Origin of the sequence: Enterobacter sp. BNK-29, assembly GCF_048684785.1 — a bacterium.
Taxonomy (GTDB): domain Bacteria; phylum Pseudomonadota; class Gammaproteobacteria; order Enterobacterales; family Enterobacteriaceae; genus Enterobacter; species Enterobacter cloacae_M.
The window spans coordinates 400,889-631,574 of sequence record NZ_JBLQTU010000001.1; the positions used below are offsets into that span (position 1 = coordinate 400,889).

Consider the following 230,686-nt stretch of genomic DNA (forward strand, 5'->3'; position numbering starts at 1 on the left):
AATGTCGCCCGCCTGATCCGGCGTATCCGTGGAAATGAAAAACCCGGCGCGGGAGACGTATATCACGCGCACTTCCGTTTGTGCTCTCGACGACGCCAGCCTGAGCAGATACCCCACTTCGAGCGTGGCAGAAATCTCGTGGCTGAGGCGTTCAGCGTCACGATTCAGAAACGTGGTTTTCTCGACAAATGCATCCGAGACACCGTTAATGGGAAGGGTGCGTTTTTTATCAACGGCAAGCTGCCAGGTAGGTAGCATGCGGACAGTATCGAAGCGTGATACCGCGTTCTGGAGTACATCAAATGCCAGCGGCGTCTGGATTGCATCGCGCATGCCCTGACGAAACAGCAGCATCCTGTCCACGCTGTTCTGCAGCTGCCTGTCCAGCGAACTGGCCACCGTATCCAGATGGTTACGCTGGCTGGAGATGTACGCTTCTTCCAGTACCACCACCTCGCGCCAGGTCAGTAGAGTCGAAAATACCAGAACAACCAGAAAACAGAGATTAACAATCAACCCCGGATTGCTACGCTTATGCAGCCATTTCAAAAAGGATTCTCTTACAACAAAGGTATCGCGCTGCACACACACTCCCTGATCGCTGCCTTACACCCGGTACTGGAGATAAAAACGCCCGGCAAAGCCGGGCGTTATGTGATTAAGCCTTGTCCCGCTGGTGCTGCCCGTCCCCCGGCTGAAGCTCATCTTCACGAAATGCTTCCCGCTTGATGCCATAGCCATCGTGCCACCGACATTCCACCATACCGCTGGAATACCCGGTCACAATCATACGTGGGCCGCCCTTCTTAGGCTTAACTTCATCACTGACCAAAAAGACCATACCTGCCTCCTGTATCAGGGTGAAACTGTTTCAATTTAGACGAGGAATGGTCTTTTTGCATCCCACAACGGGTAACAATTAGTGCGACGTGCCGCGTATTTTTTCAACCAGCTTCACTGCCGCAACCACGATAGCGCCAATGATAAAGCCCAGCACCAGATTCAGCAGCGTGGGCAGAATTGCCGCGACAACGGCCCCGTGCGCTGAGGAAAAATGTTCGATAGCATGGTGCAGCGGTGCGATACCGTGAACCACGATCCCGCCGCCCACGAGGAACATCGCCAGCGTGCCTACCACCGATAAACTCTTCATCAGCCACGGGGCCAGCACCAGCAGGCTTTTGCCGATGCCTCTTGCCACCGCGCTCGATTTCTCTTCCAGCCAGTAGCCGATATCATCCAGCTTGACGATCAGTCCCACCAGGCCGTAGACGCCGACGGTGACCAGAATGGCGATGCCGGAGAGGATCAGAACCTGATTCAGGAGCGGCGCGTCAGACACGATGCCCAGCGTAATGGCGACAATCTCTGCGGAGAGGATAAAGTCGGTCCGAATAGCGCCTTTGACCTTATCGCGCTCGAAGGTTTTCGGATCCTGAGCGGCCAGCGCTTCAAGACGCTGCTGGCGTATCTCCGGCGTATCGCTCTGCTTGCGTGCGCTAAAGGAGTGCAGGACCTTCTCTACGCCCTCGAAGCAGAGAAACGCCCCGCCAATCATCAGCAGCGGCGTGATGGCCCAGGGAATAAACGCGCTGATCAGCAGCGCCAGCGGCACCAGAATCACCTTATTCAGGAAGGAGCCTTTTGCCACGCCCCACACCACCGGCAGTTCACGGTTAGCTCTTACCCCACTCACCTGTTGGGCGTTAAGCGATAAATCATCTCCCAGCACGCCTGCGGTTTTTTTCGCCGCCAGTTTCCCCATCACTGAAATGTCATCCAGTAAGGTCGCAATATCATCCAGCAATGTTAATAAGCTACTTCCTGCCAAAATCTTAATCCTTCATTTTTTGGTAATTAGGTGAATAGTATGGAGCAAAAGCGCAAACCCGGAAACACCCACCTCACGTCAACAAAAAATTCACATCAGCTACACAATTAAAGGGCTCGCCAGCACGATAGTTTTCGCGTTTACTATCAGCGACCTTTTTATTTCGTCGTGAGGGATTATGCGTTTCCGGCAATTGCTACCGCTCATTGGGGCACTCTTTTCGCTGTACATCATCTGGGGCTCAACCTACTTTGTCATTCGCATCGGCGTGGAAAGCTGGCCGCCACTGATGATGGCGGGCATCCGCTTTCTCTCGGCTGGCGTGCTGCTGCTGGCCTTCCTGCTGCTGCGCGGACATAAGCTTCCCCCGCTGCGCCCGATGATGAATGCCGCCCTGATCGGCCTGCTGCTGCTGGCGGTGGGAAATGGGTTTGTAACGATTGCCGAGCACCAGAACGTACCGTCCGGGATCGCCGCCGTGGTCGTTGCCACCGTACCTCTGTTTACCCTCTGCTTTAGCCGCCTTTTCGGTATCCGCACCCGCAAGCTTGAATGGCTGGGGATTGGTATTGGCCTTGCCGGCATCATTCTGCTGAACAGCGGCGGTAACCTGAGCGGGAATCCGTGGGGCGCAATCATCATCCTGATTGGCTCGATGAGCTGGGCGTTTGGTTCCGTCTACGGTTCGCGTATCGAACTGCCGACCGGCATGATGGCGGGCGCGATTGAGATGCTCGCCGCCGGGATTGTACTGCTGCTCGCCTCTACGCTGACGGGAGAAAAGCTGATGACCCTGCCGCCGCCGTCGGGCTTTCTGGCGGTAGGCTACCTGGCGCTGTTTGGTTCCATCATCGCCATTAACGCCTATATGTTCCTGATCCGCAACGTCTCCCCGGCTGTCGCGACCAGCTATGCCTACGTCAACCCGGTCGTGGCCGTGCTGCTCGGAACGGGATTGGGGGGAGAAACGCTCTCACCTGTGGAATGGATTGCTTTAGGGATCATCGTGTTTGCCGTCGTGCTGGTCACCCTGGGCAAATATTTACTGCCTGCAAAACCAGTGGTCACGCCTTGCGAGGTGGAGAAACCTTAAGCAGGTGAATTCCCTGCGTGTCGATCTGCGCGGTCTGGCCGCCGCCGCAGATCCACTCTTCCAGCCGTTCGGTCAGATCGGCATCGTTCAGTTTTAATCTGCCCCTCAGCGCGCACTCCCAGACGATCAGCACCCGCCAGCCCTGCGCAATCAGCGCGCTGAGATCCCGCCTGTCGCGCTCAACGTTCTTGCCAATTTTATCCAGCCAGAAATCGGTGCGCGTCGCGGGGACTTTGAACAGGTAGCAATCGTGGTGATGCCAGAAACAGCCGTGGGTAAAGATGATGCACTGCCAGGCGTCGATGACGAAATCGGGACGACCCGCAAGCGCGGGATCCTGCACGCGAAAATCAAACCCCGCCTGCGTCAGCAGACCGGCCAGGCGCTTTTCGATAGCGGTGTCACGCGTGCCGATGGCACGCATATTTTTGCTGCGCGTGGCCTTATCGTGCACATCCGTCATTGACGGCCTCACCCTGACGGAGTGCCACCGCCTGTCTGATGCGCGAGGCCAGCAGTTTTGCCACGGCCGCGAACGCGGGAACCACCACCGAATTACCAAACTGGCGGTACGCCTGGGTATCTGAAACCGGAATGCGGAAGCGGTAGCCCTGCGGGGTCTCAAATCCCATCAACCGGGCGCATTCCCGCGGCGTTAAGCGTCGCGGACGGTGACGCTGGTTGTGCGGATCGTCGAAATCTTTTTCACCCAGCGCCTTGTCCCAGCCTCTGTCGATCAGGATCTCTGCCCCATCCTTATAGTAACGAGCGGACAACGTGCGGGTCACGCTGCGCGGATCGTTGGGGTTTACCATTCCAAAACCGAAGCCGTTGCCCTTCGCCTGATGTTTCTTGGCATAGCGGTAGAGGTATTTCCACAGCACCGGGGTAAGAATAAATTTCGCGTCAACGACAGGTTCCAGCAGGTCGGCAACGGTAGGACGACGCTCGGGATACAAAGACGGGATATCACGAAGGGTGAAATCCCCCTTGAGATTGAGGTCGCGGCGGAAACCCACCAGCACGATACGTTCGCGATGCTGGGGCAGAAAATGTTTCCCATCAATGATTTTGGGATCGTCCGCGCCCATGTCCTGCGAATCGGCCACGTCATAACCCAGCTCATCCAGGGTCTGCATGATAATGCGGAAGGTTTTTCCGCCGTCGTGGCTCTTTAGATTTTTGACGTTTTCCAGCACAAAGATGGCCGGGCGGCAGGCATCGATGATGCGCGCCACATCAAAAAACAGCGTTCCCTGGGTATCGCAGGCAAAACCGTGGGCGCGTCCGAGGGCATTCTTTTTGGAGACACCGGCCAGCGAGAAGGGCTGACACGGGAAGCCGGCCAGCAGCACGTCATGCGCCGGGATCGTCTGGCGAATGTGCTCGGCGGCCTGTTCATCGCTCACGCCGCTTTTATGGCTCAGGGTCACATCGCGGATATCCGCGTTGAAATGGTGCTCGTGCGGATCGCAGTACCAGTTGGCCTTGTAGGTCCGGACGGCATGCTTATTCCACTCGCTGGTAAACACGCACTGTCCGCCGATAGCTTCAAAACCGTGTCGGATACCGCCGATACCGGCAAACAGATCGATAAAGCGGAAGGCATAGTTCGGATGCGCGGCAGGAGGACGCGGAAGCAGGTTTTGCAGATAACGAAACTCGCCTTCACTCAGGCGACGCCCTGCGCGTTCGCTGGTCAGCAGACGCTTAAGGATCGCCGGGCTCCAGTGGCTTTCGCCGTGCGCCACCAGCATATTGGCCAGCGTTTTAGCATCATAGATATCCAACAGCTGGTGCAGCAACGCCTGCACCGTTGCCGTTGATTTCTCAGCCTGCTCGGGCGCGGGCTCTGTCACTGATAGATTTTCCTGCATTCTTTTAACCGGAGAGTAAAGACTGGGAACAGATTACCACAGTTCAGTTGCGCAAACTGCGACGGAAGCGGCTCAACACCTGGCTATCCAGTCCGATGCAGTCACCGTGTAATTCGGCACTGAGTTTCGCCATAAACTGGATCAGGAAATCGGCATTGTGACGTGCCAGCTCGCGGCCCATTTCCGTTTGCATTGTATCAGGCAATCGCAGCAGCTTGGTCTGAAAATGGTCTAGGGCAAACGCACGATCGTCAAGGATACGCGCATCGGCAAAGGGATCGTCAGCATCAAAAAGCGGCACGCCCAGCGCGCCCGAGACGGCAAAGACGCGCGCCAGGCCGATAGCGCCTAACGCTTCCAGCCGGTCTGCGTCCTGCACAATTTTGGCTTCCATGCTCTGTGGCGCAATCCCGGCGCTGAAGCTGTGCGCCTCAATCGCGTGCGCAACGGCGGCAATATGCTCTGGCGGAAAGTCCGGGAAGTCGCGGCGCAGAATGTCGCTCGTCTTAAGCGCGGCGAGCCGTGACGACTGGCTGCGTTCGGGATGGTTTTTCGGCAGGCTGACAATATCGTGGAAATAGCATGCGGTCAGGATCACCAGCGGCTCCACCGCCTGGTCAGCCATGATTTTTTGCGCCGTCATCCAGACCCGACGAAAATGCGAAATATCATGTGCGGTATCGTCGGTGCTGTGGTTTTCCTCGAGCCAGCGCTCAAATCGCTGCTGCCACCGAACAAGTTCCATCGTCATATCCTGTTGTTTAAAAGTGCATGAATTATAACATAGACGAATTAAATCTATTTAAAAATAGAATCACGAAATACTTAATAATAATTACATTATATAAATTCAATGAATTAATTCACCAGAAAAATAAAGAGATTAATAGAAATATTTGGAAATATTTATTAGAACTTAATTACATTTATTTTCGAAACTAAATAACATTCCCTGGAATAGTATTCAAGCCTGTAATTACGGAGGGTGATTACATATATTCATGTAAATTATATTTAAAGGGAATATATAATGAAAAGAAAAGTTCTGGCAATTCTGGTACCCGCGTTATTAATGGCAGGCGCAGCCAATGCGGCTGAAATGTACAACAAAAACGGCAACAAAGTTGACCTGTACGGCAAAGTCGACGCGCGTCATACCTTCTCTGACAACCCCGGCGACGACGGCGACGAAACCTATGTGCAGGTTGGCTTCAAAGGCGAAACCCGGATCGCTAACGACCTGATCGGTTACGGTCAGTGGGAATACAAAACCTTCGCTAACGATACCGAAGGCGCGGGTAACAAATCGTTCAACCGCCTGGCGTATGCTGGCCTGAAATATGGCGAATACGGCTCATTTGATTATGGTCGTAATTACGGCGTCGTGTACGACGTTGAAGCCTGGACCGATATGCTGCCTGTATTTGGCGGTGACTCTTACACCTGGACCGATAACTTTATGAACGGTCGTGCTAACGGTCTGGCCACCTACCGTAACCAGGATTTCTTCGGTCTGGTTGAGGGTCTGAATTTCGCGCTGCAGTATCAGGGTACGAACGAAGGCCAGGATGCAACAGAAGATCAGGAAGGCACGAAAAACGGCCATGACGATGTTCGTTTCCAGAACGGCGACGGCTTCGGTATGTCTACCTCCTATGACTTTGCTGGCGATCTCTCAGGCCTGAGTCTGGGTGCTGCGTACTCGTCTTCCGACCGTACTAACGAGCAGGTTGCTTACGGCAAAGCCGCGGAAGGCATAGGTTATGCGGGTGGCGATAAAGCTGAAGCCTGGACCGTGGGCGCAAAATACGATGCAAACAACGTTTACCTGGCGATGATGTATGCGGAAACCCGCAACATGACGCCAATCGGTAACGTTGGTATCGCTAACCAGACTCAAAACTTTGAAGCGGTTGCACAGTACCAGTTCGACTTCGGTCTGCGTCCGTCCCTGGCATGGGTTTACTCAAAAGGTAAAGACCTGGACGGTAAAGGATTCGATCAGGACCTGGTTAACTACATCGACCTGGGCATGACCTACAGCTTTAACAAAAACTTCTCCACCTATGTTGATTACAAAATCAACATGCTGGACAACGATGAAGCTCTGTATGACGCATACGGTATTTCCACCGATGACATCGTTGGCGTAGGCATGACATACCAGTTCTAATCCCCAAAATACCAAAGGCCGCAATTGCGGCCTTTTTTATTTCTTCATTATCTCTATTACGGCGCTTCCTGCAGCGCCACGCGAATAAACCCGTTATTCTGTGCCAGCAGCTCATGGGCTTTCCATGCATCCAGCCCTGTCAGCACCATCAATACCGCCGTTTTACAGTTATGGTTACAGCTCGCCAGCGCGGCTTTTGCCTCGGCCCGTGTGCATCCCCCCGCTTCCATTACAATCGCAATTTGCCGTTCAGCCCATTTGGTTGTGCCTGCCTCAAGATCCACGCGCAGGTTGCTGTAAACCCGTCCGGTGCGGACGGCCAGCCCGGTGGCGATCATCGAGAGGATCATTTTTTGCGCGATCCCCGCTTTGGTGTTGAGATAGCCTGCGACGACGTCGGCCCCCAGCTCCGGAGCGATAACCATGCTTGCCAGCTGCGCGGCTTCGCTTTGCGCATCACCGGTAACAATGGCGACCGGTGAACCCAGCGACCACGCATGGCGCATTGCCCCCCAGACCCACGGCGTTTTTCCGCTGACGGTCACGGCCAGCATCATATCGTGTTCACCAAACTTGATGGCCTGCAAATCGGCAACGCCGCGCTCGTAGCTCCCTTCCCCTTCTTGTGCCGTAACGGCCATAACAGGGTTTTTGCCCGGCGCATATTCATCGGCAACCTGTTGCGCTACGCGCCCTGACGGCCCCGCGCCAACAACGATCAGGCGACCACCGTGGCTGAGCGTCGCGGCAGCGTTGTCCACCACGCGGGCAATAGTATCTAAACAGGGGGTAATAGCAGCAGAAATGAGTGCATCATCCTGGTGAATGACTTTCAGCATGTCCAGCGTGGACAATCTATCAATATTCATCGTGCTGGCGTGCCGTCTTTCCTTGACCGAACCGGTAAGCATAACGCTCATAAACAGCCTCCTTATTATGAGTACCCACACACTATAAAGTGTTTTATATAGACGACCTGCGAGGAGGGTCACGAAAAGGGGACCAAATCCACGCCTTTACATGGCTTTAAGAAAAGCGCGTCATCGGCGATAATTACCCCTTTCTTAATTATCGCGGAGTGTTGATGAGCGATTTGCAGCCTTTCCTTACGACGCGCAAGCGCCCCATGAAGCTGAACACCCTGGTCACGCTGATGGTGTGCGCGATTATTGCCTCTGTGCTGCTGGTGGTCTTTGCGCTCTACTCCGTACAAATCACCCGGGCGACCCGCGATGATGTAAAAGATACGGCTCTGGGTATTGCCAGAACGCTGGCCAACAGCCCGGAGATCCAGCGCGGCCTGATGCAGCCACCCCAGGCGGACATCATTCAGCCCATCGCCAAAGCCGTTACCCAACGCAACGATCTGCTGCTCACCGTGGTGACCGACATGCGGGGTATTCGCTACTCGCACCCGAACGAAGCCCTCATCGGCCTGCATTTTATTGGCAACGACCTGGAGCCTGCGCTGGAGGGTAAAGAGAATGTCTCCGTAAACCGTGGCGCCCTCGCTGAAGCGCTTCGCGTCTTCACCCCCGTTTACGACAGCCAGCACGACCAGATCGGCGTGGTGGTGGTCGGTATCTCCCTCAAAAAAGTGGAAGATCAGATTGCCCGCGGGCGGCTAAACGCCGTCTGGACCATTTTATTCAGTATTTTTATGAGCTCCATGGCGATTTGGGGTCTGGTACGGGTCCTGAAACGTATCCTGTTCGGGCTCGAACCTTATGAAATTTCCGCCTTGTTCGAACAGCGTCAGGCGATGCTGCAGTCGCTTCGCGAGGGGGTGCTGGCCGTCGATATTCACGGGCGCGTGACGATGATCAACCAGACCGCCAGAGAAATATTGCTTCTCCCCTCCGGCAAGCAGACCGAAAACGCCAGCGCCCCCCTGCTGGCCAGCCTGCGCGAAGTTTCAAAGACGGGCGTCGCGCGCCAGGATCAGGAGATCAGCTGTAACGGGCGTCTATTGCTGTGCAATATGGTGCCCGTTAAAAGCCAGGATCGGGTGATCGGCGCCATCACCACCTTCCGTGATAAAACGGAAATCAGCCAGCTGATGCAGCGTATTGATGGCATGGTTAACTACGTCGACGCCCTGCGCAGCCATACGCATGAGTTTATGAATAAACTGCATGTGATCCTGGGCCTGCTGCACATGAAGCGCTACGACAAGCTGGAAGAGTACATCATCCAGACGGCACATAATTACCAGACGGATATCGGTACGATACAGAGCAAGGTAAAATCCCCGGTTATTGCCGGGTTCCTGCTGGGTAAAATCAATCGGGCGAAAGAAGCGGGCGTCACCCTGACGCTGGCGGATGATTGCCAGATACCGGATACCGCGAGCGAAGAGCAGGTCGCGGTGCTGATCACCGTGCTGGGTAACCTCATTGAAAACGCGCTCGACGCGATGGAAGGACAGCAGGAAGGTGAGATCGGCCTGCTGCTGCATTATCAGAACGGCTGGCTCAGCTGCGAAGTGAGCGACGATGGCCCCGGCATTGATCCCGCTCAGCTTGAGGCTATTTTTACAAAGGGCTTCTCAACAAAAGGTGAAAACCGCGGCGTTGGGCTGTTCCTTGCTCGCCAGCAAATCCAGAACCTCGGCGGCGATATCACCGTCGAGTCTGAGCCAGGCGTATTTACCCAATTTTTTGTTCACATCCCCTGGGATAGCGAGAGGAATATCGCGTGATAAATGTATTAATTGTCGATGATGACGCCATGGTAGCCGACCTCAACCGTCTGTATGTCAACCGTGTTGAAGGTTTTAGCTGCTGCGGCGTCGCCTCCACGCTAAACCAGGCCGAGGCCATCATTAATAACCCCGGGCACCCTGTCGATCTGGTGCTGCTGGATGTCTATATGCAGCAGGATAACGGGCTGGATCTGCTGCCCGTTATTCGCGCATCCGGGCGCCCAATCGATGTGATTATGATCTCGTCGGCTGCCGACGCCGCCACGATCCAGACCTCTATCCATTACGGGGTGGTGGATTATCTGATCAAGCCGTTCCAGTTCCCGCGCTTTGAAGAAGCGCTGAACGGCTGGAAGGCAAAGCACAGCCTGATGGGTTCGCACCAGTACTATGAGCAGGCCGACGTCGACCGGCTGATCCACGGCGGGGCGCCGGAACTGGCGGACAGTAAAAAGCTGCCGAAGGGGTTAACGCCGCAAACGCTGCGCACGATTTGCCAGTGGATTGACGCTCACCCGGAGACGGAATTTTCTACCGATGACCTGGCTAACGCCGTCAATATCTCTCGCGTATCCTGCCGTAAATACCTGATTTGGCTCGCGCAAATCAACATTCTGTTCACCAGCATTCATTACGGTGCCACCGGGCGTCCGGTGTACCGCTACCGTCTCCAGCCGGAGCAGACCGGCCTGCTCAAGCAATACTGTCAGTAACGCGGTAGTCGTTATCCAGCAGGGTAAAACGGAAGTGGTGCATCGATGAGATCACCACTTCTTTTGTTTTGGTCACAAAAATCGCTTCGATATCAGGACGAGAGCGCAGCACAGCGCAGCCCTTCTCTACCCCCATGCCGTACATCAGCGTAGTCCAGATATCGCCGTCGATAGAGTCTTTCGAAACAATCGTCACGCTGTCCAGCTCGTTGTCCAGCGGATACCCGGTGCGCGGATCGAGAATATGGTGATAGCGCCTGCCGTTTTGCTCAAAGTAGCGCTCGTAGGTTCCCGACGTCACGACGGACAGGTTCTCTACGGTCAGCGTGCCGATCAGCGCATCCCCGGCGAACGGTTTTTTGAGCCCCACGCTCCAGCCCCCTTCCGGCGAGCCTAACGTCTGAATGTTTCCGCCGAGGTTGATCAGCCCCAGCTCAGCGCCCTCTTTATACAGGTAATCACGCACCCTGTCGGCGATATAGCCTTTGGCAATGGCCCCCAGATCGATCTCCATCCCCACTCTGGTCAAGAACACGCTGCTGCTGGCCTCATCAAGAAGGACATCTTCAGGACGGGTTATCGCCAGCAGCGACGCAATTTCCTTCGCAGGCGGAACGCTGTCCCCCTGAAAGCCAATTTTCCAGCGCTTCACCAGCGGACCTATCGCCAGGTTAAAAGCGCTGTCCCTGAACAGGCTTGCCGCTTTTGCACAGCGGATCAGCTCAAACACCGGCCGGCTGACGGTAACCGGATGCTGGCCAGCCGCATGGTTAATGTCCATCACCTGCGAGTGCGCGCGGTTAACGGTGAGCAGATCTTCATACTGTTTGATCAGGCGAAACACGCGGGACGCGAGTGCTTCGTCGTGGGAGAAGAGTTTCAGGAGAATGGGTGAGCCCATCAGGACGGCGGAGTAGCTGTAAACGCGATGGTCATCAGGCATGGCTGGAGTCCTCAGATGTAGCCCCGGCAGGCACCGCGCCGCCGGGGAAAATGCAGGATAACGCTGGGCGTATCCGGCCTACAACACAGGGGTCTTACTGCTTTTTCGAACGCATAGCCGCCTGATGTCCTGCAAGCGTACCAAAAATAATGATATCTGCCACTGCGTTACCGCCGATACGGTTACCGCCGTGGATCCCGCCAACCACTTCACCGGCCGCAAACGCGCCTGGCAGCACGTTGTGGTTGCTGTCCAGCACGCAGGTTTCGGTGTTGATGGTTACGCCGCCCATGGTGTGGTGCACGCCAGGCGCAATCTGAATGGCGTAGAACGGCCCTTCGTTGATAGGCGCGCGCAGCGCGGTGGTACGACCAAAATCGTCATCGTGCTGTTTCTCAACGAAACCGTTGTAGCGTTCCAGCGTCGCGAGGAAAGCGTGGTGATCCATCCCCAGCGCTTCAGCCAGGGCTTTTGGCGAGCTGGCGCTGGTCACGAAACCTTTCGCGATGTACTCATCCGCGGCTTTGTTTTTGGCACGTACGTGCTCGTCAAAGACGATATATGCGTATTTCTCCGGCAGCGCGATGATTGACGCCGAGACCTTATCGCGGGTCGACATTTCGTTGTAGAAGCGTTCCCCTTTCTGATTGACCAGAATTGCCCCGCCGCCGCGAATGGATTCGGAAATCAGGTACGAGGTGTTTTGCTCAACGGTTGGGTGAATCTGAATTTCGCCCATATCCACGGTACCCGCCCCGATGCGCTCCAGCAGGGCGATGCCGCCGCCGGTTGCCCCTTTGTGGTTGGTGGTGACGAACCCTTCCAGATCCGGACGGTATTTCACCACCATCTGGCTGTTGGCGCTGAAGCCACCGGTGGCGACAATCACGCTTTTGGTTGCCACGGTGACGGTTTCGTTCTCTTCGGTGGTCAGACGTACGCCGGTCACTTCGCCGTTCTCGAAGATGATGTCGCTGACGGAGGTATCCAGCATCACCTCGATGTTGCGTTTGTTGACGTTACGCACCAGGCCGCTGATCAGGTAGCCGCCTACCGCTGAACCGTCTTTTGGACGGTGAGTACGGTCGATGCTCATCCCGCCGGTAGTGGTGATGTCGTTCAGCATGATGCCGCGCGTTGCCAGCCACTCAATTGCCTGCGGCGCGTTTTCGACGAAGCGACGCAGCAGTTCCGGGTTGTTCTTGTTGCCGCCGCCTTTCAGGCTTTCCTGATAGAACAGCTCTTTGCTGTCCTGAATGCCCTTCACGCGCTGGAAGCGGGTTTCGGCGGCGTTCATACCGGCAGAGGCTTTAATGGTGTTCCCGCCGATGGTCGGCATTTTCTCGACAATCAGCACGCTCGCGCCTTCGTCGTGAGCCTGGATCGCCGCCGCCAGACCGGCGCCGCCGCTGCCGACAACGACCACGTCCACGCTGCGGGTTTCGTTCGGGTCGACGCCCTCTTCCGCGGCCAGCGCTTTGCTGGATTTCAGCATCGCTTTAGAGACCGCTTTCTTCACCGCTTCACTCTGGCTGGTTGCGCCGGTGATGGCATCCACGTGCGGGGTGTTGGCATCCAGAATGCGGGTACGGATCTCTTCAAAGCTGGTCACAAACTCAACGTTTTCGCTCGGGCCGGAGGCCAGCTCAATGTCCGCAATGCGGTCGGTTTCCAGACTGACGTTAATCACCAGTTCGTTAGCATCATCCTGCACTTTCTCAGCAAAGGTACCCGGTTTGAATTTGGATTCACCCATGCTCATGTCGCGGATCATCGCTTCTACCAGCGAGAAGCGCCACAGCGGTTCAGGAATGCTGAGCTCTTCGCGTTTGGTGCTGTCCATAAACAGTTCAAGGCTTTCGCCGGCCGCGATGCGGTCTGTCCAGTCCGGATAAGCGATGGTGGCGCGGCCAACGGCAATCAGGTCGTAACCGTGGTCCAGCGCTTCATTCACATCGGAAGCATTCACCACGCCGCCCACGCCCATGACCGGAACCTGCGCCAGCGTTTCAGAACGCATCGCGCAGTATTTTTCGATAAGCGGAGTTGGATCCTGAGTGTCGACAATGGAAGGACGCAGGGTCGCGCCGACGGAGAAGTGCAGATAGTCCACGCCGCGCGCCGCCAGTTTTTCCAGCAGGTACATGGTGTCGTCAAAGCGGATGCCCGGGACTTCCATCTCTTCAGGGGAGAAGCGGTAGCCAATAATAAACGCGTCGTCCGCGTACTGGCGCACCATTTTGTGGGTAATGTCCAGCACTGCCAGCGGGAACTTCGCGCGGTTATCGCGGCTGCCGCCCCACTCGTCGTCGCGCTGGTTTGAATTCGGTGAGTAGAACTGCTGAATCAGATAGGTGTTCGCCCCGTGGATTTCCACGCCGTCGAAACCGGCCTGGATGGCGCGGCGCACCGCCTCACCAAACTTGCCGATCATGCCTTCCACTTCTTCTGCGGTCAGGGCAACAGGCGTTGCGGCACCTTCACGCGGCGCGGCTACGGCGCTCGGGCCAACCGGGGTGCGGCCACCAATCAGTTTTGGGTCGACCATGCGGCCGCCGTGGTAGATTTGCAGCAGCGCCTTAGATCCTTTGGATTTAATGGCCTCTGCGATTTTCGCCAGCCCGGCAATTTTCTCATCATTATCAATACCGATGGCGCCCGGGAAGGCGAGACCGAGATCGTCGACGAAGCAGCATTCCACAATGATGGTGCCAATGCTGCCGGAACGGGCCCGATAGTACTCCACCAGCTCGCTGGTGACGGTGCCGTCAAAATAGCCGGTACAGGTTGTCATAGGGGCCATTAACAAACGGTTTTTCAGTTCAGTACCATTCGGTAATGTGAAAGGGCTAAGAATGCGTTCGTTAGTGCTCATAATAGAAACTCCAAACTTTTAAAAATTAAGAATTCGTTATCGGATTGATTTTTTATTTCGTCGTTATTTGCCGATGTCATGACATTAATATAATGATTTTTTTAGTTTCTAAAGTTATTACGTTAGTTAAAAAACTATTTAATCCCTTCGATAACACAAATAACACATTGGTGTTAGCGATTGTAATTCAGCCATTCACAATAATTTAAAATTCGTTAAATGATTAATGGTAAAACCAATTCACCAAAACAAAATCAACATCAATAAAAACAATGTGATACAAACACACCAAAATCTAATCTGTTAAAAAATTGATAAAAAATATGCCAAAAACAGGCAATAACCACATACGCCAGAGTGGTTATTAATAAAAGCATAAAAATAACGCTGAAATTCTATTTTTTTGATCGCGATCAATAGTTATGGCATTCAAAAGCGCAATATAAAAACATCATCATTTTTTAATTTAGCGCACATGAAAACGCGTTAAATCGCTATTACTGAAAATACAAGAAAGCACCTTTAATAACTAAAAAAAGCAAAGAAACTAAATAAAGTGCTTTTTCATTGTGACCGAATTTTTGACAACTTAAGACGTGAAACTATGAATACAAAAACTGCTGTAACGCCCCCTGTGGCGAACCAGGCATCAAATGGAAACGCAAAACGATTGCTGATGATGGCGCTACCCGTCATCGTCGCCGTACTGCTGCTGTTTGTTCCCGTTCCTGAAGGCTTGCCGCCTTACGCATGGCACTACTTCGCCATCTTTGTCGGCGTGATCGTCGGTCTGATCTTCGAACCGCTGCCGGGTGCGGTGATCGGCCTGACCGGCGTGGTCGCCATCGCCCTGTGCAGCCAGTGGGTGCTGTTCAGCCCCGATCAGCTGGCTGACCCGAAATTCAAACTGGCGGGCGCCTCCTTTAAATGGGCGGTGAGCGGGTTTGGTAACTCTACCGTCTGGCTGATTTTCGGTGCCTTTATGTTCGCCGCTGGCTATGACAAAACCCGCTTCGGCCGCCGTCTGGCGCTGATTCTGGTGAAGTACCTCGGCCGTCGCAGCCTGACGCTCGGTTACGCCATTACGTTTGCTGACCTGCTGCTGGCACCGTTCACCCCGTCCAACACCGCGCGCAGCGGCGGGACCATCTACCCGATTATCGCTAACCTGCCGCCGCTGTACGGTTCAAAACCCAACGACCCAAGCGCGCGCAAAATCGGTTCGTACCTGATGTGGGTGGCGATCACCGCCGCCTGTATCACCAGCTCAATGTTCCTCTCCGCCCTCGCGCCAAACCTGCTGGCCCTGGCGCTGGTGAAAAGTACGGTTGGGATTGATATCTCCTGGGGCACCTGGTTCCTCGCATTCCTGCCGCTGGGTATCCTGCTGATTCTGACCATGCCGCTGCTGGCCTACTGGTTCTACCCACCTGAAGTCAAAGTGAATAACGAAGTGCCGCTGTGGGCGACCCGCGAGCTGGAAAAACTCGGCAAACTGTCCCGCAACGAAATTCTGCTGCTGGTGTTCGTATGCTGTGCGCTGCTGATGTGGATCTTCGCCGCCGCGTGGATTGAGCCTGCCATGGCGGCCCTGCTCATCGTCGGTCTGATGCTGTGGACCGGCGTGCTGGAGTGGAACGATATCACCGGTAACAAGGCCGCATGGAACACCTTCGTCTGGTTCGCTACCCTGGTGGCACTGGCGGATGGCCTCTCCTCCACCGGCTTTATCAGCTGGTTAGGTAAAGAAGGCGGTCTGTTGATGAGCGGTATCTCTCCGGGCGTGGCGACCGTCGTCCTGCTGCTGGCGTTCTACCTGCTGCACTACCTGTTTGCCAGCACCACCGCGCACACCACGGCGCTGCTGCCTGCGATGCTGACCATCGCCTCCACCATCCCTGGCATGAATATGGAAGTGTTCGTTCTGCTGATGGTGACTTCGCTGGGTGTGATGGGGATCATCACCCCGTACGGTACTGGCCCAAGCCCGATTTACTACGGTAGCGGCTACCTGCCAACCAAAGACTACTGGCGCCTCGGCACCATCTTCGGTGCCATCTTCCTGGCGGCCCTGCTGCTGATTGGTTATCCGTGGATGTCCATGATGTTCTGATTCCTGACCGCCGGACTTCTCCTCCGGCGGTTTTATTTTTGTGGAGCAATACGCTATGTCAAACAAACCCTTTATCTACCAGAACCCTTTCCCTCTTTCCCATGACGACACCGAATACTACCTGCTGACCAAAGAGCACGTTTCCGTTGCCGAATTCGACGGTCAGGAAGTGCTGAAAGTCGAGCCAGAAGCGCTGACCCTGCTGGCTCAGCAGGCCTTCCACGATGCCGCATTTATGCTGCGTCCTTCCCATCAGAAGCAGGTTGCCGCCATTCTCAACGACCCGGAAGCCAGCCAGAACGACAAATACGTTGCCCTGCAGTTCCTGCGTAACTCTGAAATTGCCGCAAAAGGCGTTCTGCCAACCTGCCAGGATACCGGCACCGCGATCATCATGGGCAAAAAAGGCCAGCGCGTCTGGACCGGCGGCGGTGACGAAGCGGCGCTGAGCCAGGGCGTGTATAACACCTACATTGAAGATAACCTGCGCTACTCGCAAAATGCGGCGCTGGACATGTATAAAGAGGTGAATACCGGCACCAACCTGCCCGCGCAGATCGATCTCTACAGCGTGGACGGGGACGAATACAAATTCCTGTGCATGGCAAAAGGCGGCGGTTCTGCCAACAAAACCTACCTCTATCAGGAAACCAAAGCGCTGATCACCCCGGCGAAGCTGAAAAACTACCTGGTTGAGAAGATGCGCACCCTGGGCACTGCGGCCTGCCCGCCTTACCATATCGCATTTGTGATTGGCGGTACGTCAGCGGAAGCCACGCTGAAAACCGTGAAGCTCGCTTCCACGCGCTACTACGACGCGCTGCCAACCGAAGGCAACGAACACGGCCAGGCGTTCCGCGACGTTCAGCTCGAACAGGAACTGCTCCAGGAAGCCCAGAACCTCGGCCTCGGCGCGCAGTTTGGCGGTAAATACTTCGCCCACGATATCCGCGTGATCCGCCTGCCGCGCCACGGCGCGTCCTGCCCGATCGGCATGGGCGTCTCCTGCTCCGCGGACCGCAACATCAAAGCGAAAATCAACCGCGACGGGATCTGGATTGAGAAACTGGAGCACAACCCGGGTCAGTACATTCCGGAGTCACTGCGCCAGCAGGGCGAAGGCGACGTGGTGAGCATCAATCTGGACAAGCCGATGAACGAGATCCTGGCGCAGCTTTCCGCGCACCCGGTCTCTACCCGCCTGTCGCTGAACGGGACCATCATCGTGGCGCGCGATATTGCCCACGCGAAGCTGAAAGAGCTGCTCGACAACGGTGAAGAACTGCCGCAATACGTTAAAGACCATCCGATCTACTACGCAGGCCCGGCCAAAACGCCGGAAGGCTACGCGTCTGGCTCACTCGGCCCGACCACGGCTGGCCGTATGGACTCGTATGTGGACTTACTGCAATCCCACGGCGCGAGCATGATCATGCTGGCGAAAGGCAACCGCAGCCAGCAGGTAACCGACGCCTGCCATAAGCACGGCGGCTTCTACCTGGGCAGCATTGGCGGCCCGGCGGCGGTGCTGGCGCAAAACAGCATTAAGAGCCTGGAATGCGTCGCATATCCGGAGCTGGGAATGGAAGCCATCTGGAAAATTGAAGTCGAGAACTTCCCGGCGTTTATCCTGGTGGATGACAAAGGCAACGATTTCTTCCAGCAGATCCAGAACAAACAGTGCGCGGGTTGTTCACAGCGCTAGGTTGAGACAGGCCGGGTGGCGCAACGCTGCCCGGCAGTCGCAGAAAGACATGCGCCTGCGTCATGTCACAAAACTGTGATATCAGCCACTTAGCAAAAAGTGGTGAATAAAAAATCAATTAATTGTTAAGTTATTGTTGTCATTAATTGTATTTATCCCGCGAAGGCTATTCATGCAAAACGTGCATCAGCCGATGCGGCATTTGCGCTTATCTATTTCCTCATCCTGATCCAGTTTTCAAAAACAGACGCGTAAAACGTCAACAATAAACTGGAGATAACCATGTTTTCCTCAACCTCACCTACAACCGTACGCTCGAAAGCGGGCGCCATACTTCGCGTGACGTCCGGCAACTTTCTTGAGCAGTTCGATTTCTTTCTTTTCGGCTTCTATGCCACCTACATCGCCCACACGTTCTTCCCGGCAAGCAGTGAATTTGCGTCGCTGATGATGACCTTCGCCGTCTTCGGCGCGGGCTTTTTGATGCGTCCAATAGGCGCCATCGTGCTTGGCGCGTATATCGACAAGGTCGGGCGCAGAAAGGGGCTGATCGTCACGCTTTCCATCATGGCGGCGGGGACGTTCCTGATCGTGCTTATCCCCTCTTATCAAAGCATCGGTCTGTGGGCGCCGCTGCTGGTGCTGACGGGCCGTCTGCTGCAGGGCTTTTCCGCCGGTGCGGAGCTTGGAGGCGTCTCGGTTTATCTGGCTGAAATCGCCACGCCGGGCCGCAAAGGGTTTTACACCAGCTGGCAGTCCGGTAGCCAGCAGGTCGCCATTATGGTCGCCGCGGCGATGGGCTTTGCCCTGAATGCCCTGATGGAAGAGAGTGCCATTCGCGAATGGGGCTGGCGCATCCCGTTCCTGTTCGGCTGCTTAATCGTGCCGTTTATCTTTTTCCTGCGCCGCAAGCTGGAGGAGACGGAAGAGTTCAGCGCGCGCCGCCAGCATCTGGAGATGCGTCAGGTCTTTAAAACGCTGCTCGGCAACTGGCAGGTGGTGGTCGCAGGCATGCTGATGGTGGCCATGACCACCACCGCGTTCTACCTGATCACCGTCTACGCCCCCACTTTTGGCAAAAAGGTGCTGATGCTCAGCGCCTCGGACAGCCTGCTGGTCACGCTCCTGGTGGCGATTTCTAACTTCATCTGGCTGCCGGTGGGCGGCGCGCTGTCGGATCGCTTCGGGCGCAAGCCGGTGCTGATTGCCATGGCCCTGCTTGCGCTGGCGACCAGCTACCCTGCCCTGACGCTGCTGGCGAGCGCGCCCAGCTTCTCCATGATGCTGATCGTGCTGCTGTGGCTCTCCTTCCTCTACGGCCTGTACAACGGCGCGATGATCCCGGCCCTGACGGAGATTATGCCTGCTGAAGTGCGCGTGGCGGGGTTCTCTCTGGCTTACAGCCTGGCAACGGCGGTCTTTGGCGGCTTTACCCCGGTCATGTCCACCGCGCTGATTGAATACACCGGCGACAAAGCCTCGCCTGGCTACTGGATGAGTTTCGCCGCCGTGTGTGCCCTGCTGGCCACGCTCTACCTCTACCGCCGCCGCGCGGTATCGCTGCAAAACACCGTCAAGTCACAGGGGGCAGTATGAAACGCACCTATCGCTTTACCGCCAGCGCGCTGGTGCTGGCGCTCCTGAGCGTTAATGCCTGTGCCCAGGACGTTAAGGTCATGATTTCAGGCGGCTTCAAGGCCGCCCTGGAAAAGCTGGCCCCCGACTATGAACGCCGGACCGGGGATAAAATCGTGATCATCCCTGGCCCCTCAATGGGCGCTACGCCGCAGGCGATCCCAAACCGACTGGCGCGCGGCGAGAAAGCCGACGTGGTGATTATGGTGGGCGATGCGCTGGAGAAGCTCGAAAAAGCCGGCCAGACCCAGCCGGGTTCGCGAACCGAACTTGCGGACTCCCCCGTTGGCATGGTGGTAATAAAAGGGGCGGATGTCCCTGATATCAGCAGCGAGGCGGCTCTGCGTAAAACGCTGCTGCAGGCCAGCTCCATCGCCTACTCTGACAGCGCCAGCGGCAGGTACGTCAGCCAGACGTTGTTCAAAAAGCTGGGGATTGAAAAGGAAGTGGCGGATAAAGCGACAATGGTCGAGCGTATCCCGGTCGCCTCAGAAGTGGCGAAAGGAAAATACGCCGTCGGTTTCCAGCAGGTGAGCGAGCTGCTGCCGGTTCAGGGCGTCACCTTTATCGGGAAAATCCCGGATAATCTGCAGTACATCACGCGCTTCGCGGGTGCGGTCACCCGTCACGCAGAACATCCCGCGGAGGGGAAAGCGCTGCTAACCTATCTCGCCTCACCGCCCTCCAGGGCCGTCATCCATAAGACGGGGATGATCCCCATTACGTCCGGCGATACTGCTCGGTGATCTGCTTTTCCAGTTCAGCCGCAATGTAGGACTGGATACGCCCCCGGCGCCGGATAAGCCCCACGGTGCGTTTCACCTCCGGCGCCACCAGCGGCAGATGCGTCAGCAGCGTGTGCTCTGACGTCGGCATCGACATGGCGGGAACGGCAGCAATGCCGATCCCCGCCTCTACCATACCGAGCATCGTGGTAACGTGGCGCGTTTCGCAGACGCTGGGGCGTTCGGGAACGATATCCCCCAGCATCCGATCGAGCAGGTTACGGTTACCTGACGTTTTATCGAGAGAGATATAATCCTGCTGATAAAAAGCCTGCCACGTCAGATGACTCTTCTGCGCCAGCGGGTGATCCTTTCGGCACGCCGCAACATAGACATCCTCCACCAGCGGGAAAAATTCGATGTCAGACGGCAGGTTTCCTGCGAAGCTGATACCAAAATCCGCCTGGCTTCGGGCCACGGCGTCAATCACATTCCCCGCGCTGCTGTCGATGAGCTTAATGCGAACGCGCGGATAGCGAGACTGAAAACGACGGATCACATCAGGCATAAAGTAACAGGCCGCAGAAGGGACCGTGGCAACCGTGATCAGCCCCGTCCGCTCTTCGCTGACTTTATCGACATCCGCCAGCATTGACTCAACGTTGTCGAGCAGCTGCGCGGAGCGTTCAGCAAAGTTTTGCCCGTATAACGTTAAGGCCACGCGGCGTGTGGTACGGTCAAACAGCCGGTTTCCCAGCGCGGCTTCCAGCTTTTCAATCCTGCGGCTCAGCGCCGACTGGGATAAGCAGATAGATTCAGCAGCGACACGGAAGTTACCGTATTCCACTAACGCTCTGAAAGCATAAAGATCGTTAAGGTCAAAATTCACGGGCATGGCGTCTGGATGTCCTGTCAGGGAATACGCAGCAAAGTCAAAAATAATAGCGTCTTATTGACCCACCGCAACCGGTGCGGTGTTGAAATACGTCAGAGCTCGTTGAGATGCAGGCGAACATACCCGGCGCGATCGGTAATGGCCTGCCGATCCTCTTCCTTCATGTCCGCAAGCTGTTTAAAGACGATGCCCAGGCGGGGATTGTTACCCAGACGCGCTCGGTTGCGCGAAAAGAAATCCCAGTAAAGGGCATTGAAGGGGCACGCCAGCTCTCCGGTACGCTGGGTGTGCTGATACCGGCACCCCTGACAGTAATTACTCATCTTGTGAATGTACGACGCGCTCGAGACGTAGGGCTTACTGGCCAGCAATCCGCCATCGCCAAACTGGCTCATGCCGAGGGTATTGGGCAGCTCTACCCATTCAAAGGCATCAATATAGACACCCAGATACCATTCATGAACCGCCTGCGGCGACAGGCCGCTGAGCAGGCTAAAGTTCCCGATGACCATCAGGCGCTGGATATGGTGGGCGTAAGCCTCGGTGAGCGACTGCCCAATCGCATGCGCCAGGCAGCGCATCCGCGTCTTGCCGTTCCAGAACCAGTCCGGCAGCAGGGCGTGCTGGTCTAAGGCATTCAGCTCCCGATAGCCCGGCATCTGCGACCAGTAGATCCCACGCACGTACTCCCGCCAGCCGAGAATTTGTCGGATAAACCCTTCAACAGCAGGCAGCGGCGCATGGCCCGAACGCCATGCCTGCTGGGCGGCAGCCACCACTTCCCGCGGATTAAGCATTTTGGTGTTCAGCGCGAATGAAATTAACGAGTGGAAAAGAAAAGGCTCCTCAGCGTGCATCGCGTCCTGCCAGGCGCCGAAATGGGGGAGCACGTGAGCGATAAATTCATCCAGCCCGGCTTTGGCCTCCGAACGGTTGAGCGGCCAGCGAAAATTCCCGGCCTGCGGTTCGCCGAAGGTGTTTACGCCGCAGCGCTGGATCTCCGCCCATAAGGCTGAATAATCATGGCGCGGACGCGAGTCGTCCGGCGCGGGCGGCTCGCCGGACCAGCGTTTGCGGTTTTCGGCATCAAAATTCCATTTTCCCCCTTCCGGCTCGCCTTCTGAGGTTAACAGTATGCCGTGCTGACGACGCATTTCCCGATAAAAGTACTCCATTCGCCAGCTTTTGCGCGTCGCAAAGAACGCGCTCACCTGTTCACGGGTAGTGAAGAAATGCTCGCTGCTGACGCAGGCCGTTTCGACGGAGGCCGCTTTCGCCCACGCCTGCAGCTGCGTATCCAGGCGCCATTCATCGGGCTCCTGCCATATCACCCTGTCGGCGCCGTAATGCGCGACAAGCGCGTTAAGATTGTCTTCCAGCGCGCCGCGGTTTGAGCCGTCAGAGAGCCGGACATACCTCACCCGATGCCCCTTCTCCTTTAACGCAGAGGCAAACGCGCGCATGGCCGCAAAAATGGCGATCACTTTCTGAGCGTGGTGAAGCACGTACGCGGTTTCTGCCCGCAGCTCCAGCATCACGTAAATGACATTCGGATTGCAGGCATCAAACCAGCTGTGGTGCGGATTAAGCTGATCGCCGAGGATCAGGCGCAGTTCGGTCAACGGTGGCTCCTGCGACAGCGCTCGGAACAGTATTTGACCTCATCCCAGCATTTCGCCCATTTCTTGCGCCACGTCATGGGCCGCTGGCAGTGCGCGCACGCACGGCTGGGCAGGCTCTGCTTGTTACCTTTGAAATCGCTCATCTTTTCAATACCGTACTGATTTCTTCACTGAACCTGTGGGTTAAGGCCACGACAGACTTCACAAAATGAAGGTGATGCCCGTAAACCGCTACCCACCGCTACGTACGAATGATAGTTTATTCAGGCTGGAATTGTCGCAGCGAGCGATTTTCTGGCATCTTAACCAAACCTGACTTTCCCATTTTTGTTCAAGTGACGAGTTTGCGAGCAAAGCGATGATAAAGTGGCCCTGGAAAACGAATGAAGCTGGCCGGGATATGGCGCTGCCATGGGATGACGCGCTGACGATCCCTGTTCTGGCTAATCTTAAGCCGGATGAACAAGCGAAACTGGTTCAGCTGGCGGATCGTTTTTTACAGCAAAAACGCCTGGTTCCACTGCAGGGTTTCGAACTCGATCCCCTGAAAAACGCGCGCATCGCCCTGCTTTTCTGTCTGCCGGTGCTTGAGCTCGGCATTGAGTGGCTGGACGGTTTCCACGAGGTGCTTATCTATCCCGCGCCGTTCGTGGTGGATGACGAATGGCAGGACGATATCGGGCTGGTGCACAACCAGCGCGTGGTGCAGTCCGGACAAAGCTGGCAGCAGGGGCCGATTATCCTGAACTGGCTCGACATTCAGGACTCGTTCGATGCGTCCGGTTTTAATCTGGTTATCCATGAAGTGGCGCATAAGCTCGATACCCGCAACGGCGATCGCGCCAGCGGCGTACCGCTGATCCCGCTTCGCGAAGTGGCGGGCTGGGAGCACGATCTGCACGCGGCGATGGATAACATTCAGGATGAAATAGACCTGGTGGGCGAAAGCGCGGCCAGCATTGACGCCTATGCGGCAACCGACCCGGCCGAGTGCTTTGCGGTGCTCTCGGAGTATTTCTTCAGCGCGCCCGAGCTCTTCGCGCCCCGCTTCCCGGCGCTGTGGCAGCGTTTCTGCCAGTTTTATCAGCAGGATCCGCTCCAGCGTCTGCGGCAAAATGAGGAGTCTGGCGGCCATTCCTCCCGCCAGATCCATTAAGGCTTTTCAGAAGGGGTCCGCTCGGTTGACCGTACCCCTATGCTCAACGCTAAAAACAGCACTGCCATTCCCCACGCGGCCACCGTCAAAGACTGCTCTCCGTAAAAGCGCGTCACCACGGGCACCAGCAGCGCGCTGACGCCGTAGCCTAACGTGTGGCTGGTGGCGATAACGCCCGCCCCTTTCCCGGTGGTCAGCCTGTCGTTCAGCAGCAGCTGGTAGCCCGGCGTGGCCATCGCCGCCCCGAGTGAAGTGATAACAATCCCCACGTAGAACAGCGTTAACCCCGCGACGGTCATCAGCCCAAGCCCTGCCACCATTAACACCGCCGCGATGCAGAGCAAGGTCACCGGGGTGAAATGCTGCGGGCGGACCACCAGAAACTGCGCCGCGAGCGTGGCCAGCGCGGCCAGGCTCAGCAGAAGCGCAACATGATGGCTGATCTCCCGGGCGTTGCCCTCTAGCAGAGGGCTAAGATGCGGTGACAGGCCAAGCTGCATCAGGCTGACAAGCGCCGCCAGCAGCAGCGCCAGCAGCAGGAACGGCAGCATCGAGGCCTGCAGGCGGGTCGCCTGGTGCGCCACCGGCGGCAGCGGCGGGTCTGCGGCTTCGCGAAGCACCAGCAGCAGCGCGATTAACGGCGCGACCGCCATCAGCCAGAGCGGCGCCACCGGGCTGACGCTGAGCATCAGCGCCGCCAGCGGCGGGCCGAGCAAACGTCCGCAGCTGAGGCCGGAGCTTATCGTCGCCAGCGCCGCCATTCTTTTCTCCAGCCCCGCACGCTGAATAGCCCACGTCTGGGCCGCGGGCACCAGCCCCGAGACCGTCAGTCCGTAGAGCAGGCGCGAGAGGATCAGCCCCGCCAGTCCCCAGTAAGTATCCAGCCTTCCGGCCGCCATCGCCCAGACCACCAGCGCCATGACGGCGAAACTGGCCAGATAGCCGCTCAGCGAGGCCAGCATCACGGCCTTACATCCCCGCCGCTCGCTCTGGCGTCCCCACCAGGGCGAGGCCGGTAAAAAGAGCATGGATCCGAACATCAGCAGACCGGCCCAGACCGAGAGCGAGAGCCCGGTCAGGGTTACCAGCTGCGGGAGCATCACCAGCAGGCCGTTTTGCCCGATACCTAATAAACCCGCACATAACGCCAGGGGCCAGTTGGCTTTTGAGGTGACGTTTTCGGTCAATGTTTCTGAGTCAGCGCGCATGAGAATGTGAACATAGTGTCAATAAATGTGTGGAAATCATGAAGTTTATGAAAACAAATATTGCAAAAATGGTTGCGACTGTAAACAGAATGAATATCATAACGAGAATTATTATCAATCATGGAATGAGGTACATCTATGCGTGCTCTGCCCCGCTCTGCCGGTACAGACGTTGCAGCCCAGTGTTTTTTAAACGCCCTGTTGCGCGAAACGAAGGACTGGCGCTATCTCCCCGCTACCGCTGCGGATGCGTTACCGAACATTCATATCCCGCTGTCCCAAACCCAGGCTCTTCGGGTTCCGGTACGCTATTTCTCTCCCACCCAGCATCATCAGTATCGTTTCCCGGCAACGCTTATTCAGAGCAACAGTGATGACGGTGACGCCGTCACATTTGACCAACTGGTTGATTTAATTCTTGAAAAGTCATCAATAAAAGGTTCTCTGGATGCCGATACGCTGGCGCGTTTCAAGCAGCGCGTTCTGGAAAGCCATGCGCACACCTGGCAGGCGATCGATCTGCGCCACGGCTGGGCAACCCTGCGCGATAAGCCGCTGACGTTTGCCGACGCGGAACAGGCGCTGCTGGTCGGCCACGCGTTTCACCCTGCGCCGAAGTCGCACGAGCCGTTCAGCGAAACCGAGGCGCGTCGCTATCTGCCCGATTTCGCCTCCCGCTTCCCGCTGCGCTGGTTTGCCGTTGAGAGCGCGCTCGTTGCCGGCGACAGCCTGAACGTCTCCCTGCGCGAGCGTCTGCTGCGCTTCGCGGCCCAGAGCGCGCCTGAGCTGCTCGGCCACTTCACCGACACCCGCTGGCTGCTGCCGATGCATCCGTGGCAGGCCGACTATCTGCTGGAGCAGGACTGGTGCCAGCGTCTGGCGGAAAACGGTTCACTGCAGGATCTGGGCGAAGCGGGCGCGCAGTGGCTGCCTACCAGCTCCTCCCGCTCGCTGTACAGCGAAACCAACAGCGACATGATTAAGTTCTCCCTCAGCGTGCGCCTGACCAACTCCGTGCGCACGCTGTCGGTCAAAGAGGTTAAGCGCGGAATGCGCCTGGCGCGCCTTGCGAAAACGGAACGCTGGCAAGATTTACAGGCTCGCTACCCAACCATGCGCGTGATGCAGGAAGACGGCTGGGCGGGGCTGCGTGACGAAAGCGGAGTTATTCAGGAAGAGAGCCTGATGGCCCTGCGCGTCAATCTGCTGTTCGATACGCCAGACACCCAGACCAACGTGCTGGTGAGCCTGACCCAGGCCGCGCCGGACGGCGGCGACAGCCTGCTGGCCTCCGCGGTGCGCCGTCTGAGCCAGCGTCTGGAATTACCGCTCGCCCGGGCCGCCCGCTGCTGGCTGGACGCCTATTGCGACCGCGTGTTGCTCCCGCTGTTCAGCGCCGAGGCGGACTACGGTCTGGTCCTGCTGGCGCACCAGCAAAATATCCTCGTTGAAATGCAGCAGGATTTCCCCGTCGGGCTGATCTACCGCGACTGCCAGGGCAGCGCGTGGACCGAAGGGGCCGATGCGTGGCTGAAAGAGGTGGGTGAAACCGACGTGGAAAACCGCTTCGGTGAGAGCCAGCTGCTGCGCTACTTCCCTTATTACCTGCTGCTGAACTCTACCCTTGCCGTCACCGCCGCCCTCGCCGCCGCCGGTTTCGACAGCGAGGAGAACCTGATGTCCCGCGTGCGCGACGCGCTGGCCGAACTGCGCCGCACGGCGAAGCAGACCCGCTGCCTCGACTACGTCCTCGACAGCCCGACCTGGAACTGCAAAGGCAACTTCTTCTGCTACCTGCACGATCGCAATGAAAACACCATCGTCGATCCGGCGGTGATCTATTTCGACTTTAGCAACCCGTTTTACAAGGAGAAGGCGTAATGGCAATCGCGAATATCGTCCATTCCGGCTACGGCTTTCGCTGCACCGCAACGGATCGCGCGCTGCCGCTGACGTTGGGTCTCGACGGCAGCGCGGTGCTGGAACGTCTGAATAAGTTCCCGGACGGCTGGCTGGTCGAAGCCCTGGATCAGCTGTTTGTTGCCGCACCCGCGCTGACCGGCATTACCCTGCCCTGGGCGACCTGGCAGGATGAACCCCAGGCGCAGGCGCTGTTTAGCCTGGCCCACGGGGACTATCTGGCACGCGAAACCTTCTGGCAGCTGCCGCTGTGGCTGAAAGGCGAACGGCCGCAGGCCAGCGGCGGTATGCAGTTTGATGAGAGCCGTCAGCTGTACTTCCCGCTGCGTCCTCACCGCCCGCAGGGCGAAGTGTACCGTCGCTACGATCCGCAACTTAAGCGCACCCTCAGCTTCCGCGTGGCCGACGTGGCGCTGGACGGCGAGCGCTTTACCCAATGGATGAACAACCCGCGCGTGAACGCCTTCTGGGAGATGGCGGGCCCGCAGGCCGAGCAGGAAAGCTACCTGCGCCGTCAGCTTGACTCGACCTACTGCTACCCGGTTATCGGCTGCTTCGATGACCAGCCGTTCGGCTATTTTGAGCTCTACTGGGCGGCGGAAGACCGCATTGGCCGCCACTACCGCTGGCAGCCGTTTGACCGCGGGCTGCACATGCTGGTGGGCGAAGAGAACTGGCGCGGCGCGCAGTACATCCGCAGCTGGCTGCGCGGCCTGAGCCACTATCTGTATCTCGATGAACCGCGCACCGCGCGCATCGTGGCCGAGCCGCGCTTCGACAACCAGCGCCTGTTCCGCCATCTGGCCTCCGCCGGTTTCGAGACGGTGAAAGAGTTCGACTTCCCGCACAAGCGCTCGCGCCTCATCATGAGCCAGCGCCACCGCTTCTTCAGCGAGGTGGAACTGTGAACGCGCTCTGGCAGAAAGTGAACCGCGAGATGGTGGCGAAGATCCTCGCCGAGCTGGAGTACGAACGCACCCTGCGCGCTGAGCCGGTTTCGTCGGACGGCTGGCGCATCACTATGGGCACCGAGTCCTGGCAGTTTCGCGCCGCGCGCGGGATATGGGGCTGGCTGCATATCGACCCGGACAGCCTGAGCGCCGCCAGCGGCGAAGCCGTCGAAGCGGAACGCGCGCTGCTGCAGCTGGCGACGGTGCTGGAGATGAGCGACGCGCAAACGGCAGAGCATATGGAAGATCTCTACGCCACGCTGCGCGGCGACATGCAGCTGCTGCAGGCGCGTGAAGCGCTGGACGCGGACGCGCTGATCCACCTCGACCCGGACGAATTACAGTGTCTGATGAGCGGTCATCCGAAGTTTATTTTCAACAAAGGCCGCCGCGGCTGGGGGCTGGACGCGCTGCGTCAGTACGCGCCCGAGTATCGCGGACGTTTTCGTCTGCACTGGGTCGCCGTTCAGCGCGAGCATCTGGTCTGGAGCAGCGACGCCGATTGCGATATCAACGCTCTGCTGGCGAGCGCCATGGACAACGCCGAGCGCGCCCGCTTTGACGCCCGCTGGCAGGCGCAGGGTCTCAACGACGGCTGGCTGCCACTGCCGCTGCACCCGTGGCAGTGGCAGCAGAAGATCGCCGTTCATTTCCTGGCGCAGCTGGCGCGCGGGGAGATGGCCGAGCTGGGCGAATTTGGCGACGAGTATCTGGCGCAGCAGTCCCTGCGCACGCTCACCAACGCCAGCCGTCGAGCGCAGTATGACATCAAGCTTCCGCTGACCATCTACAACACCTCCTGCTATCGCGGCATCCCGGGCAAATACATTGCCGCCGGGCCGCTGGCTTCGCGCTGGCTTCAGCAGCAGTTTGCCACCGACGCCACGCTGATCCGCTCCGGTGCGCAGGTGCTTGGCGAACCCGCCGCCGGCTATCTGTCGCATCCTGGCTATGCCGCATTGCCGAAAGCGCCCTACCGCTATCAGGAGATGCTGGGGGTGATCTGGCGCGAGAATCCGTCCTGTTATTTAGAAGACGGTGAACAGGCCGTGCTGATGGCCGCGCTGATGGAAACCGACAATGCCGGGCGCCCGCTGATCGACGCGTGGATTAAACGCTCGGGGCTAAGCGCCGACGCGTGGCTTGAAAAGCTGTTTGAGGCAACGGTGATCCCGTTCTATCACCTGCTCTGCCGCTACGGCGTGGCGCTGATCGCCCACGGCCAGAACGTGACGCTGGTGATGAAGGATTACGTCCCGCAGCGCATTCTGCTGAAAGATTTCCAGGGCGATATGCGCCTGGTGGATGAGGATTTCCCGCAGGCCCAGAGCCTGCCGGAGCAGGTGAAGGCCGTCACGGCGCGCCTGAGCGCGGATTACATTATTCACGACCTGCAAACCGGCAACTTTGTGACGGTGCTGCGCTTTATCTCGCGCCTCACCCTGCAATGCGGCGTGAGCGAAACGCGCTTCTACCAGCTTCTGGCCGGAGTTTTACGGGAGTATATGGCGGCGCACCCGGATCTGGCAGAGCGCTTCGCCAAATTCGATCTCTTCAAGCCGCAGATTATTCGCGTGATCCTCAACCCGGTCAAACTGACCTTCTCCGAACACGACGGCGGCAGCCGCATGCTGCCGAACTACGTCACCGACCTTGATAACCCTCTTTTTCTCGCCTCCCGGGAGTCAGCGCAATGAAAACCTATGATTTCATCGGCATTGGTATTGGCCCGTTTAACCTCAGCATCGCCGCTCTGGCCGAAGGGCTGGACGGCTTTAGCTCGCTGTTCCTTGAGCGTAAACCGCATTTCTCCTGGCACCCGGGAATGATGGTGCCGGACTGCCACATGCAGACCAGCTTCCTGAAGGATCTGGTCAGCGCCGTAGAGCCAACCAACCGCCACAGCTTCCTGAACTACCTGGTGCAGCGCAAAAAGTTCTATCGCTTCCTGACCACCGAGCAGCGCACCGTCTCCCGCGAAGAGTTTGCGGACTACCTGTGCTGGGCGGCGGAAAACCTCACCAATCTGTCCTTCAGCCAGCAGGTCCAGCAGGTGAGCTTTGATGAGAAAAGCGGCCTGTTTGAGGTGGTGACCCAGCGCGATCGCTTCCTGGCGCGCCACGTCTGCGTGGGGATTGGCAAACAGATCAACCTGCCTGACTGCGTCACGACGCAGGACGATACCTGCTTCCACGCCAGCGAGATGATGCTGCGCACGCCGGATCTTGCTGGCAAGCGCGTCACCGTCGTCGGCGGCGGCCAGAGCGGGGCCGACCTGTTCCTGAATATCTTCCGCGGCGAATGGGGCCAGCCGCTGAGCCTGAACTGGGTATCGCGCCGCAACAACTACAACGCGCTGGATGAAGCCGCCTTTGCCAACGAGTATTTCACGCCGGAGTACGTGGACAGCTTCTCCACGCTGGGCGAAGAGGCCCGACGTCAGATGCTGCACGAGCAGAAGATGACCTCCGACGGGATCACCACCGAGTCCCTGCTTGCGATTTACCGCGCCATGTACCACCGCTTCGAAGTGCTGCGTGAAAAACCCTGGGCGCACCTGATGCCGTCCCGCTCGGTGACGGCCCTGACGCGCCAGGAAAACGGACATCGTCTGAGCATTCAGCATCACCTCGACGGCGGCCGCGAGCAGCTGGATAGCGACGTGGTGATTTTCGCCACCGGCTACCGCGCCGTGCAGCCCGCGTTCCTCGCGCCGCTGTCTCACCGCCTGCAGCTGGATTCGGACGAAGCCTTCTGCATTAACAATGATTTCACTCTGGAATGGGACGGTCCGCAGAGCAACCGCCTGTTCGCCGTGAACGCCGGGATGCACCGTCTCGGCATTGCCGAACCCCAGCTCAGCCTGATGGCCTGGCGCGCGGCGCGAATTCTTAATCGCGCGCACGCCGACGAGCCGTTTGAGCTGGCCACCACACCCGGCGTTATCCACTGGCGCACCACCGCCAGCCCGGACAGCAGCCCGGTTTTTAAATCATTAGCAAAAACCACCGAGTACTGACACACACAATCAGGATCAACATAACAATGAAACGTTCTCATCTTTGGGTTTTAAATCCTTGCTTACTTGCAATGCTTTCTACCTCTGCGTGGGCGGAAGAACAAAAGGAAGAAAATATCGTTGTCTCCGCCAGCCGCGCGCACCGCAGCGTGGCGGAGATGGCACAGACCACCTGGGTCATTGAACGGGCTGAAATTGAGCAGCAGGTTCAGGGCGGGAAAGAGATTAAAGAAGTGCTGGCACAGCTGATCCCGGGCATGGACGTCAGCAGCCAGGGACGTACCAACTACGGCATGAACCTGCGCGGCCGCTCCATGATGGTGATGGTGGACGGCGTTCGCCTGAACTCGTCCCGCAGCGACAGCCGCCAGCTGGACTCTATCGATCCGTTCAACATTGACCGTATCGAAGTGATCTCCGGCGCCACCTCGCTCTACGGTGGCGGCAGCACCGGCGGCCTGGTGAACATCGTCACCAAAAAGGGCCAGCCGGATACCGAAGTTGAGTTCCAGACCGGGGCAAAAAGCGGGTTTAACAGCCACAACGATCACGATGAGAACGTGTCGGCAGCCGTAAGCGGCGGCAACGACAACGCCTCCGGTCGTCTGTCGGTGTCCTATCAGCGCTACGGCGGCTGGTATGACGGCAAAGGCAACGAGGTGATTATCGATAACACCCAGACCGGCCTCCAGTATTCCGACCGTATTGATGTAATGGGCACAGGCACCATCAACATTGACGATCGTCAGCAGCTGCAGCTGACGACGCAGTACTACAAGAGCGAGTCCGACGGCAAGCATGGGCTGTATCTCGGGAAGAACTTCTCGGCGGTAACGGGCGATGCGACCGCGTACAACAAAGATAATCTCGATTCTGACCGCGTACCGGGTACCGAGCGCCATCTGATTAACCTGCAGTATTCCAATACCGACTTCTGGGGCCAGGATCTGGTCGCGCAGATTTACTATCGCGACGAGAGCCTGACCTATTATCCGTTCCCGACCCTGACCAAAGGCGTGGTGAGCAGCATCGGCGCGTCCCAGCAGAAAACCGATTTTTACGGCGGCAAGCTGACGCTGAACAGCAAGCCGGTGGACGATTTAACGCTGACATGGGGTGTGGATGCCGACCACGAAACCTTCGATGCCAACCAGCAGTTCTTTAACCTGAGCAAGGCTGCGGCGAGCGGCGGCATGGAGCTGGATAACGCCTACAACGTGGGCCGTTACCCGGGCTACAGCATCACCAACCTCGCCCCGTTCCTGCAGGCCAGCTACGACATTGACGCCATCACCCTGAGCGGCGGCGTGCGTTATCAGTACACCGAGAACAAGGTGGACGACTTTGTTGGTTACGCCCAGCAGCAGGCCATCGCCACCGGGAAAGCTACCTCCGCCGATGCGGTGCCGGGCGGGAAAACCGATTACAACAATTTCCTGTTTAACGCCGGGATCCTCGGTCGCCTGACCGAACAGCAGCAGCTGTGGTTTAACTTCTCCCAGGGCTTCGAAATTCCGGACCTGGCGAAGTACTACGGCTCCGGCACCTATCAGCTCAGCAACGGTCACTATCGCCTGCTGAACAGCGTCAACGTGAACGACTCGACGCTGGACGGTATCAAGGTCAACGCTTATGAGCTGGGCTGGCGCTACACCGGCGATAACCTGCGCACGCAGGTCGCGGCGTATTACTCGCTCTCGGATAAAACCATCACCATCAACAAGACGGATATGACCATCAACCTGGAAGACGACAAGCGTCGTATCTACGGGGTGGAAGGTCAGGTGGACTATTTCTTCACCGACAGCGACTGGAGCACCGGTGCGAACTTTAACGCCATCAAGTCTGAAACGCGCGAAAACGGGAAATGGGAGAAGCTGACGGTTGACAGCGCCAGTCCGTCAAAAGCCAGCGCCTGGGTCAACTGGGCACCGGGCGACTGGACCCTGCGCGTGCAGAGCACGCAGACCTTTGACGTGTCAGACTCCGACGGCAAGAAGATCGATGGCTATAACACGGTCGACTTCCTGGGCAGCTACGCCCTGCCGGTGGGCAAGGTCAGCTTCAGCGTGGAAAACCTGCTGGACAAAGACTACACCACCGCCTGGGGCCAGCGCGCGCCGGGGCTGTATAGCCCAACCTACGGCGCACCGGGGCTGTATACCTATAAAGGCCGCGGACGTACCTTTGGTCTGAACTACTCCGTACTGTTCTGATCCTGCGCGCCGCCTGCGGGCGGCGCATTTTGCTGTGTAATTTCAACGCGAATTTGCTATAAAATCAGCGATTTGCTGAAATTGTCGGCAAACGAAAGAAAAGTGCGTTTTCACCCTTTGACAAGCCGTACCGAGGCCGCTACTATGCGCCTCGTTCACACGATTCCTCTGTAGTTCAGTCGGTAGAACGGCGGACTGTTAATCCGTATGTCACTGGTTCGAGTCCAGTCAGAGGAGCCAAATTTGAAAAGCCTGCTTTTGAGCAGGCTTTTTGCTTTTCTGCGTCACTGATGTTAATGCAGAATCGCATCCAGCCTGGCAAGCACTTCATTTACAACCGCGTCAGGTATACGTTCCAGCCGCATGCCGTTCCGGGCAGCCATATCAATGGTTCTGGGCTGGTCGCAGCGAATAACGCCCGTTGTTGTTGTCCCCGCCCCTTCCAGTGAAACGGTGAAACCTGCTGTACGTGCAAAGTTTCCGCCGCTGGTGACGGGAACCACTACCGGTAACCGGGTCAGCTTGTTAAACGATGCCTTCGATACGACAAGAACCGGACGTTTTCCACTTTGCTCGTGGCCAGCAATCGGATCCAGTGAAACAAGCCAGATTTCCCCTCTGTCCATTTACAGGATCTCCCTGCCCACCGCAGGCGCATCGATCCATTCCCGCTCCTCTTCGCTCATTTCAGCGTGCGGATCGCACTGCGCCAGCAGCTCCTCAAGCGAATAGTGAGGCCGCTTCTGGGGTTCAATAATCAGGCAGCCATTATTAATGGTCATGCCGACTTCGCTGTCCGTCGACAGCTCCAGCGTTTTCAGCACGGCGGGAGGAACCGCCAGCATGATGGATCCGCCGACCTTTTTCAGACGAGTTGTATACATAGCGCACCTCCGAATATTATATTTTAATATAACATTCATGGCGGGAAGTGCACAATTAGTCATCAGATTCATGGTGATTTCCTTTTCGTATTTAGGTGTCCATAAAGCCGTTATCTATCGAAGGACAGTGCAGGTGGGAACGAAGCGCGGAACTAAGAAGGCTGATAATAGAAAACTGTTTTTGCGGTTCAAAGGATTATGGCTAATCGGATAAACGAAATGCGAGGCGGCTTCCGGATCGGAGCTGCGCCCGCTGTATTGTCTTTTGACCGTCGGAAAGACCCGTAACGCTTAGGGCAGCCTGGCAATCACCTTAATTTCAAACTGGAACCCGTACAGCCACGTCACGCCGATCCCGGTCAACGTAGGGTAAGGCGCTTCCCCCCAATATTCTGGCAGGATACTCCAGATTGTGTCGAGGTTTGACTCGGGATCGACGACAAAGAGGGTAACGTCAACCACGTCATCGAACGTGCAACCCGCAGCTGCGAGAACAGCATTAAGGTTATCGAATGCCAGCCGGACCTGCGCGTTGAGATCCTCTTCAGGCGAACCATCCTCCCGGCTACCAACCTGCCCCGAAACAAACAGGAAGCCGTTAGATTTGATGGCGGGTGAATACCGGTTGCGCTCGTAGAGCGCCTGCCGACCGAAGGGAAAAACGGCTTCGCGTGTTGTCATGTTTGTGCCTCTGTAATGGGGCGAAATCTGCCCGGTGAACATAAAGACAGTTTACAGGTGTCGAATCGGGCGGATAAACAAGCGACTTTGTCCATCATTGTTTGTAATATCCAAACAATCGGTGAAAAGAGAGGACTTGGGATGGATCGTTTCGATGCGATGCGCGCCTTTGCTCGCGTGGTGGAGGCTGGCAGTTTCACCAGGGCTGCCCAAACGCTTCATATGAGCAAAACCACGGTGACGCAGCTTATTCAGCAGCTGGAAGCGCGCCTGCGCGTAAAGCTGCTCCATCGAACCACCCGCAGGCTCGGCGTCACTCCTGATGGCGCGGTCTACTACGAGCGCGTCATCCGCCTGCTGTCGGACATGGAAGATGCTGAAAACAGCCTGTCCAGTGCGACGATGGCGCCCCGGGGGCGACTACGGGTGGACGTGCCCACTCCTCTCGCCCGCCTGGTGCTGGTGCCCGCACTACCGGCTTTTCACGCGCGCTACCCTGATATCCAGTTCGACATGGGCGTGAGTGACCGAGTGGTGGATCTGATCGGCGATAACGTGGATTGCGTCGTGCGGGGCGGGGAAATCAATGACCAGTCCCTGATCGCACGCCATGTTGGCGATTTGCAAATCGGTGTTTACGTCGCACCGAGCTATGTGGAACGCCTCGGCGCACCTGCGCATCCGCGAGAGCTGGAAAATACGGACCATCACATAGTGGGATTCTTGTCCTCACGCACCGGCAAGGTTGATCCTCTGGTACTGCACGGTGAGAGCGAACATATTGAAATCACGGGAAGCTACGTGCTTGCAGTGGATGATGGTAATGCCTACCTCGAAGCCGGGCTCGCTGGATTAGGCGTGATTGCACTACCCGTCTATATGGCGGCAGCTCATCAGGCATGTGGTTCCTTGATTCCGCTATTTGAAGACTGGCGTATTGATCCAATGCCCCTTTATCTGGCCTTTCCGCCGAACCGCCACGTTAACGCCAAACTGCGCGTTTTTATTGATTGGATCGTTGAATTGATGCAGCAGCATGTCCCCACTTCCGCCAATAAATAACTGCATCTCAGCCCGCTGCTCCGCAAATTAGAGTTGACTAGTTGTCATCATGGCGTTTTGACAGAAAGGGAATTCAAAGTTGGCTTACAACTTAGCCAACTTTGGGTAAGGCGATCCAGTCAAAGGAGCCAAATTTGAAAAGCCAGCTTTTCTAGTGGCCGTTGCTTTCCGCGGCACCCACCAACTGCCGCCAGACTGCCACTTCCTCATCCAGCCACGCGACAAAAAGAGCCACCTCCGGCTTCGTCTCCGTTGACCGCGCTGTCACCAGCCAGTAAGGCCAGGGATACGGCGCGGTAATGGAGGTTAGCTGGACCAGTTCACCCCGGGTGATGGCATCCTGAACCAGAGAGCGGCGCTCCAGCGCGATCCCTTTCCCGAGCCGAACAGCTTCGATAATGATATTGGAGTCGTTAATGCATAAACCGCCAGGCACGATCTCTTTCTCCAGCCCCGCATTCACGCACCACGTTTTCCACGACTCCATGGAAAAAATAATATGACTTTTTGCAATCTCAGCCGGCGTAACGGGCAGCTCGCCGCCGTTATAGCCAGGCGCGGCCACCACAATGAGTTCATCGGAAAAAAGGTACTGGCTTTCGCTCCCTTCCCAGCTTCCTTTCCCCATCCGTATCGAGATGTCTATCCCCTCCTGCTGCAGGCTGGTGACCGTCAGGCTGGCCTGGATCCGAAGGGTGATAAGCGGATATTTCGCCCGAAAGCGTTCCAGACGCGGCAACAGCCAGTGGCATCCAAAAGACGGCACCATCGCCAGCGTCAGCTCCTGCTTTCTCGGCTTCACCTGTACGAGCCGGGTGGCATCCGCAATATGGTTCAGCCCCTCGCGTACCTGTAAGGCATAGAGCCGCCCTTCTTCGTTGATCTGCACCCCGCGTCCCTGACGGATAAAGAGCTTTACGCCCACCATCTCCTCCAGCAGTTTGATCTGCTGGCTGATTGCGGAATGGGTAACGTGGAGTTCTTTCGCCGCCAGCGTCACGCTGCCAAGACGGGCGACGGCTTCAAAGCTTCGCAAACTGGCAATGGGTGGAAAATCCGACATGAAAGCACTCCCTTATCCGCGCTGGATGTATAACGGCAACTTGCCCACATGTCAGTAATACTAACCTTTACGGTAAGATACTGAAGATATTCGCCAGGAAGTTTGTATTGTACTGTCTGTTCATCCTCTTCAATGACGCGTTATTTCACAGAGACAGGAAAACGGGAACGATGATTAAGCTTGTTGGCATGATGGATTCACCTTATGTACGGCGCGTGGCGATCTCCCTTGAGCTTTATGGCGTTGAGTTTGAAAGCCAGCCGCTGTCGGTCTTTAGCACTTTCGACGCGTTCTCCCGAATCAACCCCGCGGTAAAAGCGCCCACGCTGATTCTGGATAACGGAATACGTTTGATGGATTCGTCGCTGATACTGAATTATTTCGAAGCTCAGGCCGCCCCCGGGCGGAGGCTCCTGCCCGTCGCGCCGGATGCGCTGGCAAACGATCTTCAGACGCTGGGCTTTATCCTCGCCGCCGCGGAGAAAGCCGTGCAAAATGTGTATGAACACCACCAGCGCCCGGTGGAAAAGCAGCACGCTTTATGGGTCGAACGCGTTACAACCCAGCTGCTGGCGGCCTGCAGGGAATGGAATGCCTTGCTGAAGACGCGTCCGGCCTCCGCCGTTCCCGATCAGGTTGCCGTCACGAGCACGGTTGTCTGGACGTTTATTCAGTCGATGCTCCCGCATGTCGTTAACGCAGCGGATTTTAGAGAGATTCAGGCGGTTGCCGAATCATTCGAATCACAGGCGGTCTTTAAAAAATATCCGTTCAACTAAGCGATGAGCCCGGTCAGCGCAGCGCTGCCGGGCAAACCAGCGCCTAAATCTGATAATCAATCGCCACTTCTTCCGGCTCCATCACCTGGCGTTTAATCTCATCCACCGACAGCCCGGCGTTGCAGAGTTCGATAAAGCGCCACACATAGTTGCGCTGCAGCTGCCCGCGCTTCAGGCCAAGCCATACGGTATTGGCGTCGAACAGATGACGCGTATCAAGACGCACCAGGTTCCCGTCCTCGCGTTCTCCGCTGGACTGTTCCGCCACCAGGCCAATGCCCAGACCCAGCTCGACGTAGGTTTTGATCACGTCAGAATCCTGCGCGCTCAGCACCACGTCCGGCGTTAGCCCTTTGCGGTTGAACGCCTCGTCTATGCGCGAACGTCCGGTGATCCCCTGGCGGTAGGTGATCAGCGGCCATTTCGCGACGTCTTCCAGCGTCAGAGGGGAAACCTGATTCAGCGGATGATCGACCGGGAGTAATAAGCTGTGGTACCAGCGGAACCAGGGGAAGGCCACCAGCAGCGGGTCGTTGCTCAGGCGCTCGCTGGCAATGCCGATATCCGCCCCACCGTTTTGCAGCAGCACTTCAATTTCCTGCGGCGTGCCCTGGATAAGTTCCAGACGGACGTCGGGGAAAAGTTCGCGGAACGCTTTAATCACCGGCGGCAGGCTGTAGCGCGCCTGGGTGTGGGTGGTGGCGATGGTGAGGACGCCCGACGCGTCATTGGTGAAGAGATCCGCCAGACGACGCACGTTGCTGGCCTCGTTGAGGATGCGCTCTGCGATGGTGAGCAAAGCCTTACCCGGCTCCGTCATGCCGAGCAGCCGCTTGCCGCGACGGATAAAGATCTCTATGCCCAGCTCCTCTTCCAGCTCGCGGATATGGCGGCTGACGCCGGACTGAGAGGTATAAAGCATATTGGCGACCTCGGTCAGGTTGTAGTCCCGCCTGGCCGCCTCACGGATAATTTTAAGTTGCTGGAAATTCACGATTCACTCCGGCGCATCTGACATAGCTCTATTGTTAGAGTCAGCCGCGCTGCAGAACAAATAATAAAAACCAGCATCTTATGCTTTTATGGAATATCAGCTCACGAGCTGGAGTTCACGGTTCTCAAGCGACGGCTTGCTGACCAGCGACATCAAAATCTCTTTTACCGCCTGCGCCTGCGGCGACAGCGAACCGCGTGCAGACATATTCAGCGACAGCGGCAGGCTCATCGAAGGCGTAGTGATGCGCGCCATCCAGCCGTTCGCCGCGCTGCACAGCGAGCGTGCTGCGGATTCCGGCAGAACCGTCACACCCATTCCGCTGGCAATGGCCGCGGTGAGCGTGGAGATTGAGTCAATTTCACCGATGATTTTTGCCGTCAGGCGGCGCAGGGAGAACGCTTCGTCCACGCGCACGCGCACGGCGCTGTAGTCGCGCGGCAGATAAAGATTCATCTCTGCCACGGCGGTAAGGTCTACGCTCTGGCCCGGACAGTCGCGGGTGCCCACGAGGTAGAGATCTTCTTTCAGCAGCGGCTGGCTGGTGATGCCGGCGACCGGGGAGCGATCGTAAAGGACCGCCATATCCAGCTGGCCGTTGAGCAGTTTGTCATTCAGCACGGAACCGCTGTTTTCGTGCAGGTACACCAGCACTTCAGGCAGCTCGGCACGGACGGCCTGCAGCAGCGGCATGGTAATAGAGGACGCGGCCGTTCCCGGCGCCAGTCCGATAGAAACGTGCCCGCTCAGGGTCTGGCCCACGTTATTCACCGCCAGCTGCGCCTGTTCACACTGGCGAAGGATGGTGCGCGCATGGGTATACAGGATCTTGCCTGCTTCCGTTGGCGTGACGCCGCGTTTGGTGCGGATCAACAGCTGCTGATCCATCTCGCCTTCCAGAGTAGCCACCTGCTGGCTCAGCGCAGGCTGCGCGATATGCAGCACTTCTGCCGCTTGAGTCAGGCTGCCGATATCGACGATTTTTACGAAGTATTTCAGTCGTCTTAAGTTCATTTTGCCCCCTGTTCGAAATGCTGTGCCGGAACCGGCTGTCGTTGTTGAACAGGTTTTGCAATATGAATGCCACTTTTACCAGGCGGTCTAAATTGTTCGCTAAGCGCCTGAAAATAAGGAAACCTAATCATGGAGGGGGGTTTTATTACCGAAACAGCAGTTTATGATCTGCCCCATTAGGGGTATACCCGCACCATGACGGTGCATTCCGCTGCCAAAAACATCACTTTGCCGATTTTGTCAGCAAACGATCAAAAGGCGTTGATCCACCCTTTGACAAGGCGAACGCAGGTCGATAATATGCGCCCCGTTCACACGATTCCTCTGTAGTTCAGTCGGTAGAACGGCGGACTGTTAATCCGTATGTCACTGGTTCGAGTCCAGTCAGAGGAGCCAAATTTAAAAAGCCTGCTTTTAAAGCAGGCTTTTTGCTTTTCTGCATCTGGTAAAATTGTCGGGTGGCGGCTGCGCCTTACCCGACCTACGGGGCTCGTGTGTGCCCCCTCTCCCGTGGGAGAGGGCTGGGGTGAGGGCACCAGCCCGCGCTATTCCTTCACATGCCAATCTTAACCGGCATCCCCGACCGCCGTTCCAGCTCAGCGCCCGCGCCCTCGTTTATCAGCTGCGTTCGCTGCGCGGCTGAAATAGGCAGCGGCACTTTCCGGGTTGACTCAAACTCCGCGCGGTTACGTGATAATGGCTCATGAACCTCCACCCAGCGACTGCCGTCCGGCTCCGTGGTCATTTTTACGGGCCGATCGATAAGCTGGACGCGGGTGCCTACGGGAACGTTATCGAAGAGGTATTTGATGTCGTTATTTCGCAGACGGATACAGCCCTGGCTCACCCGCAGTCCGATGCCGAAATTTGAGTTTGTGCCGTGAATGGCATACAGCCTACCGATATAAATCGCATACAGCCCCATCGGGTTATCCGGCCCGGCGGGCACGAATGCCGGCAGCGTTTTCCCTTCTGCCGCATAGGCACGGCGCGTGTTCGGCGTCGGAGACCAGGTTGGCCCCTCCTGCTTACGCTCAACGGCCGTCACCCAGTTACGCGGGGTTTCGCGCCCGGCCTGACCGATGCCGATGGGCAGCACTTCAACGGTGTTACCGCCCGGCGGGTAGTAGTAGAGACGCATTTCTGCCGCATTCACGATAATGCCCTCGCGGACGGTGTCAGGCAAAATCAGCTGCTGAGGGATCACCAGCCGGGTGCCAGGTTTGGGCAAAAAAGGATCCACGCCCGGGTTTGCTTCCAGCAGGTTGCTCAGCCCCTGCCCGTACTGCGCGGCAAAGGCTTCCAGAGGCAGCGTATTGCCTTCGGGAACGGTGATGATAATCGTGTTTCCCACCAGACGACTGCCTTCCGGCGGAAGCGTATAGGTTACGGCAAACGCACCGGGTACAGCGGCACACAGCGCAAGGACGAACCAGGTAAGTCGAATCATAGTTTCCTGTGCTCAAAAAAGAGAAAGCCCGGACTCAGGCAGGCTTTCTCAGTTTACGCTATTACGCCTCGGTTTTGCGCCACCTGCGCGTCAGCACTTTCTCCGCCTCGACAATAAGGAACATCACAAAACCAATCAGGAAGGTGATGACCCAGTAGCGGAACGGCAGCGCTTCGGTGCCAAACAGCATCTGCATGAACGGTGCGTAAATGATCAGAAGCTGTAGCGCCAGCAGTACGCCGCTCACGATCCAAATCCCTTTATTCGCCAGCAGGCCTTTGCTCAGCGAGAAGCCGTCATTAACGCGGCAGTTGAGCATGTAGAACCACTGCGCCGTTACCAGGGTTTGCAGCAGCACGGTGCGGATAAATTCCGCCGAGTAGCCGCGCGGCTGTAGCCAGGCTTCTAGCACGAAGGCGCTAATGGCAATCATCAGACCGACAAACACCACGCGCCAGATGGCATAGCCGTCCATTACATGAAGATTCGCCTTACGCGGCGGCCGATTCATGATGTCCTTCTCACCCGCTTCAAACGCCAGGCCAAACGACAGCGTTGCCGACGTCGCCATGTTCATCCACAGGATCAGGACCGGCGTCAGCGGGATCAGGTTCCCCGCCAGCAGCGCGATGATGATCAGCAGAGCCTGCGCGATGTTGCTGGGGATAACGAACAGAATGGTTTTTTTCAGGTTATCGTAAACCCGACGCCCCTCGTGCACCGCGCTGGCAATGGTGGCAAAGTTGTCATCCGTTAACACCATGTCGGCGGCTTCCTTGGTCACTTCCGTCCCCTTAATCCCCATGGCGATACCCACATCCGCCCGCTTGAGCGCTGGGGCATCATTTACGCCATCCCCGGTCATGCCCACGACTTCCTGCTTACTTTGCAGGGCCTGCACAAGGCGGAATTTATCCTCCGGGCTGGTTCGGGCGAAAATATCGTACTGCTGCGCGGCGTCGCTCAGCTGACGATCGTCCATCGCCTCCAGCTCACGTCCGGTGATAGCGCTTGCGGCGTTACCAATCCCCAACATTTGCCCAATGCTCATTGCCGTTTGCGGGTGGTCGCCGGTGATCATTTTCACGCGGATCCCGGCCTGCAGACAGTCGGCAATGGCGGTAATGGCCTCCGGACGCGGCGGATCCATCATTCCAGCAATACCCAGCAGGATCACGCCGTCATGCAGGTCCGGATGATCCAGCTCGCGCTGTCCCTCGCGGGCAGGTTTCCAGGCCGCGGCCACCATGCGCAGACCTTCCCGGGCATACTCTTCAATCTTCCCTTCCCAGTAAGGCTGATCGAACGGCTGCAGTCCGTCATTCGTCTGCTGGTACTGGCAGAGGCGGAACAGGACGTCCGGCGCGCCGGTGATTAAAATCACCTCTTCATCGCCCAGCCGGTACAGAGTGGACATGTATTTATACTGTGAATCAAACGGGATTTTGCTGCGCATTTCGGTATCGAGCGGTGGGAGCGGGATTTTCGCCGCCAGCACCTTCAGCGCGCCCTCGGTTGGGCCCCCGGTGATTTTCCACAGCCCCTGCTCGTCTTTGATCAGCTGGCTGTCATTACAGAGATCAATGGTGCGCAGATAGCGTTCCAGCAGGGAACCCTGCGTCACGCTGACGGGCGTTGGGTCATCTACGGGGTGAATATTCCCCACCGGTTCGTAGCTGTCACCCTCTACGCGATAGGTCGTGTCAGCGGTAATCACCGCTTTGACCGTCATTTCATTCATCGTCAGTGTGCCGGTTTTATCCGAGCAGATGACCGTCATTGCGCCCAGCGTTTCAACCGTAGGCAGCTTGCGAATAATGGCCTTGCGACGCGCCATCGCCTGTACGCCAAGCGAAAGGATGATGGAAATAATGGCCGGCAGGCCTTCCGGCACGGCGGCAACGGCGAGGCTAATAAGCGACAGCACCAGTTCAGAAACCGGCATATCCCGGAACAGGAGGCTAAAGACAAACAGCGCCACCATCATCACCAGGATAGTGATAAAGATAGTCTTACCGAGCTTGTCCATCTGCACCATCAGCGGCGTGCGGTGCTTTTCAATGTCGGACATCATCTGATTGATGTGGCCCAGCTCGGTCTCGCCCCCGGTTGCCACCACCACGCCTTTACCGCCGCCGGAGCTGACGGTAGTGCCCGAGTAGAGCAGATTATACCGGTCACCTAAGGGCAGTTCCCCGCTTAACGCATCGCTGTTTTTCTCAACAACGGTGGATTCGCCGGTCAGGATGGCCTCCTCCACGCGCAGGTTATGCGCTTCAATCACGCGCAGGTCCGCAGGGATACGATCCCCGGCGCGGATCACCACGATATCTCCCGGAACCAGCGCCGTGGTGGGGATCGTTTCATGATTCCCCTGTCGTACCACCACGGCTTCGCTGGAGAGCATATTGCGAATGCTCTGCAACGATTTTTCAGCATTGCTCTCCTGGATATGGCCAATCAGCGCGTTAATGATGGCAACCCCAAGGATCACAAACATGTCTACCCAGTGGCCCATAAAGAGCTTAAGCAACGCGGCCACCAGCAGCACGTAAATCAATACGTCGTTAAAATGCGCCAGGAAGCGCAGCCAGGCGGGTTTACCCTTTTTTTGCGGTAACGCATTCTCACTGTGCTGCTGAAGTCGGGCTGATGCCTCTGTGCCGCTAAGGCCTTCCAGGGTGGAGTGGATATTCGACAGGGTTTCGTCAACGGTTTGTTGATAATACGGACGTTCAGGTTTTCCTGTTTTCATCGTTCCTTCCTCAGGTTCTATTCAGAAATCACCTTGCTTCTCTGTAATTAACGAATAACGAAAACAGGAACATGTGCGTAACGAACAATACTTGCCGCCTCCGATCCTAACAAATGGGTTTGAATATTGGGATTTCGCGAGCCGACAATAATCGCGCCGACGGCAAGTTCATCCGCCAGCTTAATAACCTCATCACGAACATTCCCGCTACGGACGTGGAGATGAACCCGCTCTTCTGGCAGATTCAATTTTTTGACCAGGTCAGACAGCTTTTCTTTTGAATTATTAATCATATATTCATCCATCTTGCGCGCATCTGAAATAAAACCACGCGTCAGTTCGGCTGAAAATTTGGGCATGACGTGCAGCAAATGAATGTCACCCGTTGCGCTTTGCGCCAGAAACTGTGCATGCTGCAACGCTTTATCCGCCAGGCTTGTCTCGTAGACATCCACCGGAACGAGAATGTTTTTATACATATCGAGCATCCTTTTTATAACCAACACGAGAGTGAATGAAGCAAAAAAACGCATTAAATGCAGGGGGTTGCCCTTAATGACAGTTACGATAAAAAGAGATGAACAATATTAAACGTAGCACAGGAATATCAGATTTAGCGTTTCCCCACTGATAATGGTTATTTAACATTTATCTTTTCGCCGACTATGCTCATAGTCAGCTACCGCTTCCGGCTCATGGAGGAATGTATGTATGGTTTAAGCCTGATCCGCCTGGGTATGTTTATTGCACTTGCCATTATCGCCAGCACGGCGATTGGTCTATTTACCTATATGGTCGTCACTGTTCTGGCAGAATAGTGTCACCCCCTGTCCAGGTTATGGAATAAATAAAACAGTTATTTATTAGGGGAATACAGTGAACCGCTATCTCTCTCTTTTACCGTTCGTTTTGTTAACGCTCACGGCGTGCGACCCAAAACCGAAGCAAGCTTCCCCCCTTCCCAGGATGGTAAAAGTGGCGGAGGTGACGGTTCCCGGTCACGCCCAGCAGCGCGTTTTTCCCGCCCGCATTGAATCGGGCGATGCCACAGACCTTTCCTTCAAGCGCGCCGGTCAAATTGAAGCGCTCGATGTGCGTCAGGGCGCAGCCATCAAACAGGGGCAACAGCTTGCCAGACTGAACGCCCGTGAAGCCCAGCAGCGGGTTAACGACAGACAAACGGCGGCGACGCTGGCCCAGAGGCAATTCGATCGCTTCCAGACGCTGGCGGGCCGCCAGGCGATTTCGAAAGCGGAAATGGACGTGCAGCGTGCGAACCGCGATTCGGCTAATGCGGCGCTGCAGATTGCCCGAGAAGAGCTGAATCAGATGACGCTCGTCGCCCCCTTCAGCGGGACGGTGGCCAGCGTGCACGTGCGAAACCATCAGGTGGTGTCTGCCGGTCAGCCTATTGCCACGTTAACCCGCACCGACCTGCTGGACGTGGTGTTCAGTATCCCTGAAAACCTGTTTAAGGCCTTTGATATCCGCAACGCGCAGTATCGCCCCGTGGTGAAAATTAACGCCATGCCGGATCGGGAATTTACCGCCGTCTACAAAGAGCATTCGGGCAGCAGCGACAGCAATACCCTGACCTGGCAGGTGATACTGACCATGCCGCGACCAGATGATTTCCCCGCCGTCGGTGGCGTAAGCGGTACGGTGACCATCAATTTAACCAACCTCCCGGCGGGCGCGGATGCTCAGGCGCTGGTCGTACCGGTTGAGGCAGTCTTTAACCCGGACAACAGCCCGCGTAACGAGCCGCACGTCTGGGTCGTAACGGGCGAAGGCGATGCGCTGCATCTGGAAGACCGCAAGGTCAGCGTGGGGCAAGTGAGCACCGAAGGGGTGGTGATTACCAGCGGGCTTAAGGCGGGCGAGCGCGTGGTGGCCGCAGGCGTTGGTGAGCTCCATTCTAACCAGCCGGTGCGTATCTGGACGCGTGAACGGGGACTGTAATGGATATCTCTCGTCAATTTATTAATAACCCTGTTCGCGTCTGGCTAACGATCCTGCTGCTGGGCATCGGGGGTATTTTCGCCCTGTTGAATATCGGCAGGCTGGAAGATCCCGCCTTTACCATCAAAACCGCTGTTGTGGTCACCCACTACCCCGGCGCATCCGCTCAGCAGGTTGAAGAGGAGGTGACGCTTCCGCTGGAGAATGCCCTTCAGCAGCTGCCTTATCTGGACAACGTGAGCTCCATCTCTTCAAACGGTCTGTCGCAAATCACCGTTAACATCGCTTCTCGCTATCACTCGAACGAGCTGCCGCAGATTTGGGATGAACTGCGCCGCCGCGTGGGCGATGCCTCGCGTCAGTTTCCGCCCGGCGTCGTCACGCCCTTTGTGAATGACGATTTCGGCGACGTGTTCGGCTTCTTCTTCGCCATTTCCGGAGATGAATTCAGTAATCCTGAACTGGTGCGATATGCGGAGCAGCTGCGCCGGGAGTTAATTCTGATACCCGGCGTCGCGAAGGTCGCCATCGGCGGAGCGATTAGCCAACAGGTCAACATCGATATCTCCCTGACCAAAATGGCCGCGCGCGGCATTACGCTGAACCAGCTTTCCGCCCTGCTCAGCAGACTTAATGTCGTTTCCAGCGCAGGAGAAATCACCTCCGGCACCGAATCCATTCGCCTGCACCCGACCGGTGAATTCGAGAATCTTGATGAACTGGCGGATATTATCATCACGCCTTCCGGCACCGGGGCGGCGACGCGTCTGCGGGATATCGCCACGCTGTCGCGCGGGCTGAACGAATCGCCGGCCAGTATCTACCATGCCAACGGTAAAAAAGCCGTCACCATGGGCGTCTCGTTTATTCCCGGCGTGAACGTTATCGACGTGGGCCACGCGCTGGAGGCGAAGCTAAACCAGATGTCGGCGGAAAAACCGGCCGGCATACGGATAGACCTGTTCTACGATCAGGCAGCCGAAGTGGGCCACTCCGTTAACGGTTTTATTATTAACTTTCTGATGGCGCTGGCGATTGTCATCGGCGTGCTGCTGATCTTTATGGGCGTACGCAGCGGGATCATCATCGCGTTTTCTCTCGCGCTCAACGTGCTGGGCACGCTGCTGATTATGTATCTGTGGGGCATTGAGCTGCAGCGCATCTCGCTCGGGGCGCTGATTATCGCCCTCAGCATGCTGGTGGATAACGCCATCGTGATTGTCGAAGGGGTGTTGATTGCCCGACAGCAGGGCTCGCCTCTGCTGACCGCCGTGAACTACATCATCCGCCGCTCCGCCCTGCCGCTGCTGGGGGCGACGGTGATTGCCATCCTGGCGTTTGCTCCTATCGGGCTGTCGCAGGATTCCACCGGGGAATACTGTAAATCCCTGTTCCAGGTGCTGCTGATTTCCCTGATGCTGAGCTGGTTCTCTGCGCTCACCCTCACCCCGGTGCTGATTAAGTGGTGGTTGTTTAAAAACGACAGCGCGCCCGATAAAACCGACGAGTCAGACCCTTACGATAAACGACTCTACCGCGCCTACCAGCGCCTGCTTAACACGCTGCTGCGCCATAAGGCACCGACGCTCATTGTGATGGCTGCGCTGCTGGCAGCCTCTGTCTGGGGCTTCGGCGCCGTGCGGCAAAATTTTTTCCCGTCGTCTAATACGCCGATTTTCTTTGTCGACCTGTGGCTACCCTACGGTACCGATATCAAGTGGACTGAGAAAATGACCAGCGATATTGAAAAGACGATCAATGGCCAGCCGGGCGTGGAGACCACCGTCTCAACCATTGGTCAGGGAAGTATGCGCTTCATTCTGACCTACAGCGGACAGCGCCAGTACAGCAACTATGCGCAGATCATGGTGCGCATGGACGACCAGCGCAACATCTCCGCCCTGACGCGCCACGTGGACGAGTACATCGCGCGAAACTATCCGCAGGTCAACGCCAGCACCAAACGCGTGATGTTTGGCCCCTCCGGCGACAGCGCCATTGAGGTGTGCATTAAAGGCCCCGACCCTGACAGGCTGCGCCTGATTGCCAGCCAGGTGGACGATATTCTCACGCGCGACCCTGCCACCGGCAGCGTCAGGAACGACTGGCAAAACCGCAGCAAGGTGATCCGCCCACAGTACGTTGCCGCCCTGGGCCGCGAGCTTGGCGTAGATAAGCAGGACGTTGATAACGCGCTGGAGATGAACTTCTCCGGCAGCCGGGCTGGGCTGTACCGGGAAGGGAGCGACCTGCTGCCCGTGGTGGTGCGCCCGCCTGAGAGCGAACGGCTGGACGCCAATCACCTGAACAACGTGCTGGTGTGGAGCCAGACGCGGCAGCAGTATATCCCGCTGAGTAACGTCGTCAGCCGCTTCTCGCTGGAGTGGGAAGATCCGCTCATCCTTCGACGCGACCGCTCGCGGGTGCTGACGGTGCAGACGGACCCGGACCCGATGAGCCAGCAAACCTCCGGGGACATTCTCGCCCGCGTGAAGCCGCAGATTGATGCCCTTAACCTGCCACACGGCTACAGCATCGAGTGGGGGGGCGACGCGGAAAACTCCAGCGAAGCGCAGCAGGGGCTATTCACTACGCTACCTCTCGGGTATCTGGTGATGTTTGTCATTACGGTGCTGATGTTCAGCTCGGTGAAAAATGCGGTCGCCATCTGGCTGACCGTACCGCTGGCGTTGATTGGCGTCACGCCGGGATTTTTACTTACCGGCATTCCCTTTGGATTTATGGCGCTGATTGGTCTGCTGAGCCTGAGCGGCATGCTGATCCGTAACGGCATCGTGCTGGTGGAAGAGATCGAGCAGCAGAAAACGCAAAAGGATCAGCACGAGGCGATCGTGTACGCCGCCACCTCGCGCCTGCGCCCTATCCTGCTCACCGCGTTCACGACCGTACTGGGCCTGGCTCCGCTGCTGCTGGACGTTTTCTTCCAGAGCATGGCCGTTGTGATTATGTTTGGACTGGGGTTTGCTACAATCCTGACGCTGCTGGTACTCCCCGTTATCTATGCGTGTTTCCATCGTAAGGACGAAGCCAAACCACAATGAATGCGACAGGGCTGAACATTATCAAGACGCTGGGCTGTATGACGGCGGTGACCTTCTTTACCATCTACAACACCTGGGATCATTATGATTACGACTATCACTGGATCCTGGGATTTTTGACCTTTATCTCGACGATTGCCACGCCGCTGTTTTTTGTGGTTGCGGGCTATCTCGACGGACAATCCCGGCACGGCACCCGCTGGCAGCTGGGTAAAATTAAAAGTCTGGTGATTGTTTTTCTGTTCTGGATAACGATCTACTACCTGTGGGAGCCCTATCAGCGCGGGTATTTAATCCAGCCCTGGTTCGTGTTCGCCTTTGTGGTGATTTACACCTTCCACCCGGCGGTGGAGTGGCTCAGCCAGCGGCGAGCGCTGTTCTGCGGCGCGATTGCCGCCCTGCTGCTCTTTTCTTACGGATACGATCTGCTATCGGCGCTCTATCCTGAGGCGCACGCCCTTTCTCTTTCACCGCAGTATCGGCTGTGGACGTGGCTGCTGTTCTATCTGACGGGGCAACTCTTCTGCGACCCGAAAATTGCCGAGTGGATTAGCCGCAAAAATGTGGTCAGGGCGGCGGTTGTCGCCATCCCGTTTATCTACCTCTTCACCTGGTTTTACGAGCGCCACTTCTTCTTCGCGCTGTTCAAGGCGGACAGAAACGCCTTTATTCTCACTGGGTCGCAGATCTACATCCTGATTATTGCCCTGGTGATTGCGGCGAACGGCGTGCGCTTTCGCCGCAATGCTGAATTTAAGGAGTCCATTCTGGCCGCCATCAGCAAAACGATGACCGGCGTGTACATTGTGCACTACTCGGTGTTTCATCTGCTGACGGCGCTGATACCGGTGACCTCTCTCGGTATGAAGCTGGCGCTGATTGTGCTCACTTTCATTACCTCTGTTCTCTTCTCCATGCTGGTATTGTCTAACGCCGTGGCAAAAAAGGTGATCACCCTTTAAAAGCCTAAGCGCAGCCAGGCAAAGAGCACGTTGCCGTTGTTATACGTCCCAGGAATATAGGTGAACTGAACGGTAACGCGCTTATACCCGGCCGAAAACAGCGGGAAGATGAACGGTAGCGGGACATAGTTTGCAAAATCATCTCGCGCCGTGATGCCCGCCGCGGCACCGAGACCAAGGCGGAAATCTTTGGCATTATCCAGATACCAACCCTTCTCCCAGCCATAGCCCATCGCGGGCTGCCATTCGTTGTGCGAGTCCTTGAACATCATCGCGAACAGCGCGCTCCAGTTGCCCTCTTCGTTATAGCGGGAAACGCCCAGCCCGCCGCCCCACGGCATTTCATTGTAATTGTCCGTTTTTTCTTTGTCGTACATAAAGCGGGCGTGCCAGCTCAGAAACGGCAGGTACAGATCGTAACGTTGGGGCTCTTCCCAGGTTTGCGAAATATCATCCGTCAGCGTATTCCACCAGCCGCTGATACGCTGTTCACCATAGACGTTGGGCTCCGCATGAAGCGGTGCGACGAATAAAAACAGGACCATCCAGAATGCCGAAAAGGTGCGTTGCATCGTTATTCCCTCAGCTTAACTCGCGCAGCAGTCACTATTACTGTAAACCATTCAGCACTTAACGGAGCCGGGAAGACATAATTATACGGCGCAGGTGTAGATGAAATTTATTTATTCAGCGCCTTCCGGAAAGATAAAAACGTTTTCTCAGGCGTTTTGTCGCGGTAGTCTCATAGGTTCCGTTTATATGGCGGCTGCTTTGTGAGTGACCTTTTCTTATACCAATAATTAAAAATCAGTACGGACAGGACAACTATGGACTCCACCCTCATCTCCGATCGTCCCAACGAGGAGACACCTTCGCTCAATCGTGCCCGCCGCGCAGCCTTAGGCAGCTTCGCGGGTGCCGTCGTCGACTGGTATGATTTTCTGCTTTACGGCATCACTGCCGCCCTGGTGTTTAACCGCGAGTTTTTTCCCCAGGTCAGCCCCGCGATGGGCACGCTCGCCGCGTTTGCCACCTTCGGCGTCGGCTTTCTGTTTCGCCCGCTGGGCGGTGTGATCTTCGGCCACTTCGGCGACCGCCTGGGCCGCAAGCGCATGCTGATGCTCACCGTCTGGATGATGGGGATCGCCACCGCGCTTATCGGTATTCTCCCCTCGTTTGCCTCTATCGGCTGGTGGGCACCGGTACTGCTGGTCACCCTGCGCGCCATCCAGGGTTTTGCCGTGGGCGGCGAATGGGGGGGCGCGGCGCTGTTATCCGTAGAGAGCGCGCCGAAAAATAAGAAAGCGTTTTACAGCAGCGGCGTACAGGTCGGGTACGGTGTGGGCCTTCTGCTTTCCACCGGGCTGGTATCGTTAATCAGCCAGCTCACCACCGACGAGCAGTTCCTGAGCTGGGGCTGGCGCATTCCGTTCATCTTCAGCATCGTGCTGGTCATCGCCGCGCTGTGGATCCGCAACGGGATGGAAGAGTCCGCGGAATTCGAACAGCAGCAGCGGGAAAAACCGCTCGCCAAAAAGCGTCTGCCTGTGATGGAAGCGCTGGTTCAGCACCCTGGCGCTTTTCTGAAAATTATCGCCCTGCGCCTGTGCGAGCTGCTGACGATGTATATCGTCACCGCGTTTGCCCTGAACTACTCGACGCAGAACCTCGGTCTGCCGCGCGAGCTGTTCCTGAATATTGGCCTGCTGGTTGGCGGGATCAGCTGCCTGACAATCCCCTGCTTCGCGTGGCTGGCGGACCGGTTTGGCCGCCGTCGCGTTTACATCACCGGGGCGCTGATTGGCACCCTCAGCGCCTGGCCATTCTTTATGGCGCTGGAGGCGCAGTCGATCTTCTGGATTGCCTTCTTCGCCATCATGCTCGCCAACATCGCTCACGACATGGTGGTGTGCGTGCAGCAGCCGATGTTCACCGAGCTATTTGGCGCAAGCTACCGCTACAGCGGCGCGGGCGTGGGCTACCAGGTGGCAAGCGTGGTCGGCGGCGGATTTACGCCGTTTATTGCCGCCGCGCTGGTGACCTTCTCCGGCGGCAACTGGCACAGCGTGGCGATTTATCTGCTGGCCGGCTGCCTGCTGTCGGCGGCGACGGCGCTGCTGATGAAAGAGACGAGTCACGGCTGATCTCCCTTTTGTTTCACGGGCGTGTGACATACTATCGGGTAGAGTCGCACACCTGTGGAACAAGGAGACAGAGATGAATAATAAGGGCTCCAGCCTGACCCCGGCTCAGGCGCTGGAAAAACTCGACGCGCTGTATGAACAGTCCGTCAACGCGCTGCGCGGCGCCATCAGCGAATATATCGAAACAGGGAAACTTCCCGACCAAAAGGCCAGAACCGAGGGCCTTTTTGTTTATCCATCGCTCTCTGTGACCTGGGACGGCAGCGCCAGCAGTAATCCCAAAACCCGCGCCTACGCGCGCTTTACCCACTCCGGCTGCTACAGCACCACCGTCACCCGCCCTGCGCTGTTCCAACCGTATCTTGAAGAACAACTCACGCTGCTGTACCAGGATTACGGCGCGCACATTTCTGTAGAACCTTCACTGCACGAAATCCCTTATCCGTACGTGATAGACGGCTCGGCGCTGACGCTGGATCGCTCCATGAGCGCGGGGCTGACCCGCCACTTCCCGACCACCGAGCTTTCACAGATTGGCGATGAGACGGCCGACGGGATTTATCACCCGGCAGAATTTTCTCCCCTGTCGCATTTTGATGCCCGCCGGGTCGATTTCTCCCTGGCGCGCCTGCGCCACTACACCGGTACGCCAGTCGAACATTTCCAGCCGTTCGTGCTCTTTACCAACTATACCCGCTACGTCGACGAGTTTGTCCGCTGGGGCTGCAGCCAGATCCTCGACCCGGAGAGCCCGTATATCGCGCTGTCCTGCGCGGGCGGGATCTGGATCACCGCTGAAACCGAAGCGCCCGAGCAGGCGATCTCCGACCTGGCGTGGAAAAAGCACCAGATGCCCGCCTGGCACCTGATCACCGCCGACGGTCAGGGCATCACCCTGATCAACATAGGCGTGGGCCCGTCAAATGCCAAGACCATCTGCGACCATCTGGCGGTACTTCGCCCGGACGTGTGGCTGATGATTGGCCACTGCGGCGGCCTGCGCGAAAGCCAGCTGATTGGCGACTACGTGCTGGCCCACGCCTATCTGCGCGATGACCACGTGCTTGATGCGGTCCTGCCGCCGGATATCCCAATCCCGAGCATCGCCGAAGTACAGCGCGCGCTGTATGACGCGACCAAAGAGGTCAGCGGCATGCCGGGCGAAGAGGTTAAACAGCGCCTGCGCACCGGCACGGTCGTCACAACGGATGACCGCAACTGGGAGCTGCGCTACTCCGCCTCCGCGCTGCGGTTCAACCTGAGCCGCGCGGTGGCGATCGATATGGAGAGCGCCACCATCGCCGCACAGGGGTATCGCTTCCGCGTCCCTTACGGCACGCTGCTGTGCGTCTCCGATAAGCCGCTGCACGGGGAAATTAAGCTGCCGGGCCAGGCCAACCGTTTCTACGAAGGGGCTATTTCTGAGCATCTGCAGATTGGTATTCGTGCGATTGATTTACTTCGCGCGGAGGGCGACAAGCTCCATTCGCGCAAGCTGCGCACCTTCAACGAGCCGCCGTTCCGCTAATCACGATAAGGAAAAACAATGTCCAGCTCATCACCGCTCTCTGCCCTGCGCCACTGGCTTGAGGCCAGCCATCTCGACGGGATGATCGTCCCGCGAGCGGATGCCTGGCAGAGCGAATACTGCGCGCCTTACGACGAAAAGCTGGCCTGGCTGACGGGCTTTGACGGTTCGGCCGGCGTGGCGCTGGTGCTGAAAAACAAAGCGCTGCTGTTCGTCGACGGGCGCTATCAGGTTCAGGCACGCGTTCAGGTCAATACGGATGAGGTTGAGATCCACCATCTGCACAACGAGCCGCTGGCAGAATGGCTGGCAGAAAACGTTGAGTCAGGAACGCGCATCGGTTTTGACGGGCTGCTGATGACCAATTCAGAGTTTGAGCAGCTGTCAGCCACGCCGTGCGAGCTGGTGCCTCTGAAGGCCTCGCCGTTTGACACATTGTGGACCGATCGCCCTGCCGCACCGGCGGGGCTTATCCGTGAGATGCCGGTTGAACACAGCGGTGAACGCAGGGCGGACAAACGTCAGCGCGTCGCCGCCGTGCTGGCCGCAAACAACGCTGATTATCTCGCCGTTACCCTGCCGGATAACATCGCCTGGCTGCTAAACGTGCGTGGATCAGATATCCCCTTTAGCCCGGTTCCTCTTTCCTTCGCCCTTCTCGGTCGTGACGGTCATGTTGAGTGGTTTGTTAACGACAATAAGCTCAGCGCCCTGCCTGACGGTGTGCGCAGTGCGTTCACCATTGCGCCGCAGGATACCTTTATTGAACGCTGCCAGCAGATTGCTGAAGGCAAACGGGTGATGATTGATGCCGATTCCGCGCCGGTGGCCCTGCGCTTCGCCATTGAGCCACGAGGAGAAATTGTCTGGCGGACCGATCCCATCACCCTGATGAAAGCGACTAAAAATCCGGCCGAGCTGGCAGGCTATCGCGAGTGCCATCACCAGGACGGGGCCGCGTGGGTCAACTTCCTCGCCTGGCTGAGCCGTGAAGTGCCTCTGCGCGAGGCGGCAGGACAACCGCTCACCGAGCTGGACGCTCAGGCGCAGCAGCTTGCGTTCCGTCAACAGCAGCCCGGGTTCATCGAGCAGAGTTTTGAAACCATCTCCGCCTCTTCGAGCAATGCGGCGATGTGCCACTATCATTCGAGCGAGGCCAGCAATAAGCCCATCGGCCATGACCATTTTTACCTGAACGATTCCGGCGGCCAGTATGTTAACGGCACCACCGACGCCACGCGCACGCTGGCGTGGGGGAAAGTCGATCCGCAGCAGCGCCTGCACTATACTGCCGTGCTGAGAGGCTTCCTGTCTCTTATTACCCTGCAGTTCCCTTCCGGGACTCAGGGGCATCAACTGGATGCGTTTGCGCGTCGTCCGCTGTGGGAGATGGGGCTGGATTACGATCACGGCACGGGACACGGCGTGGGGCACCAGCTGCTGATCCACGAGAACCCGCATCGCATCGCCAAAAAGGTCAACCCGTGGCCGCTGGTGGCGGGCAATATCATGACTATCGAGCCGGGCTACTATCTGGGCGACAGCCACGGTATTCGTATTGAAAACCAGGTGGAGATTGTGGAGAGCCGTCCGGGGTTCTGCAAATTTGCCTCGCTGACGCTGATCCCGATCGACTTAAGTCAGGTTGAGCTGCATCTGCTGAGCGAGCAGGAAAAGCAGTGGCTGGATGCGTATCACCGGCAGGTACGCGAGGTGCTTTCACCTCTGGTGAATAGCGATGCGCATCCGTGGCTGGAGGAAGCGACGGCACCGATTAGTTTGTAATTTCGTGCGGTCTGGTGCCCTACCCCTCTCCCACGGGAGAGGGTGCACACACGAGCCCCGTAGGTCGGGTAAGGCGCAGCCGCCACCCGACAATTTTACCAGATGCAGAAAAGCAAAAAGCCTGCTTTAAAAGCAGGCTTTTCAAATTTGGCTCCTCTGACTGGACTCGAACCAGTGACATACGGATTAACAGTCCGCCGTTCTACCGACTGAACTACAGAGGAATCGTGTGAACGGGGCGCATATTATCGATGCTCCCCCATGATGTCAAAGGCAGAATGCATATTTACGATCGTTTGCCGAATTATTCTCCACTTCGCGCAATTGTCAGGCATTCTTTCGCGGATATTTCCACAGCCAGCGCCCGCTAACCATCCGCCAGTAGAACAGCGCGCCCCGAACGGCCCAGTCGAGGAACATCCCCAGCCAGACGCCGACCACACCCCATCCGAGCATCACCCCGAGCGTATACCCCGCGACAACGCGACATCCCCACATGCCGAGCATCGATACCCACATCGCAAAGCGAGCATCGCGCGCCCCTTTCAGCCCGGCGGGCAATACCCATGAGGCCGCCCAGATGGGCATGAAGGCCGCGTTGAGCCAGATGAGGATCTTAACAACCTCTTTAACGTCGTCTTCGTGGGTATAGAACGAGGCCATCAGCCCGGCAAACGGCGCGGTTCCCCAGGCGATCAGCGTCAGCCCAATGGTCGACAGCCAGAACACGTGCCGCAGCTGCCGCTCCGCCTGGCCTATCTGCCCTTTCCCGAGCCGCTTACCCGTAATAATGGTCGATGCCGAACCCAGCGCGTTACCCGGCAGGTTAATCAGCGAGGCAATAGAGAAGGCGATAAAGTTACCGGCGATAACGTCGGTGCCCATCCCGGCGACAAACATCTGCGTGAGCAGCTTCCCGCCGTTGAACAACACCGATTCAATGCTCGCGGGAATGCCGATGCCCATCACTTCCCAGATAATGGCGAAATTAAAGGGGCGGAAATAGCTTTTCAGCGTCAGACGCAGCGAGGGGGTAATCCCCGCCATCAGCACCCCGATGATGGCTGCCGCACCGATATAGCGTGAAATGGTTAATCCCAGTCCGGCACCGACGAACCCCAGCCCCTCCCACGAGAACACGCCGTAGATCAGCACGCTGCTGATAATGATATTCAGGATATTCATCCCGCCGTTGATCAGCAGCGGAATTTTGGTGTTTCCCGCCCCGCGCAGCGCGCCGCTGCCAATCAGCGCAATGGCCGCCGCCGGATAGCTTAAGACGGTCATTTCCAGGTAGGTCAGCGCCAGGTCTTTAACCTCGTTCGTGGCCTCCCCGGCGACAAAATCGATAATCTCTTTACCGAAATAGTGGATCACCGCCGCCAGAACGATCGAAAAAATGGTCATGATCATCAGCGACTGGCGGGCCGCCTCGCGTGCACGTTTGGGATCAAGCTTGCCGAGGCTAAAAGCCACCACCACCGTCGTCCCGAGATCTATGGCGGCAAAGAACGAGATCACCACCATGTTAAAGCTGTCCGCTAGCCCAACCCCAGCCATCGCCTCTTTTCCCAGCCAGCTTACCAGGAAGGTGCTCAAAACCCCCATCAGCAGAACGCAGGTATTTTCAAGGAAGATAGGCACGGCAAGAGGGGTGATTTCACGCCAGAACAGGACACGATAGCTTTTACGTTTTGCATACCATGGCGTGCGCGTTATCGCCTGGCGTAAGGAGGCAGTGACGTTCAAAATGGACCTTAGCGAGAAAAGTTGAAACTCCATTTCAAATGATGGGGGACAAATGCTAATCCTGCAAAGTATTTTCCAGAAAAAGATGTGTGGATTTACAACAAACTGACGACAGAATCAGCAATCAGTCGATTTTCCCTAAGATCAGGTTTGACAAAACTTTTTTCGCCGCTAAGATAAGCCTCCACAACGATTCCTCTGTAGTTCAGTCGGTAGAACGGCGGACTGTTAATCCGTATGTCACTGGTTCGAGTCCAGTCAGAGGAGCCAAATTTAAAAAGCCTGCTTTTAAAGCAGGCTTTTTGCTTTGCGGATGAGGGAAAATGAACGCTCTGTTTGTCTACGGCACGCTGCGCCCGGGCCACGCTAATGCGCATATTCTTGAAGACATCGGCGGCGAATGGCTGGCCGGTTCCGTATCCGGCACGTTTTACGAACGCGGCTGGGGCGCCGCGGCGGACTTCCCGGGAATTGTGCTCCACCCTGACGGCCCCCGCGTCGAAGGCTATCTGTTTATCTCGGATAACCTTGCCGCACACTGGCAAATGCTGGACGAATTTGAAGACGGCTACGATCGCGTTGAGGTCACGGTGACCACCCTTGAAGGCAAGCAGGTTCAGGCCTGGATTTATCAGCTACAGCCGCGTTCTGAATCATAAAAAAAGCTCTCTGTCACCAGAGAGCCTTTTTCACTATTCGCTGCGATTACTCGCTTTTTGCTTCGCCGTTTTTGATTTCGCCCATCACTTTCAGCTTTTTAGAGATGTCGCGACGCTCTTTGGACAGCTCAGCATTTTTGATGATGTAGTCATCAACGCGGTCTTCATAGTCGCTCTTCATGCTGGCGATGATGCCCTGAATAGCTTCAACGCTCATACCTGGCTTGATGTAGTCGCTCAGGTTGTCGAGCAGCAGAACACGTTTCTGGTTGTCACGGATCTTCTTCTCAACGTCCTGGATTTCACGCTGCAGCTTGTTTTTGCGGCGGAACAGGCGGACGAATTCCAGAACATCCTGGAACGAAGGCTTGGTAGTTTCCATTTTTACACCCCTGATAATGTGAGATTCGGATTCGTTAAGGCAACCGTTGTAACAATAACCTTACTGACAGCGGCTGCGAATGACAATGAGTATATCGTTTAAAGCTATCATAACCCCAATTGCTGCTGAATCGAAGCAGCAGGCGTCACATAAGCCTTTTATTTGCGCAGCGCCCGGCAAATAAGGTGCGATAACAGCTCAAGCTGCCGCGCCAGTTCCATGCTCAGCCAGACGTAGCCATGAATAGGCGTTTCCGCCACGTTATCGCTTTGGCGTTCATTGATTAACTGCTTCAGCTCCGCAACGATCTCATTCAGCCGCTCGCTGTTGGCCAGTATCGGCTGCGGGTTCCCTTCATAGAGCGCATGGGCAATGGTCAACAGCGTTTGCTGCGTCATCTGCTGGGTCTCTTTGAGAGTCTGCGCGTTAAGCATCAACAGATGGCTGGGACGCGAGGCCCAGTGCGCGTTGATCTGCAGTTCAAGCATGCAAACCAGATTGCGGCTTACCGTCTGGATGGCTTCGAAAATCGATTTCTGAATATGGGTTTCTTTGCTGGCGGGCGTGATCAGGCCGCGCATTTTGACCACGTCGTTGAGGATTGTTTGCAGATGCTTTTCCAGCCGGGGACGTTCGACCAGATTCGGGGAAAAACCGGCCTGATAGACGCGGTTAAAGGCGGTGACGTAGTTCGCCATCTGAATACGCCAGTGCAGAAAAGCCCGCTGCGGCCAGATACCGGTGAAGAGCATGGCCAGCAGTGACCCCAGGATGACATCCCCGCTTCGCCACAGCGCGGTGGTCATATCCCCGGCGGGCGCACCGACAACCACCGCGAGAGTAATCCCAATCAGCAAGGCCTGATATGGTCTTTTGCCCAACGCCAGCCAGCCGCACAGGAACATGGCGGCACCGCACCATGCCAGCATCACCGGAAATGAGATAAGCTCCAGCTTAAGGGCGATAAGCCCAAGGGCCGAGCCTAAAACCGTCCCGCCAATTCGCTCGAAGGCGCGCGGAACAACGTTCCCCCAGAACGAGATGGGCCCCATCACCACCACCAGGGTGATCAGCGGCCACGTCCCTTCCGGAACGTCCAGCAAACGGACCAGTACAAACGTCAATACGAACGCCAGCGCGATGCGACATCCGTGCACCACGCGGTAATGTTTGTACAAGCGAATTTCAAAAGGGGTTAATGATTTGTCGGGACGCACACCCGCTCTCCAGCTACACGGCAAATCACAATTGTACTGTGTTTTCAGCCGGGCGGATCGCTCCCGGCAGAAAAACCCTTCATTTAGCAGGCTTAAGCCGTTTTATGCTCTACCGCGATATACATTTCGATATCCCAGTAGCCGTCTGCATTGCCGTCATTGAGATAGCGCTCGAAGCAGGGTTTGAGCGCCATCTGGTATTTATTGTCCTGCAGCAGGGAATTAAAGAACTGATACCACGGCGTGGCGAAGTCGTAGTTTTCCACGCGCGCCGTCGCCACGGCATAATCCCCGGCCGCGATTTCCGTCATCATGACGCCCTCGCTGTTTTCCGGAATAATGAAATCGTCCGGCACCGTAACGGCCGTATCGCAGCGCAGTTTTTCTGCCGGGACCTCATCGGGGTTATCGTAGTAGACCGCAACCCACTCCAGCGGCTCAATGTGGCGCCCGTCCACCCACATCACCAGCTGTTCAAAGCCCTGTTTAACCGTTTGTTCCCACGGTCCGACCAAATGAAAACCGGCAATCTTACGTTTCTGTTGCTGCTTGATGCTGTAGTCCATGCTGCCTCCATTTATTACTGTATATACATACACTATAAAGCGGATTCTGAGGGTTCAGCAAACGAGAAGTGTTTATTATGTGAGCAGACTCGCAACCCTGCCAGTCTGCTCATCAACCGCTAGAGCGTGTGATGCAGATAATCGCTCATGCGAGAGAACAGTCCGCCTTTATCAACGGCTTCCAGCGTCACCAGCGGCCAGTGCGCCACCACCTTGTCACGGTCATAGAGCTGGATCTCCCCGACCCGCTGATGCGCAGCAATCGGCGCTTCCAGCTCTTTTTTATCCAGCACGTATTTGGCCTTGATGTTCGGCACTTCCGCTTTCGGCAGGGCCAGCCAGAAGTCCTGGTCGGTGCCCAGTTTCACCTGCTCCTTATCGCCGTACCAGATACGCTCTGTCCCCACTTTTTTACCGCTATGCAGGATTTGCACCGTATCGAAGTTCTGCTGACCCCAGTGCAGCAGTTTCCGGGCCTGGTCCTCACGTCCTTTCGGGCTGTCCGCCCCCATCACCACCGCGATTAAACGGCGCTGCCCGTCAACGGCGGACGCAATCAGGTTAAAGCCCGCTCCCGAGGTGTGTCCCGTTTTAAGCCCGTCCACGTTCATGGTTTTATCCCACAGCAGGCCGTTACGGTTTTGCTGGGTGATCCCGTTCCAGGTCAGGCTCTTTTCGCTGTACATATGGTAAAACTCAGGCTCGCCGTGAATGATGGCGCGGGAAAGTACGGCCAGGTCATAGGCCGAGCTGTGCTGGCCCGGCGCGTCCAGCCCGTGGACGGTTTCAAAGTGCGTATCGCGCAGGTTCAGCTTCTGCACGTAGTCGTTCATCATCTTCACAAACTGCGGCTGGCCGCCCGCCACGTGATCGGCCAGCGCCACGCAGGCGTCGTTGCCGGAATCGACGATCAGACCGCGGCTTAAATCACGCACGGAGACGCGATCGCCCTCTTTCAGGAACATCAGCGACGAGCCGTCAAAAACCGGGTTGCCTTTTGCCCACGCGTCACGCCCGACGGTGACAATGTCGTCCGGCGTAATGCGATGGCTATCAATGGCCCGATCAACCACATACCCCGTCATCAGCTTGGTCAGGCTCGCCGGATTACGTTGTTGATGTTCATTGCCCGCCGTTAAGATCTGACCAGTCGTGTAGTCCATCAGCACCCAGGAGCCAGCCTGAATGGCCGGAGGCTGCGGCGAAAAATCCAGTGGTTCGGCCGCAAAAGCAGATGAGACACTCGAAGCGAGTAAAGAAACAGCAATAAACAGACGGCGTTTCAACGGTATATCCTCAGGTCATTAAAAATCGATGACCTTTTTACGGGAGTTCTGATGTCGTTACCTGGCTTAATTGCAAAAAAATGTGACAGAACGCAGATTTTTCTCTGAAGCTGGCGCGCAAATTTGCGACGCGGCGGTGCTTTTTATTCGGTCTGACCCGCACGATCGTTTACCATAGTGACGTCATTTTTTAACAGGATGGTATTACTGGTGTCTGACTCTGCCGCTCGCCCGACTTTTTTGTTCCACGATTACGAAACCTTTGGCACGCACCCGGCGCTGGACCGACCGGCGCAGTTTGCCGCCATCCGTACCGACGACGAATTCAACATCATTGGCGAGCCCGAGGTCTTTTACTGCAAGCCTGCGGATGACTATCTGCCGCAGCCCGGCGCGGTCATGGTCACCGGGATCACCCCTCAGGAAGCGCGGGAAAAAGGCGTTAACGAGGCAGAATTCGCCCGACGCATCCACGATCTGTTTACCGTCCCCAATACCTGCGTGGTCGGTTACAACAACATCCGCTTCGATGACGAAGTGACGCGCAACATCTTTTATCGCAACTTCTACGATCCCTATGCCTGGAGCTGGCAGAACCGCAATTCACGCTGGGATTTGCTCGACATCATGCGCGCCTGTTATGCCCTGCGTCCAGAGGGCATTAACTGGCCTGAAAATGAGGAAGGGCTGACGAGCTTCCGGCTGGAACACCTGACGTGCGCCAACGGCATCGAGCACAGCAATGCCCACGACGCGATGGCGGACGTCTATGCCACCATTGCCATGGCGAAGCTGGTGAAAAGCGCGCAGCCCCGGCTGTTTGAGTATCTACTGAGCCACCGCAGCAAGCAGAAGCTCATGACCCTTATCGACGTACCGCAGATGAAACCCCTGGTGCATATCTCCGGCATGTTTGGCGCCTGGCGCGGCAATACCAGCTGGGTCGCCCCGCTGGCGTGGCATCCGGACAACCGTAATGCGGTCATCATGGTGGATTTAGCTGGCGATATTTCGCCGCTGCTTGAGTTCGACAGCGATACCCTGCGCGAACGGCTTTATACCCCGAAAAATGAACTCGGCGATCTGCCTGCGGTGCCGGTCAAACTGGTGCATATCAATAAATGTCCGGTACTGGCGCAGGCGAACACGCTGCGCCCGGAAGATGCGGACAGACTGGGCATTAACCGTCAGCACTGCCTCGATAACCTGAAAGTGCTGCGCGAAAACCCGCAGGTGCGCGAGAAAGTGGTTGCTATCTTTGCCGAGGCGGAGCCGTTCGTGCCGTCTGAAAACGTGGATGCCCAACTCTACAACGGCTTCTTCAGCGACGCCGACCGTGCGGCGATGAATATCGTTCTGCAAACCGAGCCGCGTAACTTACCGGCGCTGGATATTACTTTCGCTGATAAACGCATCGAAAAGCTGATGTTTAACTACCGCGCGCGTAACTTCCCCGGCACGCTGGACGAGGCAGAGCAGGATCGCTGGCTGCAGCATCGTCGCAATGTCTTTACTCAGGAGTTTCTTAACAGCTATGCCCAGGAGCTGGAAATGCTTTATAGCCAGTATGAAGGGAATGCTGAGAAACAGGCGCTGTTGAAAGCCCTGTATCAGTATGCACAAGAGATTGTTTAAGCCCGAATGACATGGCCTCACGTTCATATAAGTGGGGTATCAGAGAGTATTTATGACATTTTTATGGCAGAAAAATGTCATAAGACATTCATTGCCCCAAAAAATCATGATAAAATCGCAACTTACATGATAACAGATTAACTTACTTTTAAAGCCTCTAAAATGATTTACTTACAACTCTTTGCACTACTTGTATTTGCTATTTCATCTCACAGATGGATCTTTTTAAAATCAATTACCACTAGCATTATTTTCGTACTGTTTGCTTTTTGGTATATTTCAAACATGTTTACTGGCTATGGTGTCACCGACGCCGTTTATTACCAGTTATTTAATACAGCACAAGGCACATCACTTGATGATATTTACAGCAAGTTACAAGTCGGATTGATATTTATTATTATCATTTTGGCAACACTTGCATGTAGCGTATATTTAAAATACAAAAAAAAGGACTTACTCCCCCTAAAAAAAACAACATTCATTTGGTCTCTCATTTTAATCAGTATAATTCCATCACAGTTTATTTCGAACATTTACAACTCAACCAAAGACACCTTCTTTAATGATGGTAATGCCGCCGCAGTAAAAAAAGAATATAAAAAAGCAACTGCGCAATTAGATAAAAAATATAATTACGTTTTTATTTATGCCGAAAGTCTTGAAAACACATTCCAGAGCCTGGATGGAACAAATTACACGCCAGGCCTGAGCGCGCTTGCAAATAAATACATGCAGTTTACCAACATACGTCAACCACCAATCCGGGGCATAGGATGGACCATGGCGGGATTAGTAAATACTCAATGCGGTATTCCACTTATCATGGAACAAGGTAATTCTGGAGCGAGCTTCGTCAACTTCCTGGGTAAGGCTGACTGTGTAGCTTCATGGTTTGGAACTCAAGGCTATCAGACCGAATTTATTCGTGGTAGTCAGAAAGAATTCGCTGGGGGGGATAAATTCCTCGAGCAACATGGTTGGCAATCGCAGCACGATAAAAATTATTTCGCGGAAAACCTTCTTGCCACACCTGATGATGTCAGTGGATGGGGAATTCATGATGACTTATTGCTTAAGCATGCATGGGATGAATTTTCACGTATGTCCCAGCAGAAGCAACCGTTCCTGCTATCGCTCCTGACAGTAAATACGCACTCCCCGGAAGGGACATTTTTGAAAGCCTGTGAGAATCATGTACCTAAGAATGAGCAGTATCCTATGCTTGCCTCAGTGGCTTGTTCAGATTATCTGCTGACTGATTTTATAAATCGAATAACGAATAGTCCCTGGTTCGAGAATACTATCGTCGTACTGGTATCAGATCATCTAATGATGGCAAATAGTGCCTCTCCTCTCCTCGATAAGGTGAGCCAGGAGAGAAGAAACCGTTTCGTTATTATCAAAAAAGACTTGAAACCTACTGTTAATAATACTGAAGGCACTTTACTCGATGTCTGGCCAACTGTCCTCGATTTATCTGGCGCAGCGGTGAAAGAGTTAGGGTTTGGAAGCAGCTTACTCGACAGTAAAAAGGGCAAATTGATAAAAAATTACGAACTTGGTCGGACTAAAGATTTCTTTGCCTATGCGTCGCAACTTTGGAACTACCCATCATTAAATGATGGAATTAAACAAACTAACAATGGGATAGCTATAGGTTCAGAGGAATATAGTTTACCTGTATATTCTGCTATTGAAGCTAATGGGCAATTGAAAGCATTATGGTTTGAAGCTTTTGCCATGAATGCCCAAAAGGTCATCCAAAAAGATAATGATTTATTCTATGCTAATCTTTGCAGAAATATGAACATCAATGAAGATGGTATTTGTTCTTATATTATATCCAGAAACTCGATAAAACAGGTTCGTGTTAACAGCACAGGAGTAGCATCAGAAAAAATCATTAACAAAAAACCGATCTTGTATCAAAGTGATATTTTAGGACTTTCTTCAGCCACCTATACTGCTACAAGTGGAGCTATGATAAATGACCGGGGTGTAAATTTAGGATATGGTTTTAACCTCATAAAACTGGGCTCAACTCATGAAGGTATTTCGTCTGATATTGACACAGTGGTGAATTATTCAACCTGTGTTTCAACCACCATTCCCGAAGATGAAATTACTGAATTTTTACAACAGCAGAGGGGGCCAGTCATTTTCGCATCCAATGACTCCGCAGTATGCGCTGACACTGCGCCAGTTGAAAAACTTGCTGACATTCTTCATACTCCTGAACTTTCAACATTGAAATTCAGGCAACAAGTCATTGGTATCTACAAATCAGGGCATAGCGAAATAATGAAAGGAATTCCAGATCTTCCCTTTGATATGTTCATTGATACAAAGAATTATAAATTAATTACTCTTTGTGAAGCATTTATGGATTGCCACTAGACAAGCACGTTACACTCTAGCATTTATTGAACAGTGGGGTCTTTTATAAGGGCCTCACTATTTCATCTTAATTTCTGCTTCCACTCTTTCCTCAGTAGCAAATTCACATTATTGAATTACAAAAGCTCAGCTCTCTTTCCACCTCCCCGCTATTTACTGAATAAAGCCTAATAAAAGTAGGATAAAATAACCTCCGACTATATCGCAGGTTATAGAAATGTGGTTAGTAAGGACTTATTACCGGTTGTGCCATAGCAGGCGCATAAAATCAGATATTTGTCATCTTTTTTGTTACTAACGGTCCGTGAACGGGTTAATAAGATATGATAGTGATAACTGATTTCACACTTTATCCTTTTTAAAAGGATATTTTAATTATTTCTGTATATTCGCCGTATTTTTACCTACCGCATTCACATCGTAACGGAATCAGAACCACCTGTTTCTGTATTTGTAATTCAGGTCACCAAACTCCTCATACAGCAATTCACATAGATTTCTCAAGATCCCGCCAATTGTCCGGAGCAAAAATATGTTATATCTAGAGTTCTGTCGGATGTACGCTAAGTTCTTTTCGCCTCATATTGAAGCCCCCTTTTGATTTCTGGTTTGACTCTTGCAGTTGCCGGACTACAAATAGTTAACAAATCAAAAAGAGTTTTAATAACCGACTCTAAGCTGATAGCCTTACTGACCCGCTAGCCTGGCTAGGGTTTCAAATGACGTAAAAATGCCAGTCAGTGACTGGCATTAAGGATAATTACTGCATGTGGCAAAGTGATTACGCGACGTCTTCGTACTGTGGAACCGGGTTACGGAAGCTCTTCGTGACGCAGGCCAGGTAAATCAGGCCGATACCCGCCCAAATCAGGCCAAGCACCATAGAGCTCTCTTCCAGGTTAACCCACAGCGCGCCCACGGTCAGGGCACCGCACATCGGCAGGAACAGATACTGGAAGTGGTCTTTCAGCGTCTTGTTACGCTTTTCACGGATCCAGAACTGAGAGATAACCGACAGGTTCACAAAGGTGAACGCCACCAGCGCACCGAAGTTAATCAGCGCCGTTGCCATCACCAGGTCAAAGTTAATCGCCAGCAGCGCAATGGCACCGACCAGGATGATGTTCATCGCCGGGGTACGCCAGGTTGGATGAACGTAGCCGAAGAAGCTTTTCGGAAATACGCCATCGCGACCCATCACGTACATCAGACGCGCAACGCCTGCATGCGCGGCCATACCGGACGCCAGTACGGTAATGGTGGAGAAGATCAGCGCGCCAACCTGGAACGCTTTACCCGCCACATAGAGCATGATTTCCGGCTGAGACGCATCCGGATCCTTGAAGCGGGAGATATCCGGGAAGTACAGCTGCAGGAAATAGGTCGAGAAAATAAAGATCAGACCACCAATCAGCGCCGTCAGGAAGATTGCACGAGGGATCACGCGCTCTGCGTCTTTCGTTTCTTCAGACAGGTTGCTGATGCCGTCAAATCCGGTAAAGGAGAAGCACAGAATGGTTGCCCCGGTAATCATCGGGATCACATGGGCATCACCAGACCAGAACGGCTTGCTGCTCGCCAGAGTGCCGGCACCTTCACCGTGGAACACACCGTAAATCACCATGCCAAGAATAACGGCAATCAGGACAACCTGAAGGACGACGATCACGGAGTTAAAGTTGGCAACGGACTTAATGCTGCGCAGGTTAAAGGCAGTCATAAAGGCCACCAGCGCCACGACGAACATCCAGGATGGAATCGACGGCACCAGCGCTTCAAAATAAATTTTTGCCAGCAGAATGTTGATCATCGGCGCGAACAGATAGTCGAGCAGCGAAGACCAGCCCACCATAAAGCCAACTGTCGGGCTGATGGATTTCTGGGCATAGGTGTAGGCAGAACCAGCAGACGGATAGCGGCGCACCAGTTTACCGTAGCTCAGCGCGGTAAAGAGGATCGCAATCAGCGCGAAGCCATAAGCCGTCGGCACATGACCGTCTGTGAGGCCCGATACGATACCGAATGTATCGAACAGCGTCATCGGTTGCATATAGGCAAGGCCCATCATAACAACCGGAATCAACGTAAGCGTTTTACGTAATTCCACGCGAGAGGTGTTTGGAGTTGCGTTATGCGACATAGTTATTCTCCTTTACGGTGATAACCGCCACGTAAGCGAAAAAGTGCCCCATTTCTTTCTTCCTCAGCGACAACAACTGTCGGATTTTAGTAAATATCTATCCGGTACGAAGCCCGGCCTCTTGGTTTTTAGTTTCGTTTCGTACATGCAAAAAAAAATAACCGACGCCTTTTATATCGTCGATTATTCATTTGGTTGCAGCGGCCGCATTTTGCCCCACAACGGATACAAAAGGCAATACTTTGCAACGCCCGGTCCGTTTTTCTTTTTGCTAACTGGCTGATTTCTGGACGCCGGGCTGAGAGTAAACGGCGGCGATAGCACTATTTGCTAAAATCTCGTCTCGCCACCAGGCGCTTGCAAGCCCGGCAGTTTGTTCATTCCAGCCTACCCATACCGATTCATTACTGCTTTGAGCAAGTACCTGTTTTTCAACAAGCGCGCCGCTGTCAATAAACCGCTGCGCCAGATAGCGCGGTAAATAGCCGCAGCCCAGGCCGCTTATTTGCAGTTCCAGCTTGGTTTTATAGTCGAAAACGGTAATGGCCTCCTGCTCATCAAGCAGCTGCGAGGAGACCGAGCATTCCGGACGAGAGCTGTCCCCGACCACGATGGCGCGGTAGCCTTTAATCACGCGACGGTTAAGCGGCTCGGGTTCCTGAGCCAGCGGGTGATGAGGCGCTACGGCAAATACCTGATCGAGCACGCCCAGCCGGGCAAAACCAAAATCACTCAGCTGGGGAGGCTCATGGAGCGCACCGACGAAAATGTCCGCCCTGCCCTGCGTTAAGGCATCCCAGGAGCCACCCAGCACGCCGTTGATAAAGATAAGCCGGGTCACGCTGTGGTGTTGATAGAAGGCTTCAATCAGCGGCGTCAGGAGAGAAAACGGAAAGGTATCATCCACGCCAATAACCAGCTCGTTTTCCCATCCCTGATGGAGTTTTACGGCCTGTTTTTCGAGTTCACGAACGGTATGGAGGACTTCACGGCCTTTTTCCAGCAGCATCTGTCCGGTACGGGTGAAACGTGCGCGGTGTCCGGAGCGATCGAGGATCTGGATATTGAGATCGCTTTCCAGTTTTTGAACGGTATAGCTCAGCGCAGATGGGGTTTTGTAGAGCTTTGCTGACGCAGCGGCAAAGCTCCCCTCTTTTTCCAGAGCATCCAGAATAATAAGAACATCCAGCAGCGGTTTCATGCTCGCCCCCTTCTGGTGCGCGATCGTCTCCGCTGCGGGTCTTATTCCATGGGCATCACCAGCGGATCGGGATACTGATACTCAAACCCCAGCTCATGACAAATGCGATTGCCATCAACAATTTTGCCTTTACTGTCATCCTTTGCCTCACCGAAAACCGGTGCCGCCAGGCCCAGCTGACGTGCCATCAGCGGGTAAAACGTGCTGCGCGCCGGATGAGAAGGTGCACATATATTATAGATGTGTCCACCTTTCGGAGCCTGTAAGAGTAGCTCAATCGCGCCTACAACATCGTCAAGATGCACAAGATTGACGACATGCTGGCCGTCTGGCGCAGACTTACCGGCAAAAAAGCGTCCCGGATGGCGGCCAGGGCCCACCAGCCCCGCCAGACGTACAATATCGACCTGCGTGCCGGGAAGATTATGCAGCCAGTCTTCCAGCTCTTTCAGAACCTGACCGCTCGCCGTAACGGGACGGCGCTCTGAACTCTCTTTAACAACGCCCTCAACCTCGCCATAGACCGACGTCGAGCTGGTAAAAATGATGCGCGGAACATGGTGCGCCAGCGCGCTGTCGACGATCTCCTGCATCGCCTGCAGATAAAACGACTCGCCCGGGCCACTGCGCCGCGCGGGGAGCGTGATCACCAGCGCATCGACGTTCATCAGCGTGTCCAGATCGTCAGCATCACACACCAGCTCCGGTTCAAGGCGCAGCTCAACGCCGTCAATACCGCACATGCGCGCTGCCTCTACCCCATCCGCCGTGGTTTTGCTCCCGGTCACCTGCCAGCCTTTCGCGGCTAATGACATCGCCAGCGGCATTCCCAGCCATCCTAAACCGACAATCGCGACCTTTTTCATGCGAATTCTCCTGACTCTTACTCGTCTTTTATAAGGCTACGCCAGCCCGGCAGAACACACAATTCATAGCATCAATATGAAATGAATTAATGATCAAAAAAAGCCCTTGCAATATGTCGTACAACTGGTTTAGGTTAAAAGACATCAAATGAATAAGCATTCATCGAGAATTTATATGACACGCGTTCAATTTAAACACCACCATCATCACCATCATCCTGACTAGTCTTTCAGGCGATGTGTGCTGGAAGACGTTTGGATCTTCCAGTGGTGCATGAACGCATGAAAAAGCCCCCGGAAGATCTTCTTCCGGGGGCTTTTTTTTGGACCGAATTCAGACAGGTTAAAACAGGTTAACGAGGAATAAAGAATGTTAGATAACTCACGCTTACGCATAGCTATTCAAAAATCAGGCCGTTTGAGCGACGATTCACGCGAACTGCTGGCCCGCTGCGGGATTAAAATTAACCTGCACACCCAGCGCCTGATTGCTCTGGCTGAAAACATGCCCATCGACATTCTGCGCGTGCGTGATGACGATATTCCCGGCCTGGTCATGGATGGCGTCGTTGACCTCGGCATCATCGGGGAAAACGTGCTGGAAGAAGAGCTGCTGACCCGCCGCGCGCAGGGCGAAGATCCGCGTTATTTCACCCTGCGTCGTCTGGACTTCGGCGGCTGCCGCCTGTCGCTGGCTACGCCGGTTGACGAAGCGTGGGACGGCCCGGCCGCGCTGAACGGCAAACGTATTGCCACCTCTTACCCTCACCTGTTAAAGCGTTATCTCGACCAGAAAGGCGTGCAGTTTAAATCCTGCCTGCTGAACGGCTCCGTTGAAGTGGCGCCGCGTGCGGGTCTGGCGGACGCCATCTGTGACCTCGTCTCTACCGGCGCGACGCTGGAAGCCAACGGTCTGCGCGAAGTGGAAGTGATCTACCGCTCTAAAGCGTGCCTGATTCAGCGCGACGGCGACATGGCCGATGCCAAGCAACAGCTGATCGACAAGCTGCTGACCCGCATTCAGGGCGTGATTCAGGCGCGTGAGTCCAAATACATCATGATGCACGCCCCAACCGAGCGTCTGGATGAAGTGATTGCCCTGCTGCCGGGCGCTGAGCGTCCAACCATCCTGCCGCTGGCGGGCGATCAGCAGCGCGTGGCGATGCACATGGTGAGCAGCGAAACCCTGTTCTGGGAAACCATGGAAAAACTGAAGGCGCTGGGCGCAAGCTCCATCCTGGTGCTGCCTATTGAGAAGATGATGGAGTAATGGCCATGAGCTTTAACACAATCATCGACTGGAATACCTGTAGCGACGCACAGCAGCGCGAGCTGCTGATGCGCCCGGCGATTTCCGCCTCCGAAAGCATCTCACGCACCGTGGCCGAGATCCTGGACAACGTAAAAGCCCGCGGCGATGACGCGCTGCGTGAATACAGCGCGAAGTTTGACAAGACGGAAGTCGGCGCATTACAGGTAACCGAGCAGGAAATCATTGAGGCCAGCAACCGTCTGGGTGACGACATCAAGCAGGCGATGGCCGTCGCGGTGAAAAACATTGATACCTTCCACACCGCGCAAAAGCTGCAGACCGTGGATGTTGAAACCCTGCCCGGCGTGCGATGCCAGCAGGTCACGCGCCCGGTTGCGTCCGTTGGACTCTATATTCCCGGCGGCTCTGCCCCGCTATTCTCCACCGTACTGATGCTGGCGACACCCGCGCGAATTGCCGGGTGTCAGAAAGTGGTGCTGTGCTCACCGCCACCGATTGCCGACGAGATCCTTTATGCGGCGAAGCTGTGCGGCGTGCAGGCGGTATATAAAGTGGGCGGCGCGCAGGCGATTTCGGCCCTGGCGTTCGGCACAGACTCCATTCCTAAGGTCGACAAAATTTTTGGCCCGGGCAATGCGTATGTGACCGAAGCCAAACGCCAGGTCAGCCAGCGTCTGGACGGCGCGGCCATCGATATGCCTGCCGGCCCGTCTGAGGTGCTGGTGATTGCCGACAGCGGCGCAACGCCGGACTTCGTCGCCTCAGACCTGCTTTCTCAGGCGGAACACGGCCCGGACTCGCAGGTCATCCTGCTGACGCCGGATGCCGATATGGCGAAACGCGTGGGCGAAGCCGTTGAACGCCAGCTTGCCGACCTGCCCCGCGCCGACACGGCACGCCAGGCGCTAGCGGCCAGCCGCCTGATTGTGGCGCGCGACCTGGACCAGTGTATTGCCATCTCCAACCAGTACGGCCCGGAGCACCTGATCATTCAGACCCGCAACGCGCGCGATCTGGTCGACAGCATTACCAGCGCGGGCTCGGTGTTCCTCGGCGACTGGTCACCGGAGTCATCGGGCGATTACGCCTCCGGCACCAACCACGTGCTGCCCACGTATGGCTACACCTCTACCTGTTCGAGCCTGGGCCTGGCGGATTTCCAGAAACGCATGACCGTGCAGGAACTCTCCCGCGAAGGTTTTGCGTCACTGGCGTCTACTATTGAAACCCTGGCCGCCGCCGAGCGGCTGACCGCCCACAAAAATGCCGTTACGCTGCGCGTTGCAGCCCTGAAGGAGCAAGCATGAACATTGAAGAATTAGCCCGCGAAAATGTCCGTCGCCTGACGCCTTATCAGTCCGCGCGTCGTCTCGGAGGCAAAGGAGATGTCTGGCTGAACGCCAACGAATTCCCGACGGCGGTGCAGTTTGAGCTGTCGCAGCAAACGCTGAACCGCTATCCGGAGTGTCAGCCGAAGGCCGTGATTGAAAACTACGCGCAGTATGCGGGAGTGAAGCCAGAGCAGGTGCTGGTCAGCCGAGGTGCGGATGAGGGCATTGAACTGCTGATCCGCGCCTTCTGCGAGCCGGGCAAAGACGCGGTGATGTACTGCCAGCCGACCTACGGCATGTACAGCGTCAGCGCGGAAACCTTCGGCGTAGCGTGCCGCAACGTGCAGGCGCTGGAGAACTGGCAGCTGGATCTGCAGGGCATTGCCGACAATCTCGATGGCGTAAAAGTCGTCTTTGTCTGTAGCCCGAACAACCCGACCGGACAGATTATCAACCCGCAGGATATTCGCACCCTGCTGGAGATGACGCGCGGTAAAGCTCTGGTGGTGGCAGACGAAGCCTACATCGAGTTTTGCCCGCAGGCGACGCTGGCAGGCTGGCTGGAAGAGTATCCGCACCTGGTGGTGCTGCGTACGCTGTCGAAAGCCTTTGCCCTGGCGGGTCTGCGCTGCGGATTCACCCTGGCGAATAAAGAGGTCATCGACCTGCTGCTGAAAGTGATCGCCCCGTACCCGCTCTCAACGCCGGTTGCCGATATTGCGGCACAGGCGCTGACGCCACAGGGGATCAACGCGATGCGCGAGCGCGTGGCGCAAATTCTGGAGGAACGTCAGTATCTGGTGACCGCCCTGAAGGATATCCCTTGCGTGGAGCAGGTATTCGACTCGGAAACTAACTACATCCTGGTACGCTTCACCGCATCGAGTGCCGTATTTAAATCTTTATGGGATCAGGGCATTATCTTACGAGACCAGAATAAACAACCTTCTCTGAGCGGGTGCCTGCGCATTACCGTAGGCACCCGTGCAGAGAGCCAGCGCGTGATTGACGCCCTGAAAGCGGAGAAAGTATGACCCAGAAGATCCTTTTCATCGATCGTGACGGCACCCTTATTTCGGAGCCACCAGCCGATTTTCAGGTCGACCGATTCGACAAGCTGGCTTTTGAACCGGACGTGATCCCGGTGCTGCTCAAGCTGCAAAAAGCAGGCTTTAAGCTGGTGATGATCACCAACCAGGATGGTCTGGGTACCGACAGCTTCCCGCAGGCGGACTTTGACGGCCCGCATAATCTGATGATGCAGGTGCTGACCTCTCAGGGCGTGGTATTTGATGAAGTGCTGATTTGCCCGCACATGCCAGCCGACGACTGTGACTGCCGTAAGCCAAAGGTGAAGCTGGTAGAGCGCTACCTGGCTGAAGATGTGCTGGATAAAACCAACAGCTATGTTATCGGCGATCGCATCACCGATATTACGCTGGCGGAAAACATGGGCATCGCGGGGCTGCGCTACGACCGTAACAACCTTAACTGGGCGAAGATTGGCGAACAGCTGACAAAACGCGACCGCTATTCCCACGTTGAGCGCAACACCAAAGAGACGCAGATTGATGTGAAGGTCTGGCTGGACCGTGAAGGCGGCAGCAAGATCCACACCGGCGTCGGTTTCTTCGATCACATGCTGGACCAGATTGCTACCCACGGCGGTTTCCGCATGGAAATTACGGTAAAAGGCGATCTCTACATAGACGATCATCACACCGTAGAAGATACCGGCCTGGCGCTGGGTGAAGCCCTGAAGCTGGCGCTCGGCGACAAGCGCGGCATTAACCGTTTCGGCTTTGTCCTGCCGATGGACGAGTGTCTGGCGCGCTGCGCGATGGACATCTCCGGCCGTCCGCACCTGGAATACAAAGCTGATTTCACCTACCAGCGCGTGGGCGATCTGAGCACCGAAATGGTGGAGCACTTCTTCCGCTCCTTGTCCTACACCATGGGCCTGACGCTGCACCTGAAGACCAAGGGCAAGAATGACCACCATCGCGTGGAGAGCCTGTTTAAAGCCTTTGGTCGTACCCTGCGCCAGGCAATTCGCGTGGAAGGTGACGCCCTGCCTTCATCGAAAGGAGTGCTGTAATGAACGTGGTCATTCTGGATACCGGATGCGCCAACCTGAACTCCGTCAAATCGGCGATTGCGCGCCACGGCTATGAGCCGGTGGTAAGCCGTGACCCGGACGTGGTGCTGCGCGCCGACAAACTCTTTTTACCGGGCGTGGGCACCGCGCAGGCGGCGATGGATCAGATTCGCGAACGCGAGCTGGTCGACCTGATCAAAGCCTGTACCCAGCCGGTGCTGGGCATTTGTCTGGGCATGCAGATCCTGGGCCGCCGCAGCGAAGAGAGCAACGGCGTCGACCTGCTGGGCATTATTGATGAAGACGTGCCGAAAATGACCGATCGCGGCCTGCCTCTGCCGCATATGGGCTGGAACCGCGTTTACGCCAAAGCGGGCGATCGGCTGTTTCGCGGCATCGAAGACGGCGCGTATTTTTACTTCGTGCACAGCTACGCCATGCCCGTGAACGTGAATACGATCGCCCAGTGCACCTACGGTGAGGCGTTCACGGCGGCCGTACAGAAAGACAATTTCTTCGGCGTGCAGTTTCACCCGGAGCGCTCTGGCGCCGCGGGCGCGCAGCTGCTGAAAAACTTCCTGGAGATGTGATGATTATTCCCGCATTAGATTTAATTGACGGTACGGTTGTCCGTCTGCATCAGGGCGATTACGGCCAGCAGCGCGACTACGGAAATGACCCGCTGCCGCGTCTGCAGGATTATGCCGCCCAGGGTGCGCAGGTACTGCACCTGGTGGATTTAACGGGCGCGAAAGACCCGGCGAAACGCCAGATCCCGCTGCTTAAACAACTTGTTGCGGGTGTTGATGTGCCCGTCCAGGTCGGCGGCGGCGTGCGTACTGAAGATGACGTTGCGGCGCTGCTGGACGCTGGCGTGGCTCGCGTGGTGGTGGGTTCAACCGCCGTGAAAGATCCTGAGACCGTGAAAGGCTGGTTCCGCCGCTTTGGTGCCGATGCCCTGGTCCTGGCCCTGGACGTGCGTATTGATGAACAGGGTAATAAGCAGGTGGCCGTTAGCGGTTGGCAGGAAAATTCCGGCGTGACGCTGGAAGAGCTGGTCGATATCTATCTTCCCGTTGGTCTGAAGCACGTGTTGTGCACGGACATCTCCCGGGACGGAACGCTGGCGGGGTCCAACGTCTCGCTGTATGAAGAGGTCTGCGCGCGTTATCCGCAGGTAGCGTTCCAGTCTTCTGGCGGTATCGGTGATATAGAGGACGTGGCCGCGCTGCGCGGTACCGGTGTGCAGGGCGTGATTGTGGGCCGGGCCCTGCTGGAAGGTAAATTTACTGTGACGGAGGCGATTCAATGCTGGCAAAACGGATAATTCCTTGTCTTGACGTACGCGATGGTCAGGTCGTGAAAGGCGTGCAGTTCCGTAACCACGAGATCATTGGCGACATCGTCCCGCTGGCAAAACGCTATGCCGATGAAGGCGCCGACGAGCTGGTCTTTTATGATATCACCGCATCCAGCGATGGCCGCGTGGTCGACAAAAGCTGGGTGGCACGCGTGGCAGAAGTGATCGACATTCCATTCTGCGTGGCGGGCGGGATTAAGTCCGCTGACGATGCCGCCAAAATTCTCTCCTTTGGCGCCGACAAGATTTCTATCAACTCCCCTGCCCTGGCCGACCCGGAGCTCATTACCCGCCTCGCCGATCGTTTTGGCGTGCAGTGTATTGTGGTTGGGATCGACACCTGGTATGACGCCGCAACGGGCAAGTACCACGTAAACCAGTACACCGGGGATGAAAGCCGCACGCGCGTGACGCAGTGGGAAACGCTCGACTGGGTGCAGGAAGTGCAGAAGCGTGGCGCGGGCGAGATTGTCCTCAACATGATGAACCAGGACGGCGTGCGTAACGGGTATGACCTCGAGCAGCTGAAAAAAGTCCGTGCGGTCTGCCACGTTCCGCTGATTGCCTCCGGCGGCGCGGGCACCATGGAACACTTCCTCGAAGCCTTCCGCGATGCGAACGTGGACGGCGCGCTGGCCGCGTCCGTGTTCCACAAACAGATTATTAATATTGGTGAGTTGAAAACGTACCTGGCCGACCAGGGCGTGGAGATCAGGGTATGTTAACAGAGCAACAACAGGCGCAGCTGGACTGGGAAAAAACTGACGGATTACTGCCGGTGGTTGTCCAGCATGCCATCTCAGGCGAAGTGCTGATGCTAGGGTATATGAACCAGGACGCGCTGGCGAAAACGATCGACAGCGGCAAAGTGACCTTCTACTCGCGCACGAAACAGCGCCTGTGGACCAAAGGCGAGACCTCGGGTCATTTCCTGAACGTGGTCAGCATGGCGCCTGACTGCGATAACGATACCCTGCTAGTGCTGGCAAACCCAATCGGCCCAACCTGCCATAAGGGCACCAGCAGCTGCTTCGGCGAGACGAGTCACCAGTGGTTGTTCCTGTATCAACTGGAACAGCTGCTGGCAGAGCGTAAAACGGCGGATCCTGAAAGTTCCTACACCGCGAAGCTGTACGCCAGCGGAACCAAGCGTATCGCACAGAAGGTAGGAGAAGAAGGCGTTGAGACGGCGCTGGCCGCGACCGTACATGACCGCGAGGAGCTGACGAATGAAGCGTCTGATTTGATGTACCACCTGCTGGTTCTGCTGCAGGATCAGGAGCTGGATTTGACGGCGGTGATTGAAAATCTTCGCAAACGTCACAAATAAAAAAACCGGGGATATTCCCCGGTTTTTTTTAATCTGCAAATCAGGCTTTGGGTTTGTAGTTGCGCAAAGCGTTGCGGCCAAGCAGGAAGCCAGAACCGACCATCGCGCCAAGCAACACGGCAAGGACCAAAATAACAGCTTTTTTCGGGCTGTCGCGACGGACTGGCAGATCCGGCTTCATGACGTAACGATAGACGTGGATGGTGTCCGGGTTTACGTTCAGGTTTTGGATATCCAGCAGGTTTCGCTTGGTCTGGTAATAAGCCGTTGAGAAGACCAGGGGACGAGAAGCTTCATTGTCAATCATCGACTTCAGCCCCTCGCTTCCCAGCAGGAATAACGTCTCTTGAGTTACATCCTGTGTCTGCTGGAGCTGTGGAGAGGTAATTTTCGCTGCTTCGGCGTTCTTTAGTGCCTCTGCAATCTGTTTGATACGCAGATCTTTTTGCTCCTGAGCGACCTTCTCCTGGTTTTGCAGAGAATCATTCAGGGTCTTGATCTGCTGTTTGATGTTGTCCTTAAGGTCAACGGCCAGTTCTTTCGCAGTTTGCTCATCAACCTGCTGAATGTACTGCGCCAGCTGCTTCTGAGCCGCTTCTGCAGAGGTACTGGTGTAGGAAACACTTAGCGGTAGCGGCTGTGCAGTCGAGGTCGGAGCGATGGTCAGTTTTTCAGGATCCTCCTGATTCTCAAGCGCCTGAGATAATGCCGAGAACGAAGAATTAAAACGGCCAATCGCGCGCGTTTGAATGTCGAGCATTGAGGGTGCAGCACTGCCGTAGAGAATGTTCAATGCATTTGAATAGGCCGCTATCTGGGCAGCATCAGGCTGTGCAATAATCGCACTGGAGGTCCATTTCTCCTTTGCGACCGATAAATATCCAATTGCCAGGACGATAAAAACAACAACAAAGGTTGCTATCATCCACTTCCCACGCCACAGTTGCAGCATTAAATCAAGTAAATCAATTTGCTCAGGGTCATTGCTTCGACTGACCTGGCTATTGTTGTTTTGTGTCATACAATCCCTAACAGATGAAAAAGGGCAAACAGAATGATGTCTGCTTAGTTTATCTGTTACTGGCGATTTTTCTATAAGAATCCGATGAGTTAAATCGGAAAGATGGGTTATGTAACTTCGACCCTTCGCGCTATCATAGACACCATGTGATGCGCTATGGCATCTGTAAGAAAAAGGTTTATGAGGGAAGCTATGAAATTTTTGGTCACGGGCGCTGCAGGTTTTATCGGTGCGAATGTCAGCAAACGCCTCCTTGAGGCCGGTCATCAGGTTGTTGGTATCGATAACCTCAATGAATACTACGATGTCAACCTGAAGCTGGCACGCCTGGAACTGTTAAAATCTGAGAGTTTCACCTTCCACAAGCTGGAATTAGCCGACCGCGAAGGTATGGCCACGCTTTTCGCCAGTGAGAAATTTGATCGCGTCATTCACCTGGCCGCACAGGCAGGCGTACGCTACTCCCTGGAAAATCCGCACGCCTATGCGGATGCCAACCTAATCGGCCATCTCAACGTGCTGGAAGGCTGCCGCCATAATAACGTGCAGCATCTTCTGTATGCCTCATCCAGCTCCGTATATGGCCTCAACCGCAAGATGCCCTTCTCTACTGACGATTCCGTGGATCACCCGGTCTCACTCTATGCCGCGACCAAAAAAGCCAATGAACTGATGTCACATACCTATTCGCATCTCTACAATCTGCCGACCACCGGCCTGCGCTTCTTTACCGTGTACGGTCCGTGGGGACGTCCGGACATGGCCCTGTTTAAGTTTACAAAGGCGATGATTGAAGGCAAAAGCATCGATGTTTACAACTACGGTAAGATGAAGCGCGACTTCACGTATATCGATGACATCGCTGAAGCAATTATTCGTCTGCAGAATGTTATTCCCCAGTCTGACACAAACTGGACCGTTGAGACCGGCTCCCCGGCAACCAGCTCAGCGCCTTACCGGGTTTATAACATCGGTAACAGTTCGCCAGTAGAACTGATGGATTACATCACCGCGCTGGAAGACGCGCTGGGTAAAAAAGCCGAGAAAAACATGCTGCCTCTCCAGCCAGGCGACGTACTGGAAACCAGCGCAGACACTAAAGCACTGTATGACGTGATTGGTTTTAAACCGCAAACCTCAGTCAAAGACGGAGTAAAGAACTTCGTTGACTGGTACCGCGGATTCTACAAGGTCTGAAAATAAAAAACCCGGCAACTCAGCCGGGTTTTTTACAGGATAAAGCAGAGAATCAGTCGCTACCAAACAGATCGCGGGTATAAACCTTATCCGCTACATCAGCCAGCTCTTCCGCCATGCGGTTTGAAATGATGACATCGGCTTCTTTCTTAAAGGCATCCAGATCGCGGATCACCCGGGAATTGAAGAACTGATCGTCCGGCATGGCAGGCTCATAGATAACAACCTCAACCCCTTTCGCCTTAATGCGCTTCATGATCCCCTGAATGGAAGAGGCGCGGAAGTTATCGGAGCCACTCTTCATGATCAGACGGTACACACCAACAACTTTCGGTTGACGCGCAAGGATGGAGTCGGAGATGAAATCTTTACGAGTACGGTTAGCGTCAACAATCGCCGAAATGAGGTTATTCGGTACAGCCTGATAGTTTGCCAGCAGTTGCTTAGTGTCTTTTGGCAGGCAATAGCCGCCGTAGCCAAATGACGGGTTGTTGTAGTGGTTGCCAATGCGCGGGTCGAGACACACCCCTTCAATAATCTGGCGGGTATTCAGTCCAAGGCTCTCTGCATAGCTGTCCAGCTCATTGAAATAAGCCACTCGCATTGCCAGGTAGGTATTCGCGAAGAGCTTAATCGCCTCAGCTTCGGTGGAGTCGGTAAACAACACCTGAATATCTTTCTTCACTGCGCCTTCCTGAAGCAGAGCAGCAAAGCGTTCAGCGCGCTCAGAACGTTCGCCAATAACGATACGCGAAGGATGCAGGTTATCGTAAAGCGCTCTACCCTCACGCAGGAATTCCGGCGAGAAGAAGATATTATCAATACCGAATTTTTCTTTAATGGATTTGGTAAAACCGACAGGAATGGTCGATTTAATGACCATTACCGCATCAGGGTTGATCGCGATAACGTCTTTAATCACCGCTTCTACAGTTGAGGTGTTGAAGTAGTTGGTTTTAGGATCGTAGTCAGTAGGCGTCGCAATGATGACGTAATCCGCATCGCGGTATGCATCTTCTTTATCTGTCGTGGCGCGGAAATTCAGCGGTTTATTGCTGAGATAGTCCTGGATTTCTTTATCCACAATCGGCGATTTTTTCTGATTGAGCATATCCACTTTGGCCTGCACGATATCCAGCGCAACCACTTCATGATTCTGAGCAATCAGAATGCCGTTAGAAAGACCGACATACCCTGTTCCGGAGATTGTTATTTTCATTCGCTAATGACTTCTGTGAGTTAACTGTACTGATGGCCGCCTGACCATCGCGATAAACATAACTGTTGGGCTTTGTACCTCCTGGCAAACTGAACTGTCAAGGCAAACCAGGAGTAATCACTACGAGCGGGGCGAGATTCAGACTACTTCGAATAACAGGCGACATTTTTTGCATAAAAAAACCCGGAGACAGGCTCCGGGTTTTGATTACAGCGAGTAAGCTAACTTATTCCATCCATTCGGTATGGAACACGCCTTCTTTATCGGTGCGTTTGTAAGTATGCGCACCAAAGTAGTCACGCTGTGCCTGAATCAGGTTAGCAGGCAGAACGGCCGCACGGTAGCTGTCGTAGTAGGCTACTGCAGCAGAGAAGGTCGGAACCGGGATACCGTTCTGAACAGCGTAGGCAACCACGTCACGCAGCGCCTGCTGATATTCGTCCGCAATTTTCTTGAAGTACGGTGCCAGCAGCAGGTTGGCGATACCGGCGTTTTCAGCATAGGCATCGGTGATTTTCTGCAGGAATTGTGCACGAATGATGCAACCAGCACGGAAGATCTTCGCGATTTCACCGTAGTTCAGATCCCAGTTGTTCTCGTCTGACGCCGCACGCAGCTGAGAGAAGCCCTGCGCGTAAGAAACGATTTTCCCCAGGTACAGTGCACGACGCACTTTTTCAACGAATTCGGCTTTATCACCTGCTGGTTTAGCCTGTGGGCCAGACAGCACTTTAGATGCCGCGACACGCTGCTCTTTCAGGGAGGAGATGTAACGCGCAAACACGGATTCGGTGATCAGAGACAGCGGTTCGCCCAGATCCAGAGAGCTCTGGCTGGTCCATTTACCGGTACCTTTGTTCGCTGCTTCATCCAGAATCACATCAACCAGGTATTTACCCTCTTCATCTTTTTTCGTGAAGATATCTTTGGTGATGTCGATCAGGTAGCTGTTCAGCTCACCTTTATTCCACTCGGTAAAGGTTTCAGCCAGCTCTTCATTAGAGAGGTTCAGACCACCTTTCAGCAGGGAGTAAGCTTCGGCAATCAGCTGCATGTCGCCATATTCGATGCCGTTGTGCACCATTTTCACATAGTGGCCTGCACCGTCCGCACCGATATAGGTTACGCAAGGCTCACCATCTTCAGCCACGGCTGCGATTTTGGTCAGAATAGGCGCAACCAGTTCGTACGCATCTTTCTGGCCGCCAGGCATAATAGATGGGCCTTTGAGGGCACCCTCTTCACCACCGGAAACCCCGGTACCGATGAAGTTGAAGCCTTCAGCAGACAGCTCACGGTTACGACGAATGGTGTCCTGGAAGAAGGTGTTACCGCCATCAATAATGATGTCACCTTTTTCGAGGTAAGGCTTCAGGGAGTCGATAGCTGCATCGGTACCTGCGCCCGCTTTCACCATTAACAGGATACGACGAGGCGTTTCCAGAGACTCAACGAACTCTTTCACCGTATAGAAAGGAACCAGTTTCTTGCCTGGGTTCTCGGCAATGACTTCTTCGGTCTTATCACGGGAGCGGTTGAAAACGGAGACGGTATAACCACGGCTTTCGATGTTGAGCGCCAGGTTGCGCCCCATCACTGCCATACCGACAACGCCGATCTGTTGCTTGGACATTACATACTCCTGTCAGGTGTGGTCACCGCGACTTATGCGCGGCTTGAAATGTGGCTTAGATGTTAACTCAGGATCAAGGTATGGAGATAGCGGAAGATGCTTTTCAGGAAGCTATCGAACAAATGCTTTTGCAAAAGAAGGATCAAATGGCCCCTCTTTCACTTCCATCATGAGCGCTCGGGAGGACAAACATTTTACACTATGTATGTCACCAGGAGAGAATTCCACGATTTTTACGCCGCTACTATCACCAGCCGTAAATTCTTTGATAACTTCGCCACTATCGCTGTGTAAACAGACCTGTATTTCGCCTTGCATGACAACAAACATTTCCCATTGATGAGAAAGTTCATGATAGTGGGGTTCTACAAAGCTGCCTTTAACTAAAGCAATTAACAACCGCTGTACTTTATCCTGATGCGAATCGTGCATCAAAAGGTGAGAACGCAGGCGCGCTGATTCCTCAGCTTGTTTATATAAATCTTCGAGTTGGTCATTATCAATTAGTCGCATTATATGCCTCCAGCCTCATTTCAATCGTCTGTGCCGCAGATTCGACAGAAAACTGCGCCTTCAATAATTGATTAGCTCCTTGTCCAAGCTCATGACGCATATTGATATCATTAAGCATTAGTAATGCTGACTGATAAAGTTTGTCATCCTCACCATTGATGTGAATGAATCCGGCATAATTTTGATTTACAATTTCGAGTAAATCATTACCAGCATTAACGCTTCCTAATATAGGCAAGGCCTGTACCATATAGCCCAATAACTTGCCAGGGAAATTATGCGAGGAATGACAAGCTGAAAGCGAAAACAGGCCAACATCAACTTCCGAAAGAATATTTTTAAATTCTTCCTGATCTACAGAAGGCATATATGTGAAGTTTGTTAAAGACCACTCGCTAGATAATTCGTTAATTAGTTCAACTTCATCACCTTGACCAACGAACAAGAAATGCGCCTGGGTATGGTCAGCCATACGCCGAACCAAACGCATTAGATTGGCCATATCCTGCGCGTGCCCAATATTTCCGCCATAGAAAAAAATAACCTTATTCTCAATGCCAAGCCGTTTTCGTACGGAAACATATCCCTGAGGAATTACAGCAGGCGTGAGTGATGCCCAATTCCGTAATACCTCACATGGATAACTTTTATTTGAAACTCTAAAAACGTCAAGGTTTTTATCAGACATTAACCCAATTCGGTTTGCCTGCTGATAGGAGTATTTTTCGAAGAAGCGAAAATAACGTTCAATTAAAGAGCCTTCTTTGAGCATGCCAGCATCAATGACCCACTGAGGAAACATATCCCTCAAAATAAGATAGGCAGGACATTTACAGCGAGATTTTATTCTTTTCACTAAGCCTCCCCAAAAAATGGAAGGCGAATAATAAACTACACCATCAAAAGTGTCTTTGTGTATCTGACTTTTGATCGCACTCCAACCTCTAAAGGACAAAAGTGTTTCATTGATAGCACGCTGAGTTTTCGAAACATCCTTAAGTGGTCCACTTTTAAAGCGCCATGTTTTTACTCCCTGAAAGATGTCAAATGAGGCCTCTTTTTGCAAGGTGGTGTCAGGTGTGATAACTGTTACATCATGTCCACGTTGCATAAACTCCTGAGCCAACTCATGAAACATTTTTGCACCAACACGCGTACTATTGGGTAGATAATCATCTATGATTAAAGCTAGTTTCATTAATATTCTTTCCAGACGACTCTTTTGACGTAATCTGTATAAGAGTGAATAATCCTTACAACTTTATCAGAAACATTTGGCATACTGTAATCGCTCACTTGCCGTAAAAGTCGTGTTTGCCCACGAGGCTGTGTTGCAAGGATATCCAGTGCCTGAAGTACACGTTCGCATTCCAGGCCTACCATCATAACGGATGCTTCTTCAAAACCCTCTGGACGCTCATGAGCTTCCCGAATATTAATAGCAGGAAAATTCATAATTGAAGACTCTTCCGTGATAGTTCCACTATCAGACAATACAGCTCGTGCATTTTTCTGAAGGTGATTGTAATCATGGAAACCTAAAGGCTTAAGCAAATGAATGTTTGAATGGAATTGAATTCCTTGTTCATTTATTCGGTTTCGTGTACGAGGGTGAGTGGAAACTATGACTGGCAAATTATACTTTTCAGCAATGGTGTTTAAAATTTCCGCCAGCTTGATTAGTTGCTTCGGAGAATCCACGTTTTCTTCTCTATGTGCACTTACAACGAAGAACTCTTCGGGACTAAGATTCAAGCGGGATAACACATCCGAACTATCAATTTGAGGCATATAGTATGAAAGCACTTCAAACATTGGACTGCCGGTTTTGATGATTCTGTCGGCCGGAATGCCCTCAGCCAGGAGGTATTCACGAGCAATATCACTGTAGGTCATATTGATATCAGCAGTATGATCCACGATTCGTCGGTTAGTTTCTTCCGGAACACGTTGGTCGAAACAGCGGTTGCCCGCTTCCATATGGAAAATAGGTACTTTACGCCGCTTAGCGGGAATCGCTGAAATGCATGAATTTGTATCACCCAGAACTAACATTGCCTCTGGTTTTTCAGATTCCAATACTTCATCAACTTTTATAATAACCTGACCAATTGTTTCCGCCGCGTTCTTCCCTGCAGCATTTAAGAAATAATCAGGTTTTCTAACACCAAGATCCTTGAAAAATACTTCATTCAACTCATAATCATAGTTCTGACCTGTATGAACAAGAATATGCTCACAGTGAATATCAAGCTTAGCTAACACACGTGACAACCGAATAATTTCCGGACGCGTTCCAACAACAGACATAACTTTTAATTTTTTCATTATAGCGGTCTCGCAATTGTATCTGGCAAATCACGATTAAAAATTTCATTTGCCCAAAGCATAACTATTAATTCATCACCACCAATATTAGTAATGTCATGGGTCCAACCAGGTACCGTCTCAACAATTTCAAACTTCTCTGATGAAACGTTAATCTCATAACGTTCCCCGGTAATTACATGCTCGAATTTAAAACACGCACGCCCACGAATCACTAAAAATTTTTCATTTTTTGAGTGGTGATAATGGCCCCCACGTGTAATTCCAGGATGGGCCGTAAAAAATGAAAACTGACCCGCAGATGGCGTCTTTAACATTTCACAAAAGATGCCGCGAGCGTCCCCGTAAGAGGGAATAGAATAGGAAAACTCTTCAACGGGTAAATAACTCAACCAAGTCGAGTATAATGCACGAATGAAACCCGTACCTACATTTTCAGTAACTAACGTTGAACGACTTGCTTTAAAGCGCTTGAGTAGTTCAGCAACTTCACCTACTGTTGTAGAATAAATGGGGTTAATACTTTTATATCCACTCTCGGATTTACCTTTAAGAAGTTCTAACGCTTCGCTACAAACATCATCAATGTAAACGAGATTAACTGCGGCAGAGGGATCATTGACGGTAATATCCAGACCACGAGCTAAATTGTAGCAAAAAGTAGCGACAAAAGAGTTATAGTTTGGTTTACACCATTTGCCAAAAACATTAGGAAAACGATATATATAATATGATGCACCGCTAAGCGATGCATAACGTTCAACATGTTTTTCTGACGATGCTTTACTCAGACCATATGGATTATCTAATTCAGCCTGGATTGAGGAGCTGATCATTAGTGGAATTCTTTTGCCGTTAGCAATTAACAATTCAACTAACTTGGCTGTAAAATTGGAGTTACCTTCAATAAACTCACCATTTTGCAGTGGTCTATTTATCCCTGCAAGATGATAAACAAAATCTGCGTTTCTTACTGCATCTTCAAGGTCTTCTGCGGTTGAATTACGACCAATTTTAATTAATTGAGTATAACCAGCCTCTTGAAGCCGTAAACATAAGTTACGGCCAATGAAGCCCTCAGCTCCGGTGATAAGAATCTTCATATTAGGAATCCAATTCGTATTGCTCGCCAGCACGTAATGCTCTAATAAAAGGAAGTTTAAGGAGCAGTGTTTTCATGCCCTCAACATCCAGTCGAGTTGTGTTATGAGAGTTATAATCTTCAATTTCAGAAATTCGACGATCGCCTTGCTCAACATATTTGCCATAATTAAGGTCGCGTAAATCAGGTGGTACTCGATAATAATCACCCATATCAATCGCTGCGATCATTTCTTCACGGCTAAGTAATGCTTCGTACAATTTTTCTCCGTGACGAGTCCCAATCACATTCACAGGATGGCTTTCAGCATTTAAGAGTTGTTTTAGAGCTATAGCCAAAGTATCTATGGTTGCAGCGGGTGCTTTTTGTACAAAAATATCGCCATTATTGCCATGTTCAAAAGCATAAAGCACTAAATCTACGGCATCCTCAAGTGTCATCATGAAGCGAGTCATGTTTGGATCGGTAATTGTAAGCGCTTTACCCGCTTTAATTAAATCAACAAAAAGCGGAATCACTGAACCCCGAGATGCCATTACGTTTCCATAGCGAGTACCACAAATCACCGTTTTTTCGCTATTAACATTACGTGATTTTGCAACCATGACTTTTTCCATCATAGCTTTCGAAATACCCATAGCATTTATTGGGTAAACTGCTTTATCAGTACTTAGACATACAATACGCTTGACTTCGTTTGCGATCGCCGCTTCAAGGACATTTTCTGTGCCTAACACATTAGTTTTAACTGCTTCCAAAGGATGGAATTCACAGGAAGGAACTTGCTTCAATGCTGCTGCGTGATAAATATAATCAACTCCTCTCGATGCGTTAAGCACACTTGAGTAGTCTCGCACATCTCCTATATAAAACTTCAGTTTCGGATTATTATATTTTTTACGCATGTCATCTTGTTTTTTCTCATCACGAGAAAAAATACGAATTTCGCGTATATCTGTTTCTAAAAAACGGTCAAGCACAGCATTACCAAAAGAACCTGTACCACCAGTTATCAACAACACCTTATTTTTAAACATATAATAACCCTATTTAAGTAACTCAAAAAATTGAGGCCACGACGAACGACTATCATTTTCAAACTTCTTATAATGATAATCAGAACCCTGTTGCAATGCAGTATGAATCTCTTGAGCCCAATTTATTTCACTGTTATAGTCCACAAAAATCGCCCCTTCGTATCCTGAAAGAACATCTCTGGAATAAGGTAAATCACTACATATTATCTTTTTACCTAAAGAGGCGGCCTCGATCAGTGGAAGTCCATACGATTCGATATAGCTTGGAAAAACGATTATTGTAGCTTTTTCATATATCTTTTGTAAATCTTGATAAGATAATACGCCTAAATACTCAACATTTTCTTCCAGTGCATTACGAGCAATGTAATCATCAAAATTTTTATATAACCCCTTATTGAAGGTCACTTTAAATTTTATATCATACCGATTATATGATTTCTTTAGCAAGCTAAGCGCCTTAAGAATTATCATATGATTTTTATAACTTAACGGCGTTGCCGGATATAATAGCGTATTTTCTTCTTTGATAAAACCATCCAGCTCGACTGAGGAGGTAAAGGCTTTAATATCGGGTTTTATAATCTCGATTTGTTCAGGAGAAAGCTTGTTACAACGCTTTAATACGCCTGTTTTCATCCAATCAGTTTGCACAACAAAAATCGTTGATTTACTAACAAATTTAAATATAAAAAAAGAGTAGAAAGTTTTGTATAAAAATAGTTTAAAATTATCAACTGAAAGGTTTTTAAAAAACGAATGTATTTCAGAAAAAGGTATTGGTTGATGCAAATAAATAATCTGTTCATATGGCACATTCAAAGATGAATTTTGCAAACTAATAACTTTCTTAACATTAATGCATTTCTTTTTCAAAAAAGACTTACAACCAAACCAGTCCCAATATATTCGCTTAAACCATCCCTTACGCTCATTTTCTATATAAATAATATTATCATATTTAGGTAAGTGCAATCCTTGGGGAACAAAGATGAGAAATTTATTATTATCTTTAGATGCATGCGATACAAACTGACGGAGTATTGTAAGCGCACCACCTGAAGCCAATGCGGTTGCGCTTACTACCATGTATCGATGTTCATTGTTAATCATTGATTACCTGCTGTATATACATTGATTTTTTATGATGTTATGCCTACGATAATAAGTCACACGTCAAAGTAAATTAAATACTACATAAATAATTGTAACCCATATTTGTCAAAATTAAGCATTTATCTTTCGCTGCTATTCGTAGAGAAACATCATCCAAAGCATCGTAATTCTGGAAAATAGTTTGCTGATGCATAATGTTATAATAGCTGTGTTCATAGGTAAAAGGTCGAATAATTTGCAATGCAAAGTAAGCGTATATAAAAAGTTTGCTAAAGTTAATTTTTCTTACCGCTAATAGTTTTTTATAGTAAAAAGACTCGCCAACATGGATGTATAGCAATATTAATACATAAGGGAAACCATACCAGCCTATTCGTGTCATTACTGGCATCATTTTTCCAATAAAAATAGCAAAAGCAATATACAGGCAACACCCAAGCAATATTATATTGTTTAAATTAGTATGTTTTGATAATAAATTTCTTTTGACTTTATAAAAACTAAAAGCAATAAGAACTAACATTATGACATCTAATGCAGAACCAGAACCTATCGATAACATAGGCTTGTATTGGTCTGAACTTAAATAGAAATTCAGTTTTTGACTTGCGATTGAGCCAACCGGTAAAAAACCGAGCGCAAAATTTAATATACTGCTTGAAAAAAAGAAAAAAAGGCAACTTACACTCAACAATCCGTAACTTAATATTTTATTTAACTTGCCAGAGTATACAGGTATCAGAAACAACAGTGCAATCAAGGCTGTTATATGAAAGGTAGAAGCGAGTAAAATTAAAAGTATATATTTCTTTAACTCCCGGCAAATTAATTTTCGGACCGAATACATTACAATGGACATTGCAAGCGCTTGCCTAATAGCCTCTATGTAAATACTCCACATAAACAAACACATAATGGCTATTACAACAAAGCAGCCGTGGTCAAAATATTTTGCGTATTGATATATCAGCAGTACATTTATAAACGCAATAAATATTATTAGCGCCTGAAACCCTAGTAATCCTATAGTTGTTACAATAAAATTGTAGCCAGGTTCGAACAAAACAAAACCGGGTTGACATACATCATTAACCTGACAATCATAGTTAATGAAATAACCTATCCAGTCATTACCTGACGGATAACTTAAAGCGATAAAAGAAAATGTAAAAAAAATAGAAACAAAAAGCGCCTGTTTCCTATGGGTCAAAAAAGCGTAAACCATAAAAAGGCTCACGAAATATAATATGTATATCATCTTTTTATTAATAACCCTATAAAGATTAGCAGAGAAAAAATCTTCCGCTGGCCTGAAAAAACTGAAGGTAAAACTTCTTTAAATGCAAAAGAGACTAAGGAGCCATAATTAAATTCTTTATTGTTTTTATATGCCTCATGTTTTAAACATGCAATTGTATTAGCTTTACTTTTCGATATAGTATCAAGGTTTTTATTTAGACTCTTTGCTTTCTGTAACCAGTTTTTTTTACTTCCCCCGACCACATTACCTGAATGTTGTCGATACAAAATAGAAGAATAATCGAAGTAATAAAGCCCATCGACTCGACTAGCATTAAGCGCTAACCACTGATCATGCATATGTGCAAATTCAGGAATTGGCAGCGATGCATCAAGTAACTTTCGGTTCATTATTACTGTGCATCCATACACACTTGAATTCCAATACAACTTCCTTCGTTGAAGGTTGCTTTCGGGATTAATATTATTAAATCTATAAAACCCATCAGCGATAGTATTATTTTTTTCGTCTATGAGACATAAATCTGTAAATATCATTATTTCAGAATTAACTTTGTCACCTTCAATTCGAGATATCTCACTAACAAGTTTTGATAAGCGTTCTGCAGGCCATATATCATCCTGGTCACAAAGGAGTACATATTCTGCAGTAGTGTGCATTAAAGCCTTGTTAAAATTCTTTATTACTCCGCCTTGTCTGGACTCATTGACAATATTAATGCGCCTATCATGTTGCATTAGCTCTTTAATAATAGCGATGGTAGAATCAGTTGAACAGTCATCACTTATTAAAAGTCGCCAGTTAGAATACGTTTGTTTTTGTATCGACTCAATTTGCTCACGTATATATTTTTCACCATTAAAGGTGGCTAATGCAATATCAACTTGTTTCATTTTCTTCCCGACAATATAACTAATAGAATCAAATCACACAAAGTCCGTACCGACCAGGCAATTGCTGTGCCTATTATTCCGAATTTTACTGTCAGTATGGATAACAATGAAAGATAAGGTATTAACTCTATTAAATGTAATGCTGCTGTAGTTTTTGCTTTACCAAGAGCCTGGAGGCTTACATAGGGTATTTGTGCTAGTGCATTAAAATAAAAACCGATTAAAAGTATCTGTAAAACATTAGCGGCCAGATGTGTATATTCGGGCCCCATCCATATACCCATAATCAGCGAGGAGAATAAAACACCAACTATAACGATTGGTAAGCATATTATACTTATAATAAGATAACTTCTGAACTGAAGAGATCTTCTCTCGTTTTTATCAGAACAATATGATAGTTTTGGGAAAAGAGCCCTAGCCAAGGCATAAGGTATATTAATTAAGCGTGAAACGCCTTCTGATGGGGCGCTGTAAAATGCAATTCTTGATGCCCCCATCAAATGTGAAATGATAAAGCGATCGAAATATGCCATTATCGGGCTGATGATATTACTCACTGTAATCCATCCGCCAAATGAGATAAGCCTTTTTAGGGTTATAAAATTACATGCGAATCGTGAACTATAGATTATATTCTTACAGATAAATGCAGTTAGTAAAAAAGAAAATATCCGCCCCAGAATCAATCCATATGAAGCATATATAAGCGTCGGCTTGATTAAACACATTAGGGCTGGCAATAATGCCAGGCAAGTACTTGAAATTACTCGTTGGATATTGATATTTGCAAACTTTTCCAATCCTTCGAGATAACCTAACCAGACCTGATTTAATAAATAGAAAGGGATTATAAAAGACACTATTAAAAATGTTTTTATGGCTTCACCCTTCAAATTCGGCGTGACATTTAGTAACTCAACGATCTTTGTAGTCGAGAGAGCCATTATGAATAATGCAATTGAACCTAAAATTACAACAACCACGCTCGCGGTAGATATAATATTCTTCTGTTCTTCAGTATTTTCTCTATTTAACGATACTTCTCGTATAACTGCACGACTTATTCCTGCATCAAAAATACTTGCATAGCCAATTAATGCAAAAACTAATGTGAATAATCCAAAAGCCTCTGGCCCCAATAATCTGGCCAAAAGCCCCAAAGCTGGAATGGCGACTACTGTAGGAATCGCAAAACCAGCCAAATTATAGATGCTATTTCTTATTAAACTCATGTAAATGAACTTTTAAAATAACTGGCATTCATTAAGAGAAAGACCTTTTTTATCTTTCTCAGATATAATAGGTACAATACCCTCTGGTATTGGCCAGTTTATTCTGATTGATGTATCATTCCAGGCTAAAGTATGTTCAAAAGCAGGGCTATAATAATCAGTACATTTGTAAACGAATTCTGTGTTCTCTTCCAAAACATAAAATCCATGAGCAAAACCTTCCGGTATCCACAATTGTTTTTTGTTTTCAGCGGAAAGTTCAACCCCAACCCAGCTACCATAACTTTTTGAGTTCTTTCGTAAATCTACAGCCACATCAAAAACTGCTCCAGCAGTCACGCGTACTAATTTCCCTTGGGTATTTTGTGATTGAAAATGCAAACCTCTTAAAACGTTTATTGCTGATTTTGAGTGATTATCCTGTACAAAGTTCACTTTTCTACCAACAATTTCATTAAAGGTTTTCTGGTTAAAACTCTCCAGGAAAAAGCCTCTATTATCACCAAATACTTTTGGTTCAAGGATTAATACATCAGGAATTTCAGTCATGGTCACGTTCATTTCAGATCCCTTCAACCAATTTAAGCATATACTTGCCATAAGCGTTCTTCGACAATGGTATAGCGAGTCTCTTTAGCTGCGCAGCGTCAATAAAACCTTTTCGATAAGCAATTTCTTCTGGACAAGAAACCTTTAATCCCTGACGTTCCTCAATAGTCGCAATGAAATTACTCGCTTCGATCAAACTTTGATGTGTGCCAGTATCCAACCACGCGTACCCGCGCCCCATCATTGCAACAGATAAACGTCCTTGTTCAAGATATATACGATTAATATCTGTAATTTCTAGCTCACCACGTGCAGAGGGCTTCAAATTTTTCGCCATCTGAACCACGTCATTATCATAGAAGTAAAGACCTGTAACGGCGTAATTACTCTTCGGCTCTAACGGTTTTTCTTCCAGACTGATTGCAGTGCCGTTCTTATCAAATTCCACAACACCATAGCGCTCAGGGTCATTAACATGATAGGCAAATACTGTAGCACCTTCATCTTTATTTACTGCGGCTTCAAGTTGCTTCGGCAGGTCATGTCCATAGAAAATATTATCCCCCAAAACCAAAGCGCAGCTGTCATCGCCGATAAACTCTTCACCGATGATAAATGCCTGTGCAAGGCCATCTGGACTTGGCTGTACTTTATATTGCAGGTTCAGTCCCCACTGGCTGCCATCACCCAGCAATTGTTCAAAACGTGGTGTGTCTTGTGGAGTACTGATAATAAGAATATCTTTTATCCCTGCCAGCATGAGTGTTGACAGCGGATAGTAAATCATTGGTTTGTCATAAATTGGCAGCAGTTGTTTACTCACCGCCATGGTAACAGGGTACAGACGAGTGCCAGAACCACCTGCCAGAATAATACCTTTACGCGTAGCCATCATTTTTTCTCTATAAAAACCAAATGCCCTTATAAGGGCATTTATCTCATTAAACTGATTGAGTCGTAAAAAGTTCAGCAAGCATCCGTTTTACGCCAATATCCCAGGAAGGGAGTACAAGATCAAAATTCGCCTGAAACTTCTCTGTGTTCAAGCGCGAATTATTCGGTCGACGCGCAGGAGTTGGGTAAGCCGATGTTGGAACAGCATTAAGCTTTTCAATAGCCAACTCAACACCTGCTTTTCTGGCCTCATCAAACACCAGTGCCGCATAGTCATACCAGGTTGTCGTATTCGACGCGACCAGATGGTAGAGGCCAGCAACTTCAGGTTTCATCAATGCGACACGAATAGCATGCGCTGTGCAGTCTGCTAACAACTCAGCGCCCGTTGGAGCACCAACTTGATCGTTGATAACGGAGAGTTCCTGACGCTCTTTTGCGAGCCGTAACATCGTCTTAGCGAAATTGTTGCCCTTCCCCGCATATACCCAACTGGTCCGGAAAATAAGATGCTTAGGGCAATGCGCCTGCAATGCCTGTTCGCCTTCTAGCTTTGTCTCACCGTATACATTCAGCGGAGCAGTCAAATCCGTTTCACGCCATGGCTTTTCGCCGTCGCCGGGGAATACATAGTCGGTAGAGTAGTGAACAACCCATGCGTTTATTTTGGCCGCTTCTTTGGCTATCGCTTCAACGCTTGTCGCGTTTAGCAGCCTGGCAAAATCAGGCTCAGATTCAGCCTTATCTACTGCTGTATGCGCCGCCGCATTGACAATGACGTCTGGTTTAATTACACGAACGGTTTCCGCAATTCCTTCAGGGTTGCTAAAGTCCCCGCAATACTCTTTTGAATGCACATCGACCGCTACCAAGTTACCTAGTGGGGCAAGTGCACGCTGGAGTTCCCATCCCACCTGCCCTGTTTTACCGAACAGAAGAATATTCATTATTAACGTTCCCCGTAGTTCTGCTCGATCCAACTTTTATAAGCACCGCTTTTCACGTTGTTAACCCAATTTTGATTGCTCAAATACCATTCTACCGTCTTACGAATCCCGCTTTCGAATGTCTCCTCAGGCTTCCAGCCCAGTTCAACGCCAATTTTATGCGCATCAATAGCGTAGCGACGGTCATGGCCAGGACGGTCAGCAACATACGTAATCTGATCGCGATAAGACCCCTCTTTCGGCACAATCTCATCAAGCAAATCGCAAATCGTATGCACTACGTCCAGATTTTGCTTCTCGTTATGACCGCCAATGTTGTACGTTTCACCCGGTTTCCCTTGAGTGACAACGGTGTAGAGTGCACGCGCATGATCTTCTACATATAGCCAGTCACGGATTTGATCGCCCTTGCCGTAAATAGGAAGAGCTTTTCCGTCCAGCGCATTCAGGATAACCAGCGGGATCAGTTTTTCCGGGAAATGGTACGGGCCGTAGTTATTTGAACAGTTGGTGACAATGGTGGGGAAACCGTAGGTACGCAGCCAGGCACGAACAAGATGATCGCTCGAGGCTTTCGACGCCGAATACGGGCTGCTAGGCGCATAAGCCGTGGTCTCAGTGAAGAGTGGCAGCTCAGTTGACGCCGGATGCTCATCAGGATGCGGCAAATCACCATACACTTCGTCGGTTGAGATGTGGTGGAAACGAAACGCTTTCTTCGCCTGTTCATCCAACGTTGACCAGTACGCACGAGCGGCTTCAAGCAGTACATAAGTGCCGACGATATTGGTTTCGATAAACGCAGCCGGGCCGGTAATGGAACGATCGACGTGACTTTCAGCGGCCAGGTGCATTACCGCATCAGGCTTATGCTTTGCGAAAATGCGATCCATGGCGTCTTTATCGCAAATATCCGCATGTTCAAAAGCATATCGGTCGCTGTCGTTGACTTCACTAAGCGACTCAAGGTTGCCGGCATAGGTCAGCTTATCCACATTGACGACGTCGTCCTGGGTATTTTTAATAATATGTCGTACAACCGCTGAGCCGATAAAGCCGGCCCCGCCCGTCACAAGAATTTTCACGTTATCTGTTCCGTCTAGTGTATATGTCTGGAAACTGGCGTTCTGAAACCTGAGCATTTATTAACGGTTTCAGAAAATGAGCACGCTACCGCCCCTGGCTTAACAGCTACCAGTGCACTGAGCGATGTCTGATTAAATGATTTTTCTTGTCTGGATACAGACAAAAAACTGGCGTTAATTGTCGTCCTAAATGACCTCAGAAACAAGCACAAATCGCTACAAAGCGATCCGTATTTAGACCCTGTAACCCACTGTAATCATAGAATTAATAACAAAAAGCGGCAGTCATTATTTTGGTGTGATGAAATCTAACCAAAATAATGACTGCCGCTTGTTCAACTCGTGGCTGGAATATCAGTCGTTTGCGAGCAACTTCTCAATACGGGTTCTGAACTTCGCCCCTTCCTTCAGGTTACGCAGTCCATAGTTCACGAACGCCTGCATATAACCCATTTTCTTACCGCAGTCATAGCTGTCGCCGGTCATCAGCATAGCGTCTACGGACTGTTTCTTCGCAAGCTCGGCAATCGCGTCGGTCAGCTGAATACGATCCCAGGCGCCTGGCTCGGTTTTTTCCAGCTCGGCCCAGATATCTGCGTTCAGAACATAGCGACCTACAGCCATCAGGTCTGAGTCCAGCGTCTGTGGCTGATCCGGTTTTTCGATGAACTCAACGATGCGGCTCACCTGCCCTTCCGTCTCCAGCGGTTCTTTAGTCTGGATCACAGAGTACTCGGAGAGATCGCCCTTCATGCGTTTCGCCAGCACCTGGCTACGGCCGGTTTCATTGAAACGCGCCACCATTGCCGCCAGGTTATAACGCAGCGGATCGGCAGAAGCAGTATCAATGATGATATCCGGCAGCACGACGATAAATGGGTTATCGCCCACAACCGGACGGGCACACAGAATAGAGTGGCCCAGACCCAGCGGCTGCGCCTGGCGCACGTTCATAATGGTCACGCCAGGCGGACAAATAGACTGCACTTCCGCCAGCAGCTGGCGCTTAACGCGCTGCTCAAGCAGCGCTTCGAGTTCGTAAGAGGTGTCGAAGTGGTTTTCTACCGCATTCTTGGAGGAGTGCGTAACCAGGACGATTTCTTTGATCCCTGCAGCAACAATCTCGTCGACAATGTACTGAATCATTGGCTTGTCGACGATCGGCAGCATCTCTTTAGGAATGGCTTTTGTGGCTGGCAGCATATGCATGCCCAAGCCTGCTACCGGAATGACTGCTTTCAAATTAATCATTATTTCTTCCACCTTAAAATGGTTGACGAATTATAGCTCTTAAACCTGTTTTCGCCAGCATGATTTGCCGTAATCCTCAGGTAATGTTACGCCTTAGCCCTACAAATTTCTGTAGTTGTAATCTGAATAGATCGCGCTTCTTTCCCAGGAATAGTCTCAAAACTGCTAATTGTCGATTATCTGTGCGGAAGCGCAAAGTTAAGCTTTTCCACATTCACCACCTGCTGGTCGACCCGGTCAATATCCACCGAGCTTTGCCCCTTCTCATTCACCGCTTTAATGTTCGCCAGCGACAGCAAGGTCTCATCTTTAGCCATAAATTTACCCCGCACATCCTTGCGCAGGTCGAAGTTAATCTTCAGGGCGGGACCCACAGCGGCTTCCTGCATCACATTGATGTTGCGTAAAAAAAGATGCTGCGGCTTGTTGTGCAGTTCAAGCGTAGCACGCTGCATTTCCACGTTGGTTATCGCCACAAACGAGGTGGCATTACCGGATGAAATCTGTATTCCGCGCAATTTATACGCAAGCTGTCGATTATCGAGGTGAATATTATTGAGCTTGAAATTCTGTGGGATCGACAAATAATCGCCTTTTATCACCCCATAGCCGATTAACATTCCGGCACTGTTAACCATGTCGACATTATCAATAATGAAATTATCACAGCCATAAATGGCCACCGTGGCGTTGTCTATTCCCGCCTTTTTACTGAAGTCGGGAGTTATATTTTTGGCCTTAATATTGCGAATAACAAAATGTTTACCGTTTTCAACGTGCACCAGCTGGCGACAGTTGCTGCCGGTGATGTTTGCCACCACGAAGTTCTTGACGGTTTGCTTCTCAGGATAGTCGTTATCGTAGGTGCTGCCGGCGAGGCCAATGCCGATGCCCCAGTTGATCTTGCCGTTGGTGCAGTTGATGTTGTCGATGACATGATCGGAGATCAGGATATTGCGATCGTTGATGGCGACGTTCCACTCGATCGCATCGCCCTGGAGATGGCTAAATTTACTGTTGGTGATGCGGGCACCGTCCACCTGGTTGTGGAACCCCTGGCGCAGGATGGCGTAGTTGGCCTGACTCACGCTGATGTTATCAATCAGCAAATTGCGCATCACGCTCGGTTTCTTGCCGCCGATGTAGATCTGCGTCACCGGGCCAAAACCGCTCATGGCCAGCCCTTTGATGACGCAGTCAGAGCCGCGAACGTCGAGCGTGATGTTCTCCGTGCGGCCAGCGCCTTCGCCTATTACTTTGCTGCCTTCCTGCAGAACAAAACGGCCGCGCCCGTTGCCGGTTAACGCCCCGCGGATCAGCAGCGTTTTACCGTCGGGAATGAAAATGCCCGTATTGATGTTTTCGCAGGTGAGCCCGGCGGGGACCACGACGGTGTCACCGTCATTGAACGCCTGCTTAAAGGCGGCGATCCAGTCGTTGTTATTGTACTGATTAACAGAGACCGTTCTGCCGCTTGCCGCCTGCGCGATGCGTGACGACAGCAGCGGCGTGGCCGCCAGAACGGAGAGAGAAGAGACAAAAGTGCGTCGGGTAATCTTTTTCAGCATACATCCTCGGCGTTACAACGTTTGCAGCAGGCTCGCTAACTGACGGTTAATCACCTGCTGGTTAAAATCGGTTTCCACTTTTTGTCGGGCGTTACGGAGCACGGGCTCCAGCGCCTGCTGGTCGATATCGCTGAAGGCTGCTAAGCGGTCCGCAAGGGCCATCGCGTTATTCTCCGGCACCAGCCAGCCGGAATGGTCAGACTTAATCAGCTCCGGGATCCCGCTGTGCAGGGTTGATACCACCGGAATACCTACGGCCATCGCCTCCATCAGCGCCACCGGAATGCCTTCCATATCGCCATCGGCGCCCGTTACGGAAGGCAGCAGAAACACATCCGCCTCGTCGAGCATGGCCTTGACCTCGTGGCTCGGCTTGAAGCCCGGCATCTCTACGACATCTTCCAGCTGATACTGTTCGATAAGCGTGCGCAGACGACGCTCCCACGGCCCAATGCCGAGAATGCGATAGTGGAAATCCACCCCGCGCGCTTTCAGCTGGCGGCAGGCTTCAATGGCCACATGGAGGCCTTTCTTCTCGGTCAGGCGAGCAACGGAGATGATCTGCAGCGGTTTTCCCGGCACCTTGACAGGACGGCGAGTGAAGCGCGTTAAGTCCACGCCCATACGCGAAACGGCAATTTTCTCTCCCGGGCAGCCCATGTTTCTCAGGCGCCCGGCCCACAGGTCGCTGATAGGCAGCATCATGTCGCCGCGCCTGAACAGCTGCTGATACTCCGGCGTGTAGTGGTTCAGCACTTCGCGGCTGGAGATGTCGATACCGTGGAAGATGGTCGCAATTTTGCCGTCAATCACGCCCAGCTCGCGCAGCTTCGCGGCGGTGACGCCCGCCGGGCCAAAGTGGGCGATAAACACGTCGGCACGATACGGCCGCGCGGTTTGCCCGCAGATGGCCGACAGGATCAGATTGCGGGATTCCGCCCCATAGCGGGAAACATTCAGCGCCCGCCACGTCGACGCGCGGTGGATCCCGCGCAACGTCTGGCTGGCCCGGTGGCGCAGCTTGCTCAGCTTTCCGGACGGCTCATCCTGCAGCCAGCGGGTTTTCGCCTCCAGCCCATACTGGGTATACGCCGCATGGGTATTTTTGGTATCGCCCTTTTGCAGGGCGATAATCTCCACGTCATATCCCATATCGATAAACGCGGTGATTTGGTTCAGGACAAACGTTTCAGACGACAGCGGAAATTTCAGTAAGAAGAAACCAACCTTCATTTCCCCTCCCGCACGCGATCAAGTACCGATTTCACCATCCCAATGCCCTTCTCGCGCTCGGCTTTCACCGCCACGGCCAGGCGTTCATTGATGGCGGGCAGTTGACCCAGGGTGTCCCCCACCATCGCACCCAGCGAACCATCCAGCAGATGACGGATATCTACGGCCATTTCCGGCATACCGAGCTGCTGCATGATGCCTGCTGATTTGTGTTCGTAGTTGATGGCAATGGCCGGCGTGCCAAAGTTCATTGAGATAATGGCGGAGTGCAGTCGCGTGCCGACGGTCAGGTCGCAGGCGGAGAGAAGCTTGCCCATCTCCAGATCGTTCAGTTCGTCCATCACCACGTGATAGCGCGACGGATCGTTAACCAGATTGCGCAGGTTCAGCGCCACCATACGGTCGTCTTTGTTGTAGCTGTCGATGCCGGTGCAGGTTGAGAGCGCCAGCACTTGGTACCCGCTGTCCAGCACGCGGTTCACCACGTCGGCGAAGGCTTTCTCATACGCCGCCTGGGTCGTACCTAAACGCTTATCGAAGGGCGCCAGCTCGCGCAGGGTTATGGCGACGGTTTTCTGTTTCGCCGCCACGTCGAGCCAGTGCTGCACCGCGTAGCTCGGCTGGAAGCTATCGTCCTGGTGATCCACCAGCCACGCGGTGTCCACGCCGTGCTCAACTTTTGAGGTGTCAATTTCACTGCGCTTCATCATGTCGAGGCTGACCGACTCGCGCAGGATCAGCGCGTCGCAATGGCCGAAGACGTAGTTTGCGAGCTGGTTAAACTGCGGATCCTGGAATGGCCCGACGCTGTGGCCAATCATAAACAGCGGCTTTTTCGCCATAAAAGTACAGAGCGCATGCTCAAACTGCGGCACGCCGTAGAGATCGACGAAGAACGATCCGCCGACCTGAATAATGGCGTCGTAGCCGGACAGCAGACGGACAAAATCGGTAAAGCCCTGCGCGATCGCGATGTTGCGCAGCTTGCCGGTATCGGTCACGCGGGAAAGCAGCACCTGGTGCTGGTAGCGACGGCGCAGCACTTTCTTCACGCGGCCCATCACGCCCGCGGCGTTGTTATGCTGTTTCATCTGGCTGTAGAGCGGGTCGCCCATCACCGGGCGGTTCAGTAACCAGGATGAGCTGACCGGATAACGGCTCATCACGTCCACTTCGGTCTCAGGCTTAAGGGTGTTAATTGCATCCAGTAAACCGCGCAGGATGGCGCTGTCGCCACGGTTGCCGCAGGTATGGTTGCCAAGAATTAATAATTTCATAATGGCCTCTTAAATAACTAGCCTGCGCGAAGCAGCGTTTTCATTTTTTCGTTACGGCAAAACTGGCGCTTCATCTCCACCACCAGCGCATTGCGTGACAGCACAATCATCACGCCAAATGCCAGCGCCCCCGCGGCAACCTGCACCGCCAGCAGCGCGGCCAGGGGCAGGTGACCGCTGAGGATGATGCCCAGGCCGTAGCTCACCGCCAGGGTCGGCAACGAGAGATAGAACGGCAGCCACAGGCTCAGGATGTACTGACGGTAGCTGGAGCCCAGCACCGGCTTGATCATGATGAAGTAGCTCAGAACGGTATTGACTACCTGCACCAGCAGGAAGCCCAGCGTGACGCCGATGGCGCCCGCCATATGCCCGCCGACGATAATCGCCGGAATAAACAGGAAGGTTTTGAACACGTTGAACTTAAAGCTAATGTCGACGCGCGCTTTTGCCATCAGCAGGGAACCAATCGGATTCCCCACGGAGCGCAGGAGCCCCACTACGCACAGCAGCTGCAGGATCGGGATGATGCCGTTCCACTTCTCGCCAAACACCAGCGGCACGAAGTTGCTGGAAACCACCATCAGCCCCAGCAGCACCGGGAAGTTAATGATCCCCACCACGGAAAGCAGCTTGTAGAAGTTAACGCGCAGCTTCTCGGTGTCGTCCTGGATCTTGGCGAAGGCCGGGAACAGGACGCGGGTGATGATCGGGTTCAGCTTCATCGGCGGCACCACCGCGACGTTGTAGGCCAGGTTGTAGCCCCCCGCCACGCTCGCGCCAAGAATACGCGCCAGCACCAGCGTCGACAGGTTGGTATTCACATAGTTGATAATGCTGTCCGCCGTTAGCCACGCGCCAAAGCGCAGGTTGGACGAGACGGATGCGAGAGAGAAATGCAGCCCGGGACGGTAGATCTTGCGGCCAAAGTAGCCGAACAGCAGCGTACGCACGGCAGAGTTCACCAGGTATCCGAGGATAGCGGTCATCGCCAGCGGCCAGAAATGGGCGCTCACCACGGTGAAGGTAAAGCCCGCCAGCACCGCGCTGGTCTCGATCATGCCGATCTTGTTGAACTCCAGCTCTTTCTGCATCAGCGCGCGAAACTGCTGTCCGTGCGGGATCACCACGAAAGCAAACGACAGCGTGCGCATCAGCGGAGCCAGATCCGGGTTGTGCAGCACGCTGGCGATGGTATCGCTCAGCAGGAACACCAGCACGAACACGAAAATCCCCAGCCCCACGTTCAGCCAGTAGAGGGTAGTCAGCTCCAGATGGCTGATCTCTTTGCGCTGGATAATCGAATTGGCGATACCAAAATCAGACAGCGTATCGGCCAGCGCGATAATCACCAGCGAGACGGTCAAAAGGCCGAACTGGTGATTATCAATAATGCGCGCCAGCACGGTCATCTGCACCAGACCGAGGCCAATGATGACGATGGTCGCCATCGCTGACCACTTCGCCCCGCTGATGGTTTTTTCACGTAAGCTCATCTTAGTACGCCGCTTTGTTCACGAAACCTTTGAAGATGGTCAGAAAAACAATCTTGATATCGAACCAGATACTCCATTCACGGATGTACTCCAGATCGAATTCGATACGTTTTTCCATTTTTTCCAGCGTGTCGGTTTCGCCGCGCCAGCCGTTGATCTGCGCCCAACCGGTAATGCCCGGCTTCACCTTATGGCGCAGCATGTAGCCTTCAATCAGCGAGCGGTACTGCTCGTTGTGCGCCACCGCGTGCGGACGCGGGCCAACAATCGACATGCCGCCGGTGAAGACGTTGATAAACTGCGGGAGTTCATCCAGCGAGGTGCGGCGCAGGAAGTTCCCCACGCGGGTGACGCGCGGATCGTTCTGCGTTGCCTGGGTCACCACCTTGTCGTTTTCCATCACCTTCATGGAGCGGAATTTCCACACCATAATCGGCTTACCGTCCATACCGTAGCGGGTCTGGCGGAAGATAACCGGGCCGGGAGAGCTCAGCTTCACCGCGAGGGCAATGCAGCACAGCACCGGGGAGATGAGCAGTAAAATCAGCGAAGAGAGCACAATATCTTCCGCGCGCTTCAGCACGCGGTTAATGCCCGACAGCGGGGTGTCGTACAGCGGTACCACCGGCACGCCGTTCACTTCTTCAATGCGTGAATGGAGGATGTTAAAGGTAAAGACGTCCGGGATCAGGATCACCGAACAGGTGGTGTCCGCCAGCTCGCGCATCAGTTGCTTAATGCGGGATTCGTCTCTCATCTGCATGGCGATGTAGACGTTGTGAATTTTACCGGCTTTCGCGTCTTCAATAAGCTGTTCGTAATTGCCCGCCCAGTCCGACGGCACGCCGCCCGGCTTCGCGTCGTGGTAAATCCCGACTACTTCAAACCCTAACCACGGCTCTTTGCGGAAGCTGTCGAGCAGGACCTTACCAACCGGAAGATCGCCCGCTACCGCAACGAAGCGACGGTTATAACCGCGGTTACGCAGCCAGCCCGCGCCGAAACGGATCAGGGAACGGCACACCACCATGCCGACGCTGGTTATCAAATACCAGCAGAGATAGGTGACGAGGCGATTATCAAAATCATGGCTGAAGGCCACCAGGCCTGCGCTGAAGATCAGGCTTAGGGTCCAGTTCTGCAGCAACAGCATCAGTTCAGTGGTCATTTTCACGCCGCGCCACGAGCGGTAGAAATCGGTCATCCCGCCGATCATCTGAAACACGACCAGCGCAATGAGTGCCATCAGCAGATGCATATATAAGAACGGCAGCCCGCCGATCCGACACACCGCCCACAATCCACCGACCATGATGGTGATATCAGAAAAACGCTGCACCATAGAGATTAACGATGCATTCGTTCTCGCTCGTTCGCGTTTTTTTAGATTCGTCATCGTTGTTCCTGTATTCGGTTCCCCCTCCCGCCGGGAGGGGCAATTATTACTGATTCAACAGCGCCAGAATGTCCTTCGTTCGGGCTTCCATCAGCGCCGTGTCAGCACGGGACTCCACGTTCAGACGCACCACCGGCTCGGTGTTGGACGAGCGCAGGTTGAAGCGCCACTGCGGGAACGCCATGCTGATGCCGTCCGTACGGTCAATTTCCAGCGCGTGGATCGCAAAGTGCTGCTCCACGCGGGCAATGGCCTCGGCCGGCTGCGCCAGCTTGCTGTTGATCTCCCCGCTCGCCGGGAACGCCGCCATGCGGTCGCGCACCAGCTCGCCCAGCGTCTGTCCCTTCAGGCACAGCAGCTCGGTCACCAGCAGCCACGGGATCATCCCGCTGTCGCAGTAGGCAAAATCACGGAAGTAGTGGTGGGCGCTCATCTCGCCGCCGTAGATGGCGTCTTCTTCGCGCATACGCTCTTTGATGAAAGCGTGGCCGGTTTTGGACATCACCGGCGTGCCGCCCGCCGCGGAGACCACGTCGACGGTGTTCCAGGAAAGTCGCGGGTCATGGATGATTTTCGCGCCCGGGTTTTTCTCGAGGAACGCTTCTGCCAGCAGGCCGACAATGTAGTAGCCCTCGATGAACTGCCCTTTCTCGTCGAACAGGAAGCAGCGATCGAAGTCACCGTCAAAGGCGATGCCCATGTCCGCGCCGTGCTCAATCACCGCGTTGCGGGTGTCGTCGCGGCACTCCGGCAGCAGCGGGTTAGGAATACCGTTCGGGAAGTTGCCGTCCGGGGTGTTGTGCACCTTGACGAAGGTGACCGGCACGTTCAGCGCCTTAAAACGGGCTTCCAGCGCGTCCACCACCGGGCCAGCCGCGCCGTTACCGGAGTTGATGACCAGCTTCAGCGGCTTGAGGTTCGCCACGTTGATGTAGCCCAGCAGGTGGTCGATGTACTCTTTCTGCAGGTTGATTTTTTTGTAGCTGCCGCGCTTCGCCTCGTTCACCGGCGGGAAGTCGTTGGCTTCCGCCAGGCGCTGCACGTCGCGCAGGCCGGTGTCGCCGCTGATCGGACGCGCGCCCTTGCGCACCAGCTTCATCCCGTTGTAGTCCATCGGGTTGTGGCTGGCGGTCACTTCGATACCGCCGTCCACGCCCAGGTGGAAGGTGGCAAAGTAAATCTCCTCGGTCCCGGAAAGGCCGATATCCAGCACGTCCACGCCCGCGTCCTGCAGCCCTTTCGCCAGGGCCAGCTTGAGGGACTCGCTGGTCAGACGCACGTCGCCGCCCAGCACGATGGTCTGCGGTTGTAAATATTCGCCGTACGCGCGGCCAATGCGCCACGCGATGTCTTCATTCAGTTCTTCGCCCAGCTTGCCGCGAATATCGTAGGCTTTAAAACAGGTTAATTTTTCCATGATGACCCCTTTTTCAGGCAACAGTCGGCCCTGACCACTTAATGGCCAAATTGATTTTTTGTCATTCGCAGGCCCGGTAAGCGCAGCGCCACCGGGCATAATGCAGAGTGCTACACCCGCCCGTAGCGGTCCTGGAAGCGCACGATATCGTCCTCTTCCAGATACGAGCCGGAGCGCACCTCAATTAAGTCGAGAGGAATTTTCCCCGGGTTCTCCAGACAGTGCGTCGCCCCCAGCGGAATATAAATGGACTCGTTTTCACCCAGCAGTTTGACTTCACCGTCGATAGTGACTTTAGCGGTACCCGCAACCACCACCCAGTGCTCGGCGCGGTGATGGTGCATCTGCACCGACAGCCCCTCGCCCGGCTTCACGGTGATGCGTTTCACCTGGTAGCGATCACCGGAGTCAATGGAGTCATATTTCCCCCACGGACGGTAGACTTCACGGTGAATATGGTGCTCGTGACGGCCATCGGCCTTAATTTGTTCAACCACTTTTTTAACGTCCTGCACGGCGTTACGGTCGGCAATCAGCACGGCGTCCTTGGTCTGGACAACCACCAGATCCTTCACCCCGACCGTGGTCACCAGGCCGGACTCGGCGTAGACGTAGCTGTTTTCCGTTTTGTGGCTAATAACATCGCCGTGGTGGACGTTACCCTCCGGGGTATGGGCGCTGATCTCCCACAGGGAGGACCAGGAGCCGACATCGCTCCAGCCCGCATCCATCGGTACCACGACGGCGTCCGCCGTACGTTCCATCACCGCATAGTCAATGGACTCTTCCGGGCAGGCGAGGAACGCCTCTTCATCCACGCGGATGAAGTCGAGATCCGGGTCCACCACCGCCATCGCTTTCTCGCAGGCGTTCAGAATATCCGGGCGGTATTTACGCAGCTCTTCCAGGTAGCGTCCGGCGCGGAACAGGAACATCCCGCTGTTCCAGTAATACTCACCGCTGGCGACATACGCCTGCGCGGTTTCCAGATTCGGTTTTTCAACAAACTGCGCCACGTCGAACGCCACGCTGTCACCTTCACCCGGCGTCACGCTGCCGCGACGAATATAGCCATAGCCGGTTTCCGGCAGATCCGGCACGATGCCGAAGGTCACCAGCTTGCCGCTCTCGGCGTAAGGGATCGCCGCACGCACCGCGTCGCGGAAGGCGTCTTCCTGCTGGATAACGTGGTCTGCCGCCAGGACCAGCATCAGCGGGTCACAGTCCGGGCTGCTGCGTTTTGCCGCCAGCGCCGCCAGGGCGATCGCGGGCGCGGTATTGCGTCCGGCAGGCTCCAGGATGATGTTTTCGGTGAGCTTATTCAGCTGGCGCAGCTGCTCGGCAACAATAAAGCGGTGCTGTTCGTTACAGATCACCACCGGGCTTTCACACTCCACGCCGTGCAGACGGTTTACCGTCGTCTGCAGCATGGTGAGATCCCCTTTCAGGCAGAGGAACTGTTTTGGATAGAGCACGCGGGACAGCGGCCACAACCGGCTACCAGAGCCACCAGCCATCACAACCGGATACAAAGTGGTTTGACTCATGATTTATCCCCGTATATCTGTAATAAATTGGCTCAGCACGTTCTCTTTCTCGAGCGTGCGTTCGGCATATTCACGTGCCACCGTGTTCACTTTTGGCATGGCAAGCGCTTGCTCAATTCCGGTTACCAGCGCCGGGACCGATTCCGGCTCCACGCACACGGCAATCCCCGGATAGCTGTCACACAGCTGGCCTAATTCTGTTTCGGCTTCTGCCGTGATCACCGCGTTACCGCCCACTGCCAGAATGTTGGTCAGCTTGGACGGCAGCACCGCGTCCGCGGCGCCGCGTTTTTGCACCACCAGATGGCAGTCGCCCATCTTCAGCAGCGCAGGCAATGCCTCGTAAGACTGAAGCGGGAAAAATTTCACGTTGGTCAGGCCGCGTTCCCCGGCCATTTTTTCCAGCCGCGCCTTTCCACCGCCCTGCCCGACAATCACAAACGTCCACGGATGTTCACTCAGCAGCTGGGCCGCTTCAATCACGCTTTCCAGCCCCTGCTTTTCGCCGATGTTGCCTGAGTAAAGAATGATTTTTTGATCTTCAGGCAAACCGAGCTGCGCGCGCAGGGCATGAGCGTCCTGCTCAGTCACATCGCGAAAACGCGCCACTTCTGACCAGTTCGGGAAGAAAATGACTTTCTCCGCCGGGACGCCCTTCTCCTGCGCCTTGTTCATCATCGAGCGCGAGATAGTCGAGACGTAATCAACGTTGTGCAGGCCGCTGCGCTCAAACGCGCTGGCGAGCTTCGCGACCTTGCCGCCTTTACTTTTGCCTGCCATCCCCAGGCCCAGCATGGCGTCAACTTCGTAATCCTGTATGTGCAGCAGAGTGCGCGCGCCGGAGAGTTTGCCCAGCAGGCGCATGCCCGGCGTGCAAAACAGCGTCGGCACCACGCCGATGATGCGATCCGGCTTCCAGCGACGCTGCGCCATCAGCGGGAAGAAACTGCTCAGGGCAAAGCTGCCCAGATGAAGTAACCGTTTCAGAGTTGAGGGCTGCTTAGGCACATACAGCGGGCAGCGCCAGACGGTCGCTGCGCCCTCTTCTCGACGGTAACGCCAGCTTGAGTAGCGCTCCCCGACTTTCCACTCCGGGTAGTACGGCGGCGCGGTAATGACCCGCACGTCATGTCCCTGGCTCGCCATCCACTCGACCATCTCGCCGGTGTATTTCCCGATGCCGGTTAATTCCGGCGAGTAGTTGATTCCGTATACGAGGATCTTCATATGCCCGGCACCTCGGCCTGACGTTCAGCCAGGAAATAGGCACGACTGTTGTCATGCACATTGTCGCTGGCAAGCAGCGCCTCTGGCGTCTGCCAGCGGTAGTCGTCATGCTGAGAATCAGGCAGACGCAGGTCTGCCTCACTCACCTTCAGGCGGAACCCCAGCACGATGTAGTGCGTGGTGAACCCGGTGCCTGAAAAGTTATCGTCATAGAAGTGCTGCCAGACCCCGTAAAACTGGCCCGCTGCCATCGGCAGCTGCAGGCCCAGTTCCGCCAGAGTGAGACGCTCAAACGCATCGCTGAGCCGCTCATCCTTCTGCACGCGCCCGCCGGGCACGAACCAGAAGCCCTGTGCAGGACGGTTGGTTCGTTTCCCCAGCAAGAACTCGCCGCGTTCGTTCTCCACGATCAAATCAATTGAGATGAGCGGAGTCGAACGCACTACCGTGGCAAAATCTTCCTGACTTAAAAACATCGTTACCCCCGGAAGCGGTGCTGGTTTTCCAGGAACCACTGGTAGGTACTGGCCAGCCCCTGCTCCAGTGACACCTCGTGATACCAGCCCAGCTGATGCAGACGGGTCACGTCCAGCAGCTTGCGCGGCGTGCCGTCCGGTTTCGTCGCGTCAAACACCACGCGGCCTTTGTAGCCCACTACCTGCGCGATGGTTTGCGCCAGCTCGCGAATGGTGCAGTCCACGCCGGTACCAACGTTGATGTGCGACAGCATCGGCTCGGTGTTCTCCTGCCACACCTCGCGATCCAGCTCCATCACGTGAATGCTGGCGGCAGCCATGTCGTCCACGTGCAGGAATTCACGCATCGGCGTACCGCTGCCCCACACCACCACGTCCGGCGCGTTCTCGGCGGTCGCCTCGTGGAAGCGGCGCAGCAGCGCCGGGATCACGTGCGAGTTGCTCGGGTGGAAGTTGTCGTGCGGTCCGTACAGGTTGGTCGGCATCACCGAACGATAGTCGCGGTTGTACTGACGGTTGTAGGACTCGCACAGCTTGATCCCGGCAATCTTGGCAATCGCGTACGGCTCGTTGGTGGCCTCCAGCGTGCCCTGCAGCAGTTCGCTCTCGGCGATCGGCTGTTTCGCCATTTTCGGGTAAATACAGGACGACCCGAGGAACAGCAGCTTATTCACGTTGTGCAGATGCGCAGCGTGAATGATGTTGCTCTCGATCATCATGTTTTCGTAGATGAAATCAGCCGGGTAGGTGTTGTTAGCGACAATGCCGCCCACCTTCGCCGCGGCCAGATACACCTGGTCAATGCGTTCGTTAGCAAAGAAGTCCTGTACCGCGCGGCTGTCGAGCAGGTTCAGCTCGTCGCGCGTGCGGACAACCACTTCGACGTCACCGCGCTGCTCCAGCTGGCGAACAATCGCGGAACCCACCATTCCGCGATGACCGGCGACAAAAATACGTTGTTTTGTCATTCTCAGGACTCCAGCGCGATGGCAACCTCGTAGCCATGAGACTTGAGCAGGGAGTGTTTTTTCGCTGCTTCAAGATCTTTGGCTACCATCTCGGAAACCATCTCCTGCAGAGTGATTTCTGGTTTCCAGCCCAGCTTCTCGTGCGCTTTAGTTGGGTCGCCCAGCAGGGTTTCCACTTCAGCAGGACGGAAGTAGCGCGGGTCAACCTGGACAATCACGTCGCCTGGCTTCACGCCCGGAGCGTCGTGGCCGGTCACGGAAACCACGATACCTTTCTCTTCCACGCCGGTACCTTCGAAGCGCAGTTTGATGCCCAGCTGTGCCGCGGCCATTTCAACGAACTGACGTACGGAGTACTGCACGCCGGTCGCGATGACGAAGTCTTCTGGCTGTTCCTGCTGCAGCATCATCCACTGCATTTTCACGTAGTCTTTGGCATGGCCCCAGTCACGCAGGGAATCCATGTTGCCGAGGTGCAGGCAAGACTCCAGACCCTGTGCGATGTTGGCGATAGCGCGGGTGATTTTGCGGGTCACGAAGGTTTCGCCGCGACGCGGAGATTCGTGGTTGAACAGGATGCCGTTACAGGCGTACATGCCGTAGGATTCACGGTAGTTCACGGTGATCCAGTAGGCGTACAGTTTTGCTACCGCATACGGAGAGCGCGGGTAGAACGGCGTGGTCTCTTTCTGTGGGATTTCCTGCACCAGGCCGTACAGCTCGGAGGTGGACGCCTGGTAGAAGCGAGTTTTCTTCTCAAGGCCGAGGAAGCGGATCGCTTCCAGCAGACGCAGCGTACCCATGGCATCAACGTCGGCGGTGTATTCCGGGGATTCGAAGGAGACCGCTACGTGGCTCATCGCGCCCAGGTTGTAGACTTCATCCGGCTGAACTTCCTGCAGGATACGGGTCAGGTTGGAGGTATCGGTCAGGTCGCCGTAGTGCAGGTGGAATTTCGGGTTCGCCGCGTGAGGATCCTGATAGATATGATCCACACGTTCGGTGTTGAAAGAAGACGCACGACGTTTAATACCGTGCACTTCGTAACCTTTTTCCAGCAGGAACTCTGCCAGGTAAGAACCATCCTGCCCGGTAACGCCGGTGATGAGAGCGACTTTAGACATGTTTATATTCCTCTACTTATGAATTTAATCAGTTTCAACGCGTTCGCGTATCACCACTGCGGGGTTGCCACGGCAAACTTTATTTGCCGGTAGCGATTTAAAAACGCTGCTGCGGGCACCGACTACCGTGCCATCGCCAACAGAAACACCCGGTGCAACAAAAACATCCGTTGCCAGCCAGCATTTTTCGCCGATCACAACAGGCGAAGCGGTAATATCAAAATACTGACTCATAAAGTCGTGGCTGCCGGTGCACAAATAACATTTCTGTGAAACCACCGAATTTGCGCCAATCGTTATTTCGCCAAGGGTATATAACACCGCGTCATCCCCAACCCATGCGTAATCCCCCAGCGTTAATTTCCACGGATAGGTAATTTTCACAGAAGGTCGGATGACTACGTTTTTTCCGATTTTTGCGCCAAACAGGCGCAACAAAAAAGCTCGCCAGCGGTACATTATTTGCGGCGACCAGGCAAATAAGGTTGCCTGAACGGCCCACCACAGCTGTACCTTAATACCGTTCCCGCCCCGAAAACCTTTCGGCACGGAGAAACCTTTTAAATCCTGCATTGCGTTTCCTTATATTCAGGCTTTGTTATATAAGGTTTTCGTTTTGCCTGTGGTACGCAGGCGTAATAAATAAGATAATTCCGCCCAGAACCCCGGCACGCGTAATATTTTACGCTGTACGTTTTTGGCATCCTGGCACAATTCCAGATTATTAGACGTTGACACGCCGCCCATTGAGAATTCAGACACCAGCCCTTTAATTCGACGGAACGGGTAACCAGATTTATACAGGCTGGCTGCCAGCGCATAATCGGAAGACACTTTATACTGCAAATCGTAAGGCTGTTTTTTCAGACCCTTTACCGGGAAGAAAATGGCCTGGTGGCTGGCCGGCAAGCTGTGGTAGATATACCAGCCTGGCTTCGCGCTGCGGCACACTTTATGTCCGTCGCCAAAATCGAGCAGCGCATCGCCAATATACATGGCGTCCTCTTTCTGGCGAGCCAGCTGACGGGCAAACAGCGCCACGTCATCATGGAAAATGTCGCCCGAGTTCAGGAATATGGCATAACGGCCTTGCGCCATGCTGATGCCTTTATTCATCGCATCATAGATGCCTTTATCTTTCTCGCTGATGTAGCGTAAGTTGAACTCACCGTTGAGTTTTTCCAGAAACTCCGCCGTGCCATCGTTCGAGCCGCCGTCGACCACAATCCACTCAAAGGTGAGGCTTGGATCGCGCGCCAGGTTGCGCAGCGAGCGCCAGGTTTTTACCACCCCTTCGTAATTACGAAAAGCGACAGTAATGACGCTAAGAAACATAAATCACCTCATTTCGTCATACGTTCGTAATATTAAGCGCCTTGCGCAAAATAAACGGACAGACAATCAAGAAAGCATATTCCGGGCTAAATATTGACCCGGTAAAAAACAGCGACACCGGAGTAAACAGATAAAGCTGAACGCGAAAGTTCTGGTTATCACCAAACGCGTTAATCATCATTTTGAAAACTTTAAACAGATACCACAGGGTCAACAGTACGGCGAACCACGAAAAATAAATAATTAACAGATACAGACCATTGTCTATGGTTTTACCGACGTCCGCACCGTTAAAGATTCCGAATGATGCAACATATTCGTAAAGTGAGCCGAATCTTACTACCCCATCAATATGGGTTAAGGAATAACCCACCATCACCAGTGGCCCAATGATGCGATAATAGGACGAAGACCCTTCCGTTCCCAAATCACCCAGACGTTCTGAGATGTACGGGAAGGCAAATATCACGCCTACCATAAATACCGTCAGGGAGATAATCGCCAGCGGCAGTTTTTTCTTAATCGCATCTTTGTTCAGGTACTGGAACGCCCACTCCAGCAGGTAAAACAGGATAAATGTCATTACCCCTGAGAACGATCCAGACAGAACAATTCCTGCAAGAATCATAGCATCGGTCTTAGGCGTTTTGATACCAAACTGTTTGATGCTGAGCCAAATTGAGATTAACGCCAGAGCGAAAAACGCCGGTTCAAAATAGAGGGCCGTAGTACGCTTCCCGCCAAACTTGATGAAGTTCAATACATAGCTGTTACTGTAAATGAGATATTTCGAAATTATCTCCATCAGGCTGCTGCCGCCGGTGAGAATAATTTGCGCCATCTCCAGTGCGGCAAGCATAACAATTAACGCAACGGCAATATAAAAGAACCTAAGGATTTTCCGATAATTGTGCGGAGAAATAGTTTTAAACCGAATACTCCAGACCATACCGATAATAATGACAATATAAACAAACAGCATGGTCGACGTGACGTATTTACTGGCATCCAGCGACTGGCCAAAGATGTAGTTAAACAGCGTCAGGCCCGTGCCCAGCCCTAAGGCAATCATCAGCTTCTTGAGGTTGATTTTATCGACATACAGCAGAAGCAGAACGGGCAGGAAGGTCACGATGGTTATCGGGAAGCTTTCGCCGAGCTGGGCAATTTTGACGTTGACCAGCAGGTAGATCAGCGGCAGCAGCAGATAACTACAGATTCTGATAGAACGAGACATATTCCTCCAGCATCTGTTGTCCACTGTAGGCCTTGCGGCTGCGGTTGCGGAACGATTCAAGGTCCGTGCCAAAAACGATCTCAGCAATCTGCGCCTTCGGCAGCTGCACCAGGGGCAGGACCTCCTGCTCCGTGAAGGTTTTCCCGCCGGACTTTTCCAGCACTTCACGCGCCGCATCGCTGTGGGTGGCGATCACCGGCACGCCGATTGAGAGCGCTTCGCAGAGGATCAGCGGGTAGTTATCCACGCGGGAGCTGAACACCAGGGCGTCCATTTCATTCAGCGCGCTCATCAGCTTGCGCTTGTCGGTCTCAAACCCGTGGTTCACCACGTTGGCCCCTTCGAACGGCGAAAACTTGCCGAAGGTGTGAAGCTCTATCTTGTCACCCAGCGCCATCATGTCGCGCACCAGCTGCTGGTTGGTTTTACCGTCGTAACGCAGATCATGCGCAACGATAGCGATTTTCGGTTTGCCCGCGGTTTCGGCCACCGGGGTCAGCTCGGCAAGAATGGCTTCCGTCGCTACGTCGATGCCGTTGTTGATAATCTGACAGCGCCCTGCCCCGTACAGGCTGTTGAAGGCATCGGCCACGTGCTGGCTCGGGGAGATAAACGTACAGCCGAGCGAGAGCATGTCGCGGAACAGCTGACGCTTTCCGGCCACCAGCTGATGCGCGCGATCCACCTTCACCGGCGGGTAGTTGCTTAACGTCGGACACTTCTGGCAGTTATCTTTCCAGCCTTCGCAGCCGTCGGTAAAGGCGCAGCGTCCGGTCACGCTCCAGTGATCGTGCAGCGTCCAGACAAAGCGGGTGTCGGGCTTATGGGCCTGCACCTTCTGGCAAAACGCCACCACCTCTTCCAGATTCAGCCAGTAGCTGTGCAGCACGTGAAAATGCAGCACAACCGGGCCGGTCGTGCGCGTCACGGTGCGGTAAAGGTTGTTCAGGTTGCCAAACAGATCGCGGTTGAACAGACGGAACAGCGCAATGTTGGCAATCGAGGTCAGACGCGGCGTGTGCTTGTGCACCTGCGGGAAGTTATCGTGACTGACGCTTTTCTTGCCGCCTTTGCCGTAGCCGTAAATAAAGCGAGACTGAAGTCCTTTTTGCAGCGCGCGCTGGTGTAAATCGAGGGCCACGCCCGCCGCTCCGCCTTCTGCGAGGCGTACGTTAAATTGCAGAATGTTCATTTAATCACCTTCACGCGGGCTTTTTCTCCCACCACCAGCGCGTTATCCGGAATGCTGTCCAGCACCACGCTGCCAGCACCAATCGTGACGTTATTACCAATCGTAATGTCACCGATGATTACCACGTTCGCGCCCAGCTCGACGTTGTTGCCGATGACCGGGCAGGCCAGGCTGTCAGGCCCGCGGTTGCCAATGGTGACCGCATGACGAATGGTGAAATCATCCCCGGCGACCACAAACTTGTTGATCACCACCGCATAGCCGTGGTGGATGGTAAAGCGGCGGCCAATGGTGGCAGCAGCCTGAATTTCATAGCCAAAAAAGCATTCGGTAATGATGCGGTACAGCACCAGCACGGGCGCCGCCCAGATATTGTTCAGCACATTTTTCTTACGCCACACCGAGCAAAAGTGCGCGATGCGGTACGCCAGAACCATGCAGCACGGACGCAGGCTCCAGCTGTTAGCGCGGCAATCTTCCAGAAACATTATTTCCCCCGAAGTCCATCAGCCAGGCGTTTGCCGTTACGCACGGACAGCAGCGTCAGCAGCGTGCGCCAGTTCATGCGCTTATTGCGGATCTGATAGAGGGTGAAGAGCTGATATTTACGGCTGGCACGGTCAAATTTGTCCTTGTGCTTGCGGTAAAAATGGAAGTAGCCGGAGAACTTCTTCGGCGAGGAGGTGATTTGCATCTCCCCGTGGTTGATATGCAGGATCTGCGTGGCCTCTTCCACTTTCCACGGCTCGCCGTATTCCACCACCATGCGCAGGAAGATATCGTAATCCTGCGCGGCCTTGAGTTCGGTATCGAACAGACACTCTTTGAAGCGCCACGCCCAGGTGAAGACCTGGTTACCAATAATGTTGCGCTTGTAGAACAGGCGGCGAGAATACGGCGATTTCGGATACAGCGGCAGGCTCGCGGGCTGCGAGTAAACCTCGCCCTGGCAGACATAGTCGTTGGCATACAGGAAAGCGTGGGTAACCAGCTGTTCTTTATGCGACAGGAAGATAGACAGGCGGTTCGGCGTCCATTCGTCATCGTCGTCGATCCCGGTCAGATACTGCCCTTTGGCCTGCATAATCGCCTGATTACGCACCGCGCATGCGCCGGAGTTAATGGCGTTATGCGTATAGACCACCCGCGGGTCGTTAAGGTCAGTCACAAACTTATGCAGCTGTTCATACGAGGAAGAGCAGTCATCAACGATGATCAGCTCCCAGTTATCGTAATCCTGTCGCAGGACGGATTTGATTGCGCGGATCGCCAGCTGCTGACGATTCCATGTCGGCATATAGATTGAAACTAAAGGGCGTTGTGTGGTCATCTTTTCCCCTCACCCCGGCCCTCTCCCCAAAGGGGAGAGGGTGAAAGGCAGCCAGTGGTTATCATTACGTTCCTCCCCCAAATCCCGCACCGAACAGTCCCCTCTCCCCTTTGGGGAGAGGGTGAGGGGGGTGGGGTGTGTTTTGTTATTTACTGTCAGATTTATATTCGTACTCGTAATAGCCGTAATCCTGGTACCCGGTCGCGCGGCGGAAGATGGAGTTCAGGATCACCCCTTTCACCTCAATGCCGTTCTGCTCGAAGCGGCTCAGGCTGGTTTCCACCTCTTTCAGGGTGTTCACCGCGTAACGCGCCACCATCAGCGTGGTGCCAGCGTGGCGGCCAACAACGGCTGCGTCGGTCACAGCCAGAATTGGCGGCGTATCGATCAGCACCAGGTCGTAATTTTTGCTCGCCCACTCCACCAGCTCGGTGAAGCGTTCGCTCATCAGCAGCTCGGACGGGTTAGGCGGCACCTGACCGCGTGGGATCAGGTCAAATTTCGGCACCGTTGTGGGTTTCGCGCTCTGGCTGATTTCACCTTTGCCGAGCAGGATTTCCGACAGACCGTTAACGTTGTTGGTGCCCAGCAGTTCGTGGGTGTAGCCCTTACGCATATCGCAGTCGATCAGCAGCACGCGCTTGTTGGTCTGGCTAACCACCGCCGCCAGGTTGGCGCAGACGAAGGTTTTACCGATTGACGGGCTCACGCCGGTTAACATCAGGACGTTGTTTTTGGCCTGCATCATGGCGAAGTGCAGACTGGTACGCAGGCTACGGATCGCTTCGATAGCGAGGTCGGTCGGGTTACCCACCGCCAGAAGCTGGCTCTGTTTGTAACGCTTGACGCCCTTGATGGTTTTGACGCTGTCGCGGGATTTTTGCCACTCGGACAGCGGAATGCTGGCATAGACGTTGATACCGCTCTCTTCCAGCACCTGCGGGCTTTCGATACCGCGGTTGAACAGCGAACGCAGCAGCACGCCCACGATGGAGAGCATCAGGCCGAGAATAATGCTGCCGAGAATAATCAGCGCTTTCTTCGGCTTCAGCACGCCGGGCTGGGTAATAGCCGGGTCGACGATGCGCACGTCACCGACGGTACTGGCTTCGGTGATTTTCAGCTCCTGCTGCTTGTTCAGCAGCTGCATGTAAACCTGCTGTCCGGACTCCACGTCGCGGGTCAGACGCACGATCTCCTGCTGCGTTTTCGGCATCGCGGTCACGCGGTCATTGAGCTTCGCCTTCTCCTCTTCCAGGGTACGGCGTTTCTCAAGCAGCGTGCGGTAGGCCGGGTGACGTTTGGTATAAAGCTTGGAAATCTCCGCCTCTTTGAAGGTCAGCTCGTTGAGCTGCGCATCAATGTTGACCATCGAATCGAGGACCGATTTCGCCTCCAGCGGCAGGTCAACGGAGTCTTTATCCTGACGATAGGCGTTCAGCTTGTTCTCGGCATCATCCAGATGGGCGCGCACTTCCGGGAGCTGTTTCGCGAGGAAGGCCAGGCTTTTCGCCGCTTCCGCCGACTTACGCTCAACGTTCTGCTCAAGATAGTTACGGGTAATGCTGTTCAGGATGTCGCGGATTTGATCCTTATCTTCACCGGTAAAGGTCATGCTCAGCACGCCGGTGTCCTTACCGTTCTCGGTGACCGTCAGGTTGTTTTGCAGATTGTTGATCATCCCCAGAGTGGAGAATTTGGTGACGGTGAATTCACCGCCCTCCTGAGCGTTGATGGCGCTGACCATCATGCTGACGCCGTCTTTGGTCAGCATCTGCCCCACTTCACCACGGGCGCTAAAACCTGCGTCGCTGGTTAGCTGGTACTGTTTCGGACCAAGCACCGTCAGGGTAAACGTCTGATCGCCTGCCCCTTTCGGCAGCACGAAGTCAGTGACTTTCACCGTGTCGTTGTTGCGCCCCATCAGACGATCCCAGCCGGCACCAAAGACCGGGAAGGTATTTTTGGTGACGGAGATATCGAGCCCGAGGTCGTGAACCGTTTTACCCAGCACCAGGCGTGACTGGATGAGCTGAATTTCGGCGTCGGATGCCGGCGGTTTGTTCGCCAGCGCGGAACCAATGTCCTGCACCAGCGAGTTGCCGGTATTCTGCTCGATCTGCACCAGCGCGTCGGCGCTGTAGATAGGGGTGGCGAACAGCGTATAGACGACGGCCGCCGCGGCGAACACGGCGGTAATGCCCAGCACCCACCACTTTGCCTCTACAACAGTGCCGACCAGGCGCCCAATATCAATTTCATCACTGCCCGAAGTCGGGGCGGCAGAAGGTCTTGTTTTTTCTGTCATTGTTATCCCTGCTGAACTTTCAGTGCCTGCGCCCACTGTTGGGCAGACTGGTCAAGTAAGGTGTAAACCGCCTCAAAGGCCTCATGGCTTTTGCGATACGGATCGGGGATTTCACGTTCATTGTCCCAGTGACCAAACAGCATCACCTTGCCGCGCATCTCCGGAGCGATATCGCACAGCGCATGAATATGGCGTTTTTCCATCGTCAGGATCAGGTCATACTCCCGGCACATGCGGCCAGTGACCTGGCGGGCCACGTGGCCGTCGAGGGAGAGGTGATGATCCCGCGCCACGCTCGTAGCGCGCTCATCGGCACCTTTACCGACCAGTGCACCCAGCCCTGCCGAATCAACGGTCAGTTCGGGCTGGTAGTGTTTCAACAACCGTTCAGCCGTAGGGGAACGGCAAATGTTCCCCACGCATACCACCAGAATTTTGTTAAACATCGCGGATTACCAGGTATGAATGTCGCGCGCCGTATCCGTCATGTAGCGGACGCCACTGATGGTTGGCAGCAACTGGTTGATCAGACGGTTCCAGCGGGCAACCGGCGCGGTGGTGACATACACCACATCGTATGGCTGGAGACGGAACTCCGTTGCCATCACCAGAGAGGTCGCATCGGACATATCCAGCTGGTAGATGTTGGCAATCTTGCCTTTCGCACTGCCCTCACCTTTCAGCGGACGGATAACGAAGATACCGGTCGCGTTAGAGGTCGTCAGATCGATACCCTCAGCATTGCCCAGCGCTTCGGTCAGCGTCATACCGCTGAAGTCCATTTTGAGGGTGCTCTGTTTCTTCACTTCACCCATCACGAAGACTTTCAGATCGTCATTGCGCGGCACGTAGAGGATGTCGCCCGGATAGAGCAGGCGGTTCTGGGTCAGATCGCCGTTTTGCATCAGCGCCTGCAGCGAAATGCGCTGCTCCTTCCCGTTGTGGGTGAGCACGACGTTGCGCCAGTCGGCGCCGTCGGTTAACCCGCCCGCGGCGTTGATGGCATCCAGTACGGTCAGAGGAACGTTGGTGATGGCCTGCTGGCCGGATTTGTTCACCTGGCCGGAGATATAGGCTTTTTGCGAGCGGAATGCGGCGATATTAACGTCCACCTGCGGATCGGCGATGTACTGCGCTAAGCGGCCGGTAATATCACTACGGATCTCGGCAAGCGTTTTCCCTGCAACATGGACTTTACCAATATAGGGATAGAACATGGTGCCATCTGACTGTACCCAGTTACCGGTGTCGCTTGAGCTACGGTACTGGCCCGCTGGCGTGGTCAGTTCAGGGTGGTCCCAGACGGTCACGTTGATCACGTCACCCGGCCCCACGCGATACTGGTAGGACGCAATTTCCTGGTCCAGCGACATATTCGGCTGGGCAACATTCGGACGTGGACGTAATTGTTCGACCAGACGAGGCGTAAGTGGATAAACATTCACCATTTTGTCGAGATCAAAATCGGCATCCTGTTGCTTGATCACATCCTTACCCATTGTTGACATATTGCTGCCGGGAAAGACCGTGCAACCACTCATCAAGGTCACAGACACCAATAATGGCATCAATTTCATTTTGGATTTCATCATTGATTATTTATCACTTTGGCAGAGTAATTATCCTGTGCAATTTAAATAAGCTCGAGTCGTATTGGGTTTCAGCATGCAGTTAATCAAATAGAAATATAACTGGCATCAGTCCTAAAAAAAGCTTATTCATCCATTGGCTATTGACAGAATAATCGAGGCTGATTCACACGCTTTCAGGCACGCTACCGCCCTTGGCTTTCAGTTACCAATCCACTGACTAAACAATGTGTTATGGATAGACACCCTCTTGAGCAAGGTCTTCTGGAAATATATCAGTCGCTTGAGAAACCCGACGGATAATGAATAACCACCCCTGAAGACCGAACATTAATAGCAACACCGAGATTTAACATTTGATGCTGGGAGAATTGTTGCAGCTAACCTAATAGCAGGCAAGGAGACAACTGTCCTAATATTGGTTTTTAAGATTAATATTAAGAGCAAATTTTTGAGCTTTTAGGATTTTCTTTATATTGACAAAATAAGAGTAAAAATCATTACCTGCGATATATCCTAAAATGCATTCCTTGTAATTAAATATACGTATTTCGCTTATTTACACCCTATTGAGAATGCTCTCTTTTTTACCCGTCGTATTAAGAGAAATCTCAGCCCGGCATTGCAATTTCCCCCAGCTTTATCCATGATCGAAGTGTGACATTCGTCATATAACAGAAGGTATTGCTATTACTATGGAATGGATTGCCGATCCCTCAATCTGGGCCGGGCTGGTTACGCTGGTCGTCATCGAGCTCGTGCTCGGGATTGATAATCTGCTCTTTATCGCCATCCTCGCTGAAAAACTTCCCCCTTCCCAGCGCGACCGCGCGCGCGTGACGGGCCTGCTGCTGGCGATGGTGATGCGGTTACTGCTGCTGGCCTCTATCTCCTGGCTGGTGACGCTCACTCAGCCTCTGTTCTCCATCCACGGTCTGAGTTTTAGCGCCCGCGATCTGATCATGCTCTTCGGCGGGTTGTTCCTGCTGTTCAAAGCCACGGTGGAGCTCAACGAGCGGCTGGAGGGCAAAGACAGCGAGAACCCAACCCAGCGCCGCGGGGCGAAATTCTGGCCGGTAGTGGCGCAAATCGTGGTGCTGGATGCGGTCTTTTCTCTCGACTCGGTGATCACCGCCGTCGGGATGGTGGACCACCTTGCGGTGATGATGGCCGCGGTAATTATTGCCATCACGCTGATGGTGATGGCCAGCAAGGCGCTGACCCGCTTTGTGAACAGTCACCCGACCATCGTGATCCTCTGCCTGAGCTTCCTGCTGATGATTGGCTTTAGCCTGGTGGCCGACGGTTTTGGCTTCCATATTCCGAAAGGTTATCTGTACGCCGCCATTGGGTTCTCCGTCATGATTGAAGCGCTCAACCAGCTGGCGATATTTAACCGCCGCCGCTTCCTGTCTGCGAATCAGACCCTGCGTCAGCGCACGGCCGACACGGTTATGCGCCTGCTAAGCGGTAAGAAAGAGGATGCGGAGCTGGATGCCGAATCCTCCGCCATGCTGGCCGATCACAGCGACGGGCAGATCTTCGACCCGCAGGAACGACGGATGATCGAGCGGGTGCTTAATCTGAATCAGCGGACGGTCAGCAGCATCATGACCTCGCGGCACGATATTGAGCATATCGACCTGACGGCACCGGAAGAGAACATTCGCGCCCTGCTGGATAAAAACCAGCACACCCGCGTGGTGGTGACCGGCGGTGAAGAGGAAGAGGAGCTGCTGGGCGTGGTGCACGTTATTGACCTTCTCCAGCAGCGGCTTCACGGCGAGGCGCTCAACCTGCGCATACTGGTACGCCAGCCGCTGGTCTTCCCTGAGGGGCTACCGCTGCTTTCAGCCCTTGAGCAATTCCGTAACGCGCGCACGCACTTTGCCTTTGTGGTGGATGAGTTTGGTTCGGTGGAAGGGCTGGTCACGCTCAGCGACGTAATGGAAACCATCGCCGGTAATCTGCCTAACGAGGTGGATGAGATTGACGCCCGCCATGATATTCAGAAAAACGCAGACGGTTCGTGGACCGCTAACGGCCATATGCCGCTGGAAGACCTGGTGCAATACGTGCCGCTGCCGCTGGATGAAAAACGGGAGTATCACACTATTGCCGGCCTGCTGATGGAATATTTGCAGCGTATCCCGCAGCCGGGGGAAGAAGTTCAGGTGGGCGACTATCTGCTCAAAACGCTGCAGATTGAAAACCATCGCGTGCAGAAGGTTCAGCTCATTCCGCTGCGGGATGAGGAAGAACTGGATTTTGAGGTTTAGGTAAAACAAAACGGCAACCCGGTTGCCGTTTTTAGTGTTTGCTCCCTCTCCCGTGGGAGAGGGCCGGGGTGAGGGCATCAGGCCGCAACGCCACCCGGCGCAACGGACATCAAAGCTTATCCAGCAGCTTCTTAACGTCCTTACCGTCCTGTGAATCTTTATTGCGTTCCGCCCAGCCGCTAAGCCGACGTTTCGCTTCATCCTGCAGATGCTTACGCAGGATCTGATCCACCTCCAGACGGTAATTCAGGGCCTGCCATTTGCCGTATACGGTCAGCGGGACCGGCGTCTCTTTCAGGAAGTCGATGAGCTTGCTTTCACCCTGCCAGCCGGAAAGTACGCGCACGTTAAAGCGCGTGTCCGCGGTTTCTTTCACCAGATCCAGCTTACCTTCACCGGTCATTGATAAGAGTGAAGAAGCACCCTGCATTCCGTCGAGAGTAAGTTGTCCGTTGTCCAGCGTCAGGTCCGTGGTGAAGCTGTCGAGGCGCGTGGCGCTGTCGTAGTTATCCTGGGCCTTCACATCGCTGCTACGCTCGACCGCCTGCTGCACCAGCTGCTGGAAGTTAAGCCCTTCCATTCGGGAATTTTTCAGATCAAGATGCGCCTGCCCCTGCCACTCGCGGCGGAAAGCATCGGCATCAATTTTCGTGCCTGAGAAGTCACCCGCGAGCGTCAACTGCCCCGTCAGGGATATCGGATAGTTAAACGCGTTCAGGATGGTGCCTATCTCAACGTTGTCGAGACGCGGCTGGAATTCGGCGGTGGCAACGTCTTTACGGACGTCCAGCGTGCCGGGCAGCGAGAGGCTCCCTGCGCCCATCTTTCCGCTCAGCTCGGAGATCACCAGCAAACCGTTATGGTTAAACATCTGGCTGCTCACGTCGGTAAAATCAATGCCGCGCCAGCGCAGGCTATTGGCTTTCAGCAGAATATCCGCCGTGAATCCGCGCAGGGCGTTATAGTCAGGCTGATCGAGATTAGACGAGATTACCGGACGTGATACCGTTGCCTGGCTTTGCCCCGTCTGCGTGGCATCGCTGTCCGTGGCGCTGGCGGGCAGAGGCGGCAGCAGATTTTCCAGGTTGAGCTTGTCAAACTGCAGATTCAGCACCCACTTCGGCTTCTCTTCGAGCGTGACGCTCGCCTGCCCCTTCAGGCTACTGTCATTTGCCTGCAGGTTGAGATTATCCAGCTCCAGCTGCTTTTGCTCTTCGCGCCACACGGCCTGCAGCGTTCCCTGCCCGGTTATCCCCTGGGTGGGGAGATCGGCACCCGTCAGCTGCCAGTTCAGCTGCTGGATGTCGGCCGTAAGCTGGTGCGGATAGCCTGAGGCGTTCACATTAGCATTCAGCGACAGGGTCAAATCACGCTGATCGCGGTTTACGCGCCCGCTAAATTCCAGCGACGCAAGATGATGAGCATCCTGTTCCATCTGCAGGTTAATGTTGCGAATGGTCACCTGTTCCTGGTGCTCATGCTGGAAAACCAACACGCTATCGGCAACTTTCAGCTTGCCGATATCAAAGGACCAGCCGGTATCGGACGGATCATCAGGCAGAGTATTTTCGCGCGGCGCAACCGGCGCACTGGCATCACGCACGGCTTCGGTTTGCGGGGTGAGCTGGATCACCGCGCCTTTCAGCATCACCTGCTTAACCTGCAGCTGATGGGAAATGAGCGGGAACAGCGCCACATCAAGGCGCATGTTGTCTGCGGACACCAGCGGCTGGGCCGCCCCCGGCGCCGTGAGCGACATGCGACCAGAGAGAATGCTGAGCTGCGGCCAGACGTGCCAGCGCAGCGGCCCGTCAAGCTTCAGTTGATAACCACTGCGTGCCTCGACCTGCCGCACCATGTAAGCGCGGAAATCGTTGGGGTTAACCAGCAGAACCAACGCCGAAAGGCCAGCCACCAGCACCACCAGCAAAATCATCAGCGTTGTCAGAACTCTTCTCATGGCATCCTCAATGGGCTAACGCTCAGTCTTTATCAATACGGCTGGCAACCGCGCCCTGCTGATCGCGATATTTTGCGTCCTGCCGACGGTTATAAGGACGATCTGCCGGGCCAGACAGCGGTTCAAAGCTCAACGCGCCGATCATCATGCCCGGGCGCAGCGCCAGCGGCAATTTACCGGCATTGAAGAATTCCAGCACGATACGCCCCGACCAGCCTGGATCGATTCGGTGCGCGGTCACGTGAACCATCAGCCCCAGTCGCGCCAGCGAAGAACGACCATCAAGCCAGCCAACCAGGTCCGGAGGCAGGGTGACGGATTCAAACGTCACCGCCAGGGCCAGTTCACCTGGATGCAGATAAAAAGCTTCGCCTTCATCGATTACGATTTCGTCACTCATCACGCGATCGAGCGCGGCGCTGACTTCGTCCTTCGGCCCGCTAAGGTCAATGAACGGTGCGGTATGGCCGCTAAAGGTGCGGAATTTATTACCTAACCGCACATCAACGGTCACGCCATTGATACGCTCAACGGGTGGACGTGGGGTAATAGACAAACGGCCTTCATCCAGCCAGGCTTCTATATCGCGATCACAAAGACGCATGGCACTTTCTCCTTTCATGCATCGTACCCTGAGGCGTTAAGCGCTCAGGGTAAAACCAGGTTATCTCTGAACGGTACACAATTCGCGCGGCTTATTCAAAAAACTGGCTGATTTTCGCTTTTAAGATATCAATAGCAATGCGGTTTTTACCCCCGCGCGGCACGATGATATCGGCGTATTGTTTGGATGGCTCAATAAACTGCAGGAACATCGGGCGGACCGTTTTCTGGTACTGCGCCATGACGGAGTCCATCGAACGGCCGCGTTCATTCACGTCACGCTTAATGCGGCGCATCAGGCAGATATCCAGCGGGGTATCAACGAAAATCGAGAAGTTCATGGATTCGCGCAGGCGGGCGTCGGTCAGCAGCAGGATGCCTTCAAGGATAATGACCTTTTTCGGCTCGATGCGGATGGTTTCCTGGGTGCGGGTGTGTTCTACGTAACTGTAAACGGGCAGCTCAATCGCCTGGCCGCTCTTGAGCGCTTCTAAATGCTGGAACAGCAAGCTGTGATCCATTGCATTTGGGTGGTCATAGTTGGTTTTGACGCGCTCTTCCATCGACAGATGGGATTGATCTTTGTAATAGCTGTCTTCGGGAATGACGCCGATATGCTCATCACCTACTTGTTCACGCAGTTCGCGATAAAGCGTACTGGCAATTAGACTTTTACCTGAAGCCGATGCGCCGGCGATGCCTATAATGACGCACTGATGAGACTTATCAGTCATAAATTTAGCGACCTGATTAACCTGGATGTTAAGGAAGGACGACGCCGGAGCGTCAAACGCGGCAATTATAGGGATTTCGCGGGCGTGATACCAGTCGAAAGCACAGGTTCTGCGAGACTGGCCGAAAAGTGGCGCTTTATTCCCTGAGTGAAATTTAAATGAACGTTTTTTCAGCGTTTAACCGTTTTTTTTCACGGAGCCTCTATTTAATAAGTCTGTGGTGTCAAATTCTGAGCGGTCACCATATGAATTGTAAATTGTTTGTACTAGCATAAACCAAATTATCTAATTCACGCGTTCGGACATCTTCCCTGACGGCATGGCGTCTCTGGATAAAGCGGTAATGAATAAACAATACCAGCGGGTTTTGGTTACCACCCCACATCCTTTAATACGACTTGTCTGTCTGGGCCTGGTCACCTTTATCTTTACCTTATTTTCCCTGGAGCTCACCCGGTTCGGCACCCTGCTGGCCCCGCTCTGGTTCCCCACCGCCATTATGATGGTGGCGTTTTATCGCCATGCAGGAAAAATGTGGCCGGGAATCGCCCTGGCCTGTTCGTTCGGCAATATTCTGGCCACCTGGATGCTCTTTTCGTGGGGATCGATAAGCCTCACCTACACCTCAATTAACGTGGTTGAAGCTTTTACCGGTGCGCTATTACTTCGCAAATTGCTCCCGTGGTACAACCCGCTGCAGAATCTGAATGACTGGATCCGCGTGGCCATCGGCAGCGCCGTGATACCGCCGCTGGTTGGCGGCGTCCTGGTGACTCTGCTGGCTCCCGGCCCTGAACCCCTGCGTAATTTCTTCGTCTGGGTGTTGTCCGAAGCGATTGGCGCACTGGCGGTGGTACCGTTGGGGCTGTTGTTTAAACCGCATTATCTGCTGCGCCACCGTGACCCGAGACTGCTCCTGGAAACCCTGACCACGCTGGCCGTAACGCTGGCCCTCAGCTGGGCAGCCATCACCTGGCTGCCGTGGCCTTTCACCTGCGTTATCGTTTTGCTTATGTGGAGCGCCGTGCGCTTGCCGCGGATGGAAGCGTTCATGGTGTTTCTGGTCACGGTGATGGTTGTGTCGCTGATGATTGCCCAAAACCCTGTAGCGCTGACAACCCAGCACGTCGGGCCGATGCTAAACGCCCCCTGGCTGCCGTTCCTGATGCTGCTCCTGCCTGCCAACGTGATGACCATGGTGATGTACGCCTTCCGCGCAGAGCGCAAACACATCACCGAAAGCGAGGAGCGTTTCCGCAATGCGATGGAGTATTCCGCCATCGGTATGGCGCTGGTCAGCATTGAGGGCAAATGGCTGCAGGCTAACAAGGCGCTGTGCAATTTCCTCGGTTACAGCCAGACGGAGCTTCAGTCGCTGACCTTCCAGCAGCTCACCTGGCCGGAAGATCTGCACACCGACCTGGAACAGCTCGAACAGCTGGTCAACGGCGACATCAATACCTATACCCTCGAGAAGCGCTATTACACCCGCAACGGGGAAGTAGTCTGGGCGCTTCTTGCCGTCTCCGTCGTGCGCCATGCCGACGGCTCGCCGCTCTATTTTATCGCCCAGATTGAAGACATTAACGACCTGAAGCAGACCGAGTGGGTCAACAAACGCCTGATGGAGCGCATTACGCTAGCTAACGAAGCGGGCGGCATCGGCATCTGGGAGTGGGATCTGGAGCCAGACATTATCAGCTGGGACAAGCGGATGTTTGAGCTATATGAAATCCCGCTGCACATCAAGCCTACCTGGCAGCTCTGGCACGACACGATGCTGCCGGAAGATCGTGCCCACGCCGAGCAGGTGCTGCGTGACTCGCTGATTTCTCGCCTGCCGTTTAAGCTGGAATTCCGCATCCGCGTGAAGGAAGGCGTGCGCCATATTCGCTCCCTGGCGAACCGGGTGCTCAATAAGCAGGGTGAAGTCGAACGGCTGCTCGGTATCAACATGGACATGACAGAGGTTAAGCAGCTCAACGAGGCCCTCTTCCAGGAAAAAGAGCGTCTGCACATCACCCTCGACTCCATTGGTGAAGCGGTACTGTGTACCGATATCAACATGAACGTCACCTTTATGAACCCGGTGGCCGAGAAAATGAGCGGCTGGCTGCAGACCGAGGCTATCGGCCAGCCGATCCTGAAGGTGTTGCACATCACCTTTGGTGAAAAAGGGCCGCTGATGGAGAATATTCACAGCGGCGATATGTCCCGTTCCGATATCGATCAGGACGTGGTGCTGAACTGCCGTACCGGCGGGAATTTTGATATTCACTACAGCATTACGCCGCTCAGCACGCTGGACGGGCAGAATATTGGCTCGGTTATCGTGATTCAGGACGTGACCGAGTCGCGCAAAATGCTGCGTCAGCTGAGCTACAGCGCCTCCCACGACGCCCTGACCCACCTGGCAAACCGGGTCAGCTTCGAAAATCATCTTAAACGGCTCCTGCAGACCGTTCGCGAAACGCGCCAGCGTCATGCCCTGGTCTTTATCGATCTCGATCGCTTCAAAGCCGTCAACGATACGGCAGGCCATGCGGCGGGCGATGCCCTGCTGCGGGAACTCTCTTCCCTGATGTTGACCATGCTCCGCTCCAGCGACGTGCTGGCGCGTCTGGGTGGGGATGAATTCGGATTACTGCTGCCGGACTGCAATATTGAAAGCGCGCGCTATATCGCCGGGCGCCTGATCCACACGATCAATGACTATCACTTTATGTGGGAAGGCCGCCTGCACCGGATCGGCGCCAGCGCAGGCATCACGCTGATTGATGAAAATAACCATCAGGCGTCGGAGGTGATGTCGCAGGCGGATATAGCCTGTTATGCCTCGAAAAACAGCGGGCGCGGCATGGTGACGGTTTACGAACCCCAGCAGGAGCGGGATCACAACACGCGCAGCATGATGTCGCTTGATGAACAGTGGCACATGATTAAAGACAATCACCTGATGATGATAGCCCGCAGCGTCGCCTCCCCGCGCATACCGGAAAGCAGTAATTTCTGGCTGCTCTCGTTACGCCTGTGGACCAGCCAGGGCGAAGTCCAGGAAGAGCATGCCTTCCGCTCGGGTCTGGCCGAGCCTGAGCTTTTGCACGCCCTCGACAGGCGCATTTTTAATGAGTTTTTCCGCGCCTCTGCCGCACAGATCGCCAGTAAAGGCATGGGGGTAGCGCTGCCGCTTTCTGAGGCCGGTTTAGCCAGCGTAACGCTGGTCGATGAGCTTCTCGACCTGCTGGATAAAAGCCCGATGCCGGGCCGTCTCCTGCATCTGGTTATCTCTGCCGACGTGGTTTGCAGCCCGGATAAAAACCTGCAGCGGAGTCTGCAAAAGCTTCGCCAGGCGGGCTGCCGCGTGATCTTCAGCCAGGTGGGTCGCGACATGAACGTCTTCACCCACCTGACCGCCAATATGGCCGACTATCTGATGCTGGACGCGGAGGTGGTAAGCAACGTGTATGGCAACCTGATGGACGAGATGATGGTGACCATTGTTCAGGGCCACGCCCAGCGTCTGGGGATGAAAACCATCGCGGGCCCGTGCAACCAGCCCATCATGATGGATACGCTCTCCGGCATCGGCATTGATTTTATCTTTGGTGACACCATCGCCGAGCCGCAGCCGCTGGATCTACTGCTCAACACCAGCTATTTCGCCATCAACTGACGGCGTCCAGCCGTCGGTATACCAGATGTGCAGCAGCGCGTAAGAGCGCCACGGCTGCCAGCGCTCGGCATAACGACGAATTTGCGCGGGCGTCATCCCGGCAAAGCGTTGCTTAATCAGATAATCATCAGGCAGAAAGACATCTTTCGCCTGCCAGCCGCGCAGGGCCATGTAGTTTGCCGTCCAGCGCCCTATCCCCGGCCGCTGCTGTAGCGCCTTCATCCCGGCCTCAATATTCTCGGGCGGGAAAAGCGGAAATGTCCCGTCGATGACCGACTGCGCCAGATGAATTAACGACTCCGCGCGTTTTACCGGCATGCCCAACGCTTTCAGCGCCAGCGGGTCCGCTGCCGCCAGCGCGTCCGGCGTGGGGAAACAGAGATACCCCGGACAATCCGCGATCGGCTCACCGCACAGCGCCACCACGCGCGACGTCAGTTTCGCCGCCATCGCCACGCTCACCAGCTGCCCGAGGATCGCCCGTACGCCCTGCTCGTACGCGTCCATCGCCCCCGGCAAACGCAAGCCTGGCCGGGCAGCACCGAGATCGCCCAGCGTATCCGCGATGTGCTGCGGGTTGCAGGCGAGATCGAACAGGCGCTCGATGCGTTCAAGACACGTCTGCGCAACCGGAACTAACCCCGGACTGAGCGTCACGGTCAGCGTATGGGTGGCGATATCCGGCGTTACGCGAAATATCCCCTGATGCCCTTCACAGGCAAAACTGCGCTCGTAGTAGTCGCGTGTGACGGTTTCAATGCCCGTCACCGCACGCGCGCCGAGAAAGCCAAACATCCACTGCCAGTCGTAAGGGGGTTGCCAGTTCAGGGTGTACATCGTCTCTCCTTTTGGGTTCTCCACAGCATAAACGGAAAGGTCCTGTTTCGCCTTGCTTTCATATTCCTGTTGTCGCCATGAAGACATTTCGTTAAAGTCTCGCCCCTTCTCACTGGCATGGGGATTCATCGTGTTTATTGGATTCGACTACGGTACGGCAAACTGCTCGGTTGCGATTATGCAAAACGGACAGCCACAGCATCTGAAAATGGAAAAAGAGAGCACGCTGCTGCCGTCAATGCTCTGCGCGCCGACGCGTGAAGCGGTGAGCGAATGGCTGTTCCGCCACCATCAGGTTCCGGCCACGGCGGCGGAGACCCAGGCGCTGCTGCGCCGGGCGGTCAGCTTTAACCGCGAGGAAGATATCGACGTTACGCCATCCAGCGTGCAGTTCGGCCTCTCTTCGCTCGGGCACTACATTGAAGATCCTGAAGAGGTTTACTTCGTTAAGTCGCCAAAATCCTTCCTCGGCGCCAGCGGACTGAAGCCGCAGCAGGTGGCGATGTTCGAAGACCTGGTGTGCGCGATGATGCTGCATATTCGCAATCAGGCGCAGACGCAGGTCTCCGATGCGATTACCCAGGCGGTCATTGGCCGCCCGATCAACTTCCAGGGGCTGGGTGGCGACGAGGCTAACCAGCAGGCGCAGGGGATCCTTGAACGCGCGGCGCACCGGGCAGGCTTCCGCGACGTGGTGTTCCAGTACGAGCCGGTTGCCGCGGGGCTGGATTTTGAAGCCACGCTGACGGAAGAGAAGCGCGTGTTAGTCGTGGATATCGGCGGCGGCACCACGGACTGCTCGCTGCTGCTGATGGGGCCACAGTGGCATAATCGTCGCGATCGCGAAAATAGCCTGTTGGGGCACAGCGGCTGCCGCGTAGGCGGTAACGATCTCGATATCGCGCTGGCATTCAAGAGCCTGATGCCGCTGCTCGGCATGGGCGGGCAAACCGAAAAAGGCATCGCCCTGCCGATCCTGCCGTGGTGGAACGCGATTGCCATCAACGACGTGCCTGCGCAGAGTGATTTTTACAGCACCGCGAACGGCCGCTTCCTTAACGATCTGGTGCGCGACGCGCAGGACGCCGAGAAGGTTGCCCTGCTGTATAAGGTATGGCGTCAGCGCCTGAGCTACCGCGTGGTGCGTACTGCCGAAGAGAGCAAAATTGCCCTTTCCGACCGCGCTGAGCATGCGGTCTCCTTGCCGTTTATCAGCAACGATCTGGCCACCGCGATTTCGCAGGACGGGCTGGAGACGGCGCTCGCGCAGCCGCTGCAGCGTATTCTGGAGCAGGTGCAGCTGGCGCTGGAGAACGGCAAAGAGAAGCCGGACGTGATTTACCTGACCGGGGGAAGCGCCCGCTCGCCGCTGATCAAGAAAGCGCTGGCGGAACAGCTGCCGGGCATTCCGATTGCCGGTGGGGATGACTTTGGCTCCGTCACCGCAGGCCTGGCACGCTGGGCGCAGGTGATGTTTAGCTAGCGTTGTTGCGGTGCGGTCTGGTGCCCTCACCCCGGCCCTCTCCCACAGGGAGAGGGCGAAAACACCAAAAACGGCAACGGATGTTGCCGTTTTGCGTTTACCTCCATTCAGACCATTCCTGACAGTCTTCCATATTTCCTCCATTTTTCCGCTGTGTTAGCTGACTAAACTAGTATCATTCCCCGAAGTCTTCAGGATGAGAACGTACAACGATGAAAGGCAGTAACAAATCCCGCTGGGCAATCGCCGCTGGCATCATTGTGGTGGCCCTTGCCGCCGCCTGGTACTGGCACAGTCAATCCGCGAACTCCGCCGCCCCCGCTGGTGCCAGTAGTCAGGCGCAGCGTCCGGCAGGCGGAGGACGTCACGGCATGCGCGGCGGCGCGCTGGCGCCGGTACAGGCGGCGACGGCAGTGAATAAAGCCGTTCCGCGCTATCTAACGGGCCTTGGGACCATTACCGCCGCCAACACCGTGACGGTGCGCAGCCGCGTCGACGGCCAGCTGATGGCCATTCACTTCCAGGAAGGTCAGCAGGTCAAAGCTGGCGATCTGCTGGCTGAAATCGACCCGAGCCAGTTTAAGGTCGCCCTCGCCCAGGCGCAGGGGCAGCTGGCGAAAGACAAAGCCACGCTCGCCAACGCCCGCCGCGATTTAGCGCGCTACCAGCAGCTGGTGAAAACCAACCTCGTGTCTCGTCAGGAGCTGGACACCCAGCAGTCGCTGGTCAGCGAAACGCAGGGCACCATCAAAGCCGACGAGGCCGCCGTCGCCAGCGCACAGCTGCAGCTGGACTGGAGCCGCATCACCGCGCCGATTGACGGGCGCGTAGGCCTGAAGCAGGTCGATATCGGCAACCAGATCTCCAGCGGCGACACCACGGGCATCGTGGTCATCACCCAGACCCACCCGATTGATTTAGTCTTTACCCTACCGGAAAGCGACATTGCGACCGTGGTGCAGGCGCAAAAAGCCGGTAAAGGGCTGGTGGTGGAAGCCTGGGACCGCAGCAACAAGCAGAAGCTGAGCGAAGGTTCTCTGCTCAGTCTGGATAACCAGATCGACACCACCACCGGCACCATCAAGCTGAAGGCGCGCTTTAACAATCAGGACGATGCCCTCTTCCCGAACCAGTTCGTCAACGCGCGTATGCTGGTCGCGACCGAAGAGAACGCGGTAGTGATCCCCACCGCTGCGCTGCAGATGGGTAACGAAGGTAATTTCGTCTGGGTACTTAACAGCGACAATAAGGTCAGCAAGCACCTGGTGAAAACTGGTATCCAGGACAGCCAGACGGTGGTCATCGCCTCCGGCCTTTCCGCAGGCGACCGCGTGGTCACCGACGGCATTGACCGTCTGACCGAAGGGGCCAAAGTGGAAGTGGTTGAACCTGCGAAACAGGGAGAGAAATCCTGATGCAGGTGATGCCCCCAGGCTCTACAGGCGGGCCGTCACGCCTGTTTATCCTCCGTCCTGTCGCCACCACGCTGCTGATGGTGGCGATCCTGCTCGCCGGGATTATCGGCTATCGCTTCCTGCCCGTGTCGGCGCTGCCGGAGGTGGATTACCCAACGATTCAGGTTGTCACTCTCTATCCAGGCGCCAGCCCGGACGTGGTGACGTCCGCCATTACCGCTCCGCTGGAGCGCCAGTTTGGCCAGATGTCTGGCCTGAAGCAGATGTCTTCGCAAAGCTCCGGCGGGGCATCCGTCGTGACGCTGCAGTTCCAGCTGACGCTGTCGCTGGACGTCGCCGAGCAGGAAGTACAGGCCGCCATCAACGCCGCCACCAACCTGCTGCCGTCCGACCTGCCTAACCCGCCGGTCTACAGCAAGGTGAACCCGGCCGATCCGCCGATCATGACGCTTGCCGTCACCTCCTCCGCCATGCCGATGACCCAGGTCGAAGACATGGTCGAAACGCGCGTGGCGCAGAAAATTTCACAGGTCTCCGGCGTCGGCCTCGTCACGCTGGCGGGCGGCCAGCGCCCCGCCGTGCGCGTGAAGCTTAACGCGCAGGCGATTGCCGCGCTGGGCCTGACCAGCGAAACCATCCGCACCGCCATCAGCAGCGCCAACGTTAACTCGGCAAAAGGCTCGCTGGACGGCCCCACCCGCGCCGTGACGCTCTCAGCAAACGATCAGATGCAGTCCGCCGATGAATACCGTCAGCTGATTATTGCTTACCAGAACGGCGCCCCGGTGCGTCTGGGCGACGTGGCGACCGTGGAGCAAGGCGCGGAAAACAGCTGGCTCGGCGCCTGGGCCAACAGGCAGCAGGCGATCGTGATGAACGTGCAGCGCCAGCCGGGCGCTAACATCATCGAAACCGCCGACAGCATCCGCACCATGCTGCCGCAGCTGATCGAAAGTCTGCCGAAATCGGTCAGCGTGAAGGTGCTTTCCGACCGTACCACGAACATTCGCGCGTCGGTCACCGACACCCAGTTTGAGCTGATGCTGGCGATTGCGCTGGTGGTCATGATCATCTATCTGTTCCTGCGTAACGTCCCGGCAACCATTATTCCCGCCGTCGCCGTGCCGCTCTCGCTGGTCGGGACCTTTGCGGTGATGGTGTTCCTCGATTTTTCGATTAACAACCTGACGCTGATGGCGCTCACCATCGCCACCGGGTTCGTGGTGGATGACGCCATCGTCGTTATCGAGAACATTTCGCGCTATATCGAGAAAGGCGAAAAGCCGCTGGCGGCCGCGCTGAAGGGCGCAGGCGAAATCGGCTTTACCATTATCTCGCTGACCTTCTCGCTGATTGCGGTGCTGATCCCGCTGCTGTTTATGGGCGATATCGTCGGGCGTCTGTTCCGCGAGTTTGCCGTGACGCTGGCGGTCGCCATTTTGATCTCCGCCGTGGTGTCGCTGACCCTGACGCCGATGATGTGCGCCCGCATGCTGAGCCACGAGTCCCTGCGCAAGCAAAACCGCTTCTCGCGCGCCTCCGAGCGCATGTTCGAGCGGATTATTGCCGCCTACGGACGCGTGCTGGCGAAAGTCCTGAACCATCCGTGGGCCACGCTCGGCGTGGCGCTGGGAACCCTGGCGCTCAGCGTGATGCTGTGGATTTTCATTCCGAAAGGCTTCTTCCCGATTCAGGACAACGGCATTATTCAGGGTACGCTTCAGGCCCCGCAGTCGGTCTCCTTCGCCAGTATGGCCCAGCGCCAGCAGCAGGTGTCCGAAATCATCATGAAGGATCCGGCGGTCGAGAGTCTGACCTCCTACGTGGGCGTCGACGGCACCAACCCGTCGCTCAACAGCGCGCGTCTGCAGATCAACCTTAAGCCGCTCGATGAACGCGACGATCGCGTCAACGCCGTCATTGAGCGTCTGCAAAACGCCGTCGCGCGAGTGCCGGGCATTGAGCTTTACCTGCAGCCGATTCAGGATTTGACCATTGATACCCAGGTCAGCCGCACGCAGTACCAGTTCACGCTGCAGGCCACCTCGCTGGACGCGCTCAGCACCTGGGTGCCGCAGCTGGTGAATAAGCTTAACACCCTGCCGCAGCTCTCCGACGTCAGCAGCGACTGGCAGGACAAAGGGCTGGCGGCATACGTGAACGTCAACCGCGATACCGCCAGCCGTCTGGGCATCACCATGTCGGATGTGGACAACGCCCTGTACAACGCCTTCGGTCAGCGCCTGATCTCCACCATCTACACCCAGGCCAACCAGTATCGCGTGGTGCTGGAGCACAACACGGAGAATACGCCCGGCCTGGCGGGGCTGGACTCGGTGCGCCTGACCAGCAAAGACGGCGGCATTGTGCCGCTGAGCACTATCGCCACGGTGGAAGAACGCTATACCCCGCTGTCGATCAACCATCTGGATCAGTTCCCGTCCACCACCATTTCCTTCAACGTGCCGGACAATTATTCTCTCGGCGAAGCGGTGGAGGCCATTCAGGCTGCTGAAAAAGAACTCAGCTTCCCGTCCGATATTCAGACCCAGTTCCAGGGCAGCACGCTGGCGTTTCAGGCCGCGCTGGGTAACACCATCTGGCTTATCGTCGCGGCGGTCGTGGCGATGTACATCGTGCTCGGCGTGTTGTACGAAAGCTTTATCCACCCGATCACCATCCTCTCTACCCTGCCGACGGCGGGCGTGGGGGCGCTGCTGGCACTGATGCTGGCGGGCAGCGAGCTGGACGTCATTGCCATCATCGGCATTATCCTGCTTATCGGGATCGTGAAGAAAAACGCCATCATGATGATCGACTTTGCCCTGGCCGCCGAGCGCGAGCAGGGCATGTCGCCGCGCGACGCCATCTTCCAGGCCTGTCTGCTGCGTTTTCGTCCGATCCTGATGACCACGCTGGCCGCCCTGCTGGGCGCGCTGCCGCTGATGCTCAGCACGGGCGTCGGCGCGGAGCTGCGCCGCCCGCTGGGTATCGGCATGGTCGGCGGTCTGCTGGTGAGCCAGGTGCTCACGCTCTTCACCACGCCGGTGATCTACCTGCTGTTTGACCGCCTGGCGCTGTGGACCAAAAGCCGCTTCCCGAAACGTGAAGAGGAGGCATAAGTGAAGTTTTTCGCCCTCTTCATTTATCGCCCGGTGGCGACGATTTTAATCTCGCTCGCCATTACCCTCTGCGGCGTGCTGGGCTTCCGGCTGCTGCCGGTAGCGCCCCTGCCGCAGGTGGATTTCCCGGTGATCATGGTCAGCGCCTCGCTGCCGGGCGCATCACCGGAAACCATGGCCTCGTCGGTTGCCACGCCGCTGGAGCGCTCGCTCGGGCGGATTGCGGGGGTCAACGAGATGACCTCCAGCAGCTCGCTGGGCAGCACGCGCATCATTCTGGAGTTCAGCTTCGACCGGGATATTAACGGTGCGGCGCGCGACGTGCAGGCGGCCATCAACGCCGCACAAAGCCTGCTGCCGAGCGGGATGCCGAGCCGCCCAACCTACCGCAAGGCCAACCCGTCCGATGCGCCGATCATGATCCTGACGCTGACCTCGGACACGTATTCTCAGGGGCAGCTTTACGACTTTGCGTCTACCCAGCTGGCGCAGACCATATCACAAATTAACGGCGTCGGTGACGTGAGCGTCGGCGGGAGCTCCCTGCCCGCCGTGCGCGTGGGCCTAAATCCGCAGGCGCTGTTCAACCAGGGCGTGTCGCTGGATGACGTGCGCTCCGCCATCAGCACGGCCAACGTCCGCAAGCCGCAGGGGGCGATTGAGGACGGTAGCCACCGCTGGCAGATCCACACTAACGACGAGCTGAAAACCGCCACGGAATATCAGCCGCTCATTATTCACTACAACAACGGCGCGGCGGTGCGCTTGAGCGACGTTGCCAGCGTTACCGACTCGGTGCAGGACGTGCGCAACGCCGGGATGACCAATGCGAAACCGGCCATTCTGCTGATGATCCGCAAGCTGCCGGAAGCGAACATTATTGAGACGGTGAACAGCATTCGCGCCCGTCTTCCGGGCCTGCAGGAGACCATCCCGGCAGCAATCGATCTGCAAATTGCCCAGGATCGCTCCCCGACTATTCGCGCCTCGCTTGAAGAGGTGGAGCAAACGCTGATTATCTCCGTCGCACTGGTGATCCTGGTGGTCTTCCTGTTCCTGCGATCCGGCCGCGCGACGCTTATTCCAGCAGTGGCCGTGCCGGTCTCGCTGATCGGTACCTTTGCCGCCATGTACCTGTGCGGGTTTAGCCTCAACAACCTGTCGTTGATGGCCCTGACGATAGCGACGGGCTTCGTGGTGGATGACGCCATCGTGGTGCTGGAAAACATTTCCCGCCACCTGGAAGCGGGTGTGAAGCCGCTGCAGGCCGCGCTGCAGGGCACGCGCGAGGTAGGCTTTACGGTGCTCTCCATGAGCCTGTCGCTGGTGGCGGTATTCCTGCCGCTGCTGCTGATGGGCGGGCTGCCGGGCAGGCTGCTGCGCGAGTTTGCCGTCACCCTCTCCGTCGCCATCGGGATTTCGCTGGTTATCTCCCTAACGCTGACGCCAATGATGTGCGGCTGGATGCTCAAGCGCAGCAAGCCCCATTCGCAGCCGCGCCGCAAAGGCTTTGGTCGCTTACTGATGGCGATGCAGGAAGGCTACGGCAAATCGCTGAAGTGGGTGCTGAACCATACCCGGCTGGTCGGCCTGGTGCTGATCGGTACCATCGTGCTCAACGTCTGGATGTACATCACCATCCCGAAAACCTTCTTCCCAGAGCAGGATACCGGCGTGCTGATGGGGGGGATTCAGGCGGACCAGAGCATTTCGTTCCAGGCGATGCGCGGCAAGCTGCAGGACTTCATGAAGATCATTCGTGAAGACAAAGCCGTGGATAACGTCACCGGCTTTACCGGCGGGTCACGCGTCAACAGCGGGATGATGTTTATTACCCTGAAACCGCGCGGCGAGCGCAACGAAACCGCCCAGCAGGTGATTGACCGCCTGCGGGTGAAGCTCGCCAAAGAGCCGGGGGCAAACCTGTTTTTGATGGCCGTTCAGGATATCCGCGTCGGCGGTCGTCAGGCGAACGCCAGCTATCAGTACACGTTGCTCTCGGACGATTTAGCCGCCCTGCGCGAGTGGGAGCCGAAGATCCGCAAGGCGCTGGCCGCCCTGCCGCAGCTGGCGGACGTCAACTCCGATCAGCAGGACAACGGCGCCGAGATGGCCCTGACCTACGACCGCGAAACCATGTCGCGGCTGGGCATTAACGTTGAAGCCGCCAACAGCCTGCTGAACAACGCCTTCGGCCAGCGCGAGATCTCCACCATCTACCAGCCGATGAACCAGTATAAGGTGGTGATGGAGGTCGATCCGCGCTACACCCAGGACATCAGCGCTCTGGACAAAATGTTTGTGATTAACAACGACGGCAAGGCGATTCCGCTCTCCTACTTTGCCAGCTGGCAGCCGGCCAACGCGCCGCTGTCGGTGAACCACCAGGGGCTATCGGCGGCGTCGACTATCTCCTTTAACCTGCCCGCCGGTTCGTCGCTTTCTGAAGCCAGCGACGCAATCAACCGCGCGATGACGCAGCTTGGCGTGCCGTCCACCGTACGCGGCAGCTTTGCCGGCACCGCGCAGGTGTTCCAGGAGACGATGAACTCGCAGGTGATTTTGATTCTGGCCGCCATCGCGACGGTCTATATTGTGCTGGGCGTGCTATACGAGAGCTACGTTCACCCGCTGACCATTCTCTCGACGCTGCCGTCGGCGGGCGTGGGGGCGCTGCTGGCGCTGGAGCTGTTCGGCGCGCCGTTCAGCCTTATTGCGCTCATCGGGATCATGCTATTAATTGGTATTGTGAAGAAAAACGCGATCATGATGGTCGACTTCGCGCTGGACGCCCAGCGCAACGGCAATCTATCGCCGGAAGAGGCGATCTTCCAGGCCTGCCTGCTGCGTTTTCGTCCAATCATGATGACCACCCTGGCGGCGCTGTTTGGCGCGCTGCCGCTGGTTATCTCGGGCGGCGACGGCTCCGAGCTGCGCCAGCCGCTGGGGATCACCATTGTCGGCGGTCTGGTCATGAGCCAGCTGCTGACGCTGTACACCACGCCGGTGGTCTATCTGTTCTTCGACCGCCTGCGGCTGCGCTTCTCGCGTAAAAACAGAACCACGGTGACCGATTAAATGACCGATCTCCCCGCTAACGTTCGCTGGCAGCTATGGATAGTCGCTTTCGGCTTCTTTATGCAGTCGCTGGATACGACCATCGTCAACACCGCCCTCCCCTCCATGGCAAAAAGCCTTGGGGAGAGCCCGCTGCATATGCATATGGTGATTGTCTCCTACGTGCTGACGGTAGCCGTCATGCTGCCTGCCAGCGGCTGGCTGGCGGACAAAGTGGGCGTACGGAACATCTTCTTTACCGCCATCGTGCTGTTTACCACCGGCTCGCTGTTTTGCGCCCAGGCCAACACGCTCGACCAGCTGGTGATGGCGCGCGTGCTGCAGGGCATCGGCGGGGCGATGATGGTGCCCGTCGGGCGGCTAACGGTGATGAAAATTGTACCGCGCGAGCAGTACATGGCGGCGATGACCTTTGTGACCCTGCCCGGTCAGGTGGGGCCGCTGCTGGGCCCGGCGCTCGGCGGCATTCTGGTGGAGTACGCCTCCTGGCACTGGATCTTCTTAATCAACCTCCCGGTTGGCATCATCGGCGCCATCGCCACCCTGACGCTGATGCCGAACTACAAAATGCAGACGCGGCGCTTTGATTTCTTTGGCTTTATCCTGCTGGCGGCGGGCATGGCCACGCTTACCCTGGCGCTCGACGGGCAAAAAGGGCTGGGGATTTCGCCCCTGACGCTCGGGCTTCTGATCGCGCTCGGCGTTACCGCCATACTGTGGTATCTGCGGCATGCCAGAGGTAACGATAAGGCGCTGTTCAGCCTGAACTTGTTTAAAAACCCTACCTATCGCCTTGGCCTGTTCGGCAGCTTCGCCGGGCGCGTCGGCAGCGGCATGCTGCCGTTTATGACGCCCGTTTTCCTGCAAATCGGAATGGGATTTTCGCCGTTCCACGCGGGCCTGATGATGATCCCGATGGTGCTCGGCAGCATGGGAATGAAGCGCATCGTGGTGCAGGTGGTGAACCGCTTTGGCTACCGTCACGTGCTGGTGACCGCCACGCTGGGGCTGGCGCTGGTGAGTCTGCTGTTTATGGCCGTGGCGCTGATGGGCTGGTACTACGTTCTGCCGCTGGTACTGTTCTGCCAGGGGATCGTCAACTCCATGCGCTTCTCGTCGATGAATACCCTGACGCTGAAGGACCTGCCGGACGATCTGGCGAGCAGTGGCAACAGCCTGCTGTCGATGATCATGCAGCTCTCGATGAGCGTCGGGGTGACCATCGCGGGTTTACTGCTCGGCATGTACGGCCAGCACCACCTCAGCGTCGACACGCCGGTGGCGCATCAGGTCTTTTTGTATACCTATTTAAGCATGGCGGTCATCATCGCCCTGCCCGCTTTCATCTTCGCCAGAGTGCCGGATGATACCAGTAAGAACGTCGTGATTAGGCGCGGCAAAAGGAGTGGTTCATGAAATTCTGGCGTCCGGGCATTACCGGCAAGCTCTTCGTGGCGATATTTGCCACCTGTATCGTCCTGCTGATCACCATGCACTGGGCGGTGCGGATCAGCTTTGAGCGCGGTTTTATTGATTACATCAAGCATGGCAATGAACAGCGTTTACAGGGCTTAAGCGATGCCCTGAGTGAACAGTACGCCCAGCACGGTAACTGGCGTTTTCTGCGCAATAACGACCGCTTTATTTTCCAGATCCTGCGCTCGCTGGAGCATGATACCGGTGACGATCGCCCGGGGCCGGGCATGCCGCCGCACGGCTGGCGCACCCAGTTTTGGGTGATTGACCAGGACATGCGCACGCTGGTGGGTCCGCGTGCGCCGATACCGCCGGACGGCACCCGCCGGGCGATTAAAGTCAACAATGCGACAGTCGGCTGGGTTATCGCCTCTCCTGTGGAGCGCCTGACGCGCAACACCGACATCAACTTTGACCGCCAGCAGCGCCGGACAAGCTGGCTGATTGTCGCCCTCTCCACACTGCTCGCCGCGCTCGCCACCTTCCCGCTGGCGCGCGGCCTGCTCGCTCCGGTGAAACGGCTGGTTGAAGGGACGCACAAGCTGGCCGCCGGGGATTTCACAACCCGCGTCGATACCCGCAGCCAGGACGAACTGGGCAAGCTGGCGCAGGATTTTAACCAGCTCGCCAGCACGCTGGAGAAGAACCAGCAGATGCGCCGCGACTTTATGGCCGATATCTCCCACGAGCTGCGCACGCCGCTTGCGGTGCTGCGCGGCGAGCTGGAGGCCATTCAGGACGGCGTGCGTCAGTTTACGCCCGAATCGGTGGCCTCTCTGCAGGCGGAGGTGGGCACGCTCACCAAGCTGGTGGACGATCTCCACCAGCTCTCTATGTCCGACGAAGGCGCGCTGGCCTACCAGAAAGCGCCGGTGGACGTGATTAACATTCTGGAAGTAATTAGCGGCGCGTTCCGCGAGCGGTTTGCCAGCCGCAACCTGAAAATCGACCTCTCCCTGCCGGACAGCGCGGTGGTGTTCGGCGATAAAGACCGGCTGATGCAGCTGTTCAATAACCTGCTGGAAAACAGCTTGCGCTACACCGACAGCGGCGGCGGGCTGCATATCTCCGGCAGGCAGGAAAACGGACGCTTTGCCCTCACCTTCGCGGATTCCGCCCCCGGCGTGCAGGACGCGCAGCTGGAAAAACTGTTTGAACGTTTCTACCGTACCGAAGGCTCCCGCAACCGCGCCAGCGGCGGTTCCGGCCTGGGGCTGGCGATTTGCGTTAACATCGTCGAGGCGCATAATGGCACGATCCGCGCCGCCCATTCGCCTTTTGGCGGGGTTAGCATTACAGTAGAGTTACCTCTGGAACGGGATTTATCGAGAGAAGTATGACCGAGTTACCGATTGACGAAAACACGCCGCGCATTTTGATCGTGGAAGACGAGCCCAAGCTTGGGCAGCTGCTGATCGACTATTTACGCGCGGCCAGCTACGCCCCGTCGCTGATCAGCCACGGCGACCAGGTGCTGCCATACGTGCGCCAGACCCCGCCGGATCTGATCCTGCTGGATTTAATGCTGCCGGGCGTTGACGGACTGACCCTGTGCCGGGAAATTCGTCGTTTCTCCGACGTGCCGATCGTCATGGTCACCGCCAAAATTGAAGAGATTGACCGCCTGCTGGGGCTCGAAATCGGCGCGGACGATTACATCTGCAAGCCCTATAGCCCGCGTGAAGTGGTCGCCCGCGTGAAAACCATTCTCCGCCGCTGCAGGCCACAGCGCGAGCTTCAGGTGCTGGACGCCGAAAGCCCGCTGATTGTCGACGAAAGCCGCTTCCAGGCGAGCTGGCGCAGCAAGCTGCTGGACCTGACGCCTGCGGAGTTCCGCCTGCTGAAAACCCTCTCCCACGAGCCGGGGAAAGTCTTCTCCCGCGAGCAGCTGCTGAACCACCTGTATGACGATTACCGCGTCGTGACCGACCGCACCATCGACAGCCACATCAAAAACCTGCGCCGCAAGCTGGAGGCGCTGGACGCCGAGCAGTCGTTTATTCGCGCGGTGTATGGCGTGGGGTATCGCTGGGAAGCGGATGCGTGCAGGATAATGTGATTAACGATGATTTACAGCTATGTATAGTACAGTCACACATTTTTAAACAATACAGAAAAGAAGTCTGGTTCTATTTTTTTCTTTAAGGAAATATCATGGCAGATAATCTTTTGGAAATGATCGTCTTTGGCCGACCAGCCACGGTTAACAGGAAAGGTCCTAAATCTTTGAAGGCAATCTGGCAATCGAAAGTTTTTAACTCTGCAAAAGCAGAATATACTGGCATGCAGGTTAAGTATAAGACAACTTTTAAAATATTTTATTTCCCACATAACAACTCTTATTCAGACGTAGACAACGGACTTAAATTTACCATTGATGCCCTGGCTCCGGTAGTCATGGAGAATGACAGGCAAATAACGCGCATTATTGCTGAGCGATTCGTGAAGGAGCCTGGAAAATCCCTTGTCGTTCCATTATCCCTAGCTCCCTCAATCGCTAAAATATTAGAAATGAGAGAAAACAATTCGCCTGCAGAATATATGACCTTAATTAAACTTGAAAAATATAAATGCAATGGAGGCAAACTATGGTAAACTATTACGATTATTACCATTATCAAGTTGAGTTAATTAAAACAGAATATACTTTAAAAGAGTATGCTGTTTATGAAGACTCACCAAGAATATCTTCATATAAAAATTTTCTATTTGATTTAGTTGCAATTAGCAAAGACAAAAAAGAGATTATAATCATAGAAATAGTTAACAAACGTCACGGTGACCATTACCGTAAGCGTATAAGCATGATGGAAGAATTAACCACCCATCCTTTTTTACATCACTATTTTAATGTTGATAAAGATGCTCAAATATTGGTTGATTTTAGATATATTGATAATCGAGAGAGCGAGCAATCGGAAATAAATGCTAAGATCCAAGAAAAATTTTCTGATGATAATATAGCTATTATTCTTTCCGAAAGAACACCACCACTTTATCTTAATAACGAAATCACTGCAACCAATTCATTTATTAGAGACTGGATTTATATAGCAAGAATGATTCGTTCCATGATCTCTTTTCACAGAACACAAAATAATCGTCATCGAAACAAGAATTCAACCCTTGATTATTTCAACCTGATACTTTACGAATTTGACATACATCCTCTGGAACAAATTAATGCAGAAGTGAGAGACCTTTACACACTATATTCAATTGTGCTGAGTGTTATCGAAGGAAATAAAGTATCAGAACTTGAAGCCAGAGAAATGAGATGGCATCTAAAATACCTACAGCAGCAATTCAAAATAAAAACCACATCAGAAAGAAATAAATAACAATGCAAATTTAGCCGTAATTAACTTTACGGCTAAAATAAATAATAATTCAATCTTTACCTCCCTGCCCCGCGGCGCTACAATGCCCGCCCTTAAAGTGGGGGATCTCCCCTTACCGCTGCACCTGGTGCACGCGGATCTGACCTGTCATCAGAACGAGAACAAACATGTTTAAACCGGAACTCCTTTCCCCGGCGGGAACGCTGCAAAATATGCGTTACGCTTTCGCCTATGGTGCCGACGCCGTTTACGCGGGCCAGCCGCGCTACTCGCTGCGCGTGCGTAACAACGAATTCAACCACGAGAACCTGCAGCTCGGCATCAACGAAGCGCATGCCCTGGGCAAAAAATTCTACGTGGTCGTGAACATCGCGCCGCACAACGCCAAGCTGAAAACGTTCATTCGTGACCTGAAGCCGGTGGTGGATATGGGGCCGGACGCGCTGATCATGTCGGACCCGGGTTTAATCATGCTGGTTCGGGAGAACTTCCCGGAGATGGATATTCACCTCTCCGTACAGGCTAACGCCGTTAACTGGGCGACGGTGAAGTTCTGGAAGCAGATGGGATTGACCCGCGTCATCCTGTCCCGCGAGCTTTCTCTTGAAGAGATCGAAGAGATCCGCACCCAGGTGCCGGATATGGAAATCGAAATCTTCGTTCACGGCGCGCTGTGCATGGCCTACTCCGGCCGCTGCCTGCTCTCCGGCTATATCAACAAGCGCGACCCGAACCAGGGCACCTGCACCAACGCCTGCCGCTGGGAATACAACGTCCAGGAAGGCAAAGAGGATGACGTCGGTAATATTGTGCACAAGCACGAGCCTATCCCGGTGACCAACGTCGAGCCGACGCTGGGCATCGGCGCGCCAACCGACAGCGTGTTTATGATTGAAGAAGCCAAACGTCCGGGCGAGTACATGACCGCCTTTGAAGACGAGCACGGCACCTACATCATGAACTCGAAAGATCTGCGCGCCGTCGCCCACGTTGAGCGTCTGACCCAGATGGGCGTGCACTCCCTGAAGATCGAAGGCCGCACCAAATCCTATTACTACTGCGCGCGCACCGCGCAGGTGTACCGCAAAGCCATCGACGATGCCGCCGCCGGTAAACCGTTCGATACCAGCCTGCTGGAAACCCTGGAAGGCCTGGCGCACCGCGGCTATACCGAGGGCTTCCTGCGTCGTCATACCCATGACGACTACCAGAACTACGAGCACGGCTACTCCGTTTCCGAGCGCCAGCAGTTTGTCGGCGACTTCACCGGCGAGCGCAAAGGCGCGCTGGCGGCCGTCGCGGTGAAAAACAAATTCACCAAAGGCGACAGCCTGGAGCTGATGACCCCACAGGGCAACATGAACTTTACGCTGGAACATCTGGAAAACGGCAAAGGCGAAGCGATTGACGTGGCGCCGGGTGATGGTCATACCGTCTGGCTGCCGGTTCCGGAAGAGGTGGAGCTGAAGTTTGCGCTGCTGATGCGTAACTTCAACGGTGAAAGCACCCGAAACCCACACGGCAAATAGTTAATCAGGGAAATTTTTTCGCGCTGGGATAATTCTTAGAATCGGATCACATACCGCTTCGTTCAATACGGGTATTATCCCCCCGCTGAAAAACATAACCCATAAATGCTAGCTGTACCAGGAACCACCTCCTTAGCCTGCGTAATCTCCCTTACGCGGGCTTATTTTTTGCCTTCTTTCTCCTCAACCCAGGCAATCAGTTCGTCGATTTGCCCCTCCGAGAACACGGCTATCCCATGCTCTGCGAGCAACGATGCAGCAACACCTCTCCCCGCTTTATGGATCCCGCGAAAAGATCCGTCATAAATAAACTGACTGCCGCACGTTGGGCTGCCATCGGTTAATAGTGCTGCGCTACACCCCGACTCCTGAGCAGCGCGTAGCGCGAGCCAGGCTGCAAGCTGATACTGCTCAGTCACATCCTGCCCTGTATTTTCACTAATTCTGGCTTGCCCGCGCATTACGTCTTTGCCATCAGCGGACATAATCTCTGCCGGAGGACGAGGTACAGGCATCCCGGCCGCAAGTTCAGGGCAGTGGATAACCAGACGCTGTTCCTGCTGCCAGCGCTTGAGCTGCTCGTTCATTCGCGCTTTTTCACTTCCGTTATAACGAACCTTAAAGCCCATCAGGCACGCGCTTACCAAAATTTTATTCATCATCACTTTCCTGTGATTACGTTACTATCATCGCTGGAGTGTAACGCGCTTTCGGGCATATTTTGTTCCTTTCATCCTGTTCTTACCCGCTTTTTTCCTCTCTGCTATACACTCTTACTAACGCTAAAAAAGGGAGCAGCGCGGATGGCAACCTATTCAGACAGTTTATTGATTCTCAATGGCAAAAGCGCGGGCAACGATCTGTTGCGTCAGGCAATTCAGGGTTTGCGTGACGATGGCGCGCGCATTCACGTCAGGGTGACGTGGGAAAAAGGCGACGCGGCACGCTATATCAATGAAGCCCTCGGGCTTGGCGTCAGCACCATTATTTCCGGCGGCGGCGATGGCACCATCAATGAGATTGCGTCAGCGCTTATCGACCTGCCCCCGGCAAACCGGCCGGTGATGGGTATTTTACCGCTCGGCACCGCCAATGATTTTGCTACCAGCGCCGGGATCCCGGAGGAGTTAGAGAAAGCGCTCCAGCTGGCGATCCTCGGCAAGGCCACCGCTGTGGATATTGCGCAGGTGAATGATAAAACCTGCTTTATCAATATGGCGACGGGCGGGTTTGGCACGCGCATCACCAGCGAAACGCCGGAAAAGCTGAAGGCGGCGCTGGGCGGCGTGTCGTACCTGATCCACGGCCTCATGCGCATGGACACCCTCAAGCCTGACCGCTGCGAAATTCGCGGCGAGGATTTTCAGTGGCAGGGTGACGCGCTGGTGATTGGGATTGGCAACGGGCGTCAGGCGGGCGGCGGACAACAGCTCTGCCCGGAGGCGCTGATTAATGACGGTCAGCTCCAGCTGCGTATTTTCACGGGCGACGGCCTGCTGCCCGCGCTGTTTACCACGCTGACGCAGCCGGAAGAGAGCCCAAATATCATCGCCGGGAAATCGGCGTGGTTTGAAGTGAATGCTCCGCACGGGATGACCTTCAACCTCGACGGAGAGCCGCTCAGCGGGACGCAGTTCCGCATTGAAGTATTGCCCGGCGCGCTGCAGTGCCGGCTACCGCCGGACTGCGTGCTTTTGCGCTGATGTATCACACGGTGAGCAATGATGCCCTCACCCAACCCTCTCCCCCCGGGGAGAGGGAGATGGAGCCGTCAGGCAATCGTGACTTTGCTGTCGAGATAGACGTCCTGAACCGCATTGATCAGCTTCACGCCGTCGGCCATCGATTTCTTAAACGCCTTGCGGCCGAGGATCAGCCCCATACCGCCCGCGCGTTTGTTGATCACAGCCGTACGCACCGCGTCTGACAGGTCGGTATCACCGCCCGCCGCGCCGCCTGAGTTAATCAGCCCCGCGCGGCCCATGTAGCAGTTCGCCAGCTGGTAGCGCACCAGGTCGATCGGGTTATCGCTGGTCAGCTTGCTGTAAACGCGATCGTCGGTGTAGCCAAAGTTCACCGCTTTATAGCCGCCGTTATTCTCGGCCATTTTCTGCTTCACGATATCCGCGCCGATGGTCGCCGCCAGGTGGTTCGCCTGCCCGGTCAGGTCGGCCGACACGTGGTAATCCACGCCGTCTTTCTTGAACGCGTTGTTGCGCAGATAGGCCCACAGTACGGTGACCATGCCCAGCTCGTGCGCGCGCTCAAACGCCGCGGAGATCTCTTCAATCTGACGACGGGACTGTTCGGAGCCGAAGTAAATCGTCGCCCCTACCGCCACCGCGCCCATGTTGAACGCCTGCTCGACGCTGGCGTAGAGGGTCTGGTCATATTCGGTTGGGTAACTAAGGGTTTCGTTATGGTTCAGCTTCACAAGGAACGGAATGCGGTGGGCATAGCGACGCGAAACCGAGGCCAGCACGCCGTAGGTAGAGGCCACGCAGTTACAGCCCGCTTCAATCGCCAGCTCAACAATGTTCTTCGGATCGAAGTAGAGCGGGTTCGCCGCAAAAGAGGCGCCTGCAGAGTGCTCTACGCCCTGGTCCACCGGCAGAATAGAGAGATACCCGGTGCCGCCGAGCCGCCCGGTGTTGTAAAGCGTCTGCATATTTCGCAGGACCGCAGGCGGACGGTTGTTATCGATCATCACGCGGTCAACGTAGTCGTGACCAGGCAGATACAGCTGATCGGCTGGAATGGTCATACAACGATGCTGTAAAAGGCTGTCGGCGTCTTTGCCAAGCAACTGCGCAATATCAGTCATGTGATACTCCCGTAAGTCCGACGTCGTGTCGGTGTGTGTTTATCCAGTCCCATCTTTTATGGGCAGACTAAGCCTGGTACCGACTTAACAGATTTTCCACCTTTTGCATTTTTTTTCAGCACAATCTGCTGGCTCGATTCGTGTACAACAAAACTGTTACATTGATCAAACAATCGCCACAAAGGTATTTAAAAGGTATTATTGAGTGGTATGTTAAAGGCGTACCCTCTCTGACATGCAGGATTAAAAAATGAAAACGAAAGTCCAACTGTCATTCATGATGTTTGTTGAATGGTTTATCTGGGGCGCGTGGTTTGTGCCGCTGTGGCTGTGGCTGAGCAAAAGCGGTTTTACCGCCGGGGAAATCGGCTGGTCTTACGCCTGTACCGCCATTGCCGCGATCCTCTCCCCAATTCTGGTCGGCTCGCTGACGGACCGCTTCTTCGCCGCGCAGAAAGTGCTGTCAGTGCTGATGTTCGCCGGAGCCATTCTGATGTACTTCGCCGCGCAGCAAACCCAGTTCAGCACCTTCTTCCCGCTGCTGCTGGTTTACTCCCTGACCTATATGCCAACCATCGCGCTGACCAACAGTATCGCCTTTGCCAACGTGGACGACGTCGAGGCCGATTTCCCGCGCATCCGCGTGATGGGCACCATCGGCTGGATCGCCTCTGGGCTGGCGTGCGGGTTCCTGCCGCAGATGCTGGGCTACAGCGATATTTCCGACACCAACATCCCGCTGCTGATGACGGCAGCCAGCTCCGCCCTGCTCGGCGTCTTTGCCCTGTTCCTGCCGAATACGCCGCCGAAAAGTACCGGCAAGCTGGATTTCAAAGTGATGCTCGGGCTGGACGCGCTGATCCTGCTGCGCGACAGAAACTTCCTGGTGTTCTTCTTCTGCTCGTTCCTGTTCGCCATGCCGCTGGCCTTCTATTACATCTTCGCCAACGGCTATCTCACCGAAGTGGGGATGAAAAACGCCACCGGCTGGATGACGCTCGGCCAGTTCTCCGAAATCTTCTTTATGCTCGCCCTGCCGTTCTTTACCAAACGTTTTGGTATTAAGAAGGTCTTACTGCTGGGCCTGATTACCGCCGCCATCCGCTACGGGTTCTTTGTTTACGGCGGAGCGGAACAGTACTTTACCTACGCCCTGCTGTTCCTCGGCATTCTGCTGCACGGCGTAAGCTACGACTTCTATTACGTCACCGCGTACATCTACGTGGACAAAAAAGCGCCGGTGCATATGCGCACCGCCGCGCAGGGCCTGATTACGCTGTGCTGTCAGGGCTTTGGTAGCCTGCTGGGTTACCGCCTGGGCGGCGTGATGATGGAAAAAATGTTCGCATACAAAGAGCCGGTGAATGGGCTGACCTTCAACTGGGCCGGAATGTGGACGTTCGGTGCAATCATGATTGCCGTGATTGCCGTGCTGTTTATGCTGTTTTTCCGCGAATCGGATAAAGAGATCGCCGCAATTGAGGTGGTTGATAGCGATGCCGCGCTGACACAAGGGGAAGTTAAATGAAACAAGAACGTGTTCTCGGTGCTCTTTACGGGCAGGCGTTAGGGGATGCGATGGGCATGCCGTCGGAGCTGTGGCCGAGAAAGCGCGTCAAGGCGCACTTCGGCTGGATCGACCGCTTTTTACCCGGCCCGGCAGAGAATAATGCTGCCTGCTATTTCAAACAGGCAGAGTTCACCGACGATACCTCAATGGCGCTGTGCCTGGCGGATGCGATCGTTGAGTGCGACGGGGAGATTAACGCGGATGTTATCGGCAAGCATATTCTGCGCTGGGCGCTCGATTTCGACGCGTTTAATAAGAACGTACTCGGCCCGACCTCCAAAATCGCGCTTAACGCGATTCGCGACGGCAAGCCGGTTAGCGAACTGGACAACAACGGCGTGACTAACGGGGCGGCGATGCGCGCCTCCCCGCTGGGCTGCCTGCTTCCGGCCACGCGTCTGGAACACTTTGTTGAGCAGGTGGCGCTGGCCTCCAGCCCGACCCATAAATCGGACCTCGCCATTGCCGGCGCGGTGGTGATTGCCTGGGCGGTTTCGCGCGCCGTCGACGGCGAAAGCTGGCAGAACATCGTCGATGCCCTGCCGGGTATCGCCCGCTATGCGCAGGAGGCGAAAACCACCACCTTCAGCGCGTCGCTGGCGGCACGTATTGAGCTGGCGCTTAAGACCGTACGGGAAGCCAACGGGGTTGAGTCCGCCAGCGAGCAGGTGTACCAGCTCGTGGGGGCCGGAACCAGCACCATTGAGTCCGTTCCGGCGGCCATTGCGATGGTCGAACTGGCGGGAACCGACCCAAACCGCTGCGCCATTTTATGCGCCAACCTGGGCGGCGATACCGACACCATTGGCGCGATGGCGACGGCCATCTGCGGCGCGCTCCACGGCGTGCAGGCGATTGACCCGGCGCTCAAAGCCGAGCTCGACGCCGTCAACCGGCTCGATTTCGGCCACTATTGCGCGAAACTGCTGCACTACCGGGAGCAAAGGGAGGGCGTATGAATTCATTTGCCCAACGTCTCGACACCCTGCACGCCACGCGCCCGGTGACGGTGCTGGGCGCGGCGGTGATTGACGTCATCGCCGACGCCTACGCCCTGCCCTGGCGCGGGTGCGATATCGAACTCAAACAGCAGGGCGTGAATATTGGCGGCTGCGCGCTGAATATTGCCATCGCCCTGAAACGGCTCGGTATTGCGTCGCAAAACGCCCTGCCCGTCGGTCACGGCGTCTGGGCGGATATTATCCGCAACGCCATGGCAAAGCAGGATCTGCACAGCGCCATTGCGGCCGAAACCGGCGATAACGGCTGGTGCCTGGCGCTGGTGGAGCCAGACGGCGAGCGCACCTTTATGTCCTTTAGCGGCGTGGAAAACCAGTGGCAGCAGCGCTGGCTTGATGTGCTTAACATCCCGTCGAACAGCCTGGTCTATTTATCCGGCTATCAGCTGGCCTCGCCGTGCGGCGAGCTGCTGACACGCTGGCTGGAGGGGTTGCAGGACGTAACGGCCTTTATCGATTTCGGCCCCCGCCTCGCGGATATTCCCGACGCGCTGATGGCGCGGATTATGGCCTGCAGGCCGATCGTGTCGCTTAATCGTCAGGAAGCAGAGATCGCAGCCGAACGACTGGGCGTAGCGGCTGAAAACCTGGGTGTGGAGTGGCAGCAGCGCTTCGGCGCCGCGCTGATTGTACGTCATGATAAAGACGGCGCCGCGTGGTATGACGGCGACGATGCGGGCGTTGTTCCGGCGTTCCCGGCGACGGTTGTGGATACCATTGGCGCTGGCGACAGCCACGCGGGCGGCACGCTTGCCGGGCTGGCGGCGGGATGGTCCCTGGCAGACGCCGTTCTGCTGGGGAATGCCGTGGCGTCCTGGGTAGTCAGCCACCGCGGCGGGGACTGCGCCCCGACTCGCGAGGCGCTACTCCTCGCACACAAAGACGTATAGATCGCTGCGACAGTAGCTGATGCTGTACTCAATCGGCCGGTGCTGTTGGTCAAGCGCAACCTGCTTGATCACCAGCACCGGTATTTTTTCGTCCATCTTAATGTGCGCCTGAAACTCGCTGTCCGGCATGCGGGCGCTAACCCGTGAACGGGTGCGCTGCGGGAAAATATTCTGACTGCGGAAGTAATCGTACAGCGAAATGCCAATCGCATCCGGATCGGGAATGAGGCCAACCGGCACCCAGGACTCTTCAATCGACACCGCATCGTCATCCACATAGCGAATGCGCTTGAGCAAAAAGACCTCGCTGTCCGGAGGGATCGACAGGTGGTTTGCGACCTCTTCCGGGCACTTCACCACCCGCTTGTTGACCCACAGCGTATTGGGCTTTTGACCGCGCAGCACCACCTGCCGGGAAAAACCGCGCGCCTCTTTCAGCGAATATTCAAAGATATTGTTGATTTGCGTGCCATAGCCACGGGAGCGCGTCACCACGCCCTCTTCCTCCAGCGCCTGCATCGCCTTTCGCACGGTGATGCGCGACACCCCGGTTAACTGGCTCAAATCGCGCTCGCCGGGCAAAATATTCCCGTGCTCCAGCACCCCGCTGCGCACCGCGTTTTTTACCGTTTCGGCAAATTTCAGGTACAGCGGCGTGTTGTCAGGCGCGGCGATCCGTTCATTCAGTTGAGCGATTAACCGGGTATGCGCTTGTTCCATCTCTGTTTTCTCAGGCGTGGTGTTTCCTGCCAGTATACTGGGTTACCACCATGCATGAAAATGATGAACCGGCCCAATACCGTGACCCACTTCCAGAGTATCGGCTTTTGCCAGCGCCGCCGAGAGCCAGGTTTTCGCTTCGCGCACCGTATCGGCCCAGCCGTCATGCCGCGGGCGCAGCGCCGCCAGCGCGGCGGAGAGGGTACAGCCCGTGCCGTGGGTGTTTTTGGTCTGCACGCGCGGCGCGGTAAAACGTACTTCGCCGTCGCGGGTAAAGAGCCAGTCCGGGCTTTCGGCATCATCCAGGTGCCCGCCTTTCATCAGCACCGCCCCGCAGCCCATCGCCAGCAGCGCGTTTCCCTGCGCTTTCATCTCGCGTTCAGTTTGCGCATGCGATGTGCCTAACAGCGCGGCGGCTTCCGGCAGATTGGGCGTGATAAGCGCCACCTGCGGCAGTAGCTTTGTACGCAGCGTCTCCACGGCGGAGGCGGAGAGCAGCGGGTCGCCGCTTTTCGCCAGCATGACGGTATCCAGCACCACGTTTTGCACCTGATAGCGTTTAAGCCGCTCGGCCACCGCTTCCACAATATCCGTCTCGGCCAGCATGCCGATTTTGGTGGTATCAATGCGCACATCGCTGAACACTGAATCCAGCTGCGCGGCAACAAAATCCGACTCGATACGGTAGACCGACTGCACGCCGCGCGTGTTTTGCGCCACCAGTGCGGTAATGACCGAGCAGCCGTACGCGCCAAGGGCCGAGAAGGTTTTGAGATCGGCCTGGATACCCGCGCCGCCGCTGGGATCGGTGCCGGCAATGGTCAGGGCGTTAATCCGTTTCATGCCTGCTCCTCCAGCGTATAGAGCGCATCCAGAAACGCGCTGGCAAAACTGCCAGGCCCACGTGACTGCGCAACGGCCACCGTTCCGGCTCGCTTCATCCATCCGCAGGCGGCAGCGACGTTATCCATCCGGTCGCCCGGCAGCGAGCAGCTCGCCGCCACAACGGCAGAAAGCGCGCATCCGGTTCCCACTACGCGCGTCATCAACGGATCGCCGCCCGTTACCGTGCGGGTGCGTTGCCCGTCAGTGATGTAATCCACCTCGCCGGTGACGACCACAACGGCATTGGTCTGGCGAGCCAGCGCCTGTGCAGCGGGCACCGCGCTGGCTGCGGTATCGGTTGTATCGACGCCGCGTCCGCCCGCGCTCAATCCGGCAAGGGCCAGAATTTCGGAGGCATTGCCGCGAATGGCGGCCGGTTTCAGGGCGAGAATTTGATGGCAAAAGCGGGTACGGAACGTCAGGGCACCCGCGGCAACCGGGTCTAGCGTCCAGGGCTTGCCTGCAGCCACCGCGCTTTCTATTGCCCGACGCATCGCCTGGGCACGCGGCGAGGTCAGCGTACCAACGTTAATCAGCAGCGCATCGGCGATGCCGGCAAACTGTTCAGCCTCTTCGGCCTCAATCACCATCGCGGGTGATGCGTCAAGCGCCAGCAAAACGTTGGCCGTGAAGGTCTGTACGACATCGTTGGTCATACAGTGGGTCAGCGGAGAACGGGTTCGGAAGTGGTGTAAAACGTGTAAATCGAGCAGGTCAGGCTGCATGGGTTCGCTCCTGCCTTGCGTGAAGAAGCGATGACCGGGAAGGCATCTGACTTCCCTACGCTGGCATTATCCAGATCAGGTAATACGGGTATTTCTCAGCCTTCACAAAGAAGGGCACCCCGAGTCAAAATACTTTTAAAACAGTGAGTTATAAAACTCATTAACGTAATGTAGTGTAACCGGGGCCGTAGGCCAGGCGCAAGGAGTTTCGATTTATCACCCCGTTTGTCACAGCGGAAATCTCCAGACGTACTTTCCAGTCATTTACGTATATTTATTACGCTTTAGTTAATTCTGGTTCAATAATTGTTAACGTGTTATTGAAAATCTTTATTGTGCACTTTTACTAAGGCTATTATTTTTTCAGCCCTGTTACGTGTGATTTATTCTTTTATAAGACATATAAACTCCTTTCATACGAAATAAAAAGAATTCACTCATCTCTTTAACCACGTTAAATATTCATTTTTCAATCAATTACTTAAAGCGAGTTATAAAATAATCGTGCAACTCACAAATAAATGTATACATTAAATAAATCATAGAGTTACCACACCCCTTCGCTGTATTTATTCATATTATTTATGATTTAGATCAAAATCATTAGTTTGGGTTTAATTGATAGTTAATTCACGTTACTAAAAAAGATTAAGGCAGAGTTCAATCGTCATTGATGGTTAATCTCTGTTTCATGAAAACCGTTCAGCTAAATATTATTTTTTCAATACATTAATGATGTGGTCATTTAAAATGAAACCTTTGAATAAATCTATTATTTCTGTTTTTGCACTGTATGTGGTTGCTGGTGGTTCATTCCATGTTGCTACAGCTGCTGAAGCGATGATTCAGACAACTGATGGTAGCAACGTTTTTCTTTCTATCCATGGTCAAGACGAATCAATCAAATCTTATGATTTAGATGATATTGATAAGCTTAAAGGTGGGGTAAGTTCTAACACCACGTCAATATCCCTTTTACGCGGCGATTTAGATGCTGAATCACGTAATCGGGTAGATGAAATTAATCGTGTTGATGGTGAGGCTAAACGTGCCGGTGCTCTTGCTGATACCGCTAGTCAAAAAGCAGACACTGCTTTATTAGGCGTTGTTAAAAATGGCTCTGATATCATTCAGCTTCAAAACCAAACCCAATTACAAGGCAACGTATTGACAGATCATGAGCAACGCATCACCTCTTTAGAGAATATGCCAAAACCAGTCAACGGCGTAGATGGAAAAGATGGCGCGAAAGGTGATAAGGGAGATACGGGCGCACAGGGGGCAGCAGGCATTAACGGACGTGACGGCGCAGATGGTCATAATGGTAAAGATGGTGTGGCAACTACCGTAACGCGCGTGCAGGTAGACGCAGCGACGCAAACGAAAGTGGCCAACAACAGCCAGGCTGTTACCGCCACCGCTCAGGAACTTCAGGCAACAAAGCAGACGTTACAGGCAATGAATAACAATACCAATCAGCAATTCAAATCATTGCATGACGAAGTGGATAATAATAAGAAGCAGGCCAACGCAGGTATCTCGGGCGCCATGGCGATGGCAGGTTTACCGCAGGTACAAACGAATCAGCATGTTATGTTCTCTGCTGGCGGTGCAACGTACAATAATGAAAGCGCCCTTGCCGTCGGGGCATCCGTTAACTTTAGTTCACATGTCATCGCGAAAGTGAGCTTCTCTGATGATACCGCCAATAATATGGGGGCGTCAGTTGGCGTCGGAATGGGCTTTTAACTAAATACAACTTAAGCATTATTAACTGACGCCGTTAAGTTAATAACCCGCTTGCCTCCGGCAAGAATAGCGATGACAGAAAAAACATGCTCAGACATATCATTATTTCAGCGACCCTGTATCTGATGCTCATTGGTGTCGGTATTTGGATCGGCATGATGTACGCCTCTTATTATCTGTGTGTTTTATAAGGTGGACAAAAGTTTAGCCATGAAAACTCAATTAATATGGATTGCACTGACGTTGGCGGTAGCGACAACACCGGCTCATGCGATTAACGCGCACTTTCGCGCTCAGTTAGAACGTTCAGGATGCACTGAGATGAACGCGAATGACGGCTCTTGTGATATTCACAAAACAAAAGACCAAAATGCGGCACAGCACACAACAGCTGCGGTCCACGACCCTTTACGTGAAGCCACTTTCACATCGGATGCGGTTAACGCCACGATTTCAAACGGCTTTTTTAACGCCACCATTAACGGCAAAAAGGCCACCGTGAAACGTCTGAATGCTCATTTCTATGAGATTCACGGTAATGGTTTTGTTATATCGCTAAGCCTTGATGAGAACGGCATTACGGCGGTGTCCTGGAATAAGACGACGGGGCGTAACCACGGCATTTTGCAGGTGTCGCAGAAATAAAGCTAACAAGGAGGCTGTCTGCCTCCTTTTTGGTCAGCGAATGGCACGATTTGTCACACTCTTTTTTATGAATTTACAGTCGGGGCAGAACACACGTAACAGTCTGTTTTTCTTTATCATAAAGCGCAATTTTCTTTCTTAAAAAGGGGATATCCCTTCCCCTGAGCGCCATGTCACAAAACAGTAAACAAATTAACCATTGAGCCCTGTGGCAAAAGGCTCTATATTGGCGGCGTTTTTTTCAGGCCCCCATCTGTTTTTTAACTTTTTATTCAATCGTGGCTCATAACGAAGCGGCGGTTGTAGGAGTGATATGATGACGGATAAAGTCCGTATTGACACCGTAGATGCCCACAAAAGCAACGAAACCTATCTGGCCCGTCAGGCCGAGTTTGAATCTAACGTCAGGAGTTATCCGCGCAAACTGCCTTTAGCCATCACTAAAGCAGAAGGCGTGTGGATCACCGATGCAGATAATAAAGAATACCTTGACTGTTTAGCAGGCGCAGGGACCCTTGCGCTTGGCCATAACCATCCTGATGTGCTGAAAAGCATCCAAAATGTCATTACCAGCGGCTTGCCGTTACATACCCTGGATCTGACTACGCCTCTGAAAGACGCGTTTTCTGAATACCTGCTCTCTCTGCTGCCTGGTCAGGGCAAAGAGTACTGCCTGCAGTTCACCGGTCCATCCGGTGCTGACGCCGTTGAAGCGGCGCTGAAGCTGGCGAAAAAAGTGACCGGTCGTAGCGGTATCATCAGCTTCTCTGGTGGTTACCACGGTATGACCCACGGCGCGCTGTCCGTGACCGGCAACCTGTCTCCGAAAGAAGCAGTTGACGGTATGATGCCAGAAGTACAGTTCATGCCTTACCCGCACGAGTACCGTTGCCCGCTGGGTATCGGTGGTGAAGCGGGCGTGAAAGCGCTGACTTACTACTTCGATAACCTGATCAACGACGTTGAAAGCGGCGTGCGTAAACCTGCTGCGGTGATTCTGGAAGCCGTTCAGGGCGAAGGCGGCGTGAACCCGGCTCCGGCTGAGTGGCTGCAGCGCATCCGTAAAGTGACTCAGGAACACGGCATTCTGCTGATCCTCGACGAAGTTCAGGCTGGCTTTGCCCGTACCGGTAAATTCTTCGCCTTCGAACACGCGGGCATTGAGCCAGACATCATCGTGATGTCTAAAGCCGTAGGTGGCGGTCTGCCGCTGGCCGTGCTCGGTATCAAAAAGCAGTTTGACGCATGGGCGCCAGGTCACCACACCGGTACCTTCCGCGGCAACCAGCTGGCGATGGCGACCGGTCTGACGACGCTGAAAATCCTGAAAGACCAGAACATCGCAGGCAAAGTGGCTGCACAGGGCGAATGGCTGAAAGGCCAGCTGAAAGAGATGGCGAAACGCTATCCTGTTATCGGCCACGTGCGCGGTCTGGGCATGATGATCGGTATTGAGATCGTTAAGCCACACGAAGCCGCTGACCACATGGGCTGCTTCCCGGGCGACGGCGAGCTGTCTGCACTGATTCAGAAGAAGTGCTTCGAAGCCGGTCTGATTCTGGAGCGCGGTGGCCGTAACGGTATCGTTCTGCGTCTGCTGCCGTCTCTGCTGATCAGCGACGAAGAGCTGAAAATCTTCCTGGATAAATTTGAGCAGGCACTGCTTGCTGCGGGCGTTCGCCCGGCGTAACCGGAGTTATTGATTACGATGTCTGATTCAAACCCAATTTTGTTCTCCTCTGCGCAGAGCATTGAAGCTTACCAGCAGGCGATCGAACAAAGCACTCAGGCTGTGATGCAGTGGCTGAAACAGCCTGAGATGTACCAGGGCAAAACGGTCGCAGAACTGCGCGACCGTATTAAGCTGGATTTCAACCCGAAAGGGCTGGGCAACGAAGCGGCGATTGAACGCGCCGTGGAGTTCTTCCTGAAAGACAGCCTGTCCGTTCATCACCCGCAGTGTGTGGCGCACCTGCACTGCCCAAGCCTGGTGGTAAGCCAGGCGGCGGAAGTGCTGATCAACGCCACTAACCAGAGTATGGACTCCTGGGATCAAAGCCCGTCCGCAACCATTATTGAGATCAAGCTGATCGAGTGGCTGCGTACCCGCGTGGGTTATCAGGCCGGCGACGCAGGTGTCTTCACCAGCGGCGGTACCCAGAGCAACCTGATGGGCCTGATGCTGGCTCGCGATGCGTTCTTCGCGCGTCAGGGTCACTCCGTTCAGCAGGACGGTCTGGTGGGAGATCTGCGCAAAATTCGCGTGCTGTGCTCCGAAAACGCACACTTCTCCGTGCAGAAAAACATGGCGCTGATGGGTCTGGGCTACCAGTCCGTGGTGCAGGTGAAAACGGACGAATTCTCCCGCATGGATCTGACCGATCTGGCGGCGAAAATTGAGCAGTGCAATGCGAACGGCGAGCAGATTCTTGCGATCGTCGCAACGGCAGGTACCACCGATGCCGGTGCTATTGACCCGCTGCGTGCAATTGCAGAGCTGGCCGCTAAGCAGAACATCTGGGTACACGTTGATGCGGCCTGGGGCGGCGCGCTGCTGATGTCTGAGCAGTATCGTCACTACCTGGACGGCATTGAGCTGGTGGATTCCGTCACCCTGGACTTCCACAAGCAGTTCTTCCAGACCATCAGCTGCGGCGCGTTCCTGCTGAAAGAAGCGCGTCACTATGAGCTGATGCGCTATCAGGCGGCCTACCTGAACTCTGAGTTCGACGAAGAAGCGGGTGTGCCTAACCTGGTGTCCAAATCTCTGCAGACCACCCGTCGTTTTGACGCGCTGAAGCTGTGGATGAGCCTGGAAGCGCTGGGTCAGGAGCAATACGCGGCGATCATCGATCACGGCGTGACCCTGGCGCAGCAGGTTGCGGCCTACGTGAAAGAGCAGCCTGCTCTGGAACTGGTTATGCAGCCACAGCTAGCAAGCGTTCTGTTCCGCTTCCGCGGACAGGTTCAGATGGATGACGCGGGCATCGCCCTGCTGAACCAGAAAATTGGTGATGCGCTGCTGGAATCCGGCCGTGCGAACGTCGGTGTGACCGAGCATAACGGCGTCACCTGCCTGAAGCTGACGCTGCTGAACCCAACCGTGACGCTGGAAGATATTAAAATCCTGCTGTCTCTGGTTGAGCGCACCGCGCAGGAAGTTCTGGCTAAGTAATACAGCCCCCCTCTTCCGCCGGGAGAGGGGTTATTTTATACGCCTGCCCACCACATCCTTAATTTTAATCCCCAGTAACTCGTCCAGCCCGTCGTGGTACTGACCACATTACCCTTCGACACAATGACCAGCGTCGGCGTTACGCTCACCTGCCACTGCTGCGACAACGCACCATTTTCATCGTTTATCACCGGCATTTTCAGCTGTTTCTTTTCAACCCAGCGCGTAAGCTTTGCGTTATCACCGGAACGCATGGCAATACTCACCACGTTCCCGCCCTCTTCTGCCAGCTGATTAACGGAAGGCGTCGTGTAACGGCATATGCTGCACCAGGTGGCCCAGACGTAAATCAGCAGCGGCCGTTCCTGGCTCAGGGCCGAGATATCGTGAATGTTACCGTCGATGCTCTGCATCGGTGTTGCACTAAAACTGGCGGGGAGTGTCGGTTTTCGATACTGATCAACACCCCACACTACGGCCAGCGTCAGCAGAACGAGTACGATTCCTTCCCGCGCCCAGCGGCGCAGTCGACTGATTTTGCGGTTATCCATTATGACCTCATGTTTTAACGAAGGTCATCTTAACGGGCAATACGCCATCACGCTGTAAAGAAGTGTCGCGTCAGGTTTATTCCTGGGTATAACCGTAGTCGTAATGGCTATATCCCGAGTTGTAATAAAGCACGGCAGATTTCACGATATCATTGAGGATCGCGCCATTCACCTGCACGCCCATTTGCTGCAGACGCTTCAGGCAGTTCTCGATCTCCTTGACGTTAGTTTTACCAAAGCGGGCGACCAGCAGCGTGGTTGCCGCTGCTCGGGCTATCAGCAAGGCATCCGTTACGGCAAGCACAGGTGGGGTATCGACAATCACGATGTCATACAGTTTATCTATCTGCGACATCACGGCCTGGAAGCGTTCACTCATGAGCAGCTCAACGGGATGTGAAGGTTGGGGTCCGCAGGTCAATACATCAAAACCGCCTTTCTCAACGCGTTGAACAGCCGCCTGCCATTCAACGTCTCCTCCGAGCACGCAAGATAATCCCCGATGATTGCTCAGTTTGAACACATTGTGGACATATCCCTTGCGCATATCCGCATCAATAAACAGCACTCGCTGTCCGGCCTGAGCGGCAATCGACGCCATTGAAGTACTGACCAGCGTCTTTCCGCAGTCCTGCGTGGGTCCAGACACCACGACAATCCGGTTTGTGGCATCCATCATGGTAAAATGCAGACTGGTGCACAGCCCGCGCACCGCCTCGACAAACATATCTGTCGGGCGGTCAACGGGCAGGAAAGGGACGTTCGACGTCCTGTGCTTCCAGTGGGACGCAAACAGGGTTCTCCTGCGCAGGTGCGTTTTTTTCCAGAGCCATATCGAGCGTGGAAGCGTCGCCAGAAGCGGTATCCCCTGCACTTCCAGTTGTTCAGACGAGGTAATGCCCCGATTAAACGCTGAGCGCACTAAAACCATGCCGGCAGAGAGCATCAATCCCATCAGCATACCCAGTACGATAATGAGCGCTTTGTGCGGTTTGATCGGATCTGGCTGCACCACGGCCGGGTCAATAATCCGCACGTTCCCGATAGTGCTGGAACGCGAAATACTCAACTCTTGCTGACGCGTCAGCAACTGCAGGTATATGGTACGCCCGGATTCAACGTCACGACTCAGCCGTAAGATTTCCTGCTGCGTGGAAGGCATGGTTGAGACGCGATTATTCAGGCGCGCACGCTCGCGTTCAAGCGTTTGTTTTTTCTCCCGCAAGGCACGGTAGGTGGGATGGTCCTTTTTGAAAAGTTGTGAAACCTCTGCTTCGCGGAACGTCAGCTCGTTAAGCTGGTTTTCCACGTTAACAACCTGATCAAGGACTGACTTTGCTTCCAGAGATAAGTCGACAGAATCGCGTTGCTCTCTGTAGGCATTCAGACGCGCTTCAGCTTCATCCAGCTCCCGGCTGATCTTAGGTAATTGCTCCTGTAAGAACGTGAGGCTACGGGAATCTTTCGCTTCCTGGCGCGCAATATTCTGGCTGAGAAAATTTTCAGCAATAGTATTAAGTACCGTAGCGATCCTGGCGGGGTCTTCACCCATTAACGTTAATGCGATCATACCGCTCTGTTTCGCCGACTCAACAACCGTAAGCCTGTTCTGAATGGCGTTGATCGCGTCAAGCCTTGTGACGGTTTCGAGGGTAAACTCGGTGCCTGGTTCCGCGCTGAGGGATGTCACCAGAAGCGACATTCCGTCTTTAATAAGCGTTTTCCCCACGATGCCTTCTGCTTGAAGCGTTTTTCCCTCAAGACGATACCGCCCTTTCCCCTGTACGGTGAGTAAAAGCTTTTGTGGCTTACCTTCCAGAAGGGGAATAGCCAGCGCGCCGATCGTTATTTCAGCGGATTTACGTCCCCGCACGTGTTCCCACAAAGGCCCGATGACAGGAAACACGCGTCGCCTGGCGTTGTACGTCAACCCTAATTGATCAACGGTCTCTCCCAGAATCATCCGTGATTTAAGGAGTAAAAGTTCCGGCGCGACATCTGGCGAGAGTTCGGACCCGAACGGGGTCAGGTTCTTGAGCAGCGAGTTATTCTGCTTCGCCTCTACCTGTACCAGAGCATCAGCCTGATAAACTGGCGTGGCACTGAACGCGTAGATCCCCGCGCATACCGTGAGCAGGAGCGTGACGCACGCAATCGTCACCCGGTTGTCAAACATCTCAGCAAGCAACTGAAGAAGATCGATTTCATTATTCTGCGGTGTCGCAGCACTATATTTGTCTGATTTAGAAGACGACATTACGGCTTCATTCCTTGTTGACTCAAACGACGAGCCCATTCCTGACTGGCTTTACCCAATTGCTCGAAAACATATTCATAGACTTCGCGACTTTTGTGATACGGGTCGGGAATGTCCCTGGTTTCCAGCCATTGTCCAAAGAGCAGCGATTTTCCCCGGTTCTCCGGAGTCATTGCGGCAATAAAACGGAGGTGTTCCGGCTCCATTACCAGAATCAAATCGGATTGTTGCAGCAGGCTGCGCGTCACCTTTCGGGCAACATGCCCTTCCAGCGAAACGCCATGACGCCAGGCGACAGCCTGCGCAGCCGCATCCGCCGGACGTCCTTCAAGTCCAAAAATACCTGCTGAGGTCACCTGCTTGCCGGGTAATTGCTGACGCAACAGCCGCTCACCAATCGGTGAACGGCAAATATTGCCGGTGCAGACCACTAAGATTGACTGAAACATTACTGCGGCCACGATCTGATGTAACGAACGGTTTCGGTCAGGTCATGGACGCCGCTGATGGTAGGGACCAGCTGGGTGATCACGCGATTCCAGCGTGATAACGGTGCCGTAGTGACGTAAACGATGTCATACGGCTCCAGCTGGAATTCCGTACCCAGCACCATGGCTGACGCATCTTCCGCATTCAGTTGATAGATATTGGCAATTTTGTCCGTGTCGCCTTTTTTAGATACCTGCCGAATAACAAAAATGCCGGTTGCATCGGCCATATTTTGGTTAAGTCCACCAGCATTTCCCAGGGCTTCGGCCAGCGTCATGCCGCTACGATCCATCTTAAGCGTACTCTGCTTGACCACTTCGCCCATCACGAACACTTTCAGCGCGTCGTTCCGGGGAATAAACAGGATATCGCCCGGATAAAGCAGCTTATTTTGAGTCAAATCGCCATGCTGCATCAGCGCATAGAGCGAAAGGCGGGCGTCCTTGCCATCATGCGTGAGCACGACGTTACGCCAGTCGGCATCCGCAGAAAGACCACCAGCGGCGTTAACCGCATCCATCACCGTCAGTGGAATATTGGTTATGGGTTGTTGGCCCGATTTTTCGACCTCTCCGGTGACATAGGCTTTTTGCGAACGGAAGGCGGCAATGCTGACGTCCACCTGCGGGCTCTCAATGACTTTATCCAGTCGCGCTGTAATCTCTTCACGTACCTGTGAAACCGTTTTTCCCGCCACCCGCAGCTTACCGACGTAGGGATAAAAGACCGTACCATCGGCGTTGACCCAGTTGCCTGCATCGCTTGCACTACGATATTGTCCCGCGGGCGTCGTTAATTCAGGGTGATCCCAGACGGTGACCGTCAGGATGTCGCCTGTGCCAATATGGTATTCCCAGTTTTTGATCTGCTCATCCAGATTAGGATTTGCCTGAGATTTCGATACGGTCGGACGCAGCTTTTCAATCAATCCCGGCGTTAATGGGAAAATTTCCACGCGCTTATCAAGATTATAATTAACGTCTTCCGCCGCAATGACCTTTTTCCCGGACACACTTAAGTTCTGGCCGGGGGAAAATACACACCCCGTTAACTGACTAACGGTGAGAAATAAAAGCGAAAATGCAGTTGTACTTTTCATTTGTATAAATACTTCTTTTTAACGTTGCGTTGATCGTCAATCCTGCAAAGAGATTAAATATAACTCCATGAAATTTAATTGATTATCTTCATGCGATATGAAATTCTGACATTGTAAAACGTGGCCAAACCGCTCTCTAAAACACGAAAGCAATACTCAACCCTGTAAGAAAAAAGGAAGTAAGACCGCTTCACCTGAAGGCAATATTAAATCATCTTCATAGGGAAAGCATTCACACATCAGTCCAATTTTGACATCAAAAGTTATTTTCAGAATTAATTAGTGAAATAATAAATTTTAAAAATATAAGGAGTAGGCAATATTCACCACAGTGATAAACATCATCCCATTCGACTACACAAAACCGTCCACTTTTGTTACATTTTTTTTCAAACATACCCTGCGTTGATACTTAAAATGGACTGTCTGCTCCGCTTTGCACGACCTGCAGACGAAAAGTATCTGTAACGATATCACTGGAGAAAAAATGGCTAAGCGTAAATTGCTGCTTCTGGGTGTATTACTGTCTCTGGCGGGATCTGCATTCGCTGCCCCGCAAACGGCCGCTGCGCCATCCGGCATCAAGGCCTATGAAGAACAAGAGTTCATCGCTGACTTTACGAAATTCAAGATTGGCGACACGGCGCCGGCGCAGTATCAAACGCCGGAGTACACCATCAAACAGTACCAGTTACGTAACCTGCCGGCTCCGGATGCCGGAACCCACTGGACCTATATGGGTGAGAACTACGTGCTGATCGGCGATGCTGATGGCAAGATCTACAAAGCCTACAATGGAGATATTTTCTATCACCGCTAACGCAATTGTGATTCGCCCCTGGCAGGAAAGTGACCGCCCTTTCCTGCGCACGCTCTACCTTCACGCCCGGCGTGAAGCCTGGCCATGGCTGGACAGTGCAGACTGGCAGCTTGAAGACTTTGACGCGGCAACCCGTGACGAAGTGATTTGGGTTGCTGCTCAGAACGGTCATCGCCTGGGTTTTGCCTCCGTCTGGACGAACGATAATTTCCTGCACAACCTGTTTGTCGATCCGCAGTATCAGAGCATGGGCGTCGGGCATGAGTTACTTGAACACGTACAGAAAACGTTTACCAGTACGGGTTCGCTTAAGTGCCTGGTGAAGAATGCGAGGGCTATTGCGTTTTACCAGCGACACGGCTGGCACATTGAGGCGACGGGAGATTCTCCGGACGGAGAGTATTATTTGATGCACTATCGATTGGGTTAAAGTCGGGTGGCGGCTTCGCCTTACCCGACCTACGTGATGGTGCAATTTGTAGGCCGGGTAAGCGAAGCGCCACCCGGCAATTCGGAGCTGAGGAATTACACCGCGCGGAACGCGATTTCCCCCGGAATGATTTCGCCCTGCCAGTAGAGCTGCGCCGCAACGCGTCCCGCCAGCTGGCGATACATTTCCGCGAATTCGCTGTCCGGGCGGCTGACCACCGTCGGCTTTCCGCTGTCCAGATCTTCACGGAGGGTAATGTGCAGCGGCATCTGCCCCAGCAGCTGGGTGTGATACTTCGCGGCCAGTTTTTCTGCACCACCCGTACCGAAGATAGGTTCGTGGTGACCGCAGTTGCTGCAGATGTGCATGCTCATGTTCTCGACGATACCGAGCACCGGCACTTCCACTTTCTCGAACATCACGATGCCTTTTTTGGCGTCGATCAGCGCAATATCCTGCGGCGTAGTCACGACGACCGCCCCCGTGACCGGAATGTTCTGTGCCAGCGTCAGCTGAATGTCACCGGTGCCCGGCGGCATGTCCAGCACCAGATAATCCAGATCCGGCCACATCGTCTCCTGCAGCATCTGCAGCAGCGCTTTGCTGGCCATCGGGCCGCGCCAGACCATGGCGTTATCGTCGGTCACCAGGTAACCGATGGAGTTGGTCGCCAGACCGTGCGCCATAATTGGCGCCATGTGGGTCCCGTCCGGCGAGGTGGGGCGCTGGTTTTCCGCGCCCAGCATGTTCGGAATAGACGGACCGTAGATATCCGCATCCAGAATACCGACCTTTGCCCCTTCCGCTGCCAGCGCGAGCGCCAGGTTAACGGCGGTAGAGGATTTCCCTACTCCGCCCTTGCCCGAGCTGACGGCAATGATATTTTTCACGCCGTTCACGCCAGGCTGATTTTTCACGCGCTTCAGCGTGGCGATGCTGTGGCTCAGCTTCCAGTCGATCGCCTTCGCACCGGTAATGCGCAGCAGCTCAGAGCTGGTCTGCTCTTTCAGCGCGTCAAAGGCGCTGGTCCAGACGAACGGCATCTGCAGTTCAATGTGCAGGGTATCGTCCAGCCAGGCAACGTGGTGTAACGCTTTCAGCGTAGTGAGATTGTGCTTCAGGGTTGGATGCTGAAAGTTAGCCAGCGTCCCGGCGACCATTGCTCGTAAGGCTTCCGGTGATTTGGCCTGGGATTGAGAACTCATCCCGACTCCTTTGTAGTTGTTCTGAAAAAAGACGTGTAATTACCAAGTTTACCCCAGAGGTAACAATTATTCATTTATGGATTAATGCCCTTATCACTTGGCGTAGTTATTACCTTTCGGGTAACATCAAAAACCCTTTTCACAGTTAAAAGAAGTAATGCCTACTATGACTCAAGTCGCGAAGAAAATTCTGGTAACGTGCGCACTGCCGTACGCCAACGGCTCAATCCACCTCGGCCACATGCTGGAGCATATCCAGGCTGATGTCTGGGTCCGTTACCAGCGAATGCGCGGCCACGAGGTTAACTTCATCTGTGCGGACGATGCTCACGGCACGCCGATCATGCTGAAAGCGCAGCAGCTGGGGATCTCCCCGGAGCAGATGATTGCCGAAATGAGTCAGGAGCATCAGACTGATTTTGCTGGCTTTGACATCAGCTATGACAACTATCACTCCACGCACAGCGACGAAAACCGCGAGCTGTCGGAGCTGATCTACACCCGCCTGAAAGAGAACGGTTTTATCAAAAACCGCACTATCTCTCAGCTGTACGATCCGGAAAAAGGCATGTTCCTGCCGGACCGTTTCGTCAAAGGCACCTGTCCGAAATGTAAATCCCCGGACCAGTACGGCGATAACTGCGAAGTGTGCGGCGCGACCTACAGCCCGACCGAGCTTATCGAGCCGAAATCCGTGGTATCCGGCGCCACGCCTGTGATGCGTGACTCCGAGCACTTCTTCTTCGACCTGCCGTCCTTCAGCGAAATGCTGCAGGCGTGGACCCGCAGCGGCGCGCTGCAGGAGCAGGTGGCGAACAAAATGCAGGAGTGGTTCGAATCCGGCCTGCAGCAGTGGGATATCTCCCGCGATGCGCCGTACTTCGGCTTTGAAATCCCGAACGCGCCGGGCAAATACTTCTACGTCTGGCTAGACGCGCCAATCGGCTACATGGGCTCCTTCAAGAACCTGTGCGACAAGCGTGGCGACACAGTCAGCTTCGACGAATACTGGAAAAAAGATTCCACGGCAGAGCTATATCACTTTATCGGTAAAGACATCGTTTATTTCCACAGCCTGTTCTGGCCGGCGATGCTTGAAGGCAGCAACTTCCGCAAGCCAACCAACCTGTTCGTACACGGCTACGTGACGGTGAACGGCGCGAAGATGTCCAAGTCTCGCGGGACGTTCATTAAGGCCAGCACCTGGCTGAACCACTTCGACGCGGACAGCCTGCGCTACTACTACACCGCGAAGCTCTCTTCCCGCATCGACGACATTGACCTGAACCTGGAAGATTTCGTGCAGCGCGTGAACGCGGACATCGTCAACAAGGTGGTGAACCTGGCCTCCCGTAACGCGGGCTTTATCGCCAAGCGTTTTGACGGCGTGATGGCGGCTGAACTGGCTGATCCTGCCCTGTACAAAACCTTTACCGACGCGGCAGCCACCATTGGCGACGCGTGGGAAACCCGTGAGTTCGGCAAAGCGGTGCGCGAAATCATGGCCCTGGCTGACCTGGCGAACCGCTATGTCGACGAGCAGGCACCGTGGGTTGTCGCAAAACAGGAAGGTCGCGATGCCGACCTGCAGGCTATCTGCTCCATGGGCATCAACCTGTTCCGCGTGCTGATGACGTACCTGAAGCCGGTTCTGCCGCAGCTGGCAGCCCGCGCTGAAGCGTTCCTGAACACCGAACTGACCTGGGATGCCATGGCGCAGCCGCTGCTCGGCCACAAGGTGAACACCTTCAAGGCGCTGTACAACCGCATCGAGATGAAGCAGGTTGAAGCCCTGGTGGAAGCGTCTAAAGAAGAGGTTAAAGCGGCTGCGGCACCGGTGACCGGCCCGCTGGCAGACGATCCGATTCAGGAAACCATTACCTTTGACGATTTCGCCAAAGTTGACCTGCGCGTGGCGCTGATCGAAAACGCGGAATTCGTGGAAGGTTCTGACAAGCTGCTGCGCCTGACGCTGGATCTGGGCGGCGAGAAGCGTAACGTCTTCTCTGGCATCCGTTCAGCCTACCCGGACCCGCAGGTGCTGATCGGTCGTCAGACCGTGATGGTGGCGAACCTGGCGCCGCGCAAAATGCGCTTCGGCATCTCTGAAGGGATGGTGATGGCCGCAGGCCCTGGCGGTAAAGATATCTTCCTGTTAAGCCCTGACGAAGGCGCGAAGCCTGGCCAGCAGGTGAAATAACAAAAAAGCCGGAGATTATCTCCGGCTTTTTTTATGGCATTTTGTTTTCTCCCTCTCCCTGTGGGAGAGGGTCGGGGTGAGGGCATCAGGCCGCACCCATTCCGCAATCACGCCTTCGGGTGATGCACCCGGTGGGTCAGCCCGCGCAGGAAATTACGCAGGAACTGGTCGCCGCACTCGCGGTAGTTTTTGTGATCCGGCGCGCGCATCATGGCGGTCACTTCCGGCACGGATACGCGGTATTTTTGCTCCGTCATGATCGCCACGATATCGTCCGTTTTCAGCGAGAACGCGATGCGCAGCTTTTTCAGTACCGTGTTGTTGTTCACGCGACGCTCCAGCGCCAGCTCTGGCGCAGCCGGATCTTTGCCACGCTTATCGTAAATCAGGCCGTTCAGGAAACCCGACAGAATAATGTCCGGGCAGCGAACGAAGCCCTCTTCATCTTCTTTGGTCATCCAGGTATCGAAACCGGCAGATGTGGATTCCATGTCCGACAGCGCAAGAATGCGCACCATGTCGTTATTGTTTGCTTTCAGGGTGTAGCGCAGGCTACGAAGAATGTCGTTACTTAGCATAGAGCCTTCGAATGTCGATGATGCAATGGCGCGCAGTGTACCAGTTTTACAGGCCAATCGCCTCTTTCAAACTCTTGAGATAGCGACGGCTGACGGGTACCGTTTGCCCGGCACGCAGCACCAGCTCGGCCTGGCCGTTATCTTCCAGGCGGATCTCCTTCAGGTGCGCCATGTTCACCAGATACTGGCGGTGGCAGCGGATCAGCGGCGTGCGGCTCTCGAGCGTGCGCAGGGTCAGCTCGGTAAATCCTTCATTCCCTTCCGCGCTGGTGACAAACACCCCGCTCAGGCGGCTGCTGACGAACGCCACATCATCCATCTGCAGAAGGTAGATTCGGCTGTGCCCGGTGCAGGGGATAAACTTCAGCGGCTGCTGGTTTTCCGGCAGCAGCGTGACGTCCTGTACGGTTCGCTCCTGGCGTAAACGGGTGAGCGTTTTTTCCAGACGCTTCTCTTCAATCGGCTTGAGTAAATAGTCAAACGCGTGCTCCTCAAAGGCCTTAACGGCATATTCGTCGAACGCCGTCAGAAACACGATATAGGGGCGATGCGCCGGGTCGAGCATGCCGACCATCTCCAGCCCGCTGATGCGGGGCATCTGAATATCCAGGAACAGCACGTCCGGGCGCAGCTTGTGCACCGCGCCGATGGCCTCAATGGCGTTCGCGCACTCCCCCACAATCTCAATATCAGGCTGCTCCTGCAGCAGAACGCGCAGGTTTTCTCGTGCCAGCGGCTCGTCATCAACGATCAGCACTCTTAACATGCGTTTTCCTCCAGCGGCAGTCGTACGGTAATACGGGTAAATCGGTCTGGCTCACAGGCGACGGTAATGCCACAGTCGTCGCCAAAATGGGCGCGCAGGCGTTTATCCACCAGGCTCATCCCCAAACCGCCGGAGACGGAAGGCTGGTAAAGCCCGGCATTATCTTCAATATCCAGCACCAGATGGTGGTTGAAACGGCTGGCGGCAATGGTGATCTCCCCCGTTCCCAGAAGCTGTGACGTGCCGTGTTTAATGGCGTTTTCGACAATAGGCTGCAGGGTAAAGGCCGGGAGATGCTGATACGCCAGCTCGTCCGGAACGGAGAGCGACACCTGCAGGCGCGACTGGAAACGTGCCTGCTCGATCTGCAGATAGGCATTCACGTGCTCAATCTCATCGGCGAGGGTCACGATCTCAGACGGCCGTTTCAGGTTCTTACGGAAAAAGGTCGACAGAAACTGCACCAGCTGCGCGGCCTGATCGCTGTCGCGGCGGATCACCGCTTTGAGCGTGTTGAGGGCGTTAAACAGGAAATGCGGGTTGACCTGAGCATGCAGCAGCTTAATTTCGGACTGCGTCAGCAGGGCTTTCTGCCGCTCATACTGCCCGGCGAGGATTTGCGCGGACAGCAGCTGGGCTATCCCCTCCCCCAGCGTGCGGTTGATGGAGCTGAACAGACGGTTTTTGGCCTCATACAGCTTGATAGTCCCCATCACCCGCTGATTTTCCCCGCGCAGCGGAATCACCAGCGTGGAGCCCAGCTTGCACTGCGGATGCAGCGAACAGCGGTAAGGCACTTCGTTACCGTCGGCATACACCACCTCACCGGTTTCGATGGCGCGCAGCGTATAGGCTGAGGAGATCGGTTTACCCGGCAGATGGTGATCGTCCCCGGTGCCGGTAAAGGCCAGCAGCCGCTCGCGGTCGGTTATGGCCACCGCGCCGATATCCAGCTCCTTGTAGAGCACCTGCGCGACCTTCATGCTGTTTTCTTCGTTAAACCCCTGGCGCAGGATCCCTTCGGTCGAGGCGGCGACCTTTAGCGCCGTGGCGGAAAACGCCGAGGTGTACTTCTCAAACATGGCGCGCTTGTCGAGCAAAATGCGCATAAACAGCGCCGCGCCTACGGTGTTGGTGACCATCATCGGGGCGGCAATGCTGCTGACCAGGTGCAGCGCATCCTCAAACGGACGGGCAATGAGCAGAATGATCGCCATCTGCGCCACTTCGGCCACAAAGGTAATGGCACCGGCGGTAAGCGGGCTAAAGACTTTATCCGGGCGGCCGCGTTTGATCATGTAGCTGTGCACCAGGCCGCCGAGCAAGCCTTCCACAATCGTTGAGATCATACAGCTCAACGCCGTCATTCCGCCCATGGAATAGCGATGCAGCCCCCCGGTTAAGCCGACAAGACCACCGACGACGGGACCGCCCAGCAGCCCGCCCATCACCGCGCCGATAGCGCGCGTGTTGGCAATAGAGTCTTCGATATGGAGACCAAAATAGGTCCCCATAATGCAGAAAATAGAGAAGGTAACGTAGCAGAGCAGCTTATGCGGCAGACGTACGGTAACCTGCATCAGCGGGATAAACAGGCGCGTTTTGCTCATCAGCCAGGCAATGACCAGAAACACGCACATCTGCTGAAGCAACAGCAGCACCAGATTAAACTCGTACATACTCAAAACCGCACACGCTAAAAACGCGTAACATACACTGATGCGGGTTTACTTTCTTTGAAGCATCCCAAAAAAGCGCAAAATCGTGTCCGTTATCACACCTTTTTCTGAATATCGCGCATGCTTCGCATTGTTTGTTCAAAAATCAATCAATCCTTCCTGGTTCGCCAAAGTGGGTCTACAGTTAAGCTGGGAACGCGTAAGCCAGGGGGCGAATATGGCGCTTTACACGATAGGTGAAGTGGCACTCCTTTGTGATATCAATCCCGTTACCCTACGGGCGTGGCAGCGACGGTATGGATTGCTTAAACCGCAGAGGACCGACGGTGGGCATCGCCTTTTCAATGAGGCCGATATCGACCGCATCCGCGAAATTAAAAGCTGGATCGACAACGGAGTGCAGGTCGGCAAAGTGAAGTCCCTGCTGAGCCATGATGACCCGGACACGCAACACCTCTGGCGCGAACAACAGGAAACATTGTTGAGACTCCTCCAGGCGGGCAATCTTCAGCGCCTGCGCGCGTGGATAAAAGAGCAGGGCCGCGACTATCCGGCACAGACGCTGATCAGCCATCTTTTCATTCCGCTCCGTCGACGCCTTCAGTGCCAGCAGTCCACCCTGCAGGCGCTGCTCAGCATACTCGACGGGGTGCTGATCAACTATATTGCCGTCTGCCTTGCCTCAGCGAAGAACAAAGCCGGAAAAGATGCGCTGGTGGTCGGCTGGAACGTGCACGATACCACCCGCCTGTGGCTGGAAGCGTGGATTGCGACCCAGAAGGGCTGGCGCGTGGATGTCCTGGCGCACTCGCTGGCGCAGCTTAAGCCCGAGTTTTTCGACGGTCAGACCCTGCTGGTCTGGTGTGGGGAAGTGCCGTCCGCCACGCAGCAGCAGCTGCTGACGGAATGGCGAGAAAATGGGTACCCGGTATATTCCCTTGGCCCGGATGAGCCATAACGGCATTTAATGGTTCATTAACAGCTGCGCTTCACCGTATAATTGTTCCGTTAACAACAGGAGCACATGATGAAGGCAACCAAACTGGCCATTATTACCCTTTTTGTCCTGATGGCCGTGAGCGGTATTGGCGGCGTGATGCTGGCAGGATACTCGTTTATTGTTCGCGGCGGTGTCGGCTGAGGTACAGCGCCAGCCGCTCAAAAAGGCGATCGACGACGATTGCCGCCAGCGCGACCAGCACCGCCCCCTGCACGATATAAGCCGTATTAAACCCGCTCAGGCCGATAATAATCGGCGTTCCCAGCGTATTGGCACCGACCGTAGACGCAATGGTCGCCGTCCCGATGTTAATAATCACCGACGTGCGGATCCCGGCAATGATAACCGGCGCCGCAAGCGGCAGTTCAACCTTGCGCAGCCGCTGACCGCGACTCATCCCCATCCCTTCTGCCACGCTCAGCACCGACGCCGGTACCGCCGCGAGGCCCGCCAGCGTGCCCTGCAGCACCGGCAATACGCCGTATAAAATCAGCGCAATAATGGCGGGCTGCTGACCAAAGCCCATCACCGGAACCGCTATCGCCAGCACCGCCACCGGGGGAAACGTCTGGCCAATCGCCGCTATCGTCTCCACCAGCGGACGAAACTCCTTGCCCGCAGGCCGCGTGACCGCGATGCCTGCCCCAACCCCCAACACAACCGCGATGGCGCTTGAGAGCGCCACCAGCCAGAGATGCGCCAGGGCGAGATTAATAAAGCTCTCCTGCTGATAAACCGGCCGCGGCAGCCCCGGAAAAAGGGTGTTAAACAGCGCCGCGCTGTGGGGCATCAGAAACAGTAAGGCGACAAAGAGCGCTACCAGCCAGAGGAGCGGATCACGCAGTGCCTTCACGCGTCACCTCCCCGGCCAGCAGATCGCGAAAATGTAAGGTTCCGCACGGCATCCCGCGCGAGTCCGAGACGGGCAATATCTCGCACTGGCGCGCGACAAACGCCGAGAGGGCATCCCGCAGGCTCATCTGCTCCTGCAGCGGTTCGCCGCTGGCCGGCACCTCCTCCCGACGCATATAGTCGCTGACTGTCCGCAGGGAGAGCAGCCTCACGCCTAGCTCGCTGCGGCCAAAAAACTCGCGCACAAAGTCGTTCTTCGGCCATGTTAATAGCTCAAGCGGCGAGCCCTGCTGCACCACTTCGCCATGATCCATCAGCACCAGATGGTCGGCCAGGCGCAGAGCTTCATCAATATCGTGCGTCACGAGAACGATCGTGCGTCCGAGAATGCGGTGAATGCGGGTCATTTCCGCCTGCAGCGCGCCCCGTGTGACCGGGTCCAGCGCGCCAAAGGGTTCATCCATCAGCAGCACCTGCGGGTTAGCCGCCAGCGCGCGCGCCACGCCCACGCGCTGCTGCTGGCCTCCGGAAAGCTGGTGCGGATAGCGATCGCGCAGCGCGGGCTCCAGCCCCAGGAGCGACATGAGTTCATCCACCCGGTCAGCGATTTTCGCCCGCGACCATTTCTCCAGCTGCAGCACGGTGGCGATGTTCTGCGCCACCGTCCAGTGCGGAAACAGGCCGATAGACTGAATGGCATAGCCCATCCGGCGGCGCAGCTCCAGCACCGGCAGGCTGCGGATCTCTTCTCCGGCAAAGCGGATCACCCCGCTGTCATGCTCAACCAGGCGGTTGATCATCTTCAGGGTGGTGGATTTTCCCGAGCCCGAGGTGCCAATCAGCACGGAAAACGCCCCCTCGGCAAAGTTCAGGTTCAGATGGCTCGCCGCCGGGCGACCGGCAAAGGTTTTACTGACATCATGAAATTCAATCATTGGCTCTTCTCCTGAGCAGCGCGAGCCATAAGGCAAACAGCGCGTCGACGACAACCGCCAGCGCAATCGTGGGCACCACGCCCAGTAACACCAGATCGAGGGCACTGCTGAGCAGCCCCTGGAACACCAGCGCGCCAAAGCCGCCCGCACCAATCAGCGCCGCTATCACCGCCATGCCGACGGTTTGTACCGCCACCACCCGCAGGCTGCGCAGCAGCAGGGGCAGCGCCAGGGGGAGCTGAATTTTCCAGAAACACTGCCGCGCGCTCATCCCCATCGCATGGGCGCTTTCAAGCACATCCGGCGCGACCTGGCTCAGGCCCGCGACCACGCCGCGCACCAGCGGCAGCAGCGCATACAGCACCAGCGCGATAAGCGCGGGCGTTAACCCCGTTCCGGCTATGCCGAGCGTTCCCAGCACCGGAAATGACTTCACCAGCCCCGCCAGCGGGGCAATCAGCAGGCCAAACAGCGCGACGGAAGGTATGGTCTGGATCACGTTGAGTACGGCAAAGATCCCACCCTGGCGTGAAGGATGACGATAGCACCACATGCCGAGCGGTATCCCGATCAGCAGAGCCGGGATCAGCGTGCCAAAAAGGATCGTCAGGTGTTGCGCCAGGGCATCATCAAACACCTCCTGACGGTTGGCGTACTCTTTCAGCAGCGAGAGATTGTTCAGCTCACCGCTGAACAGCAGGAACAAGGGAATACACCATATCTGCGCGTTGAGCACCCAGCGCCAGACGGCGCTGGAGATGAGTCGACGAATGGCGTCGCTGCTGGCCAGCAAACACAGCGCCAGCCACAGCCAGAGGCCGCTGCCCACCGTGGTTCTCGCCAGCGGGCTTTCCGCCGACGCCATATGCGTCGCCGCCTGCCCGGCTCCCCAGAAGAGGAGGATAAACAGCCCTTCAGCAAGGAGCAGCGTCAGCCACTGCGCCGTGCGCCCTTGCCAGAGCGATAGCGCAACCCACGCGCCCAGCGCCGCGGCCAGCCACCACGGCGTGAACGCCCACACTTCCCAGAGATAGCGCCCTTCCCCTGACATCAGGCGGTTAGGTGCGACATTCACAAACGGCAGCGCGACCGCCGCGATGGCCACGCAGGCCAACAACAGCAGTACGCGGTTATGACATTTTATTGGCACAGCCCTTTCCCGTTACTTCACAAGCCCTTGTTGTTTCAGGAAGTCGGCGGCCACTTTTTTGGCATCCAGCCCCTCGACGGCAATGCTGGCATTCAGCTGTTGCAGCGTTTTTTCATCCAGTTTTTCGAAGACGGGCTTGAGCCATTCTGCAATATCCGGATAGGCCTTCAGCACCGACTCACGTACGACCGGGGTCGGAGCGTAAATCGGCTGTACGCCTTTTGGATCGGTCAGGGTTTGCAGGCCGAGCGCCGCCACCGGGCCGTCGGTGCCGTAGGCCATTGCCGCGTTAACGCCGGAAGTTTGCTGTGCCGCCGCCTTAATGGTTACCGCCGTATCCCCGCCCGCCAGCGAGAGCAGCTGCGCCTGGTCGAGCTTGAAGTCGTAGGCTTTTTCGAAAGCAGGGAGCGCGTCAGGACGCTCGATAAACTCCGCGGACGCAGCCAGCTTAAAGTCGCCCTTCTCTTTCAGATAGCGGCTGAGATCCGCCAGAGACGTCAGCTTACCTTTCTCCGCCACGTCCTTGCGAACGGCGATAGTCCAGGTGTTGTTGGCCGGGGCCGGCGTCAGCCAGACCAGCTTGTTCTGTTCCGCGTCGAGTTTTTTGACTTTCTCATACCCGGCTTTAGCGTTTTTCCATGCCGGATCGTTTTCATCTTTGAAGAAGAATGCCCCGTTGCCGGTGTATTCCGGATAGATATCCAGCTCGCCGGAGGTAATCGCCCCGCGCACGACGGGCGTGGTGCCCAGCTGAACTTTATTGACGGTTTTAACGCCGTGGCTTTCCAGCACCTGCAAAATAATATTGCCGAGCAGCGCGCCTTCGGTATCGATCTTTGAGCCCACTTTTACCGGCTCCGCCGCCTGTAACGGCAGGCTTAGCGCCGCCAGCAGCACAGCAGATCCCAACATCCCCTTTGCAATCGTCATTCCGCTATCCTCATTTTTTATCGCCTTTTTCAGAGGCTTGAGAGAAAAGAGTAGCTTAAAACAGCGGATTTACCCGGCAAAATGCCTTTTTAGCATAACGTAAGACGCATCCCCCGGGAGTCGGGGGATGCAAAGGAAGGAAGGTTACAGCAGCTCGAACTCGCCTTTATTCACGCGGGCGGAATCCACCCCGATAAAGACGTTAAACTTGCCTGGCTCCGCATCATATTTCATCTGCTGGTTCCAGAACTTCAGCGCGTCCACGTCAATCGGGAAGCTGATGGTTTGGGTTTCGCCAGGCTTCAGATTGACCTTCTCGAAGCCGCGCAGCTGCTTCACCGGACGGCTCATCGAGGCGGTGACATCCTGCACGTACATCTGAATCACCGTTGCCCCTTCGCGCTTGCCGGTGTTGGTCACCTCAACGCTGGCGATAACTTTGCCGTCACGCTTCAGGGTCGGTGCCGACATTTTCACGTCAGAAACCTTGAAGGTGGTGTAGCTCAGACCGTAACCAAACGGATACAGCGGGCCGTTTGCTTCGTCGAAGTAACGGGACGTGTACTTGTTCGGCTTGTCGGCGTTGTACGGGCGACCGGTGTTCAGGTGGCTGTAGTAGACAGGGATCTGCCCGACGGAGCGCGGGAAGGACATCGGCAGCTTGCCCGAAGGGTTGTAATCACCAAACAGCACGTCGGCGATGGCGTTACCGCCTTCGGTACCGGCGAACCAGGTTTCCAGAATGGCGTCAGCCTGCTGGTCCTCTTTCACCAGCGCCAGCGGACGACCGTTCATCAGCACCAGCACCAGCGGCTTGCCGGTAGCTTTCAGGGCGGCGATCAGATCGCGCTGGCTCTGCGGGATGGTGATGTCGGTACGGCTGGAGGCCTCGTGCGCCATACCCTGCGCTTCGCCCACGACCGCGACAACGACGTCAGACTGTTTCGCGGTATTCACCGCCTCGTCGATCATCTCCTTCGGCGTGCGCGGATCGACCTTCACCGCTTCCTCGTACTGGTTGAGGAAGGTGACGATGTCTTTGTCGTTGGTGACGTTCGCCCCTTTGGCGTACACCACTTTCGCGTTATCACCTACGGCACTCTTAATCCCGGTCAGCACGGTCACGGACTGATCGGCCACGCCTGCCGCAGACCAGCTGCCCATCACGTCGCGCTTGCTGTCGGCCAGCGGGCCCACCACGGCAATGGTGCCGGATTTTTTCAGCGGCAGCGTGTCGAGGCGGTTTTTCAGCAGCACCAGGCTTTCGCGCGCCACGTCACGCGCTTCTTTGCGGTGCAGACGGCTTTCGGCGTTGGTATCTGCCGGGTCAGAATCCTTCGGCCCCAGATGGCTGTACGGATCGTTAAACAGCCCCATGTCATATTTCACGTTCAGCACGTGGCGCGCGGCATCGTCCAGCTCCGCCATCGTTACCTTGCCGCTCTTAACCAGGCCCGGCAGGTATTTGCTGTAATACTCGTCGCTCATGCTCATGTTGATGCCGGACTTGAGCGCCACGCGCACGGCGTCTTCCGGATCGGAGGCGGTACCGTGTTTAATCAGCTCTTTAATCGCGCCGTGGTCGGAAACGGTGATGCCTTTAAAGCCCCACTGGTCGCGCAACACGTCTTTCAGCAGCCAGGAGTCAGAGGTCGCGGGCGTGCCGTTCAGCGAGTTCAGCGCCACCATCACCGCGCCGCTGCCCGCATCCAGCCCTGCCTTGTATGGCGGCATGTAGTCGTTGAACAGGCGCTGCGGGCTCATGTCGACGGTGTTGTACTCTTTGCCGCCTTCAACCGCGCCATAGGCCGCGAAGTGTTTGACGCTGGTCATCACCGAGTAGCGATCCGCCGGGCTTTTGCCCTGCATCGCTTCCACCATGGTTTTACCCATCGTGGAGGTTAAATACGTATCTTCACCAAAGCCTTCCGAGCCGCGGCCCCAGCGCGGATCGCGCGAGACGTCCACCATTGGCGCCCAGGTCATGTTCAGGCCGTCGTCCGCCGCTTCATAAGCCGACACGCGCCCGACGGTTTTCACCGCGTCGAGGTTAAAGGAAGAGGCTAAACCGAGGCTAATCGGGAAAACGGTACGCTGGCCGTGCACCACGTCATAGGCAAAGAACAGAGGAATTTTCAGGCGGCTGAGATCCATCACCTGATCCTGCATCTTGCGGATATCCTGGCGGGTGACGGTATTAAAGATGGCCCCAACCTGCCCGTCTTTGATCATCTCGCGGATGGCCTCTTTCGGGTTATCCGGGCCGACGCTGATAAGACGCAGCTGGCCGATTTTCTCATCGACCGTCATTTTTTTGAGCAATTCCGTGACAAACGCGTCCCGTGCTTCAGGCGTGAGCGGGTGATTACCAAACAAATCCTCTGCCAGCGCAGGTTGCAGCGCCAGGCTGACGGCGACACCTACAGAACATAGCCATTTCATGTCGTTTTACTCTCTCATCAATAACCGCCGGACGATCTCGGCCATACCGTGCGAAAAGCGCAGTGTGCCACAAACCCTCGAAACGTTGCAGGGTTATTCTCTGATTTTTCTCGTGAATACTCGACCGCTTAACAGTTAATCGCGCTATGCTTTACAGCGAGAAATTTGCCCCACCACAAGGAGTGGAAGATGTCTTCTGTTCGAACAAACGATAACACGGCTTTTATTAACGAACTGTCGCGCCTGGTTGGCTCCTCTCACCTGCTTACCGACCCGGCCAAAACCGCCCGCTACCGCAAAGGTTTCCGCTCCGGTCAGGGCGAGGCGCTGGCGGTGGTCTTCCCCGGCACGCTGCTGGAGCTGTGGCGCGTGCTGAGCGCCTGCGTCGCCGCCGACAAGATTATTTTAATGCAGGCCGCCAATACCGGCCTGACCGAAGGCTCCACGCCGAACGGCAACGATTACGATCGCGACATCGTGATTATCAGCACCCTGCGCCTCGACAAGCTGCACCTGCTGGATAAAGGCGAGCAGGTGCTCGCGTTCCCCGGCACAACGCTCTACTCCCTGGAAAAAGCGCTTAAGCCGCTGGGCCGTGAGCCGCACTCGGTGATTGGCTCGTCCTGCATTGGCGCCTCGGTGGTTGGCGGGATTTGCAACAACTCCGGCGGTTCGCTGGTGCAGCGCGGCCCGGCCTACACCGAGATGTCGCTGTTTGCCCGTATTGACGAAAACGGCAAGCTGACGCTGGTGAACCACCTGGGAATCGATCTCGGCGCGACGCCAGAGCAGATCCTCAGCAAGCTTGACGACGATCGCGTGAAGGACGAAGACGTGCAGCACGATGGCCGCCACGCGCACGATCACGACTACGTGACCCGCGTGCGGGATATCGACGCCGATACGCCGGCGCGCTACAACGCCGACCCGGACCGCCTGTTTGAATCCTCCGGCTGCGCCGGGAAGCTGGCCGTGTTTGCCGTACGTCTGGATACCTTCCCGGCGGAGAAAAAGCAGCAGGTGTTCTACATCGGTACCAATCAGCCTGAGGTTCTGACCGAAATTCGTCGTCATATACTGGGCGAATTCACCCATCTGCCGGTGGCGGGCGAGTACATGCACCGGGACATTTACGACATCGCCGAGCGTTACGGAAAAGATACGTTCCTGATGATCGACAAGCTCGGCACCGACAAAATGCCGTTCTTCTTCACCATGAAGGGCCGCACCGACGCGATGCTGGAGAAAGTGTCGCTGTTCAAACCCCACTTCACCGACCGCTTTATGCAGAAGCTGGGCAACGTTTTCCCGGCGCATCTGCCGGAGCGAATGAAAACCTGGCGCGATAAGTACGAGCATCACCTGCTGCTGAAAATGGCCGGGGACGGAATTGCCGAAGCGCAGTCCTGGCTGACCGAATTCTTCAAAACCGCCGAAGGGGATTTCTTCGCCTGTACGCCTGAAGAGGGCAGCAAAGCGTTCCTGCACCGTTTTGCCGCCGCAGGCGCCGCCATCCGTTACCAGGCAGTGCATTCTGAAGAGGTGGAAGATATTCTGGCGCTGGATATCGCCCTGCGACGTAACGACACCGAGTGGTTTGAGCACCTTCCGCCGGAAATCGACAGCAAGCTGGTGCATAAGCTCTATTACGGCCACTTTATGTGTTATGTCTTCCATCAGGATTACATCGTCAAAAAAGGGGTCGATGCGCACGAACTGAAGGAGCAGATGCTCGCCCTGCTGCGCGAACGCGGCGCACAATATCCTGCGGAACATAACGTCGGGCATCTTTATAAAGCCCCTGACGCACTTAAGCAGTTTTATCGCGAGAATGACCCTACAAACAGCATGAATCCCGGCATTGGTAAAACAACGCGGAAGAAATACTGGAAAGAAGAGGCAGATACGGAGCAGCGCGTAACGCAAGCGTCTGATTAATTCCTACAGCCAAATTTGAGAGATTGTTTAGCGTGCCTTAATCGTAATAGAGTGACGCTCTGACGCCGGAGGAACGTTTCTCCGGCATTCTATAACGAGGAGCAGGCACATCATGTCGGCTATTGATGTTTTATCCGAGACCGAACTGGAAGTGCGCGATGCCCTTCCCGATGATGTGCATGCCATCGCCGCCATCTATGCCTGGCATGTGCTGCACGGGCGCGCGTCATTTGAAGAAGTCCCCCCTACTATCGACGAAATGCGTCAGCGTATGAAAAGCGTGGCTGAGAGCGGTTTGCCGTGGCTTATCGCGCTGTATCGCGGCATCGTGGTGGGCTACTGCTACGCCACGCCTTACCGCCCGCGACACGCCTACCGCTATACCCTGGAAGAGTCGATTTACGTGGATGCCAGCATCACCGGGCGCGGTTTTGGTTCGGCATTAATGGATGCGCTGATCGCCCGCTGCGAGCAAGGCCCGTGGCGGCAGATGATTGCCGTTGTGGGAGATGGCAACAATAATTCCGGCTCGCTGCGGCTGCATAAAAAACATGGTTTCGTGATTGTCGGTCAGCTGCGCAGCGTAGGCTATAAGAAAGGTGACTGGCGGGATACGGTGATTATGCAGCGCTCGCTTAACGATGGGGACTGGACGCTGCCGGAATAAACGCAAAACGGTAACCTGGGTTACCGTTTTTAGTGTTTTCTCCCTCTCCCTGTGGGAGAGGGTCGGGGTGAGGGCATCAGCGCGCACAAACGACTCAGTCGTTCTGCGCCGTCGCCATCTGTTCCGCTTTCTGCTTTTTATACGTCAATGCTGCGGCCGGAACGGGCTGCACTTTCCCGGTTTCAATCCAGGTACGCAGGCGGCTCGCGTCCGCGAAGTGGGTATATTTGCCGAAGGCATCCATCACCACCAGCGCCACCGGCTTACCGTTAAACACGGTGCGCATCACCAGACAGTGTCCTGCCGCGTTGGTAAAGCCGGTTTTGGTTAACTGAATGTTCCAGTTATCGCGGTATACCAGATGGTTAGTGTTGCGGAACGGCAGCGTATAGGCCGGGTTCGCAAAGGTCGCCATCTCTTCACGGGTGGTGCTGAGCTGACCAATCAGCGGATACTGTTTGCTGGCAATCAGCAGTTTCGTCAGATCGCGGGCCGTGGAGACGTTGTTGATCGACAGACCCGTCGGTTCAACATAATGCGTATTGGTCATCCCCAGCGCTTTGGCTTTTGCGTTCATCGCGCGGATAAAGGCGTCATAGCCGCCCGGATAGTGGTGCGCCAGGCTCGCCGCCGCACGGTTTTCAGACGACATCAGCGCCAGCAGCAGCATATTTTTACGGCTGATTTCACTGTTCAGACGCACGCGGGAGTAGATCCCTTTCATCTCAGGCGTGTGGCTGATATCCACTTTCAATTTTTCGTCCAGCGGCAGATGTGCATCTAGCACCACCATCGCGGTCATTAATTTGGTTATTGAGGCAATCGGGCGCACCAGGTCCGGATGGCTGGCGTAGATGACCTTATTGGTGTTGAGATCGACAATCATCGCGCTGCCGGACGCAATTTGCGGCTGAGCGGCGGCGGCGGTCACCGCAGGCGTTTTAGCGACGGCCGACACGGCAGCGGACGCGCCCAGCAGCAGCGCCAGGCTAAGTAAAGAGACTCGGAATTTCAGCATGGTGAGACTTCTGATAATTATTCACGCACGTCATGACGTACACCGCCTGTATCAACGGATAAACACAGGCTGGCTTCGGCATCATAGCGGTCACCGGGCGTTGTCGCCAGCGGATAATCGTGAACAGATGCTGCATTGCTGGCATTTACGCCAGCAATGCAGTGAACTCAGAAGAGACGGTATCCGTAACCCCAAAGAATAACCGTCAGCGCCAGTAGCGCCTCCAGCACCAGCACCCCAATAGCGAGTGTTGAACTGGAAAAACTCAGGCCTTCTTCTTTATTGATATTCAGGAAGGTTGGAACCCCCAGATACAGCAGATATCCGGTGTAAAAGAGGGCAATAGTACCGATCAGCGCGCACAGCCAGACCAGTGGATAGAGCGCAACAATACCGCTTAAGAACAGCGGGGTCGCGACATATCCGGCAAAGACCATACAGTGCGCCAGCGATGGACGTTGCGGGTAGTTACGCGCCATCCAGTGAATGACGCGCCCCATTACCGCCACACCCGCCAGCATCAGGCCATAAAAAACGATGGCCAGATAGAGCCCGGTAAACCAGGAAAGCTGAACCACGGTGCCGTCACCGAAGTTCCAGCCGATTTGTGTTGTTCCGATAAAGGCGCATATTACCGGCACCGCAGCCATCAGCAGCACGTGGTGCGTGTAATGATGCGAGACCGTTTCGTTCTCATTTTTGATGACATGCATTTCACGATCGGGATGGGAGAAAAGTCCCCAGACATGGTTCATAGCGCCCCCTTGTTGTCGGCCCGTCAGCGATACCTTAAGTATAATGCAGGCTTTAGATTATTTTCTGTACAGTGGGAAATTTCCGTTGATTTCCCCGCTGTTGATTCATGAGGTATATGATTAAACGAGGTAAGCAGAGGGAGATAACATTCACGTAATGGATATTAACGCACTCATTGAACAATATGGATATGCCGCGCTGGTCGTCGGTAGCGTGGCAGAAGGTGAAACCATCACGCTGTTAGGCGGCGTCGCCGCGCATCAGGGATTGCTGAAATTCCCGCTGATCGTCGCAGCGGTCGCGCTCGGTGGAATGATTGGCGATCAGCTGCTCTACTTTCTCGGGCTGCGCTTCGGGCCCACGCTGCTTAAGCGTTTCGCAAAGCATCAGAAGAAAATCCGTCGTGCTCAACGGCTCATTCAACGTCATCCTTATCTGTTCGTCATCGGCACGCGCTTTATGTATGGCTTTCGCATTATCGGGCCGATACTGATTGGCGCCAGCCATCTGCCGCCAAAAATTTTCCTGCCGCTCAATGTTCTTGGTGCGATTGCCTGGGCGCTGATCTTTACGACGCTCGGCTACGTAGGAGGCGAAGTGATTGGCCCGTGGCTGCATAATCTCGACCAGCACCTGAAGCACTGGGCGTGGCTGATTCTGGTGGTGGTGGCGGTGATTGGGGTCAGGCTGTGGCTGAAGCATCGGGAAAAGACGCGGGATGAGGAGTAGCCGGGTGCGGCCTGATGCCCTCACCCTAACCCTCTCCCACAGGGAGAGGGAACTAAAAACACCCTCTCTCACAGGGAGAGGGGAAAACTACCCCTCCGGCTTAAACTGCGGGTTCGCCAGCATAAAGCCCCCGTCGACAATAAACGATTGCCCCGTCGTGTAGCTGGCGTCGCTGTCGCACAGCCATGCCACCAGGCTGGCTATCTCTTTGGTGTGGCCCGGCCGCGCCAGCGGGATTTCCGGCATTGAGCCTTCCTTCACTTCGCTGTCGTCCATGTCGTTCATCGGTGTGGCAATGGCGCCCGGCGCGACGGCGTTCACCAGAATGTTGTGCTTAACCAGTTCCATCGCCATGGATTTGGTTAACCCGCCGAGCGCGTGTTTTGCCGCCGTGTAGGCGCTCGCCTCCGGCAGCGGCGTGTGCTCGTGCACCGAGGTAATGTTCACAATCCGCCCCCCTTCCCCCTGCTTCACCATCTGTCGGGCGGCAATCTGCGAACAGAGAAACGCGCCGTCCACGTCGACGGTGAAAATGTTCCGCCAGTCGTCAAACGGCATCTCAAGGAACGGCGCTTTGGTCATCGCACCCGCATTGTTGACCAGCACGTCCAGCCGACCAAAACGCGCAATCAGCGTTTCAATAGCCTTTGCGCCTTCCGGCAGCGCGCTTAAATCAAGATGGATAGCCTCTGCGCGCTGCCCCTGCGCTTCAACTTCGCGGCAGGTTTCCAGCGCTCCTTTTTCATCCGAGTGCCAGGTGACGCCAATATCAAACCCGCGCTCTGCGAGCATCAGCGCCGTGGTTTTACCAATCCCGGAATCCGATGCGGTTACTATCGCTACTCTGGTCATACTCACCTCCTGAAAAACTGCAAAGAGGTAAGTATAGATAATGACCTTTTTTAGCCATGATGATAGCCACCGCCCAGCGCCGAGGTGAGCTGCAGCGTGGCGTCGACATACTGGCCTTTCAGCAACAATCCGGCGAGGTCTTCCCTGAGTGCCGGGATCCTGGCTTCACTGACCCGCGAGCCCGCAACGATCCCCGCGCTGAAACGCGCCTGCGCCAGCGCCACAACCCGCGCCGCATCTTTTTCGACCTGCTGCTGATGGCGGTTCTTCTCCGTCAGCGTTTCGACTTCGCTGGCCGTGCGCGCCACCTGATTGACCGCTTCGACCACCGCTTTGTTGTAGTTGGCCACCGAGAGATTGTTCTGCGCCTGGGCGATATCCAGGCTGGCGTTCAGCCTGCCGCTGTCGAAGATCGGCAGCGTCAGTCCGGCGGTCACGCCCATCTGCTGCGCTGAAGCGCGAAACAGATCGCTCAGATGGAGGGCATCCTGCTGTAGGAACGCCATCAGGTTCACGTCAGGATAGAAAGCCGCTCTGGCGGCCTCCACCTCGCTCATGGAGGCTTCGATATACCAGTGCGCCTCCTGAAGATCCGGACGGCGTGCCAGCAGCTCATAACCGAGCGTCGGCGGTAGCGCGGCGTCGACCGTCGGCAGCGCATGCCGCGTAAGCGTCACGGAGGAAGAATTCGTCAGCGCGACCAGACGCGCCTCGACGGCTTTCATCTTCCCGTTGACTTCTGCCAGCTGTTCTTCGGTTTTGTTGGCGTCGATATCGGTTTCCACCCCCTCCACGGAGGAGGTGATCCCGTGCTGATACAGTTCGCGATCGGCACCAATGATGTTGTCCTGCTCATGTTTGATCTGCGCGAGAACCTCCCCCGCGGCGGCCTGAGTTTGCCACTCCCAGTAGAGCCGCGCCACGCTGCTGGCCAGCAGCTGGCGGGTCTGCTCCAGCTCCGCTTTTTGCGCATTCACTTTGCCAATCCGGGCCTCGACCCGGGCGCGATTTTTTCCCCACAGGTCGAGCTCCCAGCCTGCGGTCAGGCCGAAGGTGCCGTTGGTGTACCACGGCCCGGTGGAGCCTGCAGCCGGGTCGGTAAGGGCAAAAGGCCCCATCAGCCCTTCGGCGGACATTTTCTGGCGTTCCGCATCAGCGGAAAAATCAATCTGCGGACCGTCAGCGGCCATTGCGGCTTTGGCCTGGGCTTCGGCAAGCGTAATACGCTGACGGGCAATCTGCATATCCGGTGCATCGCTCAACGCTTTCGCAATCAGCCCGTTAAGCTGGGGATCGTTATACGCTTTCCACCACTCATTTTTCGGCCAGTCCTGATGATTCAGAACCGTATTCACTGACGCCGCAGCGGTTTGCGTTTTAAGGGGAGATACCGTGGCATGTTCAGGCGCACAGGCTGCCAGAATAAAAGCGAAGGGAGCACTCAGAGATAAAATAAGAGAACGTTTCATTACGCCATACACTCAAAAAATAAAGGCGCACGTTACGCTCGATATCGTTCATTTTTTTAGTAACGCGTGGCAATCCGCAAATTGTCATACATTTTAATACCCGGAAATTTATTCCCAAAAAGAATGATTAAATCCAATGCATTCACGCCAAATATAAATACGCTGCTACACTTATTCAGGACATACATGAGCGGGAGAAAGGAATGAAAATATTACTGTGGGTTATTTTAATTATATTTCTGATAGGGCTCTTAGTGGTCACCGGCGTATTCAAGATGATTTTCTGATCTATTTGCCCGGCTCTGCGCCGGGCAACGTTCCCGATATCAGACTTTCAGCGAAGCCCCTCTCGTAGCAATAACCTCTTTATACCAGTAGAAACTTTTCTTACGGCTGCGCGCCAGCGTGCCCATTCCGCTGTCATCGCGATCGACGTAAATAAAGCCGTAGCGCTTAGAGAGTTCAGCTTTAGACGCGCTCACCAGGTCGATTGGCCCCCAGCTGGTATAGCCCATCACCTCAACGCCGTCTTCAATCGCTTCACGCACCTGCACCAGGTGGTCGTTAAGGTAGCTGATGCGATAGTCATCCTGCACCACGCCGTTGGCATCCGGTTTATCCTTCGCCCCCAGGCCATTTTCCACGATAAACAACGGCTTCTGATAGCGATCCCAGAGCATGTTTAGCAGGGTACGCAGGCCGATGGGGTCAATCTGCCAGCCCCATTCGGAACTTGCCAGATGCGGGTTAGGCACCATGCTCAGGATGTTGCCGCGCGCCTGCTGGTTGAGGGCCTCATCCGCGGTGACGCAGCCCGTCATGTAGTAGCTGAACGAGATAAAATCAACGGTCGATTTCAGCGCCTCGCGGTCGGCATCCGTTACCTCAAGCTGAATACCGTTGTCGCGGAAGAAGCGCTGCATATACCCCGGATAGGCGCCACGGCACTGCACGTCGCCAAAGAATTGCCATGCGCGATTTTCCTGCAGCGTCTCCAGAACATCTTCCGGCTTGCAGGTCAGCGGGTACATCAGGCCGCCCAGCAGCATGTTGCCGATTCTGGCATCCGGGATAATCTCGTGGCAGGCCTTCACGGCCAGCGCGCTGGCCACCAGCTGGTGGTGGATCGCCTGGTACACCTCCCCTTTGCTGCTGGTTTCCGGCAGGCCCACGCCGGTCATCGGCGCGTGCAGAGACATATTGATCTCGTTGAAGGTCAGCCAGAGCTTCACCTTCTCCTTGTAGCGCGCAAACACGGTGCGGGCGTAGCGCTCGAAGAACGCAATGGTCTGGCGGCTGCCCCACCCGCCGTACTGCTTCACCAGCCCCCACGGCATTTCGTAATGCGAGAGCGTCACCAGCGGGGTAATGTTGTGCGCGGCCAGCTCGTCAAACAGCCGGTCGTAAAACGCCAGCCCCGCCTCGTTAGGCTGCTGCTCGTCGCCGTTCGGAAAAATACGGGTCCAGGCGATGGAGACGCGCAGGCAGCTAAAGCCCATCTCAGCGAACAGTTTGATGTCTTCCGGGTAGCGGTGATAAAAGTCGATGGCGACGTCCTTGATGCCGCTGTCGCCCGCCACGCGCTCAACCACCGGGCCGAAGACACCCTGCGGCTGAACGTCTGAGGTGGACAGCCCTTTCCCCTCCTCCAGATACGCGCCTTCTACCTGATTCGCGGCAACCGCGCCGCCCCATAAAAAATCGTCCGGGAAAGTTTTCATCACGTTCTCCTGTTATTGATGGCTTACGCTGAGTAACGGCGCACCGGCACTGACGGACGTTGCCGCCACGGTCACCACGTCACGATACTCATCGCTGTTACTGATAATGATCGGGGTCGCCAGGTCGTATCCGGCATCGATAATCGCCTGTCGGTCAAACTCCAGCAGCAGATCGCCGGGCTGCACCCTGTCGCCCACCTTCACGTGGGCGGTAAACGGCCTGCCGTCGAGCTTCACGGTGTCGATCCCCACGTGGATCAACACTTCAATACCGCTGTCGCTGAGCAGGCCGATGGCGTGTTTGGTCTGAAACAGCGAGGCCACCACGCCGGCAAACGGGGCCACCACTTTGTTATCGGAGGGAATAATCGCGGCACCGCTGCCCAGCAGGCCGCTGGCAAACGTGGTATCCGGCACCTGGTCGAGCGCCAGAACGGTGCCGGTCATCGGTGCCAGCACATCGTTTTCACCCGCTGGCGCAACCGCCTCGGGCGCTGCGCGTCCCGGCATGCCCGCCACCAGCGTCAGGCCGCAGCTCAGCACCAGCGCTACCGCGGTGCCGATCACGCCGCCCCACAGCGTGGCGTTTACCCCGCCCGGCGGAATCATCTGGGCGATGGTAAAGATATTGGCGAAGCCAAAGGAGTAAACGTGGGTATCGCTGAAGCCGACAATCGCGCCGCCGATAGCTCCCGCCACGCAGCCAAAGATAAACGGGCGGCGCAGCGGCAGGTTTACCCCATAAACGGCCGGCTCGGTAATACCAAATATCCCTGCCGTCACCGATGAACCCGCCAGCATTTTCTGACGGGCATCGCGGGTACGCAGAAAGATCCCCAGCGCGGCCCCTACCTGACCAAATACCGCGGGCAACAGCATCGGCAGCATGGAGTCATGCCCCAGCACCGCCAGGTTGTTAATCATCAGCGGCACCAGCCCCCAGTGCAGGCCAAAAATAACGCAGACCTGCCACAGCGCGCCCATCGCCGCGCCCGCCAGCCACGGTGCCAGAACGTAAATACTCTGATAGCCGTTCGCCAGCATCTGGCTCAGCCAGGTCGCCAGCGGCCCGATAACGAGAAAAGTCAGCGGCACGGTCACGCCCAGACAGATCAGCGGCGCGAAGAAGTTTTTCATCGAGGAAGGCAGCAGCCTGGTGCTCTGTTTTTCCAGCCAGCAGCTCACCCACGAGGCGAGAATAATCGGGATCACCGACGAGCTGTAGTTAAACCAGGTGACAGGAATGCCCAAAAAGGCGTCCGATACCGCGCCCGGCTGCTGGCTGGCGTTAAACGCCGCAATCATCATCGGATGGGTGAGCGCCCCGCCGATCACCATGGTAATAAACGGGTTGCCGCCGAATTTTTTCCCGGCGGTATAGCCCAGCACCAGCGGGAAGAAGAAGAACAGCGCGTCGCTGGCGGCGAACCAGATTTTATAGGTGCCGCTTTCGACGGTGAGCCAGCCGCAGACAACCGCCAGCGCCAGCAGCCCTTTCAGAATACCGGACGCGGCGAGAATGCCGATAAACGGGGTGAAGATCCCGGAGACGATGTCAATCAGGCGGCCCAGCAGATTCCCTTTTTCTCCCTTCTCTTCCACGACGGGCGCGTCATCGGTAAGGCCTGCCTCATTGCGCACCGCCTGCCAGACGTCGTGGACGTGGTTGCCAATCACAACCTGAAACTGGCCGCCGCTTTCGACCACCATGATGACGCCCGGGTTTTTCTTGAGCCCTTCCGCATCCGCCCGTTGATTCTCTTTTAGTTTGAAGCGAAGCCGGGTGGCGCAGTGCACAAGACTGACGATGTTCTCTTTTCCGCCAACGTGGCCGAGAATATCCTTCGCTAAAGCCTGGTATTCCATCTCGATTTCCTTACATCCGATGCCTGCAGGCACCTGTTGACTGAGTACAAAAAATAAAAAAACCCGAGAACGTCCTTCTTACGAAGGCCGCGCTCAGGTTTTGCCTGCGTGATGCAGTAACAATCCTGTTTTGAGGCTTAACGCCCCTCTTTTCTCACCCGCTCGATATGAATGGCGAGGAACATAATTTCTTCGGTCGTCAGCTCACGCTGATAGCTTTTGTTCAGGTGCTGGGCGATTTTCTCGGCGCATTTCCACGCCTTCGCGTAGTTGTCTTTTACCGCCGTATGCAGCGAGACGTCGTCATCTTCCACCACGGTGCGGGTCAGCATCCTTTGGGCAAAAAACTTCAGATGAGTGACGAAACGCTGATAGCTGAGCGAGTCTTCATCGTACTCAAGCTGCAGCTGATACTTCACCAGCTGCAGGATTTCCTGCATCACCCGCGTAACGTGCATCACTTCCGGCATTTCGCTGTTCAACTGAGCGGTGACCAGATGCAGCGCGATAAACCCGGCCTCATCCTCCTCCAGCTCGACGTTCAGGCGTCTGGCGATAATGGCCCGCGCCTCCTGCCCTAATTCGAACTCCTTCGGATACAGCCGTTTAATATCCCACAGCAGCACGTTTTTGATGGCCAGCCCGTTCTTCTGCCGCTCAATCGCAAAGTAGCAGTGGTCGGTGAGGGTGATATACAAACTCTCCTGCAGCTTGCCCAGCCGCTGCGCCGCCAGCCCGATGATGCGGTCGCAGGTGGTCATTACCTCCAGCGGAATTTGACTCAGCAACTCCCCGAGTCGACGCACCAGTTCATCGCTTTGTAACGCAAACACCTTTTCAACCAACGCGGTATCCAGCGCTTCACCGACGCGCTTCTGAAAGGCCAGCCCACGGCCCATCACCACCTGTTCGCGCCCGCGCTCATCCTGAACAACCACCACGTTATTATTGAGTATCTTGGCGATTTTCATCTGAACCCCAGAAACAAAAAAACCTGACCTCCGGCAGATGCCAGAAAATCAGGTTTTGCCTGCCTAAGCAGTAACAATCCAGTTCTGGCACTTTATCAGTTTCATTCATAGCCTCAATGCATCACGCGTCAGAAACGTGACGCGGATCGACATTGCAACGGTGATATCAGAAGCTCACCACCGTTTTCAGCTCGGTAACCCAGGCATCCTGGGTGCGACTGATCCCGCCGGGATGGTGCCAGTACTGAATGCCCGGCTGCAGTTCAAGCCACGGCACTGGACGAAAACGGTAGTAAAACTCGCCGTTCAGGGAGTGGCCCGGCACCGGGCGATACGCCGGATCGTTATAGTCCGACACGCCGCTCAGGCTGTTCATATAGCGCTGATTGCGGGCGTACTGGCTGCTCATATCAATCCAGGTTAGCCCGAAGCCAATCCAGTCTTCCGGTCGCGCGTCAAACAGCCCGCGGTAGCGCAGCGAGGCGGCGTAAACCTGGTGCATATAGTTAGTGCTCTGATCCGCAAGGCTCATGCTGAAAGAGGTGCTCAACCCGCGATTCGGGTCATCCTGATGCTGCGTAAGCTGCTGGTTCAGCCCGGCGTACATGAACCAGGTCCGGCTGTGGGTATCAAAGCCGTTCGGGTCCGTCGCGCCCGCACCGCCGGATTTGCCGCGATAGAGATCGGTTTGCGGCGCGTTGGTAAACACCACGCCCAGGTTGTACGCGCCCGGCAGGCCGTTAATCAGCGGACGCGCTTCGATTTCAACCGGCAGTAAAACCCCTTTACTGCCCTTCGTCGACCAGCTCCAGGCGTGGCTGCGGCTCGAGGCCTCGGGATTTTGCTCCATCACGCCACCTTTTAAGGTCAGCGTCGGCGTTAATTTATACGCAAGCGTGGTGCCCCAGGTGTGAACGTTCCAGTTGTTCCACGTCAGCGAGTTGGCTGACTTCCCGCCGCACTGCGAAAGCAGCTGGAAATCACAGGGGATGATTTGATCGAAGGTCTGCACCTTGTTCATCATCCCGATGCGCCAGGTCAGACGCCGGTCGTCAAAGCTGCGGGCAAAGGTCAGCCAGCCCAGGCGGGTAATTGACTGTCCGCCCCAGCTCTCCTGGGTCAGGTCGTTAAAGTTGACGCGAGGGTCCTGCACGCGTTTGGTGGTAAGGTCGTCATTGTGGTTACGGTTGACGATGTTCCCTTCGATACGCGCGTCCGGGATACCGGTCCAGCGCTCAAGATCCTGGTTGAAGGTCAGCGCAAACTGGTCAATATAGGCCACGTGGGAGTCGTGGTTATAGCCACCGCCTCCGTTCCAGCCAATTTCATTCAGATATCCGAGGTTATAGGTAAAACCGTTATCGTTGAGGATTTTACGTATGCCGAGCATTTCGCCCAGAACAGGCTCCGGCGGAGCTTCAAAGCCTAATACCGTTCCATTCCAGTCCTGCGCCACCGACAGCGGGGATATCGTCAATAAGGCGAGCGCATAGAGTTTATTTTTATATGCCATGATAACAACCTGTGATTGAGTATTTTGTGCGTAACCGGCCGCAGGAAATTTTTCTATTTCCTGTCGATATTTCATTTTTATAAAATCAGTAAAAAGCGCTAAGCCAAATTTCTCTCCTGCGTAAACGAGAGGCAAAAAAAAACCTAAACGCTCCACAACGAAAATGCTGTGAAACGCTTAGGTTTTGCCTGTTAGCCAGTAACAATCCTGCGTTGAAAACAGTGGCACCTTAACATCGTCGCGCCACGTTGAAAACCAGAACTGTTTTCTGGTTTAAAAAAGTGTGAGCAATTTAACGCTTATTATTTTGACTGAATCACCCGGGCAATATCAGTCGAAGTCTGTAATGTCCGAATTTCCTGAAATAATCCCAGCGCTTCATCGTACTCTTTGCGTAAATAACTCAGCCACTGTTTAATTCGCGCGACGTGATACAAACCGGTATCGCCCTGCTTTTCCAGTCGGCTGTATTTTTGCAGCAGCGTGACGACGTCTGCCCACGGCATTCGCGGCTCGTTATATTTCACCACCCGGCTGAGGTTCGGCACATTCAGGGCGCCGCGACCGATCATCACCGCATCGCAGCCGGTGGCCTGCAGACAGGCCTGCGCGCTCTCGTAATCCCAGATTTCACCGTTGGCGATGACCGGAATGGTGAGGCGCTTGCGGATCTCGCCGATCGCCTGCCAGTTAATGCGCTCGGCCTTGTAGCCATCTTCTTTGGTGCGGCCATGCACCACCAGCTCGGTGGCCCCGGCCTGCTGCACCGCATCGGCGATTTCAAACTGCCGCGCGTCGCTGTCCCACCCCAGGCGCACCTTCACCGTCACCGGCAGATGCGAAGGCACGGCCTCACGCATGGCCTTCGCGCCGCGGTAAATCAGCTCAGGATCTTTCAGCAACGTCGCCCCGCCGCCGCTGCCGTTCACCAGCTTCGACGGACAGCCGCAGTTGAGATCCACCCCGTAAGAGCCCAGCTCAACCGCGCGGGCGGCGTTTTCCGCCAGCCATTCGGGGTACTGGCCGAGCAGCTGAATACGCACCAGCGTGCCGGAAGAGGTCCGGCTCTGGTTGTGCAGCTCGGGGCACAGGCGGAAGAAGGATTTTACCGGCAACAGCATATCGACCACACGCAGAAATTCCGTCACGCAGAGATCGTAATCGTTCACCTCGGTCAGAAGCTCGCGCACGAGGGAGTCGAGCACGCCTTCCATTGGGGCCAGTAAAACACGCATAGCAGTACCTGTGAAAAAAGACGCGCTATAGTAGCCGCTCTCTATATCGCTGGGAAGCGCTTCTGTTCAGGGAGAAAGTCAGCCGGCGTTGCCCCGACAATGGCGCGAAACGCCGCCGCAAATGCCGCCTGCCCGGAAAACCCCAGCATCCAGGCCACCTGTTTAACCGGGTATCCGTTGGCGAGCAGGTCCAGCGAGGCACAAATCCTTGCTCGCTGTCGCCAGGCCCGGAAGCTAAAGCCGGTATCTTTGATAAACGCGCGTGAGAATGTGCGTTCAGACATCGCGGCCTGTTCCGCCAGCCTGTCCATCGAAACGTCCCAGAGATTGCTGGCAATGATGTCACAGGCAACGCGATGTAAGCGCTCATCCACGGGCATCGGTAATTCCGCCGAAATCTGCTGCGCCTCGCTGAGGATTTCGAGCAGCAAAACGGCCATGCTGCGCTGACTGGCTGGCCGATATTGCTCACTGAACAGCCCGGCAATCAGCTCTTTGAACAACGCTGTCGCCGTAATCACGTGAACCTCTTCTTTCCGTTTAAAAGATCCGCATTGCGATATCAGCGTGGGGCTAAACCAGACCGCGCGGAGCTCCGTTGCGGATAACACGTTGTAGGTGTGTTCCTGAAAGGGAGGGATCCACAGCGCGCGCTGCGGCGGTATGACCCAACGCTTATTGCCGGTTTCGACCAGCATCACCCCTTTGATGGCAAACAAAAGCTGCCCCTGTGAATGCCGGTGAGGGGGATCCACTTCGCCGCGCGTATAGCTAATTGCCCCTCGGGACCATCCGATGGCATCGTCGTGAATTGGCGTTTTATCGATAACGGTTGGCATTTCACATTCCTCCCTTCCTCTTATGATGCTGCTTGTACACGTAACCGGAGAGAGACGCAATGCACATTCATTTTATCATTCATGAACATTTCGAAGCGCCAGGCGCATATGAAATCTGGGGAAAAAGCCGCGGCTGTAGCCTCAGCTACTCCAGAGTTTATCAGGGCGATCCGTTACCCGAGGATCTGCAGAGCACAGACTTGCTTATCATCATGGGAGGCCCGCAGTCACCTGCCACCACGCTTGAGGAGTGCCCCTGGTTTGACGCGCAGGCGGAAATGCGGCTCATCGGCCGCGCAATAGAGGCAGGTAAAACGGTGATTGGCGTTTGTCTGGGCTCGCAGCTTATCGGTGAATCGCTGGGCGCCGCGTTTTGCCATAGCCCGGAAAAAGAGATCGGCAAATTTCCCGTCAGGCTCACAGATGCAGGAAAGGCGAACCCGCTGTTTGAGGATTTTGGCCACGAGCTGAACGTCGGTCACTGGCATAACGACATGCCAGGGTTGACGCCGCAGGCTAAAGTGCTGGCTTACAGCGAGGGCTGCCCCCGTCAAATCGTGCAATATGGCGAACGGGTTTACGGATTTCAGTGTCATATGGAACTGACGCCGGAGGTGGTTGAGCTGCTGATTGAACATTCGCAGAACGATCTCAGCCGCGCGGCTGAATTTCGTTTTGTCGAAACGGCGGAAAAACTACGCTCGCATGATTATCGCGAAATGAACCAGGTGCTGTTTTCTTTTCTCGATAAACTGACCGCCTTGCGCTGATGCATTCTCTGGCTCGTCACTTCGCCACCGCACGCCCTTTCCTCTAAACTGTAGCCTGCCCCTGTGCGGTTATACCAGACGTTCCATTCTGGAATGTCTGGTATGCTCAAATTTCATGATGTGATCCGTGGCACATTTTTGGGTTTAATTGTATGATGAATGCGTTTCAGCAAGGACTATCACCATGAGCAAATCATTGAACATTATCTGGCAATATCTGCGCGCATTCGTCCTGATTTACGCCTGCCTGTATGCCGGAATTTTCATCGCGTCGCTGCTGCCGATCGTCATTCCCGGCAGCATTATCGGTATGCTGATCCTCTTTGTTTTGCTGGCGCTGCAAATCCTGCCCGCAAAATGGGTCAATCCCGGCTGCTTCGTCCTTATTCGCTACATGGCGCTGCTTTTCGTGCCTATCGGCGTCGGGGTCATGCAGTATTTTGATTTGCTAAAGGCCCAGTTCGGCCCGATTGTGGTCTCCTGCGCGGTCAGTACGCTGGTGGTTTTCCTGGTTGTGAGCTGGAGTTCGCATCTGGTGCATGGCGAACGTAACGTGGTCGGGGAGAAAACAAAAAAATGATGGCCAATATCTGGTGGTCGCTGCCGTTAACCCTGGCGGTGTTCTTCGCCGCGCGCAAGCTTGCCGCACGCTTCAAAATGCCGTTGCTGAACCCGCTGCTGGTGGCAATGGTGGTGATTATTCCGTTCCTGCTGCTCACCGGCATTCCCTACGAGCGCTACTTTGCCGGCAGCAAAATCTTAAACGACCTGCTGCAGCCTGCCGTTGTGGCGCTCGCCTTTCCTTTATATGAGCAGCTGCATCAGATCCGCGCCCGCTGGAAATCCATCATTACCATCTGTTTTGTGGGCAGCCTGGTGGCGATGATCACCGGCACGTCGGTAGCGCTGTTGATGGGAGCCTCCCCGCAGATCGCCGCCTCTATCCTGCCTAAATCCGTGACCACGCCTATCGCGATGGCGGTCGGCGGCAGCCTCGGCGGGATCCCGGCCATCAGCGCGATGTGCGTCATTTTCGTCGGTATTCTCGGCGCGGTGTTTGGTCACACCCTGCTGAACGGAATGCGTATTCATACTAAAGCGGCACGGGGGCTGTCGATGGGAACTGCCTCCCACGCCCTGGGCACCGCCCGCTGTGCGGAGCTGGATTATCAGGAAGGGGCGTTTAGCTCCCTGGCGCTGGTAATCTGCGGGATTATCACCTCCCTGCTGGCCCCGTTCATTTTCCCGCTGATTCTGGCGGTGATGGGCTAAAATTTGCGATGCGTCGCGCAAATTTCATTTTGATTTCATAAGTTGCATACATAATGAGAAGTGGATCACATATAAAGCCCTGGCGGCTCCGTAAACTACCGATCCATTAACCTTTATGAGGCATACGCCATGCACCCACGTTTTCAAGCTGCTTTCGCCCAGCTTGCAGAGAATTTGCAGTCAGCCCTGGCTCCCGTTCTGGCAGATGCACACTTCCCCGCCCTGCTGACCGCGGAGCAGGTCACGATGCTGAAACAAGCAACGGGACTGGACGAAGACGCGCTGGCTTTCGCACTGCTTCCCCTGGCTGCCGCCTGCGCGCGAGCCGATCTCTCCCACTTTAACGTCGGGGCCATTGCGCGCGGCGTCAGCGGAACCTGGTACTTCGGCGGCAACATGGAGTTCCTGGGCGCGACCATGCAGCAAACGGTTCACGCCGAGCAGAGCGCCATCAGCCACGCCTGGCTGCGCGGTGAAAAAGCCCTGAGCGCCATTACCGTTAACTACACCCCCTGCGGCCACTGCCGTCAGTTTATGAACGAGCTGAACAGCGGGCTGCAGCTGCGCATCAACCTGCCAGGCCGCGCGCCGCACACGCTGGGGGATTATCTGCCTGACGCGTTTGGCCCGAAAGATCTGGAGATCAAAACGCTGCTGATGGACGAGCAGGACCACGGTTACGCCCTGTCCGGCGATGACCTGAGCCAGGCGGCCATTCGCGCGGCGAACAAGAGCCACACGCCGTACAGCAAGTCCCCGAGCGGCGTGGCGCTGCAGTGCCGCGATGGCCGGATCTTTAGCGGCAGCTACGCGGAAAACGCCGCGTTTAACCCAACCCTGCCTCCGCTGCAGGGCGCGCTTAACCTGCTGAGCCTGAACGGCTATGACTATCCGGACATTCAGCGCGCTATTCTGGCAGAAATTGCCGATGCGCCGCTGATTCAGTGGGATGCGACCGCCGCGACGCTTAAAGCGCTGGGCTGCACGACGATTGACCGCGTACTGCTTGCGTAATCCTTCCGGCGGGCAGAAATGCCCGCCAGTTTGCTGAAAAACCCCTCAGTTGAGTCGCTGTTTCTTGCGCTAACCAGGCGGGTAAAGTAGCCTGAGTTAAATTTCATCCACGAACGAGCCATCTCCATGTTAAAGCGCGTTTTTTACAGCCTGTCTGTCCTGGTCGGCATACTGCTGTTGATCGTGCTGGGTCTCGACCGCTGGATGAGCTGGAAAACCGCCCCCTACATCTTTGATGACCTGCAGGACCTGCCCTATCGTCAGGTTGGCGTGGTGCTCGGCACCGCCAAGTATTACCGCACCGGCGTGATCAACCAGTATTACCGTTACCGCATTCAGGGCGCGCTGAACGCCTACAACAGCGGCAAGGTGAACTACCTGCTGCTGAGCGGCGATAACGCCCTGCAAAGCTACAATGAACCGGTGACGATGCGTAAGGACCTGATTGCCGCAGGCGTGGACCCTGCCGATATCGTGCTCGACTACGCCGGATTCCGCACCCTGGACTCCATCGTACGCACGCGTAAAGTCTTCGACACCAACGACTTCATCATCATCACCCAGCGCTTCCACTGCGAGCGCGCGCTGTTTATCGCGCTGCATATGGGCATTCAGGCGCAGTGTTACGCGGTGCCGTCGCCAAAGGACATGCTGAGCGTGCGCGTCCGTGAGTTCGGCGCGCGCTTTGGCGCCCTGGCCGATCTGTATATATTCAAACGCGAACCGCGCTTTTTAGGCCCGCTGGTGCCGATTCCGGCGATGCACGAAGTGCCGGAAGACGCGCAGGGTTACCCGGCCGTCACGCCCGAGCAGCTGCTGGATATGCAGAAAAAGGAGAAATAACAGGGCCGCCTTTATACTTTCTTTACGCCGGGCCTGACGCTTTTTATCCCCCCTTTACGTCGGCTCTTTTAAGCTGAGTTCACTGCCGCTACGGCTTCATTGAAGAATGACTATGAACTCAATAATGAATGCGTTTTTCCTCAAAAGTCTCCGTCCGTATTTTAACTTTCCCGGTTTATCACTTCCTGGCGCACTCAATTCCGGTCTCTGGCTTGATGAAAAAATTGACGCCCTGCAGCACAACATTTCAGTGGAAGTCGCAGATTATCTGGAACGTTACCCGCAGACGAAACATGTAGACGTTTACCTGAACGATATCAACGGCACGATGCGCGGCAAGCGTCTGTCGGTGGAGAGCATGCTGAGCCTGGAAAAAGGCTGTTATTTTCCCCTTTCGGTCTACTCGATGGATCAGAAAGGAAAAATCGCCGCCCCGCTTCATGATGAGCCGGACCGACTCTGCGTTCCTGTCGCCGGTTCCCTGCGCCCCTGCCCGCAGGATCCGCAGCACAATGCGCAGATCCTGCTGACGATGAAAGACAGCGACGATACCCCCTGCCCGCTTGAACCGCGCGTGATACTGCAGAACGTGCTGGCCCGCTTCCACCAGCACGGCCTCTTCCCGGTGATTGCCCCGGAAATCGAGTTCTATCTGACGGGGCATGACGATCGGGATCCGCAAAATCAGGGCTGTTTTCATATGGATACTACGACGGCCCATGCGGCCCTGTTTGACGAGCTGGAACAGCTGGCGCACCTGCAGCGCATCCCGCTGTCCGGGATCGTGGCGGAAGCCGAGTCCGGTCAGTACGAATTAAACCTGAAGCACAGCCATCGCGTGGTTGAGGTCTGCGATAACGTGCTGGCGCTTCGTCGCCTGACCCGATACGTTGCCGAAAAGCACGGCCTGCAGGCCAACTTTATGGCTAAGCCTTTCAGCCAGCTTTCCGGCAGCGGTTTGCACTTCCATTTCAGCCTGAACAATCGTCACGGCGAAAACGTCTTTGCTTCCCCGGTGAACGCGCTTAACAGCATGATGCGTTTGTGCATCGCGGGGCAGCTGGCGCTGATGCCCGCCTCCGTTGCCATTCTTGCGCCGGGCGTTAACGCGTTTCGTCGCCTGCGTAAAAACCTGACGGAGCCCGTATTTAACTCCTGGGGCTATAACACCCGCTCCGCCGCCCTGCGTATTCCCTGCTCGGATGACCACAACCGTCGTATCGAGTACCGGCTGGCCGGGGCCGATGCCAATCCGTATCTGGTCGCCGCCACGATCCTGACCGGTATGCTGTACGGGCTGGAAAACACCGACGACGAGGATTTGCCAGAACCGCAGCACGATCGCCCCGAGCTGCCGCTGTTTCAGCAGGAAGCGATTGAGACCTTTGCCCGCTGTCAGTACCTCACCGACAGCCTGGGCGACGCTTTTTCCGAACAGTGGGTCGCCTGCAAGCTCTCTGAACTCGACTGGTTTGAGCGCATCGTGACCCGAGAGGAGTCACAGCTGGCATAAGGCATAAAAAAGCCCGCTCGATGAGCGGGCCGGGTATAGCGAGAGACGATTATTTCTTACGCGCGTACTTCAGTGAATCCAGCGCAACCGCGAAGATAATGATGGCGCCTTTGATGATGTACTGCCAGTACGGGTTCACGCCGATATAGGTCAAGCCGTAGTTGATGACGGTGAAGATGATCACACCGGTCACCACGCCCAGTACCGTACCCACGCCGCCGCTGAAGGAGACGCCGCCCACCACGCAGGCTGCGATTGCATCCAGCTCGTACATGAAGCCAAGGTTGTTGGTTGCAGAACCGATACGGCCCGCTTCCAGCATCCCGCCGAAGGCGTAGAACACGCCGGACAGGGCATAAATGATGAGCAGGTTCAGGGCAACGTTCACGCCGGACACTTTCGCCGCTTCCGGGTTACCGCCGATAGCGAAGATGTTTTTACCAAAGCGCGTTTTGTTCCACAGGATCCAGACGAAGGCCACCGCAATCAGCGCATAGAAGGTGATATACGACAGGCGGAAGCTGCCCAGCGCGATGAATCCTTGCGTAAAGGTCGAGAAGCCGCTGTCAAAACCCGAGATTGGGGAAGCACCCACGAAGTCGTAGTACAGGGAGTTGATACCGTAAACGATGATCATCGTACCCAGCGTGGTGATAAACGGCGTCACGTTCAGGTAGGCGATGATAATACCGTTGATCAGACCAATCACCGCACCGATGGCGCAGACAATCAGGATCACCACGAAAATCGGCATGGTGGCCATTTCCGGGAAGACCTTGTTGGCGTTTTCCATCGACTGCAGCAGGGTTGCCGCGATAACCGCCGCCAGCCCCACCTGACGACCGGCAGAAAGGTCCGTCCCCTGGGTTACGATCAGGCCCGCCACGCCCAGCGCAATGATAATACGCACGGAGGACTGGGTCAGAATGTTACTCAGGTTCAGCAGGCTTAAGAACGTAGGGTCCTGGAAAATGATGATAGCCAGCAGTACTAAAAGAACAACGTAAATACCGCCTTCTTTCAGGTAAGTGAGAAAACTTTTTTTATTTAACGCACTCATGAGGAGCCCCTGATCTTAAAGGTGCAAAGACGCAAGACGCAAAATTTCGTTTTGCGTTGTCGTTTTGGTGTCAACAATACCGGCAACGAGACCATTGCTCATAACCAGAATACGATCCGTGATCCCTAACAATTCCGGCATTTCGGAAGAAATAATAATGATCCCTTTATTCTTTTTCGCCAGCTCGGCAATCAGCTGATAAATTTCAAACTTCGCGCCGACGTCAATGCCGCGGGTCGGTTCATCCAGCATCAGAATTTCTGGCTGGGTTAATAACCAACGTCCGATAATGACTTTCTGCTGGTTACCGCCTGACAGCGAACCAATTTGGGTGCGGTGCCCTGGCGTTTTCACGCGCATGGAGTCAATAACCCATTGGGTATCGCTCTTCATGCGGGAGTTATCCAGCAGTCCGACTTTGTTTTTGTAATTGCGAATGTTAGAAATTAACGAGTTAAAGTTAATATCCAGATAGGCATAAATACCGGTCGAACGACGCTCTTCCGTCACCAGCGCAAAACCATTATTAATGGCTTCGTTGGCGTTGTGGTTGTTAATTTTCTTACCGTGCAGCGTAATAGTGCCTTCGGCTTTCTCACGGATACCGAACAGGGTTTCCACGATATCGGTACGTTTTGCCCCGACCAGACCGGCAATCCCCAGGATTTCGCCCTTATGCAGATCGAAGGAGACATCGCGAATAGACGGCTGGCGTAACGAGGTCAGATTGCGCACTTCCAGGATCACTTCGCCCGGCTTGTTTTCTTTGTCCGGGAAGCGCTGGTTAAGGGAACGGCCGACCATCATGGCGATGATCTTGTCCATGTCCAGCCCTTCCAGCGGCTGCGTGGCAATCCACTGACCGTCGCGCAGGATGGTAATCTCATCGCACAGCTGGAAGATCTCTTCCATTTTGTGGGAGATATACACAATGCCGCAGCCGCGATCTTTTAGCTTACGAATAATGGTAAAAAGGTGATTAACCTCTTTTTCCGTTAATGACGATGTCGGTTCGTCCATAATGACGATTTTCGCATCATAGGAGAACGCTTTGGCGATTTCGATCATCTGCATCTGGGAGACGGATAATGTTCCCACGCGGGCGCGCGGATCGATATCAATATCCAGCTCATCAAAAATCGCTTTGGTGTCGCGATACATTTTGTCCTGATCGACAAAGACACCCTTGGTTGGATAACGCCCCAACCACATGTTATCCATGACTGAACGCTGCAGCACCAAGTTTAATTCCTGGTGAACCATCGAGATACCGTTTTCCAGTGCTTCTTTCGCTGAATGGAAATCGATCTCTTTCCCCTGAAAAAGAATGCTGCCAGAATCTTTTTGATAGATCCCAAAAAGACATTTTAATAATGTTGATTTACCCGCACCGTTCTCCCCCATCAGGGCATGAATAGAGTGAGGACGAACTTTTAAATTAACATTATCGAGTGCCTTAACGCCGGGAAATGACTTGTTGATACCGCTCATTTCCAACAGGTATTCACCGGATGACTGAGTATTTGTGCTGACCATAATTATACCTTGTTGGCCTCGCATATCGCGTTATAAAAGGGCGCAACGAATTGCGCCCAGTGGAGACAGTACCGCTAACTTATTTACCGATAAACTCAGCCAGGTTGGACTGGTCTACGCCCACGTAAGGTACGCGAACGATTTTGTTTTCAATTTTCCAGCTGGTGCCATCAGCCGCGCCTTTGCCATCGGCCAGGTTTTTCGCCAGATCGAAGGTCGCTTTCGCCTGGTTGTTGGCATCGTTCAGAACGGTACCGGCCATCGCACCGGATTTAACCAGCGCCAGCGCTTCTGGCAGTGCATCTACGCCGAATACCGGGATGGAGGATTTGTTGTGTGCTTTCAGCGCTTCTACCGCACCCATTGCCATCGCATCGTTGTTCGCGATAACCACTTCGATTTTGTTCGCGTTAGGGCCGGACAGCCACGCGTCCATCTTATCTTTCGCCTGAGCGGTATCCCACATCGCGGTATCTAACGCCAGCTGCTGGGTTTTCAGACCCTTGTCGTTCAGCTCTTTGATAACGTAAGTGGTACGGGCTTCAGCATCCGGGTGGCCTGGTTCGCCTTTCAGCAGCACGAACTGAATCTGACCGTCTTTGTTCAGGTCCCAGTTCGGGTTCGCCGCCCAATGTTTTGCGATCAGATCGCCCTGAATAATACCGGACTCTTTGGAGTCGGTACCGACGTAATACGCTTTGTCGTAGCTATCCAGCGCCTTACGGGAAGGTTCTTTGTTGAAGAAGACGATTGGCACGTTCTGGCCGCGCGCTTTTTCAATAACCGTGCCTGCTGCAGCCGGGTCAACCAGGTTGATGGCCAGGGCTTTCACGCCTTTCGCCAGCAGAACGTCGATCTGGTCGTTCTGTTTGGACTGGTCGTTCTGGGAGTCGTTCATCAGCAGCTGAACGTCTGGCGCTGCTTTCGCATCTTTCTCAATAGCTTTACGTACAACAGACATGAAGTTGTCGTCGTATTTATAGATGGTCACACCAATACGGGTATCCGCAGCGTGCGCTGCTGCACCAAAAAGCATGCTTGCCATTACGGCAGACAGGGTCAACACCTTCTTATTCATGGTATCTCCGGTTTTTTTTATGCAGGGTAGTTCTTGTGAATAACGATCGGCAGGCAGGTGTTAATAAAACGTTACTGACAGCCGAAGTTCACTTATAAAATTTCTATCTTCCGTGTTCGGTAACGCTCCAGAAATGCGTTTTATTCGTTGTTTGCGGCACATTGGCTATAGTGAAAGTGAATAATCACCGTTACATAGCGTTTCAGCCCCTAAAACGCTGACATCATAGTCAGCGCCTTGTTAAGATACTGTGAATTTACTCACAGATTGAAAACGGTTACATCACCTGATGTAATCAGTTAGTGATCGGAACCACAATTTGTCGGGCCGCGACGGAGTGCCGACGCACTAAAGTCGGCATGAAACAGTGTGTTGCGCCCGGATCCAGCAACCCTGCCGCCCCCTGTAACGCCAGCTCAGTCGCCAGTTTCGCCATAGAGGCAATGGGGTAACGCACCGTTGTCAGCTGCGGGTCGGTGTAACGGGCAATCGGAATATCATCAAAACCAATGAGTGATAAATGCTGTGGCACCGCAATGCCGTTATCTTTCAGCGCCGTCAGGGCGCCTGCCGCCATGCTGTCGTTATAGGCAAACACTGCAGTAAGCTGCAGGTTGCGGCCCAGCAGCTCCACCATTGCCGCCTCGCCGCCCTGCATGTCCGGCGTACCGGTGCCCGTCCAGCTTTCTGACGGCGTAATGCCGTGCTCTTTCAGGGCGTTTTGCCACCCCTCGCGCCGCAGGTCGTCATCTTCAATATGATGGCTGGAGGCCAGATAACCGATCCGCTGATGCCCGTTGTTGATGAGCATTTTCGTCGCCATCATGGCGCCGCTGACGTTATCCAGCCCGACGCAGCGATGGGCATAGCCGGGGACGATGCGGTTGATCAGCACCATGCCCGGGATCTGATCCATAAAGCCGGTTAGCTCTTCATCGCTCAAGGCTTTTGAGTGGACAATCAGGGCGTTACAGCGCTGGCGAATCAGCACTTCGATGGCGTGTCGCTCCTTTTCCGCCTCATGATAGCTATTGCCGATCAGCACATATTTCTGATGCTGCTGGGCGACCACGTCGACCGCTTTGACCAGCGCGCCGAAAAAGGCATCTGATACATCCATCACCACCACGCCGATGGTGTCGCTGACCTGCGTCGCAAGCGCCTGGGCATTGGCATTTGGCCGGTACCCGAGCTGGGTCACGGCTTTCATTACGGTTTCACGGGTTTCAGGGCTGACCAGCGCGCTATTGTTCAGCACGCGTGAGACGGTAGCCACAGAAACGCCCGCCTGACGGGCGACGTCACGAATGGTGATCATATTCACCATCCTTCAAAGGATTGCAGCAACTCACAGACACCCCCTGTGTTTAGCAAGGTGGCTATTTTGGCAGCGAGAGAAAGGGGACTACGTGAAGAAGCTCACACTCATGAAAACGCTTACATCCGTTTTGTTAATGATTGTGATCCAGATCGTTATCTGGATGTGTTCCTCAATGATACCCCTGAAGCATGTGCGGTTAACTTACGCCACACCCACTCCAGCGGTCCCTGGCGGAAATAGCGTAGCCAGAGAACAGAAAACGCCAGGTTAATCACCCAGACCGGAATAACAAACGCCAGCAGCGTGAGGCGGTCGAATTTCATAAACAGGCCAAATCGATAGAAAAGCGTGGTGCAGAGAAGCGTTTGCAGGAGGTAGTTGCTCAACGCCATGCGGCCTACGCAGGCGATAGCGCTGACGATCCACAGGCGGGAAAGCGTTGGCCAGAAGCCATAGATCAGCGCCGCGTATCCGATGGTCTGGAACGGCGCGCTCAGTTCGCGCGGCACCTGGAGCAGGAACGCGCACCAGCGGTAATCCCAGTGGATGTGCCACTGCGTGATTATCGCCGGGAGGTTAATCAACACGCCGATCAGCACCAGCCCGACCCCCGTTCGCCGATAGTGACGCAGGCTGAACTCCCCTTTCAGCCAGCCGGTGCGCATCAGTGACGCGCCCATCAGCATCATGCCCGCCAGCTGCCAGCCGTATTGCGCGCCCAGCGCAAGGAGGTTATCCCCCAGCATATCCGCGCGGTTGCTTATCGCTTCCGTACCGCCCTTCAGCTTCCAGTACTGTTCGTACTGCAGGTTAGCGGCATCCGGGATCCAGGAACGGTTCGTCGCCTCGCCGGAGATCATCCCCAGCAGCAGCAGGACCCCAAGCCCCATGACATAGAGCATCACGCCGGTGTTAAACAGGCTTTTTACGCTGTGCGCATCGCGAATCAGACGCCAGCAGATGAGCCCGACTAACCCATACGCGAGAAGAATATCGCCGTCCCAGAAGAACAGGCCGTGGATAAAGCCGAGGAGAACCAGCAGCGTCAGGCGCGACTGGATCCAGCGCGTACCGCGTTTGAGGAGGAGTTGCAGACCTGCTCCAAACAGCAGGGCAAACAGCGTGAGGAATTTAACCTGTGCGAAGAGATCGAGGACAGCCCAGGTCCAGGCATCACTACGCGTGATATCGCCATACCAGGCAGGATTGAGATAAGCCGCCTTCGGCAGGCCGAAGGCGCTGATATTAAGCAGCAGGATACCGAGAATGGCGACGCCGCGAACAAAATCGAGCGTGACGTTTCGCTCCATGGTTCCTGCCCTGTAAGACTTAGTTGTGGTGACGTACCGCGCGCAGGAACTCCTGACGGGTATTCTGGCTCGATTTAAACAGGCCGCCCAGCGAGGTTGTAGTGGTCGCGCTGGTTGCATCACGCACGCCGCGCGCCTTCACGCAGTAGTGAACCGCGTCGATAGAGACGGCCACGTTATTCGTGCCCAGCAGCGTTTGCAGCGCGGTCAGGATCTGCTGCGTCAGACGCTCCTGCACCTGCGGACGCTGGGCAAAGAACTGCACGATGCGGTTGATCTTCGACAGGCCAATCACCGTATCTTTTGGGATATACGCCACGGTCGCTTTACCGTCGATGGTCACGAAGTGGTGTTCGCAGGTGCTGGTCAGCGTGATATCGCGTACCGTCACCATCTCGTCCACTTTCATCTTGTTTTCAATGACGGTGATTTTCGGGAAGTTGGCGTAATCCAGCCCGGAGAAAATTTCGTCGACGTACATTTTCGCGATGCGGTGCGGCGTCTCCATCAGACTGTCGTCACTCAGATCGAGATTCAGCAGCTCCATGATCTCGGTCATATGACCGGCAATCAGACGCTTGCGGGTTTCATTGTCCAAATCCTGTACGGGCGGACGCAGTGGCGTTTCAAGACCGCGCGCAACCAGGGCTTCGTGGACCAGGGCAGCTTCTTTACTGAGTGATGACATTTTGTTCTCCTGCAGGTGTGGCGTCTTTTGCCCTCGTTGTGGCAAAAGTATGCGCTCATTGTGCGTGAGGCGGCGCACATAATCCAGTATTCACGACGATAATTATTGCAATTGCTGTTGCCTTTCAGCGTGACGATTCCAGACCAGCGCTCCGCCGACGAACAGCGCAACGCCCGCCAGCCCCAGCGCGGGCTCCAGCCGGTGGGTAAGCCAGGTTGATAATGCCGAGGTCATCGGGCCAATCAATTGACCAATCGCATACCCGGTGGTGAGCAGGCCTGCCATATAGCGCGTGTGGTTTGGCGCCAGCTCGCGGCCGTATAAAAGAGAGAGCTGCACGGCACACAAAAAACCGCCCCCCACCAGCAGTCCGCCCGTCAGCAAACCACCAATTCCCGGCAGCAGCCAGGCCGCCAGCACGCCAGCACCCTGTAACCACAGCACGATAGCCAGCCTGCGGTTAGCCGTTGAGGTGTGGCGTAAAAGAATACTGAGCGCAATGCCCACCACGGCGGCGATACCAAAAATCGGCCAGACAAACTGGGCAAACAGGCTGCCGGGAAAACGCACCGCCGCCATTTGCGACAGGAATGTCGCCGGGAGGATATAGCCAAACCCGGCCAGACTGTAGCTCCAGACCAGGCGCTTTAAATCCGCCGTCAGCACCAGCGGCTCCGGCGCGGTGCCGGGGCGATGGAGCTGCCCGGATCGCGGAAGGTAGCGCGCCACAAGCGCAATCAGCACCAGCGCCAGCACGCCGTAGATTTGCCATGCCGCCCCGGCCGAAAGGGATTTCGCCTGGATATAGACGGCGAGAAGCCCGCTCAGGGCAATGCCCGCTCCCGGTCCGGCAAACACGGCGGCACTCAGTCCCGGTTTACCCAGCTGCCCCAGCCGCTCGTTGGTCCAGGCGGCAATGAGTACCATCGACCAGCCGCTCATGCAGCCAATAACGAAGCGCAGCAGGCCGTGCACAACGGCGTTATCCGCCGCCGCGGAGAGCAGCGTCAGCGCAACCGCGCCGGTGATGCCAAGCCAGAGGCGCGTTTCCACAAAGCGGTGCGCGCGCATTGCATCCCATGCGCCCACCAGATAGCCCAGATAGTTCATCGCCGCCACCAGACCCGCGCTGGTCAGCGTAAGCTGTCCGGCAGCAATCATGAGCGGTACCTGAGGCGTAAAGGCAAAGCGCCCTATCCCCATCGCCACCACCAGAACGACAAACCCACTGAGCGCAATACGCAGCGCCATGACCGCTCCAATTGTTAAAGAAAAGTAAATTTATGATGCAGCATCTCGCCGTCTGGCGAAAGTGAAAGTTACTCACAGGTCAATGAAAAGGCTGTATTATGGTTTTTATGAATACGCATTCTCATTAAGGAGCCCTGCATGGAACTGCTCGAAGAGCACCGTTGTTTTGAAGGTCGACAGCAGCGCTGGCGGCATGACTCCACCGTCCTGAACTGTGCGATGACGTTCAGCATTTTCCTGCCGCCGACGGAAAATCCGCCGGTTCTGTTCTGGCTTTCAGGCCTGACCTGCAACGACGAAAACTTCACCACCAAAGCGGGCGCGCAGCGACTTGCCGCCGAGCTGGGTATTGCGCTGGTGATGCCTGATACCAGCCCGCGTGGCGATGATGTAGCCGACGATGCAGGATACGACCTGGGTAAAGGCGCCGGGTTTTATCTCAATGCGACCGAGCAGCCCTGGGCGTACCATTACCGCATGTATGACTACATTCGCGACGAGCTGCCCGCGCTGATTCAGTCCGGGTTTGCGGTAAGCGACCGCTGCGCCATCAGCGGACATTCTATGGGCGGTCACGGGGCGCTGATCATGGCGCTAAAAAATCCGGGAAAATACGTCAGCGTGTCGGCATTTTCGCCAATTGTTAACCCAACGCAGGTGCCGTGGGGGCAGAAAGCCTTCACGAACTATCTGGGTGAAGATGAAGCAAAATGGCAGGAATGGGACAGCTGTGCGCTGATGCTGGCCAGCAGCTCGGCAAATGCGCTCCCGATGCTTATCGATCAGGGCGATGCGGATCAGTTCCTCGCCGGGCAGCTACAGCCTGCGGTGCTGGCAGAAGCGGCCCGCCAGAAGGACTGGCCGCTGACGCTGCGCATCCAGCCGGGGTATGACCACAGCTATTTCTTCATCGCGTCCTTTATTGAGGATCATCTCCGCTTCCATGCGGAGCATTTGTTTGAGTAAGTGCGGCTGCGTGCGCTCTGATGCCCTCACCCTGGCCCTCTCCCACAGGGAGAGGGAACAAACACTAAAAACGGCAACTTACGTTGCCGTTTTGCTTTTACCCTGGCCGCATCAGAACTTATAATCCACGCCCACAAAGTAGCGACGGCCATCTTCCGTATAGCTGTAATCGTCACGGCTCAGATCTTTATCCAGCAGGTTCTGCACGCCCGCGCGCAGCTTAACGGCTTTCGTTACCTGCCACGCGGCGCCGGTATTCCAGATGACATAGCCACCCGGCGTTGCTGCACTGCTGGTCAGCGCGCGTTTCTCACCGGTGTAGTTGCCCTGAACGTAGAACGACCAGTCCTGCGTCGCCTTCCAGTCAACGGTACCGTTGGCGGTGTGGAACGGCAGATCCGACAACGGCTTGTTGCCGCCGTTGCTGATATCGCGACCGTCGTTGTAGGTATAATTAAGGGTCACTTTCCAGTCGTCCGCCAGCGGGAATTTTAGCTCGGTTTCCACCCCGCGGATGCGCGCCTTGTTAACGTTGTAGTAGCGGAAAATTGGTTCGCCGTCCGCATTCAGTCCAACGTAGTTAGGGTAGCCCTGGGCCTGTTTTGCATTGGCCGTACGGCTGATGCTGATGCGATCATCCACGTTATTCTGGAAGGTGGTAACGCTGGCCTGCACGCCCTCTAACCAGCCCTCTTCCCCGCTGTAGTACAGACCGAATTCGAAGCTCTCGCTGGTTTCCGGTTTCAGATCCGGGTTACCGACTATCTCACAGGCACCGCGACACGAGCCGGTGACCCAGTCCGGGCTAAGCTGGAGCAGCGACGGCGCTTTAAACGCGGTGGCCCAGCCCCCTTTCACCGTTACGGTATCGGTCGCGTTGTAAACCAGATAGGCTCGCGGGCTCCAGTGGTCACCGTAGGTATCATGGTCGTCCATACGGATGCCGGTGGTCAGCGCCAGAGGTTCAAAGATACGCCACTCATCTTCAAGGAACAGGGCATACTGGCTTGTCGAGGTACTGCTGCTGGAACCGCCCGTCAGGTTGACCGGATCTTTCAGCTTATCGTGACGCCATTCCCCGCCGAAGGTCAGAAGCTGGTTGATTTCGCCCAGCGGCAGCACGTATTTTCCGTCCACCGCGTTGCTCTCGGAGGTGATCGGATTGCTGTTGCCGGGGTTTTTGTTATCCACCTTTTCGCCGTAAACCTTTAGCTCGCTGTTGCCGACGCCCCAACGGCCGTTGTGGCTGAGAGAGTAGTTCTGACGCTCAAGGCGGTTTTTGTCGAGGGAATCCGAGTCGCGATCCTGACGATCGAAGCCGTAGCCCGCCGTAAAGTCGTGATTTTCAGACGGTGTCCAGGCGAACTCCACATTCGCATCGCGGCTGGTGAAGCCTTCAATGCGCGGCGTTTCACCGCTCGCCGTGGTGGAGGACTTCTGCTGACCGTCTTTCTCACGCTTCGCGAGGCTACCGTAGGCTTTCAGCCCCAGCAGGCCGTCCACCAGCGGACCGCTGGTATAGAACTGACCGTTGTACGTGTCTCCACGGTCGCGGTGCTCCTGAATCGTGGAATCGGCGCTCAGGGTACCCGTCCATTTCTGGCCGATTTTTTTGGTGATAATGTTCACCACGCCGCCCAGCGCATCGGAACCGTACAGAGAAGACATCGGTCCGCGCACCACTTCGATGCGTTCGATGGCGTCAACCGGCACCCAGTTGAGGTCGAAATCATTATGGCGGAATACCGCGTTACGCGAGTTAACGCGCTTGCCGTCGATCAGGATCAGCGTATAGCTGCTGTCCAGTCCACGAATACTTACCCCTTTACGGTTGTCCCCTTCGCTCGTGAGCTGAACGCCCGGCACCTCCCGTAACACATCTTTCAGATTCTGAACGGGTTTGCGCTGCAAATCTTCCTGGGTAATTACGCTGATGCTTGCCGGTGCGTCTTTCAGGTTTTGCTCGGTCGCGGAGGCCGTTACAACCATTGTGTCGCCGGATTCCGCTGCGATAACAGGCAGGGCCAGGGACATTGCGGACGCACAAAGTCCTCCCCTGACGAAGGGATTCAACCTAAACATTCCATATCTCCATGAGGTAAATACAACTAAATCAAATCATCATTGCTCACAGCGTCTTCCTTGCCGCCCACATCTGCGGTGGGTCGGTGACACGCTTATTTTTTGATAACGATAAAGCAAACGATAATTATTATCAATTAAATTGTTAAGAAATATATCTTTGTTTCAGGATGCGGGCATAAAAAAACCCGCTCGAATGAGCGGGTTAAAAGAGAGGAAATGCGATTATTGTTTAAATCGTTCCGGGAATTCCATTTCACTGTAGCGAACGAATTTTGTTCCTTTCGTCAGCTTGTAGCCAAACCAGATGACGAGGAACAGCGGAATACCAATGTAGGTCGCCGTCACGGCGCCCCAGTCAATGGTGTCCGCCAGGAACGCTTCATAGTTCTGTCCCAGCGTAATGATCAGGCACAGAATGAAGGCGAAAATAGGACCCAGTGGGAAGAAGCCGGAGCGATACGGCAGAGAGTTAACATCGTGACCCTGCTTGACGAAACCGCGGCGGAAACGGTAGTGGCTAATAGCAATCCCCAGCCAGGCAATAAAGCCCGTCATCCCGGACGTGTTAAGCAGCCACAGGTACACCGTCTGGTTGCCAAACATGGAGGTCAGGAAGCACAGACCGGCAATCACCGTTGTGGCGTAGAGCGCGTTACGCGGTACGCCACCGCGGGACAGCTTCGCGAAGATACGCGGTGCTTTACCGTCGCATGCCAGCGTGTAGAGCATACGGGTGGACGCGTACATCCCGGAGTTACCGGCTGAAAGCACTGCGGTCAGGATAACGGCGTTCATCACCGCCGCGGCTGAAAGCAGACCGGCGTGCTGGAAGACCAGCGTGAACGGGCTGACGCTAATGTCTTTAACGTCATTACGCAGCAGGCTTGGATCGGTGTACGGGATGATCAGGCTGATAATCAGGATCGCGAACACATAGAACAGGAGGATACGCCAGAATACCTGACGGACCGCACGCGGAATATTTTTCTCCGGGTTCTCTGACTCACCGGCGGCGATACCAATCAGCTCGGTCCCCTGGAAGGAGAAACCGACAATCATCGCCACGCCAATCATCGCCGAAAGGCCACCGGCAAAAGGCGCATCGCCTATCGCCCAGTTACTCCAGCCCGCAGGTTCTGCGCCTTTGAAAATACCAACGATCATCGCCACACCGACGACGATAAAGATGATGACGGTTGCCACTTTGATCAAAGAGAACCAGTATTCCGCCTCGCCGAAACCGCGCACGGAGATGTAGTTCAGCAGGAAGATGACGGCCAGGAACAGGGCGCTCCAGATCCAGCCTGGCGTATCCGGGAACCACCAGTTCATCACCAGCTGTGCGGCGACAAGGTCAACGGCGATGGTGACCGCCCAGTTGTACCAGTAGTTCCAGCCCAGCGCGAAGCCGAAGCCTTCTTCAACGTATTTTTGACCGTAGGTCGAGAACGAACCGGATACCGGCATGTACGCGGCCAGTTCGCCGAGACTGGTCATCAGGAAGTACACCATCAGGCCAATCAGTATATAAGAGAAGAGTGCCCCACCCGGGCCGGCTGCCGAAATCGTTGCGCCAGAGGCAACGAAAAGACCTGTACCGATTGAGCCGCCAATGGCGATCATCGTCAGGTGACGCGCCTTGAGTTCACGACGTAGCGTGGGCGCTTCTGTGGTTTTAATTTCTGAAACCATATGAAAATGCTGTCCATTTAATAAATGAGGCGCGATTGTAGCAGACGATCCGCGTTCCTTCCGGCAGAAATACTCAGTTATAAGAGAGCTTCATGACTCGGCCAGGATTATAAGTAAAGCATAAAAATGTGGGGTGACAGGCGCGCGTAGCCCCGGTAAGCGAAGCGCCACCGGGGAACGTTAAATGGCGCAGTAGCGCAGAAAACGCTGCAGAGAGCTGGAAAGGTGTTTCTGACGATGATGGATGCACCATAGCGTGCGCACCAGCTTCGGCAACGGAACCGGGATTTCAACCAGCGACCCCGTCTCAAGCTGTTCGGCAATGACGCGCCGGGAAAGACAGCTGATCCCCAGGCCATGACGCACCGCGTGCTTAATCGCCTCAGAGTTCCCCAGCTCCATCCCCAGCTGGAAATGTGGCAGATGGGAAAGCAGCAGATAATCGACAATTTCACGCGTGCCGGAGCCCTGCTCGCGCAGGATCCACTGCGCCTGCGCCAGGCGCTCCAGCGTCACCTCGCCCTGCAATAACGATGAGGCCGGGGATGCAAACACCACCAGCTCATCTTCCAGCCAGGGCTCGGCAATGATATCGACGTTATGGCAGGGTCCTTCGATGAGGCCGATATCCACGCGGAAATCGATCACCGCGTTGATAACGTCCTGGCTATTGCCCACGCTCATCTCCAGCGGCAGGGTCGGGAAATCCCGGCGGTAGCGGGCAATCACTTCCGGCAGGATGTAGTTCCCAATGGTGCTGCTGGCATAGACGCGGATCGCGCCGTTGTCCTCGCGGAACAGCTGTTCGATTTCGATAGCCTGCTCCAGCAGCGCCAGCGCCCGTGGATAAAGAAGACGACCGTGCTCGTTGACCACAAGCCGCTTCCCTACCCTGTCGAACAGCTGCACGCCCAGCTGCCCTTCAAGATCGGTCAACGCCGCGCTGACCGCAGACTGCGAGAGCGCCAGCATTTGTGACGCCTGGGTTGTCGAACCGCTTTTCAGCACCTCGGCAAACACTTCCAGCTGACGCAATGTAATGTGCATGGTTGCTTACCACTTATATAGATTGATTATAAGTATATAATCAATTTTATTTTTAAGCCAGAGCGCCGTAACCTTTAGCCAGACAAAGGAGAAGGTTATGTCAGAAATCACCCTACAACATCATCGTACAGTGTGGCACTTCGTGCCGGGCCTCGCGCTTAGCGCAGCAGTGACCGCCGTAGCATTATGGGGCGGCAGCATCCCGGCTATCGCGGGCGCAGGTTTCAGCGCGTTGACGCTGGCCATTTTGCTGGGCATGGTCGTGGGAAATACGGTTTACCCACATATCTGGAAATCCTGCGACGGCGGCGTGATCTTTGCCAAACAGCACCTGCTGCGTCTCGGGATCATCCTTTACGGCTTCCGTCTCACCTTTTCGCAGATTGCGGACGTGGGCGTGAGCGGAATCGCTATCGACGTCCTGACCCTGACTAGCACCTTTTTACTGGCCTGCTTTATCGGCCAGAAAGTCTTTGGCCTGGATAAGCAAACCAGCTGGCTGATCGGTGCCGGGAGCAGTATCTGCGGGGCCGCGGCGGTGCTGGCAACAGAGCCCGTCGTTAAAGCCGAAGCCAGCAAGGTGACCGTGGCGGTGGCGACGGTGGTGATCTTCGGTACGCTGGCGATCTTCCTCTACCCGGCGATGTATCCGCTGGTGGCCCACTGGTTTAGCCCTGAAACCTACGGCATCTATATCGGCTCGACCATGCACGAAGTGGCCCAGGTAGTTGCGGCAGGGCATGCCATTAACCCGGAAGCTGAAAACGCGGCGGTGATTGCCAAAATGCTGCGCGTGATGATGCTGGCACCGTTCCTGATTTTCCTCGCGGCGCGGGTTAAGCAGCTGGCACCGGCAGGCGGCAGCGAGAAAAGCAAAATCACCATTCCGTGGTTTGCGATCCTGTTCATCGTGGTCGCTATCTTTAACTCCTTCCACCTGCTGCCGAAAGCGGTGGTGGATATGCTGGTGACGCTGGATACCGTGCTGCTGGCGATGGCCATGGCGGCACTGGGGGTCACAACACACGTCAGCGCGCTGAAAAAAGCCGGTGCCAAACCGCTGCTGATGGCGCTGGTGCTCTTCATCTGGCTGATTGTCGGGGGCGGTGCGATTAACCTCGCGGTCCATAGCCTGATGGCATAAACCATCTCGTCCTTCTCCTGCTAACCCGCTATCATAAGCGTTTCGGGTTAGCAGGAGTTTTTTTATGAAATATGTTGGAGCGCACGTCAGCGCTGCAGGTGGCCTTGCGAATGCCGCCATTCGCGCCGCCGAAATCGAGGCGACCGCTTTCGCCCTGTTCACCAAAAATCAGCGCCAGTGGCGCGCCGCGCCGCTCACCGCCGACGTGATTGATGATTTCAAAGCCGCCTGTGAGAAGTATCACTACGGGCCAGGCCAGATCCTTCCCCACGACAGCTACCTGATCAACCTCGGTCACCCGGTTGAAGAGGCGCTGGAAAAATCCCGCGAGGCGTTTCTTGATGAAGTACAGCGCTGCGAACAGCTGGGGCTGACGCTGCTGAACTTCCATCCGGGCAGCCATCTGATGCAAATCGATGAAGATGCCTGCCTGGCGCGCATTGCCGAATCCATCAACATCACGCTGGACAAGACCAAAGGCGTCACCGCGGTGATTGAGAACACCGCCGGTCAGGGCAGCAACCTCGGCTTTAGGTTCGAACATCTGGCGGCGATTATCGACGGCGTGGAGGATAAATCCCGCGTTGGCGTATGCATTGATACCTGCCACGCGTTTGCCGCCGGCTATGACCTGCGCACCACCGAGGCAACGAAAAACACGTTCGATGAGTTCGAGCGCATTGTGGGCTTTAAGTACCTGCGCGGAATGCACCTGAACGATGCGAAAAGCGCCTTTGGCAGCCGCGTTGACCGCCACCACAGCCTGGGCGAAGGCAACATCGGCCACGATGCGTTCCGCTTCATTATGCAGGACGTCCGCTTCGACGGTATTCCGATGGTGCTGGAAACCATCAATCCGGACATCTGGGCAGAAGAGATTGCCTGGCTGAAGGCACAGCAAACCGCTGAACAGGCGGCATAAAAAAAGCCGGGTGCATAATGCAACCCGGCTTTTTTTGTAGGTCGGGTAAGGCGAAGCCGCCACCCGACACCTTGTTTACGCTGCTTTCGCCACAACTTCCGCTTCAGGACGTTTCAGCACCGCGTATGACAGACCCGCCACCAGCGTACCGGCAACGATGGCCAGCAGGTAGCCCAGGACCGGGGTGATTGCGCCTGGGATCAGCAGGACAAACAGACCGCCGTGTGGTGCCATCAGCTTCGCGCCAATCGCCATGGAGATCGCACCCGTCACTGCACCACCCGCGATACAGCACGGCAGTACACGCATTGGGTCACGAGCCGCGAATGGAATCGCCCCTTCGGTAATGAAGCACAAGCCCAGAACCAGCGCCGCTTTGCCGCCTTCCTGCTGCGCTTTATCGAACTTACGACGGGCAATAATCGTCGCCAGGCCGAGCGCCAGAGGAGGCACCATACCTGCCGCCATGATGGCTGCCATTGGCGCGTAGGTCTGGGTACTCAGCAGGCCAACACCAAAGGCGTACGCCGCTTTGTTCACCGGACCACCCATGTCGGTACACATCATGCCGCCGAGGATTGCGCCCAGCAGAACCGCGTTCGCGGTACCCATGGTTTGCAGCCAGTGGGTCAGACCCGCCAGGATGCCCGCAACCGGCTTACCAATCAGGTAAATCATCGCCAGACCGACCACCAGGCTGGAAATCAGCGGGATGATCAGAATCGGCTTCAGCGCTTCCATACTCTGAGGCAGCTTGAACTTCGAGCTGATGAGCTTCGCGACGTAACCGGCCAGGAAGCCCGCGATAATACCGCCGATAAAGCCAGAACCGGTGCTTACGGCCAGCATACCGCCGATAAGGCCCGGCGTCAGGCCAGGACGGTCAGCAATGGAGAAGGCAATAAAGCCTGCCAGGACGGGTACCATCAGCGCGAACGCGGAACCGCCGCCAATCTGCATTAACGCAGCGGCCAGCGTGCCTTGCTCTTTAAAGGCGGTAATACCAAATGCGAACGAAAGGGCAATACACAGACCACCCGCAACCACCATCGGCAGCATGTAAGACACGCCGGTCAACAGATGGCGATATGCGCCTGCAGACTCTTTCTTACCTTCCGTCGCGGTTTGACGCGCGCCGGTTGCCTGATACGGCTTCGCTTCCACCAGCGCTTTATCAAACTCCTGCGCGGTCTTTTTCAACGCCAGGCCGGTAGACGTACGGTACATTGGCTTACCGGCAAATTTTGCCAGGTCCACTTCGATATCCGCCGCCACGATCACCAGATCGGCCTCAGCCACTTCTTCAGGGGTGATAGCGTTGCCGGCACCGACGGAGCCGCGCGTTTCAACTTTTACCCACCAGCCGCGTTTTTTCGCTTCGGTTTCAATGGCTTCAGCTGCCATAAAGGTGTGAGCCACGCCCGTAGGGCAGGCCGTCACCGCAACAACGCGTTTCGGACCCGTGGCCGCAGCCGGTGCCGTCGCGACAGGCGCGCTGTAGACAGACGCGTGCCCTTTCGCTTCGCTCAGGAACAGTTCCGGGTGTGCCACCGCGCGATTAATATCGCCCAGCCACACTTTTTTGCCGTTCAGCGCACTGTCAGCCGGGATTTTGTCGCCCAGTACAATGGCCAGTTCTGCATCGCCTGGATTATCGATAATGTCCAGATGTGCTTTTTGTGCCGCCGCGCCCAGCAAGGTCTTCGCCATATAGGCGCGGGCCTGTCCGAGACCGGAGTCAATGATCAGCAGCGTTTTCATTATTCCTCTCCTGCTGTTAGTTAAAAGGTTTTAAGTCAACGCGCGCCATCATCGCGGCTAACTGGGTACGATCGGTAATGCCGACATTGCTCTGGCTTACGGCCAGAGCAGCAACGGCGGTGGCAAGACGTAAAGTATGTTCACTGGATTCACGCATCAGCAGACCATAAATCAGGCCGCCAACCATGGAATCCCCTGCGCCAACGGTGCTGACAACTTCCATTGACGGCGGTTTGGCGATCCATTCACCAGACGCGTTAACCCACAGCGCGCCTTCTGCACCAAGAGAGATCACCACGTGAGCGATACCCTGCTCGCGCAGCGCATGGGCAGCGTCAATCACATCTTTTAATTCTGGCAGCTTACGACCCGCCCAGATTTCCAGCTCGCGGCGATTCGGCTTCACCAACCACGGAGAGGCTTTCAGACCCGCAACCAGCGCGTCGCGGCTGCTGTCAAAAATGATGCACGGGCACTGGCTGCGCAGGCGCGTCATCCAGTCGGTAAACGCTTCCGGGCTGACGCCGGACGGCAGGCTGCCGCTGACGCAGACCATGTCAAACTGACCGAGCCAGGTCAGAGAGTCGTTAACAAAACGCTCCCAGTCAGACGGCGTCACTTCGAAGCCAGAGAAGTTCAGATCGGTCACTTCACCGTCTTTCTCCGTCAGCTTGACGTTGATGCGGGTACGACCCTGAACAACCTGAAAACGGTTGGCAATGCCCAGCTCGCTGAACAGCTGCTGAAAACCATCCTGGTTATCTTTACCGAGGAATCCACCCACGGTGACGTCGATACCGAGATCCTTGAGCACTTTCGCGACGTTAATCCCTTTACCCGCAGCATGCAGGCCAGTGGTACGCACGAGGTTGACTTCGCCGCGCTCAATTTCCGGGCAAAATCCTACCAGGTCATAAGCCGGGTTCAGCGTAATAGTCGCAACACGTCTGCTCATTATGCGCCCTCCCCCAGACCCGCCGCGATGGCGTCGCCAATCGCTTTCAGCGCCTGTTCAGCATCGGCACCCTGTGCGGTGAAACGCAGACGATGTCCTTTCTTCACGCCCAGCGCGACAACTTTCATCAGACTACGGCCGTTGGCCGGTTTGCCCGTGCCATCAAGATTCGCCACGGTAATCTCACTCTCGAATTGTTTAATGGTATTCACCAGCATGGTGCCCGGACGGGCATGCAGGCCGTGCTCGTTGCGTACCACGAACTCAGCGGTCTGCACGTCTTCGGTCGGCGCATCATCACTGGTCAGCAGTGCCAGCACGGTGGAGGCATCAGCGTTCAGCAGTTTTTCAGCTTTGTTGTTCAGCAGCAGATCGCCCAGACGCTTCAGCACGGAAACCGGCTGATCGTCGTTCATCGCCACGGTCACCAGCATGGCCGCACGCTCACCTTCCACGTCAAACGCATTGGCCGCGCGGCTCACGGCGATAGCGCTGCGCAGGTTGCCTTCAGCACTGTCGTTCAGCCAGATACCCTGACCCAGATTCAACGGCTTATCGTTAATCACGCGCGTCACAAACGTGGCATCCGCCGCGCCGGCTTCTTTCAGACGACCCGCGTTCAGCGCCTGCAGCGTCACCAGATCGGAGGCAACCACGTCCAGCGTCAGCGTTTCATTATCCAGTTTCAGCGCTTCGCTCTGTTTTTCGCCCATCAGCAGGGCGCGCAGCTCTTCAGCTGTGGTCGCGGACTTCAGCTGTTCAGCCACGTCGTCATCGCTCAGGACATGCGTCAGCTGACGCAGCAGGCCTAAGTGTTCGTCGCTGCTGGCCGCGATACCGATAGCCACATACGCCACCTGACCGTCGCCCCAGAGCACGCCCTGCGGGAATTGATAAACCTGAACGCCGGTTTTCAGCACCTGATCGCGGGTGTCGGTTGTGCCGTGCGGAATGGCAATGCCATTGCCGAGGAAGGTTGAGGTCTGCTGCTCGCGGGCCAGCATTCCGTTTACATAGCCGTCCGCGACGTTACCCGCCTGCACAAGCGCGGCGGCAACCTGGCGAATAGCCTCTTCTTTATCCCCGGCCTGAGCGCCCGGGTGGATATCCTGAACAGATAACTGGAACATGGTTCTCCACTCCTGCTGAACTTGAATCGTTTCAGCTTTAATGAGAAAAAATGCGCTAGCCTGCTCCGTTTGTTAAAACAAGATAGCGCTGAAACGTTTCAAAAAGTCTTGCGCTTTCTGCAATGTCTTGCAAGAAAACTCGTATTTCTGATATCAGAATTTAGAGATACAGCACATTTCTTCTTCGTTCCGCTGAATTTTGCTGAAGTTCAGCAAGACAGTTTCAGCTAAGGTCAGCCCGGTTGGACGTAAGGTGAAATGCCATTTTGATTTATCGTGGCATCATTGACCGCACCCACTGTTTATTTTTTAGCTGACGGCGTAAACTCCGCCCCTCTCTGCTACTCGCTAATTATAAAACATGCATAACACCCCTGCGGCCGTCACGCCGAAGCCCTTTGATTTGACCTCCGCGGCATTCCTGGTTGTTGCCTTCTTCACGGGCATTGCCGGTGCGTTACAGACGCCGACATTGAGCCTATTTCTGACAAATGAGGTTCAGGTCCGCCCGGCAATGGTCGGCTTCTTTTTTACCGGAAGCGCCATCATCGGCATCCTGGTCAGCCAGTTTCTGGCGGGACGATCCGACAGAAAAGGCGATCGTAAAAGCCTGATCGTTTTCTGCTGTCTGCTGGGGGTCATGGCCTGCGTTCTGTTCGCCTGGAACCGCAACTATTTCATTCTGCTCTTCGTCGGAGTATTCCTGAGCAGCTTTGGCTCAACGGCGAACCCTCAGCTGTTCGCCCTTGCCCGCGAACACGCCGACCATACCGGACGTGAAGCGGTGATGTTCAGCTCTGTCCTGCGTGCTCAGGTGTCGCTGGCATGGGTGATTGGCCCGCCGCTGGCCTACGCGCTGGCGATGGGTTTTGGCTTTACGGTGATGTACCTGAGCGCGGCCGTCGCGTTTGTGGTGTGCGGCGCGCTGGTGTGGTTCTTCCTGCCGTCCATGCGCAAAGAGCAGAAAGTGGCAACGTGCGTGCTGGAAGCGCCGCGCCGCAACCGCCGCGACGCCCTGCTCCTGTTTGTTATCTGCACGCTGATGTGGGGCACCAACAGCCTGTATATCATCAATATGCCGCTGTTTATTATTGATGAACTGCACCTGTCGGAGAAGCTGGCGGGCATCATGATGGGCACCGCGGCCGGGCTTGAGATCCCGACGATGCTCATTGCGGGCTATTACGCAAAGCGCTTCGGAAAGCGTTTTTTAATGCGCATCGCCGCCATCGCCGGTCTGCTGTTCTATGTCGGTATGCTGACGGTACATACGCCGGGGCTGTTGCTGGCTTTACAGCTGCTGAACGCCATCTATATTGGCATTCTCGCCGGGATAGGCATGCTTTATTTCCAGGATCTGATGCCGGGCCAGGCAGGCTCTGCCACCACCCTTTATACTAATACCACCCGCGTGGGCTGGATTATCGCGGGCTCAATGGCCGGTGTCGTTGCCGAAATCTGGAACTATCACACGGTGTTCTGGATTGCGCTGGTGATGTGTACGCTGACGATCGGCTGTCTGGCGAGGATTAAAGACGTTTAGGGCGCGGTGAGCGCTTCCAGTTCAAGAAGGTACGTCATCGCCTGCCCTCGCGTGCTGCCACACATTTCGGCAGTGGGCTGAAGCCCGGAGCACACTTTCGGGCGCAGCGGTGAGCCAAAGATCATGCACAGGTTCGTTTCCGAGAGCTGAACACAGCGGGTATTGGCAGGCTTGCCCTCCGGCATTCCTGGAATGGGGCTTGAAATGGACGGTGCAGTACAGCACGCGCCACAATCGGGACGGCAATCCATAAATGCTCTCTTTCGCTGACGATCGCCCGCGCAGTCGGGCATCGCGCGCACAGTAACACCTTTTGCGTATTGATAGCAAAAGCCACGAATTCCTCTTGCCTGAAAGGCCGCGCGCGAGTAATTTGGCGCGATATTTTTTACCTCCCGTAAACAGGATTACTGCAATGCCAAGAGCGAACGAAATTAAGAAAGGTATGGTGCTGAATTACAACGGCAAACTGCTGATTGTGAAAGATATCGACATTCAGGCCCCGAGCGCCCGTGGTGCAGCAACGCTGTACAAAATGCGTTTCGCCGATGTGCGTACCGGCCTGAAGGTGGAAGAGCGCTTTAAAGGTGACGATATCGTCGATACCGTGACCCTGACCCGTCGCTACGTTGATTTCTCCTACATCGACGGCAACGAATACGTGTTCATGGACAAAGAAGATTACACCCCGTACATCTTCACCAAAGATCAGATTGAAGAAGAGCTGCTGTTCATCCCTGAAGGCGGCATGCCTGACATGCAGGTCCTGACCTGGGACGGCGTGCTGCTGGCGCTGGAGCTGCCTCAGACCGTCGATCTGGAAATCGTGGAAACCGCACCAGGTATCAAAGGCGCATCAGCAAGTGCACGCAACAAACCGGCTACCCTGACCACCGGCCTGGTTGTGCAGGTGCCGGAATACCTCTCCGCTGGCGAGAAGATCCGCATCCATATCGAAGAAAAACGCTATATGGGTCGCGCCGACTGATTGCGGCATTTGTCGGGTGGCGGCTTCGCCTTACCCGACCGACAAAAACACAAAAACCGGCTCTTAGGCCGGTTTTTTTGTAGCCCGGTAAGCGTAGCGCCACCGGGCTACAGCGCTTACAGAAGCTCCGGATACTTCGTCATCTTCAGCGCCAGCTCAACGCCGCGCACTTCCGCCATCCCTTTAAGACGGCCAATCGCCGAATAGCCCGGGTTGGTTTTCTTACGCAGATCGTCCAGCATCTGGTGGCCGTGATCCGGACGGAACGGAATAGGCCGCACATCGCCCGCCTGCTTGCGACGCGCCTCTTCCGCCAGAATGGCGTCTACCACCGCCACCATATTCACATCGCCGCCCAGGTGCGCCGCCTCGTGGAAGGTTTTTGGGTTCTCTTCGCGGCAGGTCGCACGCAAGTGCGTGAAATGAATGCGATCGCCAAAGGTTTCAATCATCCGCACCAGGTCGTTATCCGCGCGTACGCCGTAGGAGCCGGTACACATGGTAAAGCCGTTATAGATGCTGTTTACCGTCTCTTTCAGCCACTGCATATCTTCAAGGGTGGAAACGATACGCGGCAGGCCGAGGATAGGACGCGGTGGATCGTCCGGATGCACGGCTAGGCGTACACCTGCCTCTTCAGCAACCGGCACGATAGCGCGCAGGAAATACGCCATGTTTTCACGCAGCTGCTGCTTATCAATATCGCCGTATTCCGCCAGGCGCGCGCGGAACTGATCCAGCGTATACCCCTCTTCAGCTCCCGGCAGGCCCGCAATAATATTACGGGTCAGCTTTTCGATGTCCGCGTCTCTGGCTGCATTGAACCATTCGAGCGCCTGCTGCTGCTCTTCCGCGGTGTAATCCGCTTCGGCGCCAGGACGTTTCAGAATGTGCAGCTCAAACGCCGCGAAGGCGATCTGGTCGAAACGCAGGGCTTTCGAGCCGTCCGGCATCTGATATTCAAGGTCGGTACGCGTCCAGTCGAGGATGGGCATGAAGTTATAGCAAACCGTATCAATGCCGCAGGCCGCCAGGTTGCGAATGCTCTGCTGATAGTTAGCAATCCAGGTCTGGTACTCCCCGGAATGGGTTTTGATGTCTTCGTGAACCGGGATGCTCTCTACCACAGACCAGGTTAACCCCTTCTCCGCCAGCAGCGCCTGACGCTGTTGAATTTCTTCAACCGGCCATACCTGACCGTTAGGAATATGATGCAGCGCCGTGACGACACCCGTTGCGCCAGCCTGGCGCACATCATCAAGAGAAACCGGATCGTTCGGCCCGTACCAACGCCAGGTTTGTTCCATTGCCTCACCCTCTTAAGTTGTTATACCAATATTCGTTACCGCAATGACGACTACCATACATGTTTGCCGCCAAGGGTCAATATACCGCCTCACATTGATTGATCAAACTCACAGAACGGGGATATTTACGGCTCACCAATTTTATTTGCTGTCATATAACTTTACACTGGCATTGTTAATTAATGGTTAATCAGGTGTGTATCTCATGAAGACAATTGCCTCCACCGCCCTTCCTGCCCGGGTTCAGCAACCTCGCTACGATCGCGCGCAATTACGCTCCCGCATCGTCCATTTTGGCTTTGGCGCGTTCCACCGTGCGCACCAGGCATTGTTAACAAATCGGGTGCTGAATGAAAAAGGCGGCGACTGGGGTATTTGTGAGATTAGCCTCTTCAGCGGCGACGTGCTGATGAGCCAGCTGCGCGCGCAGGATCACCTGTTCACCGTGCTGGAGAAAGGGGCAGAAGGCAATGAGGCGATTATCGTCGGCGCCGTCCATGAATGCCTGAACGCAAAGCTGGACTCTCTGCCCGCCATTGTTGAGAAATTTTGCGAGCCTCAGGTCGCTATTGTGTCGCTCACCATCACGGAGAAAGGCTATTGCATCGATCCCGCGACCGGGAAACTCGATCTGCACAACGCCCGGATAATCCACGATCTTGAGAATCCCTCAGAGCCACATTCCGCCCCCGGGATCCTGGTCGAAGCGCTCCACCGCCGCCGCGAGCGCGGCTTGCCTGCGTTTACCGTGCTCTCCTGCGACAATATCCCTGATAACGGGCACGTAGTGAAAAACGCGGTGCTGGGCATGGCGCAAAAGCGTTCTGCAGCGCTTTCTGAATGGATTGATAGCCACGTGAGCTTCCCGGGGACGATGGTCGACAGAATTGTTCCCGCCGCGACGGACGCCTCACTGGCGGAAATCACCGACGCGCTCGGCGTTGAAGATCCGTGCGCCATCAGCTGTGAACCGTTTATTCAGTGGGTGGTGGAAGATAATTTTGTCGCCGGCCGTCCGGAGTGGGAAGTCGCCGGCGTTCAGATGGTGCAGGATGTTCTGCCCTGGGAGCAGATGAAATTGCGCATGCTCAACGGCAGCCACTCTTTCCTGGCGTATTTGGGGTACCTCGCGGGCTACGCCCATATTAATGAATGCATGGAGGACGCTGCGTTCCGCGAAGCCGCCCGTCGGCTGATGCTGGACGAGCAGGCGCCCACGTTACGCATTAAGGATGTCGACCTCACCGCCTACGCAGATAGCCTGCTGGAGCGCTTTGCCAACCCGGCACTCCAGCATCGGACCTGGCAAATCGCGATGGACGGTAGCCAGAAGCTGCCCCAGAGAATGCTTGACGGGATCCGCGTTCATCTTGAGCGAAATACACCGTGGTCGCTGCTGGCTCTGGGCGTGGCCGGCTGGATACGCTACGTCAGCGGTACCGACGATCGTGGCAACGCGATTGACGTTCGCGATCCCCTCAGCGATAAAATTCGCACGATGGTCAATGCCAGCAGCGACGCCGAGCGCGTTAACGCCCTGCTGGGGCTGAGCGAGGTCTTTGGTCACGATCTCGCGCAAAACAGCGCGTTTGTGGAGGCTGTCAGCCAGGCATACCAGCGCATCACCCGCCACGGCGCGCGTCAGGCTGTTATCGAAACGTTAAATGTTTAACGATTATTGCCCTTAACGCGAACGGATGAGTTCTCCGTTCGCCCTTTCCCTTCTCACCGGTCACATTTTTCGCCAGGATAGAGAGAATAGTGTTATAGCATCACCATTCTCATCTGGAGCGCACGTGACCAAAACCAACCTCATCACCGGTTTTCTCGGCAGCGGTAAAACCACCTCAATTCTCCACCTGCTGGCGAATAAAGATCCTGCCGAGAAATGGGCCGTGCTGGTCAATGAATTTGGCGAGGTGGGCATTGACGGCGCGTTGCTGTCATCCAGCGGCTCGATGATTAAAGAGATCCCCGGCGGGTGCATGTGCTGCGTCAATGGCCTGCCGATGCAGGTCGGGCTCAATACGCTGCTGCGTCAGGGCAAACCCGACCGCCTGCTGATTGAGCCCACCGGGCTGGGCCATCCGAAGCAGATCCTCGATTTACTGACCGCCCCGGTTTACGAGCCGTGGATCGACCTGCGCGCCACCCTGTGCCTGCTCGATCCGCGTCAGCTTCTGGATGACAAGGCGGTGGCCAATGATAATTTCCGCGATCAGCTCGCCTCGGCTGACGTTATTGTCGCGAATAAAGCAGATCGCGCCACGCCTGAAAGCCAGGCCGCGCTGGACGCATGGTGGCAACATTTCGGCGGCAACCGCACGCGGGTGCAGGCCACACAGGGGAATATTGATAGCGCCCTGCTTGATCTTCCTCGTCTGAACCTCGCCGAGCTGCCTGCCAGTGCGGATCATTCGCACAGTCATCCGGTTAAGCAGGGTTTAGCTGCTCTCAGCCTGCCGGAACATCAGCGCTGGCGTCGTAACCTGAACAGCGGCCAGGGATATCAGGCCTGCGGATGGATATTTGATGCTGAAACCGTTTTTGACACCATTGGGATCCTGGAGTGGGCCCGACTTGCTCCCGTCGATCGCGTGAAAGGGATCATGCGCACCCCAGACGGGCTGGTGCGGATCAACCGTCAGGGTGACGATTTCTTTATTGAAACGCAAAATGTGGCGCCGCCTGACAGCCGAATAGAGTTAATTAGTGCGGTTAACGCCGACTGGAATGCCCTCCAGTCCAGCCTGTTGAGGATTCGTTTAAGTTCGGGCGGCTAACGTTGCCCCAGTTTTCACTCTATGCAGAACGTTATGACAACTCGATTTCCCCTGATATTACTGCTTAATGTCGCCGGTCTGGCGCTTTTCTTCTCCTGGTATATCCCGGCGGATCATGGTTTCTGGTTCCCGCTGGATTCTGCCATTTTTCACTTCTTCAACCAGGAGCTGGTGAAGAGCAACGCGTTCCTGTGGCTAGTGGCGATTACCAACAACCGCGCCTTCGACGGCTTCTCGCTGCTGGCCATGGGCTGCCTGATGCTCTCTTTCTGGCTGAAAGAGGATAAAGCCGGGCGTCGGCGGATTCTCATTATCGGTCTGGTAATGCTGCTGTTTGCCGTCGCCATTAACCAGCTGGCAACCGCGATTATTCCGGTTAAGCGCTCAAGCCCAACGCTATTCTTCACCGATATTTACCGCGTCAGCGAGCTGCTGCATATTCCAACAAAAGATGCGTCGAAGGACAGTTTCCCCGGCGATCACGGTATGATGCTGCTTATTTTTTCCGCAATTATGCTTCGCTATTTTGGCAGAAAAGCCTTTGCCATAGCCCTGATTATTTTTGTGGTTTTTGCCTTCCCGCGCGTAATGATTGGCGCTCACTGGTTTACCGATATTGCCGTCGGTTCGCTCTCCGTGGCGCTGATTGCGCTGCCGTGGTGTTTAATGACCCCACTGAGCGACAGGATAATAGCGCTGTTCGATCGCTATCTTCCCGGCAGGGCGCAACAATAATTAAACAAATAACTAACCTAAATTAACGTGAGCTATCAGGGATCGACATGATCCCTGATAGCGTTGTCGCCGCGATCTTTCCCCACTGTCATATTCTCGTCATCATATTCATGATAAAAATGAAGCAATTGCATACTGGCGCAGCGGATCCGTCGCTATTTTGAGCAATTCTATGTTTTTACTTTCTGTATCACATTTTCTTATAAAAAAAAGGCTTTTTTTTCTCGCAATACCCCAGGCAATCGGTTAATCTCGAACTCGTTTTGCCCCATAGAGATAATTATTTCACTGGCGAATAATTTTGTGCGCTGTGCCACAAATGTGACCAGAAAGAATTGTCTCAATGTGAACAGATAATTAGTCTCGTCACGTTTGGCATTTTTATAACGATATTTGTCGTTAAGGACTTCAAGGGATAATAAACAAAATGGTCAAATCTCAACCGTTTCTGAGATATATCTTACGGGGGATACCGGCGATAGCAGTCGCGGTACTGTTGTCTGCATGTAGTACATCGAACACCGCAAAGAATATGCATCCTGAGACGCGTGTTGTGGGAATGGAAGATTCCTCGTCACTGCAAGCCTCTCAGGATGAATTTGAAAATATGGTACGTAATCTGGACGTGAAGTCCCGCATTATGGACCAGTATGCTGACTGGAAAGGCGTGCGCTATCGTCTTGGCGGCAGCACAAAAACAGGTATTGATTGTTCCGGTTTTGTACAGCGTACGTTCCGTGAGCAATTTGGGTTAGATCTTCCGCGTTCAACCTATGAACAGCAGGAGATGGGCAAGTCGATTTCACGAACCAAACTGCGCACCGGTGATTTAGTCCTGTTCCGTGCCGGTTCTACAGGTCGACATGTTGGCATCTACATTGGTAATGACCAGTTTGTACATGCCTCCACCAGCAGCGGTGTGACCATTTCCAGCATGAATGAACCGTACTGGAAGAAGCGCTACAACGAAGCACGCCGCGTACTGACCCGCAGTTAATATGACTATCGTATCGTTGGTTATCCCTTGGCTGGCGATATGATGAAAAAAAGCACTGCTTCGGCAGTGTTTTTTTTTGCCCGTTACACTGAATACATCCAGCGGCATTTCAGGAATCACGACGTCTATGTTCACCCGCTATTTCTCCAGCAATCGCAAAATACTGATCCTCAGCATCATCACAGGCCTGATCGCCGCCCTGCTCCTGGGTTCGTTGCAATTTTTCTGGAGCTACCACAAGCGGGAAGTCAAATTCGACACCCTGATCCACGATGTGAGCATCTATATGGAGAGCTATTTCGATGAGTTAAAAAATTCTATCGATGTGCTCCAGCCGCTCACGTTAAACAGTTGTCACGACGTCAATCAGGAACTTACCTCGCGCGCTGCCTTTAGCGTTAACGTTCGCGCATTCCTGCTGGTCAGAGACAAAATGGCGTTCTGCTCTTCTGCCACGGGGCCGATGAATGTCCCCATGGAGGAGCTGATCCCCGAGCTGCACATCGACAAACAGATTGATATGGCGTTACTTCCAGGCACCCCCATGTTGCCCAACAAGCCCGCGATTGCCATTTGGTACCGTAACCCGCTAGTGAAGGACGGCGGCGTGTTCACCTCGGTGAATCTCAATCTGACGCCTTATCTGCTCTACACCGCGCGCCAGGACGAATTTGCCGGCATTGCCATCATTATTGGCGATCATGCGCTGTCAACGCGGTCCAGCACGCTGGTGCTTGCGCATGATTTACATGAAACGCCGGCCCGTACCGCGACGCTGAAAGACGTTCCCCTGACCATCAACCTGTATGCTGACGCATGGACCAGCGATGAAATTCTCTATGCCCTGTTCTTCGGGCTGGTATGCGGCATTTGTGCCGGATCGCTCAACTACTATATCCTCAGCATTCGCCTCAACCCGGGTAAAGAGATTTTAAGCGCGATTAAGCGCGGTCAGTTTTATGTGGTTTATCAGCCCGTCGTCGATGCTAAATCGCTCCAGATGACCGGGCTTGAAGTGCTGATGCGCTGGAAACACCCGACGATGGGGGAAATTCCGCCGGACGCGTTTATCAACTTTGCCGAAGCGCAGAAGCTGATTGTCCCGCTGACGCTGCATCTCTTTGACCTTATCATTCACGATGCGCCCGTGTTACAAACGCTGTTACCTCCGGGAGCAAAGGTGGGCATCAACATTGCGCCGGGGCATCTGCATGCAGAAAGCTTCAAAGACGATATGCGCACCTTCAAAGCGCTACTGCCGCAGGATTACTTCCAGATCGTGCTGGAAATTACCGAACGCGACATGCTCAATCATCGGGAAGCCAACAGCCTCTTCGAATGGCTACACAACGAAGGGTTTGAGATAGCCATTGATGATTTTGGCACCGGCCACAGCGCGCTGATTTATCTTGAGCATTTCACCATGGACTATCTCAAGATCGACCGCGGCTTTGTTAATGCAATTGGCACTGAGACCGTGACGTCGCCGGTGCTGGATGCCGTTCTGACGCTGGCAAGACGACTGAATATGTCGACCGTCGCCGAAGGGGTGGAAACGCCGGAACAGGCCGCCTGGCTACGCGAACACGGCGTTAATTTCCTGCAGGGATACTGGATTAGCCGCCCGATGCCGCTGGCGCAGTTCCGCGAATGGCGGCCTGATATTTCGCCCGGGGGTGATTAATTTCACATTGCCCGTGACGTCACTTATTATTCAGCTTAACCGAGTCGGACTGTAAAAGAGGGAGCCGCCGCGAGATGCTTATGCGCTTCATGTTGCTGATGTTGGCACTAACGAGCCTGTCCAGCCAGGCGCAAGCCATCAAAGAAAATATCGCCTTCGCGGTGATTGGCGAGCCGAAATATGCGGTCAATTTTACGCACTTCGATTACGTTAACCCTGCCGCGCCGAAGGGCGGAAAGGTCACGCTTTCCGCCACGGGAACATTCGACAACTTCAACCGCTTCGCCCTGCGCGGCGTGGCGGCCGCGCGAACGGAATCGCTTTACGATACGCTCTTCGTCACGTCGGATGATGAGCCTGGCAGCTACTATCCGCTGATTGCCGAGAACGTGCGTTATGCCGATAACTTCGCCTGGGCGGAAATCTCGCTGAATCCGCGAGCACGTTTTCACGACGGTACGCCGGTGAAGGCCAGCGACGTGGCGTTCACCTTCCATAAATTCATGACCGAAGGCGTCCCCCAGTTCCGCATCGTGTATAAAGGGGCTTCCGTCAGAGCCATCGCGCCGCTCACCGTGCGCATCGAGCTGAGCGAACCGAACAAAGAGAACATGCTTAGCCTGTTCTCGCTGCCGGTAATGCCTGAATCGTTCTGGAAAAATCATAAGCTAAGCGACCCGCTTTCCACGCCGCCGCTGGCAGGCGGCCCATACCGCATCACCGACTGGCGCATGGGGCAATATGTCGTTTACTCTCGCGTGAAAGACTACTGGGCGGCAGACCTGCCGGTAAACCGCGGGCGCTGGAATTTCGACACCCTTCGCTATGATTACTACCTCGACGATAACGTGGCGTTTGAAGCGTTCAAAGCCGGCGCCTTCGATTTACGCGTAGAAAGCAGCGCCAAAAACTGGGCGACCCGCTATATCGGCAAAAATTTCGCCAAAGGCTATATCGTCAAAGACGAGCACAAAAATGAGTCTGCCCAGGACACCCGCTGGCTGGCGTTTAATATTCAGCGTCCGGTATTTAATGACCGCCGGGTGCGCAAAGCCATTTCCCTGGCCTTTGATTTTGAGTGGATGAACAAAGCGTTGTTTTACGGGGCTTACAGCCGCGCAAACAGCTATTTCCAGAACACCGAATATGCCGCGCGCGATTACCCGAAAGCCGACGAGCTGGCTCTGCTGGCGCCGCTGAAAGCGGAGCTGCCGCCGCAGGTGTTCACCACCGTGTTTCAGCCGCCCGCGTCGAACGGTGACGGTTACGACCGCGACAACCTGCTGAAAGCCAGCAAGCTGCTGGATGACGCGGGCTGGCACCTGAAAAATCAAAAGCGTGTGGATGCCAAAACGGGCAAGCCTCTCAGCTTTGAGCTGCTGCTCTCGTCCGGGGGCAACGATCAGTGGGTACTGCCGTTTAAGCACAACCTTGAGCGGCTGGGCGTGACCATGAACATTCGCCAGGTCGATAACGCGCAGATCACCAGCCGCATGCGCAGCCGTGATTACGACATGATGCAGCGCCTGTGGCCCGCCCAGCCGTGGCCCAGCTCGGACCTGCAAATTTCCTGGGCCTCCAGCTACATCGATTCCTCCTACAATGCGCCG

General features: G+C 55.1%; 195 protein-coding genes, 4 tRNA genes, 1 pseudogene, 1 riboswitch and 1 other annotated feature (2 of these 202 cut by a window edge). Of the genes and pseudogenes, 83 read left to right on the forward strand and 117 right to left on the reverse strand.

Going from position 1 to position 230,686, the window contains the following annotated elements:
- The 3 genes from dgcQ to ACMGGX_RS01965 form a co-directional block, all read right to left on the reverse strand.
- Positions 1-585: the 5' portion of a cellulose biosynthesis regulator diguanylate cyclase DgcQ gene (gene dgcQ / locus ACMGGX_RS01955; RefSeq protein ID WP_420297959.1), read on the reverse strand. Its footprint begins 1,104 nt before the window's first position; only the first 585 of its 1,689 coding nucleotides appear in the window; its start codon is at positions 583-585; the stop codon falls past the left edge of the window.
- Between the two features lie 73 nt (positions 586-658).
- A complete protein-coding gene (locus ACMGGX_RS01960; RefSeq protein ID WP_023312315.1) occupies positions 659-841 on the reverse strand; it encodes a YodC family protein in 183 nt (60 codons plus the stop codon).
- Between the two features lie 78 nt (positions 842-919).
- Positions 920-1,831, reverse strand: coding sequence for a DUF808 domain-containing protein (locus ACMGGX_RS01965; protein WP_420297960.1), 912 nt, complete (start codon positions 1,829-1,831; stop codon positions 920-922).
- Between the two features lie 178 nt (positions 1,832-2,009).
- Here ACMGGX_RS01965 and yedA point away from each other — a divergent pair, with 178 nt between their 5' ends.
- Entirely contained in the window at positions 2,010-2,924 is a 915-nt protein-coding gene (gene yedA / locus ACMGGX_RS01970; protein WP_420297961.1) for a drug/metabolite exporter YedA, read from the forward strand.
- Here yedA and ACMGGX_RS01975 read toward each other — a convergent pair.
- From ACMGGX_RS01975 to ACMGGX_RS01985, 3 genes are all read right to left on the reverse strand, one after another.
- Complete coding sequence (locus ACMGGX_RS01975; RefSeq protein WP_181593430.1) at positions 2,896-3,387, reverse strand: very short patch repair endonuclease; 492 nt, start codon at positions 3,385-3,387, stop codon at positions 2,896-2,898. The two genes, yedA and ACMGGX_RS01975, sit on opposite strands and share 29 nt — an antisense overlap.
- Positions 3,368-4,783, reverse strand: coding sequence for a DNA cytosine methyltransferase (locus ACMGGX_RS01980; RefSeq protein WP_420297962.1), 1,416 nt, complete (start codon positions 4,781-4,783; stop codon positions 3,368-3,370). The genes ACMGGX_RS01975 and ACMGGX_RS01980 overlap by 20 nt, the downstream gene beginning before the upstream one ends.
- A gap of 61 nt (positions 4,784-4,844) precedes the next feature.
- On the reverse strand, positions 4,845-5,546 hold the full coding sequence (locus tag ACMGGX_RS01985; RefSeq protein ID WP_181593432.1) for a phosphohydrolase: 702 nt from the start codon (positions 5,544-5,546) through the stop codon (positions 4,845-4,847).
- A gap of 285 nt (positions 5,547-5,831) precedes the next feature.
- Between ACMGGX_RS01985 and ompC the strand changes: the two genes are divergently transcribed.
- Positions 5,832-6,974, forward strand: a complete 1,143-nt coding sequence (gene ompC / locus ACMGGX_RS01990; RefSeq protein WP_420297963.1) for a porin OmpC — start codon at positions 5,832-5,834, stop codon at positions 6,972-6,974.
- Between the two features lie 56 nt (positions 6,975-7,030).
- On the opposite strand, the gene ACMGGX_RS01995 is transcribed toward ompC, so the two are convergent.
- A complete protein-coding gene (locus tag ACMGGX_RS01995) occupies positions 7,031-7,894 on the reverse strand; it encodes an N-acetylmuramic acid 6-phosphate etherase (protein WP_420297964.1) in 864 nt (287 codons plus the stop codon).
- 164 nt (positions 7,895-8,058) lie between these two features.
- On the opposite strand from ACMGGX_RS01995, the gene ACMGGX_RS02000 reads away from it, so the two are divergent.
- Complete coding sequence (locus tag ACMGGX_RS02000; protein WP_420297965.1) at positions 8,059-9,675, forward strand: sensor histidine kinase; 1,617 nt, start codon at positions 8,059-8,061, stop codon at positions 9,673-9,675.
- Entirely contained in the window at positions 9,672-10,391 is a 720-nt protein-coding gene (dcuR, locus tag ACMGGX_RS02005) for a two-component system response regulator DcuR (protein WP_023312324.1), read from the forward strand. The genes ACMGGX_RS02000 and dcuR overlap by 4 nt, the downstream gene beginning before the upstream one ends.
- On the opposite strand, the gene ACMGGX_RS02010 is transcribed toward dcuR, so the two are convergent.
- Both ACMGGX_RS02010 and ACMGGX_RS02015 read right to left on the reverse strand, forming a co-directional pair.
- Positions 10,372-11,334 (reverse strand): FAD:protein FMN transferase, encoded by a 963-nt coding sequence (locus ACMGGX_RS02010; protein ID WP_420297966.1) that lies wholly within the window; start codon positions 11,332-11,334, stop codon positions 10,372-10,374. The two genes, dcuR and ACMGGX_RS02010, sit on opposite strands and share 20 nt — an antisense overlap.
- 94 nt (positions 11,335-11,428) lie before the next feature.
- A complete protein-coding gene (locus ACMGGX_RS02015) occupies positions 11,429-14,209 on the reverse strand; it encodes a flavocytochrome c (RefSeq protein WP_420297967.1) in 2,781 nt (926 codons plus the stop codon).
- A gap of 604 nt (positions 14,210-14,813) precedes the next feature.
- Here ACMGGX_RS02015 and ACMGGX_RS02020 point away from each other — a divergent pair.
- The 4 genes from ACMGGX_RS02020 (at position 14,814) to ACMGGX_RS02035 (ending at position 20,408) form a co-directional block, all read left to right on the forward strand.
- Positions 14,814-16,322 carry an anion permease gene (locus ACMGGX_RS02020; protein WP_072196639.1) on the forward strand — a complete coding sequence of 503 codons (1,509 nt, stop codon included), beginning with the start codon at positions 14,814-14,816 and terminating at the stop codon, positions 16,320-16,322.
- A gap of 55 nt (positions 16,323-16,377) precedes the next feature.
- On the forward strand, positions 16,378-18,027 hold the full coding sequence (gene fumA / locus ACMGGX_RS02025; protein WP_126330248.1) for a class I fumarate hydratase FumA: 1,650 nt from the start codon (positions 16,378-16,380) through the stop codon (positions 18,025-18,027).
- A gap of 282 nt (positions 18,028-18,309) precedes the next feature.
- Positions 18,310-19,623: an MFS transporter gene (locus ACMGGX_RS02030; RefSeq protein WP_420297968.1), complete on the forward strand. Its 1,314-nt coding sequence runs from the start codon at positions 18,310-18,312 to the stop codon at positions 19,621-19,623.
- A complete protein-coding gene (locus ACMGGX_RS02035) occupies positions 19,620-20,408 on the forward strand; it encodes a substrate-binding domain-containing protein (RefSeq protein WP_348561407.1) in 789 nt (262 codons plus the stop codon). Before ACMGGX_RS02030 ends, ACMGGX_RS02035 begins: the two co-directional genes overlap by 4 nt.
- Here ACMGGX_RS02035 and ACMGGX_RS02040 read toward each other — a convergent pair.
- From ACMGGX_RS02040 to ACMGGX_RS02050, 3 genes are all read right to left on the reverse strand, one after another.
- A complete protein-coding gene (locus ACMGGX_RS02040) occupies positions 20,383-21,282 on the reverse strand; it encodes a LysR family transcriptional regulator (RefSeq protein ID WP_023312331.1) in 900 nt (299 codons plus the stop codon). The two genes, ACMGGX_RS02035 and ACMGGX_RS02040, sit on opposite strands and share 26 nt — an antisense overlap.
- Before the next feature lie 92 nt (positions 21,283-21,374).
- On the reverse strand, positions 21,375-22,904 hold the full coding sequence (locus ACMGGX_RS02045; RefSeq protein ID WP_420297969.1) for a cryptochrome/photolyase family protein: 1,530 nt from the start codon (positions 22,902-22,904) through the stop codon (positions 21,375-21,377).
- Positions 22,901-23,047, reverse strand: a complete 147-nt coding sequence (locus tag ACMGGX_RS02050) for a DUF2256 domain-containing protein (protein ID WP_065454001.1) — start codon at positions 23,045-23,047, stop codon at positions 22,901-22,903. Before ACMGGX_RS02050 ends, ACMGGX_RS02045 begins: the two co-directional genes overlap by 4 nt.
- A 215-nt stretch (positions 23,048-23,262) precedes the next feature.
- Here ACMGGX_RS02050 and mtfA point away from each other — a divergent pair, with 215 nt between their 5' ends.
- Positions 23,263-24,060 carry a DgsA anti-repressor MtfA gene (gene mtfA, locus ACMGGX_RS02055; RefSeq protein WP_023312333.1) on the forward strand — a complete coding sequence of 266 codons (798 nt, stop codon included), beginning with the start codon at positions 23,263-23,265 and terminating at the stop codon, positions 24,058-24,060.
- On the opposite strand, the gene ACMGGX_RS02060 is transcribed toward mtfA, so the two are convergent.
- Positions 24,057-25,268 carry an MFS transporter gene (locus tag ACMGGX_RS02060; RefSeq protein ID WP_420297970.1) on the reverse strand — a complete coding sequence of 404 codons (1,212 nt, stop codon included), beginning with the start codon at positions 25,266-25,268 and terminating at the stop codon, positions 24,057-24,059. The two genes, mtfA and ACMGGX_RS02060, sit on opposite strands and share 4 nt — an antisense overlap.
- A 138-nt stretch (positions 25,269-25,406) precedes the next feature.
- Between ACMGGX_RS02060 and ACMGGX_RS02065 the strand changes: the two genes are divergently transcribed.
- From ACMGGX_RS02065 to ACMGGX_RS02090, 6 genes are all read left to right on the forward strand, one after another.
- Entirely contained in the window at positions 25,407-27,149 is a 1,743-nt protein-coding gene (locus ACMGGX_RS02065; protein WP_420297971.1) for an IucA/IucC family protein, read from the forward strand.
- Entirely contained in the window at positions 27,149-28,096 is a 948-nt protein-coding gene (locus ACMGGX_RS02070; protein WP_420297972.1) for a GNAT family N-acetyltransferase, read from the forward strand. The genes ACMGGX_RS02065 and ACMGGX_RS02070 overlap by 1 nt, the downstream gene beginning before the upstream one ends.
- Positions 28,093-29,835, forward strand: coding sequence for an aerobactin synthase IucC (iucC, locus tag ACMGGX_RS02075; protein ID WP_420297973.1), 1,743 nt, complete (start codon positions 28,093-28,095; stop codon positions 29,833-29,835). The genes ACMGGX_RS02070 and iucC overlap by 4 nt, the downstream gene beginning before the upstream one ends.
- Entirely contained in the window at positions 29,832-31,157 is a 1,326-nt protein-coding gene (locus ACMGGX_RS02080; protein WP_348561413.1) for a lysine N(6)-hydroxylase/L-ornithine N(5)-oxygenase family protein, read from the forward strand. Before iucC ends, ACMGGX_RS02080 begins: the two co-directional genes overlap by 4 nt.
- 26 nt (positions 31,158-31,183) lie before the next feature.
- Positions 31,184-33,373 (forward strand): TonB-dependent siderophore receptor, encoded by a 2,190-nt coding sequence (locus ACMGGX_RS02085; protein WP_063441201.1) that lies wholly within the window; start codon positions 31,184-31,186, stop codon positions 33,371-33,373.
- 164 nt (positions 33,374-33,537) lie between these two features.
- Positions 33,538-33,613: transfer RNA gene (locus ACMGGX_RS02090), tRNA-Asn, on the forward strand.
- A gap of 53 nt (positions 33,614-33,666) precedes the next feature.
- On the opposite strand, the gene ACMGGX_RS02095 is transcribed toward ACMGGX_RS02090, so the two are convergent.
- The 3 genes from ACMGGX_RS02095 to ACMGGX_RS02105 all read right to left on the reverse strand — a co-directional run bounded on the left by ACMGGX_RS02095 (position 33,667) and on the right by ACMGGX_RS02105 (position 34,938).
- Positions 33,667-33,999 carry a type II toxin-antitoxin system PemK/MazF family toxin gene (locus ACMGGX_RS02095; RefSeq protein WP_420297974.1) on the reverse strand — a complete coding sequence of 111 codons (333 nt, stop codon included), beginning with the start codon at positions 33,997-33,999 and terminating at the stop codon, positions 33,667-33,669.
- On the reverse strand, positions 34,000-34,257 hold the full coding sequence (locus ACMGGX_RS02100; RefSeq protein WP_033145928.1) for an antitoxin: 258 nt from the start codon (positions 34,255-34,257) through the stop codon (positions 34,000-34,002). It abuts the gene before it with no gap.
- 291 nt (positions 34,258-34,548) lie between these two features.
- Positions 34,549-34,938, reverse strand: coding sequence for a RidA family protein (locus tag ACMGGX_RS02105; protein ID WP_348561417.1), 390 nt, complete (start codon positions 34,936-34,938; stop codon positions 34,549-34,551).
- 141 nt (positions 34,939-35,079) lie between these two features.
- Between ACMGGX_RS02105 and ACMGGX_RS02110 the strand changes: the two genes are divergently transcribed.
- Positions 35,080-36,000: a LysR family transcriptional regulator gene (locus ACMGGX_RS02110; RefSeq protein WP_420297975.1), complete on the forward strand. Its 921-nt coding sequence runs from the start codon at positions 35,080-35,082 to the stop codon at positions 35,998-36,000.
- 151 nt (positions 36,001-36,151) lie between these two features.
- Here ACMGGX_RS02110 and ACMGGX_RS02115 read toward each other — a convergent pair whose 3' ends face one another.
- A complete protein-coding gene (locus tag ACMGGX_RS02115) occupies positions 36,152-37,063 on the reverse strand; it encodes a LysR substrate-binding domain-containing protein (RefSeq protein ID WP_420297976.1) in 912 nt (303 codons plus the stop codon).
- A 173-nt stretch (positions 37,064-37,236) separates the two neighbouring features.
- Between ACMGGX_RS02115 and ACMGGX_RS02120 the strand changes: the two genes are divergently transcribed.
- The gene (locus tag ACMGGX_RS02120) at positions 37,237-37,842 is read left to right on the forward strand and encodes a glutathione S-transferase family protein (RefSeq protein ID WP_420298741.1); all 606 of its coding nucleotides are present in this window, start codon (positions 37,237-37,239) and stop codon (positions 37,840-37,842) included.
- 43 nt (positions 37,843-37,885) lie between these two features.
- Here the strand turns inward: ACMGGX_RS02120 and cbl are convergent, their stop codons facing one another.
- Both cbl and nac read right to left on the reverse strand, forming a co-directional pair.
- A complete protein-coding gene (gene cbl, locus ACMGGX_RS02125; protein ID WP_023336219.1) occupies positions 37,886-38,836 on the reverse strand; it encodes an HTH-type transcriptional regulator Cbl in 951 nt (316 codons plus the stop codon).
- 96 nt (positions 38,837-38,932) lie between these two features.
- Positions 38,933-39,850: a nitrogen assimilation transcriptional regulator NAC gene (gene nac, locus ACMGGX_RS02130; RefSeq protein ID WP_008499475.1), complete on the reverse strand. Its 918-nt coding sequence runs from the start codon at positions 39,848-39,850 to the stop codon at positions 38,933-38,935.
- Positions 39,851-40,170: 320 nt separating this feature from the next.
- Between nac and ACMGGX_RS02135 the strand changes: the two genes are divergently transcribed.
- A tRNA-Asn gene (locus ACMGGX_RS02135) sits at positions 40,171-40,246 on the forward strand.
- 157 nt (positions 40,247-40,403) lie between these two features.
- Here the strand turns inward: ACMGGX_RS02135 and ldtA are convergent.
- The 3 genes from ldtA to ACMGGX_RS02150 all read right to left on the reverse strand — a co-directional run bounded on the left by ldtA (position 40,404) and on the right by ACMGGX_RS02150 (position 44,534).
- Positions 40,404-41,300, reverse strand: coding sequence for a L,D-transpeptidase (gene ldtA, locus ACMGGX_RS02140; RefSeq protein WP_420297977.1), 897 nt, complete (start codon positions 41,298-41,300; stop codon positions 40,404-40,406).
- A 61-nt stretch (positions 41,301-41,361) separates the two neighbouring features.
- Positions 41,362-44,055, reverse strand: coding sequence for a cation-transporting P-type ATPase (locus ACMGGX_RS02145; protein WP_420297978.1), 2,694 nt, complete (start codon positions 44,053-44,055; stop codon positions 41,362-41,364).
- 47 nt (positions 44,056-44,102) lie between these two features.
- On the reverse strand, positions 44,103-44,534 hold the full coding sequence (locus ACMGGX_RS02150; RefSeq protein WP_420297979.1) for a universal stress protein: 432 nt from the start codon (positions 44,532-44,534) through the stop codon (positions 44,103-44,105).
- A 397-nt stretch (positions 44,535-44,931) separates the two neighbouring features.
- Between ACMGGX_RS02150 and ACMGGX_RS02155 the strand changes: the two genes are divergently transcribed.
- The 3 genes from ACMGGX_RS02155 to ACMGGX_RS02165 are packed head-to-tail and all read left to right on the forward strand — an operon-like array spanning position 44,932 to position 50,041.
- Positions 44,932-46,017: an efflux RND transporter periplasmic adaptor subunit gene (locus ACMGGX_RS02155; protein ID WP_420297980.1), complete on the forward strand. Its 1,086-nt coding sequence runs from the start codon at positions 44,932-44,934 to the stop codon at positions 46,015-46,017.
- Positions 46,017-49,079 carry an efflux RND transporter permease subunit gene (locus ACMGGX_RS02160; protein WP_420297981.1) on the forward strand — a complete coding sequence of 1,021 codons (3,063 nt, stop codon included), beginning with the start codon at positions 46,017-46,019 and terminating at the stop codon, positions 49,077-49,079. Before ACMGGX_RS02155 ends, ACMGGX_RS02160 begins: the two co-directional genes overlap by 1 nt.
- A complete protein-coding gene (locus tag ACMGGX_RS02165; protein ID WP_205916484.1) occupies positions 49,076-50,041 on the forward strand; it encodes an acyltransferase in 966 nt (321 codons plus the stop codon). The genes ACMGGX_RS02160 and ACMGGX_RS02165 overlap by 4 nt, the downstream gene beginning before the upstream one ends.
- Here ACMGGX_RS02165 and pagP read toward each other — a convergent pair.
- On the reverse strand, positions 50,038-50,613 hold the full coding sequence (pagP, locus tag ACMGGX_RS02170; RefSeq protein WP_420297982.1) for a lipid IV(A) palmitoyltransferase PagP: 576 nt from the start codon (positions 50,611-50,613) through the stop codon (positions 50,038-50,040). The two genes, ACMGGX_RS02165 and pagP, sit on opposite strands and share 4 nt — an antisense overlap.
- Positions 50,614-50,868: 255 nt before the next feature.
- Here pagP and shiA point away from each other — a divergent pair, with 255 nt between their 5' ends.
- From shiA to ACMGGX_RS02185, 3 genes are all read left to right on the forward strand, one after another.
- A complete protein-coding gene (gene shiA, locus ACMGGX_RS02175) occupies positions 50,869-52,185 on the forward strand; it encodes a shikimate transporter (protein WP_420297983.1) in 1,317 nt (438 codons plus the stop codon).
- Between the two features lie 73 nt (positions 52,186-52,258).
- Positions 52,259-53,713, forward strand: a complete 1,455-nt coding sequence (locus ACMGGX_RS02180; protein ID WP_348561434.1) for an AMP nucleosidase — start codon at positions 52,259-52,261, stop codon at positions 53,711-53,713.
- Positions 53,714-53,731: 18 nt separating this feature from the next.
- The gene (locus ACMGGX_RS02185) at positions 53,732-55,498 is read left to right on the forward strand and encodes an aminopeptidase P family protein (protein WP_348561435.1); all 1,767 of its coding nucleotides are present in this window, start codon (positions 53,732-53,734) and stop codon (positions 55,496-55,498) included.
- Positions 55,499-55,646: 148 nt separating this feature from the next.
- Here the strand turns inward: ACMGGX_RS02185 and ACMGGX_RS02190 are convergent.
- Positions 55,647-55,722 (reverse strand) — tRNA-Asn (locus ACMGGX_RS02190).
- Positions 55,723-55,825: 103 nt separating this feature from the next.
- Positions 55,826-57,280, reverse strand: a complete 1,455-nt coding sequence (emmdR, locus tag ACMGGX_RS02195) for a multidrug efflux MATE transporter EmmdR (RefSeq protein WP_123244567.1) — start codon at positions 57,278-57,280, stop codon at positions 55,826-55,828.
- A gap of 161 nt (positions 57,281-57,441) precedes the next feature.
- Here emmdR and ACMGGX_RS02200 point away from each other — a divergent pair.
- Both ACMGGX_RS02200 and ACMGGX_RS02205 read left to right on the forward strand, forming a co-directional pair.
- Positions 57,442-57,517 (forward strand) — tRNA-Asn (locus ACMGGX_RS02200).
- A gap of 53 nt (positions 57,518-57,570) precedes the next feature.
- Entirely contained in the window at positions 57,571-57,906 is a 336-nt protein-coding gene (locus ACMGGX_RS02205; protein WP_045142990.1) for a gamma-glutamylcyclotransferase family protein, read from the forward strand.
- A 46-nt stretch (positions 57,907-57,952) separates the two neighbouring features.
- Here ACMGGX_RS02205 and ACMGGX_RS02210 read toward each other — a convergent pair whose 3' ends face one another.
- From ACMGGX_RS02210 to dacD, 4 genes are all read right to left on the reverse strand, one after another.
- Entirely contained in the window at positions 57,953-58,288 is a 336-nt protein-coding gene (locus ACMGGX_RS02210; RefSeq protein ID WP_008499467.1) for a DUF496 family protein, read from the reverse strand.
- Positions 58,289-58,446: 158 nt separating this feature from the next.
- Positions 58,447-59,505, reverse strand: a complete 1,059-nt coding sequence (locus ACMGGX_RS02215) for an FUSC family protein (protein WP_023312358.1) — start codon at positions 59,503-59,505, stop codon at positions 58,447-58,449.
- A 92-nt stretch (positions 59,506-59,597) separates the two neighbouring features.
- Complete coding sequence (sbmC, locus tag ACMGGX_RS02220) at positions 59,598-60,071, reverse strand: DNA gyrase inhibitor SbmC (protein WP_348561441.1); 474 nt, start codon at positions 60,069-60,071, stop codon at positions 59,598-59,600.
- Between the two features lie 119 nt (positions 60,072-60,190).
- Positions 60,191-61,357, reverse strand: coding sequence for a serine-type D-Ala-D-Ala carboxypeptidase DacD (gene dacD, locus ACMGGX_RS02225; RefSeq protein WP_032658759.1), 1,167 nt, complete (start codon positions 61,355-61,357; stop codon positions 60,191-60,193).
- Between the two features lie 198 nt (positions 61,358-61,555).
- On the opposite strand from dacD, the gene sbcB reads away from it, so the two are divergent.
- Positions 61,556-62,992: an exodeoxyribonuclease I gene (gene sbcB / locus ACMGGX_RS02230; protein ID WP_420298742.1), complete on the forward strand. Its 1,437-nt coding sequence runs from the start codon at positions 61,556-61,558 to the stop codon at positions 62,990-62,992.
- A gap of 162 nt (positions 62,993-63,154) precedes the next feature.
- Positions 63,155-65,392, forward strand: a complete 2,238-nt coding sequence (locus ACMGGX_RS02235) for a sulfatase-like hydrolase/transferase (RefSeq protein ID WP_420297984.1) — start codon at positions 63,155-63,157, stop codon at positions 65,390-65,392.
- Between the two features lie 781 nt (positions 65,393-66,173).
- Here ACMGGX_RS02235 and plaP read toward each other — a convergent pair.
- From plaP to ACMGGX_RS02255, 4 genes are all read right to left on the reverse strand, one after another.
- Positions 66,174-67,532 carry a putrescine/proton symporter PlaP gene (gene plaP / locus ACMGGX_RS02240; protein ID WP_023312362.1) on the reverse strand — a complete coding sequence of 453 codons (1,359 nt, stop codon included), beginning with the start codon at positions 67,530-67,532 and terminating at the stop codon, positions 66,174-66,176.
- Positions 67,522-67,584, reverse strand: coding sequence for a membrane protein YoeI (yoeI, locus tag ACMGGX_RS02245; RefSeq protein ID WP_103791507.1), 63 nt, complete (start codon positions 67,582-67,584; stop codon positions 67,522-67,524). The genes plaP and yoeI overlap by 11 nt, the downstream gene beginning before the upstream one ends.
- A gap of 219 nt (positions 67,585-67,803) precedes the next feature.
- A complete protein-coding gene (locus ACMGGX_RS02250; protein ID WP_420297985.1) occupies positions 67,804-68,733 on the reverse strand; it encodes a LysR substrate-binding domain-containing protein in 930 nt (309 codons plus the stop codon).
- A 41-nt stretch (positions 68,734-68,774) separates the two neighbouring features.
- Entirely contained in the window at positions 68,775-69,599 is an 825-nt protein-coding gene (locus ACMGGX_RS02255) for an SDR family oxidoreductase (RefSeq protein ID WP_023312364.1), read from the reverse strand.
- Positions 69,600-69,774: 175 nt separating this feature from the next.
- Between ACMGGX_RS02255 and hisL the strand changes: the two genes are divergently transcribed.
- The 9 genes from hisL to hisIE all read left to right on the forward strand — a co-directional run bounded on the left by hisL (position 69,775) and on the right by hisIE (position 76,991).
- Positions 69,775-69,825 (forward strand): his operon leader peptide, encoded by a 51-nt coding sequence (gene hisL / locus ACMGGX_RS02260; protein ID WP_001364200.1) that lies wholly within the window; start codon positions 69,775-69,777, stop codon positions 69,823-69,825.
- Positions 69,801-69,924 (forward strand) — a sequence feature (His leader region). (Overlaps the previous gene by 25 nt.)
- Before the next feature lie 45 nt (positions 69,925-69,969).
- Positions 69,970-70,869: an ATP phosphoribosyltransferase gene (gene hisG, locus ACMGGX_RS02265; protein ID WP_028018500.1), complete on the forward strand. Its 900-nt coding sequence runs from the start codon at positions 69,970-69,972 to the stop codon at positions 70,867-70,869.
- A gap of 5 nt (positions 70,870-70,874) precedes the next feature.
- Positions 70,875-72,179, forward strand: coding sequence for a histidinol dehydrogenase (gene hisD / locus ACMGGX_RS02270; RefSeq protein ID WP_420297986.1), 1,305 nt, complete (start codon positions 70,875-70,877; stop codon positions 72,177-72,179).
- Complete coding sequence (gene hisC / locus ACMGGX_RS02275; protein ID WP_032658765.1) at positions 72,176-73,237, forward strand: histidinol-phosphate transaminase; 1,062 nt, start codon at positions 72,176-72,178, stop codon at positions 73,235-73,237. Before hisD ends, hisC begins: the two co-directional genes overlap by 4 nt.
- On the forward strand, positions 73,234-74,301 hold the full coding sequence (gene hisB, locus ACMGGX_RS02280; RefSeq protein WP_063441237.1) for a bifunctional histidinol-phosphatase/imidazoleglycerol-phosphate dehydratase HisB: 1,068 nt from the start codon (positions 73,234-73,236) through the stop codon (positions 74,299-74,301). Before hisC ends, hisB begins: the two co-directional genes overlap by 4 nt.
- Entirely contained in the window at positions 74,301-74,891 is a 591-nt protein-coding gene (gene hisH, locus ACMGGX_RS02285; protein ID WP_032636077.1) for an imidazole glycerol phosphate synthase subunit HisH, read from the forward strand. Before hisB ends, hisH begins: the two co-directional genes overlap by 1 nt.
- Positions 74,891-75,628: a 1-(5-phosphoribosyl)-5-[(5-phosphoribosylamino)methylideneamino]imidazole-4-carboxamide isomerase gene (gene hisA, locus ACMGGX_RS02290; protein ID WP_047647359.1), complete on the forward strand. Its 738-nt coding sequence runs from the start codon at positions 74,891-74,893 to the stop codon at positions 75,626-75,628. The genes hisH and hisA overlap by 1 nt, the downstream gene beginning before the upstream one ends.
- Entirely contained in the window at positions 75,610-76,386 is a 777-nt protein-coding gene (gene hisF, locus ACMGGX_RS02295) for an imidazole glycerol phosphate synthase subunit HisF (RefSeq protein WP_023330862.1), read from the forward strand. Before hisA ends, hisF begins: the two co-directional genes overlap by 19 nt.
- Complete coding sequence (gene hisIE, locus ACMGGX_RS02300) at positions 76,380-76,991, forward strand: bifunctional phosphoribosyl-AMP cyclohydrolase/phosphoribosyl-ATP diphosphatase HisIE (RefSeq protein ID WP_063927828.1); 612 nt, start codon at positions 76,380-76,382, stop codon at positions 76,989-76,991. The genes hisF and hisIE overlap by 7 nt, the downstream gene beginning before the upstream one ends.
- Before the next feature lie 40 nt (positions 76,992-77,031).
- On the opposite strand, the gene wzzB is transcribed toward hisIE, so the two are convergent.
- The gene (gene wzzB, locus ACMGGX_RS02305; RefSeq protein WP_181593458.1) at positions 77,032-78,012 is read right to left on the reverse strand and encodes an LPS O-antigen chain length determinant protein WzzB; all 981 of its coding nucleotides are present in this window, start codon (positions 78,010-78,012) and stop codon (positions 77,032-77,034) included.
- A gap of 192 nt (positions 78,013-78,204) precedes the next feature.
- On the opposite strand from wzzB, the gene ACMGGX_RS02310 reads away from it, so the two are divergent.
- A complete protein-coding gene (locus ACMGGX_RS02310) occupies positions 78,205-79,209 on the forward strand; it encodes an NAD-dependent epimerase (RefSeq protein WP_420297987.1) in 1,005 nt (334 codons plus the stop codon).
- A gap of 52 nt (positions 79,210-79,261) precedes the next feature.
- Here ACMGGX_RS02310 and ugd read toward each other — a convergent pair whose 3' ends face one another.
- From ugd to ACMGGX_RS02490, 36 genes are all read right to left on the reverse strand, one after another.
- Positions 79,262-80,428 carry a UDP-glucose 6-dehydrogenase gene (ugd, locus tag ACMGGX_RS02315; protein ID WP_059347010.1) on the reverse strand — a complete coding sequence of 389 codons (1,167 nt, stop codon included), beginning with the start codon at positions 80,426-80,428 and terminating at the stop codon, positions 79,262-79,264.
- Between the two features lie 226 nt (positions 80,429-80,654).
- The gene (gene gndA / locus ACMGGX_RS02320; protein ID WP_024908082.1) at positions 80,655-82,061 is read right to left on the reverse strand and encodes an NADP-dependent phosphogluconate dehydrogenase; all 1,407 of its coding nucleotides are present in this window, start codon (positions 82,059-82,061) and stop codon (positions 80,655-80,657) included.
- Between the two features lie 111 nt (positions 82,062-82,172).
- Positions 82,173-82,574, reverse strand: coding sequence for a WbuC family cupin fold metalloprotein (locus ACMGGX_RS02325; protein WP_109845264.1), 402 nt, complete (start codon positions 82,572-82,574; stop codon positions 82,173-82,175).
- Positions 82,561-83,772 (reverse strand): glycosyltransferase family 4 protein, encoded by a 1,212-nt coding sequence (locus ACMGGX_RS02330; RefSeq protein WP_420297988.1) that lies wholly within the window; start codon positions 83,770-83,772, stop codon positions 82,561-82,563. Before ACMGGX_RS02330 ends, ACMGGX_RS02325 begins: the two co-directional genes overlap by 14 nt.
- Positions 83,772-84,902: a non-hydrolyzing UDP-N-acetylglucosamine 2-epimerase gene (wecB, locus tag ACMGGX_RS02335; RefSeq protein ID WP_126787443.1), complete on the reverse strand. Its 1,131-nt coding sequence runs from the start codon at positions 84,900-84,902 to the stop codon at positions 83,772-83,774. The genes ACMGGX_RS02330 and wecB overlap by 1 nt, the downstream gene beginning before the upstream one ends.
- Complete coding sequence (gene wbjC / locus ACMGGX_RS02340; RefSeq protein ID WP_420297989.1) at positions 84,902-86,005, reverse strand: UDP-2-acetamido-2,6-beta-L-arabino-hexul-4-ose reductase; 1,104 nt, start codon at positions 86,003-86,005, stop codon at positions 84,902-84,904. Before wbjC ends, wecB begins: the two co-directional genes overlap by 1 nt.
- A 1-nt stretch (position 86,006) precedes the next feature.
- Positions 86,007-87,041 carry a UDP-N-acetylglucosamine 4,6-dehydratase/5-epimerase gene (gene fnlA, locus ACMGGX_RS02345; RefSeq protein ID WP_109845268.1) on the reverse strand — a complete coding sequence of 345 codons (1,035 nt, stop codon included), beginning with the start codon at positions 87,039-87,041 and terminating at the stop codon, positions 86,007-86,009.
- 9 nt (positions 87,042-87,050) lie between these two features.
- Positions 87,051-88,154: a glycosyltransferase gene (locus ACMGGX_RS02350; protein ID WP_420297990.1), complete on the reverse strand. Its 1,104-nt coding sequence runs from the start codon at positions 88,152-88,154 to the stop codon at positions 87,051-87,053.
- A 73-nt stretch (positions 88,155-88,227) separates the two neighbouring features.
- Positions 88,228-89,382 (reverse strand): EpsG family protein, encoded by a 1,155-nt coding sequence (locus tag ACMGGX_RS02355; protein WP_420297991.1) that lies wholly within the window; start codon positions 89,380-89,382, stop codon positions 88,228-88,230.
- A gap of 29 nt (positions 89,383-89,411) precedes the next feature.
- Positions 89,412-90,311 carry a glycosyltransferase family 2 protein gene (locus ACMGGX_RS02360; RefSeq protein WP_420297992.1) on the reverse strand — a complete coding sequence of 300 codons (900 nt, stop codon included), beginning with the start codon at positions 90,309-90,311 and terminating at the stop codon, positions 89,412-89,414.
- Positions 90,308-91,546, reverse strand: coding sequence for a flippase (locus ACMGGX_RS02365; protein ID WP_126787408.1), 1,239 nt, complete (start codon positions 91,544-91,546; stop codon positions 90,308-90,310). The genes ACMGGX_RS02360 and ACMGGX_RS02365 overlap by 4 nt, the downstream gene beginning before the upstream one ends.
- Before the next feature lie 12 nt (positions 91,547-91,558).
- Positions 91,559-92,107: a dTDP-4-dehydrorhamnose 3,5-epimerase gene (rfbC, locus tag ACMGGX_RS02370; RefSeq protein WP_109845273.1), complete on the reverse strand. Its 549-nt coding sequence runs from the start codon at positions 92,105-92,107 to the stop codon at positions 91,559-91,561.
- Position 92,108: 1 nt separating this feature from the next.
- Positions 92,109-92,987 carry a glucose-1-phosphate thymidylyltransferase RfbA gene (rfbA, locus tag ACMGGX_RS02375; protein ID WP_181595201.1) on the reverse strand — a complete coding sequence of 293 codons (879 nt, stop codon included), beginning with the start codon at positions 92,985-92,987 and terminating at the stop codon, positions 92,109-92,111.
- Positions 92,988-93,036: 49 nt separating this feature from the next.
- Entirely contained in the window at positions 93,037-93,936 is a 900-nt protein-coding gene (gene rfbD / locus ACMGGX_RS02380; protein WP_181593466.1) for a dTDP-4-dehydrorhamnose reductase, read from the reverse strand.
- A gap of 2 nt (positions 93,937-93,938) precedes the next feature.
- Complete coding sequence (gene rfbB / locus ACMGGX_RS02385) at positions 93,939-95,021, reverse strand: dTDP-glucose 4,6-dehydratase (RefSeq protein WP_420297993.1); 1,083 nt, start codon at positions 95,019-95,021, stop codon at positions 93,939-93,941.
- A gap of 354 nt (positions 95,022-95,375) precedes the next feature.
- Entirely contained in the window at positions 95,376-96,272 is an 897-nt protein-coding gene (gene galF, locus ACMGGX_RS02390; protein WP_029742022.1) for a GalU regulator GalF, read from the reverse strand.
- A gap of 176 nt (positions 96,273-96,448) precedes the next feature.
- Complete coding sequence (wcaM, locus tag ACMGGX_RS02395; RefSeq protein WP_420297994.1) at positions 96,449-97,840, reverse strand: colanic acid biosynthesis protein WcaM; 1,392 nt, start codon at positions 97,838-97,840, stop codon at positions 96,449-96,451.
- Positions 97,841-97,852: 12 nt separating this feature from the next.
- Positions 97,853-99,073 carry a colanic acid biosynthesis glycosyltransferase WcaL gene (gene wcaL, locus ACMGGX_RS02400; RefSeq protein WP_420297995.1) on the reverse strand — a complete coding sequence of 407 codons (1,221 nt, stop codon included), beginning with the start codon at positions 99,071-99,073 and terminating at the stop codon, positions 97,853-97,855.
- A complete protein-coding gene (gene wcaK, locus ACMGGX_RS02405) occupies positions 99,070-100,350 on the reverse strand; it encodes a colanic acid biosynthesis pyruvyl transferase WcaK (protein WP_032658813.1) in 1,281 nt (426 codons plus the stop codon). Before wcaK ends, wcaL begins: the two co-directional genes overlap by 4 nt.
- 17 nt (positions 100,351-100,367) lie before the next feature.
- The gene (wzxC, locus tag ACMGGX_RS02410; protein ID WP_023312393.1) at positions 100,368-101,846 is read right to left on the reverse strand and encodes a colanic acid undecaprenyl disphosphate flippase WzxC; all 1,479 of its coding nucleotides are present in this window, start codon (positions 101,844-101,846) and stop codon (positions 100,368-100,370) included.
- Between the two features lies 1 nt (position 101,847).
- Positions 101,848-103,242 carry an undecaprenyl-phosphate glucose phosphotransferase gene (wcaJ, locus tag ACMGGX_RS02415; RefSeq protein ID WP_033145973.1) on the reverse strand — a complete coding sequence of 465 codons (1,395 nt, stop codon included), beginning with the start codon at positions 103,240-103,242 and terminating at the stop codon, positions 101,848-101,850.
- A 46-nt stretch (positions 103,243-103,288) separates the two neighbouring features.
- A complete protein-coding gene (gene cpsG, locus ACMGGX_RS02420; RefSeq protein ID WP_420297996.1) occupies positions 103,289-104,659 on the reverse strand; it encodes a colanic acid biosynthesis phosphomannomutase CpsG in 1,371 nt (456 codons plus the stop codon).
- Positions 104,660-104,769: 110 nt separating this feature from the next.
- Positions 104,770-106,206 (reverse strand): mannose-1-phosphate guanyltransferase, encoded by a 1,437-nt coding sequence (cpsB, locus tag ACMGGX_RS02425; RefSeq protein ID WP_023336268.1) that lies wholly within the window; start codon positions 106,204-106,206, stop codon positions 104,770-104,772.
- 3 nt (positions 106,207-106,209) lie between these two features.
- Positions 106,210-107,433: a colanic acid biosynthesis fucosyltransferase WcaI gene (wcaI, locus tag ACMGGX_RS02430; protein WP_023312397.1), complete on the reverse strand. Its 1,224-nt coding sequence runs from the start codon at positions 107,431-107,433 to the stop codon at positions 106,210-106,212.
- Positions 107,430-107,909 carry a GDP-mannose mannosyl hydrolase gene (locus ACMGGX_RS02435; RefSeq protein WP_039263102.1) on the reverse strand — a complete coding sequence of 160 codons (480 nt, stop codon included), beginning with the start codon at positions 107,907-107,909 and terminating at the stop codon, positions 107,430-107,432. Before ACMGGX_RS02435 ends, wcaI begins: the two co-directional genes overlap by 4 nt.
- Before the next feature lie 2 nt (positions 107,910-107,911).
- Positions 107,912-108,877, reverse strand: a complete 966-nt coding sequence (gene fcl, locus ACMGGX_RS02440; RefSeq protein WP_013097874.1) for a GDP-L-fucose synthase — start codon at positions 108,875-108,877, stop codon at positions 107,912-107,914.
- Positions 108,878-108,879: 2 nt separating this feature from the next.
- Complete coding sequence (gene gmd / locus ACMGGX_RS02445) at positions 108,880-110,001, reverse strand: GDP-mannose 4,6-dehydratase (RefSeq protein WP_014884502.1); 1,122 nt, start codon at positions 109,999-110,001, stop codon at positions 108,880-108,882.
- 24 nt (positions 110,002-110,025) lie between these two features.
- On the reverse strand, positions 110,026-110,574 hold the full coding sequence (gene wcaF, locus ACMGGX_RS02450) for a colanic acid biosynthesis acetyltransferase WcaF (RefSeq protein ID WP_420297997.1): 549 nt from the start codon (positions 110,572-110,574) through the stop codon (positions 110,026-110,028).
- A gap of 15 nt (positions 110,575-110,589) precedes the next feature.
- Complete coding sequence (wcaE, locus tag ACMGGX_RS02455; RefSeq protein WP_029742033.1) at positions 110,590-111,336, reverse strand: colanic acid biosynthesis glycosyltransferase WcaE; 747 nt, start codon at positions 111,334-111,336, stop codon at positions 110,590-110,592.
- Between the two features lie 16 nt (positions 111,337-111,352).
- A complete protein-coding gene (wcaD, locus tag ACMGGX_RS02460) occupies positions 111,353-112,573 on the reverse strand; it encodes a colanic acid polymerase WcaD (RefSeq protein WP_029742034.1) in 1,221 nt (406 codons plus the stop codon).
- Entirely contained in the window at positions 112,548-113,765 is a 1,218-nt protein-coding gene (wcaC, locus tag ACMGGX_RS02465; protein WP_032658829.1) for a colanic acid biosynthesis glycosyltransferase WcaC, read from the reverse strand. The genes wcaD and wcaC overlap by 26 nt, the downstream gene beginning before the upstream one ends.
- On the reverse strand, positions 113,762-114,253 hold the full coding sequence (gene wcaB / locus ACMGGX_RS02470; RefSeq protein ID WP_023312402.1) for a colanic acid biosynthesis acetyltransferase WcaB: 492 nt from the start codon (positions 114,251-114,253) through the stop codon (positions 113,762-113,764). Before wcaB ends, wcaC begins: the two co-directional genes overlap by 4 nt.
- Complete coding sequence (gene wcaA / locus ACMGGX_RS02475) at positions 114,253-115,095, reverse strand: colanic acid biosynthesis glycosyltransferase WcaA (RefSeq protein WP_420297998.1); 843 nt, start codon at positions 115,093-115,095, stop codon at positions 114,253-114,255. The genes wcaB and wcaA overlap by 1 nt, the downstream gene beginning before the upstream one ends.
- A 145-nt stretch (positions 115,096-115,240) precedes the next feature.
- Positions 115,241-117,403: a tyrosine-protein kinase Wzc gene (gene wzc / locus ACMGGX_RS02480; protein WP_064672803.1), complete on the reverse strand. Its 2,163-nt coding sequence runs from the start codon at positions 117,401-117,403 to the stop codon at positions 115,241-115,243.
- Between the two features lie 2 nt (positions 117,404-117,405).
- Positions 117,406-117,849: a low molecular weight protein-tyrosine-phosphatase Wzb gene (wzb, locus tag ACMGGX_RS02485; RefSeq protein ID WP_023312405.1), complete on the reverse strand. Its 444-nt coding sequence runs from the start codon at positions 117,847-117,849 to the stop codon at positions 117,406-117,408.
- A gap of 6 nt (positions 117,850-117,855) precedes the next feature.
- Positions 117,856-118,995: a polysaccharide export protein gene (locus ACMGGX_RS02490; protein WP_014170829.1), complete on the reverse strand. Its 1,140-nt coding sequence runs from the start codon at positions 118,993-118,995 to the stop codon at positions 117,856-117,858.
- 692 nt (positions 118,996-119,687) lie between these two features.
- Here ACMGGX_RS02490 and ACMGGX_RS02495 point away from each other — a divergent pair.
- Positions 119,688-121,271, forward strand: a complete 1,584-nt coding sequence (locus tag ACMGGX_RS02495) for a TerC family protein (RefSeq protein ID WP_420297999.1) — start codon at positions 119,688-119,690, stop codon at positions 121,269-121,271.
- A 109-nt stretch (positions 121,272-121,380) separates the two neighbouring features.
- Here the strand turns inward: ACMGGX_RS02495 and asmA are convergent, their stop codons facing one another.
- From asmA to udk, 3 genes are all read right to left on the reverse strand, one after another.
- Positions 121,381-123,231, reverse strand: a complete 1,851-nt coding sequence (gene asmA / locus ACMGGX_RS02500; protein WP_348561465.1) for an outer membrane assembly protein AsmA — start codon at positions 123,229-123,231, stop codon at positions 121,381-121,383.
- Positions 123,232-123,253: 22 nt separating this feature from the next.
- Complete coding sequence (dcd, locus tag ACMGGX_RS02505; RefSeq protein WP_023312408.1) at positions 123,254-123,835, reverse strand: dCTP deaminase; 582 nt, start codon at positions 123,833-123,835, stop codon at positions 123,254-123,256.
- 91 nt (positions 123,836-123,926) lie between these two features.
- Positions 123,927-124,568 (reverse strand): uridine kinase, encoded by a 642-nt coding sequence (gene udk, locus ACMGGX_RS02510; RefSeq protein WP_008500855.1) that lies wholly within the window; start codon positions 124,566-124,568, stop codon positions 123,927-123,929.
- A gap of 343 nt (positions 124,569-124,911) precedes the next feature.
- Here udk and ACMGGX_RS02515 point away from each other — a divergent pair, with 343 nt between their 5' ends.
- A complete protein-coding gene (locus ACMGGX_RS02515; RefSeq protein ID WP_420298000.1) occupies positions 124,912-128,241 on the forward strand; it encodes a diguanylate cyclase in 3,330 nt (1,109 codons plus the stop codon).
- Here the strand turns inward: ACMGGX_RS02515 and alkA are convergent.
- Positions 128,206-129,078, reverse strand: coding sequence for a DNA-3-methyladenine glycosylase 2 (gene alkA / locus ACMGGX_RS02520; RefSeq protein ID WP_348561467.1), 873 nt, complete (start codon positions 129,076-129,078; stop codon positions 128,206-128,208). The genes ACMGGX_RS02515 and alkA overlap by 36 nt on opposite strands.
- Before the next feature lie 130 nt (positions 129,079-129,208).
- Between alkA and yegD the strand changes: the two genes are divergently transcribed.
- The 10 genes from yegD to yegQ all read left to right on the forward strand — a co-directional run bounded on the left by yegD (position 129,209) and on the right by yegQ (position 144,522).
- Positions 129,209-130,561: a molecular chaperone gene (gene yegD / locus ACMGGX_RS02525; protein ID WP_348561468.1), complete on the forward strand. Its 1,353-nt coding sequence runs from the start codon at positions 129,209-129,211 to the stop codon at positions 130,559-130,561.
- 212 nt (positions 130,562-130,773) lie between these two features.
- The gene (locus ACMGGX_RS02530) at positions 130,774-131,976 is read left to right on the forward strand and encodes an MdtA/MuxA family multidrug efflux RND transporter periplasmic adaptor subunit (RefSeq protein WP_420298001.1); all 1,203 of its coding nucleotides are present in this window, start codon (positions 130,774-130,776) and stop codon (positions 131,974-131,976) included.
- A complete protein-coding gene (locus ACMGGX_RS02535) occupies positions 131,976-135,098 on the forward strand; it encodes an MdtB/MuxB family multidrug efflux RND transporter permease subunit (protein WP_420298002.1) in 3,123 nt (1,040 codons plus the stop codon). The genes ACMGGX_RS02530 and ACMGGX_RS02535 overlap by 1 nt, the downstream gene beginning before the upstream one ends.
- Positions 135,099-138,176, forward strand: coding sequence for a multidrug efflux RND transporter permease subunit MdtC (gene mdtC / locus ACMGGX_RS02540; protein WP_420298003.1), 3,078 nt, complete (start codon positions 135,099-135,101; stop codon positions 138,174-138,176).
- A complete protein-coding gene (locus ACMGGX_RS02545; RefSeq protein WP_348561472.1) occupies positions 138,177-139,592 on the forward strand; it encodes an MFS transporter in 1,416 nt (471 codons plus the stop codon).
- On the forward strand, positions 139,589-140,992 hold the full coding sequence (gene baeS, locus ACMGGX_RS02550; protein ID WP_023312417.1) for a two-component system sensor histidine kinase BaeS: 1,404 nt from the start codon (positions 139,589-139,591) through the stop codon (positions 140,990-140,992). Before ACMGGX_RS02545 ends, baeS begins: the two co-directional genes overlap by 4 nt.
- Entirely contained in the window at positions 140,989-141,711 is a 723-nt protein-coding gene (baeR, locus tag ACMGGX_RS02555; RefSeq protein ID WP_023312418.1) for a two-component system response regulator BaeR, read from the forward strand. Before baeS ends, baeR begins: the two co-directional genes overlap by 4 nt.
- Positions 141,712-141,806: 95 nt before the next feature.
- Positions 141,807-142,247 (forward strand): RusA family crossover junction endodeoxyribonuclease, encoded by a 441-nt coding sequence (locus ACMGGX_RS02560; RefSeq protein ID WP_420298004.1) that lies wholly within the window; start codon positions 141,807-141,809, stop codon positions 142,245-142,247.
- Complete coding sequence (locus ACMGGX_RS02565; protein ID WP_420298005.1) at positions 142,241-142,993, forward strand: hypothetical protein; 753 nt, start codon at positions 142,241-142,243, stop codon at positions 142,991-142,993. The genes ACMGGX_RS02560 and ACMGGX_RS02565 overlap by 7 nt, the downstream gene beginning before the upstream one ends.
- A gap of 167 nt (positions 142,994-143,160) precedes the next feature.
- Positions 143,161-144,522 (forward strand): tRNA 5-hydroxyuridine modification protein YegQ, encoded by a 1,362-nt coding sequence (gene yegQ / locus ACMGGX_RS02570; protein WP_181593486.1) that lies wholly within the window; start codon positions 143,161-143,163, stop codon positions 144,520-144,522.
- 161 nt (positions 144,523-144,683) lie between these two features.
- Here the strand turns inward: yegQ and ACMGGX_RS02575 are convergent, their stop codons facing one another.
- Positions 144,684-145,184, reverse strand: coding sequence for a DUF523 domain-containing protein (locus ACMGGX_RS02575; RefSeq protein ID WP_181593487.1), 501 nt, complete (start codon positions 145,182-145,184; stop codon positions 144,684-144,686).
- 141 nt (positions 145,185-145,325) lie between these two features.
- Between ACMGGX_RS02575 and yegS the strand changes: the two genes are divergently transcribed.
- Positions 145,326-146,225 carry a lipid kinase YegS gene (gene yegS, locus ACMGGX_RS02580; RefSeq protein ID WP_126796603.1) on the forward strand — a complete coding sequence of 300 codons (900 nt, stop codon included), beginning with the start codon at positions 145,326-145,328 and terminating at the stop codon, positions 146,223-146,225.
- 68 nt (positions 146,226-146,293) lie between these two features.
- On the opposite strand, the gene fbaB is transcribed toward yegS, so the two are convergent.
- Positions 146,294-147,346, reverse strand: coding sequence for a class I fructose-bisphosphate aldolase (fbaB, locus tag ACMGGX_RS02585; protein ID WP_023312424.1), 1,053 nt, complete (start codon positions 147,344-147,346; stop codon positions 146,294-146,296).
- A gap of 250 nt (positions 147,347-147,596) precedes the next feature.
- Between fbaB and ACMGGX_RS02590 the strand changes: the two genes are divergently transcribed.
- The 3 genes from ACMGGX_RS02590 to ACMGGX_RS02600 are packed head-to-tail and all read left to right on the forward strand — an operon-like array spanning position 147,597 to position 150,825.
- Positions 147,597-148,874, forward strand: a complete 1,278-nt coding sequence (locus ACMGGX_RS02590; protein WP_047652484.1) for a nucleoside permease — start codon at positions 147,597-147,599, stop codon at positions 148,872-148,874.
- On the forward strand, positions 148,871-149,875 hold the full coding sequence (locus ACMGGX_RS02595; protein ID WP_063440796.1) for an ADP-ribosylglycohydrolase family protein: 1,005 nt from the start codon (positions 148,871-148,873) through the stop codon (positions 149,873-149,875). Before ACMGGX_RS02590 ends, ACMGGX_RS02595 begins: the two co-directional genes overlap by 4 nt.
- Complete coding sequence (locus ACMGGX_RS02600) at positions 149,872-150,825, forward strand: PfkB family carbohydrate kinase (protein WP_181593490.1); 954 nt, start codon at positions 149,872-149,874, stop codon at positions 150,823-150,825. The genes ACMGGX_RS02595 and ACMGGX_RS02600 overlap by 4 nt, the downstream gene beginning before the upstream one ends.
- Here the strand turns inward: ACMGGX_RS02600 and ACMGGX_RS02605 are convergent.
- The 3 genes from ACMGGX_RS02605 to thiM are packed head-to-tail and all read right to left on the reverse strand — an operon-like array spanning position 150,799 to position 153,155.
- On the reverse strand, positions 150,799-151,545 hold the full coding sequence (locus tag ACMGGX_RS02605) for a GntR family transcriptional regulator (protein WP_148242220.1): 747 nt from the start codon (positions 151,543-151,545) through the stop codon (positions 150,799-150,801). The two genes, ACMGGX_RS02600 and ACMGGX_RS02605, sit on opposite strands and share 27 nt — an antisense overlap.
- Positions 151,546-151,587: 42 nt before the next feature.
- Entirely contained in the window at positions 151,588-152,388 is an 801-nt protein-coding gene (gene thiD / locus ACMGGX_RS02610; RefSeq protein ID WP_420298006.1) for a bifunctional hydroxymethylpyrimidine kinase/phosphomethylpyrimidine kinase, read from the reverse strand.
- On the reverse strand, positions 152,385-153,155 hold the full coding sequence (gene thiM, locus ACMGGX_RS02615) for a hydroxyethylthiazole kinase (RefSeq protein WP_420298007.1): 771 nt from the start codon (positions 153,153-153,155) through the stop codon (positions 152,385-152,387). The genes thiD and thiM overlap by 4 nt, the downstream gene beginning before the upstream one ends.
- Positions 153,156-153,190: 35 nt before the next feature.
- A riboswitch (TPP riboswitch) is annotated at positions 153,191-153,287 on the reverse strand.
- A 618-nt stretch (positions 153,288-153,905) separates the two neighbouring features.
- Here thiM and ACMGGX_RS02620 point away from each other — a divergent pair.
- The 4 genes from ACMGGX_RS02620 to ACMGGX_RS02635 all read left to right on the forward strand — a co-directional run bounded on the left by ACMGGX_RS02620 (position 153,906) and on the right by ACMGGX_RS02635 (position 158,724).
- A complete protein-coding gene (locus ACMGGX_RS02620; RefSeq protein ID WP_420298008.1) occupies positions 153,906-154,904 on the forward strand; it encodes a YadA-like family protein in 999 nt (332 codons plus the stop codon).
- A gap of 210 nt (positions 154,905-155,114) precedes the next feature.
- Positions 155,115-155,549, forward strand: coding sequence for a hypothetical protein (locus ACMGGX_RS02625; protein WP_420298009.1), 435 nt, complete (start codon positions 155,115-155,117; stop codon positions 155,547-155,549).
- Between the two features lie 313 nt (positions 155,550-155,862).
- The gene (locus ACMGGX_RS02630; protein ID WP_014884533.1) at positions 155,863-157,239 is read left to right on the forward strand and encodes a diaminobutyrate--2-oxoglutarate transaminase; all 1,377 of its coding nucleotides are present in this window, start codon (positions 155,863-155,865) and stop codon (positions 157,237-157,239) included.
- Between the two features lie 18 nt (positions 157,240-157,257).
- Entirely contained in the window at positions 157,258-158,724 is a 1,467-nt protein-coding gene (locus ACMGGX_RS02635) for a pyridoxal phosphate-dependent decarboxylase family protein (RefSeq protein ID WP_023312433.1), read from the forward strand.
- 35 nt (positions 158,725-158,759) lie between these two features.
- Here the strand turns inward: ACMGGX_RS02635 and ACMGGX_RS02640 are convergent, their stop codons facing one another.
- From ACMGGX_RS02640 to ACMGGX_RS02655, 4 genes are all read right to left on the reverse strand, one after another.
- Positions 158,760-159,275, reverse strand: a complete 516-nt coding sequence (locus ACMGGX_RS02640) for a protein disulfide oxidoreductase (RefSeq protein ID WP_262770815.1) — start codon at positions 159,273-159,275, stop codon at positions 158,760-158,762.
- 76 nt (positions 159,276-159,351) lie between these two features.
- Positions 159,352-161,532 carry a polysaccharide biosynthesis tyrosine autokinase gene (locus tag ACMGGX_RS02645; protein ID WP_420298010.1) on the reverse strand — a complete coding sequence of 727 codons (2,181 nt, stop codon included), beginning with the start codon at positions 161,530-161,532 and terminating at the stop codon, positions 159,352-159,354.
- Entirely contained in the window at positions 161,532-161,981 is a 450-nt protein-coding gene (locus ACMGGX_RS02650; protein WP_063440815.1) for a protein tyrosine phosphatase, read from the reverse strand. The genes ACMGGX_RS02645 and ACMGGX_RS02650 overlap by 1 nt, the downstream gene beginning before the upstream one ends.
- Entirely contained in the window at positions 161,981-163,120 is a 1,140-nt protein-coding gene (locus tag ACMGGX_RS02655; protein WP_181593498.1) for a polysaccharide export protein, read from the reverse strand. The genes ACMGGX_RS02650 and ACMGGX_RS02655 overlap by 1 nt, the downstream gene beginning before the upstream one ends.
- Before the next feature lie 487 nt (positions 163,121-163,607).
- On the opposite strand from ACMGGX_RS02655, the gene ACMGGX_RS02660 reads away from it, so the two are divergent.
- Positions 163,608-163,940, forward strand: a complete 333-nt coding sequence (locus tag ACMGGX_RS02660) for an RcnB family protein (RefSeq protein ID WP_023336316.1) — start codon at positions 163,608-163,610, stop codon at positions 163,938-163,940.
- The gene (locus tag ACMGGX_RS02665) at positions 163,915-164,370 is read left to right on the forward strand and encodes a GNAT family N-acetyltransferase (protein ID WP_223536697.1); all 456 of its coding nucleotides are present in this window, start codon (positions 163,915-163,917) and stop codon (positions 164,368-164,370) included. Before ACMGGX_RS02660 ends, ACMGGX_RS02665 begins: the two co-directional genes overlap by 26 nt.
- A 95-nt stretch (positions 164,371-164,465) precedes the next feature.
- Here ACMGGX_RS02665 and apbC read toward each other — a convergent pair whose 3' ends face one another.
- Positions 164,466-165,575 carry an iron-sulfur cluster carrier protein ApbC gene (gene apbC, locus ACMGGX_RS02670; RefSeq protein ID WP_029740176.1) on the reverse strand — a complete coding sequence of 370 codons (1,110 nt, stop codon included), beginning with the start codon at positions 165,573-165,575 and terminating at the stop codon, positions 164,466-164,468.
- Between the two features lie 166 nt (positions 165,576-165,741).
- Here apbC and metG point away from each other — a divergent pair, with 166 nt between their 5' ends.
- Positions 165,742-167,775 carry a methionine--tRNA ligase gene (gene metG, locus ACMGGX_RS02675; protein ID WP_032658904.1) on the forward strand — a complete coding sequence of 678 codons (2,034 nt, stop codon included), beginning with the start codon at positions 165,742-165,744 and terminating at the stop codon, positions 167,773-167,775.
- Positions 167,776-167,882: 107 nt separating this feature from the next.
- Here metG and ACMGGX_RS02680 read toward each other — a convergent pair whose 3' ends face one another.
- The 3 genes from ACMGGX_RS02680 to ACMGGX_RS02690 are packed head-to-tail and all read right to left on the reverse strand — an operon-like array spanning position 167,883 to position 170,798.
- Positions 167,883-168,353, reverse strand: a complete 471-nt coding sequence (locus ACMGGX_RS02680) for a DUF1456 family protein (protein ID WP_023312442.1) — start codon at positions 168,351-168,353, stop codon at positions 167,883-167,885.
- A 46-nt stretch (positions 168,354-168,399) separates the two neighbouring features.
- On the reverse strand, positions 168,400-169,119 hold the full coding sequence (btsR, locus tag ACMGGX_RS02685) for a two-component system response regulator BtsR (protein WP_023312443.1): 720 nt from the start codon (positions 169,117-169,119) through the stop codon (positions 168,400-168,402).
- Entirely contained in the window at positions 169,113-170,798 is a 1,686-nt protein-coding gene (locus ACMGGX_RS02690; RefSeq protein WP_202770711.1) for a sensor histidine kinase, read from the reverse strand. Before ACMGGX_RS02690 ends, btsR begins: the two co-directional genes overlap by 7 nt.
- Before the next feature lie 217 nt (positions 170,799-171,015).
- Here ACMGGX_RS02690 and mlrA point away from each other — a divergent pair, with 217 nt between their 5' ends.
- Complete coding sequence (mlrA, locus tag ACMGGX_RS02695; protein ID WP_029740179.1) at positions 171,016-171,756, forward strand: HTH-type transcriptional regulator MlrA; 741 nt, start codon at positions 171,016-171,018, stop codon at positions 171,754-171,756.
- A gap of 69 nt (positions 171,757-171,825) precedes the next feature.
- Positions 171,826-171,939, forward strand: a complete 114-nt coding sequence (locus ACMGGX_RS02700) for a protein YohO (protein ID WP_008500895.1) — start codon at positions 171,826-171,828, stop codon at positions 171,937-171,939.
- Here the strand turns inward: ACMGGX_RS02700 and ACMGGX_RS02705 are convergent.
- The 5 genes from ACMGGX_RS02705 to bglX all read right to left on the reverse strand — a co-directional run bounded on the left by ACMGGX_RS02705 (position 171,914) and on the right by bglX (position 178,107).
- Positions 171,914-172,651 (reverse strand): ABC transporter permease, encoded by a 738-nt coding sequence (locus ACMGGX_RS02705; protein ID WP_047741587.1) that lies wholly within the window; start codon positions 172,649-172,651, stop codon positions 171,914-171,916. The genes ACMGGX_RS02700 and ACMGGX_RS02705 overlap by 26 nt on opposite strands.
- Complete coding sequence (locus tag ACMGGX_RS02710) at positions 172,635-173,585, reverse strand: ABC transporter ATP-binding protein (protein ID WP_420298011.1); 951 nt, start codon at positions 173,583-173,585, stop codon at positions 172,635-172,637. The genes ACMGGX_RS02705 and ACMGGX_RS02710 overlap by 17 nt, the downstream gene beginning before the upstream one ends.
- Entirely contained in the window at positions 173,578-174,735 is a 1,158-nt protein-coding gene (locus ACMGGX_RS02715; RefSeq protein ID WP_126786737.1) for an ABC transporter permease, read from the reverse strand. Before ACMGGX_RS02715 ends, ACMGGX_RS02710 begins: the two co-directional genes overlap by 8 nt.
- Before the next feature lie 12 nt (positions 174,736-174,747).
- Positions 174,748-175,665, reverse strand: coding sequence for an ABC transporter substrate-binding protein (osmF, locus tag ACMGGX_RS02720; RefSeq protein WP_126796633.1), 918 nt, complete (start codon positions 175,663-175,665; stop codon positions 174,748-174,750).
- A gap of 144 nt (positions 175,666-175,809) precedes the next feature.
- Positions 175,810-178,107 carry a beta-glucosidase BglX gene (gene bglX, locus ACMGGX_RS02725; protein ID WP_181593503.1) on the reverse strand — a complete coding sequence of 766 codons (2,298 nt, stop codon included), beginning with the start codon at positions 178,105-178,107 and terminating at the stop codon, positions 175,810-175,812.
- A 189-nt stretch (positions 178,108-178,296) separates the two neighbouring features.
- Here bglX and dld point away from each other — a divergent pair, with 189 nt between their 5' ends.
- Together dld and ACMGGX_RS02735 are read left to right on the forward strand one after the other, a co-directional pair.
- Positions 178,297-180,045, forward strand: a complete 1,749-nt coding sequence (dld, locus tag ACMGGX_RS02730; protein WP_420298012.1) for a D-lactate dehydrogenase — start codon at positions 178,297-178,299, stop codon at positions 180,043-180,045.
- 112 nt (positions 180,046-180,157) lie between these two features.
- The gene (locus ACMGGX_RS02735) at positions 180,158-180,712 is read left to right on the forward strand and encodes a GNAT family N-acetyltransferase (RefSeq protein WP_047647278.1); all 555 of its coding nucleotides are present in this window, start codon (positions 180,158-180,160) and stop codon (positions 180,710-180,712) included.
- Between the two features lie 94 nt (positions 180,713-180,806).
- Here ACMGGX_RS02735 and pbpG read toward each other — a convergent pair whose 3' ends face one another.
- The gene (pbpG, locus tag ACMGGX_RS02740) at positions 180,807-181,730 is read right to left on the reverse strand and encodes a D-alanyl-D-alanine endopeptidase (protein ID WP_181593506.1); all 924 of its coding nucleotides are present in this window, start codon (positions 181,728-181,730) and stop codon (positions 180,807-180,809) included.
- A gap of 167 nt (positions 181,731-181,897) precedes the next feature.
- A complete protein-coding gene (locus tag ACMGGX_RS02745) occupies positions 181,898-182,485 on the reverse strand; it encodes a Yip1 family protein (protein ID WP_063440827.1) in 588 nt (195 codons plus the stop codon).
- 157 nt (positions 182,486-182,642) lie between these two features.
- On the opposite strand from ACMGGX_RS02745, the gene ACMGGX_RS02750 reads away from it, so the two are divergent.
- Positions 182,643-183,215, forward strand: a complete 573-nt coding sequence (locus ACMGGX_RS02750) for a DedA family protein (RefSeq protein WP_420298013.1) — start codon at positions 182,643-182,645, stop codon at positions 183,213-183,215.
- Between the two features lie 87 nt (positions 183,216-183,302).
- On the opposite strand, the gene ACMGGX_RS02755 is transcribed toward ACMGGX_RS02750, so the two are convergent.
- From ACMGGX_RS02755 to ACMGGX_RS02790, 8 genes and pseudogenes are all read right to left on the reverse strand, one after another.
- Positions 183,303-184,067, reverse strand: a complete 765-nt coding sequence (locus ACMGGX_RS02755) for an SDR family oxidoreductase (RefSeq protein ID WP_336657853.1) — start codon at positions 184,065-184,067, stop codon at positions 183,303-183,305.
- A 50-nt stretch (positions 184,068-184,117) separates the two neighbouring features.
- A complete protein-coding gene (gene mdtQ, locus ACMGGX_RS02760; protein WP_420298014.1) occupies positions 184,118-185,536 on the reverse strand; it encodes a multidrug resistance outer membrane protein MdtQ in 1,419 nt (472 codons plus the stop codon).
- A gap of 326 nt (positions 185,537-185,862) precedes the next feature.
- Positions 185,863-187,257: a glycoside hydrolase family 1 protein gene (locus ACMGGX_RS02765; RefSeq protein WP_420298015.1), complete on the reverse strand. Its 1,395-nt coding sequence runs from the start codon at positions 187,255-187,257 to the stop codon at positions 185,863-185,865.
- A 12-nt stretch (positions 187,258-187,269) separates the two neighbouring features.
- A pseudogene (bglF, locus tag ACMGGX_RS02770) lies at positions 187,270-189,236 on the reverse strand (PTS beta-glucoside transporter subunit IIABC).
- 24 nt (positions 189,237-189,260) lie between these two features.
- Positions 189,261-190,094: a BglG family transcription antiterminator LicT gene (gene licT / locus ACMGGX_RS02775; RefSeq protein WP_032658940.1), complete on the reverse strand. Its 834-nt coding sequence runs from the start codon at positions 190,092-190,094 to the stop codon at positions 189,261-189,263.
- Positions 190,095-190,260: 166 nt separating this feature from the next.
- The gene (locus ACMGGX_RS02780) at positions 190,261-191,607 is read right to left on the reverse strand and encodes a carbohydrate porin (protein ID WP_348561501.1); all 1,347 of its coding nucleotides are present in this window, start codon (positions 191,605-191,607) and stop codon (positions 190,261-190,263) included.
- Between the two features lie 302 nt (positions 191,608-191,909).
- The gene (gene dusC / locus ACMGGX_RS02785; protein WP_420298016.1) at positions 191,910-192,842 is read right to left on the reverse strand and encodes a tRNA dihydrouridine(16) synthase DusC; all 933 of its coding nucleotides are present in this window, start codon (positions 192,840-192,842) and stop codon (positions 191,910-191,912) included.
- 41 nt (positions 192,843-192,883) lie between these two features.
- Complete coding sequence (locus ACMGGX_RS02790; RefSeq protein ID WP_420298017.1) at positions 192,884-193,681, reverse strand: AraC family transcriptional regulator; 798 nt, start codon at positions 193,679-193,681, stop codon at positions 192,884-192,886.
- A gap of 59 nt (positions 193,682-193,740) precedes the next feature.
- Between ACMGGX_RS02790 and ACMGGX_RS02795 the strand changes: the two genes are divergently transcribed.
- The 6 genes from ACMGGX_RS02795 (at position 193,741) to ACMGGX_RS02820 (ending at position 199,093) form a co-directional block, all read left to right on the forward strand.
- Positions 193,741-194,451, forward strand: a complete 711-nt coding sequence (locus ACMGGX_RS02795) for a type 1 glutamine amidotransferase (protein ID WP_348561502.1) — start codon at positions 193,741-193,743, stop codon at positions 194,449-194,451.
- A 184-nt stretch (positions 194,452-194,635) separates the two neighbouring features.
- A complete protein-coding gene (locus ACMGGX_RS02800; protein ID WP_023312463.1) occupies positions 194,636-195,031 on the forward strand; it encodes a CidA/LrgA family protein in 396 nt (131 codons plus the stop codon).
- Positions 195,028-195,723, forward strand: a complete 696-nt coding sequence (locus ACMGGX_RS02805) for a CidB/LrgB family autolysis modulator (RefSeq protein ID WP_029740398.1) — start codon at positions 195,028-195,030, stop codon at positions 195,721-195,723. Before ACMGGX_RS02800 ends, ACMGGX_RS02805 begins: the two co-directional genes overlap by 4 nt.
- 129 nt (positions 195,724-195,852) lie before the next feature.
- Positions 195,853-196,737, forward strand: a complete 885-nt coding sequence (cdd, locus tag ACMGGX_RS02810; protein ID WP_029740399.1) for a cytidine deaminase — start codon at positions 195,853-195,855, stop codon at positions 196,735-196,737.
- A gap of 126 nt (positions 196,738-196,863) precedes the next feature.
- Positions 196,864-197,580, forward strand: a complete 717-nt coding sequence (sanA, locus tag ACMGGX_RS02815) for an outer membrane permeability protein SanA (protein ID WP_008500918.1) — start codon at positions 196,864-196,866, stop codon at positions 197,578-197,580.
- 124 nt (positions 197,581-197,704) lie between these two features.
- Positions 197,705-199,093 (forward strand): glutamine synthetase family protein, encoded by a 1,389-nt coding sequence (locus ACMGGX_RS02820; protein WP_181595204.1) that lies wholly within the window; start codon positions 197,705-197,707, stop codon positions 199,091-199,093.
- A gap of 49 nt (positions 199,094-199,142) precedes the next feature.
- Here ACMGGX_RS02820 and mglC read toward each other — a convergent pair whose 3' ends face one another.
- From mglC to ACMGGX_RS02855, 7 genes are all read right to left on the reverse strand, one after another.
- Complete coding sequence (gene mglC / locus ACMGGX_RS02825; RefSeq protein WP_008500921.1) at positions 199,143-200,153, reverse strand: galactose/methyl galactoside ABC transporter permease MglC; 1,011 nt, start codon at positions 200,151-200,153, stop codon at positions 199,143-199,145.
- Positions 200,154-200,168: 15 nt separating this feature from the next.
- Positions 200,169-201,689: a galactose/methyl galactoside ABC transporter ATP-binding protein MglA gene (gene mglA, locus ACMGGX_RS02830; RefSeq protein WP_023312467.1), complete on the reverse strand. Its 1,521-nt coding sequence runs from the start codon at positions 201,687-201,689 to the stop codon at positions 200,169-200,171.
- A 79-nt stretch (positions 201,690-201,768) separates the two neighbouring features.
- On the reverse strand, positions 201,769-202,767 hold the full coding sequence (gene mglB, locus ACMGGX_RS02835) for a galactose/glucose ABC transporter substrate-binding protein MglB (RefSeq protein ID WP_023312468.1): 999 nt from the start codon (positions 202,765-202,767) through the stop codon (positions 201,769-201,771).
- Between the two features lie 295 nt (positions 202,768-203,062).
- Positions 203,063-204,085, reverse strand: a complete 1,023-nt coding sequence (gene galS / locus ACMGGX_RS02840) for an HTH-type transcriptional regulator GalS (RefSeq protein ID WP_029740403.1) — start codon at positions 204,083-204,085, stop codon at positions 203,063-203,065.
- 155 nt (positions 204,086-204,240) lie between these two features.
- Entirely contained in the window at positions 204,241-205,398 is a 1,158-nt protein-coding gene (gene yeiB / locus ACMGGX_RS02845) for a DUF418 domain-containing protein YeiB (protein ID WP_420298018.1), read from the reverse strand.
- Positions 205,399-205,417: 19 nt separating this feature from the next.
- Positions 205,418-206,086 (reverse strand): GTP cyclohydrolase I FolE, encoded by a 669-nt coding sequence (folE, locus tag ACMGGX_RS02850; protein WP_023312471.1) that lies wholly within the window; start codon positions 206,084-206,086, stop codon positions 205,418-205,420.
- Between the two features lie 102 nt (positions 206,087-206,188).
- On the reverse strand, positions 206,189-207,337 hold the full coding sequence (locus tag ACMGGX_RS02855; RefSeq protein ID WP_039263162.1) for a YbfB/YjiJ family MFS transporter: 1,149 nt from the start codon (positions 207,335-207,337) through the stop codon (positions 206,189-206,191).
- A gap of 138 nt (positions 207,338-207,475) precedes the next feature.
- On the opposite strand from ACMGGX_RS02855, the gene fghA reads away from it, so the two are divergent.
- Positions 207,476-208,303 carry an S-formylglutathione hydrolase gene (gene fghA / locus ACMGGX_RS02860; RefSeq protein ID WP_181593518.1) on the forward strand — a complete coding sequence of 276 codons (828 nt, stop codon included), beginning with the start codon at positions 207,476-207,478 and terminating at the stop codon, positions 208,301-208,303.
- Positions 208,304-208,414: 111 nt separating this feature from the next.
- On the opposite strand, the gene cirA is transcribed toward fghA, so the two are convergent.
- The 3 genes from cirA to yieE all read right to left on the reverse strand — a co-directional run bounded on the left by cirA (position 208,415) and on the right by yieE (position 213,127).
- On the reverse strand, positions 208,415-210,385 hold the full coding sequence (gene cirA, locus ACMGGX_RS02865) for a catecholate siderophore receptor CirA (protein ID WP_348561507.1): 1,971 nt from the start codon (positions 210,383-210,385) through the stop codon (positions 208,415-208,417).
- A 225-nt stretch (positions 210,386-210,610) separates the two neighbouring features.
- Positions 210,611-212,080: an amino acid permease gene (locus tag ACMGGX_RS02870; RefSeq protein ID WP_023312475.1), complete on the reverse strand. Its 1,470-nt coding sequence runs from the start codon at positions 212,078-212,080 to the stop codon at positions 210,611-210,613.
- Between the two features lie 180 nt (positions 212,081-212,260).
- The gene (gene yieE, locus ACMGGX_RS02875; protein WP_023312476.1) at positions 212,261-213,127 is read right to left on the reverse strand and encodes a DNA-binding transcriptional regulator YeiE; all 867 of its coding nucleotides are present in this window, start codon (positions 213,125-213,127) and stop codon (positions 212,261-212,263) included.
- 97 nt (positions 213,128-213,224) lie between these two features.
- Here yieE and ACMGGX_RS02880 point away from each other — a divergent pair, with 97 nt between their 5' ends.
- Both ACMGGX_RS02880 and nfo read left to right on the forward strand, forming a co-directional pair.
- On the forward strand, positions 213,225-214,271 hold the full coding sequence (locus ACMGGX_RS02880; protein ID WP_033146035.1) for a YeiH family protein: 1,047 nt from the start codon (positions 213,225-213,227) through the stop codon (positions 214,269-214,271).
- 64 nt (positions 214,272-214,335) lie between these two features.
- On the forward strand, positions 214,336-215,193 hold the full coding sequence (gene nfo, locus ACMGGX_RS02885; protein ID WP_348561509.1) for a deoxyribonuclease IV: 858 nt from the start codon (positions 214,336-214,338) through the stop codon (positions 215,191-215,193).
- A 75-nt stretch (positions 215,194-215,268) separates the two neighbouring features.
- Here the strand turns inward: nfo and fruA are convergent, their stop codons facing one another.
- The 3 genes from fruA to fruB are packed head-to-tail and all read right to left on the reverse strand — an operon-like array spanning position 215,269 to position 219,039.
- On the reverse strand, positions 215,269-216,954 hold the full coding sequence (fruA, locus tag ACMGGX_RS02890) for a PTS fructose transporter subunit IIBC (RefSeq protein ID WP_420298019.1): 1,686 nt from the start codon (positions 216,952-216,954) through the stop codon (positions 215,269-215,271).
- Positions 216,955-216,970: 16 nt separating this feature from the next.
- Positions 216,971-217,909: a 1-phosphofructokinase gene (gene fruK / locus ACMGGX_RS02895; protein ID WP_008500936.1), complete on the reverse strand. Its 939-nt coding sequence runs from the start codon at positions 217,907-217,909 to the stop codon at positions 216,971-216,973.
- On the reverse strand, positions 217,909-219,039 hold the full coding sequence (gene fruB / locus ACMGGX_RS02900) for a fused PTS fructose transporter subunit IIA/HPr protein (protein WP_032658986.1): 1,131 nt from the start codon (positions 219,037-219,039) through the stop codon (positions 217,909-217,911). The genes fruK and fruB overlap by 1 nt, the downstream gene beginning before the upstream one ends.
- A gap of 361 nt (positions 219,040-219,400) precedes the next feature.
- On the opposite strand from fruB, the gene setB reads away from it, so the two are divergent.
- Complete coding sequence (gene setB / locus ACMGGX_RS02905; RefSeq protein ID WP_420298020.1) at positions 219,401-220,582, forward strand: sugar efflux transporter SetB; 1,182 nt, start codon at positions 219,401-219,403, stop codon at positions 220,580-220,582.
- On the opposite strand, the gene ACMGGX_RS02910 is transcribed toward setB, so the two are convergent.
- The gene (locus ACMGGX_RS02910; protein ID WP_023312483.1) at positions 220,579-220,833 is read right to left on the reverse strand and encodes a YkgJ family cysteine cluster protein; all 255 of its coding nucleotides are present in this window, start codon (positions 220,831-220,833) and stop codon (positions 220,579-220,581) included. The two genes, setB and ACMGGX_RS02910, sit on opposite strands and share 4 nt — an antisense overlap.
- A gap of 164 nt (positions 220,834-220,997) precedes the next feature.
- Here ACMGGX_RS02910 and yeiP point away from each other — a divergent pair, with 164 nt between their 5' ends.
- Complete coding sequence (gene yeiP, locus ACMGGX_RS02915; protein ID WP_008500940.1) at positions 220,998-221,570, forward strand: elongation factor P-like protein YeiP; 573 nt, start codon at positions 220,998-221,000, stop codon at positions 221,568-221,570.
- Positions 221,571-221,686: 116 nt separating this feature from the next.
- On the opposite strand, the gene uxuA is transcribed toward yeiP, so the two are convergent.
- The gene (gene uxuA / locus ACMGGX_RS02920) at positions 221,687-222,877 is read right to left on the reverse strand and encodes a mannonate dehydratase (RefSeq protein WP_181593522.1); all 1,191 of its coding nucleotides are present in this window, start codon (positions 222,875-222,877) and stop codon (positions 221,687-221,689) included.
- Positions 222,878-223,082: 205 nt separating this feature from the next.
- On the opposite strand from uxuA, the gene ACMGGX_RS02925 reads away from it, so the two are divergent.
- The 6 genes from ACMGGX_RS02925 to ACMGGX_RS02950 all read left to right on the forward strand — a co-directional run.
- The gene (locus tag ACMGGX_RS02925) at positions 223,083-224,549 is read left to right on the forward strand and encodes a mannitol dehydrogenase family protein (protein ID WP_181593523.1); all 1,467 of its coding nucleotides are present in this window, start codon (positions 223,083-223,085) and stop codon (positions 224,547-224,549) included.
- 124 nt (positions 224,550-224,673) lie between these two features.
- Positions 224,674-225,660, forward strand: coding sequence for a CobW family GTP-binding protein (locus ACMGGX_RS02930; protein ID WP_181593524.1), 987 nt, complete (start codon positions 224,674-224,676; stop codon positions 225,658-225,660).
- A 33-nt stretch (positions 225,661-225,693) separates the two neighbouring features.
- On the forward strand, positions 225,694-226,395 hold the full coding sequence (locus ACMGGX_RS02935) for a phosphatase PAP2 family protein (RefSeq protein ID WP_169815238.1): 702 nt from the start codon (positions 225,694-225,696) through the stop codon (positions 226,393-226,395).
- Positions 226,396-226,822: 427 nt separating this feature from the next.
- Positions 226,823-227,392 (forward strand): bifunctional murein DD-endopeptidase/murein LD-carboxypeptidase, encoded by a 570-nt coding sequence (gene mepS, locus ACMGGX_RS02940; protein WP_008500946.1) that lies wholly within the window; start codon positions 226,823-226,825, stop codon positions 227,390-227,392.
- 127 nt (positions 227,393-227,519) lie between these two features.
- Positions 227,520-229,076, forward strand: coding sequence for a cyclic di-GMP phosphodiesterase (locus ACMGGX_RS02945; protein WP_126796664.1), 1,557 nt, complete (start codon positions 227,520-227,522; stop codon positions 229,074-229,076).
- Between the two features lie 74 nt (positions 229,077-229,150).
- On the forward strand, positions 229,151-230,686 hold the 5' portion of the coding sequence (locus tag ACMGGX_RS02950) for an extracellular solute-binding protein (protein ID WP_420298021.1). The gene runs 270 nt beyond the window's last position; 1,536 of the gene's 1,806 nt are visible here — the first part of the coding sequence; the start codon lies at positions 229,151-229,153; its stop codon lies off the right edge, out of view.

What these genes read in the sequence shown, in the direction of transcription:
- ACMGGX_RS01995 (WP_420297964.1), bottom strand. Translation starts at nt 7,894, where the DNA reads ATGAGCGTTATGCTTACCGGTTCGGTCAAGGAAAGACGGCACGCCAGC.
- ACMGGX_RS02660 (WP_023336316.1), top strand. Translation starts at nt 163,608, where the DNA reads ATGGCTAAGCGTAAATTGCTGCTTCTGGGTGTATTACTGTCTCTGGCG.
- ACMGGX_RS02365 (WP_126787408.1), bottom strand. Translation starts at nt 91,546, where the DNA reads ATGAGTTTAATAAGAAATAGCATCTATAATTTGGCTGGTTTTGCGATT.
- ACMGGX_RS02595 (WP_063440796.1), top strand. Translation starts at nt 148,871, where the DNA reads ATGAAACAAGAACGTGTTCTCGGTGCTCTTTACGGGCAGGCGTTAGGG.
- nac (WP_008499475.1), bottom strand. Translation starts at nt 39,850, where the DNA reads ATGAACTTAAGACGACTGAAATACTTCGTAAAAATCGTCGATATCGGC.
- setB (WP_420298020.1), top strand. Translation starts at nt 219,401, where the DNA reads ATGCATAACACCCCTGCGGCCGTCACGCCGAAGCCCTTTGATTTGACC.
- ACMGGX_RS01985 (WP_181593432.1), bottom strand. Translation starts at nt 5,546, where the DNA reads ATGGAACTTGTTCGGTGGCAGCAGCGATTTGAGCGCTGGCTCGAGGAA.
- ACMGGX_RS02165 (WP_205916484.1), top strand. Translation starts at nt 49,076, where the DNA reads ATGAATGCGACAGGGCTGAACATTATCAAGACGCTGGGCTGTATGACG.
- ACMGGX_RS02565 (WP_420298005.1), top strand. Translation starts at nt 142,241, where the DNA reads ATGGTAAACTATTACGATTATTACCATTATCAAGTTGAGTTAATTAAA.
- bglX (WP_181593503.1), bottom strand. Translation starts at nt 178,107, where the DNA reads ATGAAATGGCTATGTTCTGTAGGTGTCGCCGTCAGCCTGGCGCTGCAA.
- ACMGGX_RS02735 (WP_047647278.1), top strand. Translation starts at nt 180,158, where the DNA reads ATGTCGGCTATTGATGTTTTATCCGAGACCGAACTGGAAGTGCGCGAT.
- ACMGGX_RS02330 (WP_420297988.1), bottom strand. Translation starts at nt 83,772, where the DNA reads ATGAAACTAGCTTTAATCATAGATGATTATCTACCCAATAGTACGCGT.
- plaP (WP_023312362.1), bottom strand. Translation starts at nt 67,532, where the DNA reads ATGTCGCATAACGCAACTCCAAACACCTCTCGCGTGGAATTACGTAAA.
- cdd (WP_029740399.1), top strand. Translation starts at nt 195,853, where the DNA reads ATGCACCCACGTTTTCAAGCTGCTTTCGCCCAGCTTGCAGAGAATTTG.
- wcaD (WP_029742034.1), bottom strand. Translation starts at nt 112,573, where the DNA reads ATGTCTCGTTCTATCAGAATCTGTAGTTATCTGCTGCTGCCGCTGATC.
- hisG (WP_028018500.1), top strand. Translation starts at nt 69,970, where the DNA reads ATGTTAGATAACTCACGCTTACGCATAGCTATTCAAAAATCAGGCCGT.
- baeR (WP_023312418.1), top strand. Translation starts at nt 140,989, where the DNA reads ATGACCGAGTTACCGATTGACGAAAACACGCCGCGCATTTTGATCGTG.
- ACMGGX_RS02935 (WP_169815238.1), top strand. Translation starts at nt 225,694, where the DNA reads ATGACAACTCGATTTCCCCTGATATTACTGCTTAATGTCGCCGGTCTG.
- ACMGGX_RS02605 (WP_148242220.1), bottom strand. Translation starts at nt 151,545, where the DNA reads ATGGAACAAGCGCATACCCGGTTAATCGCTCAACTGAATGAACGGATC.
- uxuA (WP_181593522.1), bottom strand. Translation starts at nt 222,877, where the DNA reads ATGGAACAAACCTGGCGTTGGTACGGGCCGAACGATCCGGTTTCTCTT.
- mtfA (WP_023312333.1), top strand. Translation starts at nt 23,263, where the DNA reads ATGATAAAGTGGCCCTGGAAAACGAATGAAGCTGGCCGGGATATGGCG.
- ACMGGX_RS02710 (WP_420298011.1), bottom strand. Translation starts at nt 173,585, where the DNA reads ATGATTGAATTTCATGATGTCAGTAAAACCTTTGCCGGTCGCCCGGCG.
- ACMGGX_RS02800 (WP_023312463.1), top strand. Translation starts at nt 194,636, where the DNA reads ATGAGCAAATCATTGAACATTATCTGGCAATATCTGCGCGCATTCGTC.
- thiD (WP_420298006.1), bottom strand. Translation starts at nt 152,388, where the DNA reads ATGAAACGGATTAACGCCCTGACCATTGCCGGCACCGATCCCAGCGGC.
- mdtQ (WP_420298014.1), bottom strand. Translation starts at nt 185,536, where the DNA reads ATGAAACGTTCTCTTATTTTATCTCTGAGTGCTCCCTTCGCTTTTATT.
- osmF (WP_126796633.1), bottom strand. Translation starts at nt 175,665, where the DNA reads ATGACGATTGCAAAGGGGATGTTGGGATCTGCTGTGCTGCTGGCGGCG.
- ACMGGX_RS02870 (WP_023312475.1), bottom strand. Translation starts at nt 212,080, where the DNA reads ATGGTTTCAGAAATTAAAACCACAGAAGCGCCCACGCTACGTCGTGAA.
- ACMGGX_RS02665 (WP_223536697.1), top strand. Translation starts at nt 163,915, where the DNA reads ATGGAGATATTTTCTATCACCGCTAACGCAATTGTGATTCGCCCCTGG.
- ACMGGX_RS02490 (WP_014170829.1), bottom strand. Translation starts at nt 118,995, where the DNA reads ATGATGAAATCCAAAATGAAATTGATGCCATTATTGGTGTCTGTGACC.
- fghA (WP_181593518.1), top strand. Translation starts at nt 207,476, where the DNA reads ATGGAACTGCTCGAAGAGCACCGTTGTTTTGAAGGTCGACAGCAGCGC.
- dcd (WP_023312408.1), bottom strand. Translation starts at nt 123,835, where the DNA reads ATGCGTCTTTGTGATCGCGATATAGAAGCCTGGCTGGATGAAGGCCGT.
- mglA (WP_023312467.1), bottom strand. Translation starts at nt 201,689, where the DNA reads ATGGTCAGCACAAATACTCAGTCATCCGGTGAATACCTGTTGGAAATG.
- wzb (WP_023312405.1), bottom strand. Translation starts at nt 117,849, where the DNA reads ATGTTTAACAAAATTCTGGTGGTATGCGTGGGGAACATTTGCCGTTCC.
- alkA (WP_348561467.1), bottom strand. Translation starts at nt 129,078, where the DNA reads ATGTACACCCTGAACTGGCAACCCCCTTACGACTGGCAGTGGATGTTT.
- hisD (WP_420297986.1), top strand. Translation starts at nt 70,875, where the DNA reads ATGAGCTTTAACACAATCATCGACTGGAATACCTGTAGCGACGCACAG.
- ACMGGX_RS02680 (WP_023312442.1), bottom strand. Translation starts at nt 168,353, where the DNA reads ATGCTAAGTAACGACATTCTTCGTAGCCTGCGCTACACCCTGAAAGCA.
- fruA (WP_420298019.1), bottom strand. Translation starts at nt 216,954, where the DNA reads ATGAAAACGCTGCTGATCATTGACTCCGGTCTCGGACAGGCCCGCGCC.
- ACMGGX_RS02015 (WP_420297967.1), bottom strand. Translation starts at nt 14,209, where the DNA reads ATGAGCACTAACGAACGCATTCTTAGCCCTTTCACATTACCGAATGGT.
- cpsG (WP_420297996.1), bottom strand. Translation starts at nt 104,659, where the DNA reads ATGGAAAAATTAACCTGTTTTAAAGCCTACGATATTCGCGGCAAGCTG.
- ACMGGX_RS02095 (WP_420297974.1), bottom strand. Translation starts at nt 33,999, where the DNA reads ATGGACAGAGGGGAAATCTGGCTTGTTTCACTGGATCCGATTGCTGGC.
- ACMGGX_RS02855 (WP_039263162.1), bottom strand. Translation starts at nt 207,337, where the DNA reads ATGGCGCTGCGTATTGCGCTCAGTGGGTTTGTCGTTCTGGTGGTGGCG.
- wcaE (WP_029742033.1), bottom strand. Translation starts at nt 111,336, where the DNA reads ATGTTTCTTAGCGTCATTACTGTCGCTTTTCGTAATTACGAAGGGGTG.
- wcaM (WP_420297994.1), bottom strand. Translation starts at nt 97,840, where the DNA reads ATGCTGAAAAAGATTACCCGACGCACTTTTGTCTCTTCTCTCTCCGTT.
- ACMGGX_RS01960 (WP_023312315.1), bottom strand. Translation starts at nt 841, where the DNA reads ATGGTCTTTTTGGTCAGTGATGAAGTTAAGCCTAAGAAGGGCGGCCCA.
- wcaJ (WP_033145973.1), bottom strand. Translation starts at nt 103,242, where the DNA reads ATGACGAATCTAAAAAAACGCGAACGAGCGAGAACGAATGCATCGTTA.
- hisH (WP_032636077.1), top strand. Translation starts at nt 74,301, where the DNA reads ATGAACGTGGTCATTCTGGATACCGGATGCGCCAACCTGAACTCCGTC.
- ACMGGX_RS02600 (WP_181593490.1), top strand. Translation starts at nt 149,872, where the DNA reads ATGAATTCATTTGCCCAACGTCTCGACACCCTGCACGCCACGCGCCCG.
- wcaL (WP_420297995.1), bottom strand. Translation starts at nt 99,073, where the DNA reads ATGAAGGTTGGTTTCTTCTTACTGAAATTTCCGCTGTCGTCTGAAACG.
- ACMGGX_RS02805 (WP_029740398.1), top strand. Translation starts at nt 195,028, where the DNA reads ATGATGGCCAATATCTGGTGGTCGCTGCCGTTAACCCTGGCGGTGTTC.
- ACMGGX_RS02105 (WP_348561417.1), bottom strand. Translation starts at nt 34,938, where the DNA reads ATGACAACACGCGAAGCCGTTTTTCCCTTCGGTCGGCAGGCGCTCTAC.
- hisC (WP_032658765.1), top strand. Translation starts at nt 72,176, where the DNA reads ATGAACATTGAAGAATTAGCCCGCGAAAATGTCCGTCGCCTGACGCCT.
- yedA (WP_420297961.1), top strand. Translation starts at nt 2,010, where the DNA reads ATGCGTTTCCGGCAATTGCTACCGCTCATTGGGGCACTCTTTTCGCTG.
- ACMGGX_RS02530 (WP_420298001.1), top strand. Translation starts at nt 130,774, where the DNA reads ATGAAAGGCAGTAACAAATCCCGCTGGGCAATCGCCGCTGGCATCATT.
- ACMGGX_RS02635 (WP_023312433.1), top strand. Translation starts at nt 157,258, where the DNA reads ATGTCTGATTCAAACCCAATTTTGTTCTCCTCTGCGCAGAGCATTGAA.
- btsR (WP_023312443.1), bottom strand. Translation starts at nt 169,119, where the DNA reads ATGTTAAGAGTGCTGATCGTTGATGACGAGCCGCTGGCACGAGAAAAC.
- wcaA (WP_420297998.1), bottom strand. Translation starts at nt 115,095, where the DNA reads ATGACCACACAACGCCCTTTAGTTTCAATCTATATGCCGACATGGAAT.
- mglC (WP_008500921.1), bottom strand. Translation starts at nt 200,153, where the DNA reads ATGAGTGCGTTAAATAAAAAAAGTTTTCTCACTTACCTGAAAGAAGGC.
- cirA (WP_348561507.1), bottom strand. Translation starts at nt 210,385, where the DNA reads ATGTTTAGGTTGAATCCCTTCGTCAGGGGAGGACTTTGTGCGTCCGCA.
- ACMGGX_RS02325 (WP_109845264.1), bottom strand. Translation starts at nt 82,574, where the DNA reads ATGCGACTAATTGATAATGACCAACTCGAAGATTTATATAAACAAGCT.
- sanA (WP_008500918.1), top strand. Translation starts at nt 196,864, where the DNA reads ATGTTAAAGCGCGTTTTTTACAGCCTGTCTGTCCTGGTCGGCATACTG.
- ACMGGX_RS02820 (WP_181595204.1), top strand. Translation starts at nt 197,705, where the DNA reads ATGAATGCGTTTTTCCTCAAAAGTCTCCGTCCGTATTTTAACTTTCCC.
- hisF (WP_023330862.1), top strand. Translation starts at nt 75,610, where the DNA reads ATGCTGGCAAAACGGATAATTCCTTGTCTTGACGTACGCGATGGTCAG.
- ACMGGX_RS02645 (WP_420298010.1), bottom strand. Translation starts at nt 161,532, where the DNA reads ATGTCGTCTTCTAAATCAGACAAATATAGTGCTGCGACACCGCAGAAT.
- mglB (WP_023312468.1), bottom strand. Translation starts at nt 202,767, where the DNA reads ATGAATAAGAAGGTGTTGACCCTGTCTGCCGTAATGGCAAGCATGCTT.
- sbcB (WP_420298742.1), top strand. Translation starts at nt 61,556, where the DNA reads ATGGTATTACTGGTGTCTGACTCTGCCGCTCGCCCGACTTTTTTGTTC.
- sbmC (WP_348561441.1), bottom strand. Translation starts at nt 60,071, where the DNA reads ATGGACTACAGCATCAAGCAGCAACAGAAACGTAAGATTGCCGGTTTT.
- ACMGGX_RS02560 (WP_420298004.1), top strand. Translation starts at nt 141,807, where the DNA reads ATGGCAGATAATCTTTTGGAAATGATCGTCTTTGGCCGACCAGCCACG.
- metG (WP_032658904.1), top strand. Translation starts at nt 165,742, where the DNA reads ATGACTCAAGTCGCGAAGAAAATTCTGGTAACGTGCGCACTGCCGTAC.
- ACMGGX_RS02085 (WP_063441201.1), top strand. Translation starts at nt 31,184, where the DNA reads ATGAAACGTTCTCATCTTTGGGTTTTAAATCCTTGCTTACTTGCAATG.
- ACMGGX_RS02115 (WP_420297976.1), bottom strand. Translation starts at nt 37,063, where the DNA reads ATGTCGGATTTTCCACCCATTGCCAGTTTGCGAAGCTTTGAAGCCGTC.
- galF (WP_029742022.1), bottom strand. Translation starts at nt 96,272, where the DNA reads ATGATTAATTTGAAAGCAGTCATTCCGGTAGCAGGCTTGGGCATGCAT.
- hisIE (WP_063927828.1), top strand. Translation starts at nt 76,380, where the DNA reads ATGTTAACAGAGCAACAACAGGCGCAGCTGGACTGGGAAAAAACTGAC.
- ACMGGX_RS02350 (WP_420297990.1), bottom strand. Translation starts at nt 88,154, where the DNA reads ATGATTAACAATGAACATCGATACATGGTAGTAAGCGCAACCGCATTG.
- gndA (WP_024908082.1), bottom strand. Translation starts at nt 82,061, where the DNA reads ATGTCCAAGCAACAGATCGGCGTTGTCGGTATGGCAGTGATGGGGCGC.
- ACMGGX_RS02080 (WP_348561413.1), top strand. Translation starts at nt 29,832, where the DNA reads ATGAAAACCTATGATTTCATCGGCATTGGTATTGGCCCGTTTAACCTC.
- dld (WP_420298012.1), top strand. Translation starts at nt 178,297, where the DNA reads ATGTCTTCTGTTCGAACAAACGATAACACGGCTTTTATTAACGAACTG.
- fcl (WP_013097874.1), bottom strand. Translation starts at nt 108,877, where the DNA reads ATGACAAAACAACGTATTTTTGTCGCCGGTCATCGCGGAATGGTGGGT.
- fbaB (WP_023312424.1), bottom strand. Translation starts at nt 147,346, where the DNA reads ATGACTGATATTGCGCAGTTGCTTGGCAAAGACGCCGACAGCCTTTTA.
- wzzB (WP_181593458.1), bottom strand. Translation starts at nt 78,012, where the DNA reads ATGACACAAAACAACAATAGCCAGGTCAGTCGAAGCAATGACCCTGAG.
- yegS (WP_126796603.1), top strand. Translation starts at nt 145,326, where the DNA reads ATGGCAACCTATTCAGACAGTTTATTGATTCTCAATGGCAAAAGCGCG.
- asmA (WP_348561465.1), bottom strand. Translation starts at nt 123,231, where the DNA reads ATGAGAAGAGTTCTGACAACGCTGATGATTTTGCTGGTGGTGCTGGTG.
- udk (WP_008500855.1), bottom strand. Translation starts at nt 124,568, where the DNA reads ATGACTGATAAGTCTCATCAGTGCGTCATTATAGGCATCGCCGGCGCA.
- folE (WP_023312471.1), bottom strand. Translation starts at nt 206,086, where the DNA reads ATGTCATCACTCAGTAAAGAAGCTGCCCTGGTCCACGAAGCCCTGGTT.
- fnlA (WP_109845268.1), bottom strand. Translation starts at nt 87,041, where the DNA reads ATGTTTAAAAATAAGGTGTTGTTGATAACTGGTGGTACAGGTTCTTTT.
- ACMGGX_RS02945 (WP_126796664.1), top strand. Translation starts at nt 227,520, where the DNA reads ATGTTCACCCGCTATTTCTCCAGCAATCGCAAAATACTGATCCTCAGC.
- ACMGGX_RS02110 (WP_420297975.1), top strand. Translation starts at nt 35,080, where the DNA reads ATGGATCGTTTCGATGCGATGCGCGCCTTTGCTCGCGTGGTGGAGGCT.
- fruK (WP_008500936.1), bottom strand. Translation starts at nt 217,909, where the DNA reads ATGAGCAGACGTGTTGCGACTATTACGCTGAACCCGGCTTATGACCTG.
- thiM (WP_420298007.1), bottom strand. Translation starts at nt 153,155, where the DNA reads ATGCAGCCTGACCTGCTCGATTTACACGTTTTACACCACTTCCGAACC.
- yegQ (WP_181593486.1), top strand. Translation starts at nt 143,161, where the DNA reads ATGTTTAAACCGGAACTCCTTTCCCCGGCGGGAACGCTGCAAAATATG.
- ACMGGX_RS02535 (WP_420298002.1), top strand. Translation starts at nt 131,976, where the DNA reads ATGCAGGTGATGCCCCCAGGCTCTACAGGCGGGCCGTCACGCCTGTTT.
- ACMGGX_RS02435 (WP_039263102.1), bottom strand. Translation starts at nt 107,909, where the DNA reads ATGTTTTTAAGTCAGGAAGATTTTGCCACGGTAGTGCGTTCGACTCCG.
- ugd (WP_059347010.1), bottom strand. Translation starts at nt 80,428, where the DNA reads ATGAAAATAACAATCTCCGGAACAGGGTATGTCGGTCTTTCTAACGGC.
- ACMGGX_RS02000 (WP_420297965.1), top strand. Translation starts at nt 8,059, where the DNA reads ATGAGCGATTTGCAGCCTTTCCTTACGACGCGCAAGCGCCCCATGAAG.
- hisA (WP_047647359.1), top strand. Translation starts at nt 74,891, where the DNA reads ATGATTATTCCCGCATTAGATTTAATTGACGGTACGGTTGTCCGTCTG.
- ACMGGX_RS02180 (WP_348561434.1), top strand. Translation starts at nt 52,259, where the DNA reads ATGAATAATAAGGGCTCCAGCCTGACCCCGGCTCAGGCGCTGGAAAAA.
- ACMGGX_RS02790 (WP_420298017.1), bottom strand. Translation starts at nt 193,681, where the DNA reads ATGCCAACCGTTATCGATAAAACGCCAATTCACGACGATGCCATCGGA.
- ACMGGX_RS02100 (WP_033145928.1), bottom strand. Translation starts at nt 34,257, where the DNA reads ATGTATACAACTCGTCTGAAAAAGGTCGGCGGATCCATCATGCTGGCG.
- nfo (WP_348561509.1), top strand. Translation starts at nt 214,336, where the DNA reads ATGAAATATGTTGGAGCGCACGTCAGCGCTGCAGGTGGCCTTGCGAAT.
- gmd (WP_014884502.1), bottom strand. Translation starts at nt 110,001, where the DNA reads ATGTCTAAAGTCGCTCTCATCACCGGCGTTACCGGGCAGGATGGTTCT.
- ACMGGX_RS02765 (WP_420298015.1), bottom strand. Translation starts at nt 187,257, where the DNA reads ATGAAAACTTTCCCGGACGATTTTTTATGGGGCGGCGCGGTTGCCGCG.
- ACMGGX_RS02020 (WP_072196639.1), top strand. Translation starts at nt 14,814, where the DNA reads ATGAATACAAAAACTGCTGTAACGCCCCCTGTGGCGAACCAGGCATCA.
- ACMGGX_RS02205 (WP_045142990.1), top strand. Translation starts at nt 57,571, where the DNA reads ATGAACGCTCTGTTTGTCTACGGCACGCTGCGCCCGGGCCACGCTAAT.
- wcaC (WP_032658829.1), bottom strand. Translation starts at nt 113,765, where the DNA reads ATGAACATTCTGCAATTTAACGTACGCCTCGCAGAAGGCGGAGCGGCG.
- ACMGGX_RS02700 (WP_008500895.1), top strand. Translation starts at nt 171,826, where the DNA reads ATGAAGGCAACCAAACTGGCCATTATTACCCTTTTTGTCCTGATGGCC.
- rfbD (WP_181593466.1), bottom strand. Translation starts at nt 93,936, where the DNA reads ATGAATATTCTTCTGTTCGGTAAAACAGGGCAGGTGGGATGGGAACTC.
- ldtA (WP_420297977.1), bottom strand. Translation starts at nt 41,300, where the DNA reads ATGATTCGACTTACCTGGTTCGTCCTTGCGCTGTGTGCCGCTGTACCC.
- emmdR (WP_123244567.1), bottom strand. Translation starts at nt 57,280, where the DNA reads ATGGAGTTTCAACTTTTCTCGCTAAGGTCCATTTTGAACGTCACTGCC.
- wecB (WP_126787443.1), bottom strand. Translation starts at nt 84,902, where the DNA reads ATGAAAAAATTAAAAGTTATGTCTGTTGTTGGAACGCGTCCGGAAATT.
- mepS (WP_008500946.1), top strand. Translation starts at nt 226,823, where the DNA reads ATGGTCAAATCTCAACCGTTTCTGAGATATATCTTACGGGGGATACCG.
- ACMGGX_RS02750 (WP_420298013.1), top strand. Translation starts at nt 182,643, where the DNA reads ATGGATATTAACGCACTCATTGAACAATATGGATATGCCGCGCTGGTC.
- ACMGGX_RS02040 (WP_023312331.1), bottom strand. Translation starts at nt 21,282, where the DNA reads ATGCCCGTGAATTTTGACCTTAACGATCTTTATGCTTTCAGAGCGTTA.
- ACMGGX_RS02035 (WP_348561407.1), top strand. Translation starts at nt 19,620, where the DNA reads ATGAAACGCACCTATCGCTTTACCGCCAGCGCGCTGGTGCTGGCGCTC.
- ACMGGX_RS02250 (WP_420297985.1), bottom strand. Translation starts at nt 68,733, where the DNA reads ATGAAACCGCTGCTGGATGTTCTTATTATTCTGGATGCTCTGGAAAAA.
- fruB (WP_032658986.1), bottom strand. Translation starts at nt 219,039, where the DNA reads ATGTTCCAGTTATCTGTTCAGGATATCCACCCGGGCGCTCAGGCCGGG.
- ACMGGX_RS02255 (WP_023312364.1), bottom strand. Translation starts at nt 69,599, where the DNA reads ATGAAAAAGGTCGCGATTGTCGGTTTAGGATGGCTGGGAATGCCGCTG.
- ACMGGX_RS02515 (WP_420298000.1), top strand. Translation starts at nt 124,912, where the DNA reads ATGAATAAACAATACCAGCGGGTTTTGGTTACCACCCCACATCCTTTA.
- wcaF (WP_420297997.1), bottom strand. Translation starts at nt 110,574, where the DNA reads ATGCAGGATTTAAAAGGTTTCTCCGTGCCGAAAGGTTTTCGGGGCGGG.
- ACMGGX_RS02150 (WP_420297979.1), bottom strand. Translation starts at nt 44,534, where the DNA reads ATGTATAAAAACATTCTCGTTCCGGTGGATGTCTACGAGACAAGCCTG.
- wcaB (WP_023312402.1), bottom strand. Translation starts at nt 114,253, where the DNA reads ATGTTTCTGGAAGATTGCCGCGCTAACAGCTGGAGCCTGCGTCCGTGC.
- ACMGGX_RS02575 (WP_181593487.1), bottom strand. Translation starts at nt 145,184, where the DNA reads ATGATGAATAAAATTTTGGTAAGCGCGTGCCTGATGGGCTTTAAGGTT.
- licT (WP_032658940.1), bottom strand. Translation starts at nt 190,094, where the DNA reads ATGAAAATCGCCAAGATACTCAATAATAACGTGGTGGTTGTTCAGGAT.
- baeS (WP_023312417.1), top strand. Translation starts at nt 139,589, where the DNA reads ATGAAATTCTGGCGTCCGGGCATTACCGGCAAGCTCTTCGTGGCGATA.
- ACMGGX_RS02010 (WP_420297966.1), bottom strand. Translation starts at nt 11,334, where the DNA reads ATGCCTGATGACCATCGCGTTTACAGCTACTCCGCCGTCCTGATGGGC.
- ACMGGX_RS02590 (WP_047652484.1), top strand. Translation starts at nt 147,597, where the DNA reads ATGAAAACGAAAGTCCAACTGTCATTCATGATGTTTGTTGAATGGTTT.
- ACMGGX_RS02495 (WP_420297999.1), top strand. Translation starts at nt 119,688, where the DNA reads ATGGAATGGATTGCCGATCCCTCAATCTGGGCCGGGCTGGTTACGCTG.
- wcaK (WP_032658813.1), bottom strand. Translation starts at nt 100,350, where the DNA reads ATGAAATTATTAATTCTTGGCAACCATACCTGCGGCAACCGTGGCGAC.
- ACMGGX_RS02185 (WP_348561435.1), top strand. Translation starts at nt 53,732, where the DNA reads ATGTCCAGCTCATCACCGCTCTCTGCCCTGCGCCACTGGCTTGAGGCC.
- ACMGGX_RS02780 (WP_348561501.1), bottom strand. Translation starts at nt 191,607, where the DNA reads ATGGCATATAAAAATAAACTCTATGCGCTCGCCTTATTGACGATATCC.
- ACMGGX_RS02145 (WP_420297978.1), bottom strand. Translation starts at nt 44,055, where the DNA reads ATGAAAACAGGAAAACCTGAACGTCCGTATTATCAACAAACCGTTGAC.
- yieE (WP_023312476.1), bottom strand. Translation starts at nt 213,127, where the DNA reads ATGCACATTACATTGCGTCAGCTGGAAGTGTTTGCCGAGGTGCTGAAA.
- ompC (WP_420297963.1), top strand. Translation starts at nt 5,832, where the DNA reads ATGAAAAGAAAAGTTCTGGCAATTCTGGTACCCGCGTTATTAATGGCA.
- ACMGGX_RS02650 (WP_063440815.1), bottom strand. Translation starts at nt 161,981, where the DNA reads ATGTTTCAGTCAATCTTAGTGGTCTGCACCGGCAATATTTGCCGTTCA.
- ACMGGX_RS02640 (WP_262770815.1), bottom strand. Translation starts at nt 159,275, where the DNA reads ATGGATAACCGCAAAATCAGTCGACTGCGCCGCTGGGCGCGGGAAGGA.
- ACMGGX_RS02795 (WP_348561502.1), top strand. Translation starts at nt 193,741, where the DNA reads ATGCACATTCATTTTATCATTCATGAACATTTCGAAGCGCCAGGCGCA.
- pagP (WP_420297982.1), bottom strand. Translation starts at nt 50,613, where the DNA reads ATGCAACGCACCTTTTCGGCATTCTGGATGGTCCTGTTTTTATTCGTC.
- ACMGGX_RS02630 (WP_014884533.1), top strand. Translation starts at nt 155,863, where the DNA reads ATGATGACGGATAAAGTCCGTATTGACACCGTAGATGCCCACAAAAGC.
- wzxC (WP_023312393.1), bottom strand. Translation starts at nt 101,846, where the DNA reads ATGAGCTTACGTGAAAAAACCATCAGCGGGGCGAAGTGGTCAGCGATG.
- ACMGGX_RS02690 (WP_202770711.1), bottom strand. Translation starts at nt 170,798, where the DNA reads ATGTACGAGTTTAATCTGGTGCTGCTGTTGCTTCAGCAGATGTGCGTG.
- mlrA (WP_029740179.1), top strand. Translation starts at nt 171,016, where the DNA reads ATGGCGCTTTACACGATAGGTGAAGTGGCACTCCTTTGTGATATCAAT.
- cpsB (WP_023336268.1), bottom strand. Translation starts at nt 106,206, where the DNA reads ATGAGTCAAACCACTTTGTATCCGGTTGTGATGGCTGGTGGCTCTGGT.
- ACMGGX_RS02065 (WP_420297971.1), top strand. Translation starts at nt 25,407, where the DNA reads ATGCGTGCTCTGCCCCGCTCTGCCGGTACAGACGTTGCAGCCCAGTGT.
- yeiB (WP_420298018.1), bottom strand. Translation starts at nt 205,398, where the DNA reads ATGGAGCGAAACGTCACGCTCGATTTTGTTCGCGGCGTCGCCATTCTC.
- dusC (WP_420298016.1), bottom strand. Translation starts at nt 192,842, where the DNA reads ATGCGTGTTTTACTGGCCCCAATGGAAGGCGTGCTCGACTCCCTCGTG.
- ACMGGX_RS01975 (WP_181593430.1), bottom strand. Translation starts at nt 3,387, where the DNA reads ATGACGGATGTGCACGATAAGGCCACGCGCAGCAAAAATATGCGTGCC.
- rfbC (WP_109845273.1), bottom strand. Translation starts at nt 92,107, where the DNA reads ATGAACGTGACCATGACTGAAATTCCTGATGTATTAATCCTTGAACCA.
- ACMGGX_RS02210 (WP_008499467.1), bottom strand. Translation starts at nt 58,288, where the DNA reads ATGGAAACTACCAAGCCTTCGTTCCAGGATGTTCTGGAATTCGTCCGC.
- ACMGGX_RS02745 (WP_063440827.1), bottom strand. Translation starts at nt 182,485, where the DNA reads ATGAACCATGTCTGGGGACTTTTCTCCCATCCCGATCGTGAAATGCAT.
- ACMGGX_RS02880 (WP_033146035.1), top strand. Translation starts at nt 213,225, where the DNA reads ATGTCAGAAATCACCCTACAACATCATCGTACAGTGTGGCACTTCGTG.
- ACMGGX_RS02235 (WP_420297984.1), top strand. Translation starts at nt 63,155, where the DNA reads ATGATTTACTTACAACTCTTTGCACTACTTGTATTTGCTATTTCATCT.
- hisB (WP_063441237.1), top strand. Translation starts at nt 73,234, where the DNA reads ATGACCCAGAAGATCCTTTTCATCGATCGTGACGGCACCCTTATTTCG.
- galS (WP_029740403.1), bottom strand. Translation starts at nt 204,085, where the DNA reads ATGATCACCATTCGTGACGTCGCCCGTCAGGCGGGCGTTTCTGTGGCT.
- apbC (WP_029740176.1), bottom strand. Translation starts at nt 165,575, where the DNA reads ATGAGTTCTCAATCCCAGGCCAAATCACCGGAAGCCTTACGAGCAATG.
- ACMGGX_RS02360 (WP_420297992.1), bottom strand. Translation starts at nt 90,311, where the DNA reads ATGAAACAAGTTGATATTGCATTAGCCACCTTTAATGGTGAAAAATAT.
- yeiP (WP_008500940.1), top strand. Translation starts at nt 220,998, where the DNA reads ATGCCAAGAGCGAACGAAATTAAGAAAGGTATGGTGCTGAATTACAAC.
- fumA (WP_126330248.1), top strand. Translation starts at nt 16,378, where the DNA reads ATGTCAAACAAACCCTTTATCTACCAGAACCCTTTCCCTCTTTCCCAT.
- ACMGGX_RS02310 (WP_420297987.1), top strand. Translation starts at nt 78,205, where the DNA reads ATGAAATTTTTGGTCACGGGCGCTGCAGGTTTTATCGGTGCGAATGTC.
- shiA (WP_420297983.1), top strand. Translation starts at nt 50,869, where the DNA reads ATGGACTCCACCCTCATCTCCGATCGTCCCAACGAGGAGACACCTTCG.
- ACMGGX_RS02030 (WP_420297968.1), top strand. Translation starts at nt 18,310, where the DNA reads ATGTTTTCCTCAACCTCACCTACAACCGTACGCTCGAAAGCGGGCGCC.
- ACMGGX_RS02910 (WP_023312483.1), bottom strand. Translation starts at nt 220,833, where the DNA reads ATGGATTGCCGTCCCGATTGTGGCGCGTGCTGTACTGCACCGTCCATT.
- wbjC (WP_420297989.1), bottom strand. Translation starts at nt 86,005, where the DNA reads ATGAAGATTCTTATCACCGGAGCTGAGGGCTTCATTGGCCGTAACTTA.
- ACMGGX_RS02620 (WP_420298008.1), top strand. Translation starts at nt 153,906, where the DNA reads ATGAAACCTTTGAATAAATCTATTATTTCTGTTTTTGCACTGTATGTG.
- rfbA (WP_181595201.1), bottom strand. Translation starts at nt 92,987, where the DNA reads ATGGCTACGCGTAAAGGTATTATTCTGGCAGGTGGTTCTGGCACTCGT.
- ACMGGX_RS02355 (WP_420297991.1), bottom strand. Translation starts at nt 89,382, where the DNA reads ATGGTTTACGCTTTTTTGACCCATAGGAAACAGGCGCTTTTTGTTTCT.
- ACMGGX_RS02545 (WP_348561472.1), top strand. Translation starts at nt 138,177, where the DNA reads ATGACCGATCTCCCCGCTAACGTTCGCTGGCAGCTATGGATAGTCGCT.
- pbpG (WP_181593506.1), bottom strand. Translation starts at nt 181,730, where the DNA reads ATGCTGAAATTCCGAGTCTCTTTACTTAGCCTGGCGCTGCTGCTGGGC.
- ACMGGX_RS02625 (WP_420298009.1), top strand. Translation starts at nt 155,115, where the DNA reads ATGAAAACTCAATTAATATGGATTGCACTGACGTTGGCGGTAGCGACA.
- ACMGGX_RS02755 (WP_336657853.1), bottom strand. Translation starts at nt 184,067, where the DNA reads ATGACCAGAGTAGCGATAGTAACCGCATCGGATTCCGGGATTGGTAAA.
- ACMGGX_RS02050 (WP_065454001.1), bottom strand. Translation starts at nt 23,047, where the DNA reads ATGAGCGATTTCAAAGGTAACAAGCAGAGCCTGCCCAGCCGTGCGTGC.
- ACMGGX_RS02070 (WP_420297972.1), top strand. Translation starts at nt 27,149, where the DNA reads ATGGCAATCGCGAATATCGTCCATTCCGGCTACGGCTTTCGCTGCACC.
- ACMGGX_RS02160 (WP_420297981.1), top strand. Translation starts at nt 46,017, where the DNA reads ATGGATATCTCTCGTCAATTTATTAATAACCCTGTTCGCGTCTGGCTA.
- ACMGGX_RS02655 (WP_181593498.1), bottom strand. Translation starts at nt 163,120, where the DNA reads ATGAAAAGTACAACTGCATTTTCGCTTTTATTTCTCACCGTTAGTCAG.
- wcaI (WP_023312397.1), bottom strand. Translation starts at nt 107,433, where the DNA reads ATGAAGATCCTCGTATACGGAATCAACTACTCGCCGGAATTAACCGGC.
- ACMGGX_RS02060 (WP_420297970.1), bottom strand. Translation starts at nt 25,268, where the DNA reads ATGCGCGCTGACTCAGAAACATTGACCGAAAACGTCACCTCAAAAGCC.
- wzc (WP_064672803.1), bottom strand. Translation starts at nt 117,403, where the DNA reads ATGACAGAAAAAACAAGACCTTCTGCCGCCCCGACTTCGGGCAGTGAT.
- ACMGGX_RS02925 (WP_181593523.1), top strand. Translation starts at nt 223,083, where the DNA reads ATGAAGACAATTGCCTCCACCGCCCTTCCTGCCCGGGTTCAGCAACCT.